Raw genomic sequence first — 226,462 nt, forward strand, 5'->3', positions numbered from 1 at the left:
CAACCACGCCCGGTTCGCCCGTGAGGAATACGCCTTGTCCGCCAACACCCGCTCGGGTCGTTTCCGCGGCCGACCACGCGTGGCGGACGGCACCCGGATTTTCTCCAGTACCCGCACCATCTGTGGACCATCACCGGCTTGACCTGGGGTGATCGCAAAGGACAGCACCCCGCAGTCAGCGTCAATGGCCACATGGATCTTGGTCGACCACCCGCCCCGCGAGCGGCCGAACCCATGATGATCCGGCTCCCCCGGGTGGCGGAGGGGGCTGTCTTTCCGTGCACCCGCGGCGTGGATATGTCCACGGGTGGTTGTGGAATCCACGCTGACCTCCCAGGAGAGTTTTCCTTTCTCCTGGGCGTGGGTGAGCAGCCGGGTGTGCACGTTCTCCCATACTCCGTTGGCCCGCAGCCGGGCGAACAGATCGTGGACCCGCCACCAGGGGCCGTAGCGCTCATGGACGTCGCGCCACGGGCAGCCGGTGCGGATGCGAAAGAAGATGCCGTTGACCAGGGACCGTAGGTCCCAGGTGCGGGGGCGTCCCCGCCGTGACGGGGCCGGTAGCAGTGGGACAAGCAGGTCCCATTCAGCGTCGGTGAGGTCATGGCGTGCTGAGGGCGGTACAGTAGGCAACGAGGGTTTCCTTGCGAGCGTTGATGATTCGACACCAACAGCGTGCGCGGGGAGACCCTCGTTGCTGTTTATGACACGCCGGTCTCACTCACCGGATTTTCGTAACACGCTCTAGGCCTGCTTGATGCCGGAGCCGTCGATCTCGATGGTGATCTGCTCGGAGACGAGGACGCCGCCGGAGCCCAGCGGGGCCTGGAAGTCGACGCCGAAGTCCTTGCGGTTGATCTTGGTGGAGGCCTCGAAGCCGACGCGGGTGTTGCCGAACGGGTCCTCCTCGACGCCGAAGACCTCGACATCCAGGGTGACCGGCTTGGTCACGCCCTTGAGGGTGAGGTTGCCGGTGACGGTGCCGGAGTGGCCCTGCATGTCGAAGGAGGTGGACTCGAAGGTCATCTCCGGGTACTGCTCGACGGCGAAGAAGTCCTCGCCGCGGACGTGGCCGTCGCGGTCGGCGTTGTTGGTGTTCACGGAGGCGGTCTTGATGACGGCCTTGGCGACGGAGGCGGCCGGGTTGGCCTCGTCGAAGGTGACGGAACCCTCGAACTCGTCGAAGGTGCCGCGGACCTTGGTGACCATGGCGTGGCGGGCGACGAAGGCGATGGTGGTGTGGGCGGTGTCCAGGATCCAGGTTCCGTTGAGGTTGGTCATTGTCTTCTCCTACGTGAGTCAGGTGTCTAATACCGCCGCCGTGGTCCGGCGTGCGGTTCGGTTATCACCCTAACACGGAATGGTGACTTGTCAACAACAGGTGCATTTCATGCTCCGAGGGAAGTGTATCTGCGCAGGTCAAGGCATGAATATTATTTCGCATCCGTATCCGGGCTCAAGGTAGGTCATCCCCGTCGGGATTATTGTCGCCGCCTATCGGAGGGCTATAGTCAGTGACATGGGAAACGATGCACGCTGGCTCAACGATGAAGAACAGGCGCTGTGGCGACTCATTCTCGCGGGAATGCGGAAGATCGACCGGGTGATGGATGAGACCCTCCTCGCCACGAGCGATCTCTCCAGCTCCGAGTTCTCTGTGCTCGTGAGCCTCTCCGAGGCCGAGAACCAGTCGCTGCGTCTGCGTGACCTGTGCGCCAGCCTCGACTGGGACCGCTCCCGCACCTCCCACCAGATCACCCGCATGGAACGCCGCGGCCTGGTGACCAAGCGCAAGAGCGAGGGCGACGCCCGCGGCGTCGTCGTCTCCCTCACCGACGAGGGCATGCGCCGACTCGAGGCCGCTGCCCCGGAGCACGTCGAGAGCGTCCGCCGCGTCGTCTTCGACCACATGACCCCGGAGCAGCACACCCACCTCAAGGCCTTCATGCAGGGCGTTGTCGCGGTGACCAACGTCCCGGGGCACCCCGACTTCTGCGGTTCCGACGACGCCGACTGCTGATCTCAGGGTTTTATCGGGGCGCTCCCCGATGTGCGGGATCCCCGTGAGTTGTCACAATGGAGGGGACAACGAAGAGACGACAGCACCCGAGGAGCCCACCATGAGCAACTTCAACACCCCGATGCACCAGCGCCGCCTGCGCCGTTCCCTCACCGACCGTTACGTCGCCGGTGTCCTGGGCGGCATCGCCGAGACCTACGACTGGAACCCGACCCTGGTCCGCCTGATCTTCATCGCGGTCGCCGTCCTCGGCACCGGCACCCCGCTCCTGGCGTACGTCATCGCCTGGTTCATCATGCCGACAGAGTAGGCCGAGTAGGCCCAGAGACAGCACCGCCCGTCGCCCACGACACGTGGGGGACGGGCGGTGCTGTCGTGCGTCGGCAAGCGGACTAGAAGAAGTCCTCGCGCGTGGCGTTCGGGTGCTGCGCCAGCGGCGTGACCCTGATGTCCATGTACTTGTACATCGGGAAGCCGGAGAGGATCTCGTGGAGGTGGTCGTTGTCGCGGACGTCGTAGATGGAGTAGTTCGCGTACTCGCCGACGACCCGCCAGATGCCCTTCATGATGCCCTCCCGCTGCAGGTTGCCGGAGTACTCCTTCTCGCGGACCTGGAAGTCGGCGACCTGCTCGGGGGTGAGGGACTCGGGGAACGTGACATCCATACGTGCCAGGAACAGCATCGACGCGGCCTTTCGGTGGAGGGGCAAGGTGATACCTCACGATACCCGCTCCCGAAAGGCCGTGGGGACCTCCTCAGAGCAGCTGGCGCAGCACGTACGGCAGGATGCCGCCGTGCCGGAAGTACGCCTCCTCTGCGGGGGTGTCGATGCGCACGACCGCCTCGAACTCGACGGTGCGCTCCGGGGACTCGGCACGCACCGTCACCGTCCGGGGGATGTCCTCCCGGCCGGCCAATCCCGTGACCGAGAAGACCTCGTCGCCGGTGAGATCGTAGGACGCCGCCGATTCGCCCTCCGGGAACTGCAGCGGCAGCACTCCCATGCCCACCAGGTTGGAGCGGTGGATGCGCTCGAAGGAGCGGGCGATCACCGCACGCACCCCGAGCAGTGACGTGCCCTTCGCCGCCCAGTCGCGGGAGGACCCGGAACCGTACTCGGCGCCCGCGAGGACGATGAGCGGCACGTTCTCCTCCCGGTAGCGTTGCGCGGCGTCGTAAATGGACATCTCCTCGCCGTCGGGGAGGTGACGGGTGACCCCACCCTCCGTGCCGGGGGCGAGCAGGTTCCGCAGCCGCACGTTGGCGAAGGTGCCGCGGACCATCACGTGGTGGTTGCCGCGTCGCGAGCCGTAGGAGTTGAAGTCCCTCGGCTCCACACCCTGTTCCTGCAGGTAGCGGCCCGCAGGTGAGGTCGGGTTGATCGCGCCGGCCGGGGAGATGTGGTCGGTGGTCACCGAGTCGCCCAACAGCGCCAGCACACGCGCCCCCGCGATGTCCTCGACCGGGGCGGGTTCGACCTCCATGCCGTCGAAGTAGGGGGGTTTCCGGATGTAGGTGGACTCCCCGCTCCAGGCGTACTTGTCGCCCTCCGGGATGGCCATGCCGCGCCAGTTGTCGTCACCGTCGAAGACCGTGTCGTAGCTGGCGGAGAACATCTCCGCGCGCACGTGCTCGTCGACGACCGCGCGGATCTCCTCCTCCGTCGGCCAGATGTCACGCAGGTAGACGTCCCGGCCCTCGGGGTCCTGCGCCAGCGGGTCCTCCAGCAGGTTGGTGTGCAGGCTGCCCGCCAGGGCGTAGGCGACCACCAGCGGCGGGGAGGCGAGGAAGTTCATCTTCACCTCGGGGTGGATGCGCCCCTCGAAGTTGCGGTTGCCCGACAGCACGGACGCCACGTTGAGTCCGTTGCCCGTCACCGCGCGGGACACCTCCGGGATGAGCGGCCCCGAGTTGCCGATGCACGTCGTGCAGCCGTAGCCGATGTTGTGGAAGCCCAGCCGGTCCAGGTACTCCGTCAGGCCGGCGCGCTCCAGGTAGGTGGTGACCACGCGGGAACCCGGCGCGAGGGTCGTCTTCACCCAGGGGCGGGTGCGCAGCCCACGTTCGACGGCCTTCTTCGCCAGGAGTGCAGCGCCCAGCATCACGGACGGGTTGGACGTGTTGGTGCACGAGGTGATCGCCGCGATGACCACGTCGCCGTGGTCGATGATCGCCGGGGTGCCGTCGATGACGACGTCCACCGGGTCCGAGGGCCAGCCCAGCTTCGCGTTCATGGTGAGCTGGCGGCGCGAGAGTTCCCGCGGTGGCGCGTCCCGGTACTGCCCCGTGTGCAGGTACACGGGGTCACTGGCGGGGAAGGAGTCCGCGGAGGCGTCGTCGACGCCGCCGGCGGCCGGGTGGTAGATGTCGTGCTCCCCGGCGAGCAGGCCCAGCACGGTGGCGGGGGCGTCGGCCAGGTTCATGCGGTCCTGTGGGCGGCTGGGACCGGAGATCGACGGGGTGACCGTCGCCAGGTCCAGTTCGACGACCTGGCTGTAGTCCGCGGGGGAGTCCGGGTCGTGCCACAGTCCCTGCACCTTCGCGTACTCCTCGACGAGCGCGATCTGCTGCTCCTCCCGCCCGGTCAGGCGCAGGTAGTTGAGGGTCTCCTCGTCGACAGGGAAGATCGCCACGGTGGCGCCGTACTCCGGGCTCATGTTGCCCAGGGTCGCGCGGTTGGCCAGCGGGATGGAGGCCACGCCGGGCCCGAAGAACTCCACGAACTTGCCGACGACCCGCGTCCTCCGCAGCAGCTCCGCCACCGTGAGCACCAGGTCCGTCGCCGTGGTGCCGGCGGGCAGCTCACCGATGAGCTTGAGGCCGACGACCTCCGGGATGAGCAGGCTGGCGGGCTGGCCGAGCATGGCGGCCTCCGCCTCGATGCCGCCCACGCCCCAGCCGAGCACGCCGAGGCCGTTGACCATCGGGGTGTGCGAGTCGGTGCCGACGAGCGTGTCCGGGTACGCCTGCACCACGCCGTCGCGCTCCCGGGTGAACACCACACGCGACAGGTACTCCAGGTTGACCTGGTGGCAGATGCCGGTGTCCGGCGGCACCACCACGAAATCGGCGAAGGACTGCTGCGCCCACCTCAGCAGCTGGTAGCGCTCCTCGTTGCGCTCGAACTCCAGCTGCGCGTTGATGCCGAGTGCCTGCGGGCTGCCGAAGGCGTCGGCGATGAGGGAGTGGTCGATGACCAGTTCCCCCGGGATGAGCGGGTTGATCTTCTGCGGGTCGCCGCCGAGGTCGGACATGGCGTCGCGCATGGCGACCAGGTCCACGACGCACGGCACGCCCGTGAAGTCCTGCATGAGCACGCGCGCCGGGGAGAACTGGATCTCCTCCGTGGACACCTTGTCGGGCGACCAGTTTCGCAGCGCCTCGATCTGGTCCCTCGTGACCAGCCGCCCGTCCTCGTTGCGCAGCAGGTTCTCCAGCAGGATACGCAGCGAGTAGGGGAGCCGCGCTTTCGTCTCGACGCCGTCGAGCCGGTGGATCTCGTAGTCGGTGTCACCGACCCGCAGGGTGTCCCAGGTGTCGAAGCTATTGGTCGTCATTGCTGACCCTCTCGCGCCAGTAGTTGTTGGCGGCGGCGATCGTGGCGAACTCCACGGCCACGGCATGGGCGGCCATCGTCAGCGAATCGGCGTTGCCCGCGTAATCGGGGCGCAGCCGCTGCCGGACATCCGCGTCCGGCTGGATGGCGGCGACGGTCTTGCGCGCCAGCATGATGGCGAGCGCGCGTCCTTCCTCAGGAGTGTCGGTGAGCAGGGTGTTTCCGGGGACGAGCATGATCGGCTCCTTCGCTGGGTGAAGAATGTACGGGGAAATCTGGGGTAATTTACACGGTACGTGACCGGGCTCACTTTCGCTACGGCCCACAAAAAAGGGCCGGGGGAGTCCCGGCCCTTCCACCACTGCTTATCGACGCCCACCGCCCAGCAGCCCACCCAACAGGTCCCCGAGGACCCCGCCGAGCCCACCCGGGCCCTGCGCCTGGGTCTGGGTCTGACCACCGCCGAGGACCTGACCGAGGATCATCTCGAGCAGGCCACCCTTGTCCCGGGCCTGCGCCTGCCCGGCACCACCCTGGGTGAGGCGGCCCGCCAGCCAGGACATAGCCAGCGGAGCCAGGATCGGCATGAGCGCACGCACGAGGCTCGTGCCACCGACGAGGCCACCGAGCTGGTGCGCCACCTGGTCCTCGTTCTGGCCGAACACATGGTGGGCGATCTTCGCGCCGTCCTGCGTGTCGATGTCGTCGACGTTGACGTCACCCTCGACGAGGTCCGGGTTGTGCGACTCCAGTGCGCTGGCCAGCGAGTCACGCCCCGCCTGGTCCTGGGCGTTGGCACCCATGCCGGCCAGCAGGGTGGACAGGATCTTCTCGGAGGCCTGGCGGACCTGCGCCGGGTCCTCGCCGAGGCGGGCGGCGATGCTGTCGATCGGGAGCTTGGACAGGAGATCGTTGATGTTGTTTGTCATGACACAATTCTAGAGAAACTCTCAGGTCCGCGTCCGGGGGTTGGGGCGTCGGCAAGCCCCCGAGGTGGATCGCCGGTGAGCATGGGGCCCTGAGTCCCCGGAATTTGCCGATGTTCACCGGCGATCGACCTGGAGGCAAGCATGCAGAAACCCCCGTTGACAGAGGTCAACGGGGGTGGCGGCGTCCCCGACAGGATTCGAACCTGCGACCTTTGGTACCGGAAACCAGTGCTCTATCCACTGAGCTACGGAGACAGCGCAGTCATCCGTGATGGATGACAACGGTGAAAGTCTAGCACCCGGGGCGGGGAGGATCCCAATCCGGTGGCTAGCGGTTGAGGCCCGGCACCTCGGTCACGGTGACCTGTCCGTCACGCAGGTAGTCGACGACGATCTCGTCGACGGCGGCGTTGCCCAGGCCGACGTGGCCGTGGCCGGAGCCGTTGACGGTGACGACGTGGGCGTTCATGGCGTCGGCAAGCGCGCGGTGGGTGCCGTAGGGGGTCTGCGGGTCGCCGGTGGCCTGGATCAGCAGCGGCCGGACGCCCAGTTCAGCACCCGAGACGGCCGGCAGGGAGGCGACGGGCGGGGCGCCGGCGCAGGCGGCGCCGGAGGTGAACATCGCGTTGGGGGCGGTGAAGATGTCGCCGGTGACGAAGTTGGTCCACGCGTACTTCGGCATGTCGGCCGGGTTGGCGGGGTAGTGGTTCTCGTTGCACATGACGAGGCGCTGCATGAGCTGGGCGTTGGCGAAGTCGAGGAGCTGGGTCTCCGACATCTCGGCGGCGAGCTCGGCCGGGTTCGGGGTGGGCCTCGTGCCGTTGATCATCTCGGCGAGGTTGGGCCACTGGGCGGTGAAGGGCAGGATCTGGCGGGTGATGGCGAGGGTGGGGGAGGTCGCCTGGTTGCCGCCGGTGACCACCTGGGAGCTCAGACCCTGAGAGGAGACGACGAAGGGGTTGACGGCGGTCATGGCCTGCGCGCCGGGCTGTCCGGACGAGAGGAGACCCGGGGGCAGGTCGCCGACCTGCGCCGGCGGCGGGACGACGGTCGGGTTGGTGCCGGTCTCGGCGACGACGCGGGCGGACCACGCCTGGTAGACGGCGAGCGGGGTCTCGCCGAGGCCGTAGACGTCGTGGCGCTCGGCGACCCAGGTCATGAAGTCGTGGAGGGCGTTCTCGTAGCCGGCCTGCTGGGAGCCCATGATGCCGTTCCAGGCGAGCTTCGGGTCCATGGCGGAGTCGAGGACGACGCGGTCGGTGTGCTGCGGGTAGCGGGTGGCGTACGCGGAGCCGAGGTAGGTGCCGTAGGACAGGCCGAGGACGGAGATCTTCTCGCGGCGCAGGGCGTTGCGGACCCACTCCCAGTCCTCGGCGGTGTTGTCCGTGGTCAGGGAGGCGGTGTAGCCGGGGTGGTTGGCCTCGCAGGCGGCCCGGATGAAGCCACCCTGGTTGGTGAGCGCGTCGACCGGGCCCATCGCCATGGCCTCCTCGGCGCAGTTCACGCCGGTGGAGCCGGGCAGGCCACGCGGCTGGACGGCGACGCGCTCCCACTCGTTGACCAGTCCGGCGGGCCAGGCGAAGTTCTCCTGGCCACCGACGTAGGAGTAGGCGTCGCCGCCCGGGCCGCCGGGGTTGGTGAACAGGGTGCCGCGGGCGGCGCCGGAGGCGGCGGGCACGCGGACGAAGCCCACGGAGATCGTGGGGCCGGCGGGGTCGGAGTGGTACATGGGGACGTCGATACGCCCGCACTGTGCCGTCGGGTCGGTCACCTGCTCGGGGCAGGCCTCCCAGGTGATGGGCTGGGCGGGGGCTGCGGTGGCGGCGGGGGCCGCCACGGCCGACACCGGCAGGAGGCCGAGCAGGGCGACTGCGGTCAGGGCGCGGGGGAGAAGATGCATGGGTGAATGATAACCAGAACAATCCGTTCATGTGAGTCAGACATGGGGGCGGATCCGGTGTGACGACGCTCAGGAAAGCCTCAGTGGGAGTGCAGGCGCGGGGTGCACTAGACTCATCGCCCATGACACCTGCTGATCTTGCGTCCCTCATCCGGGACACCGCCGCCGGCGTGCTCTCGTCCCGTGACCTCGACATCTCTGTTCTGCCCGACCCGGTGGTCGTCGAGCGTCCCCGTAATCCGGAGCACGGCGACTACGCCACCAACCTGGCCCTGCAGGTGGCCAAGAAGGTCGGCACCAACCCCCGCGAGCTGGCCACCTGGCTGGCCGAGGCCCTGGCGGAGGACCCCGCCATCGACGAGGCCACCATCGCGGGCCCGGGCTTCCTCAACATCCGCCTGGCGGCTGCGGCGCAGGGTGAGATCGTGGCGAAGATCCTCGCGGCCGGCGAGCAGTACGGCCACCTCGACATCTACGCCGGCCAGAGGATCAACCTGGAGTTCGTCTCCGCGAACCCGACCGGCCCGATCCACCTCGGCGGCACCCGCTGGGCGGCCGTCGGTGACTCCCTGGGCCGCGTGCTCACCGCCGCCGGCGCGCAGGTGACCCGCGAGTACTACTTCAACGACCACGGCGGCCAGATCGACCGTTTCGCACGTTCCCTCGTCGCGGCCGCCCAGGGTGAGCCGACCCCCGAGGACGGTTACGGCGGCGACTACATCCGGGAGATCGCGCAGGCGGTCGTCGAGAAGCAGCCGACGGCGCTGGACGGCACCCCGGAGCAGGTCCAGGAGACCTTCCGCGCCGAGGGCGTCGAGATGATGTTCGCGCACATCAAGGAGTCGCTGCACGAGTTCGGGACCGACTTCGACGTGTACTTCCACGAGAACTCGCTGTTCGAGTCGGGGGCCGTGGACAAGGCGGTGCAGACCCTCAAGGACAACGGCAACCTCTACGAGTCCGACGGCGCCTGGTGGCTGCGTTCCACCGACTTCGGCGACGACAAGGACCGCGTCGTGATCAAGTCCGACGGCGACGCCGCGTACATCGCCGGTGACATCGCCTACGTCGCGGACAAGATCGACCGTGGCCACGACCTGTGCATCTACATGCTCGGCGCCGACCACCACGGCTACGTCGCCCGCCTCAAGGCCGCCGCGGCCGCGCTGGGCTACGACGCCGACCAGGTGGAGGTCATGATCGGCCAGATGGTCAACCTGCTCCGCGACGGCGAGGCGGTGCGCATGTCCAAGCGTGCCGGCACCGTCATCACCCTCGACGACCTGGTCGAGGCCATCGGCATCGACGCCGCCCGCTACTCCCTCATCCGCTCCTCCGTCGACTCCTCCCTGGACATCGACCTGGCGCTGTGGGCCTCCCAGTCCTCGGACAACCCCGTCTACTACGTCCAGTACGGCCACGCCCGCCTGTGCTCCATCGCGCGCAAGGCCGCCGAGCTGGGCGTCACCGCCGACAACCCGGACCTCTCCCTGCTCACCCACGAGCGGGAGGGCGACCTCATCCGCACCCTCGGCGAGTTCCCGAACGTGGTCAAGGCCGCGGCGGAACTGCGTGAGCCGCACCGTATCGCCCGTTATGCCGAGGAACTGGCCGGCGTGTTCCACCGCTTCTACGACAACTGCCAGATCCTGCCGAAGGCGGACGAAGAGGCCGCCCCGATCCACACCGCCCGCCTGGCGCTGGCTGCGGCCACCCGCCAGACCCTGGCCAACGCGCTCGGCCTGGTCGGTGTCACCGCCCCGGAGAGGATGTAAGCGCATGACCTCGGATTTCAACGATCTGCCGGCCCACGTCTGGCCGCGCAACGCCGCGCGCCAGGAGGACGGCGTGGTCACCGTCGCGGGTGTCCCGCTGCCGGAGATCGCCGAGGAGTTCGGTACCCCGGTCTTCGTCGTCGACGAGGACGACTTCCGTTCCCGCTGCCAGGACATGGCCCGCGCCTTCGGCGGCCCGGAGCACGTCCACTACGCCTCCAAGGCGTTCCTCACCCGCACCGTCGCCCGCTGGGTCGACGAGGAGGGGCTGTCGCTCGACGTCGCCTCGCTCAACGAGCTGCGGATCGCGCTGGCCGCCGAGTTCCCCGCCGCCCGCATCACCGCGCACGGCAACAACAAGGGCCCGTCCTTCCTGCGGGCGTGCGTCACCGAGGGCGTCGGCCACGTCGTCCTCGACTCCGAGCAGGAGCTCGAGCTTCTCGACGCCATCGCCGCCGGCGCCGGCGTCATCCAGAAGGTGATGATCCGCGTCAAGCCGGGCATCGAGGCGCACACCCACGAGGCCATCGCCACGTCCCACGAGGACCAGAAGTTCGGCTTCTCCCTGGCCTCCGGCTCGGCGTTCCGCGCCGCGGAGGCCGCCGTCCGCGCCGAGAACCTCGAGCTCGTGGGCCTGCACTGCCACGTCGGCTCCCAGGTCTTCGACGCCCGGGGCTTCACGATGGCCGCCGACCGCGTGCTGGGCCTCTACTCGCAGATCCACCGCGAACTCGGCGTGCAGCTGCCCGAGCTCGATCTCGGCGGCGGCTACGGCATCGCCTACACCGAGGACGAGCAGCCCCTCAACGTCGACGAGGTCGCCCACGACCTGCTCACCGCCGTGGCCAAGACCGCCGCGGAGCTGGGCATCGACGCCCCCGCCGTCCTCGTCGAGCCGGGCCGCGCCATCGCCGGCCCCGGCACGGTGACGGTCTACGAGGTCGGCACCGTCAAGGACGTCACCGTCTCCGAGGACGAGAAGCGACGCTACCTCTCCGTCGACGGCGGCATGTCCGACAACATCCGCCCGGCCCTCTACGACGCGCTTTACGACGCCCGCGTGGTCAACCGTTTCACCGAGGGCGAGGAGATCTCCTCCCGCCTCGTCGGTTCCCACTGCGAGTCCGGCGACATTCTCGTCCGCGACGCGCGCTACCCCGACGACATCGTGGTCGGGGACCTCATGGCCGTCGCCGCGACCGGCGCCTACGCCTACGCCATGTCCTCGCGCTACAACGCCTTCGGCCGTCCGCCGGTCGTCGCGGTGCGTGCCGGCAAGACGAAGCTCATGCTGCGCCGCGAGACCGTCGAGGACATTCTCGCGCTGGAGACGTAGAACCGACGCCCGGGCAGGGCGTCAGTGGAAGAGGCCCTTGAGGCTGCCGGCGTCCTCCAGCAGCGCCACGACGAGCGAGGTGTGGATGGAACCGAGCGGCACGCCCCTGGCGGGCGTCGGCGCGGTCGACGGGTCCGGGGTGGAGGAACGGGTCGGCGTCGTGGACGACTCTTCGCGGTCGACGGTGCCGGAGGCTCCCGTGGCGCACATGCGCAGCTCCGCCCGGTAGGCGTCCGCCTCCGCCTGGGCTCCCGGGGTGCGCTCCCAGGCCCGCAGCCAGGCCTCGTCGGCGGCCACGGAGAGCCCTTCCCGGGTGCCGCTGAGCAGCGTCGTCGACCCGGAGCGGCGGGCGGCCGCGAGCTGGGCGCGGGCCTCCGCGGAGGTCATCTGGTACGTGTCGCGCCCGGCCGCCCGGTGGTTGTTGCGTTCGACGAGGATGCGCAGCGGCGCGGCGGCCTCCCCGTCCCGGTAGCCCACGCGGGCGCTGGCCGCGTTGATGCGCTCCAGGGCGGCCCGGACGTTGCCGGGCATGTCGGCCAGCTGCTCGCTGGTCTTGTCCGCGTGCCAGGTGCGTGCCAGGGCCATGTCCTCCGCCACGGAGGGGACGTCCCGCAGGATCTCGGCGGACCAGTTGGCGGCGAACACGCCCGACAGGGCGAGGCCGCTCTCGGTCTCGGCGGGGGAGAGGCGGACGGTGCACACGCCGTCGTCCGTGGTGATCTCGGCGGCGTGCGCGGACGAGATCCCCGCCAGTGGGATCACCAGGCACGCCACGCAGGCCGTGAGTGCACGGGTGATCCGACGGCGGGACATGCTGACTCCTGTCACTGGCAGAGGCATGGGGGTGGTGAGGACAGATTAATCGTCTGAACGCAATATGTCCAGAGATGTGACTTATCTTATGGAGTGTCGTGACCCCGGAGTCTGAGGAAGTGGCCGAATCCCGGTAGGGTGGTCACGGAAATCTGTCCTCAGTCTGCCCGTCCCCGACGGGCACGGACCCACGACCATGTGCAGGAGAACCATGACCGTCACTCAGCAGCCCAGCTTCAACCCCGGCAAGGGAGCCGGCGAGCCGGTGGGCGTCGCCATTCTCGGCCACGGCACCGTCGGATCTGAGGTGCTGCGCCTGATGGGCGAGTACTCCGACGCGCTCGCGCACCGCATCGGCGGTCCGCTCGAGCTCAAGGGTGTGGCCGTGTCCGACCTCTCCAAGCCGCGCGAGGGCGTGGACCGTGAGCTGCTCACCGATGACGCGCTGAGCCTCATCAACCGCGACGACGTCGACATCGTCGTCGAGGTCATCGGCGGCATCGAGTACCCGCGTGAGCTGGTCCTGGCCGCCCTGCGCGCCGGCAAGTCCGTCGTCACCGCCAACAAGGCCCTCGTCGCCGCGCACGCCGACGAGCTTGCCGACGCCGCCGACGCCGCCAACGTCGACCTCTACTTCGAGGCCGCCGTCGCCGCCGCCATCCCGGTCGTCGGCATGCTGCGTCGTTCCCTCGCCGGCGACAACATCCTGCGTATCTCCGGCATCGTCAACGGCACCACCAACTTCATCCTCGACGCGATGGAGTCCACCGGCGCCAGCTACGACGACGCGCTCGCCGAGGCCACCCGTCTGGGCTACGCCGAGGCCGACCCGACCGCCGACGTCGAGGGCCACGACGCCGCCTCCAAGGCCGCCATCCTCGCCTCCCTGGGCTTCCACACCCGCGTCAAGTTCGACGACGTCAGCTGCGAGGGCATCTCCAAGGTCACCGCCGAGGACATCGAGGCCGCCCGCGACGCCGGCTACGTGATCAAGCTGCTCGCCATCTGTGAGCGCGTCACCGACAAGGACGGCGTGGAGTCCGTCGCCAGCCGCGTCCACCCGACCCTCGTTCCGGTCGACCACCCGCTGGCCTCGGTCAACCAGTCCTACAACGCCATCTTCGTCGAGGCCGAGGCAGCCGGTCGCCTGATGTTCTACGGCAACGGTGCCGGTGGCGCCCCGACCGCCTCCGCCGTCCTCGGTGACCTCGTCGGCGCCGCCCGCAACAAGGTCCACGGTGGCCGCGCCCCGGGCGAGAACACCTACGCGAACCTGCCGATCGCCGACCTCGGCGACGTGCGCACCCGCTACCACATCGACATGGAGGTCGAGGACCGCACCGGTGTCCTCGCCGAGCTGTCCGCGATCTTCGCCACCCACGACATCTCCCTCAAGACCGTCCGCCAGGAGGAGGCCGGCGACCACGCCCGCCTCATCGTCGTCACGCATTCCGCACGTGAGGCCGACCTGGCCGCCACCGTCGAGGACCTGAAGAAGGCCCCGGCGGTCAAGTCCGTCGACAGCGTCCTGCGACTCATCTAGGGAGCGTTGAGCTGTGAGCATCCAGCTTGAGGTGGGCACCCGGGCCACCGTCACCGTCCCCGGCTCCTCCGCGAACCTGGGCCCCGGATTCGACACCCTCGGCCTGGCCGTGGGCATCTACGACACCGTCGAGGTCGAGGTCATCGAGTCGGGCCTCGAGGTCGAGGTCTTCGGCGAGGGCGAGGACGACCTGCCCCGCGACGGTTCCCACCTGGTGGTCAAGGCCATCCGGTCGGGCCTCAACGCCGCCCACGCCGAGGCCCCGGGCCTGCGCGTGGTGTGCACCAACGCCATCCCGCAGTCCCGTGGCCTGGGCTCCTCCGCCGCCGCAGCCGTCGCGGGAGTTCTGGCCGCCAACGGTCTGGCGGGCAACCCGCTGACCACCGACCAGGTGGTCCAGCTGTCCTCCGCCTTCGAGGGGCACCCCGACAACGCCGCGGCCTCCGTCCTCGGTTCCGCCGTGGTCTCCTGGACCACGACCCCGGTCGACGGCTCGCAGCCGGGGTACCGGGCGGTGGCGGTGGACGTCGACAAGCGCATCCGGGCGACGGCTCTCGTGCCGGACTTCCACGCCTCCACCCAGGCGGTGCGTCGCGTGCTGCCGAGCCACGTCACCCACACGGACGCGCGTTTCAACGTCTCGCGCACCGCGGTGATGACCGTGGCGCTGCAGAACCACCCGGAGCTGCTGTGGGAGGGCACCCGTGACCGCCTGCACCAGCCCTACCGCGCCGACGTGCTGCCGGTGACCGCCGAGTGGGTCAACCGTCTGCGCAACCGCGGTTACGCCGCGTACCTCTCCGGCGCCGGCCCGACCTGCATGGTCCTGTCGGTCGACCCGATCGAGGAGGCCATCCTCGAGGAGGCCCGCGCCGCCGGTCTGCGCGTCCTCGAGCTGGAGGTCGCCGGTCCGGCGACCGTCGAGGTCAGCCGGGTCTGACCTACCGGTCGTCGGCGGGGGTCCCCCTGTCGGCGACCACCGAGCACGCGCCCGAGGGCTGGAAGGGGCGCAGGCTCAGCCGGACGGGGGCGGAGCCGACGGACTCCTGCAGGAAACCCTCGTGGATGGCGCAGATCATGAGCGAGGGTCGGTGCCCCTCGGCGACGAAGGGGCACGCCTGCAGCTCGATGTCGACCGACTCCGCGTCGGTGCCCCCGTCGCCCTGCTCCCTGCGCATGGTCGGGTCGAAACCCAGCTCACGGAGGGTGTGGTGGAGACGGTCGAGCGCCGTGTCCATGGTGTCCTCGCCGTCCTCATTGCCGGTGCCGGCGGGGGCGTCCTCCCGTTCAGCCATGCGGCGGGCCCAGAGACGCCCGATCTCGCGGGCCTTCTCCACCGTCTCGGGGCTGGGGGAGTCGATGTCGACGATCATCGAGGCCAGCAGCTCCACCAGGGAGATGTACTCGCGGGCGATGGCCCGGTTGTCGGGGATCCGGACCTGGAAGATCAGGGAGGGGCGTCCGCGTCCCTGTGCCGGGGCGGTGTGCGCGTGGACGGCACCGCGGGCGATGAGCTCGTCGAGGTGACCGCGGACGGTGTTGACGTGCATCCCGAGGTCCTCCGCCAGGTCGGCGGAACGTGCCCCCTGCGGGTAGGTCTGCAGCTGGTCGAGGACCTCGCGCTGGCGGGTGCTCAGTTGCAGTGACTCGGGGTAGAGCTCCGCTGCGGGGCGGGGCGGCCGGTTGTCCGTCATCGGGACCGAAACCTCCTCATGTCCGGTACGGCACCTGCAGTTGAACACGGCACCGTGACATTAATTGTTCGCGAGGCATCGTCACGGTGTCAATTTCCCCTCACCTTCACGGGGCCGGGAGAAATCCGTGTTCCTCCCACACCCGGGCCATCGCCGGGGAGTGCAGGAGCGTCACCAGGTCCGTCGCCGCCTGCTTGTCGACGGCCGTCGTCGTCACCGCCGCCAGCAGCGTGTTGGGGTGTTCCTCAGCGCCCGGGATGTCGATGACCTCGACCGCTGCGCCGGCGTCGAGGGCGTCGGTGCGGTAGACCCAGCCGGCGTCGGCCTGCCCGGAGACGACCCGGGCGAGGACATCGGAGACGGAGTACTCGCGGAAGGCCGGGGTGAGCGCGAGGTCCTGCGCGTCGCTGATCCGCCGGGCGGAGGCACCGCAGGGGACGCGCTCGTCGCAGAGCACCAGCGTCGTCCCGGGGAGATCCTCCACCGACGTGATGCCGGCCGGGTTGCCGGCGGGCACGACCATGACCATCGAGTTGATGGCCACCACCCGCGGGGCACGGGCCACGCCGAGTGCGACGGCCTGCTCCATGGACGCCTCATCGGCGGTGATGAGGACGTCCCCCGGGGCGCCGTCGGCAAGCTGCTCGACGAGCGTCGTCGTGCCGGCATTGAGGAACTCGAGGTCCGCGCCGCTGAGGGCGGCGAGCTCCTCGTTGATGACGCGTGTCGACGACGCCCCGAGAACCAGCAGCGCCGGGTTCTCCGCCTCCGTGGGGGTGGGGGTGCACCCTGCCGCGAGGAGCACGGCGGTGAGGGGGACGAGCAGGCGGGGGCGGGGCATCGAGGGGTCCTTCTGTGAGCGGGGGAGAGCTCTTCCGCTCATCGGCAGATGTTCTCCGGGTAAGCGTAGTCGGGCCACCGTCCCCGGAAGGGCGAACGGGCATTCCCGTGTCAGAGCCGGCGGAACTCCACGGAACCCCCGCCGGTCCAGCCGACGGCCGCGGAGATGCCCGACTGCTCTCCTGCGACGACCGCGCGCAGGCGCTCCAGGGCGACGGTCTCGGCGAAGTCCTCCCGCTCCACGCCGAGGAAACGACGCCCCAGCTTCAGCGCGACCGCGGCGGTCGTGCCGGATCCGAGGTGGTAGTCGAGCACCACGTCGCCCGGTGCGGTGAACAGCTCGATGAGGAAACGCAGCAGCGCCTCCGGCTTCTTGCCGTTCCGGAAACTCACCCCGCCCTCGGCGGACACCCGGTTGAACTCGGCGTGGAAGTCGACGAAGTTCGGGTACGGCAGGGAGGTGACGTCGCTGGACTGCGGCACGCCCTGGAAGTAGGAGCCGTTGCGGTTGCCGGCCTTCGGGGTGTGGAAGAAGCGGTGCCCCAGGCCGTCGTCGCCGATGTCCGGCACCTGGATGAGGGTCAGCGGATCGAGGCCGAGACCCTCGAGGTGGGCGACCCAGAAGCGTCCCGAGGAGTTCTTCTCCCGCAGGCTGCCCCGGATGGAGTGGGTGCGGAACGTGCCCGCGCCCGGCCCCTTCTCCACCTTGCGCCACTGGTCCGGGCGATAGATCAGGCAGGGGCGTCCACCCAGCTCGGCAGGCTCGCCGGGGCCGGTGAGCTCCACGTCCCAGCGGTACTCGCTGAGGTCGCGTTCGCGGATGCGGCGCGGCATGCGGAAACGGGGGTCGGTGGAGTAGATGAGGATCTGTTCGACGACGTCGTTGAACTGCTTGTCGGCGGTCAGCGCCCGGTCGGGGTGCCGGACGAGGACGTGCAGGACCATGACCTTGTGGAGCCACTCGGTGGCGTCGAGAAGCACCTCCAGGTGGGCGGACTGGTGGAAGCTGCACTGGATGGCGAGGACGGCGTCGTCGACGAGCAGCGGGCGGGCGGCCTCCAGCCGCTCCGCCATGAAGGTGAGCCACTCCGCGCGCGGCATCGCGTCGGCGTAGAGGTAGTCACCGCTGCCGGTGTTGTAGGGCGGGTCGATGTAGACCATCTGCACCCGGCCGGCGTGCGTGCCCGCCAGGTGGCGGAGAACCTGCAGGTTCTCGCCCTGGATGAGCAGATTGTCGACGCCACCGTGCATGCCTGTCGATCCTAGCCCGGGACGGGACCGGCGCCCTCCGCAACCTCCTGCGCGTCCTTCTCACCCGGACCCTTGAGCTTGATGATCTCGAACTCGCCGTCCGCCAGGTGCGTCCGCAGGTCCTTCTTGTCGAACTTGCCGACGGAGGTCTTGTCGATGTCCTGCACGAACGTCCAGTACTCCGGCAGCATCCAGCCCGGCAGGGAGGCGCGGAGCTGGTCGCGCAGCTGCTCGGCGGTGTCGCGGGTCTGCGGGATGTCGTCGTGCAGCACCGTCACCGCCAGCGGGCGCTCGCCCCACTTCTCGTCCGGGTAGCCGATCACCGCGCACTCCACGACCTCCGGGGAGTTCATGATGAGGTTCTCCAGCATGGCCGAGTAGATCCACTCACCACCGGAGCGGATGACGTCGCGCGCGCGGTCCGAGACCGTGAGGTAACCGTCCGCCGTCACCGAACCGACGTCGCCGGTGCGCAGCCACCCGTCCGGGGTGAACAGCTCCTCCGCGTCGTCGACCTCCCGACCGCGGAACTGGCTGGCGGAACCGTCACCGTCCTCGGTGGGGGAGTGGTAGTAGGCGCCCGTCACGATGTTGCCGCGGACCTGCAGCTCACCCTGGTTACGGTCCGTCGAGGAGACGACCTTGCCGTCGTTGACCACGCGGTACTCCAGGAGCGGGGAGAAACGGCCCTGGCTCACGCGGTACGCCCAGCGCGCCTCACCGGAGGACCCCGACGGCGGGCGGGCCACCGTGCCCACCGACGACGTCTCCGTCATGCCCCACACGTGGACGACGTCGACGCCGTAACGCTCCTCCCACAGCTGGATGAGGATCGGCGGGGCCTGCGAACCGCCGACGTAGATCTCCGTCAGCGACATGCGCTCCGGCGGATTGTGCAGGTAGTGCACCATGAGCTGGATCCACACCGTCGGCACGCCGTGCGCCACGCGGGGGTGGGTGGCCGCGATGAGGCGGGCCAGCGTCGGCGCCGACACGTCCGAGTCCGGGAACACCAGGGGAGTGCCCGACATGAAGGCCGCGTAGGGCACGCCCCACGACAGGACGTGGTAGATCGGCACACAGCACAGGAAGGACTCGCCGTGGGAGACCGACAGTGAATCCGTGGCACGCAGCGACATGGACTGCAGGAACACCGAACGGTGCGAGTACGCCACGCCCTTCGGGGCACCCGAGGTGCCCGTCGAGTAGCAGATCGCGGCGGTGGTGTCCTCGTCGAGGACGGGCCAGTCGAAGACGGTCGAGCGGCCGTCGAGAAGCTGCTCGTAGGAGTGGACCGACAGGTGATCCGGGAGCTTCTCCGCCAGCGGCTCCAGCGGCTCCAGACCGGTGAACACCACGGCACGCATGGTGTGGCACCCCTCCAGCGCCTGGCCCAGGAGACCCGCCAGACGCGGATCACAGACGATGACCTCGATCTGCGCGTGGTTGATGATGTGCCGCACCTGGTCGGTCATCAGCTGCTTGTTCAACGGAGCGAACACCGCCCCCATGCACGAGACCGCGAACTGCACCTCCAGGTGCTCCGCGCAGTTGTGCATGAAGGAACCGACGCGCTGGTCACCGGTGATACCCAGATCGTCACGCAACGCGTGCGCCAGAGCCGCCGCCCGCGCGTGGATCTCCGCGAAGGTGGTCTCCTCGGCCTTGTCCGTGCGCCACGTGGTCACCTTCGTCGACGCATGCGCGGTGGACCCGAACTCCAGGATCCGCGAGATCGACAACGGCACATTCTGCATGGTGGAGAGCATGACCAACACTCTAGCCGGGAGGGTCGGTGCGATAGTGTGTGCGGCATGCGGTACACTGTCCGGAGATCGACGGGGGTCTGTATCTTCACTCCAGACCCATAGTCCACCCGGATCACGCGTTCACCCTCCTTCCTCCGCTGCAGGCGGCCCCGGCTGCCCCGGCCCGGAAGGTTGCGGTCCCAGGTTCGGTCCGGTCTGATCAACCACTGAAGTACGGCTCCGTACCCCCGCTGTCCTCACACGAGGACCACCCACGTCTGTGTGGGTGTTTCAAGGGGAGACGTCGAGTCGCTCAACTCCACAGAAGGCTTCCAGTCGGGCGTGTGACGCGCTCCGCCCATGACGCGCCGAAGACTGGTCAAGCAAGGAAAGGACATCCGTGACCGAAACGGACACCGCCACCGCAGCAGCTTCCACCGACCTCGCGTCGCTGAAGCTCACCGAGCTGCGCAAGATCGCCGCGGAGAAGGGCCTCAAGGGGGTCTCCGGCCTGCGCAAGGGCGATCTGATCACTGCGATCCAGACCGGCACCGTGCCCGCCCGCGGGCGTGCCGCCGCGCCGGCCGCAGAAGCCGCGCCTGCCGCGCAGGCAGCCCAGGCCGAGCCCGCCGCAGAGGCTGAGAAGACCGAGCAGGCCGCGTCTGCTGAGACTCAGGACGCCGCCCCGGCCGCCGAGAAGACCGAGCGCCCGCAGCGCACCCGCCGTGCCACCCGCACGACCCGTGCGAGCCAGGAGAAGACGGAGCCCGCCGCAGAGCAGCCGGCCACCGAGCAGGCCGAGAAGTCTGAGCAGACCGAGCAGCCCCAGCAGGCTGAGCAGGCCGAACAGTCCCGCACCGCAGAGTCCCGCGACTCCGGCGACTCCGGTGAGTCCCGCGACTCCGGCGACACTGCCGACTCCTCCGAGGAGCCGCGCTACGAGTCCCGCTCCGCCGCCCGCCGCGCGCGTCGCAACCGCGCCCGCCACGGCCAGCGTGAGCAGGAGCAGCAGTCCGGTTCCGAGCAGGAGCGCGGCCAGCGACAGGACCGTCAGGAGCAGGACCAGCAGGACTCCGACCGTGACTCCGGCCAGCAGCAGGGCCAGCAGGGCCAGCAGCAGGGCCGCAACCAGCGTGGCCAGCGCAACCAGGACCAGGAGGGCGAGGGCCGTCGTGGTCGTCGCAGCCGCCGCAACCGCCGCGGTCGCGGTGGTGACCAGCAGGACCACCAGAACGACCAGCAGCACGATTCCGCTGATCTGCAGGACGTCGCCGGCATCCTCGACATCGTGGACAACAACGTCGCGTTCGTCCGGACGACCGGCTACCACGCCTCGCCGGCGGACGTGTTCGTGCAGAACCAGCTGATCCGCCGTTCCGGCCTGCGTGCCGGTGACGCGGTGACCGGCAAGGTGCGCATGGGTGCCGCCCAGACCCACGGTCAGGGCCGTAACCGTCAGAAGTACAACCAGCTGGTCAGCGTCGACACGGTCAACGGTCTCAGCGTCGACGAGGCCCGGAACCGTCCGGAGTTCTCCAAGCTGACGCCGCTGTACCCGAACCAGCGTCTGCGTCTGGAGACGGACCCGAAGATCCTGACCACCCGCGTCATCGACCTGATCATGCCGATCGGCAAGGGCCAGCGTGCGCTCATCGTCTCCCCGCCGAAGGCCGGTAAGACGACGATCATGCAGAACATCGCGAACGCGATCTCCACGAACAACCCGGAGTGCCACCTGATGGTCGTCCTCGTCGACGAGCGTCCGGAGGAGGTCACCGACATGCAGCGTTCGGTGCACGGCGAGGTCATCGCCTCCACCTTCGACCGTCCGCCGTCAGAGCACACGGCCGTCGCGGAGCTGGCGATCGAGCGTGCGAAGCGCCTGGTGGAGCAGGGCAAGGACGTCGTCGTCCTGCTGGACTCCATCACCCGCCTGGGTCGTGCGTACAACAACTCCTCCCCGGCGTCGGGACGCATCCTCTCCGGTGGCGTCGACTCGAACGCGCTGTACCCGCCGAAGCGCTTCCTGGGTGCGGCCCGCAACATCGAGAACGGTGGTTCGCTGACCATCATCGCCACCGCGATGGTGGAGACCGGTTCCGCCGGTGACACCGTGATCTTCGAGGAGTTCAAGGGCACCGGTAACGCGGAGCTCAAGCTGGACCGCCGTATCTCCGAGCGTCGCGTCTTCCCGGCGGTCGACGTCAACCCCTCGGGCACCCGTAAGGACGAGCTGCTGCTCGCCCCGGAGGAGGCCCGCATCATGCACAAGCTGCGCCGTATCCTGTCTGCACTGGATCCGCAGCAGGCCATCGATCTGCTCATCAAGCAGCTGAAGAAGACCAAGAGCAACGGTGAGTTCCTCATGCAGGTCGCCTCTTCCGCCCCGATGGCCGCCGACAAGGACGAGGAGGACTACTCCTAGATGAGTTCCACTGTTTCCGCCGTAGACGACGTCGTCTCCGAGTACCAGGGCATCGAGGCCCAGATGGCCGATCCGGCGACTGCCGGTGACCAGGCCCTGTTCCGCAAGCTCTCGAAGCGTTACGCCGAGCTGCAGCCGATCATCAAAGTGAACAACGAGCTGGTCAGCACCCGGGAGGACCTCGAGGTCGCCCGCGAGATGGCCCACGAGGACAAGGAGTTCGCCGCCGAGGCCGAGCGCCTGGCCGCCCGTGAGGTCGAGCTGGAGGAGCAGCTCGCCGATCTGCTCGCCCCGCGTGACCCGCACGACTCCGATGACGTCATCATCGAGATCAAGGCCGGCGCGGGTGGCGAGGAGGCCGCGCTGTTCGCCGGCGACCTGGCCCGCATGTACGAGCGTTACGCCGACAAGCACGGTTTCACCTGGGAGGTGCTCGGCCTGTCTGAGTCTGACCTGGGTGGAGTCAAGGACATGACCTTGTCCATCCGTGCCAAGAACCCCTCCCGCGACGGCGCATGGAGCGTATTCAAGTTCGAGGGTGGCGTCCACCGCGTGCAGCGCATCCCCGTGACCGAGTCGCAGGGTCGCATCCAGACCTCCGCCGCAGGTGTCATGGTCTTCCCCGAGACCGAGGACGCCGGCGAGATCACCATCGACGAGAAGGACCTGCGCGTCGACGTCTACCGTTCCTCCGGTAAGGGCGGCCAGGGCGTCAACACCACCGACTCCGCCGTGCGCCTCACGCACCTGCCCACGGGCATCGTCGTGACGTGTCAGAAGGAGCGTTCGCAGATCCAGAACAAGGCGCGCGCCATGCAGGTCCTGCAGGCCCGCCTCGAGCAGATCGAACGAGAGAAGGCCGACGCCGAGGCCGCCGAGGGCCGTGCCGCCCAGGTGCGCAACATGGACCGCTCCGAGCGCATCCGCACCTACAACTGGCCGGAGAACCGCATCAGCGACCACCGCATCGGTTTCAAGGCCAACAACCTCGACTCCGTCCTCGACGGCAACCTCGACGACCTGTTCACCGCCCTCAAGGCGGCCGAGCGCGCCGAGCGTCTCGAGGCTGAGTAGGGTGTCGCTCCGCGCCGCGCTTCTCGACGCCGCGGAGCGTCTCACCGCGGCGGGCGTGCCGTCGCCGCTTGTCGACGCCCGCCTCATCGCCGCCCACCTCCTCGGCTGCGGCCCCCTCGACGTGGCCTTCCACGACGAGGTCCCGGCCGGTTTCGAGGAGATGGTCGCGCGCCGCGAGCAGCGCGAACCCCTGCAGCACATCCTGGGCGTCGCCCCCTTCGGGGCGCTCGACCTGGCCGTCGGCCCAGGGGTGTTCATCCCGCGCCCGGAGACGGAGGTCCTCGCGGACTGGGGTGTGCGGCAGCTCGCCGCCCTCGCCGTCCCGCGGCCCCGCGTCGTCGACCTGTGCACCGGCTCGGGTGCCCTCGCGCTCTACGTCGCGCATGAGGTGCCGGGGGCGGAGGTCGCGGGCGTCGAGAAGCATCCCGCAGCGTTGGAGTACGCACGCCGCAACGCGGCGGGCACCACCGTGGACATGCTCGAGGGCGACGTCACCGACCCGACCCTGCTGGGGGAGTGGCACGGCACCGTCGACCTCGTGCTGACCAACCCGCCCTACGTCCCCGAGACCCCGGACCTCGACCGCGAGGTCTACGCCGACCCGCCGGAGGCCGTGTTCTCCGGGGTCACCGGCATGGACGTCATCCGGGCGTTCGTTCCGACCATCCACGCGCTGCTGCGCCCCGGCGGGCGCGTGGGCATCGAGCACGACGACACCACCTCCTCGGCCGTGCAGGACGTTCTCGCAGCTCACGGCGGGTTCCGGGAGATCGCCGTGCTCAAGGATCTGACCGGGCGGGCGCGGTTTGTCACGGCGAGTAAGGTGTAAGCCCATGAGCCGCATCTACTCCTGTGCCGACGACTCCTCCCGCGCCGAGGGCATCAGCGCGGCCGTCGAGGCCGCCCGCAGCGGCCGGCTGGTCGTGCTGCCCACCGACACGCTCTACGGGCTGGGCTGCGACGCCTTCGACAACCAGGCCGTGGCCAACCTCCTGGCCACCAAGCGGCGCGGGCCGGACATGCCCGTGCCGGTGCTCGTCGGCTCCTGGGACACCATCCGCGGCCTCGTCCGCGAGTTCCCGCCGCAGACCGAGGCGCTCGTCCAGGCCTTCTGGCCCGGCGGGCTGTCCATCGTCGTCCCGCAGGCGCCCTCGCTGCCGTGGAACCTGGGAGACACCCGCGGCACCGTCATGCTGCGCATGCCGCTGCACCCCGTCGCCATCGAACTGCTCCGCGAGGTCGGCCCCATGGCCGTCTCCTCCGCGAACATCTCCGGCCACGAGCCGCCGACCACCGCCATCGCCGCCAAGCAGCAGCTCGGCACCGCCGTCGCCGTCTACCTCGACGGCGGGCAGACCCCGGTGGGGCAGCCGTCCACCATCATCGACCTCTCCGGCCCCCGCCCGTACCTGCTCCGCGAGGGAGCCCTCTCCGCCGAGCGCATCGGCGAGGTCCTCGGAGTCGACGCCGAGCTCCTGCGGACGCGACCCTAGGGGGCGGGCATGGGAGCAGGCGTCCCGCTGCGCGAACTCGGCCTGGTGATCCTCGCGGCGGCGGCGATCACCTACCTCGCCACGGGTGTGGTCCGGTCCGTCATGGTGCGTTCCGGGCGGGTCGCCGAGATCCGCCAGCGCGACGTCCACACCCAGCCGACGCCCCGTCTCGGCGGGGTGGCGATGTTCTCCGGTTTCCTCGCGGCCGTCTTCCTGGCCAACCAGTTACCGGCCCTGACCAGGGGATTCATGCCGATCACCCCGGAGATGAACGCCGTCGTCTGGGCGGCGTTCGCGATCGTCCTGGTCGGCATCCTCGACGACCTCTACGAACTCGACGCGATCACGAAACTCATCGGCCAGATCCTGGCGGCGATCGTCATGAGCGTCCTCGGCCTGTCCTGGACGCTGCTCTACATGCCGGTGGGGGACGGCACGACGCTCGTGCTCGACCAGGTGCAGGCCACGATTGTGACCACCATCTTCACCGTCGCGCTCATCAACGCCATCAACTTCGTCGACGGCCTCGACGGGCTCGCCGCCGGCCTGGGCATGATCGCCGGCGGCGCCATCCTGCTCTTCTCCCTCACGGTCCTCCACGACCAGGGCGGGGCCGTGTCCGGCTACCCGCCGGCCATCATCGCCGCCGGCCTCGTCGGTATGTGCCTGGGCTTCCTCCCGCACAACTTCGAGCCCTCCCGCATCTTCATGGGGGACTCCGGCTCGATGCTCATCGGCCTGCTGCTGGCCGCGGCCTCCACCTCGGCCTCCGGCAAGATCAACATGTCGCTCTACGGCACCGCCGACATCGTGGCCCTCATGAGCCCCATCATCGTGGTGGCCGCCGCGGTGTTCGTTCCAGTCCTGGACCTTGTCATGGCGGTCCTGCGCCGCCTCGCGATCGGCCAGTCGCCCTTCGCAGCCGACAAGCTCCACCTGCACCACCGGCTGCTCTCCCTGGGCCACACCCACCGCCGCACGGTCCTCGTGCTCTACATGTGGGTCGGCGTGGTCACCCTCGGGGCGGTGAGTTTCTCCATCGTGCCCTCCCGGGTGGCGGTGGCTGCGAGCGCCATCGGCCTCATCCTCGCCTTCATCATCACTCTCATCCCGCTGCGCGCCGGCAAGATCGGACGTCAGCCCCCGCCGACCCGCGTGGTCATCCACACCGATCCCTCACTCTGACGCCGCAACGGCGGCAGGTAGGATCCGGGGGCGTGACTACTCCTGCGAACACACCCGAGCCCACCGGGTCCACCGTGACCTCCGACTACGACGATCCCCGTCGGCCGCTGCTGCGCGCCGTGCGTTTCGGCAGCATCGCGCTCGTGGCCCTCACCATCGTCTCGTTGGCCGTGTGGGGCGCCACCCGTGACCTGCCGGGCATCTGGGGCGTGCTCATCGGCGCCGCGATCGGCGGCGGCTTCGTCCTCATGACCGCCGCCAGCGTGCTGTTCACGTCCTCGACGAACGTGGCCACCACCGGTGCGGTGGTGCTGGGCAGCTGGCTGCTGAAGATCGTGGTGCTCATCATCGTCCTGGCGATCATCCGGGACATGGAGTTCTACGACCGCATGGCGCTGCTCGTGACTCTGGTACTGGCTCTCATCGTCGTTCTGGCGACCGAGGTGTGGGGCGTCATCACCGCCCGTGTCACGTACGTGAGCTGAGCGGAGGCACGTCGGAAAGCGCCGGGGGAGGCCCCGGGAAGACGTCGGGGGAACAGCCTTTCTGCACCACAACGGGGGAGTGGGCGGAGGGGCTGTTTCGCGTTCCTGGGACGTTGAGAAGGGGGGTAATCACCCCCGTCGGGGGAGTCCCGGGAATACATGTGACCGACCTTACAAAGGTACCCAAAACTGCCGTTTGAGGCCCTTTTCCTTGCGTTCCTGTGGAGAAGCTGGGGGCGTATCGCGCCACGTCAGGAAACATATTGGGGCGCTACGCGAGAATCCGGGGGGACCCTGATAAGCTTTCCTGCGGGTTACCCCGGCAAGTTGAAAGCGTCACCTGTGGGATCCACACGGAGACGCCGAACGGGTCTGTGGTTCATCCCCTGTCACCGCCCTCGCTGATGTGCGACGGAGTCCGAGGCGGTGTCGGAAAGAGTTTTTCAGACGTCCATCGCACCGTGTGGGAATTAACCCTCCGCACACGGCCCGAACACGGGAGAGAACGCTGAGCGTTACAACACTGGCCATGAGGGGCGAATTCCACGCACCCGAACTGGATCCTGAATTTTTCCCGGGGCAATACTACGGCCACATGTTGTTTGCAGATGTTGCAAACGGGTGGTTCGCACTGGACCGACTGATGCTCGTCCGCATTCTGATGACGATCATCGTGGCGGTCCTTTTCCTTGTCGCCTTCCGGAACCCGAAGCTGGTTCCGTCAGGTCTGCAGAACTTCGCAGAACTCGCTCTGGATTTCGTCCGGGTGCACATCGCCGAGGACATTCTGGGCAAGAAGGAGGGGCGCCGGTTCCTGCCGGTCATCGCCACCATCTTCTTCGCCGTCCTGGCGTTCAACATCCCGACGATCATCCCGGGACTGAACATCTCCCCGAACGCGCGAATCGGTTTCCCGATCGTCCTCGCGCTCTTCGGTTATGTCGCCATGATCTACGCCGGTGCCAAGCGTTACGGCTTCGGTAAGTTCATGAAGTCTTCGGTGGTCATTCCCAACCTTCCGCCGGCACTGCACCTTCTGGTTGTGCCGATCGAGTTCTTCTCGACGTTCATCATGCGGCCGGTCACTCTCGCACTTCGTCTCATGGCGAACTTCCTTGCGGGACACCTCATTCTGGTTCTGCTGTACTCCGCCACGAACTTCTTCTTCTGGCAGCTGAACGGCTGGACCGCGATGTCCGGTGTGACCATCCTCGCCGCTATCGCGTTCACGCTCTACGAGTGCATCATCATCTTCCTGCAGGCGTACATCTTCGCTCTGCTGGTCGCGGTGTACATCGAACTGTCGCTGCACGCGGACTCTCACTAGACAAGCTGCGAACCGACACGCGGCCAACTGAATAACCCCACTTCAATCACCACCTGAAGTCCCGGTTGACAGGACCGGGCACCAAGAAAGGGAACGACTTTCATGAACGAGATCATCCTGGCACAGGCAACCGAGACCGCCTCCACCGTGACCGGCCTCGGCACCATCGGCTACGGCCTCGCAACCATCGGCCCGGGCCTGGGCATCGGCATCCTCGTCGGCAAGGCACTCGAGGGCATGGCTCGCCAGCCCGAGATGGCCGGCCAGCTGCGCACCACCATGTTCCTGGGCATCGCCTTCGTTGAGGCCCTGGCCCTCATCGGCCTGGTCGCCGGCTTCCTGTTCTAATTTTCGAGCGGAAACCACACCCCTTTAAGACTGGAGACTCATGACGAACGTCATTTACTACCTTGCGCAGGAGGCTGAGACGCTTCCCCTGGAGGGCGGCAACTCCATCCTCCTGCCCAAGGCATACGACATCGTCTGGTCCATCATTCCGCTCGTCGTTATCCTGCTGATCTTCTGGAAGTTCGTGCTTCCGAAGTTCCAGGAGGTCCTGACTGAGCGTGAGGACCGGATCAAGGGTGGCATTCAGCGCGCCGAGGCCGCTCAGGCCGAGGCCAAGGCCGCACTTGAGAAGTACAACGCGCAGCTCGCCGAAGCCCGTGCCGAGGCAGCCGAGATCCGTGAGCAGGCCCGCGAGAAGGGCAAGCTGATCGAGGCTGAGATGAAGGCTCAGGCCACCGAAGAGAGCAACCGCATCATCGCATCCGGTGAGAAGCAGCTGCTGGCCCAGCGTGAGCAGGTCGTCGCAGAGCTTCGCCAGGAGATGGGACAGAACTCGATCAACCTCGCTGAGCGTCTGCTCGGTGGCGAGCTTTCCGACGCCACCAAGCGCTCCGGCACGATCGACGCCTTCCTGTCCGACCTGGACACCGTGGCACCGGCAGGAAAGTGAGCGCCATGCACGCAGCGAGCCGCGAAGCACTAGCAACGGTCGAGTCTCACCTGGACGGTCTCGTCCAGGGTGCGGGCAACGCCGTCGCCGTCGCAGCCAAGACCGGCACCGAACTGTTCGACGTCGTCGAGGTGCTCGACGGTGACCGCGCCCTGCGTGTCGCCGTCGCCGACGCCTCGGCCACCGCCGAGCAGCGCACGGGCCTCATCCGGGCCGTGTTCGGTGGCAAGGTCTCCGACAGCACCCTCTCGGTGCTCAACGAGGCAGCCACCCTCCCGTGGTCCACGCCGCGCCAGTTCCGCGCCGGTCTTGTCGAACTCGGTCGTCGCGCACTCCTGCGCGGTGCTGAGAAGGAGGGACAGCTGGGACTCGTCGAGGACGAACTGTTCCGACTCTCCCGACTCCTCGACCGTGAGGGCGAGCTGACCCAGCTCCTCTCCGACAAGGCTGCGGACCCGGCACGCAAGCGTGGCCTGCTCGCAAGTGTTCTGTACGGCAAGGTCAGCAAGTTCACCGAGGCGCTCGCGCTGCAGGTGATCGGCCGGCCGGAGAAGAACCCGATCGACGACCTCGCCAACCTGGTCGGCACCGCAGCCAAGCTGCAGGGCCGTTCCGTTGCGCACGTCGTCGCTGCCGAGCAGTTGAACGTGAGCCAGCAGGCGGCGCTCGCCGACAAGCTGGGACGAATTTACGGTCGTGCGATGTCCATCCACTCTGAGGTTGACCCCAGCCTCCTCGGTGGCATGACCATCCGCGTCGAAGACGAGATCATCGACGGAAGCCTGGCGGGCAAGCTCACCCGGCTCCGCGCGAACCTCGCGTAAGACACGACTCAAGACAAAACAAAAATATGCTGGAAGATACAACCGAGAGCAGGAAGAACATGGCGGAGCTGACGATCTCCTCCGATGAGATCCGTAGCGCGATAGCGAACTACACCTCGAGCTACTCCGCGGAGGCCTCCCGTGAGGAGGTCGGCGTGGTCATTTCGGCAGCTGACGGTATTGCCCAGGTTTCGGGCCTCCCGTCGGTCATGGCGAATGAGCTGCTTGAGTTCCCGGGCGGCGTCATCGGCGTCGCACAGAACCTTGACACCGACACCGTGGGTGTCGTCGTGCTGGGTAACTTCGAGACCCTCACCGAGGGTGACGAGGTCCGACGGACCGGTGAGGTCCTGTCCATCCCCGTCGGCGAGGAGTTCCTCGGCCGAGTAATCAACCCCCTGGCACAGCCCATCGACGGCCTGGGTGCCATCGCCGCAGAGGAGAACCGCGTTCTCGAGCTGCAGGCCCCCTCCGTGCTGCAGCGTCAGCCCGTCGAGGAGCCGCTGGCCACCGGTATCAAGGCCATCGACGCGATGACCCCGATCGGCCGTGGTCAGCGTCAGCTGATCATTGGTGACCGTAAGACCGGTAAGACCGCGGTCTGCATCGACACCATCCTCAACCAGAAGGCGAACTGGGAGTCCGGCGACAAGACCAAGCAGGTCCGCTGTGTCTACGTCGCCATCGGTCAGAAGGGCTCCACCATCGCAGCGGTCCGCAAGACCCTCGAGGAGCACGGCGCCCTGGAGTACACCACCATCGTGGCTGCTCCGGCCTCTGACTCCGCCGGCTTCAAGTGGCTGGCTCCGTTCACCGGTGCCGCACTGGCTCAGCACTGGATGTACCAGGGTGCACACGTCCTGGTCATCTACGATGACCTGACCAAGCAGGCCGAGGCCTACCGTGCCATCTCCCTGCTGCTGCGCCGCCCGCCGGGCCGCGAGGCATACCCGGGTGACGTGTTCTACCTGCACTCCCGTCTGCTGGAGCGCGCCGCCAAGCTGTCCGACGACATGGGTGCCGGTTCCATCACCGCCCTCCCGATCATCGAGACCAAGGCGAACGACGTGTCGGCCTTCATTCCGACCAACGTCATCTCCATCACCGACGGCCAGGTCTTCCTCGAGTCCGACCTGTTCAACCAGGGTGTCCGCCCGGCCATCAACGTCGGTGTCTCCGTCTCCCGAGTCGGTGGCGCCGCACAGACCAAGGGCATGAAGAAGGTCGCAGGTTCCCTGCGTCTGGACCTCGCCGCCTACCGTGACCTCGAGGCCTTCGCCACCTTCGCGTCTGACCTGGATGCCGCATCCAAGGCTCAGCTCGAGCGTGGTCAGCGTCTCGTCGAGCTGCTCAAGCAGGCCGAGAACTCCCCGCAGCCCGTCGAGTACCAGATCATCTCGATCTGGCTCGCCGGCGAGGGTGTCTTCGACGTCGTTCCCGTCGAGGACGTCCGCCGCTACGAGGCCGAGCTGCACGAGTACTTCCGCGCCAACAACCCGGAGGTCTACGAGCAGATCGCCGGTGGCGCTGCTCTGTCCGACGAGTCCCAGGCTGCCCTGCTGGCCGCCAACGACGAGTTCGCCAAGACCTTCCAGACCACTGATGGCCGCCCGGTCATCAACGAGCCGGAGGTCGACGCCCTGTCTGACGCAGAGCACAAGAAGACCCAGCTCACCGTCCCCCGCAAGACGGCCAAGAAGTAGGGCCTCGATGCCCACTGAAACCGTCAACATCAACGAAGGGAGGAGTGTGAACCATGGCTAATCTTCGCGAATTGCGTGACCGTATCCGGTCCGTCAACTCGACCAAGAAGATCACCAAGGCTCAGGAGCTGATCGCCACCTCGCGCATCACCAAGGCTCAGGCCAAGGTCGAGGCATCCCTGCCGTACGCGCAGGAGCTGTCCGACATGATGGAGCGTCTGGCTGAGGCGAGTTCGCTCGACCACCCGATGCTTCACGAGCGTGAAGACGGCAACGTGGCCGCCATCCTCGTGGTCTCTTCCGACCGCGGCATGGCCGGTGGCTACAACCACAACGTCTTCAAGAAGGCTGCCGAGCTGCAGAAGAAGCTCGAGGAGGCCGGCTACGAGGTCGTCCGTTACGTGACCGGTGGCAAGGCCGTCGGCTACTACAAGTTCCGTGACGAGCCCGTCGCGGGCCAGTGGACCGGTTTCTCCCAGGATCCGTCCTGGGAGGCCACCCACGACGTCCGCCGCCACCTCATCGAGGGCTTCAACGCCAGCTCCAAGGGCGAGGCCAAGTACCGCGAGGGCGTCAACACTGACGGCCAGGCGATCCGTGGCTTCGACCAGGTGCACGTGGTGTACACCGAGTTCGTGTCCATGCTGTCCCAGGTTCCGGTCGCACACCAGCTGCTGCCGATCGAGCCTGTCATCCGTGAGGATGTGCTCGACACCGGCGAGTCCATGCAGGACACCGGCGGAGAGATCGGACCGGACGTCGAGTTCGAGCCGGACGCAGACACCCTGATGGACGCACTTCTGCCGAAGTACGTGTCCCGCCGTCTGTTCGCGATGTTCCTCGAGGCTTCCGCAGCCGAGTCCGCATCGCGCCGTAACGCCATGAAGTCTGCGACTGACAACGCGTCGGCACTGGTCAAGGACCTGTCGCGCGTGGCCAACCAGGCCCGTCAGGCACAGATCACCCAGGAAATCACAGAGATCGTCGGTGGCGCTGGCGCGCTCGCCGAAAGCGGAGAAAGTGACTAGAAAATGACTACAGCTCTCGCAGAGCAGAACGCACAGCAGGCGTCCACCGCCGGCCGTGTCGTGCGTGTCATTGGTCCGGTCGTCGACGTGGAGTTCCCGCGCGGCGAGCTGCCGGCCCTGTACAACGCACTGACTGTCGAGGTCACCCTCGAAGCAGTCGCCAAGACCATCACCCTCGAGGTTGCCCAGCACCTCGGTGATAACCTCGTCCGCACCGTGTCCATGGCACCGACCGACGGCCTCGTCCGTGGTGCCCAGGTCGTGGACTCCGGCAAGCCGATCTCTGTTCCGGTCGGCGACGTCGTCAAGGGCCACGTCTTCAACGCCCTCGGCGACTGCCTCGACGTGCCGGGCCTCGGCCGCGACGGCGAGCAGTGGGGCATCCACCGCGAGCCGCCGGCATTCGACCAGCTCGAGGGTAAGACCGAGATCCTGGAGACCGGCATCAAGGTCATCGACCTGCTGACCCCGTACGTCAAGGGCGGCAAGATCGGTCTGTTCGGTGGTGCCGGTGTCGGCAAGACCGTTCTGATCCAGGAGATGATCACCCGTATCGCGCGTGAGTTCTCCGGTACCTCCGTGTTCGCCGGCGTCGGCGAGCGCACCCGTGAGGGCACCGACCTCTTCCTCGAGATGGAGGAGATGGGTGTTCTCCAGGACACCGCCCTCGTGTTCGGCCAGATGGATGAGCCGCCGGGAGTCCGTATGCGTGTCGCACTGTCCGGCCTGACCATGGCCGAGTACTTCCGCGACGTGCAGAACCAGGACGTTCTGCTGTTCATCGACAACATCTTCCGCTTCACCCAGGCCGGTTCCGAGGTCTCGACCCTGCTGGGTCGTATGCCCTCCGCCGTCGGTTACCAGCCGACCCTGGCTGATGAGATGGGTGTCCTCCAGGAGCGAATCACCTCGACCAAGGGTAAGTCGATTACCTCTCTGCAGGCCGTCTACGTCCCTGCCGATGACTACACCGACCCCGCCCCGGCGACCACCTTCGCCCACCTGGATGCCACCACCGAGCTCGACCGTGGTATCGCCTCCAAGGGTATTTACCCGGCCGTGAACCCGCTGACCTCGACCTCTCGTATCCTCGAGCCGTCGATCGTCGGTGAGCGCCACTACAACGTCGCTCAGCGTGTCATCGGTATCCTGCAGAAGAACAAGGAACTCCAGGACATCATCGCCATCCTCGGTATGGACGAGCTGTCTGAGGAGGACAAGATCACCGTCCAGCGTGCTCGTCGTCTCGAGCGCTTCCTGGGCCAGAACTTCTTCGTCGCTGAGAAGTTCACCGGTCTCCCGGGTTCCTACGTTCCGTTGGCGGACACCATCGATGCGTTCGAGCGCATCTGCAACGGTGACTTCGACCACTACCCGGAGCAGGCTTTCAACGGTCTGGGTGGCCTGGACGACGTCGAGGCTGCATACAAGAAGATCACCGGTAAGTAGGAGGAGACGCACATGGCTGACATCACCGTTGAACTGGTCGCCGTGGAGCGCATGCTCTGGTCGGGTACGGCCAGCATCGTCACCGCGCAGACCACTGAGGGTGAGATCGGCGTGCTGTCGGGTCACGAGCCGATGCTCGGGCAGCTGCGCGAGAACGGCGTCGTGACCATCCGTCCGACCGACGGCGACAGGCTCGTCGCCGGCGTGCAGGGTGGCTTCCTCTCCGTTTCCCCGGAGAAGGTCACCATCCTCGCGGATTACGCGATCTGGGCCGACGAGGTTGACTCCTCGCTGGCCGAGTCCCAGCTGCAGGACGAGGACGAGTCTGTGCGCGCACGCGCGGAGGCTTCGCTCAACGCCGTGCGCCGTAAGGCTGAGGGCTAAATCCGAGGCGCCGCCTCTACCTCTCTCGGACCGGCACCCGCCAGCGTCATGCTGGCGGGTGCCGGCCTTTCCGCGCTTTCCGACGCCCCCTTGACACCCTCATGTGATGTGGGTTACAGTGATCGGACAAGCTTCACAGAGCACATCGAGAGACAGGTTCTGTGAAGAAGTGGACCCCGGGTGTTCCGCCGAGAGGCGGGGACCCGGGGTCTGCGCGTTCCGCGGCAGGGGCGGATCGGCCCACTTCGTTATTGGGCCGGTGGTGACTAAGATTGACCCTTAACCGTCGAGAAAGGGGTACGTCTGTGGAGATCGTGGCCTGGGTAGTGGGTGTCGTCGTTCTACTGGCTGTGCTGCTGGCACTGTGGCGCTTCCTCACGCTGCGGTCACGGGGACAGACGGTCCTGCTGCGTCGCCTGCCGGCCTCGGGGCTGCACGGCTGGCGCCACGGGACGCTGCGTTACGACGGCGACCAGCTCCTCTACTACAAGCTGCGTTCCCTCTCCCCGCGCGCCGACCATGTCTTCCACCGTCAGCAGCTCGAGTTCCTCGACTCGCGGAACGTCTCGGAGGAGGAGGGTGGCTTCATGTCGCGGGACCTGCGTATCGCCACCCTGTCCGACGACCATGACGTCCGCTACGAGTTCGCCCTCGACCAGCACGGTCTCATGGCGCTGACGGCCTGGGTGGAGGCCGCCCCCGACATCCGCCACGAGCGGATCGACTACGCCGCGCTGCGCGACAGGATCACCCGGGGCAAGAACGGGAAGTAGTCCCGGCTAGGGTGGGTCGCATGCGTTTAGTCATCGCCCGTTGTTCCGTGGATTACGTCGGCCGCCTGGAGGCACACCTGCCCATGGCGGACCGCCTGCTCATGATCAAGGCCGACGGCTCGGTGTCCGTCCACGCCGACGACCGGGCCTACAAGCCCCTCAACTGGATGACCCCGCCCTGCACCCTCACAGAGACGTCCATCAGGAACATCGACGATGAGGACACGGGCGAGCAGCTGTGGATCGTGGAGAACAGCAAGGGGGAGCAGCTGCGGATCACCATCGAGGAGATCCACCACGAGACCAACCACGACCTGGGCACGGACCCGGGCCTGGTCAAGGACGGCGTCGAGGCGCACCTCCAGGAGCTGCTGGCCGAGCACATCACCACCCTCGGTGAGGGCTACAGCCTCGTGCGCCGGGAGTTCCCCACGGCCATCGGCCCGGTGGACCTGCTGGCCCGTGACCAGGACGGCGAGACCGTCGCCGTGGAGGTCAAGCGCCGCGGCGGGATCGACGGCGTCGAGCAGCTCACCCGCTACCTCGAGCTGCTCAACCGCGACGAGCTGCTCAGCCCGGTCCGTGGCGTGTTCGCCGCCCAGGAGATCAAGCCGCAGGCCCGGCTGCTCGCCGAGGACCGCGGCATCCGCTGCGTCACGCTGGACTACCAGGCCCTGCGCGGCATCGAGTCCGACGAGCTCCGGCTGTTCTGATGGGGCGGCGGAACCGTCCGGCGCGGTCGCGGGGGCGTCGGGAGGCCCGGAAACCACCACGTGAGCTGCCCCGCGACGGCAGCGCCTTCTACGGCACGCAGGCGGTCGAGGGGCCGTCGTGGACGCAGGGGGAGATGTACCTCTTCCGGCACATGGGCAGCCACGCGGCGCAGAAGTTCTACGTCTGCCCGGGCTGCAACCAGAACATCCCGCCCGGTGTCGCCCACATCGTCGCCTGGCCACGGGACACGGGTCGGGGAGCGGACGACCGCCGTCACTGGCACCGGCACTGCTGGGACCGTCGCTGAGTTCCGACAGGTAGCCTGGTGGGCATGATCATCGCTTTTTCCGTGGCGCCGACGGTCACCGCGACCCCGAACGCCGAGATGTCCGCCGCCGTGGCGGAAGCCGTCCGCATCGTGCGTGAATCCGGTCTGCCGAACGAGACCAACGCCATGTTCACCCTCGTGGAGGGGGAGTGGGACGAGGTCATGGACGTGGTCAGGCGCGCCACCTTCGCCGTCGCCGAGGTCTCACCCCGCGTGTCCCTGGTGCTCAAGGCCGACATAAGGGCCGGGTTCACGGACATGATGCACGAGAAGATCGAATCGCTCGAGAAGCACTTCTAAGGAGAACACTTGAACACCCCGCACCGCTACGTCTCCGGAGCCATCGATCTGGGGGAGGTCAAGGCCCGCGCCGAGGCCCGTGAGCAGGCAGCGGCGGCCGCCGCGCGCCCGCACACCGGCTCCGGCCCCGCGCCCTTCCTCACCGTCACGGTCGAGAACTTCGAGACGGAGATCGTCCGCCGCTCCCTGGAGGTGCCCGTCGTGGTCCTCGTGGGTTCCCCACGCAGCCCGGAGTCCGAGCAGCTGCGCATCGACCTCGAGAACCTCGCCACCGCCGCCGGCCTGGCCTACATCGTCGGCTACGTCGACGCCGACGTCACCCCGCAGGTCGCCCAGGCCTTCGGCGTGCAGGTGCTGCCGACGGTCATCGCGCTGGGCGGCGGCCGCCCGATGACCCAGTTCGAGGGCGCGCAGCCCATCGACTCGCTGCGGCAGTGGCTCGACACCCTCGTCGAGCAGGTCGGCCCGCAGCTCTCCGGCCTGCAGGAGACCGAGGAGGAGGTCCCCGAGGACCCGCGTCTGCAGGACGCCCTCGCGGCCCTGAACACCGGTGACTTCGACGCCGCCATCGCCGTCTACGACGAGATCCTCACCGAGAACCCCGGAGACACCGACATCGCCCAGGCCCGGGACACCGCGAAGCTGCTCAAGCGCCTCGACCCGCAGAACCGCACCGAGGACCCGGTGGCGGCGGCGGACGCCGCGCCGGAGGACGTCGAGAAGCAGTTCACCGCCGCCGACGCAGAGGTCGTCGCCGGAACCCCGGAGCGGGCCTTCGAGCGTCTCATCGCGCTCATGACCGCGGTGCCCGGCGAGAAGCTGCGCGTGCGCGACCGCCTCGTCGAGCTCTTCGCGCTTTTCGACGCCGCCGATCCCCGCGTCACCGCCGCCCGCACGCAGATGGCCTCGGCGCTGTTCTGACGGGCTCGGTGACCGTCAGGCGTCCAGCGGGGCGTGGAGGCCCCCGAGTTCCGGCCCGCCGGCGTCCCGGGCGGTGACCCAGGCGTCATGGAGCCACATGGCGGTGTTGCGGCGTGAGTGGCTGCTGTTCCACTCGATGTCGCGCTCATAGGTGATGATCCGGTTGCCGGTGCCGACGATCACCCACGTGTACAGCCCCGAGCTGTGACGGGTCTTCACCTTCATCCCGGACACCGTCTCGCGTTCGCCGGTCGCCGTGGTGATGGTCTCGTCGTGCCGGTCGATCCACTGCACCGCGAGACCGGCGGCGAGGTCGGGGTCGAGGTCACGGAGGAACTCGCGGGCGACCTGTTCGGCGTCCCGGGGAGTGGGCATGGCGTCGGCAGTGAATCCGACGGTCTGCCGGGTGTACCCGTAGAGGGTGTCGTCGTCACCGTGGACGACGGTGACATGTGCACCGCCGTATCCGACGTCGCCGGCGGGGTGGTGACGGGTGACGGTGACGGGCAGACCCGACTGCTTCTCGTGTCTGATGGTGGTCCCGGTGAAGTTCCCGGGGATGGACAGAGCGGGATGGAGTGTGGACATGATCTTCCTTTGTGGTGTTTGAGTACAGGGGAGAGGCCGGGAGGTGGATCACTGCGGGCGGGTGGCCAGTGCAGTCGAGTACAGGGCGAGCAGGAGACAGGGCACGGCGAGAAGAGCGGTGCCGTTGACGAGTGCGGCCTGGGGGACGGCCCCGGCGAGCGCGGTCACGGGCAGGGGCGCCAGGCTGGCGCCGAGGAAGAGCGAGAAGGTGTAGAGCGCGGTGACGCTGCCCTGCTGCGCGGGCGCCAGCGCGGTGAGTGCCTGGATCGTGGCCGGGGCCAGCACGGAGACACAGGCGGCGAGAACAAACATGCCGACTCCGGCCCCGAGCGCCGTTCCGCCTGCGAACGTGAGGAAGAGGGCGGCTGCTGCGCCGCCGGCGAAAGCAGTGAGCATGCGTGCTCGGGGGCTGACGCCGATGAGCCATCGGGACGCCGCACCCGCCCAGATCAGGGCGGGTACCGCGCTGAGACGCAGCATCAGGAGCTCGCTGTCCGGGTACCGGTTGCTGAGCCCGAGCGCGGCATACAGGGCCACGAAGGGACCCAGAACCGCCAGGGTCGCCCCCAGGAGCAGGCTGACACGGCGTTGCCTGATCAGACCGACGAGGACTGTGGCGGGGTTCCCGCCTGCGGGGGCACCGGGACTGACCGGCCGCACGGCGATGGCGACGACCACCCACCCGGCCGCCAGCACCACGGCGCTGGCGGCGAAGAACCAGCGCCACGACCCGACCATGAGCACCAGTTGAGCGGACACCTGGGCGATGGCGGCCGCAGCCAGGAAGGAGCTTGTCAGCACGGTGACGGCGATCATGCGCACCGCACCCGGCAGCCGCGCGCCGACATAGGCGAAGACGGAGGGCGCGAAACCCGCGGCGCCGGCGCCCTGGAGCACGCGGCCGGCCAGGAGCCATTCCATCGACGGGGCAGCGGCGACCAGAACTGTGGCGGTCACCAGCACGGCCAGACCGGTGAGCAGGCAGCGCCTGGGTCCGTACCTGTCCACCATCGGACCCCAGAGGAGGAAGCCGACCGCGTAGGACGCACCGAAGAGGGTCTACACCCAGTCGGCTGTCGCCGGGGCGGCCCCCAGATCCCGGGCGGCAGCGGGGCCGAGGACAAGCGCGCCGTAGAGCTGGGAGAGCACGGTGAGGGCCAGCAGGACGAGGAACGCCACCAGCACCGGGGGTCGCTCCAGGACGCCGGGGAACGAGGGGGAGCGGGGTGGTCGGGTGAGGAAGGCAGGTGGGGTGTGCATGACCCCGAGGCTACAACCAACTAGTTAGTTGGGCAACTATCCGGTTGGTTGTTCCGTGGGTCGGGCCGACCTACCATGGAGCCATGACAGGTCCGGAAGCCACCAAACGAGCACTTCTCGACGCCGGGCGTGCGGAGTTCGCCCGCCACGGCCTGGCCGGAGCCCGCACCGACCGGATCGCGGCCCACGCCGGCGTGAACAAGCAGCGCATCTACGCCTACTTCGGCAACAAGGAGGGCATGTTCCATGCCGTGCTCGCCGACGCACTCGACTCGCTGCTCGGCGTCGTCCCCTACCCGGAGGGGGACCTCACACCACCGCAGTTCCTCAGCGCCTACGTGCAGGCGGTGAGCGACTACCACGCGCAGCACCCCGACCTGCTGCGACTGCTCCAGTGGGAGGGACTCGAGCTGGGGGCCTCGGAACGGACCACCGACTCCCGGTCCGGGTACTACCGCGACAAGGTCGCATCCTTCGCGGAACACCTCCGACTCGACCCGGAGGAGGCCGCACCGCTGCTCTTCGGGGTGATCGGTCTGGCGGCCTGGCCCCATGTCGTCCCGCAACTGGCCGCGCTCATCCTCGACAAGGAGGCGGACCAGTCGCAGGAGGCGGCGATGGACTGGGCCTGCCGGCACGTCAGGGCCCTGGCCGGGCCCGACCTCTAGACAACGGCGAGGGCCCGCCCCCGGATGACCGGGGGCGGGCCCTGTGGCGTCGAAAAGCGACCTACCAGCTGCCGCGGTGGCGGTACCACTGCACGGAGTTGGCGGGGATGTGCAGGGTCAGGGAGTGGTCGTGACCGTCCCAGCCCTCATCCTCGGTGGCGACGACCTGGACGAGGTCGTTGCCGGCACCCTCGTACTTCTCGTCGTCGGTGTTGAGCACCAGCTCCCAGTCACCGGCCCGCGGCATACCCAGCTTGTAGGCCGGCTGCGAGGTGCCCGACAGGTTGATCACCGCGAGGATCGCGGAACCGTCGGTGCCGTAACGGATGTAGGCCAGCAGGTTGTTGGCCGCGTCATCGCCCTTGATCCACTGGAAACCGGAGTAGTGGTGGTCCTGGGAGTACAGGGCGGGGTTGCGGCGGTACACCCAGTGGATGTCCCTGATGAGGGCCTGGATGCCCTCGTGGTACTCGTGGCCCCAGCCCTCGAGGTTGGACCAGTCGATGGAGTGCGCCTCGTCCCACTCACCGGTCTGGCCGAACTCCTGGCCCATGAACAGCAGGTTCTTGCCCGGGTGGGAGAACATGTAGCCGTAGAGGGCACGCAGGCCGGCGGCCTTGTTCCAGTCGTCGCCCGGCATACGGCCCCACAGGGAACCCTTGCCGTGGACGACCTCGTCGTGGGAGAACGGCAGGACGTACTTCTCCGAGTACGCGTAGATCATGGAGAAGGTGATGTCGTTGTGGTGGTACACGCGGTGCACCGGGTCGAGCTTGAAGTACTCGAGGGTGTCGTTCATCCAGCCCATGTTCCACTTCAGGGAGAAGCCCAGGCCACCGTGCTCGGTCGGGGCGGTGACGCCCGGCCAGGAGGTGGACTCCTCGGCGATGGTGATCACGCCCGGGTGCGCGCGGTGGACGGTGGCGTTCATCTCCTGGAGGAACTGCACGGCCTCCAGGTTCTCGCGGCCGCCGTACTGGTTCGGCTCCCACTCGCCCTCCTCGCGGGAGTAGTCGAGGTAGAGCATGGAGGCGACGGCATCGACACGCAGGCCGTCGATGTGGAACTCCTCGATCCAGTACAGGGCGTTGGCGACGAGGAAGTTGCGGACCTCGTTGCGGCCGAAGTCGAAGACGTAGGTGCCCCAGTCCTTCTGCTCGCCACGACGCCAGTCCGGGTGCTCGTAGAGCGCCGGGCCGTCGAAGCGGGCGAGCGCCCAGTCGTCCTTGGGGAAGTGCGCCGGGACCCAGTCCACGATGACGCCGATGCCGCGGTTGTGGAACGCCTCGATGAGGGCGCGCAGCTCATCCGGGGAACCCCAGCGGGCGGTGGGGGCGTAGTAGCCGGAGACCTGGTAGCCCCAGGAACCACCGAAGGGGTGCTCCGCGACGGGCATGAGCTCGACGTGGGTGAAGCCCTGCTCGGCGACGTAGTCGACCAGCTCGGTGGTCAGCTCCTTGTAGCCCTTGCCGATCTTCCAGGAACCCAGGTGCACCTCGTAGATGGACATGGGGCCGTTGACGACGTCGGCGTGGGCCCGGTTGCGGATCCACTCGCCGTCGGTCCACTCGTAACGGGAGTCGACGATGACGGAGGTGGTCTCCGGCGGGGCCTCGGTGGCCTTGGCCAGCGGGTCGGCCTTGTCGCGGCGGTGACCCTCCTTGGTCTGGATGGCGAACTTGTAGGCGTCGCCGGCGCCCAGACCCGGGACGAACAGCTCCCAGACTCCGGAGGAGCCCAGGGAACGCATCGGGTACTGGTTGTTGTTCCAGGCGCAGAAGTCACCGACGACAGCGACACCCTCCGCGTTGGGGGCCCACACGGCGAAGGAGGTGCCCTTCACGGTGCCCAGGGCCGTCTCGTAGGAACGGACGTTCGCGCCCAGGACGTCCCACAGGCGCTCGTGGCGGCCCTCGGAGATGAGGTGCAGATCGAGGCTGCCCAGGGTCGGCAGGAAGGCGTACGGGTCGGCGGTGACCACCGGCTCGGCGTCCGGCCAGTGGATGCACAGGCGGTAGTCCGGAGTGTAGATGTCCGGCAGGCCGAGGACCCACACGTCGTCACCGATCGGGGTGGCCGGGCGCGACTCATTGTGGATGAGGATGTCGACGCGGGTGGCTCCGAGCTGGCGGGTGCGGATGACCGAACCGCCCTCGACGGCGTGCCATCCGTAGAAGTCATGGGGTGCGTGATGGCTGCAGTTACGCAGTCGCTCCATGTCCGCGTCGGGGATGAGCAGTTTCTGGTCGATGCCGTTGGCGTCGTGCATGGCTTGCCTCACTGGTGGAAGGTTGATCCGGTTGTTTTTGGGTGGGGGCGTTCTAGCGCCCGGTCATACTCCTGACGCTACAGGAGTCGACCGGGCGGAAGAGCGGTGTCAGGCGCGGTAGTCCGTGACGTTGCGCCAGGCGAGCGCCTCGCGCTGATCAGCGGCGACGGTCGGCAGGACGAGAATGTGGGCCACGTCGACCTCCGGGACGAGGCGCACGTAGTTGTGCTCGCCCCAGGTCCACGTGGCGCCGGTGACGGCGTCGTGGACCGGGAAGGTCGCACCCGGGTGCAGGCCCAGGGCCTCGAGCTCGAGGTGGACGGTGCCGGCCTGGGTGTTGTAGGTGTCCAGGTTGACCACGACGAGGACGACGTTGCCGGTGACCGGGTCGACCTTCGAGTAGGCCATGATCTGGTCGTTGTCCACGTCGTGGAAGTGCAGGTTGCGCAGCTGCTGCAGGGCCGGGTTCTCGCGGCGGATGTGGTTGAGCAGCGTGATGTACGGCTCGAGGGAGTTGCCGGAGGCGAGCGCGGCCTCGAAGTCGCGGGGGCGCAGCTCGTACTTCTCGGAGTCGAGGTACTCCTCGGAGCCCTGCGCGACCGGGATGTTCTCGTAGAGCTCGTAGCCGGAGTACACGCCCCACAGCGGGGACATGGTGGCGGCCAGGGTGGCGCGGACGGCGAACATGGCGCGGCCGCCGACCTGGAGCGACTCGTGGAGGATGTCCGGGGTGTTGACGAACAGGTTCGGGCGCGAGTAGTCGGCCGCGTCGCGGATCTCGGTGGCGAACTCGGTGAGCTCCTGCTTCGTCGTCTTCCACGTGAAGTAGGTGTAGGACTGCGAGAAGCCGAGCTTGGCCAGGCCGTAGAGGCGCGGGGCGCGGGTGAAGGCCTCGGCGAGGAAGATGACGTCCGGGTCGGTCTCGTGGACCTTGTTGATCAGCCACTCCCAGAAGTTCGCCGGCTTGGTGTGCGGGTTGTCCACGCGGAAGGTGCGCACGCCCACGTTCACCCAGTGCATGACGACGCGGTAGATCTCGTCGTAGACCGCCTTCGGGTTGTTGTCGAAGTTGATCGGGTAGATGTCCTGGTACTTCTTCGGCGGGTTCTCGGCGTAGGCGATGGTGCCGTCGGCGAGGACGGTGAAGAAGTCCCGGTGGTCGGTGGCCCAGGGGTGGTCCGGGGCGGCCTGGAGGGCCAGGTCGAGAGCGATCTCGAGGCCCAGCTCCTTGGCGCGGGTCAGCAGGATACGGAAGCTCTTGATGGTGCCCAGCTCCGGGTGGACGGCATCGTGGCCGCCCTCCTTCGAGCCGATGGCCCACGGGGAGCCCACGTCGCCCGGCTCCGGGGTGAGGGTGTTGTTGCGGCCCTTGCGGTTGATCTCACCGATCGGGTGGATCGGCGGGAAGTAGACGGTGTCGAAGCCCATCTTCGCCACCCGCTCCAGGGCGGCGGCGGTGGTGGCGAAGGTGCCGTGGACCGGGTTGCCGTACTGGTCCCAGCCGCCGGTGGAGCGGGGGAACAGTTCGTACCAGGAGCTGACCAGGGCGCCGCGGCGCTCGACCAGGACCTCGCAGACCGGGCCGTGGGTGAGCAGCTCACGCAGCGGGTGGCGGTGCAGCACGGCGGTGACGACCTCGGACAGGCCGGTCTCGACGCGCTTGGCCAGGCTCAGCTCCTCGTTGCGCAGGGCCGTGGCGGCGTCGATGAGCACGCCGGAGACGGAGGCCGGGGCGGCCTTCGCGGCGGTGTCGAAGAGGTCGGCGCCGTGGGCGAGGTCGTTGGCGAGCTCCTCGGCGGACTGGCCGGCGTCCATCTTCTTGGTCACGGCGTTGCGCCAGGTGGCGAAGACGTCGGACCAGGCGTCGATGCGGAAGGTCCACAGACCGGGGGCATCCGGGACGAACACGCCGTGGACGCGGTCCTGGTTGTCGGGGTCGGTCGTCATGTGGATGGCGACGGTCTCACCCTCCGGCGGGGTGACGTTGAGCGTCGCCGCGATGGCGTCGTGCCCTTCGCGCCACGCGAGGGCGGTGACGGGGACAACCTCTCCGACCACGGCCTTTGCGGGGTACTGGCGCCCGGAGATCTGGGGGCGGACGTCATCGATTCCGAGTCGACCGGTCATGTGTTTCACCTTCCACATTGAGGGGTTGGAACTACCCAACGAGCCTAGTCCAGCTGTGTCAGTTCCACAGGGGACGAGAAAAATCGGCCACAATGGGGGATGTGACTGACTTCAACGAGACCAACGAGGATCTGCTGGTCGATTTCCGCGATGTGACCTTCAAGCGTGGGGGACGAAACCTCGTCGGCCCCGTCACGTGGCAGGTCGAGCTCGACGAGCGGTGGGTGATCGTCGGCCCCAACGGCGCCGGCAAGACCACCCTCATCCGCATGGCCGCCGCGGAGGAGTTCCCGACCACGGGCCAGGCCTACGTGATGGGCGAGCGGCTGGGCCGCACCGACATGCGTGACCTGCGGGCGATGATCGGCGTCTCCTCCTCGGCGCTCGGCAACCGCATCCCGCCGGACGAGACCGTCGGCGACCTCGTCGTGTCCGCCGGTTACGCCGTGCTCGGCCGCTGGCGGGAGGAGTACGAGGAGATCGACTTCGAGCAGGCCCACGAGATCCTCGACCAGGTGGGCGCCTACCACCTCATCGACCGCACCTGGGGCACCCTCTCGGAGGGTGAGCGCAAGCGCGTCCTCGTGGCGCGCGCGCTCATGACCAACCCGGAGCTGCTCATCCTCGACGAGCCGGGCGCCGGCATGGACCTCGGCGGCCGCGAGGACCTCGTGGGTTACCTCGGTGACCTGGCGATGGACCCGGACGCCCCGGCGATCGTCATGATCACCCACCACGTCGAGGAGATCCCCTTCGGTTTCACCCACGCGATGCTTCTCGACGAGGGCGAGGTCGTCGCCCAGGGCCTCATCGACCAGGTGCTCACCAGCGAGAACCTCTCGAAGGCCTTCCACCAGCCGATCGAGGTGTCGCGCATCGGGGAGCGCTACTTCGCCCGCCGCACCCGCCGTCGTCCGGCGCACCGCCGCTGAGGTTTCCCTAGACTGTCGGTAGTCTCACTGACCCCGATGATTCCCCGGAGGTGAATCAGCTGTGCCCAAACGTAAGGCACCCACCGGCTACGACCAGGCCCGGCTGTCCACCACGATCATCCTCGTGCGTGATTCCGCGGTCGGCCTGCAGGTGTGGGCGCAGGAACGCGTCCCCACGATGCGCAACTATCCCGGCATGACCGTGTTCCCGGGCGGGGGAGTGGACCACCGCGACTTCCCGTCGGGCGAGTGGGACACCTCGGACCTGTGGACCGGCCGCCCGGTGGAGGAACTCGCGGAGCGTCTGGGGCTGAGCCCGGAGCAGACGCACGCGGTGGTGTTCGCGGGGGTGCGGGAGCTCTTCGAGGAGACCGGCACGCTGCTGGCCGTCCACGGCGACGGCAGCCCGATCACCGACGGCACCCCCTACCACCAGGACCGCGTGGACCTGATCTCCCACAAGATCTCCCTCACCGAGATGCTCACCCGCCATGACCTGCGGGTCTGCTCGGATCTGGCGCGCCCCTGGGCGCGGTGGGTCGGCGGCTGGAAGAACCTCCACTGGTTCGACACCATCTCCTTCGTCGCCGTCGCCCCGGAGGGCCAGTCCCCGGACGGGGACACCTCCGAGGCCGACGACGCCGGCTGGTTCCCGCCGCAGCTGCTTCTCGACGGCTGGCGGCACGGACTCGTCCGCCTCGCCATCCCCACGTGGGCGCAGCTGAGCTTCCTCGCGCAGTTCCCCACGACCGCCGAGGCCCTCGCGGGCGCCGACGCCGCCGACCTCACCCCCGTGGTCGGGGACCCCGTCGACGACCCGCGCTACGCCGAGTACTTCACCACCGCCTGGGTCGACAGGATCCGTCCGGAACTCTGATGGCCTTCACCCGCACCGAGGTCGCCTTCCTGGCGACCCACGCCGACGACATCGCCGACGCCACCGCCGGCCTCCCCCTGACGAGGGCCTCCCTGCTGTCCGACGCCGCCGTGCTCCGCGAACGCTTCGGCGAGTACGGTCGCGCCGTCGCGGAGCTGGCCCAGGCCCGGCGCACCGCCGCCGCGCACGGCAAGTTCCCCGCGCACTGGCTCACCGACCTCGACGCCGCCCAGCAGGCCACCCCGCAGGTGGTGGCGGCGCAGCGCGCCGACCGCCTGCGGCGGGCCGCAGGCCCGGACGCCCTCGTGCATGACGTGACGTGTTCGGTGGGGACGGAGGGGGCGTCGGCAAGCGCGGCGGGACTGCGCTACCTGGGCAGTGACCTCGACGGCGTCCGCCTGGCGATGGCCCGGCACAACCTCGGCGCCGGTGCCTGGCTGGTGCGTGCCGACGCCACCGTGCCCGTGAGCAGGGGAGCGGACGTCATCGTCGCGGACCCCGCGCGCCGGGCCGGGGGCCGCCGCATCACCCACCCCGACCAGCTGCTGCCCCCGCTGCCGGACCTGCTGGCCGCGTGGCCGGGCCAGGAGCTGGCCGTCAAGTGCGCGCCGGGGCTGGACTTCTCGGACTGGGAGGGGCTGGTGAGCCTGGTGTCGGTGGACGGCGGCGTCAAGGAGGCGTGCCTGTACACCCCGGGTCTGGCGGAGGGGGAGCGGCGCGAGGCCGTCATGATCAGTGGCGGCGAGGTGGACCGCATCACCGACGCCTCGCCCGATGACGTCGGCGCCGGAGAACCCGGCCGCTACCTCATCGACCCGGACGGCGCCGTCGTGCGCGCCGGGCTCGTGCGCCACTACGCGCGCCGGGAGAGACTGTGGATGCTCGACGAACGCATCGCCTACCTCACCGGGGACCGCATCCCGGAGGGTCGCAGCGGCTTCGAGATCCGGGAGATCGTGCCGCTCAAGAAGCTCCGGACGGCGCTGGGCCCGCAGGTCGGAGCGCTGGAGATCCTCGTCCGCGGCGTCGACGTCGACCCGGACGTGCTGCGGAAGAAGCTCAAGCTGCGGGGCCGGGAATCGGCGGCGGTGGTGTGCACGCGGATCGGGACGCAGGGCGTGGCGATCGTGTGCGGACCGCGGGAGCAGGCGGCGGCGACCCCCGGAAAGTAAGGGTTGCCTGACTTCGCGGCGCGGGGCCTAGCGTAGACTCTCTGCAGACTTCCCCGAAACCTTCAGAAAGGTGACTGCCGATGCCCGCGATCGTGGTACTCGTCAAGCATGTTCCGGACACCTGGTCCCAGAAGACCCTCGAGGCGGACCACACCCTGGACCGCGTCAACGTCGACTCTGTCATCGACGAGATCAACGAGTTCGCCATGGAGCAGGCCCTGCAGCTGAGGGACGCCCACCCCGACGCCGGCTACCGCGTCATCGCCCTGACGATGGGTCCCGCCGGGGCCGACGAGACCCTCCGCAAGGCCCTGGCCATGGGCGCGGACGACGCCGTGCACGTCCTCGACGAGGCACTCGCCGGCTCCGACCTGCTGGGCACCACCTGGGCGCTGACCAACGCGATCAACACCGTCGCCGCCACCGAGGAGGTGGCCCTCATCGTCGCGGGCAACGCCTCCTCCGACGGCGCGATGGGTGCCCTGCCCGGCATCCTCGCCGAGTACCGTCAGATCCCGGCCCTCACCGGCGTGCGCTCCGTCACCCTCGACGGCCAGACCGTCACCGCCGTCCGCGACACCGCCGCCGGACGCCACGAGCTCACCGCCCAGCTGCCGGCGATCGTCTCGGTGACCGACAAGGCCCCCAAGCCGCGCTTCCCCAACTTCAAGGGCCTCATGGCCGCCAAGAAGCACGAGATCACCGTGCTGGACACCGCCGCCATCGGCGTCGCCGCCGCCCAGGTCGGCCTGGCACACGCGGCCACCGCCGTCACCGCGGCGTCCGAGCGTCCGGCACGCACCGCCGGTGACGTCATCGGCGGTGCCGACGGGGTCGCCGCCGCCGCGCAGGTCGCCGACTACCTCGCCGCCGAGAAGTTCCTCTAAGCCACCTCGACCACCCTCAAGGAGTACACGCATGTCCACTGTCTATGTCCTGGTCGAGCACGACGGTTCCCAGGTCTCTCCCGTCACCGCTGAACTCATCACCGCCGCCCGCCCCCTCGGCGAGGTCACCGCGGTCGTCGTCGGCGTCCCCGGCGTGACCGCCGCCCTGGCCCCCGAGCTGGCCGCGGCCGGCGCCACCACCATCGTCGCCGCCGAGGCCGCGGACGTCGCCGAGCGTCTCATCCTCCCGCAGGTCGACGCCCTGCACACCCTGGCGGCCACCACCCCGGGCCCGATCGTCGTCGCCGCCGACGCCACCGGCAACGAGATCGCCGGCCGCCTGGCCGCCCGCCTGGCCTCCGGCGTGCTGTGCGACGTCGTGGGCATCAACCCCGACCGCACCGCCACCCAGTCCGTCTTCGGCGACCAGATCCAGGTCTCCGCCGCCGTCGGTGGTGCCTGCCCGATCTACTCCGTGCGCCCGGGTGCCGTGGAGCCCGCGCCCGTCGCCGGCGCCGGCACGCTGAGCACCCTGGCCCTGCCCGCCGCCACCGCCAAGGACGTGACCGTCACCGGCTTCACCCCGGCCGTCCGCGGCTCCCGCCCGGACCTGCCGGCCGCCAAGGTCGTCATCGCCGCCGGCCGGGGCATCGGCTCCGCGGAGGACATGGCTCTGGCCGAGGAGCTCGCCGACGCCCTCGGCGGCGCGGTCGGCGTCACCCGCGACATCGTCGACCTCGACTACTACGACGGCGCGTACCAGATCGGCCAGACCGGCGTGACCGTGTCCCCGGACCTCTACATCGGCCTGGGTGTCTCCGGCGCGATCCAGCACACCTCCGGCATGCAGACCGCGAAGAAGATCGTGGTGATCAACAACGACGAGGACGCCCCGATCTTCCAGATCGCCGACCTCGGTGTCGTCGGTGACCTCCACGAGGTCGTCCCCGCCCTCATTGCCGAGATCAACGCCCGGAAGTAGTGCGGCACTTCCTCGACCACGCGGCCACCTCGCCCATGCGGCAGGTGGCCGTCGACGCCTGGGTGGAGCACGCGGGGATGCTCAACCCGGGTGGGCAGTACGGTTCCGGGCGGGCCGCCCGGCGCGTGCTCGACGACGCCCGCGAGGAGATCGCCGCGCTCCTCGGCGCCGACCCGGTGGAGGTCATCTTCACCGCCTCCGGCACGGAGGCCGACAACCTCGCGGTGACGGGTCTGTACCGGGCCTCGCCCCTGGGTCGGGTGGTGTCGACGCCCGTCGAACACCCGGCGGTTCTCGAGCCAGTCAAGGCTCTGGGCCGGACTGGAGCGTCGGTGGACCTGCTCCCGGTGGGGGCCGACGGACGCGTGTCCGACCTCTCCGCCCTCGACGAGCCCGCCGCGGTGGCCTGCTGCATGTGGGCCAACAACGAGACCGGCGCCCTGCAACCGGTCGACCTCGTCGTGACCCGGGCCGCGGCGGCGGGCACCCCGGTGCACGTCGACGCCGTCCAGGTCGTCGGCCACCGGGCGGTGGACTTCCACGCCCTCGGGGCCACGACGCTGGCCGCCAGCGCCCACAAGTTCGGCGGCCCCCGCAGCGGCGGCCTCCTCCTGGCACGGCGTTCCCCGGCCCCTGCGCCGGTGCTGCACGGGGGCGGGCAGGAGCGGGGCATCCGGCCGGGCACCCTCGACGTCGCCACCGCCGCCGCGACCGCCGCCGCGCTGCGGGAGGCCGTCGCGGAGATGGCGGCGGAGGAGCAGCGCCTCGCGGCCCTGCGTGACCGACTGCGCGCGGGCATCCTCGACCGGGTCGACGACGTCGTCGTCCATTCACCGGAGACCGACGTGCTGGCGGGCCACCTCCACGTCTCCTTCCCCGGGGCGGAGGGCGACAGCCTCATCATGCTTCTCGATGCCGCCGGCATCGAGGCCTCCACCGGCTCCGCCTGCGCCAGCGGAGTCAACCGTGCCAGCCACGTGCTGCTGGCGATGGGGGTCGACGAGGCGACCACCCGTGGCGCGGTGCGGTTCACCCTCGGGCGGACGTCCACGGAAGACGATGTCGACGCGGTGCTGGCGGTCATCGGGGAGACGGTCGCGCGGGCCCGACTGGCCGGGATGGCCGGTTAACGCTCCGCCGGGCGGACGTGCAGGTCCGTGGGAATTGCCCGGGGGCCTGACTCGCAGCGTCGGGGTGATCCGGGCGCGGCGGCGTGGTGCGCAAGTTTTTTGAGTGACTGGTGTGATGCGTGGTGCCAGGTGGGTTATGTTGAAGGCCATGAGTGTTTTCCGCCGTCTGCGCAGCCGCGCTACCGCTGTCCTCACCATGCTGGCGGTCCTCTCCCTCGCTCTCGGCACCGCACCCGCCACGGCGTTCTCGTCTGCACCTCCCGTCGGAATCGACGTCTCCGGACACCAGCGCGGTCACGGCGTGCCGATCCACTGGCACGACGTGGCCGCGGACGGCCAGACCTTCGCGTTCATCAAGGCCACCGAGGGCGAGAACTGGGTCAACAACCACTTCCTCGAGGACGCCCACGCCGCGCACCAGGCCGGAGTGCTCGTGGGCACCTACCACTACGCCCGCCCCGCCGGTGACGCCCGCCTGCAGGCCGCGCACTACGCCGCGACCCTGGCGGCCGCGCCGCAGCACTCTCTCCCTCCCGTCCTCGACATCGAGGTCACCGAGGGGCTCGATCCCGCGCAGATGCAGCAGTGGGTCGGGGAGTTCCTCGCCGAGACCGAACACCTCACCGGCCGCGTCCCGATGATCTACACGTACAGCTACTTCTGGCGTGAGCATCTCGCCGACACCGACCGGTTCACCCGCCACCCCCTGTGGCTCGCGGCCTACCAGCGCCACATGCCGGAGCCGGTGGGCGGCTGGAGCCACCTGACCTTCTGGCAGCGCTCCGAGACCGGCCGCGTCCCCGGCATCCACGGCGACGACGACCTCAACATCTTCAACGGCACTGCGGAGCAGCTCAGGCAGTTCGTCGGTGCCGGCCCTGGCGTCCCCGCCGTTCCCGAGGCACCGGAAGACGGTGCTCCCGGTGCTCCCGGTGAGCCCTACGTCCCGGATGCCCAGGAAGAGCTCCTGCCGGAGGCACCGGAGGAGGTTCTGCCGGAGGAAGCCGGGCCCACCGAAGAGGTAGAGGACTTCATCCCCACGGAGATTCCGCCCGTGATGGACCCGGGGAACATCGTTGACGTCCCCTACCACCCCGACCATCTTGATCAGTCGGTAGACCTCCCCGCCGACGCAGTCTGATCCTCAGTGCCAGTGGCGGCGGCGGGAGGCGAGCACGCGGCGCAGATCGCGCGAACGGCGGGGATCGAATCGGGTCGCCTCGATGATGCGTTCCGCGGCATCCTCCGTGAGTTGGAGAGCTTCGTCGGCGACGGTGTCCGCTGCTGGACGGGGCAGCCCCACCGCGTCGGTGAACGCCAGGAACCGTCGGCGGCTCAGCCCGGTCCTGGAACCCCCGACGGGCAACGCCAGATCAGGATCCCCGTACGGCACCGTACTGGGGATGTCGTAGACAGGGCTGGGGTGGTAGCCGCGGCCGTCGTGGAGCACGGAGACGTTCTTGGCGTGCAGGTCCCCGTTCCCTGTCAGCCATGCCATCGCCAGCTGGAACGCGATGCTGCGCAGTGCCAGGACCGGCGAGACGCACACCCGGGCCACGGCCTCCGCGACCTCCTCCATGGAGACGGTGTATTTCTGGGAGGGCCACACGCCGAGGAGTTGGGCGGCGTCCTCCATGGCCAGCCTGGTGGACCCCCGACGGTCGAACCTCTCCACGAGGAGACCGCTGCGGCCGTGGGCGTCGACGAGTCGGGTGGCGTTGGCGTAGGGAATGTTCAGGCGGTTGGCGTCGGCGATCCTGTAGCAGGCGAGTTCATTCTCGACGAGGGCCGGGAACTCCGGCGGCGAGACCTTGAGGATGGCCTCGGCACCCTGTGTGTGCACCGGGACCGCGATCGTGCGGGCGGACACCTTGTCCTGGACGCCGGCCAGTGCCACCGGGTCGGGGAGTCCGGCCCCCGTGAGTACCTCGCTGAAGTCGAGGCGGGCGTCGTCCGTGACCGTGATGCGGGGTTCCGGGGCGGCCGGTCGCATCCCGGAGGGGACGACGGACACCACGCCCGCCGCGTCCGCCCCCACTGCGAGGAGGAGTGACAGTTCGTCGTCGGCGGAGGTCTTCACCGCTGTACGCAGGGCGGTCAGCCGTCGTCCCTCGGGTAGCAGTCCGGCGAAGTACGGAGGGACCGCTCCGCCGACCGTGATCACCGGCTGCCCGCTCAGGGGGAGGGTGGTGGCGACGGATTCCCCTCCTGCGTCCAGGTAGCTGTCGGTGTAGCGGAACTCCACGGTGTTGTCCACGCGGCTGAGGTGGGCGGCGAGCTGGTCGCCGATGAGCACGTCCGCCCGCTGGACGTGCCGCGGGTCGGGGCCGGTCACGGTCGGGCTCCGGTGCGCAGGGCGTCGAAGTGCGTCAGAGAGAGCTGGAATCCGAGGACGTCGAGGACCCTGAGCAGGGTGTCCAGTCGCAGGCCCGGCTTACCTCTCTCGATCTCGCGGATGAGGCGTTCCGAGACCCCGGCCAGGTCGGCGAGATCCCGTTGACGCAGACCGAGTTCGACCCGGCGCGTGCGGGCGGCGGTGCCGATGTCTTCCGGGGTCACAGATGCTCCACTCCTCCGGCACGATCGTGCCGATTAGGCGCCATTCTAGGGGTGCTGGTGGCGCATGTCGAGAGGGATCGGCACGATCGTGCCGCTTACCGGCTCTCCGGCGTCTCCACGAGCGAGATCGCCGGGTTGTCGGCATGATCGTGCCGGTCCTGTGCGGTGGCCAGGATGCGGGGCGGGGTGCCGTCAAAAAGCGCCCGCGTCCAGCGCTCGTCCCGGTAGTGGGCGGGCACCGCCCCGCCGAGCAGCACCCGCCCCAGGGCGGCGGCCTCCGGGGACCCCTCGACGGGCAGCTCGCGGTCGCTGCCCAGGAGGATGATGTTGCCGGAACGACGGCCCTTGAGCATCGGCGGATCGGCGATGACCGCGACATGGGCGAACACCTCCGCCATGCCCGCCAGCTCCGTCCGCGTGGCGACGAGGCTGTGGAAGTCACCGCAGTTGGCCACGTACAGGCCCCCGGGGACGAGGGCGGCATGGGCGGCCCGGAAGAAGTCGGGGGTGGTCAGGTCGAGGGGCGTCCGGGCGCCGGCGAAGACGTCGCGGATGATCACCTCGCGGCTGCCGGGGTAGAAGCCGCGGGTGACCTCGCCGGCCTCACCGACGCGGATCTTCACCGTGGGGGCGCGGGGGATGTCGAACCACTCCCGCACGTAGGCGGCGAGCTTCGCGTCCAGTTCGACGACGGTGTGCCGCGACGACGGCCACAGGTCCGCGAAGTAGCGCGCCATCGAGCATGCCGCCCCTCCCAGGTGGGTGACACGGACGGTCGCGGGGTCATGGTGGGCCGCGACAAGCTTCTCGACGCCCGCCGCGATCCACCGCATGTACTCGAACTCGAGGACGTCCGGGCGGCCGATCTGGACGTGCGAGGAGGGCACCCCGTTGATCATGAGCGTCCAGGCGTCCGGGAGGAAGGTGTCGGGGACGAGTTCGGCGGTGCCGGTGGAGATCTCGTAGCGTCCGGCGACGGCACCGGTGGCGGCGGGGGTGGAGGAGCTGCGGGACTTACGGGATCTGGCCATGAGTGATCATGGTAGCTGGTGGGTCAGGGGCGCAGGTGCGGGTGGGCCAGGAGGTGGTCGGCGGCATAGGGGAGTGCGAACTGCAGGTGGCCGTACCGCGGGACCGTGACAAGGGAGCGTTCGAGGAGAGCGGCGCGTGCCATCGACAGTGCATTGGGGGGAACCGCCAGGTATCTGGCGATGTCCCCGGTGCCGACCGGTTCACCGCTGGGCGAGAGTTCGGCCATCGCGTACAGGAGGTTCATCTGCTGATCGGGCACTCCATGGAATGACGGACCGTGGATCTGCAGCCCGATTCGCTGGACTGCATTAGCGCGGATACTCCTCACGTGCTTCAGGGAGAGCTCGTCCTCCTGGTCCAGGGTTGCCTGTGCCCAGGTGAGGGAGCCGACCACCTGCATGAGGTACGGGTACCCCTGGCTTATGGTGACTGCCTCCGCAACCGCATCGGGCGCCATCGCGCGTCCGCCGGCCGATGCGGTCTCAGTGAACAGTTCGGCGGCCTCGGCGGAAGCCACCGAGGTGAGGTCGACGCGGTGGGCCCGGCGCAGGAACGTCGTACCCTCCTGCTGCAGGAGTTTCTCCACGCCGGCAGGCAGTCCCGCTGCGACCAACGCGACGTCATGGTTGTCACGCATGAGGTCCTGGACCGCGGTCGCTAGTTCGTGCAGATCGCCAGGATCCGCACTCTGAAGTTCATCGAGGGTGATGAGGATTCCGGTTCCGCGCGGGGTCAGAAGGTCAGCTACCTGCCGCAGACATGTGATCAGCGTCGGTTCCGGGGTTCGGTGGTGAGGGTTCGCTGCGGTGGTCACCGATCCGAGCCCTGCAATCGACCCACCGGTGAGCATCCGCTTGCCGGTTGGCTCGCCGAGGGTGTCCAGCAACTCCGGCAGGGTCGTCTCCACCAGGGTGCGGACCATTCCGGCACCCGGGTAAGCGCGGAGCGTGACCCACCCCTGCTGGTGGGCGGCGCCTCCAGTTCGTTGAGGAGGACGGTCTTGCCGATGCCTCGGGTGCCGGAGAGCAGGAGAACGCGGAACGGGCTACCGGGTCCTTCCGCCAGAGCCAATGTGAATGCATGCAGGAGGGGTGTTCTCCCGGCGAGTACCGTCGGTGAAACGCCGAAGCTGGGCCGAAAGGGATTGCGCGGTGTGGGATTCATGCCATCGGTTGCTTTAGAAGACATAGATCTCTTCCTGGGCTTTAGATCCTTTAGAACATTTAGAACCCGTAATCCAGTTTAGATCCTTTAGAACTCTCAGAACTCCTGCACCCACCTACTGCGGCACCGCCAACCCGACGATCGCGGAGCCGAGGACGTCGAAACCGAAGCACGCGGAGGCGCGGAAGGGGTCGAGCGTCGCGCAGTTGACCGGCTCCGGCGTGCCCCCCAAGGCGGTGCGGGTGTTGAGGAACGCCACCCAGGCGGCGTGTTCCTCCGTCTTCCTGAATCCGCTGGAGCCGACCTCATCGCCCCACACCTCGTGTGGACTCATCACGTGGTAGTCCTCGGCCTGCGCCGCAGGCGCGCCGGTGAGCACTGCGACGGTGCAGGTGGCGAGAAGGGCGGGGAGGAGGCGTCGATAAGCAGTCATGGCGTCCAGCGTAGTTTCGGAATACCCCTGCCGCCCGTTACGCTGCACCACGAGACAAGGAGGGAACTCATGCGTGTACTGGTGGCGATGAGCGGCGGCGTCGACTCCGCCGTGGCGGCGGCGAGGATGGTCGAGGCCGGACATGACGTCGTCGGCGTCCACCTGGCTCTGTCGCGCGACCCGCAGACGGTGCGGGAGTCCTCCCGCGGCTGCTGCTCGCTCGAGGACTCCGCCGACGCGCGCCGGGTGTGCGACCGGCTGGGCATCCCGTTCTACGTGTGGGACTTCTCCGACCGTTTCCAGGCGGACGTCATCGACGACTTCGTCGACTCCTACGCCCGGGGCGAGACGCCCAACCCGTGCCTGCGCTGCAACGAGAAGATCAAGTTCGCGGCCCTCCTGGACCGCGCGGTGGCCCTCGGCTTCGACGCCGTCGCCACCGGCCACTACGCGCTCATCGACGACGCCGGCCACCTCCGCCGCAGCACCGACCCCGACAAGGACCAGTCCTACGTCCTCGGCGTGCTCACCCGGGAGGAGCTCGACCGTTGCCTGTTCCCCGTGGGCGACACCCCCAAGACGGAGATCCGGGAGGAGGCCGCCCGCCACGGCTTCTCGGTGGCGACCAAGCCGGACTCCTACGACATCTGCTTCATCCCCGACGGCAACACCCAGGCCTTCCTCGGGGCCCGCATCGGGCTGCGCCCGGGAATGGTGGTCGACCAGGACGGCCGCGAGCTGCGGGACCACGACGGGGCCTGGAACTTCACCATCGGTCAACGCCGGGGCCTTGACCTGCGGGACCCGGCCGCCGATGGCCGTCCCCGCTACGTCACCGACATCGACGCCTCCACCGGCACGGTCACCGTGGGGCCACGCGCGGCGCTGTCCGTCGGCGTCATCCACGCCGACCGCCTCCGGCGCCTCCACCCGGACATGGAGGGCGAGTTCGACGCGCTCGTCCAGGTCCGCGCCCACGGCGGCGTCGTCCCCTGCCGCGCGCGGGTCGGCGCGGACGACATGACCCTCACCCTCGCCTCCCCGCTGCAGGGCGTGGCCCGCGGCCAGGCCGCCGTGCTCTACCTGCCCGACCCCGACGGCCGCGGCGACGTCGTCCTCGGCTCCGGCACGATCTGCGGCACGGAGGCCGCACTGTGACCGCCTACGGACTCGGCCCCCTCCCGGGCACCTCTCTTGCCGACGCCGCCGACGTCGTCCTCTCCGAGACCGGCGACCTGCCCCACGTCCCCGACCTGCCCGCCCGCGGGCTCGGCGCCGACGGCATCGGCCGCACCGCCACCCTCCTGGAGGCGGTGAGCGTCGACCGGGGGCCGCGCTCGTGGATCATGACCGACCGTCCGCAGCTGCTCACCCGCCGCACCCGGGACCTGCTCGACCGCGACCTCGACGAACTCGAGGAGGCCTGGGGCACCACCGTCCCGCAGCTCAAGGTGCAGGTCACCGGCCCGTGGACCCTGGCCGCGTCGATCGAGCTGGCCTCGGGCCACCGCGTCATCACCGACCCCGGGGCCGCCCGCGACCTCGCCGCGGCCCTGGTGGAGGGCGTCAACGCCCACGCCGCCGCCCTGGCCCGCCGTTTCCGCGCGGAGGTCACCGTCCAGCTCGATGAGCCGCTGCTCGCCGACGTGGCCGCCGGCCTTCCCGGCGCCACCCGCTTCCACCCGATCCGCCCGCTGAACCCGAAGGACCTGGCGGAGCGGCTGGCGGGGGTCGTCGAGACGCTGGAGGTGGAGCGGGTCCTGCTCAACCAGACCGGCTACGCACCCCTGTGGGACGTCGCGCGGGAGTCCGGAGTGGAGACCGTCCTGGTCAGTCTCCACCAGGTGCAGGGCACGGAGCAGTACGACGGCTTCGGCCACACGATCACCGCCGGCACCCGCATCGGCCTCGGCGTGACCGGCCCGGAGGACCGCGTCGACGAGCTGGGGGAGCGCCCCCGCGAACGCGCCGTCGCCGTGGCCCGCTTCTGGGAGCGGCTCGGCCTCGACCCGCTGTGGCTCACCGACCGGGTCGACGTCCATCCGCGCGCCGGGATCACCACGGGCACGCTTCTCGACGCCGCCGGGGCCTACGCCATGGCCCGGGTCGTCGACGAGATGCTGCGCACCGACTCCGGCGACCTCTAACAGGCGCCCAGGTCCCCGGTGAGATTCTCCTGCAGCGCCGGGGCCAGCATACGGATCAGCTCCGCGGTGTCGACCTTTGAGAGGTGCGGGGAGCCGAGGAACGTCCGCATCAGTACCGTCCCGACGAGGGTGCCCACCGCCAGCTCCACCCGCAGCTCCGGCTGATCGACGCCGTCCTCCTCCAGGCGGGCGCGGACGTGCCGCCACACCGGCGAGTCGAGGAGCGACAGCCGTTCGGGCGTGTCGTCGAGGACGGAACGCAGCTGCGCGAGCATGCCCGCCCCCTCCGGGGTGTCCCACACGGTGACGAGGGCCTGCGCCACCGCCAGGCCGATCCGGTCGAGGGGTGCGGCCAGCACGGGGGAGCGCAGCGCCTCCTCGGGGACGGGCAGGTCGGTGGCGGCGTCGAAAAGCCCCTGCTTGTTGCCGAAGTAGTGGGGGATGAGCGCGACGTCGCAGCCGGCGTCGGCGGCGATGGCCCGCAGGGTGGTGCGGGTGTAGCCGTGCTCCGCGAACAGGGCGCGCGCGGCCGTGAGGATGCGGTCGCGGGACGTGGGTGCCGGGGTCATCGGGCCCTCCCGGGCGGGATGACGCGGGGGACCTCAACTGCCGTTGACCTGCTCATGATGCCAGTAGACACGCGCCCCGCGCCGGTGTCAACGAGGTAGCCTGAGCCCCGATGTCCACCACAGCTCTCCCGCCCGCCGGCCCCGCGTGGGCCGGTTCCCTCATGGGCACGTCGATCGCCGCGACGCTGTCGCTCCGGCACGGCCTGCTCTGGCCGGGCCTGGTGTTGCTCGCGGTGGCCACGGGTCTGCTGCTCGCCTTCACCGTCGGCTGGCTGCGTCACCGCAACCCCTCCTTCGGGCAGCGGTTCATGGGGCCGTGGGGCATGGTGTCGATGGGCCTCATGTCGCTCGGCACCGCCTGGACCGCCGCCACCGGCCATCTCGGCCCGCAGCTCGCGGCGTGGGTGGTGGGCATGCCCCTGGCAGTGGTCGTCTGCCTGTGGCAGCTGCGCCGGTTCAGCGGCGCGCCGACCTTCCTGTGGGGCCTGGCCGTGGTCTCCCCGATGGTCGCGGCGACCTCCGGCGGACAGCTCGCGCAGGCCCTGCCGGACCCCTGGGCGCAGCCCGTCCGGGCGCTCGCGCTCGGGGGCTTCCTGCTCAGCCTGGTCACCGGGCTGCCGTTGTTCGCCCGCGTTTACGCCGCCCGCCCCGAGATCCCCGCCTCCTTCGCGGGCACGGCGTGGATCCCGCTGGGCATCGTCGGCCAGTCCACCGCGGCGGCCCACGTGCTTCTCGACGCCCCTCTCGCCCACACCTACGGCCTCGTCATGTTCGCCCTCGGGGTGCCGCTCCTCGGCTTCGCCGCGTGGCGGTTCTGGGGTGGGGCGGTGCGCCGCTGGGCGGACTACACCCCGGCGTGGTGGGGGTCGACGTTCCCGGCGGGCACCCTCTCCCTCGGCGCGGCCTACCTCGGGTGGGAGGAACTCAGCGCCGGGTTCCTCGGCCTGCTGCTCGTCCACTGGTGCCTGTGCGTGGCGCGCTTCGCCACCCGGGGCCGGGGTGCCTAACCCTGCATGGGCCAGCTGGTGTTGACGTCGGAGGCGTCCTTACCCTGGCCCTCCAGGTACTTCGCGAAGTCGACCTGCCGGTCGTGGTGCCCGACCGCCTGGAACTCCATCAGCTCACCCTCCGACATGCGGGTCAGCTCCGGCCACTGGCGGGCCTGCTTCCAGGCGATGCGGGCGGCGGCCAGGGCGTCCGAGGTGGCCTCGTGGGCGTTGCCCAGCTCGACGCCGTAGTGCTCGGACATGGCGGTGAGGTTGCGCTTGCCGCGCCGGTAGGGGTCCTTGACCCGGTCGACCACGTAGGGGTCGAACACCGGGCCGGTGACCGTGAAGTCGCCGGTGAGCTGGCGCAGGACGGTGAGGTCGTAGGCGGCGTTGTAGACCACCAGGGTCATGCCCTCCGCCCAGGCCTCACGGATCGCCTGGACGGTGTCGGCGAGCACGTCGTCGTGCGGGCGGCCCTCCGCCCGGGCCTTCTCGGTGGTGATGCCGTGGATCCGCGCGGCCTCCTCGGGGATCTCCACCCCGGGGTCGGCGAGGTGCTCGACGGCGTCGACCCGGCGGCCGTCGATACGCACCAGCGCTGAGGTGACGATCCGTGCCTCCTTCGGGAAACGGGAGGTGGTCTCGAGGTCGAAGGAGAGCATGCGGGAGGCGTCGAAGCCGCTGAATCCGGTCATGGCCTACACACTAGACGGCGGGTCGGACATGAAGGACCCGGTAGGTGACCGACCCGGCGAGAATGCCCAGCAGACCGGCGATGATCCACCACACGGCCACGGGGAGGACGGTGTTCCACGGCATCGTCGTCAGCCCGCCGACCAGCACCGCGAGGGGCAGGTTGCCGAGCAGGGCGTCGATGAGCAGGGTCCGGCGGCGCGTGCCGCCCCGCAGGGCGCGGCGTATCGACAGCGTGAGCGAGAGAACCAGGAAGGCCACGAGGCCCCAGGTGATGATCGTGCTCATGACAGCTCCTCGAGAAGGGTGTCGGCGAGGGAGACGACCTCCCGTTCGGTGTCACCGGCGACGAACACCGCGCGACCGGTGTCCGGGTGCACGAGCAGCATCGTGGAGAAGCCGTAGGTCTCGCCGTTGTGGCCGAGGGTGCCGTCCTCCCGGACGTCCCAGGCCAGGTCGGGCACGCCCTCCTGCAGCAGGTGGGTGGCGTAGCGGGCCATGTCGGAGGGGGTGGAGCGCAGCCCGCCGGCCGGGAGGTAGCCGACCATCTCCCAGGGCTCGGCCTCGTCGCCGGTGGACAGCAGTCCGCGGGGTGCGTCGGCCGGGACGGAGCCCTCGGTCATGAGGTAGGTGTCACCCATGCCGAGCGGGGTCAGACGGTGTTCGGCGAGCAGCTCCTCATAGGTCGTCCCGGCCTCGGCGGCCAGCAGATGCCCCAGCAGGGCGACGCCGAGGTTGGAGTAGGAGTACTCCCCGCGGCCGGTGAGCGGGGCGTCGAGGGCGGCGTCGATGACGTCCTCCCGGGTGATGCCCGCGTAGGGGTTCCCGCCGGTGAACGCCGTGGTGAGGGTGGTCCACAGGGACACACCCGGCAGGCGGGGCAGCCCGGAGGTGTGGTCGGCGAGCTCGCGGAGGGTGACGTCGTCCAGTTCGGAACCTGCGGCGTCGATGATCTCGCCGACGGTCGTCTCCTCCAGGCCGCGGTCGGCGAGGATCCCGGCGGTGAAGGTCTTGGTCACGGAGCCGATCTCGAACTCGTCGTGCTCGTCGGCGCCGAGTCCGGCGAAGGTGGTCTGCCCGTCGGCGATGGTGAACGCGGCGAGCCGGTGGTGTCCGGTGGTGGCGAGTTCGGAGAGCCGGGCCGCGAGGGCCGGGTCACCGGTGCGTTCCGGGGACGGGGTGATGCGGTCCGGGCCGAGGAGCACCGCGAGGGCGGTGACGGCCAGACCGACGAGTACGGCGGCGATGAGGGGGCGTCGCATCAGTGGTCCTCCGTGGCGGCGATGATGGTGAGCAGGGGGATGACGCGGGCGGTGCGCACGCTCCAGCGTCCGCCCATCTCCTTGGAGATCCACCCGCCGGCGTGCAGGGTGCCGAGGTGGTGGTAGGCCGTGCCGGTCGACGTGGCCAGGCCCTCGTCGACGAGTTCGGTGGCGCTGGCGGGGGAGTCGAGGAGCCGGCGCAGGATCGCCCCGCGGACGGGGTGGGCGAGGGTGGCGAGGCGGTCGAGGTGGGGGGCCCAGTCGGCGTCGAGAAGCATCTCCGTGGGGCGCTGCCACTGGTACTGCGCGTGGCCGGCGCCGGTGTGCACGTCCCCGGCGAAGACGACGGAGTCGCCGATGTTGTCGAGCACCCACAGGTCCCCGCTTGTCGACGCCCCCGTGGGCGTTCTCTCCGATCGCTCCAGCGCCGCGAGGCGTTCCTCGATGGCGGTGAGCCTGTCCTCCAGCTCCATGATTCCAAAACTACAGAAAGTTGGAAGCGCTGGCAAGGGCTAGAATCGCACTCTGTGACTGAGCCTGTACTTGACCCGGACCTGCGCCGACAGTGGAACGACCTGGCCGAGGAGATCCGCCGCCACCGCGACCTCTACTACAACGACCAGCCGGAGATCCCCGACGCCGACTTCGACGCGCTCTTCCGGCAGCTGCAGGCGCTGGAGGCGCAGCACCCGGAGCTCGCCGTCCCCGACAGCCCCACCATGGAGGTCGGCGCGCCCGCCGCCGTGAGCTCCACCTTCGACAACGTCGAGCACCTCGAACGCATGATGAGCCTCGACAACGCCTTCGACGAGGAGGAGCTGCGTGAGTGGCTCACCCGCACCCCCTCGGAGACGTACCTCACCGAGCTGAAGATCGACGGCCTCTCGCTCGCCCTCGTCTACCGCGACGGCCGCCTCGAGCGCGCCGCCACGCGTGGCGACGGCCGCATCGGCGAGGACGTCACCGCCAACGCCCGGGTCATCGACGACATCCCGCACGAGCTCACCGGCACCGACGAGTACCCCGTCCCCGCCCTCCTGGAGGTCCGCGGCGAGGTGTTCATCGCGGTCGAGGACTTCGACGAGGTCAACGAACTGCGTCAGGAGGAGGGCGGCAAGCCCTTCGCCAACCCGCGTAACGCCGCGGCCGGTTCCCTGCGGCAGAAGAACCCCGAGGACGTCCGCAAACGCCGCCTGCGGATGATCGCCCACGGCATCGGCGCGCGCGAGGGTTTCGCGCCCGTCTCGCAGCACGACGCCTACACCGCGCTCGCCGCCTGGGGTCTGCCCGTCAGCCCCTACACGGAGCAGGTGCACTCGGCGGACGAGGTCGTCGAGAAGGTCCGTTACTGGGCGGAGCACCGCCATGACGCCGCCCACGAGATGGACGGCCTGGTGGTCAAGGTCGACTCCTACGCGGAGCAGCGGGCACTCGGCGCCACCTCCCGCGCCCCCCGCTGGGCCGTGGCGTTCAAGTACCCGCCGGAGGAGGTGACCACCACGCTCCTCGACATCCAGGTCGGCGTCGGCCGCACCGGTCGCGTCACCCCCTTCGCCATCATGGAACCGGTCTTCGTCGCCGGCTCCACCGTCGCGATGGCCACCCTCCACAACCAGACGGAGGTCAAGCGCAAGGGCGTGCTCATCGGGGACACCGTGGTCATCCGCAAGGCGGGGGAGATCATCCCGGAGGTGCTGGGACCGGTCGTCGAGAAGCGGGACGGCAGCGAACGCGAGTTCATCTTCCCCACGCTGTGCCCCTCCTGCGGCACCCGCCTCGCCCCGCAGAAGGAGGGCGACGCCGACTGGCGCTGCCCCAACACCCGCTCCTGCCCGGCGCAGCTCAGCTCCCGCCTCACCTACCTGGCCGGACGCGGAGCCTTCGACATCGAGGCGCTGGGGGAGAAGGGCGCGCAGGACCTCATCCGCACCGGCATCCTGGAGGACGAGTCCGGCCTCTTCGACCTCACCGCCGAGGACCTCGCGGCCTCCCGCGTCTACACCACCAAGGCCGGCAAGGTGAACGCCTCCGGCCTCAAGCTCCTGGAGAACCTCGAGTCCGCGAGGTCGACGGACCTGTGGCGCGTCATCGTCGCCCTGTCCATCCGCCACGTCGGGCCCACCGCCGCCCGCGCGCTGGCCACCCGCTACCGCTCCCTGCCCGCGCTCATCGACGCCCCCGTCGAGGACATCGCCGAGACCGACGGCGTGGGCACGATCATCGCCGAGTCCTTCCGGAACTGGTTCGAGGTCGACTGGCACCGCGCGCTCGTGGACCGCTGGGCGGCCGCCGGCGTGACGATGGAGGAGTCCGGGGACGACCTCGCCGCGCAGACCCTCGAGGGCCTCACCATCGTGGTCACCGGCTCGCTGGAGGGCTTCACCCGCGACGGCGCGAAGGAGGCCATCATCTCCCGCGGCGGCCGGGCCTCCGGTTCGGTGTCGAGGAAGACCGACTACGTGGTCGTCGGTGAGAACGCCGGGTCCAAGGAGACGAAGGCCCGCGAGCTGGGCCTGCCCATTCTCGACGAGGCCGGGTTCATCCGCCTGCTGGAGACCGGCTCGCCGGAGGAGTGACCTCAGGCGTCGCGGGTCTGCGGCAGGAGGGCCGCCACGAGGAAGATGACGACGGAGGCCGGCGGCAGCAGCACCCCGATGACGTTGACGGCGGCCCCCGTCCGGCCCCGGTCCAGCGCCCAGAGGATCAGCCAGGAGGCCCAGCCGATGAGGGCGGTGAGCCCCGCGGCGGTGGCCACCCAGATCGTGCCCACCGGGCCGTTGCGCACGAGCGCGAACGCCCCCATGGCGAGGGAGAGGATCACGGCGATGACGGACGCGACGATGACGTCGAGGGTCGAGGTGAGGAACGTGATGGCGAACAGCGCGGCGTGGAGGGCCGCGGCGGCGAGCAGTAGCGTGCGCATGGGACACCTCCGGTGAACCGGCAGGGGAAAGGTCCGCTGACCTCTGAGCCTACCCGCCCGCGCACGCCCTGAACAGGGTCTTTCCGACCCTCCCTAGGTGAGGATGGCACCCACGATGCGACCCAGGCGGCCCAGGTGCTCCACCTCGCTGGCCAGGAAGTCGGGGCCGCCGGTGCGGCCGACGACGAGCACCATGCCGGTGCCCACCAGGGGGGTGGCGGCCAGGGAGGAGTCGAGCAGTCCCCAGGACTCCGGGATCCACTCCTCGGCCTCGGCGTTGAGCATCCGGGCCCCGGTGACGTTGATGTCGACGGGCGCGGTGCCGTCGTCCTCGGGGGCGGCCATGGAGCCGGCGACCCGGGAGACGGGGGTGCCCTCACCGGTGTCGTCGAGGACGACGGCCCAGGAGGCGGTCATCGTCTGCGGCGTGACGTTCACCAGCGACTCCATCGCACGCGGGATGTCGCGGGCCTGGCTCGCGACCTCGGCGAGCATCTCGATCTGACCGCGTCGGTCGACGCGCCCCGAGAAGGGTCGGATGGAGTCGACCTCCACGCCGTCGATGGTGTCGGCGGCGGTGATGAGGGAATCTGCCATCGCGCCCTTGGGCAGGGACACGACGATGTCGTCCATGACGGTGCCGTCGTCGAAGGCCTCGACGACGTCGACAGATTCGATGTTGCCGTCGACAAGCCCGATCGCCTCCGCGAGTTGTCCGAGGCTCCCCGGGACATCGGGGAGGAGGACGCGGATCAGATAAGACATGACGGAATGACCGTCCTTTCGGAAACTTATTGCAAGTGAGTGATTTCAATCATAGATAACATCTCGCGGCGGCTGTGCGGATACCTCAGATAAGTTTCCCGGAGGACCCTGCAGTAGCATGGACGAAGTTCATTTAACGATGCGTAAAGGATGTACTCCCCGTGTCCGAAATTTCGCGTGATGAGGTCGCCCACCTCGCCATGTTGTCTCGACTCGCCCTGAGTGAGGAGGAGATCAAGCTGTTCGCGGAGCAGATCGACGAGATCGTCGGTGCCGTCGCCGCCGTCCAGCAGGTCGACACCGAGGGGGTGGAGCCGATGAGTCACCCGCACTCGATCGCCACCGCCATGCGTGACGACGTTCTCGTGCCCACCCTCACCGCAGAGCAGGCCCTCGACCAGGCGCCTGCCACCGAGGACGGCCGTTTCATGGTTCCGCAGATCCTGGGCGAGGAGTGACCCACATGACCACCTACACCGTGCCCGAGACCGGGCTGACGTCCCTGACCGCCGCCGAACTGGCGCAGAAGATCCACTCCCGCGAGGTCACCTCCCGGGAGGTCGTCCAGGCCCACCTGGACCGCATCGCCGAGACCGACGGTGAGATCAACGCCTTCCTGCACGTCGGCGCCGAGGCCGCCCTGGCCGCCGCCGACGAGGTCGACCGGAGCCTCGACGCCGGCGAGGCCCCCGCCTCGCCGCTGGCGGGCGTGCCGCTGGCGCTCAAGGACGTCATCGTCACCACCGACGCCCCGACGACCGGCGCCTCGAAGATCCTCGAGGGCTGGATGAGCCCCTACGACGCCACCGTCACCCGCAAGCTGCGTGAGGCCGGCATCCCGATCCTGGGCAAGACCAACCTCGACGAGATGGCGATGGGCTCCTCCACGGAGAACTCCGCCTACGGCCCGACCCGGAACCCCTACGACCTGGAGCGCACCCCGGGTGGCTCCGGCGGCGGTTCCGCGGCGGCCCTGGCCGCCGGCCAGTCCCCGCTGGCCATCGGCACCGACACCGGCGGCTCCATCCGCCAGCCGGCCGCGCTGACCAACACCGTCGGCGTGAAGCCGACCTACGGCACCGTCTCCCGTTACGGCTTCCTGGCCGCCGCCTCCTCCCTGGAGCAGGCAGGCCCGACCGCCCGTACCGTGCTCGACGCCGCGCTGCTCCACGAGATCATCGCGGGCCACGACCAGTTCGACGCCACCACCGTCCAGCGTGAGCTGCCGAGCGTCGTCGAGGCCGCCCGCGAGGGTGCCTCCGGCGACCTCAAGGGTGTGAAGGTGGGCGTCGTCAAGCAGCTCAACCGTGACGAGGGCTTCCAGCCGGGCGTGCTGTCCAGCTACCGTGCCGCCCTCGACCAGCTCGCCGAGCAGGGCGCCGAGATCGTCGAGGTCGACTGCCCGCACTTCGACGACGCACTGGCCGCGTACTACCTCATCATGCCGTGCGAGGTGTCCTCCAACCTGGCGCGTCTCGACGGCATGCGGTACGGCCTGCGCGTCGGCGACGACGGCACCCGCTCCGCCGACGAGGTCATGGCGCTCACCCGCGCCGCCGGCTTCGGCCCGGAGGTCAAGCGCCGCATCATCCTGGGCACCTACGCCCTGTCCGTCGGCTACTACGACGCCTACTACCTGCAGGCCCAGCGCGTGCGCACGCTCATCGCGCAGGACTTCGAGAAGGCCTTCGAGCAGGTCGACGTCCTGGTCACCCCGACCACCCCGACGACCGCCTTCAAGCTGGGCGAGAAGGTCGCCGACCCGGTCGAGATGTACAACTTCGACCTGTGCACCCTGCCGCTCAACCTGGCGGGCCTGTGCGGCATGTCGGTCCCGGCCGGTTTCGCCGAGGACACCGGCCTGCCGGTGGGCCTCCAGATCATGGCCCCGGCCTTCGCGGACGACCGTCTCTACCGCGTCGGCGCCGCCTACGAGGCCGGCCGCAACTAGGGTTCCCGGGCCTGTGGCCAGCGGCACATAACGATTGGTGCCGCCGGGTTCTCCCGCAGCAACCGCTGATGTTAGATTTTGTCAGCGGTTGCTGCTTCTTTTCTTTTCCGGGAAGGGTGGCACCGCCACCCCGGACCGGTCAGCTGATCGCCGGGGTCCGTTGTTTCCAGACGAAAGGCCTCTATGCCATGACCCTCCTGACCTCTGCCCCGACCGCCGCCGGCGCGATCGGGATGCCCGCCACCGCGGAGGTTGCCACTGTCACTCCCGTGAGCGCGGAGGCCGCCCGCGGCCCCCTGCGTCAGCTGCCGGTCCCGGAGCGGATCCACGCCTGCTACAGCACCCGTTTCGTCGGGGCTGCGCTGGACGCGGACCGTGCCGCCTTCCACCTGGTGGCCGGAGAGGAGGTTCTCCCGCAGACGGGGGACGTGGTCGTTGCGAGGGTCGCCCGGATCCGCAGCCACAGGCAGATCGAGACCCCGGTCTCCCGGAAGGCGACTCTCTTCGAGGACGCCCTGGTGCTGCTCGCCTACGGTCACCGCTACGCCGCGGACTTCTTCCTGGCTCATGTGCCGTCGACGCTGGACCACTGCCACCTGGTGGCGGCCGGCGGCGTGGCCGGGGTGGTCACGGAGGTGCACGGCGCGGTCGACTCGCCGACGGAGATCGAGCCGCTGGGTCTGCTCGCCACCGCCGACGGCGTGGTCAACGTCGCCGATTTCGGCGCCTACGCCAACCCGCTGGACGCCCGTCCGCGGGAGGGCCGTCCGCGCGTCATCGCGGTGCTGGGCACCTCGATGAACGCCGGCAAGTCCACGGTCGTGGCCTGCCTGGTCAACGGCCTGAGCCGCGCGGGTCGCCGCGTCGGCGCGGGCAAGATCACCGGCACGGGTGCGGGCAACGACCGCATGCACTACCAGGACGCCGGGGCGCACGCCGTCCTCGACTTCACCGACTTCGGCTACGCGACGACCTTCCGCACGCGTTTCGACGACATCCGGGCCCTCACCGTCAACATGGTCAACGCCCTGGCGGACACGGGCGCGGACACCGTCATCGTGGAGATCGCCGACGGCATCTACCAGCGGGAGACCGCCATGCTGCTGCGTGACCCGGTCTTCCACGGGACCGTCGACGCCGTCGTCTTCGCGTCCTCGGACGCCCTCGGCGCCCGCGCGGGTGTCGCCGAGCTTGTCGACGCCGGCCTGCCCGTCCTCGCCGCTTCCGGCATCATGACGCGCTCCCCGCTGGCCACGGTGGAGGCCCGCGAGGTGCTCGCCCAGTACGGCGTCCCGGTGGTCGCGTCCTACGACCTCACCGACCCGGAGCGGGCGATGACGGTGGCGAAGCCGGACACCGCCTCCTGAACTACAGTAGGTTAGGCTTTCCTAACCTACTGAGGAGTGTCCTGTGAACCGACCTGCCCCCGCCCGCCGTCCGCTCCGCTCCGCCACTGTCACCGGTGTGGAGCGGCTGACCCCGGAACTCATCCGCCTGAGCTTCCACAGCCCCGACCTCGTCGGCGTGGAGGTGGAGCACACCGACCACTACATCAAGATCGTGTTCGGGGAGATGGTCACCCGCACCTACACGTTCCGCCGCATCGACCCCGCGACCGGGTGTTTCGACGTCGACTTCGTCACCCACGGTGACCGGGGGCTCGCCGGCCCCTGGGCGCAGCGCGCCCGGGTGGGGGACACCATCACGTTCCGTGGCCCCGGCGGTGCCTGGCACCCGGAGGAGGGCTACGGGCACTTCGTGTTCGCGGGCGACGAGTCGGCGGCCCCGGCGATCGCGGCGGGCGTCGAGAAGCTCCCTGCGGGGGCCACCGCCGACGTGTACCTCGAGATCGCCGACGCCGGAGCCACCTTCGACATGCCGCAGCCGGAGGGTGTCACCCTGCACTGGGTGACCCGCGACGGCGCCACCCACGGCACCGCCCTGTCGGGGGCCGTCCGCGCGGCCGGCGTCCCGGAGGCGCGCACCGGCTGGTTCATCCACGGCGTCGCCGAGATGATCAGGGAACTGCGCCGCTGGCTCCTCGTCGACCGGCAGGTCGACCGCGGGGACGTGTCCATCTCCGGCTACTGGCGCCTCGGCATGACCGAGGACCAGTGGCAGGCCTCCAAGCGGGACTTCAACGCCGCCCTGGAGGCCGACCTGGAGCGGGCGGGCGTCGGCAGCTAGTTACCTGCCGGTTACTTCAGGTCCGAGAGCACGCACGCCGCGCCACCGGCCACCGCGGTGACCGCCGCGACCGCCGGCCAGGCGCCGATCTTCTTCGCCAGCGGGTGGGAGGCGCCGAAACCGCCCACGTAGAGCGCGGTGAGACCGGCGGTGGTCACCGGGTCGGTCTTGGCCAGCCAGGAACGGATGGCCCAGCCACCGGCGGCGGCCAGGATCACGCCACCCAGGGGGCGGATGCCGGTCTCGCGGGCGGTCAGCCAGCCGCCGAGGAGACCGAGCGACACGACGGCCGCGGTGGAGACGTTGTCAGGGGACTTGATGTCGATCATTGCCATGCGTCCACACTACGTCAGCACATCAGCGCCCCCTGCACGTCCGTAGGATGAGCCTGTGAACCAACAGACCCCGGGCCAGCCGGTGATGGTGTGGATCTACCTCGCCTCCGCCGCCATGTCGATGCTGGGCAACGCGGTGGCCACCATCGTCTGGCCCTGGCTGGTGCTCGCACGCACCGGCAACCCGGCGGCGGCCGGGGTCGTGGCGGCGGCCATCGCCGTGCCCTCACTCCTCGTGGCCTTCCTCGGCGGCCACCTCATCGACACCGTGGGCCGCAAACCCATGTCGATCATCTCCGACATCATCTCGGGGCTGTCCGTGATCGGCGTCATCATCGTCGACCAGACGCTCGGCCTCACCATGGCGCTGTTCATCATCCTCGGCATCATCGGCGCCGTCGGTGACATCCCCGGCATGGCCGCCCGCTCCGCCCTCGTGGGGGACGTGGCGCGGACCACGGGGAGGACGGTGGACTTCATCGCCGGACTCAACCAGTCCATCGCCGGCATGGCCTGGCTCATCGGCCCCGCCATCACGGGATTCCTCATGGCCGCGCTGCCCGTCGAGCACGTCCTGTGGATCACCGCCGGCTGCTCCCTGACGGCCGCCGCCCTCACCGCCCTGCTGCGCCTCATCCCCGTCCCCGCGGAGGAGGTCTCCCTCGAGGTGCCGGACCTGGGGGCCCTGCGCTCCTGGACGGAGGTGGTCCGGCCCGCCCCCGTCCGGCTGCTGGCCGCCATCACCCTCACCTCGGCGGCGCTGGTGAGCCCGTACCTGGCGATCCTCATGCCCGCGCACTTCCAGTCCCAGGACCAGCCCGTGCAGCTGGGGATCGCGATGTCCGCCTACGCCGTCGGCATGATGGTCGCCGGGGGAGTGGTGGCCGCCCTGGGCACGCAGCGCCGCCGCACGATGTGGGTGGCCGCGATGCTCTTCTACCTCGTCGGCTTCTCCCTCATGGGGGCGCTGGCCCACACCGCGCTGGTGATCGTCGGCATGGCGGTCGCCGGGGTGGGCGGCGGGCTCATGGGTCCCCTGCAGATGGTGCTGGTCACCGAGGAGACCCCGGAGCAGCTGCGGGGCCGGGCGTTCTCGGTGTTCATGGCCATCGGCCAGTTCTCGGCGCCGATCGGCCTCATCGCGGCGACGGGCCTGCTCACCCAGGTGTCCATCTACACCACGGCGGTGGTGCTGGCCGTGACGTGGGCGTTCATCTCCGTGTGGGCGATCTGGCGGGGCGTGCAGGTCCTGCGGCCGCCGGCGGCCGCAGCGTCACCCCCTCGTTCCGGCGCGGCGGGGCTAGAGTCGGCACAATGAGCTCCACCGTGCTTCCCCCGGCCCAGGCCTGGCGCGCGCTCGCCGCGCTGTGCCTGGGTTTCTTCATGATCCTGCTCGACCAGACCATCGTCGCGGTCGCCACCCCGGGGATCATGGCGGATTTCGACGCCCGCCTCGACCAGGTCGTGTGGGTCACCTCCATCTACCTGCTCTGCCTGGTGGTGCCGCTGCTGTTCACGGGCCGCCTGGGCGACCGCTTCGGGCAGCGCACCCTCTTCCGCCTCGGCATCACGGTGTTCACCCTGGCGGCCCTGGCGGCGGCGCTGGCCCCGACCCTCGGTCTGCTCATCGCGGCGCGGGCGGTGCAGGGCGTCGGCGCGGCGATCCTCACGCCGCAGACCATGAGCGTGATCAACCGTGTCTTCCCCCGCGAGCGGCGCGGCGCCGCCCTCGGCGTGTGGGGCGCGGTCGGGTCGGTGGCCACGCTCGTCGGCCCGGTGCTCGGCGGGTTCATCGTCACGGCCGTCGGCTGGCGGGGCGTGTTCCTCGTGCACCTGCCGGTGGGCATCCTGGCGGTGGTCCTGGCCACCCTCTGGGTGCCGACCCTGCCCACCTTCGCCCGGCGTATCGACGCCCCCTCCGTCCTCGTCTCCTTCCTCGGCACCACCGCCGTGGTCGTCGCCGTCCAGCAGGGGCCCGGCCGGGGCTGGCCCGTGTGGGCCGTCGCGCTGGGGGTGCTCGGGGTGCTGCTCATCGCCCTGTTCGTGCGGCTGCAGGCCACCGCCGCCGGGCGGGGCACCGAGCCGCTTGTGCCGCTGGAGATGTTCCGCAACCGCAACTACTCCCTCGGCGTGTTCTCGATCGCGACGATGGGGTTCACGGTGTCGTCGATAATGCTCCCCGTCATGCTGTGGCTGCAGGACGGGCAGGGCCTGAGCTCGCGGGACGCCGGGCTCATGCTCATCCCCATGGCCGTGGTGGCCGCCATCGGCTCCCCGCTGGTCGGCCCGGCCGCCGACCGCCTCGACCCGCGGCTGCTGTCGGTGGGTGGTTTCGGCACGATGATCGTCACGCTGCTGCTCACCGCCTGGCTGATGTACAGCGGGGGACCGGTGTGGGTGTTCCTGGTGGCGGCGGGGCTGCTGGGCGTCGGCAATGCGCTGGTGTGGGCGCCCAACTCGGCGACGGCGATGCGGACCGTCGACATCGCCTACATGGGTGCGGCGGCCGGCGTGTACAACACGGGGCGCCAGACCGGTGCGGTCCTCGGCGCGGCCGGGGTGGGGGCGGCGATGCAGGTCGGTGCGGCCACGGCCGGGTTCGTGCCGGGTCTCGCTCTGTCGCTGCTGCTCCCCGTGGCCGTCCTCGGTCTGGGGCTGGTGGCGGTCGCCTTCTTCGAGACCCCGCCACACGCCGAACCACAGGGTGCCGAACAGCGGGCCGGGGACTAAAGTGGTCTCCATGCGACTTGCCACCCTCACCTCCGGCGGCGACTGCCCCGGCCTCAACGCCGTCATCCGCGGCATCGTCCGTACCGCCAGCTCCGAGTTCGGTTCCACCGTCGTGGGATACCAGGACGGCTGGCAGGGCCTGCTGGAGGACCGCCGCGTCGACCTCTACGACGACGAGCACATCGACCGCATCCTCCTGCGCGGTGGCACGATCCTGGGCACCGGTCGTCTGCACCCGGACAAGTTCAAGGCGGGGCTCGACCAGATCAAGCAGAACCTGGATGACGCGGGCATCGACGCCCTCATCCCGATCGGCGGCGAGGGCACCCTCAAGGGCGCGAAGTGGCTGTCCGACAACGGCATCCCGGTCGTCGGCGTGCCGAAGACCATCGACAACGACGTCTACGGCACCGACTACACCTTCGGCTTCGACACCGCCGTCGCCGTGGCCACCGACGCCGTCGACCGTCTGCACACCACCGCCGAGTCCCACAACCGCATCCTCATCGTCGAGGTCATGGGCCGTCACGTCGGCTGGATCGCGCTGCACGCGGGCATGGCCGGCGGCGCGCACTACACCGTGATCCCGGAGGTGCCCTTCGACATCTCCGAGATCTGCAAGAAGATGGAGCGCCGCTTCCAGATGGGCGAGAAGTACGGCATCATCGTCGTCGCCGAGGGCGCCGCGCCCAAGGAGGGCACGATGGAGCTCAAGTCCGGTGGCGTCGACCAGTTCGGCCACGAGATCTTCACCGGCATCGGCCAGCAGATCGCCGACGAGATCCACGCCCGCCTCGGCCATGACGTCCGCACCTCCGTCCTGGGCCACATCCAGCGCGGTGGCACCCCGACCGCCTTCGACCGCGTCCTGGCCACCCGTTACGGCGTCCGCGCGACCCGCTCCGCCCACCGCGGCGAGTTCGGCACCTGCGTGGCGCTCAAGGGTGAGCGGATCGAGAACATCACGCTGGAGAAGGCCGTGGGCACCCTCAAGACCGTGCCGATGGACCGCTGGCTCACCGCCCAGGCCATGTTCGGCTAGGTGCGCGACCTCCATCTGGACACCTGCCGGCTGCTCGTCGTCGGCATCAACCCGGGTCTGGTGTCGGAGCGCGTCGACGCGCCCTTCGCCCGCCCGGGCAACCGTTTCTGGCCGGCGCTCCACGCCGCCGGCATCACGGAGACGCTTGTCGACGCCCGCGACGGCCTCACCGCCGCCCACCACGCGGAGCTGCTGCGGCGGGGCCTCGGCTTCACGAACGTCGTGCCGCGGGCCACGGCGGTGGCCTCCGAGCTGACCCGCGAGGAGTACCTGGCGGGTGGGGCGGTGCTGGCGGAGAAGGTCGCCGCCCAACGCGCGGCACGGGGCGGGCCGCGGATCGTCATGGTCGCGGGGATCGGCGCCTACCGCCTCGCTTTCCGACGCCCCCGTGCCCGCGTCGGCCGCCAGGAGGAGACGATCGGTGGCGCCGAGACCTGGGTGGTGCCGAACCCCTCCGGTCTCAACGCCCATGAGACGGTCGATTCCCTGGCGCGGGCCTACCGCGAGGTGTGGGACCGGCTGCAGACCCCGTGAAACGTACCGCGAAGGTAGCTCCGCCGGTGCGGGAACGGGGCCTCGCGGCATGTTTCGCGGACCTCAGACGTAGGCTTCCCCGCTGAGCAGGATGCGGGCGGTGCGGGGGAGGGCCACCCAGTCCAGCGTGTCCCCGTCCGCGGAGGCGGAGACCTCGACGTCGCCCTTGAAGTGCTGCAGGGTGAGCGTGTCGGGTCGCCCGTCGAGGACGTCGTCGATGACCGTTCCGCCGAGTGCCACAGCCCCGGCCAGGGCGAGGATGCCCGTGCCCGGCAGTGCGTGGTGGACGCGGCCGACGCTGGTCATCACCACGCGGAGATCCGCTCCCGGCGCGACCATGGCGACCCGGGGGATGACCTTCGAGGGCTGCAGACCCATGGCACGACCGGCGGCGACGCGGAGACGCTCCAGTCTCTCGAGCAGGGTGGCGTCGGAGTTGAGCCCGGCCATGCCGAGCGCAGGGTCGACGCCGACGTCGGCGGCGCGGACGATGACGATCGGATTGGCGACGTCGATGAGCGAGACCTCGAGTCCGTCCACCTCGCAGCGACGGCCGACGGGGAAGATCTCCCCGCACTTCTCCCCGCCGGGGGAGAGGAAGCGCATGTCCACGTGGTCGTCGAGAAGCACGAGCTCGAAGAGCGCCTCCGAGTTGCGGTTCCACACGCGCGCCCGGTCACCGGGGAACAGTCCGGTATGGCGGGCGTAGTGGAGGACGGCGGAGGAGATGTTGCCGCAGTTGCCGGTCCAGTCGACGCTGGCCTCGGTGGGGGAGACCTGCGCGAAGAGGGTCTCCAGGTCCGCGCGGTCAGAAGGGCCGACGAACATCACCTTGGAGTTGGAGCTCACGCCGCCGCCGAGGCCGTCGACCGCCTGCGGATCGGGGGAGCCGATGAGACGCAGGCAGAGTTCATCGCGTGCGGCCTGCGACTCCGGCAGCGCGGACATCGGCAGGAAGACGGCGCGGCTCGTGCCGCCACGGACAATGCTGACGGGGAGGGTGCGTGTGCTCATGGAGGTCAGCGTAGGCGCTGCACCGCGGGCGAGACACCGGCGGAACCCCTGGACCCCGTTCACCGGTTTGGCGTAGGTCCCTGACGCGTGCCGAAAACGGAGCAACTACACTGTCCCCCATGACTGCCGCGATTCATGATCTGATGGACTTCGACGAGGTACTGGAGAAGTTCGACCCCGTCATGGGCCTTGAGGTCCACGTCGAGCTGGCCACGGAGACCAAGATGTTCTCCACCAGCTCCGCCCACTTCGGCGCCGAGCCGAACTCCAACGTCGACCCCGTCTCCCTCGGGCTGCCCGGCGCCCTGCCGGTCGTCAACGCCAAGGGCGTCGAGTGGGCCATCAAGATCGGCCTGGCCCTCAACTGCCAGATCGCCGAGTCCTCCCGCTTCGCGCGCAAGAACTACTTCTACCCGGACCAGCCGAAGGGCTACCAGATCTCCCAGTACGACGAGCCGATCGCCTACGACGGCTGGCTCGACGTCGTCCTCGACGACGGCACCGAGTGGCGCGTCGAGATCGAGCGCGCCCACATGGAGGAGGACACCGGCAAGCTGACCCACCTCGGTGGCGTCGCCGGCCGCATCCACGGCGCGACCGCCTCCCTCGTCGACTGCAACCGCGCCGGGGTGCCGCTCATCGAGATCGTCACCAAGCCGATCCTCGGCGCCGGCGCCCGCGCCCCGGAGATCGCCCGCGCCTACGTCACCGCCCTGCGTGAGCTGGTCAAGGCCATCGGCGTCTCCGACGCCCGCATGGACCAGGGTTCCATGCGCGTGGACTCCAACGTCTCCCTCCGCCCGATCGGCCAGGAGGAGTTCGGCGTGCGCACCGAGACCAAGAACATCAACTCCCTCAAGTCCGTCGAGCAGGCCGTCCGTTACGAGATGATGCGCCAGGCCGCCGCCATCGAGAACGGCGAGGAGATCGTCCAGGAGACCCGTCACTACCAGGAGCTCGACGGCTCCACCCGCAAGGGCCGTCCGAAGGAGTCCGCCGAGGACTACCGCTACTTCAACGATCCGGACCTGCCGCCCGTGCTGGCCCCGCGGGAGTGGGTCGAGGAGATCCGCGCCACCCTGCCGGAGCTGCCGTGGGTCCGCCGCGCCCGCCTCCAGGAGGAGTGGGGCATCTCCGAGGCCGAGATGCGGGACCTGGTCAACGCCGGTGCACTCGAGCTGATCCTCGCGACCGTCGACGCCGGCACCACCGCCGACGAGGCCCGCGCCTGGTGGGTCAACTACCTCTCCGCCGCCGCCCGCGAGCAGGACATCGAGCTCGAGGCCCTGGCCATCACCCCGGAGCAGGTCGCCGAGGTCGTCGGCCTGGTCAAGGAGGGCAAGCTCACCACCAAGCTGGCCCGTCAGGCCGTCGACGGCGTGCTCGCCGGTGAGGGCACCGTCTCCGAGGTCATCGCCGCCCGCGGCCTGGAGGTCGTGCGTGACGACGGCGCCATCGAGGCCGCCGTCGACGAGGCCCTGGCGGCCAACCCGGACATCGTCGAGAAGTACCGGGCCGGCAACACCAAGGTCACCGGCGCCATCGTCGGTGCCGTCATGAAGGCCACCCGCGGCAAGGCGGATCCGGCGCTGGTGAACAAGCTCATCGCGGAGAAGCTGAAGTAGCTTATCGACGCTGCGTCAGGGGTGCGTGGGCCGTGTCGGCCTGCGCGCCCCTCGTCGTATTGACGACGCTCGTCAGTCCCGGCAACCAGGTGGCGCCGGGGGTTCAGCGCCTGCGCTGCCAGGAGCCGGACAGTGCTCTACCGTGAGTACCCAGCAGCCTGCGCCGACCCACTTCACCTCCGGGAGACGACGATGACCATCCACTACGCCGGGGCACCGACGGATGCTGACATTGAGCAACTGACCTCGGCGTTCGGTGACCTCCTGCCGGTGGCCTACCGTGACTTCATTCAGCAGTGGAACGGAATCTTCCTGGTGGACAACTACTTCGACCTGGAGTTCCCGCCCGTGGATGACGGCCTCATCGCCTTCGAGAGCCTCTTCGGCGTCAGCACCGACAATCCCTCCTTCCACGCCGTCACCCAGAATGCCTGGCTCGCGGCGGAGATCGACCAGCTCAGGGCATGGGTCATCGGGGCCGATGGCGGCGGGAACTTCTTTGTGCTGGACCGCGATTCAGGTGCGGTGTTCTACTGGGACCGGACCTTGCTCCACGGACCTGCCGAGTCCGGGGCAGCCGTGGTGGAGGACAGCGAGGGGCGGAACCTGTACCTGTTTCGGGACTCTCTCGAGGATTTTCTCGCACTGCTGGCATCGAAGACACAGGGGATGGACCATGTGCAGCGGGAAGACTGGCCCGGATGAGACTGATCGGGGGCACAATGGATCCATGAGCACCTACCTCCCCGCCCCTGACCGCTACGCCTCCATGCCCTACCGTCGGGTCGGTCGTTCCGGCCTCAAGCTGCCCGCCATCTCGCTGGGCCTGTGGCACAACTTCGGCGACGACAAGCCCCTGGAGACCCAGCGGGCGATCCTGCGGCGCGCCTTCGACCGGGGTGTCACCCACTTCGACCTGGCCAACAACTACGGCCCGCCGTTCGGCTCCGCGGAGTCCAACTTCGGCCGTCTCCTGGCCGAGGATTTCCGGCCCTACCGCGACGAGCTCATCATCTCCTCGAAGGCCGGCTGGGACATGTGGCCCGGTCCCTACGGTTTCGGCGGTTCCCGAAAGTACCTCATGGCGTCCCTCGACCAGTCGCTGCAGCGGATGGGCCTGGACTACGTGGACATCTTCTACCACCACCGCCCGGACCCGGACACCCCGCTCGAGGAGACCATGTACGCGCTGCGTGACATCGTCGCCTCCGGCAAGGCGCTCTACGTCGGCATCTCCTCGTACGGCCCGGAACTGACGGCCGAGGCGGCGGAGTTCATGGCGGAGGAGGGCTGCCCGCTCATCATCAACCAGCCCAGCTACTCGATCGTCAACCGCTGGGTGGAGGAGCCGGGCGAGGACGGGGACTCGCTGCTGGCCGCCGCCGCCGACTCCGGGCTCGGCGTCATCGCCTTCTCCCCGCTGGCGCAGGGCCTGCTGACCAACCGCTACCTCGACGGTGTCCCGGGGGACTCCCGTGCGGCGGCCGCGAAGTCGCTGTCCGACGACATGCTCAGCGCCGAGAACCTCGAGATGGTCTCCCGTCTCAACGACATCGCCCAGGAACGCGGGCAGTCGCTGGCGCAGATGGCCATCGCCTGGGTGCTGCGTGAGCAGGGCCGCTACGGCGTGGAGACGGTCACCTCCGCCCTCATCGGTGCTTCCTCGGTGGCGCAGCTCGATGAGAACCTCGACACCCTCGCCAACCTCGAGTTCAGCGACGCCGAGCTCAAGGCCATCGACGATGTCGCCCGGGACGCCGGAATCAACATCTGGGCGAATGCCACCGCGTCGCGTCGTCACGCGGACTGAGGCGCCGGGCAGGGCATCACATGAGGACGAGCTTGAGCGCGAGACCGACCATGATGACGCCGATGCCCGTGTTGAGCCAGCGCCACACGGTCGGGCGCGACAGTGGGCGGCGCAGGAGTACGGCGCCGTAACCGATGGTGGGGAACCAGATGACCGCGGCGAGGAAGGCCCCGAGGGCGAAGAGCCAGCGACCGTCCTCGCCGTACTGGTTGGCGATGCCGCCGACCATCACCACGACGTCGACGTAGGCCAGCGGGTTGAGCCAGGTCAGCGCCAGCGTCGTGCCGACGGCCCCGAGCCATGCCGGGCGGCGGACCGCGGAGACAACCGGGCGGGGGCGCGTGAGCACAGCGCTGCCGCCGGTGCTCTCCGGTGCCAGCGGTTCCGGCTCCGCCACCGGCGTCTCCGGGCGGGTCTCCGCGACGGTGATCGCGCCCGGGTGGGCGGCGTCGCGGAAGTTCTGCCAGGCGAACCACAGTAGGTAGGCCACGCCGCCCCAGCGCAGGATCTCGAGTAGCAGGGGAGCGGAGTCGACGAGGACACCGACCCCGGCCGTGCCCGCCCCGATGAGGAGGATGTCCGAGGCGACGCACGTGAGGATGACCGCGGTGATGTGCTCGCGTCTGATCCCCGACTTGAGCAGGAAGATGTTCTGCGGTCCGACCGCGATGATGAGGGACAGCCCCAGGACGAGGCCCGCCAGAATGATGGACATGGGTTCATTGTCGGTCCCCGCTGGAATGAAGTCCAGTTAAAGAAACTGCAGTTGGTTAAGATTGTCTACATGAACCCGCTGCATCTGGAATCCCTCCTCGCCATCGTGGACGAGGGCAGTTTCGAGGCCGCTGCCCACAGCCTCGGTGTGACCCCCTCCGCCGTCAGCCAGCGCATCAAGGCGTTGGAGAAGGACACCGGCCGCGTGCTCGTCCGGCGTACCAGCCCCGCCACCGCCACCGACGCCGGCGAGATCCTCGTCCAGGCCGCCCGTCGCATGCGCCTGCTCCAGGCGGAGACTGACGCCCGCCTGCAGGGCCGCCTCGGGCGCGTGCCGCTCTCGGTGGCCGTCAACGCGGACTCCCTGGCGACGTGGTTCACCCCGGTGTTCGCCGACGTCGCCACGTTCGGGGAGGCGACCCTTCGCCTGCGCATCGAGGACGAGACCCGCACGCTGTCCCTCCTGCGCCGCGGGGATGTCCTCGGTGCGGTCACCCGCGAGTCCCGTCCCGTCTCCGGCTGCGAGACGGTCGGGCTCGGCCGGGTGCGCTACCGGGCGGTCGCCACCCCGGAGCTGGCGGAACGCTACCCGGGGCCCGACTGGTCCCGCATGCCGACGCTGCGCTGGGGTCCCTCCGATGAACTGCAGGCCCGCGACCTCGAGGAACGGCTCGCGGGGAATCAGCAGCGGCCCCGCATGTCGGATATTCCGTCCACGGAGGCGCTGGTGTCGGCCACGCTGGTGGGCATGGGCTGGGGGCTGATGTCGGAGCTGCAGGCGGACCCGTTCCTGCGCCGTGGTGATCTCGTGCTTCTCGACGACCGCGTGGTCTCCGTCGCCCTCTACTGGCAGCGCTGGCGCCTGGAGTCGGAGCTGCTTGAGAGGCTCACCGACTCCGTCCTCGCCGCCGCCCGGGTGCTCCCGGCGGTCTAGCCGAACAGCTCGACCTGGAAGTTCTCGGGGTTCTTCACCTCTTCGCCGGCCGGCACCGGCCCGGGCGGGGTCACGCCCTCGGCGAAGGGCTGCCCGCCGAGTGCCTCCCGGCCGTGCGGGGTGGCCAGTCCGGCCAGGTCGGGGCCCTGCGGCACGATCTGGGTGGGGTTGACCTCCTTGTGCACGATGAAGTAGTGCTCCTTGATCTCGCGGAAGTCGGTGGTGTCGCCGAAGCCGGGGAGCTGGAAGAGCTCGCGGAGGTAGCCCCACAGGGCGGGCATCTCGGAGATCTTGTTGCGGGAGGTCTTGAAGTGGGAGTAGTAGACGGCGTCGTGACGCACGAGGGTGACGAACAGGAAGATGTCCGCGAAGGTGACGTGCTCGCCGACGAGGTAGCGGCGGGTGGTCAGGCGCTCCTCGAGCCAGTCCATGGTGGCCCAGAAGCGCTCATAGGCCTCGTTGTACGCCTGCTGGGAACCGGCGAAGCCGCAGCGGTAGACGCCGTTGTTCACCTCGGTGTAGATGCGCCGGGTGATGGTGTCGATCTCCTCGCGGTGCGCGAGCGGGTAGAGGTCCGGGGCGCCCTCGCGGTGGAACTGCGTCCACTCGGTCTGGAAGTCACGGACGATCGAGGGGTAGTCGTTGGACACCACCTTCCGAGACTCCGTCTCGACGACCGCCGGGACGGTGATGCCGCGGGGGTAGTCGGGGAAGCGGTTGAGGTAGGCCTCCTGGAGCCTGTGCAGGCCGGTGGCCGGGTCCTTCTGGTCGGGGTCGAGGTCGAAGACCCAGGAGCGGACGTCGTGGGTCGGGCCGGCCAGGCCGAGGGAGATGACGTCCTCGAGGCCGAGCAGCCGGCGGGTGATCACGGCGCGGTGGGCCCAGGGGCACGCGCGGGCGGCCATGAGCCGGTAACGGCCCGCCTCGACGGGCCAGTGGACGGTGCCGTCGTCCTGGTCGACGGTGGTGCCGGAAGGTACGTCGGCGGTGATCCGGTCCTCGATGTACGTGGCATCGCGGATGAACTCGCCGTCGGTGGATGCGTTCTGCGGGTCGCCTGCCCAGTCCTTGTTTGCTGTCATATCAACAACTCTAGCGTTCGAACCTCTTTCCGTCAATGTCCGGACCTGCTGCTAGATTGATCCGGTAATGAAACGCATTTCCGCACTCCTCAGCCTGCTCGTCGTCGCCGTCATCGGCACGGCGGTGGTCGTCGACCCGCCCACCAGCCCGTCGGCGCCCTCCTCGCTCCCGGGATCCTCGTCCTCGCAGCCGGCCAACGCCCACGCTCTGGCGCAGCTGGAGACCCTCGAGGTCAAGGGACGCGCCCCCATGACCGGCTACGACCGGGCGAACTACGGCCCCGCCTGGAGCGACAACGTGCGCGTCGAGGGCGGCCGCAACGGCTGCGACACCCGCAACGACATCCTCCGCCGGGACCTCACGGACATCACGATCCGCCCCGGCACCCACGGCTGCGTCGTGGAGTCCGGCACGCTGCTCGACCCCTACACCGGCACCACCATCAACTTCGTGCGTGGCCCGCGCAGCGGTGAGGTCCACATCGACCACATCGTCGCCCTGGCCGACTCCTGGCAGAAGGGTGCCCAGTCCTGGGACGCGGACACCCGCCGCGACTTCGCCAACGACCCGCGCAACCTCATCGCCGTCGGCGCCGCCCCCAACCAGCAGAAGGGCGCGAGCGACGCCGCGACGTGGCTGCCGCCGAACAAGGCCCACCGCTGCGCCTACGCCACCAGCATCGTCGACGTGAAGGCCACCTACGGGCTCTGGGTGACCGCCGCCGAGAAGGACGCCCTGCACCGCGAACTCATGCAGTGCCCGTAATCGGATTGTTGGTCTTTTGCAACACGGCTCGCGTGTTCATGTCCACCCCGGACCACTGATCTGACTTACGCTGGCTTCATGACCGACAAGAATCAGACCCCCGACCGAGCTGGCTCGTACGACGCCGACGGCCTCGACGTGCCCACCTACCACAAGGACACTCATGCCGCGGGGCCGGCTCCCCGCGCCCCGGGGGCCGGTTCCACGCCTCTGGGCGCGCAGGACACGGGCGCCCAGGAGACGACGCAGTTCGAGCGTCCCTCCGGCGGGCTCTTCAGCCGCCCGGGCCGGGCGGCCCCGCAGGAGATCAAGCCGAGCCAGGCCACCCCGCCGGTGCAGCCGACCTACACCGAGCAGGACTACCAGGCCGCCCCCGCCACCGGCACCCACGAGACCGTCGCCTACGGCAACCCGCCCGCCCAGCCGGTGGCGGCCGCAGCCCCGGTCGTCGCCGAACCCGTGGCCGTGCCCGCCGACTACGCGGCGCCGGTCGACGTGGAGGACGCCGCCCACCCGGACCACCGGCGCGGCACCATCGACTTCGGACTCCTCATCATCCGCCTCCTGCTGAGCGGATGGCTCATCCTGGAGGCCGTGGGCACCTTCTTCCGGCTCGGCGGCAACCCGGGCCTGTCCGGTCTGGAGCTCGACTACGCCAACTACCTGGCCCCGACGGGGCTGTCCGTCATCGTCCCGTCGATGCAGCTGGCGGCCGGCGTGTTCCTGCTGCTCGGCCTCATCACGCCGCTGTTCGCGATGGTGGCGACCATCGCCACCTCCTTCACCGCACTGCACGCGCTGACCACGTCCGGCGCCGGTCCCAACATCTTCGCCTGGCCGGAGGCGGTGTGGCTGTCGATCGTGCTGCTGGGCATCTCCCTGGCGCTGCAGTTCACCGGCCCGGGATTCATCTCCCTGGACTACGGCCGCAGCTGGGCCCGCCGCCCGCTCGTGAGCTCCTGGATCTTCGTGCTGCTGGCCGTCGCCGGCGGCGTCGCACTGTGGTGGTTCGGGGCCGGCCTCAACCCCTTTGCCTGACCCTCCGAATCAACGGAACCCCGGACCACCAGGTCCGGGGTTCCCGCGATTCAGGGGGTGGTGACGGGCACCCGCCGCAGCGCCACCGCCCACGCGACGAGCACGGCGATGCCCAGCCACACGAAGTCGGAGACGAGCAGCTTCTCGACGAAGTTCAGCGCGTGCTCGTCGATCGAGTCGCCGTACCACCACTTCGGGGGCTGGGTGAGCACGAGCGCCGCCCACGTGAACACCAGCGAACCGAGCACCACCGGACCACCGAGGACGGTGAGGCAGCGCCACGCCAGCACCGGCAGCAGCAGGGTGAGCCAGATCCAGTGGTGGGACCAGGAGACGGGGGAGACCAGCAGCATGATGACGGCGTTGACGAGGGCGGCGTCGACAAGCATGTCGCGGCGCAGGAGCGCCACCATGAGCCACGCGCCCAGCCCGATGGTGAGCAGGGCGAGCACCAGCCACAGCACGTTCGTCAGCGTGGAGTTCGCGTCGAGGGCCCCGGGGGAGGTCCACCAGCGCATGAGCATGCCCTTGAGCGAGCTGTTCGACTGGTAGACGGTGCTGACGCCGAACTCCGACTCGGTGCCCATGCCGAGCAGGACGTCGGTGAAGTACTGCTTCGTCGCGTCCCAGCGCACCAGGGCCCCCAGGCCGGTGACCAGCAGCGCGGAGGTGCCGGCGACGAGGATCGCGCGGATATCGCGCCGCAGGAGGAAGAAGAGCAGCATCGCCAACGGCGTCACCTTGATCGCCGCCGCGACACCGATGAGTGAACCCTGCGGCAGCCACCGCCTCCGCGGCACGAGATCGAGGATGACCAGCGCCATGATGACGACGTTGAGCTGCGCGAACCACGAGTTCAGCCACACCGGCTCAATGAGCAGCACCGCGGGCCAGGTCACCGCCGTCAGCGCCGCCAGGGAGAGCTTGTCGACGTCCCTCCCCGTCACCGCCCGCAGCACGAACCACAGGCAGAGCAGGATGAGGGCGGAGGAGAGCATGATCATGATGTCGCCGGCCAGGTCATGCTCGTAACGGGTGAGCGGCACCATGACGAGGGCGCCGAACGGGGGATAGATGAACGGCAGGGCCAGGGAGCCGGCGTACATCGGCACGGCGTACATCTCGGCGCCGTCGAGGAAGGCCCGCACGCCCTCCATGTAGATGATCATGTCGATGGGGAAGTCGGTGATCATCATCTGGCGTCCGGTGACGCCGAAGCCCGCGATCAGCCCCAGGGCCACCACCATCCTCAGGATGGCGGTGTGGGGCAGGATCGCGGGCTTGTTTGTCGTGGTCACGCGGACAATGTTAGTCCACCTGGCGGACGGCGCCCTTATCGGCGGAGGTGGCCATGGCGGCGTACGCACGCAGTGCCTTGGAGACCTTGCGCTCGCGGTTCGCGGTCCACGGCTTCTCGGAGGCCTCCATCTCGGCGCGGCGGGCCTCGATCTCCTCGTCCGGCAGGTCGAGGGAGAGACGACGGGTGTGGACGTCGATGGTGATCGGGTCACCGTTGCGGATCAGGCCGATGAGACCACCGTGGGCGGCCTCCGGGGAGATGTGGCCGATCGACAAGCCGGAGGTGCCGCCGGAGAAACGGCCGTCGGTGATGAGGGCGCACTTCTTGCCCAGGCCGGCACCCTTGAGGAAGGACGTCGGGTGCAGCATCTCCTGCATGCCCGGGCCACCGGAAGGACCCTCGTAACGGATGACGACGACCTCACCCGGCTGGACCTCGCGCTTGAGGATGATGGAGACGGCCTCCTCCTGGCTGTCGACGACGCGGGCCGGGCCGGTGAAGGTCCACAGCTCCTCCTCGACGCCGGCGGTCTTGAGGACGGAGCCGTCCGGCGCCAGGTTGCCGCGCAGGACCACCAGGCCGCCGTCCGCGGAGTGGGCGTGCTCGACGTCGTGGATGCAGCCGTTGACCGGGTCGGTGTCCAGGCTGTCCCAGCGGTTGTCGGTGGAGAAGGGCTCCGTGGTGCGCACGCCACCCGGGGCGGCGTGGAAGAGCTCGGTCGCGGCGTCGATGGCCCGGCCGCCACGGATGTCCCAGTCACCCAGCCACTCGTCGAGGGAGTCGTAGGTGATGGAGTGGACGTCCTCGTTGAGCAGGTTCGCGCGACGCAGCTCGCCGAGGATGGCCGGGATGCCGCCGGCGCGGTGGACGTCCTCGATGTGGTAGATGCCGTTCGGGGCGACCTTGGAGATGCACGGCACCTGGTGGGAGATCTCCTCGATGTCCGCCAGGGTGAAGTCGACCTCACCCTCCTGGGCGGCGGCCAGCGTGTGGAGGATCGTGTTGGTGGAGCCGCCCATGGCCATGTCGAGGGCCATCGCGTTGCGGAAGGCGTCCTTGGTGGCGATGTTGCGCGGCAGGACGGACTCGTCCTCCTCGCCGTAGTAGCGCCTGCACAGCTCGACGATGGTCTCGCCGGCCTGCTCGAAGAGACGACGGCGGGCGGAGTGGGTGGCCAGCGTCGTGCCGTTGCCCGGCAGGGACAGGCCCAGGGCCTCGGTGAGGCAGTTCATCGAGTTGGCGGTGAACATGCCGGAGCAGGAGCCACAGGTCGGGCAGGCCGACTCCTCGATGGTGGCCAGGCCCTCATCGGAGACGTTGTCGTCGGCGGAGGCGGCGATGGCGGTGATGAGGTCGGTCGGGGTCTGGGCGACGCCGTCGACGACGACGGCCTTGCCGGCCTCCATCGGACCGCCGGAGACGAACACGGCCGGGATGTTGAGACGCAGCGCGGCGTTGAGCATGCCCGGGGTGATCTTGTCGCAGTTGGAGATGCAGACCATCGCGTCGGCGGTGTGGGCGTTGACCATGTACTCGACAGAGTCGGCGATGATCTCACGGCTGGGCAGCGAGTAGAGCATGCCGCCGTGTCCCATGGCGATGCCGTCGTCGACGGCGATGGTGTGGAACTCCTTCGGCACGCCACCGGCGGCACGGACGGCGTCCGCGACGATGTCGCCCACGTTCTTCAGGTGGACGTGGCCCGGGACGAACTGGGTGTAGGAGTTCACGATCGCGACGATCGGCTTACCGAACTCGTGCTCCTTGGTGCCCGTGGCGCGCCACAGGGCGCGGGCTCCGGCGGCGTTGCGTCCGACGGTGGTGACTTTGGATCGAAGCGGGAACACTTACTGCTCCTTCAGGTTTTCAGGGTTGTCAGAGGACGAGCGGTTGGCCTGCTGCGCGGCCTGTCGAGCAGCGTACTCCTCCTTGGAGATGAGGATCTGCTGCCCGTCGCGGTGGATGATGGTGACCTTGTCGTCGGCCGCCTCCTGGGCGGAGGTGAGGACATCGGGGATCCGGCCCTGGGAGGCCTCCGCCAGCTGCGGCAGGGAGTTGAAGGTCACGCCGGGCATGGCGTGCTCGGTGCCGTCGCGGGTGGTCAGCAGGGCGCGGGAGCCCTTGAAGCCGATGCCGGAGACGTCCTCCCAGCGGATCGTGCGGCCGCCCCGGAAGGCGTAGCGGATGTCGATGCCGCGCCCACCCACCACGGTGCGGGCCCGGACCACCCAGAGGATGAGGGCCAGCGGGATGAGCAGCAGCCAGCCCAGGTACAGCGGTGCGGACGGGATCACCAGCATGCCCACGGCGATGATGAGTACGGCCGCGAAGAGGTTGCCCCGGTCCGGACGGAACTCCGTCGTTTCTGCACGGTCGGTGTGCTCGGTCTTGCCAGCGTCAGAACTCATGGCGACCATGCTAGTAGAGAACCCCCTACTGTCCGGAGTCCGGGGTGACCTGCGGCTGCAGCGGGGTCGGCTGCGGTTCCGCCGGGGCCTCCGGGGCGTCGGGGTTCCCCGTCGCGTCGACCTCTCCGGCGACGCCCTCCGGGGCATCCGCGGTCGGGGTCCCGGTCAGCTCCGGGGTCGGGGCCGGGGTGGTGGGGGAGGTCTGCTGCGGGGAGAACGGGGCGGTGGTGGGGGTCGGAGCCGGAGTGTTCTCCGGGAGAGGGGCCGGTTCGGTCGCCGGGGTGGAGGTCACGCCCGGGGCCGGCGGGGCGAGGATGCCGGAGGGCCCGTCCTCGCCGGCGTCGACGGTGAGGACCTTGAGCACGATGAGGAGGAACAGGGTGCCGAAGAGGTACGTCGTCGACGGGCGCACCCGGCCGCCGGCCGAGGCGAATCGCTTCCACCGGGAGGTGGGGGTGTCGTGGCGGAACATGCCGCCGGCCGGGGTCTGCTCGTCGACGGTGTCCTCGGGTTCGTCGCCCTGGGGGCCACGGTCGACGACCGCCGGGTCGCGGCCCTCCTCGTCGGCGTACCCGGCGGGGACGGAGGCCTCCCGGTCCCCGGCGGAGTCGTGGGGTGTGGACAGGGGGATGTCGATGAGCGGCATCCCGGCCAGCGCGCCGGTGGTGACGGTGTCGACGCGGTCCTTCACGTCGCCGGTGATGGTGGTGGCGGAGCCGTACTCGTTCCAGAACTCGTCGAGGATCTCGGTGCGGATGGCGCGCTCGACGAGCCACTGCATGCCGGCCTCGACCTGGATCATGAAACGCATGTCCATTGTCCAGGGCATGCCGACGGTGGCGGGCGGGTTGATGTTCACGGCGGGGTGGACGTCGAGCTCGCCGATGAGTTCCTTGGCGACGTCGGGGCGTCGCAACGCACGACGCGTCGCGGCCTCGGAGCGGTCGATGGCCTCCTGCGTGTCCGAGGAGCCGAGGAGGGGGACGGGGATGACCACCACGGCGCGGGACCAGTAGTTGGATGAGTTGATGCACACGCGGGCGGTGGAGTTCGGGATGATCACCGTCTCCTGGGCGAGGGTGCGGATGCGGGTGGAGCGCATGGTCACCTGGATGACCGTGCCCTCCACCTCGATGCCGTTGCCCTCGAACCGCACCCAGTCGCCGACACCGAACTGTTTCTCGGTGAGGATGAAGAAGCCTGCGAGGAAGTCCGCGATGATCGACTGCGCGCCGAAACCGATCGCGGCGGAGACGACCGTGGCCGGGATCGCGGCTCCGGCCAGCGAGAAGCCGAGGACCTGCAGGAAGAAGATGAGCAGGACGAAGAAGGCGATGAGCTGGAAGATGTAGACGGAGACGCCGGTGAGTGCGAGGCGGGTCTTGGACTCGTCCGCGTCGGTCGTCTCCTCCACCCCGCGAGCCAGCCAGCGTTGCGCGAAACGGCCCACGCGGGGCACGAGCAGCGCGAGCACGAGCAGGATCGCCAGGGACAGGCCCTGATCGGCGATCCACTGCCAGGCGCGGGTGAGTAAATAGGAGCCTAGGTCAAGCATGGCGCCCACGATACGACTATCCGGGGACCCGTGTGTATGATGATCGGCATGATCACCATTCGACTTGTGGTAGCAGCGCGGCGCCTGCCGTAACGACCCTACCCAGTCGTCTCGACAAGCGCCCTCGACAGCACCCACCATCAGTGCTGTACGGGGGCTTTGTCTTTAGATGGTCGCAGGTCACTTGTGCCGACGACAGCCACCAGGCCGACCCCTTCCGCACCAAGGGAAGAGTCACCAGGTAGCGTTTCAATTGCATTGTCCTTGTGAAATTAGGAGCTTGATAACGTGGCAGCTTCGCAAACGCCCACCCCGGCCACGGTCGCCAAGAAGTCCCCGGGAGCCGAGAACGCACCCGAGCGGATGACCGGCGCCCAGGCGATCGTCCGGTCCCTCGAGGAGCTCGGCACCGACATCGTCTTCGGCCTGCCCGGCGGTGCCATCCTCCCCCTGTACGACCCCCTCTTCTCCTCGAAGAAGCTGCGTCACGTGCTGGTGCGCCACGAGCAGGGCTCGGGCCACGCTGCCACCGGTTACGCACAGGTCACCGGCAAGGTCGGCGTCTGCATCGCCACCTCCGGCCCGGGTGCCACCAACCTGGTCACCCCGCTGGCCGACGCCAACCTGGACTCCGTCCCGATGGTCGCCATTACCGGCCAGGTCGGCCGTTCCCTGCTGGGCACCGACGCCTTCCAGGAGGCCGACATCCGGGGTGTGACCATGCCGATCACGAAGCACAACTTCATGGTCACCGACCCCAACGACATCGCCCGCACCCTGATGGAGGCCTTCCACCTCGCTCTGACCGGTCGCCCGGGCCCCGTCCTGGTCGACATCCCGAAGGACATCCAGAACGCGGAGTTCGACTTCGTCTGGCCGCCGAAGATGGATCTGCCGGGCTACAAGCCGGTCACCACGCCGCACTCCCGCCAGATCACCCAGGCCGTCCAGATGATCGCCGAGGCCGAGCGTCCCTGCCTCTACGTCGGCGGCGGCGTCATCAAGGCCGACGCCAACAAGGAGCTGCTGGAGTTCGCCGAGTACACCGGCGTCCCGGTCGTCACCACCCTCATGGCCCTGGGCGCGTTCCCGGAGTCCCACCCGCTGCACATGGGCATGCCGGGCATGCACGGCGCCGTCCCGGCCGTCGGTGCCATGCAGGGCGCTGACCTGCTCATCACCATCGGCGCGCGTTTCGACGACCGCGTCACCGGCAACCTCGACGAGTTCGCCCCGGACGCCCAGGTCATCCACGCCGACATCGACCCGGCCGAGATCGGCAAGATCCGCGAGGCCGCCGTCCCGATCGTCGGCGACGCCCGCGAGGTCCTCTCCGCACTCCTGCGCACCTACAAGTCCTCCAAGAACCTCACCCCGCCGAAGATCACCGAGTGGGTCGAGTACCTGACGGACCTCAAGGAGCGCTTCCCGCGCGGCTACGACGAGCAGTCGGACGGCATGATGAGCCCGCAGTTCGTCATCGAGACCCTGTCCAAGGAGGTCGGCCCGGACGCGATCTACGTCGCCGGCGTCGGCCAGCACCAGATGTGGGCCGCGCAGTTCATCGACTTCGAGAAGCCGCGCACCTGGCTCAACTCCGGTGGTCTGGGCACGATGGGCTACTCCATCCCCGCCGCCATGGGCGCCAAGGCCGGTCTGCCGGACGCCGAGGTCTGGGCCATCGACGGTGACGGCTGCTTCCAGATGACCAACCAGGAGCTCACCACCGCCGCGGTCGAGGGCTTCCCGATCAAGGTCGCCCTGATCAACAACGGCAACCTGGGCATGGTCCGCCAGTGGCAGACCCTGTTCTACGGTGGCCGCTACTCGAACACGAAGCTGCGTGAGCAGGACGAGTACGTGCCGGACTTCGTCACGCTGTCCGAGGCGCTCGGCTGCGTCGCCTTCCGCGTCACCCGCGAGGAGGACGTCCTGCCGACGATCCAGAAGGCACGCGAGATCAACGACCGCCCGGTCGTCATCGACTTCATCGTCGGTGAGGACGCCCAGGTCTGGCCGATGGTCGCCGCCGGCGCCTCCAACTCGGACATCGAGTACGCACGTGGTCTGCGCCCCTTCTTCGAGGGTGACGAGTCCGCGGGTGAGTCCCCGGCCGACATCCACGGTGTCATGGAGAACGCCCAGGAGGAGACCGTCGAGGAAGTCCTCGAGGAGCGCGCGAACGACAGCGAGAAGGAGAACTAGGACAATGGCGAACACCGACATCATCCGCAACACCCTCAGCGTCCTGGTCCAGGACGTCGACGGCATCATCTCCCGCGTCGCAGGCATGTTCACCCGCCGTGGCTACAACCTGGTGTCCATCGTCTCGGCGCACACCGACACCCCGGGCATCAGCCGCATCACCATCGTGGTCGACGCCAACGAGCTGGTCATCGAGCAGGTCACCAAGCAGCTCAACAAGATCATCCCGGTGCTCAAGGTCGTCCGCCTCGAGGAGGACACCACCATCGCCCGCGCCATCATGCTGGTGAAGGTCAACGCCGACAACACCAACCGCCCGCAGGTCGTCGACGCCGCGAACATCTTCCGCGCCCGCATCGTCGACGTGGCCCAGGAGTCCGTGGTCATCGAGGCCACCGGTACCCCGGGCAAGCTGCGCGCCCTGCTGGAGGTCCTCGAGCCCTTCGGTATCCGTGAGCTCATCCAGTCCGGTCAGATCGCCCTCAACCGCGGTCCGAAGACGATGGCACCGTCCAAGTAACACCCCCTCATCCCACCTGGTGAGACAACACGCATGAAAGTCCCACCAGGTGGGGTACCCCTGTCTCATGTTGTGGTACAAACAACAACAGCACTTGTATAAGACGAAAGGCGAGTTTTTCTCCCATGGCTATTGAACTGCTTTACGACGCCGACGCTGACCTCTCCCTCATCCAGGGCCGCAAGGTCGCCATCATCGGCTACGGCTCCCAGGGCCACGCCCACGCCCAGAACCTGCGTGACTCCGGCGTCGAGGTCTGCATCGGCCTGCGCGACGGCTCCAAGTCCGCGGAGAAGGCCAAGGAGGCCGGCTTCGAGGTCAAGTCCAACGCCGACGCCGCCGCCTGGGCAGACGTCATCATGCTGCTCGCCCCGGACACCTCCCAGAAGTCCATCTACGAGAACGACATCGAGCCGAACCTCAACGACGGTGACGCCCTGCTGTTCGGCCACGGCCTGAACGTCCACTTCGGCCTGATCAAGCCGGCCGAGAACATCGTCGTCGGCATGGTCGCCCCGAAGGGCCCGGGCCACCTCGTCCGTCGTCAGTTCGTCGACGGCAAGGGCGTCCCCTGCCTCATCGCCGTCGACCAGGACCCGAAGGGCAACGGCAAGGACCTGCTGCTGTCCTACGCCGCCGCCATCGGTGGTGCCCGTGCAGGCGTCATCCCGACCACCTTCGAGGCTGAGACCGTCACCGACCTGTTCGGTGAGCAGGCCGTCCTCTGCGGTGGCACCGAGGAGCTCGTCAAGACCGGCTTCGAGGTTCTGGTCGAGGCTGGCTACGAGCCGGAGATGGCCTACTTCGAGTGCCTCCACGAGCTCAAGCTGATCGTTGACCTCATGTTCGAGGGCGGCATCGCCAACATGAACTACTCCGTCTCCGACACCGCCGAGTTCGGTGGCTACCTCTCCGGCCCGCGCGTCATCGACGCCGGCACCAAGGAGCGCATGAAGGACATCCTGACCGACATCCAGGACGGCACCTTCACCAAGCGCCTCATCGCCAACGTCGAGAACGGCAACAAGGAGCTCGAGGGTCTGCGCGAGGAGTACGCCAAGCACCAGATCGAGGAGACCGGCGCCAAGCTGCGTGACCTCATGAGCTGGGTCAAGGTCGAGATCACCGAGACCGCCTAAGCCCCCACGCTTGTCGACGCCCCACCGGTTCGCCGGTGGGGCGTTCGTCTTTGCCGGGCCAGCTGAGGGGCCTGCCTCAGGGGTGGAGCAGGTCGAGCAGGTGCCGCCGGAGGGCGGGGTCGGGGTCGGCGTCGCGACGCGGGCGGGGGAGGTCCACGGTGATGTCGGCGATGACCGTGGCGTCGGGGGAGGGGGACATGACGAGGATGCGGTCGGAGAGCAGGATCGCCTCGTCGACGTCGTGGGTGACCATGACGACGGTGCGGCGGTCGGACTCCCACAGGGAGAGCAGCTCCAGCTGGAGGTCGCGGCGGGTGAGGGCGTCGAGGGCGCCGAAGGGTTCGTCGAGAAGCAGGATGTCGGGTTCGACGGAGAAGGCCCGGGCGATGCCGACGCGCTGCTGCATACCGCCGGAAAGGCGGGCGGGGCGGCGGTCGGCGGCGTGCGCCAGGCCGACGGCGGCGAGGTGACGGTCGGCGATCCGGCGGCGTTCGGCGGCGGAGAGCCCGGGGCGGGTGGAGCGCAGCCCGAACTCGATGTTGCCGCGGGCGGTGAGCCAGGGGAGCAGCGCGTGGTCCTGGAAGACGACGGCCGGGCGCCCGTTGACCTCCACGGTGCCGGTGGAGGCGTGGTCGAGGTCGGCGATCATCGACAGGATCGTCGACTTGCCGCAGCCCGAGGGGCCGAGGAGGGAGACGAACTGGCCGGGGGCGATGTCGAAGGAGGTCGGCGCGATGATGCGTGTCCTCCCGTAGGAGCGGGTGATGTCGGTGAGCGTGATGGCGTCAGTCATGGCGGACGGTCCTCTGCAGGGCGGCGACGAGATGGTCGAGGATGAGGCCGGTGAGGCCGATGAGCACGATGGCGACGACGATGGCGTCGATGTCGAGGCGGTTCCACATGTTCCACACGAAGAAGCCGATGCCCTGCCCGCCGACGAGCATCTCGGCGGCGATGATGACCAGCCAGGACGTGGACAGTGACAGGCGCAGGCCGGTGATGATGCCGGGCAGGGTCGCAGGGACCCACACCTGGGTGACGGCCAGCCACAGCGGAGTGTTGAGCGTGCGGGTGAGCTTGAGATAGGTGGGGTGGATGTGGCGGACCGCGTCGATGGTGTTGAGCAGGATCGGCCACAGGGCGGACAGGACGATGACGAAGACGGCGGTGCTCTCGGCGTCGTGGAGCAGGGCCAGGCCGATGGGCAGCCACGCGAGAGGGGAGACGGGGCGGAGGATCTGCACGAGCGGGTCGACGGCCCAGCGCAGGATCTCCAGGCGTCCCAGGAGGAAGCCCAGCGGGATGGCGATCACCGCCGCCAGGAGGAAGCCGGTGAGCACGCGGCGCAGTGAGGTGAGCAGGTGCCAGAACACGCCGACGCTGCCCGGTCCGTCGCGGTAGAAGGGGTCGGAGAGGATCTCGACGCCGCGGCGCCACACCCCGCCCGGGGTCGGGGCGAGGCCGCCGACGGGTGCGAGGTGCCACACCCCGATGAAGAGGACGAAGAGCACGAGGCCCAGTGCGCCGGCGCGCACCCGGGGGCTCACGCCAGCTCCCAGCGGCGCAGCTCGGTGCGCATCCAGTCGAGTGCCGCCGGGTCGGTGGCGTCCCCGAAGTGGATCCTCTCGGGGTCGACGACCTCCTCGCCGGACCACGTGCGGTAGCGGCCCTCGAGGATGGGCTCCAGCAGGGCGGCCGGCTGGTTGAGGTAGCGCTCGTGGGAGAGCATCCCGGCGGCTGCGGCGTGGTTGCCGGGGGCGTTGAGGAAGGCGGAGGCCTCGGCGAGGGCGTCGGTCACGGCCGTCGCCTGCGCGGGATGGGCGGATTGCCAGTCGATGCCCATCGCGATGGCGCAGCAGGGGTGACGGTGCCAGAACTCGCGGGTCTGGTGGAGCACGCGGCCGGAGCCGGTGGCCAGGGCCCGCTGGTTGAAGGGCTCCGGGCCGATGAAGCCGTCGATGCCGCCGACCTCGAGCTGGGCGACCATGTCGGCGGGGCGCAGGAGGCGGAGCTCGAGATCGCGGGTGGGGTCGACGCCGACGTCGAGAAGCGTCCTGCGCAGCAGCAGGGAGTGGATGGAGTACTCGAAGGGGATGCCGATGACGCGGCCGCGCAGGTCCGCGAGTCCGGAGACCTCGGAGTGGAGGCGGGAGGCGACGGTGATGGCCTGGCCGTTGGTGTTCATCGTGTACGCCAGGGTGGTCGGCCGGGAGGTGGGGGTCACGGCCATGGGGGAGAGCATGTGCGTGACGTGCAGCTGGCCGGTGAGGTAGGCGGACCACAGGTCGGCCCAGCCGGCGAAGCGGCGGAGGGTGACGTCGAGGCCGCGGCGTCGGAAAGCGCCGAGGGCGTCGGCGGCGAGGAGCGGTGAGGCGCAGGCGATGGGCACGTAGCCGATGGTGAGGGTGTCGCCCGTGGGGGCGGGGTCGGCGGCGAAGGCACGCCCACCGAGCAGGCCGAGCGTGCCCAGGGCGGCGGCACCGAGGAAGGTACGGCGCGTCAGTGACGCCATGTGGAACCTCCGGTGTGGATTCGATAGACAGAACAGTCTTAAACGGAACGCTATTACCGTACAGGTCGGTCCACCTGTGGTGCGTACATTCATTCACCGGCGGGAGGCGGTGCCCGGGTCTAGACTCGTCGCCATGGGTTTCACCACGCCGAGCTACGACCTGCCTGACCTGTTCGCCCGCATCGACCGCGGAGACCTGCAGCTCCCCGATTTCCAGCGCTCCTACTCCTGGGACGTCGACCGAATCCGGGCACTGCTGGTCACCGTGCTGCGCGGATACCCGGTGGGCTCGCTGCTCGCGCTGGACACCCGCAACGCCCCGATACGCTTCCGCCCCCGCCCCATCTCGGGTGCCCCGGAACCGCAGGAGGGCCCCGGCATGCTGCTTCTCGACGGTCAGCAGCGCCTCACCACCCTCTACCACTGCCTGCAGGGCGACGGCGCGGTCGACACCGTGGACTTCCGCTCCAAGCGCATCCGCCGCACCTTCTACGTCGACGTCGCCCTCGCGGTCGGCTCCCCGGTCATGCCGGACGTGGCCGTGTTCTCGGTCGACGACGAGGGCATGGTCCGCTCCCACTTCGGCCCCGAGATCCCCGGGGGCATCCCGGACCGGGCCGCCGCGATCGAGCACGGCTGCCTCCCGGTGGCGGACCTGCTGTGGGAGTCGGGCACGGACCTCCTCTTCGACATGGCCGCCTCCCGGCCGGAGACCCGCGAGGACGTCAAGCGCTTCTACGACCGCATCGTCAAACCCCTCGCCGCCTACGACATCCCCACGATCCGCCTGGCCCGCGAGACCGCCCAGACCGGCGTCGGCTCGATCTTCGCCCAGGCCAACTCCGCCGGCCTGCAGATGGACGTCTTCGAGCTGCTCACCGCCGTCTTCGCCACCGAGGACCCGGACTTCTCGCTGGCCGCCGACTGGGAGGAGACCAGGCGCATCCTCAACCGCTACCCGGCGCTGGACCACGTCGACCGCACCGACTTCCTCACCGCCGTGTCCCTGCTGGTCACCTCCCGCAACGGGCAGGCCGCGGGCCAGCGGGAGGACATCCTCAACCTCACGCTGGAGGACTACCTCCACGCGCGTCGGGAACTGCGCATCACCTTCCTCGAGACCGCCGAGTTCCTCTCCCAGCGCTGCATGCTCACCATCGACCAGGTGCCCTACACCGCGCAGCTCATCCCCCTGGCTGTCATCTTCGCCCGCCTGGCGGACACCCCGAAGTCGCTGGCGTCGACGAAGGCGTGGGACAAGCTCAACCAGTGGTTCTGGTGCGGCATCTTCGGTGAGCTCTACGGCTCCGCGGCCGTCATCAACCGTTCCGCCCGCGACGTCGACGAGGTGACCGCCTGGATCGACGGGCACTCCGACGTGCCCCCGAAGACGATCCGCGACGCCTCCTTCTCCGAGTCCCGCTTCTTCTCCGTGCGGGAGAACTCCGGCGTCTACCAGGGCATCTACGCGCTGCTCATGGCCCGCGGCGCCCGCGACTGGCGCACGGCCCAGCCCTTCGACAGGTGGACCTTCCCGGACCTGCACCCCGGCTTCCACCGCATCTTCCCGGTCGAGTGGTGCCGCGAGAACGGGATCGAGCCGGTCGTCGCGGACAGCATCCTCAACCGCACCCCGATGGGCAAGCGCACGGAGGTCGTCATCGACGGCTACGCCCCGGCGCAGTACCTGTCACGCATCCAGTCGAAGTCGCTTCTCGACGACGCCGAGTTCGACACCGTCCTGGCCACCCACGAACTCAACACGGATCTGCTCTACCAGTCCGACTTCGCCAACTTCCTCCGCGACCGCCGTTCCCGCTACGTCGGCATGGTCGAGTACGCGATGGACAAGCCCGTGGTCCGCGACGTCGACGACAGTGACTACACGGGGGGCGAGGAGGGCCCGAACGCGTTCACTGACTGAACGGGGGTGACCGGTGGAGTGGTGTGCCTCATATCGGGGCAGGGTATGGGACAAGGCGCAACCCCACAGACTAAAGTGTTATCCGTTCCTCGTTCCTGGTTCGGTCGGGTGCGCTGACCGGCCCCGGGGCCTCATTTTCAAATCAGGAGATATCACACGTGAGCAAGCCCGTCGTCCTCATCGCCGACAAACTGGCACCTTCCACCGTAGATGCGCTCGGAGACGCCGTGGAGGTGCGCTGGGTCGACGGCCCGAACACCCCGGAGCTGCTCGCCGCCGTCCCGGAGGCAGACGCACTGCTGGTCCGTTCCGCGACCACCGTCACCCGTGAGGTCCTCGAGGCCGCACCGAACCTGAAGATCGTCGGCCGCGCCGGCGTCGGCCTGGACAACGTCGACATCGACGCCGCCACCGAGCGTGGCGTCATGGTCGTCAACGCCCCGACCTCCAACATCCACTCCGCCTGCGAGCACGCCATCGCCCTGCTCATGGCCACCGTGCGCCAGATCCCGGCCGCCGACGCCACCCTGCGTGAGGGCGAGTGGAAGCGTTCCGCCTTCAAGGGCGTGGAGATCTTCGGCAAGACCATCGGCATCGTCGGCTTCGGCCACATCGGCCAGCTCTTCGCCCAGCGTCTGTCCGCCTTCGAGACCGAGATCATCGCCTACGACCCGTACGCGAACCCGACCCGCGCCGCCCAGCTCGGCGTCGAGCTGGTCGAGCTGGAGGAGCTGGTCTCCCGCGCCGACATCGTCACCATCCACCTTCCGAAGACCAAGGAGACGGCCGGCATGTTCAACGCCGAGCTGCTCGCCAAGTCCAAGAAGGGCCAGATCATCATCAACGCCGCCCGCGGTGGCCTCGTCGATGAGCAGGCACTGGCTGACGCCATCAAGTCCGGCCACATCTGGGGCGCCGGCTTCGACGTCTTCTCCACCGAGCCGTGCACCGACTCCCCGCTGTTCGGCCTGCCGGAGGTCGTCGTGACCCCGCACCTGGGTGCCTCCACCGAAGAGGCCCAGGACCGTGCCGGCACCGACGTCGCCGCCTCCGTCCTCAAGGCCCTGGCCGGCGAGTTCGTCCCGGACGCCGTGAACGTCTCCGGCGGCCGCGTCGGCGAGGAGGTCGCCCTGTGGTTGGACCTGACCCGCAAGCTGGGTCTGCTGGCCGGTCAGCTGCTGGACTCCGCCCCGGTCGACCTCGAGGTCGAGGCCCGCGGCGAGCTCTCCACCGAGGACGACCTGTCCGTGCTCGGCCTGTCCGCCGTCCGTGGCCTGTTCTCCGCCACCACCGACGAGCCGGTCACCTTCGTCAACGCCCCGCAGATCGCGGAGAGCCGTGGCCTGGACTACAAGGTCGACACCGCGACCGAGTCCACCACCCACCGTTCCTCCGTCGAGGTCAAGGTCATCGGTGCGGACGGCTCCTCCCGCTCCGTCGTCGGTGCCCTGACCGGCCTGGAGCGCGTCGAGAAGATCGTGCGCATCGACGAGCGCGGCCTGGACATGCGCGCCGAGGGTCGCAACCTCTTCCTCGAGTACACCGACGCCCCGGGCGCCCTGGGCAAGGTGGGCTCCCAGCTGGGCGACGCCGGCATCAACATCGAGGCCGCCGCCCTCACCCAGGCCACCAAGGGTGACGGCGCCATCCTGATCCTGCGTGTCGACGCAGAGATCCCGGAGGCACTGCAGAAGCAGATCGCCGAGTCCCTGGGTGCCACCAACGATATCCAGCTCAACCTGGACTAGTCTCCGGTCGCCCCGTCGACGGCGTGTCGCGTCGGTCCCTCGCGGATCGCGCGGCACGCCGTTCGCGTTTCTGCGGGAGGCAGTTTCATTCATGCCGCCTGACCGGGAAATGTGCAGGTAGACAGTATGGTTCATTCCAGGCGCGCCGTTAATAGACCGAACGGTATGGACTAACTAGACGGGGAAGTGTTGAATGGGTCAGGCAACGAACCGACTGATCCAGGAGTACCCCGTGTCCGACCTCACCCCGAACCACACCGCCGGCGAACCGCTCGAGCCCATCGACGCGCAGAAGCTCGCGGAGCTGGCGCAGAAGAACATCGACAACCCCGAGGGCGGCCGCAAGAAGATCCGCACCCGCACCGAGGCCGACGGCCTGTTCCGCAACTACACGCAGGTCCGCGACCTGGCCCCGGTGCTCGTCTCCGAGCCGCCGGCGCTGCTGGGCGACGACTCCGCCCCGAACCCCACCGAGATCGCCCAGGCCGGCCTGGCAGCCTGCATCTCCGTCGGTATCCAGGCCATCGCCACCCACCGCGGTGTCACCCTGACGAAGATCGCCGTCGACATCGAGTCGGACATCGACGTCTCCCCGACGTGGGGCGTCGGTGACCTCAGCGAGGACAAGCGCCCGGGCGTTTCCGATGTCCGCGTCAAGGTCGAGATCGAGGGGGACGCCGACCGCGGGACCCTGCAGAAGATCCACGACGACGCCATCCGCTGGTCCCCGGTGGTCAACACCTACACCCGTCCGGCCAACCTGACCTCCGAGCTGGTGTAGACATGACCACTGCACTTCTCGAGACCATCGCGGGCAACGCGAAGGCCGTCGACAACAACGAGATCCCGGCCCGCTACGGCATCGAACTGCTCGGCGCCCGGGAGGGCTTCCGTCGCACCACCCTCCTGGAGACCGCCCGTCAGCTCCGTGAGATCGCCGCCGTCGACCTCTCCGTCGCATTCGGCATCTGGGCGCACACCATGGTGATCACCTACCTGCGCACCGCCGACACCGACTACGTCCGCTACGTGCTCCCCGCCCTGGAGAACGGCACCCGCCCGGGCGTGACCGGCATGGCCCCGGCCTTCAAGGAGGCCGCCGGCGCCGGCACCATCGACCTCACCGCCACCCCGGGCGAGGACGGCTACCTGCTCAACGGCACGCTGGCCTGGGCCTCGAACCTGGCGGAGGACGCGGTCGTCGTCACCGCCGCCCGCACCCCGGCGGGGGAGCGCCTGCTCGTCGCCTTCGACGGCTGCGCCCCGGGTGTCACCCTCGGCACCCCCTTCGCGCTGCTGGGGCTGAACGCCACCTCCTCGGCCGGCATCACCCTGGAGAACGTCCCCGTGCCGCACGGCCAGGTCCTCTCGCGTGACTTCGACGCCTTCATCTCCGCGGTCCGCCCGACGTTCCTCATCCTCCAGACCTCCGAGTGCCTGGGTGTGGCGGATGCCGCGATCGACGCCGCCGCCACCCGTCTGACCGGCCTCAACGAGGTCCTCGCCGAGGATGTCGCCGAGGTCCGTGAGCGGGTCACCCACCTCATCCACACGCAGGAGCTCATCTGCGCGGTGCTGGACGACGACGCCGTCGTCGACCGCGTCAAGCTCCTCGAACTGCGCCTCGCCGCGGCCCGGGCGGCTGTTGACGCGACCGCACTGGAGGTCCGCCTCGCGGGAGGCGCCGGCTACGCCCAGAACTCCCCGGCCTCCCGCCGGTTCCGTGAGGCGGCGTTCATTCCGGTACAGTCGCCGTCCGAGACCCAGCTCAAGTGGGAGCTTCGCCGGGCGAAGCAGGAGGGATGACATGACAGTGGCCGATCTGACGGTGACCGGTGAGCAGCTGCGGGCAGCCGTGGGGACCTTCCCCTCAGGGGTGACCGTGGTGACCGCCCTGACCCCGTCCGGGGAGGACGTCGGTCTGACCGTCTCCGCGTTCTCCTCGCTCTCCCTGGAGCCGGCGATGGTCGTGTTCAGCGTCGACAACGCCTCCCAGTCCCTGCCGTACCTCACCGTGGGTCAGCCGCTGGGCATCTCCGTGCTCGCCGCGGACCAGGGTGCTCTCGCGTACCAGTTCTCGCGGCGCGGGGTCGACCGTTTCGACGGCGTCGGCACGCATCGCCGGGGGCGGGGGGTGGCCGTGCTCGACGGTGCCGCCGCCTGGTTCGCCGGGGAGATCGTCAACGCCTTCCCGGGCGGTGACCACACCATCCTCACCGTCGCGGTGCATGACTGCGGCACCCACGAGGACGCCCGCCCGCTGCTCTACCAGCGCGGACAGGTCCACGACTGGGTCTAACGGTCCTGCGGTTCCTGGTCGATGAGTTCGTCGTCGTCCGGGATCTCGTGCGCGGGGCGCGGCGGGATCGCCCGGACCTGGTCCCGGCTGAGCCCCGGTCCGAAGGACCGCGGCGGGAGGATGACCTCCGCGCCCGTGCGCAGTGACTCCTCGACGGCCGCGAACACCCGCACGTCCGCCAGTCCCTCCTCACCGTCGGGCTCGGGGCGGGTGCCGGAGCGGAGGCAGTCCACGAAGTAGCGGATCTCGCCCGCGAACTGGTCCATGGACTCCGCGGTGCGGGTCTTCGTGCCGCTTTCCGTGGTGACGGTGACGTTGCGCGGCGGTTCGGGGGCGTAGCCGTAGCAGGAATCCGACGTCATCGACCCCTCTGCGCCGACCAGCGTGAAGTTGTCGACATCATCGGCGGCGTAGCTCAGCGTGTACTGCGCGATACGGTCGTCGGGGAAGCGCAGCGTCACGCCGACGGTGTCGCGGAAGTTGAAGTCGCGGTCGTCGTTACGCGTGCCCAGCGCGTGGACACGCACCGGCTCGGCGCGGAACAGGTGCCGCGCCAGATTGAGGGGGTAGGCCCCGAAGTCGGGGACCGGCCCGCCCCAGAAGCCGCTGTGGCCGCGGTGGTTGTCCTCGTTGATGTCGTGGGTGAACACCGAGGTGAAGCTGCGGGTCTCGCCGATCTCGCCGCGCGCCACGCGGTCGACGAGCTCCAGCATGTAGGCGTCCTGGTGCATGCGGTAGGCCACCATGAGTGTAGCTCCGCCGCTTTCCGACGCTGCGATCATCGCCTCGCAGTCCTCCACGCTGGTGGCCATGGGTTTCTCCAGGAGGACGTGGACCCCGGCCCGCAGGGCGGGCTCGGCGAACTCGCGGTGACGGAAGACGGGGGTGGCGACGTAGACGGCGTCGACTGAGCCGTCGGCCAGCATCTGGTCGTAGTACTCGTAGTCATAGACGCGGACGTCGTCGCCGAGCGCGGCCGCCTTCTCCGGGGAACCGGTGACGGCGGCGACGAGCTCGACGTCGTCGAGACTGCGGAGCGCCGGGAGGAAGGCCTGCTGGGTGATCTGGCCGACACCGACGACAGCGAAACGGACAGGGGAGTCATATGCGTGTGTGCTCATGGCCCCAGGCTACGGACTCGAAACGTGCGGCGTTGAGCGCACGAGGGGAGGGGTGGGCTGATAGAATCGCCGCCAGTTCAGCAGGTGAGAAAGGAATCCCACAGAATGAAACTTGCAGTCATTGGCGGAGACGGCATCGGCCCGGAGGTCACCGAAGAGGCGCTCAAGGTCCTCCGCACCGTCCGCGACGACATCGAGACCACCGACTACGATCTCGGCGCACGTCGCTACCTGCGCAACGGTGAGCTGCTCACCGACGCCGACCTCGACTCCCTCCGCGAGCACGACGCCATCCTCCTCGGCGCCATCGGCGCCCCGGACACCGTCGCGCCGGGCGTCCTCGAGCGTGGCCTGCTGCTCAAGATGCGTTTCGCCCTCGACCACCACGTCAACCTGCGTCCCTCCAAGCTCTACGAGGGCGTCGAGTCCCCGCTGAAGAACCCGGGCGAGATCGACTTCGTCGTCGTCCGCGAGGGCACCGAGGGCGCCTACACCGGCAACGGCGGCGCCATCCGCGTGGGCACCCCGCACGAGGTCGCCAACGAGACCTCCGTCAACACCCGCTACGGCGCCGAGCGCGTCGTCCGCTACGCCTTCGAGCTGGCCATGACCCGCCGCAAGCACGTCACCCTGGTCCACAAGACCAACGTGCTCGTCCACGGCGGCGGCATGTGGCAGCGCACCGTCGACGAGGTCGCCACGGAGTACCCTGAGGTCACCGTCGACTACGCGCACATCGACGCCGCGACGATCTACATGATCACCGACCCCTCCCGCTTCGACGTCATCGTCACCGACAACCTCTTCGGCGACATCATCACCGATGAGGCCGGTGCCGTCTCCGGTGGCATCGGCCTCGCCGCCTCCGGCAACATCGACGCCACCCGCACCAACCCGTCCATGTTCGAGCCGGTCCACGGCTCCGCACCGGACATCGCCGGCCAGGGCATCGCCGACCCGACCGCCGCCATCCTCTCCGCCGCGATGCTGCTGCGTCACCTCGGTGACGAGGACAACGCCGCACGGATCGAGGCCGCGGTGGCCGAGGACGTCGCCAAGCGTGAGGGGCAGATCCGCACCACCGAGGTCGGCGACCGCATCGCCGCCGCCCTCAAGTAGTCTGTCGGCAGCAGACAGACGCCATATATATAAGGAGCATTCGTGAGGCGACGTACAGCACTACTGGCCCTGGCCACCACCCTGGCCATGGTCACCGGATGCTCCACCTCGGCGGACACCGGTGACGGGGACGACCGGAAGCCCGGCACCCCCGCCCTGGAGATGACCTCCTCCGAGGTCATCGCCGACGCCGCCGGCAACGGCGTCGACACCTCCGCCCGCCTCTTCGAGGAGGCGGAGACCGTCGTGGTCGCCGCCGACACCCCTGAGGACCAGGCCCGGGGCGCCCACCTGGCGATCGCCGGCGGCGTGCCCATGCTCACCGCCGGGGACCAGGCGGCCGTCGACGCCGAGATCGACCGCCTCGGCGCCTCCCGCGTCATCACCGTCGGTGGCGTCGGCACCCTCGCCGAGGGACCCGAGCTGGTGGCGGCCCCGCCGGCTGCCGTGCCCGCGTCGCTGAGCGCAGGCGTGGTGGCCTCCCTCGACAGGGACACCGCCGAGGGCATGGACGGCCTGACACACACGAAGCACCCGCTGGCCATGCCGGCGATGCTCGCCACCGACGCCACCTCGCTGGCCTCCATCGCCACCGCCCGCGCGGCCGGCGCCGAGGTCCACGTGCTGGCGCACCCGGACCCGCGCGTGACCTCCGAGTCGATGGCACTGGTCTCCGACCAGGACGTCCTCGCCCTCGGTGAGCAGTTCGGCAGCGGGGACCGCCTCGAGCGGGCCATCGAGCTTGCCGCCAACGGCGAACTGCCCGGCGGCGGCGGACTCCTGTTCCCGGGGCGCCGCATGGTCGCCTTCTACGGTCACCCCTGGGGCGGTGACCTCGGCGTCATGGGCGAGCAGCCCCCGGCCGAGGCCGTCGCCCGGGTGCAGGAGCACATCACCAGCTACCAGGCACTCGAGGAGCAGCCGGTCATCCCGGCCTTCGAGATTATCGTCACCGTCGCCTCCGCCTTCCCGGGCGAGGACGGCAAGTACACCAACGTCGGCGACCCGGCCGAGTTCACCGGCTACATCGACGCCATCACCGAGGCCGGCGGCTACGCCTTCCTCGACCTCCAGCCCGGGCAGGCCAGCTTCATCGAACAGGCCAGGGTCTACGAGGAGCTGCTCAAGCGCCCCAACGTCGGACTGGCCCTCGACCCCGAGTGGAACCTGCAGCCCGGGGAGCGCCCGCTCCAGCGCGTCGGCCACGCCGAGGCCGCGGAGATCAACGAGGTCGCTGACTGGCTGGCCGCTCTCGTCCGCGACAACAACCTGCCGCAGAAGGGCCTCATCGTCCACCAGTTCCAGATGCAGATGCTCCGCGACCGCGAGACCATCAACACGGACCACCCGGAACTCGCCTTCATCCTCCACGCCGACGGACACGGCGTGCCGGAGGAGAAGTTCGCCACCTGGGACACCGTCCGCCAGGGCCTCGACGACAACTGGTTCATGGCGTGGAAGAACTTCATCGACGAGGACAAGCCCACCTTCACCCCGCAGCAGACCTACGACATCGAGCCCCGCCCCTGGTTCGTTTCCTACCAGTAATCCACTGACGGGGAGGGCGTGGGCCACCTAGGGTTGTAGACATGACCGTCGAACTCGAAGAGGTCCGCAGTTTCCTCGCTGACCTCGAGCCTTTCACCCGCCTCCCCGTAGCGGAGCTGGACGCGCTGCCGGCGCGGATGACCATGGAGTACGTCCGCCGCGGCGAGGACATCATCCGCCTCGGTGCCCCCAACGACTTCCTCTACATCATCCGTTCCGGCGCGGTCGACGTCATCGACGACGAGGGCATCCTCCTCGACCGCCGCGATGACGGACGCAGCTTCGGCTACTCCACCCTCCTCGGCGAGCACACCTCCCGCTACACGATGACCGCCGTGGAGGACTCCCTCCTCCTGCTCCTCCCGCGGGAGGAGTTCGTGGCGCTCGGCGAGCGCAACCCGGACATCATGCGCTTCTACTCCTCCCAGTCGCGCCGTATCCGGGCGGCGGCCGAGGAACTGCGCGGCGACTCCTCCACGGACGTCCTGCGCACGAAGCTCCGGGAGTTCAAGATCCCCAACCCCGTGTCCATCGGCCCCACCGCCACCATCCGGGAGGCCGCGGAACTGATGGAGGAGCACAAGGTCTCCTCGCTGCTCATCACGGTCGGCGACCAGCTGGAGGGCATCGTCACGGACCGTGACCTGCGCGGCCGGGTCGTCGCCAAGGGGCTGGACATCACCCTGCCGATCACGGAGATCATGACCCCCCGCCCGCGGACCGTGAACTCCGAGACCCTCGCCTTCGAGGCGATGCTGATCATGGCGGAGATGCGCATCCACCACCTTCCGATCGTGGATGAGGGGCAGCTGACCGGCATCGTCACCACCGCCGACGTCATGCGTCTGCTGCGCCACGATCCTATCTACCTCACCGCAGAGTTCTCCCGCCGCAACTCCCCGGAGGAACTCAAGGACGCCTACTCCCAGGCCTCCGAGGTCGCCGTCCGCTTCATCGAGCGGGGCGCCTCCGCCGAGGAGACCTCCGGCATCATGACCATCGCCGCCGACTCCCTCGCCCGCCGCCTGCTCAAGCTCGGCGAGGAGAAGTTCGGCGCCCCGCCCGTGCCGTACACCTTCGTCGTGCTCGGCTCCCAGGGCCGCCGCGAGATGGGCCTGGCCTCCGACCAGGACAACGCCATGGTGCTGTCCGACGACTACGTCGAGGCCGAGCACGGGAAGTACTTCGCCGACCTCGCCGAGTACGTGTGCCAGGGCCTGCACACCGCAGGGCAGGTCCTCTGCCCGGGTGACATGATGGCCTCCAACCCAGAGTGGCGCATGACCCGGACGAAGTGGCTGGACACGTTCCGTCTCTGGGTGACCGCCCCGGAACCGGACGCCCTGCTCCACGCCCAGACCTTCTTCGACTTCCGCGGCATCCACGGCGACACCGAGCTCGCCGACGACGTCCACAACAACGCCGTCGGGATGGCACGCGGCGCCCGCCGCATGCACGCCCACCTGGCGGCGCTGGCCGCCCGTCGCGAACCGCCGTTGGGCTTCTTCCGCGGCCTCGTCGTGGACCGCTCCGGCGAGTACGCCAACACCCTCAACGTGAAGAAGGGGGGCACGGCGGGCATCGTCCAGATGGCGCGCCTGTTCGCACTGTCCAGCGGGGTGACGGCCCTGGGGACCCGGAACCGTCTCATGGAGGCCTCCGCCACCTCGGCGGTGTCCGAGAGGGGCGCGCTCGACCTGGTCGACGCCTTCGACTACCTCAACTCGATCACGCTGCGGCACCAGGCGACCCAGCTGCGGGAGAAGTCCGTCCCCGACTACAACATCGACCCCAACAAGCTGGGCAAGATGGACAGAGAGCACCTCCGCGACAGCTTCCAGATCATCAAGAGCATGCAGAACGCCCTGGCCACCAAGTACCTCGTGAGGAACATCTGATGTGGCCCTTCCGTTCCGACCCCGCCCGGAAGGCCACCGGTCCGCTCAAGGCCTTCTACGACGCCCCCGCCCCCGATGACCGTACCCCGCTCGAGGAGCTGCCGCTGCTGGCCGTCGACGTGGAGACGACCGGCATGGAGCCGACGAAGAACCAGCTGGTGTCCATCGGCTGGGTGCCGGTGAATGGCACGCGGGTGGACCTCGCCGGGGCTGGCTACGTCATCCTCCGCGGTTCGGAGGGGTTCAGCGTCGGCAGCTCCGCCACGATCCACCACCTCACCGACGACGAGATCGCCAGGGGCATGGACCACGCGGAGGCCGTGGGGCACCTCCTCGAGGCGCTCCGCGGGCGGGTGCTGCTCGCGCACTTCGCGGCGCTGGAGCAGGGGTTCCTGTCCCTGGCGTGCGAGAGGCACTTTGGGGCACCCCTGAAAGTGAAGACGGTGGACACCTTCGCCATCGAGAGACGCCACATGGAGCGCATGGGGACCTACCCCCGGGGTGAGGACCTCCGCCTGGCCCGCGTCCGCGCCCGTTACGGTCTGCCCTCCTACCGGAACCACAACGCGCTCACCGACGCCCTGGCGTGCGCCGAACAGTACCTCGCCCACCGCGCGACCCTCGCCGTCAACACCTTGAAGGACGTCATGAGTTAATAGGCCGGGGGTGGGATGTAGAGTGTTCCCCATGCGCTTTGGAAGAATCGCCCACCCTGAGGGCTTCAGTTTCGTCGTCATCGACGGTGAGGGCAGTGATGCCACTGACCTCGTCGCCAAGGAAATCAAGGACACCCCGTACACCGAGCCGGAGTACACCGGACGGGAGTGGCCGCTGGCGGACGTGCGTCTGCTGGCCCCGACCCTGCCGAGCAAGGTCGTGGCCATCGGCCGCAACTACGCCGACCACGTCGCCGAGGTGTTCAAGGAGTCCGCGGAGCACCTGCCGCCGACCCTGTTCCTCAAGCCGCCGACCGCCGTCATCGGCCCGGACGCCGCCATCAAGATCCCGGACTTCGCCACCAAGGTCGAGTTCGAGGGTGAGCTCGCCGTCGTCGTGGGCAAGGTCGCAAAGAACGTCAAGGCCGAGGACTGGAAGTCCGTCGTCCGTGGCTTCACCATCGTCAACGACGTCTCCTCCCGTGACCTGCAGTTCGCGGACGGCCAGTGGGCACGCGCCAAGGGCATCGACACCTTCTGCCCGCTCGGCCCGTGGATCGAGACCGACATCGACTCCTTCGACCTGGACAACCTCTCCATCAAGGCCCACCTCACCCACGACGGTGAGCGTCTGACCAAGCAGGACTCCAACTCCAACCAGATGATCATGAAGATGGGTCAGATCATCGAGTTCATCACCGCCTCCATGACCCTGCTGCCGGGCGACGTCATCTGCACCGGCTCCCCGGCCGGCACCGAGGCCATGCAGCCCGGTGACACCATCGAGGTCGAGATCGAGGGCCTGGGCATCCTGCGTAACCCGATCGAGCGGGCCTAGGGAGATCCTGTGGAGCACGGTCACGGCGGTCACCGGCACGGAGACTTCGACGAGTTCTACGCGGCCGGGCAGCGTTGGTCCGGTAACCCGAACGAGGCCCTGATCCGGGAGGTCGCCGACCTCGCGCCGGGTCGTGTCCTCGACATCGGCTGCGGCGAGGGCGCCGACGCGGTCTGGCTGGCGGAGCAGGGCTGGCAGGTCACCGCCATCGACACCGCGGAGATCGCGGTGGAGAGGGCGCGTGGGATGGCCGCGGAGCGCGGCGTCGACAAGCAGATCACCTTCGAGGTGGCGCCCCTGGCGGAGTGGCTGGACGAGTACATGGGGGAGAGCTTCGACCTCATCTGCGGCTTCTTCTTCCCGGCGCCGATGACCACCGAGCAGGCCCGTGAGCTGGCACGGATGCTGCGTCCGGCGGGCACGATGCTGTGGGTCGACCACGACTGGGAGGGCGAGCGTCCGGAGCGTATGAGCCCGGTGCAGATGGAGGCCCTGATCACCGACCTGGTGACCGACACCGCCATCACCCGCAGCGGCCGCAATGTCACCCAGGGTGCCGGTGCGCACCACCACGAGGACATCATCCTGCGCGTGCAGCGCTGACCTGCAGGCGGCAGAAAAGAGAGGATCCGTACGGCGACGTACGGATCCTCTCCGTGATTCCGGGGATCCCGGGCTGTCAGGGGGCTAGAGACCCAGCGAGCGCAGGATGGTCCGCAGCTTCGCGCTGGTCTCCTCGAGTTCCTCTTCCGGATCGGAGTCGGCGACGATGCCGCCGCCCGCCCAGGCCCGGGCGGTGGTGCCGTCGCCGGAGACCTCGGCGCAGCGGATGGCGACCATGTACTCGCCGTCACCGGAGTCGTCACACCAGCCGACGGCGCCGGAGTAGAACCCGCGGTCGGACTCCGCGGTTTCGATGAGGGCCTCCGCGGCGTCGGTGGGTGTACCGCAGATCGCGGGCGTGGGATGGGTGTGCACGGCCAGTTCCAGGGCTGTGACGGCGGGGTCACGCAGCGTCCCGACGATCGGGGTCGCCAGGTGCCACATCTCGTTCGTGTGGGTCACCTCGGGGGCCGCGGGGATGTCGAGCTCCGAGCAGAGGGGCGCCAGCTTCTGCCGCAGGTGCTCGACGACGTAGGCGTGCTCGTCGAGGTCCTTGACGGACTGCCCCAGACGCTTTCCGACGTCCGCGTCGATCTCCGGGTCCGCGTGCCGCGGCGCCGAACCCGCCAGCGGGTAGGCCGTCACGGTCCGGCCCTGGCGGCGGACGAGCACCTCGGGGGAGGAGCCGACGATCATGTCGCCCTCGCGGCCGGCGGGGGAGAGGTCGGCGATGAATCCGTCCCGGTTGTAGGAGTTGTCGATGAGGCGGGCGGCCACCAGCAGGGGGTCGACCGGCGGGTCGAAGGCGATGTCCACGGCGCGGGCCAGGACGACCTTCTCCAGCTGGGAGGCACGGATCGTGCTCACCGCGGCCTCGACCCGGCGCAGGTGCTCCTCCGGCTCGGGGTCCACACCCGCGATAGCGGCGTGGAGGACCGCGCCCTCACCCTGCCGGTAGTAGGCGTGGGGTTCGAGGGGGCCGTCCTCGCGGATGATGCGTTCGGGGACGGTCAGTGCGGCCGGTGCGGAACGGTCGAAGGGGAGCGCCCCGACGACCATGGCGACACGGCCCGAGCGCAGTGCCTCGATGGCCTCCCACGGGTCGGTGAACGTCTCCAGGGACCCCTGGGTCCGGACCGAGCCGTGCGCCCGGGACAGCAGGAAGTCCGGCGCGGTGACAGGTCGGTGGGCACACATGAGGAACCAGTCTAGTCATTGTCCGGTGGCGCGGGACGGTCGGGCCGGGCGTTTGCGGGGAAGTCGCCTCCGCTGTCGTCGGGGCCGCTATTGTGCGAACTGTGAGTCTCTCTTCGCCGCTTCGGCGGATCATCCCCGCCCTGCTCTCTTTCCTGCTCCTCGTTGCCGCGTATCCCGTGGTGGTCGGGCCTGCGCAGGCCCGGTCTCATTCAGTGGAATCCGCCTCCCCGGACCTGACCTTCCCCCTGGCTGTGGGGCACCGGGAGGTGCTGGTCTCCCTGCCGGAGCACCACGACCCGTCCGTCGCCCGGCCCGTGATCCTCACGTTCGGCGGCTGGCACGAGACCCCCGAGCAGATGGCCGCCACCACCGGGCTGCGGGAGGCGTCGGACGCGATCGTGGTCTACGCACGGGGCGTCGAGAATGCGTGGGCCGGTGCGCCCTACTCGGCGACCAGCCCGGAGGAGGACGTGGCGTTCGCGCGCGACGCCGTCCGGGAGGTCGCGGCGCGGCACCCGGTCGACTGGTCACGTGTGTACGCCGTCGGTCACTCCAACGGCGGTGCGTTCGCCCTCCTGCTGGCGTGTCGGGCACCTGACCTGGTCGCCGGCGTGGTCAGTGTCGCGGGCATGTTCTACGACCCGGTCGACGCGGCCTGCGTCGGGGACCCCGTCCCCGTCCAGGTCATCCACGCGGAGGACGATCCGGTCGCCCAGGTGTCCGGCGGTCTCCGTCATGGCGCGCACTTCCTGTCCGCCCGCGAGATGCTCGACCGCTGGGCGGACCGCAACGGATGCCTGTCCGTGCCCTTCTCCCGTGCGGGTGCCGTCCCCGGCGTGACGGCCCATGAGTGGTGGGGTTGTCACGCCGAGACCCGCTCCCTGCTTTCCGACGGCGGCGGGCACGGCTGGCCGCCCCACGCGGCGTGGGAGGCCTGGGACTTCCTGTCGCGGCAGAATCGCTGACCAGTACTATGACGGGCATGACTGACGTTCGTGTTCGTTTCTGCCCGTCGCCCACCGGAACCCCGCATGTGGGTCTGGTGCGCACCGCCCTGTTCAACTGGGCCTACGCCCGCCACAACCAGGGCACCATGGTGTTCCGTATCGAGGACACCGACGCCGCCCGTGACTCGGAGGAGTCCTACCAGGCCATCATCGACGGCCTGAACTGGCTCGGCCTCGACTGGGATGAGGGCGTCGAGAAGGGTGGCCCGCACGCTCCCTACCGCCAGTCCCAGCGCATGGACATCTACGCGGAGGTCCTCCAGAAGCTCATCGACGCCGGCGAGGTCTACCCGGCGTACTCCACCGCCGAGGAGGTCGAGGAGCGGCACAAGGCCGCCGGCCGCGACCCGAAGCTCGGCTACGACAACTACGACCGCACCCTCACCGAGGAGGAGGTCGCGGCCTTCCAGGCCGAGGGCCGTCAGCCGGTGTGGCGTCTGCGCATGCCGGAGCAGGACTGGAAGTGGAACGACCTGGTCCGCGGCGAGGTCGAGTTCAAGGCCGCCACGCAGCCGGACTACGTCGTCGCCCGCTCCAACGGTGCGCCGCTGTACACGCTGGTCAACCCGGTCGATGACGCCCTGATGAAGGTCACCCACGTCCTGCGCGGCGAGGACCTGCTGTCCTCGACCCCGCGTCAGCTGGCCCTCTACGAGGCCCTCAAGCGCATCGGGCTCACCGACTTCACCCCGGAGTTCGGTCACCTGCCGTTCGTCATGGGCGAGGGCAACAAGAAGCTCTCCAAGCGTGACCCGCAGTCGAACCTGTTCCACCACCGCGAGAACGGCATCATCCCCGAGGGCATGCTCAACTACCTCGCGCTGCTGGGCTGGTCCCTGTCCGGTGACCGCGACATCTTCTCCGTCGCGGAGCTCATCGAGAACTTCGACATCGCCGACGTCCTGGCCAACCCGGCCCGCTTCGACCAGAAGAAGCTCGAGGCCATCAACGCCGACCAGATCCGTCTGCTGCCGGCCGAGGAGTTCGAGAAGCGTCTGCGCGCCCACCTCACCGAGTTCACCGACTTCCCGGAGGACTACCCGGCCGAGAAGTTCACGGTCGCCGCTGAGCTGACCCAGACCCGCATCAAGACCCTCTCCGAGGCCTACGGGCTGCTCAAGTTCCTCGTCACCGCGGACGAGGATCTGGAGCTCAACGAGCGCGCCGCACGGAAGAACCTCAAGGAGGCCGCCATCGAGCCCCTGGAGGCCGGTATCGCCGCCCTGGAGGCCGTGGAGGAGTGGACCACCCCGAACATCGAGGCCGCCCTGACCAAGGCGCTCATCGAGGATCTGGAGCTCAAGCCGCGCACCGCCTACGGTGCACTGCGCGTCGCCCTGTCGGGTGAGGCCGTGTCCCCGCCGCTCTTCGAGTCCATGGAGCTGCTGGGCCGTGAGTCCACGCTGGCACGCCTGCGTGCGGCCCGTGCGGTGACGCCGGTCGCGCCTGCCGCACAGTAGAACACCGCAGTACCGCCACGTCGGAGCACGCTGCCGGATCCGTTGAGTGGTGTTGTTTATGATGCTGAAAAAACACCCTCTGACCTGCGGATTTGGTAGTGTTGCACCGTTGTGGTTATAGTTATCCACGTTGCACAGAGCGACAGCGGGAAGGAAACAGACCGCAGTCAGGAAGTGGAACAGGGTAAGTAAATATTGGCCTATGGTGTAATTGGCAACACTACGGTTTCTGGTACCGTCATTCTAGGTTCGAGTCCTGGTAGGCCAGCTGCAGAGAAATCTGCCGGCGAAGTCACTTCGCTTCGCCCCGTTCGTCTAGTGGCCTAGGACGCCGGCCTCTCACGCCGGTAACACGGGTTCGAATCCCGTACGGGGTACATGTAGAGACTCCCGGACTCATCTGAGTCCGGGAGTTTTTCTGATTCACCCCCGGGCTCACTTTTGGTGCGTGGGCTGCACCTCGGGGTTTGCTGCCGTGGGGGTAACGGCAGGTAACGGAATAATGAATTCCCCTTTAACCGGTTCCGGCCTCGGTCTAGGCTGCAAGTAAGCGGAAAGGTTCACCTCTCGAACCCCGGTACCAGGCTCGAGACAACGGATCTTCCGGATGTTGATCGAATGGAAGGAGAGTATATGGCAGAGGCTTTGAACCATATCTCCGGACGCGACGCAGGCGTCCTCCCATAAGCGGCACCGCCATAATCCAGAACATCCCAAGCGCAAGAGATGCGCGGAGTACAGGAGCTAACGGGAGCGATATGAAGCGTCAGCAGTCACCGAACCCCACGGAAACGACAAGCTAACCCCCGGCACATCAGGTTCCTATGAACTACAGCGGACGCAGCCCAGCAGGGATCATCACCCCGGGTTGACGAGACCTCCGCACCGACGTCGGAAGTGGTAGATCTCCTACCGTCCAAGGTTCGGCAGAGTTCGAGACCCACCACCGAGCGTGGTGGGTCTCCTCATGTCAGCGGAGGATGATTTAACCGTCCTGGCCTGCCGATTTGGCTTGTAGTACACCTAGCGTTTAAAGTGATGGAGTCCGCAACGGACACCGCAACTACAGCGAACACGCCCCGTTCGTCTAGTGGCCTAGGACGCCGGCCTCTCACGCCGGTAACACGGGTTCGAATCCCGTACGGGGTACCACGAGGAAGCCCTCCACCAGCAGGTGGAGGGCTTCCTGCATGTCAGGGGCGGGGTGGGCCACGCGCTAGGCTTTCCTCATGGACACCCCGACCCTCACCCGTCGCCTCATGCGCGCGATGAACGACGCCGCCGTCCACCACCGTGATCATGTGCGTAAGGGCTCGGGCATCCCCTACGTCGCGCACCTGTACGCGGTCATGCATCTCGTGGCGCAGCACACCGGTGACGAGGACATCCTCATCGCGGCCCTGTTCCACGACACCCTCGAGGACGTGCCCGAGGCCTACTCCGCGGCGGAGATGCGCGCGGACTACGGCGACCGCGTCACCGATCTGGTCCTGCACCTGAGCAAGGACGACTCCCTGTCCGGCTGGCAGGAGCGTGCCGACGCCTACCTCGCCCACCTGGAGCACCACGCCCCACCGGAGGCCGTTCTCATCTCGTGCGCGGACAAGCTCCACAACCTCATGTCCATCCTCGACGACCACGCCGCGCAGGGGGAGACTCTGTGGGGGCGTTTCAATTCCGGGAAGGAACGCCAGCAGTGGTGGTACGGGGAGATGCACCGGGTCGTCGGGAAGCGACTGCCCGGCCTGCCCCTCAATGAGGAGCTGGCCGGGCAGGTGGAACGCCTGAGGAGGCTCTAGCGGGAGAGCTGGCGCTCGAAGGCGGCGAGGTGGTTGCGGGAACCCTGGAGAAGGTTCTGCATGACGCGGATGACGTCGGAGTCGGCGGGGGAGACCTGTGCCAGGGTGGCCTCGAGGTCGGTGATGTCCATGACCTCGATGGCCTTGCCGGCCTCCAGGGCGCCGCGGTAGCTGGTGTCACCCTGTGCGATGAGCTGGTTGTACAGGGCCTGCAGCTCGGGGTTGCGGAACTCGCCGGCACCCAGTCGGGGGTCCGCCAGGCCGCGCTTCTGCAGCAGCGACAGGACGGCCTGCTGGTGGGTGGCCTCGCTGGCGGTGATGTTGCTGAAGATCCGCGTGCCGTACTTCGCGTACATCGCCTGGTAGACGTCGTGGGCGAGCTTCTCCTCCTCGATGAGGTAGAGCAGCTCCGCGTGGAGGTCGAAGTTCCCGTTCAGCGGGACCGGTTCCGCGACCTCATCCGCGATCCTGACCGGGGCCTCCGCGACGGGAGCGCTGGAACCACCGCGCCAGGGGCCCTGTGCCTCGGCCACCTGAGTGGCGGACAGGGTGAGGGCGACGGCCAGGGCGGCCGCGCTGATCTGACGGTGTCGGCGGGTGAAAGCCATGTTCATCATCTCCTATGAGCTCTATTGGCGTAAGGGTGGATGATAGGGCAGAAAATGCAGGTTAGATACCCTGCCGGGTATGGGATATCTCACGGGCTGCGACGGGAACTTCGCGGTCCGGAAAAAGTTCCCGCCTTCCCTTGACTTTGCGGCGTAAGATGTCATTTATGAGTCTCGAGCCCGGGAACACCCCGCTCGTACGTCTGGACCGGCTCCCCGGCCGGCCCGGTGTCACCCTGTGGGCGAAGCTGGAGGGCCACAACCCCAGCGGCAGTGCCAAGGACCGGACCGCGCACGCCATCCTCGCGGCGGCGGATCTGCGGCCCGGCGCGGTCATCGTCGAGTCGAGCTCGGGCAACCTCGGCGTCGCCCTGGCCCGGGAGGCGGTCCTCGGCGGCTGGACCTTCCACTGTGTCGTCGATCCGAAGGCGAATCGCTCGACCATCGCCACCATGCGCGCGTTCGGGGCGGTCGTCCACGAGGTCACCGCACCCGATCCGGCCACCGGTGACTGGCTCGCCGCCCGGCGCGCGCGGGTCGCGGAACTGCTCACCGAGATCCCCGGGGCCGTCTGCCTCGACCAGTACTCCAACCGGGCGGCCTTCACGGCCCACGACGAGGGCACGATGGCCGAGATCGTCGCGCAGCTCGGCCACACCCCCGCGCACCTGTTCGTGGCGGTGAGCACCACCGGCACGATCGGCGGCTGCCTGCGCCGCATCGCCCGGGAGGGGTGGGACACGGAGGTCACCGCCGTCGACGCCGAGGGTTCCGTGCTTTTCGACGGCGCCCGTGGCCGCCGCCACCTTCCCGGCTTCGGCGCCGGCATCGTCCCGGACCTGGCCGCCGAGGTGACCCCGGACCGCATCGTCCGGGTCGGCGACCGTGACTCCGTCGCCGCCGCGCGGCAGCTGGCCCGCACGGAAGGGGTGTTGTGCGGTGCCTCGGGTGGGGCGGTGGTGGCGGCCGTCGGGAAGCTCCTGCCGGAGCTGCACGGGGACGTCGTCCTCGTGCTCCACGACGGTGGCACCCACTACCTGGACACCGTGTACAACGACGACTGGGTGGAGGAGAACCTGTGACAACCGTGGTGATCATCGGCGGCGGCCCGCGCGGACTGTGGGCGGCGGAGGAACTGCTGGGCCTGGCACGCGAGAGGGGCGCGGCCCTCGACGTCCACGTCATCGACGACGGCGGACCGCAGGCCTACGACCCGGGGCAGCCGGAGGAGTGGCTCATCAACGTGCGGGCCTCCGTGATCCGCACGGGGCTGGGCTCCTTCGACGAGTGGCGCGGGGCCGCCGACCCCTTCCCGCCGCGACGCGAGGTGGCCCGTTTCCTCGCCGCCTCCTGGGAGGAGCTCGCACAGCACGTGTCGCCGCGCTGCACGTTGGAGAGGCACGAGGGGCGCGTCGAGAAGCTCGAACAGCGTGACGGGCGGTGGGCCGTCGGGGGACTGCTCGCCGACGAGGTGCTCCTCGCGACCGGTCACGCGCCCACTTGGCCCGGTTCCCTCGAGCACGCCGACCTGCCGGTGCCGGTGGTCATGCCGTACCCCGCGTCCAACCTGGCGGCGATCGGCCCGGAGGACCGGGTGCTCGTCCGCGGGGCCGCCCTGACCTTCATCGACGTGGTCCGCGCCTGCGACCCGGCCGTGTTCCTCCCCGTCACCCGCACCGGCCGGCTCATGGCGGTCAAGCCCGAGTTCGACGGCCTCGAGGCCTCCGATATCATCGCCGACGGCAAGGCCCTGCTTGCCGACGCCCCCGACACCCCCTCCCTCCTCGGCGCCCTGGCCGTCACCGCCCGCCGCCTCCTCGAGCGCGCCGGGCGCACCGGCGACGTGGACGCCGTCCTCGCGGGCACGGACCGCGACGAACCCGACGCCACGTGGGCCGTCGGCCTGGCGTGGCGCGAGTGCTACCCGGCGCTCGTCGACCGCGCCTCCTACGCGGGCCGCGACAGCCTGGCGGGCTTCGGGGAGCTGGCCCGCCGCCTCGAGCGCGTCGCCTTCGGCCCGCCCCCGGAGGCCGCGGAACACCTGCAGGACCTCATCGACTCCGGGAAGGTCGACCTCACCCACCTGGGACGCGGCACCGAGGATCTGGCTGCCCTGGTCCGCGAACTGGGTGCCACGGTGGTCGTCGACGCCGTCATCCCGCCCCCGGGCGTGGTGGAGGGCACCCTGGAGCACCGGCTCGTGGAGCAGGGACTGGCACGCATCCGCCCCGGCACCCGCGGCCTCGACGTGGAACCCGACGGCACGGTCGTCGGGCAGACCTCCCTCGCGGCGGTGGGGCGGGTGACCGAGGACGTGGTGCTCGGCAACGACACGCTCTCCCGCACGCTCCACGACGTCATCCCACGGTGGGCCCGCCGCGTCGTCCCCGGCCCCGCGGAGGCGCACGGTATCCCGCCGCTCACCGCCCGCCTCGAGCCCTGGGCGGCGGAGCTCAGCGCGGACCCCGCCCGGTGCCGGGAGCTCATCGCCGAGTTCGGCAGCCCGGTCAACGTCCTGCACCCGGGCCCGATGCTGGCCAACGTCACCGAACTCGTCGACGCCGGCGCCTCCTGCGGCGTGGACACCCGCATCTTCTTCGCCCGCAAGGCCAACAAGGGGCTGGTGTTCGTCGACACCGTCCGCGATGCGGGGCACGGGGTGGACGTGGCGAGCGAACGGGAACTCGTCCAGGTCCTCGACCGTGGCGTGCCCGGCGACCGCATCATCCTCTCCGCCGCGGTCAAACCCGACCGCCTGCTGGAGCTGGCCATCGCCCACGGGGTGACCATCTCCGCGGACTCCCGCGCGGAACTCCACCGCATCTCCGCCCTGGCGGGGGAGCGTACCGCCCACGTCGCCCCGCGCGTGGCCCCCGACCCCGCGACCATGCCGCCCACCCGCTTCGGCGAACGCGTCGCACAGTGGGCCGGGACCGGGAAGCTGCCGGGCGTGGAGATCGTCGGACTGCACGTCCACCTCCACGGCTACTCCGCCGCCGACCGCTCCGCCGCCCTCCGCGAGTGCTGCGAGCTCAGCGACCTGCTCACCGCCGCCGGCCACACCCTCTCCTTCATCGACCTCGGCGGCGGCGTCCCCATGAGCTACCTCGACGACCCCGCCCAGTGGCGCGACTACCACGCGGCGCGCCGGGCCGTGCTCGACGGCGTCGCGGAGCCCTTCACGTGGAAGGCGGACCCGCTGGACAACGTCTACCCCTTCCACCAGTCGCCGGTGCGCGGCGAGTGGCTGCGCGAGGTGCTGGCCGAAGGCGTCGCCGGGATGCTCACCGACCGCGGCCTGCGCCTCCACCTGGAACCCGGCCGCAGCCTTCTCGACGGCTGCGGGATGATCCTGGCGGAGGTCGCCTTCGTGAAGGAGCGTTCCGACGGCCTGCCGCTCGTCGGCCTCGCCATGAACCGCACGCAGTGCCGCACGACCTCGGACGACTACCTCGTCGACCCGCTCCACGTCACGGACGCCCCGGACGGCGAGGAGGTCGAGGCCTACCTCGTCGGCGCCTACTGCATCGAGGACGAGCTCATCCTGCGTCGCCGTATCCGTTTCCCGCGCGGTGTGCGGCCCGGCGACACCATCGCCATCCCCAACGCGGCGGGCTACTTCATGCACATCCTCGAGAGCGCCTCCCACCAGATCCCGCTCGCGAGGAACGTGGTCTGGCCGGGCACCCTCGACGACATCGACGCCTGACGGTTCGCGCCCCGCCCGGGGCGGTCGAGCTGACGCTCGAAGGCTGCGAGGTGGTTGCGGGAACCGTTGAGGAGGTACTGCAGCAGGTCCCGCAGCTCGGTGTCCTCCTCCGGCACGGCGGCGAGTTCCGCCTCCAGGCCCTCGATGTCCCACCTCTCGAAGTCGACGCCCACGCGGTACGCCTCCAGCTCGTCGCCCAGGCCGCGCGCGAGGAAGTCGTCGTGGACGGTCTGCAGGTCAGGATCGACGAATTCGCCGAGAACGCCGGTGCGGGGATCGGCGATGCCGGCGGCGTCGAGAAGCCTGCGGACGGCCTCCTGGTGCCCGACCTCGCCCCGGGTGATGTTGTGGAACACCCGGGCGTCGTACTTCTCGGCGAAGGCGACGTACAGGTCGTGGGCGACCTTCTCCTCCTCGATGAGGCGTCGCAGGAGTGCGTCACGGTCGAGGACCTCGGTGGACGTCGTGGTGGTGGTCTCGGTGGATGTCTCGGTGGTGACCTCGGTGCTGGTCTCTGTGGGGGCGTCGGTCCCGGTGCAGGCGCCCAGGGGCAGGGCGGGGACGAGCACGAGGGCGGCGAGCAGGCGGATCTTCATGGGGTCTCCTCTGTGGGGGTCTACCCCATGTAACGCCTCCCGGCGACCCGCCATGCCCCGGGGGTGGGGCGCGCCGCCCCTACATCGAGGCGGACAGGCGCTCGGCGGCGGCGGAGAGTTCCCTGCCCCACTTCTCCGCGGGGTGGGGGCGCAGGCGTTCGGCGGGGCCGGACACCGACAGGACGGCGATGAAACGGCCCGCGGGGGTGAACACCGGCGCGGAGAGGGAGGCGAGGCCCAGTTCGCGTTCCGCGACGGATTCGCTGAGGCGCTGCTTCTCGACGTCCCCCAGCTCCTCCGGGTCGAAGGTGACCTGGGGGAGGATGATGTCGCGCAGTTGCGGGGAGCCGAAGGCGAGGAACACCTTGGCGGCGGACCCGGAGGTGAGCGCCAGCTGGGAGCCGACGGGCACGGTGTTCTGCAGGCCGACAGGGGGTTCCTGGGCGGCGACGCACGTGCGGGAGGTGCCGGTGAGCTGGTAGAGCTGCACGGATTCGCCGGTGACGTCGACGAGGTCGGACATGACGGGGCGGGCGGCGTCGAGAAGCTGGTCCCGGCCGCCGGTGCCGAGGGCGGTGAGTGCGGTGCCGGTGGTCCAGCGGCCGTCGTCGCCGCGGGCGAGGATGCGGTGTGTCTCGAGGGCGGTGGCGAGGCGGTGGGCGGTGGCGCGGGGCAGGCCGGTGGTCTCGCACAGTTCGGTGAGGGAGAGGGGATGGGGGGCGACGGCCATCATGATGGCGACGGCCCGATCGAGCACCTTGATCCCTGACACTGCGCTATACTGTCCCATACCACGATACTAACATCTCACCTTGTGAGATTTCACAGATGGAAAGGTGGACATCCATGGCCGAGAAGCTCACGCTGGCCGAGAAGGTGTGGAACGACCATATTGTCGCGAAGGGCGAGAACGGCGAGCCCGATCTCCTCTACATTGACCTGCAGCTCCTGCACGAGGTGACCTCCCCGCAGGCCTTCGACGGACTGCGCCTCGCCGGCCGCAAGCTCCGCCGCCCGGACCTGCACCTGGCCACCGAGGACCACAACGTGCCCACCGAGGGCATCGTCTCCGGCTCCCTCCTGGAGATCAAGGAGGCCACCTCCCGCACGCAGGTCGAGACCCTGCGCAAGAACTGCGAGGAGTTCGGCATCCGCCTGCACCCGATGGGCGACGTCAAGCAGGGCATCGTCCACACCGTCGGCCCGCAGCTGGGCGCCACCCAGCCGGGCATGACCATCGTCTGCGGCGACTCCCACACCTCCACCCACGGTGCCTTCGGCTCCATCGCCATGGGCATCGGCACCTCCGAGGTCGAGCACGTCATGGCGACCCAGACCCTGCCGCTCAAGCCGTTCAAGACCATGGCCATCGAGGTCTCCGGCGAGCTGCAGGAGGGCGTCACCGCCAAGGACCTCATCTTGGCGATCATCGCCAAGATCGGCACCGGCGGCGGCCAGGGCCACATCATCGAGTACCGCGGCGAGGCCATCGAGAAGCTCTCGATGGAGGCCCGGATGACCATCTGCAACATGTCCATCGAGGCCGGTGCCCGTGCCGGCATGGTCGCCCCCGACCAGAAGACCTTCGACTACGTCCAGGGCCGCGAGTTCGCCCCCACCGGCGAGGACTGGGACGCCGCCGTCGCCTACTGGAAGACCCTGCCGACCGACGAGGGCGCCGAGTTCGACACCGTCGTCGAGATCGACGGCTCCGCGCTGACCCCGTTCGTCACCTGGGGCACCAACCCGGGCCAGGGCCTGCCCCTGTCCGCGAACGTCCCGGACCCGGAGGACTTCACCAACGAGGCCGACAAGGCCGCCGCGGAGAAGGCCCTGGCCTACATGGACCTCACCCCGGGCACCCCGCTGCGGGACATCAAGATCGACACCGTCTTCCTCGGCTCCTGCACCAACGCCCGCATCGAGGACCTGCGCGCTGCCGCCGAGGTCGTCGAGGGCCGCACGATCGCCCCGAACACCCGCATGCTCGTCGTCCCGTCCTCGACGCTGGTCAAGCAGCAGGCCGAGGAGGAGGGGCTGGACAAGATCTTCACCGACTTCGGCGCCGAGTGGCGCACCGCCGGCTGCTCCATGTGCCTGGGCATGAACCCGGACCAGCTGGCCCCGGGCGAGCGCTCCGCCTCCACCTCGAACCGTAACTTCGAGGGCCGGCAGGGCCCGGGCGGCCGCACCCACCTGGTGTCCCCGCCGGTCGCCGCCGCCACCGCCGTCCTCGGCCACCTGGCTTCCCCCGCAGACCTCTGACCACGCCGACCACCAAGGAGATAAAAACAGTGGAGAAGTTCACCACCCACACCGGCGTCGGCGTCCCGCTGACCCGCTCGAACGTCGACACCGACCAGATCATCCCCGCCGTCTACCTCAAGCGCGTCACCCGCACGGGCTTCGATGACGGCCTGTTCGCCGAGTGGCGCAAGGACGATTCCTTCGTCCTCAACCAGGAGCCCTACCGCAACGGCTCCGTCCTGGTCGCCGGCCCCGACTTCGGCACCGGCTCCTCCCGTGAGCACGCCGTCTGGGCCCTCATGGACTACGGCTTCCGCGTCGTGCTGTCCTCCCGCTTCGCCGACATCTTCCGCGGCAACTCCGGCAAGGCCGGCCTGCTGGCCGCCCAGATGGAGGAGGCCGATATCGAGCTGCTGTGGAAGCAGCTCGAGGCTGAGCCGGGCCTGGAGATCACCGTCGACCTCGAGTCCCGCACCGTCACCGCCGGCGAGAACACCTACCAGTTCTCCGTCGACGACTACACCCGCTGGCGCCTCATGGAGGGCCTCGACGACATCGGCCTGACCCTGCGCGACGAGCAGGCCATCACCGACTACGAGGCGAAGCGCCCCGTGTACAAGCCGACCATCACCGCGGAGGTGTGAGTCATGTCCGACAACCGTTTCGACGAGGGAATCCGCATCCGCCGCGAGGTCATGGGCGACGATTTCGTCGACGCCGCCCTGACCCGCAACGCCGGCACCGACGGCGAGGACCTGCAGCACCACATCACCGCCACCGTCTGGGGTTCGGTGTGGACCCGCGAGGGCCTGTCCAAGCGTGACCGCAGCCTGCTCAACATCGGCATGCTCGTCGCCCTGCGCGCGACCGAGGAACTGCGCGGACATGTCCGCGGCGGCCTGCGTAACGGCCTGACCCGCGAGGAGATCACCGAGGCGATCATCCACGCCTCCGGCTACTGCGGCGCACCGGCCGCCCTCTCCGCGATGAAGGTCGCCCAGGAGGTGCTCGTCGCCGAGCTGGGCCCTATTTCGCCGGAAGCGGACTAGTCAGGTAGTCAGCACCCGTCAGCTGTCCGTCGTTGAAGGACAGCACCCACACGGACGCCTTCTTCGCCTTGATCTCATCGAGCGGGAGGCGTCCGTTCGCGCTCAACCAGGCGATCATCCCCGGGATCGCCTCCCCCTGGGAGACGACGACGGAGGTGCCGCCGGCGTCGATGAGCTCCCGGAAACGCCGCTGGCTGGCGACCTGGTTCTCCAGCCACGCCTCATCGCCGAAGAGCCGGTCGACGACGACCTCCAGGCCCAGCTCGTCCGCCAGGGGAGCGGCGGTCGACTGGCAGCGGTCCGGCTCCGCGGAGTACACCGCCACCGGCTTGTACGGCAGGAGCATGGGCACGAGCATCTCGGCCTGGCGACGCCCCTTCTTGTCCAGCGGACGCAGGGAGTCGTCGCCGTCCCAGTTGCGACGCTGGTGCGCCCTACCGTGCCGGATGTAGAGCACCCGGGAGGTGGCGGGCAGACGGAAACGCTTCTCCGCCTTGTCCAGCACGAGGCGGTCCACCTCGTAGGAGAGCAGCTCACGGGCCTCCCGGATCGGCAGCCAGCGCAGCTCGTCGACCTCGCCGTTGGGGGTGAACTCGCCGCCGAGCACCTCACCGGTCCAGTAGTAGACCACCTTGGTGCGGTTGAGGACGGGGTAGGTGACCTTGCCCAGCAGCTTGCCCAGGCGGATCTCGAAGCCCGTCTCCTCGAGGATCTCGCGGGCCGCGGTCGTCGGCAGGGACTCACCCGGATCGAGCTTTCCCTTGGCCAGTGACCAGTCGTCGTAGGAGGGGCGGTGGATCACCGCGACCTCGACGCTGTCCAGGTCGGAGAGGTCACCGCGCCACAGGACGGCCCCGGCGGCGAGCATCGCGCGGCGGAACTCCTTGGCCGGATCCGCGGGAATCACCTGGTGACGGCCGTTGACGAGCAGCTCCGGAACCTGATCCTTGTCCACCTCATGCGGCATCTTCTTCTTCGCCATGTTTCTCCTCGGACCTCGGTTGCGGATGGGGTTCCCCTCATTTTCACCCACCTCCGGCTGATTCGCAGCACCAACCCATCCTTTAAGCTGGTTTGCAAACGAAAGAAAGTTGAGGAGCAGCGCGTGGTCAACGTAGCGATCATGGGTGCCGGATCCTGGGGTACCACCCTGGCGAAGGTCTTCGCCGACGCCGGCAACATCGTCACCCTCTGGGCCCGTCGCCCGGAGCTGGCCGAACAGATCCGCACCACCCGGACCAACCCCGACTATCTGCCGGACATCCGCCTGCCCGAGTCGGTGCACGCCACCTCCTCCGCCGAGGAGGCCCTCGCCGCCGCCACCATCGTCGTCTTCGCCGTGCCGAGCCAGACGATGCGCGACAACCTCACCGCCTGGACCCCGCTGCTGCCGTCGGACTCCACCCTGGTGAGCATCTCCAAGGGCGTGGAGACCGGCACCCACCTGCGTATGAGCGAGGTCATCGCCGAGATCACCGGCGCCGACCCCACCCGCATCGCCGTGCTCTCGGGGCCGAACCTGGCGCGCGAGATCGCGGAGGAGCAGCCGGCCGCCACCGTCATCGCCTGCGTCGACGAGAACCGCGCCCGACTGGTGCAGGCCGCGGTGGCCACGCCCTACCTGCGCCCCTACACCAACACCGACGTCGTCGGCGTCGAGCTCGGCGGCGCCTGCAAGAACGTCATCGCCCTGGCCTGCGGCGTGGCCACCGGCCTGGGTTTCGGCGAGAACACCCTGGCCACCATCATCACCCGGGGCCTGGCGGAGATCTCCCGCCTGGGCGCGGCCCTCGGCGCCGACCAGCGCACCTTCTCCGGCCTGGCCGGCCTCGGTGACCTGGTGGCCACGTGCAGCTCCCCGCTGTCGCGTAACCGTTCCTTCGGCGTGCGCCTCGGCGAGGGCGGCACCCTCGAGGAGGCGAAGAAGGCCACGCACGGGCAGGTCGCGGAGGGCGTGATCTCCTCGAACTCGGTGTTCCAGCTGGCGGAGGCCAACAAGGTGGAGATGCCCATCACGCAGGCCGTCTACGCCGTGTGCCACCGGGGGCTGGACGTGCGGGACATGATCGCGGCACTCATGGGCCGGTCCCGGAAGGCGGAGTGACCGCGCGGTAGGCTTCCTGCCTATGGAACAGCGCATCACAGTGGGGGTCGTCTACGGCGGCCGCAGCACCGAACATGAGATCTCCTGCGTCTCCGCAGGAGCGGTCATGAGCCACCTCAACCCGGAGAAGTACCGCGTGGTACCCGTCGGTATCACGAAGGAGGGCATGTGGACGGTCGGGGAGTCCGACCCCACCCTCCTGCAGATCCGCGACGGGGTGCTGCCGCAGGTGGCGCCCAGGGGTGAGGTCGTCCTCTCCGTGGACCCGGGGCAGCGCGGGGTGCTCACCGACAAGGAGTCCGGTGACGTGCTGGAGCGTCTCGACGTCATCTTCCCCGTCCTCCACGGTCCCTTCGGCGAGGACGGCACCATCCAGGGCCTGCTGGAGCTCTCCGGCGTCCCCTACGTCGGCGCGGGCGTGCTCGCCTCCGCCTGCGGCATGGACAAGGAGTTCACCAAGAAGCTCGCCGCCGCCGAGGGTCTGCCCATCACGGCGGAACTGGTCCTGCGGGGCGGGGAGACGGACATCGCGGACGTCGAGAAGCAGCGCCTGGGTCTCCCGGTGTTCGTGAAGCCGGCCCGCGGCGGTTCCTCCATCGGCGTGTCCCGGGTGACCGACTGGGCGGATCTCCCGGCGGCCATCGCGGTGGCCCGCGAGTCCGACGAGAAGGTCATCATCGAGGCCGAGATCATCGGCGACGAGGTCGAGGTCGGCGTCCTGGAGTACCCGGACGGCACGCTCGTGGCCTCCGTCCCGGCGAAGCTCAACGGCACCGGCGACTCGGAGGAGGGCTTCTACGGCTTCGAGACGAAGTACCTCGACGACGTCGTCACCCCGAGCATCCCGGCGCCCTTCGGCGACGAGGTCAACGACCGGATCCGGGACCTGGCCGTCCGGACCTTCCGGGCGCTGAACTGCCAGGGCCTGTCCCGCGTGGACTTCTTCCTCACGGCGGACGGCCCCGTGCTCAACGAGATCAACACGATGCCCGGCTTCACGCCGATCTCCATGTACCCGCAGATGTTCGCCGCCTCCGGCGTCCCCTACGAGGAGCTTCTCGACGTCCTCGTGACTACTGCGTGTCAGTCTCCGCGGCGATGACCCGGCCCAGCCGGACGAGGACCTCGCTGCTGACGTCCTGCGGGGCGCTCACGGCGATGTCGTTCTCCCGGCCCAGGGCGAACCAGGTGGCGGCGGTGGTGCCGGTGGCGAGGATGGTGTCCTCGAACCAGACGACGTCGTCGACCTGGTTGAGCTGGATGCCCGGCTCGTAGTTCTCCGGCGGGGCGACGCCGCAGCGCAGGACGACCGGCTCGCGGCCGTTCGCGACCCAGGCGACGGTGTTCGCCTCGGGGACGTCGATACGCTCGTAGTCCTCGGCGAGGTCGTCCGGCACGGCCGCCAGGAGGTCGCCGCACACCGCGGTGTCACCGCTCGCCAGCTGCGAGAGCGGGGCGGGGAAGGGCTCGTGGTCGGCGGCCGGCAGGGTGGCGACGGCCTCCGCGAGACCCGAGACCGGCTCCTTGTGGCGGCCCAGGGACTCGCCGTCGGCGGTGACGGCGACGACCTGCTCCCGGTCGACGGTGTACCAGGTCTGCAGGGTGGAGCCCGGGGTCATGTCCGTGATGCGCAGCCACTCGACGCCGTCGACGGTCTCGGTGGGGGCGTAGGGGGTGTACTGCAGCGGCAGGTCGACGCCGCAGCGCAGGGTCACGCGCTCCGTGGAGCTGGAGGACCAGGCGGCGACCCCGTCGGGGGCGGGCTCGAGGATCTCGGCGCGGTCGTGGCCGATGAGCTCGTCGGGGAGGACGTCCAGGAAGGCCGTGCACTCGGGGGAGTCGGCGAGCGGGGCCGGCAGGTCACTCATCGGCACGGGCTGCTTCGCCGCCCGCTCGAACACGACCTTGGCACCGACGACGACACCGAGGACCAGTGCCACCGCCAGAACGAGGGAGAGATAGATGGCGGTGCGGCTGGAACGGCTAGTTTGGATAGCGGAGCTCATGAATCTGAAGTCTATCGAAAGGGTCGGCGTGACCAGCTTTCCCGCCCACTATTCGGGCCCGACACTCGGTGAGGTGGGCGAACACCGCGCCATCGAGGAGATCGTCGCCGCCGCGCCGTCGCGTCGCAACGGTGATGACGCGGCCGTCCTCAACCACGCCTCCCCGAACTCCCGCGCGGTGGCCACGACCGACATGCTGGTCGAGGGCCGTCACTTCCGCGTCGACTGGTCCACCCCGGAGGAGATCGGCCGCAAGTCGATCGTGCAGAACTTCGCGGACATCGAGGCGATGGGGGCCCGCCCGATCGCCGCGCTGCTCGCCGTCTCCGCCCCGCCGCACACCCCGGTGTCCTACCTCCGCGGCATCGCCGCCGGCATCCACCAGAAGGTGGAGGAGTACTCGGCGGAACTGGTCGGCGGCGACCTCACCTCCGGCAACGACCTCGTCCTCTCCGTCACGGCGATCGGCTCGCTGGGTGGCTCCCGGCCGGAGCTCACCCTCGACCGGGCCCGCCCCGGGCAGCGGGTCGTCGCCCACGGGCACATCGGCTGGTCCGCCGCCGGCCTGGCGCTGCTGGAGCGTTTCGGCCGTGACCTGCGGCGCATCCCGGAGCACCTCATCCCGCTTCTCGACGCCCACTTCACCCCCCGCCTCAACCCCGGGCGCGGCGTCGTGGCCCGCGCCACCGGCGCGACGTGCATGACCGACAACTCCGACGGCCTCATCGTCGACCTGTCCACCATCGCCCGCCGCTCCGGCGTGAGCATCGACCTGCACTCCGCGGACATCACGCCGCCGCCGATCATCTACGAGGCCGCCGAGATCCTCGACGCCGACCCCTGGGAGTGGGTGCTCACCGGCGGGGAGGACCACACCCTCCTGGCCACCACCGCCGGGGATCCGCCCTCCGGCTTCCGCGTCATCGGGCGCGTCGGCCGTGGCGACGCCGTCACCATCGACGGCCAGCCCCCGCGCTACGGCCACGGGTGGGTGAGCTTCTGATGGGACTGCCTGTGCATGAGTCGTGGCAGCCGGTGCTCGCGGGCGTCGAGAAGCAGATCCACGACCTCGGTGACTTCCTCCGTGCCGAGCCCGCCTTCCTGCCCCGCGGCAACGACATCCTCCGTGCCTTCCAGGACCCCTTCGACGAGGTGAAGGTGCTCATCGTGGGGCAGGACCCGTACCCCACGCCCGGACACGCGATGGGACTGAGCTTCTCGACGAACCCCGGCGTCCGCCCCCTCCCACGCAGCCTCGCCAACATCTACCGGGAGCTGCACACCGACCTCGGGCTGCCGGTCGCGGAGGACGGCGACCTCACCCCGTGGGCGCGGCAGGGCGTGCTCCTGCTCAACAGGGTCCTCACCGTGCGGCCCGGGAAACCCGCCTCCCACCGCGGCAAGGGCTGGGAGGCGGTCACCGAGGCGGCCATCCGCGCCCTGGCGGAACGTGACGCCCCGCTCGTGGCGATCCTCTGGGGACGCGACGCGCAGACCGCCGCCCGCTTCCTCGGCGACACGCCGCGGATCGAGTCCCCGCACCCCTCGCCGCTGTCCGCATCCCGGGGTTTCTTCGGGTCCCGCCCCTTTTCGCGGGCGAATGAGCTCCTCGTGTCGGCGGGGGCGGAACCGGTGGACTGGCGGCTGTAGACTACGGCCTTATGTCCCATCCGCGTGAGCTAGACGGCAGCCGACTCCACGACTGGGCGGCCCGTGCCGTCACCGAGCTGTCCGCCCGCCGCGCGGAGATCAACGCCCTCAACGTCTTCCCCGTCCCCGACGCCGACACCGGCTCCAACATGGCCCACACGATGGAGGCGGCCCTCGCCGAGGTGGAGAAGCTCACCGGCAGCCCCGACGCGGCCGCCGTCGCCGGCGCCCTGGCCGTGGGCAGCGTGCGCGGGGCCCGCGGCAACTCCGGCCTCGTGCTCAGCCAGGTGCTGCGGGCCGTCGCGGACTCCGCCTCCAACGGCTGCGTCGACGGCGGCAGCATCGCCCGCTCCCTCATCCTCGCGGTCCAGCTCGTCGACCGGGCGATCGCGGAACCGGTGGAGGGCACGGTCATCACCGTCCTGCGGGCCGCGGCCGTCGCCGCCGAGTCCTGCGACGCCGCCGGGGGGACCCTGCACCAGGTGGTCACCGCCGCCGTCGAGGCTGGCCGCACCGCCCTGGCCAACACGCCCTCCCAGCTGGAGGTCCTCCGCGAGGCGGGCGTCGTCGACGCCGGCGGCACCGGCTTCCTCGTCCTCCTGGAGACCCTCCTCGCCGAGATCGAGGGCACCGCCGTCCACGAGACCCCGCGCGTCGCCCCGGCCGCGCCCGCCCCGGACCTCGAGGTCACGTTCTTCTACTCCGGGGACCTGGACCTCCTGCAGACCCGCATCAGCCCCCTCGGCGACAGTCTGGTCATCGCCCGCGCCGACGACACCTCCGGCCGCGTCCACATCCACTCCCGCGACGCCGGCCAGGTCATCGAGACCGCCTACGCCACCGGCCAGGTCAGCGACCTGCGGCTCGAGGTGCTTCCCGACGCCCCCCAGGTCGACGCCCCCCGCCGCGTCGTCGTCGCCGTCACCCCACCCGGCTCCGTCGCCGAGCTCTACCGCGAGGCCGGCGCCATCGTCGTCGCGCCGGGGGAGGACGTCGTGTCCCGGATCCTCTCGCAGGTCCGCTCCTCCCGTGCCCAGGAACTCATCCTCCTGCCCAACGGACTTCTCGACCGCCGCCAGCTCGTCTCCGTCGAACGCGCCACCCACGCCTTCGAGCAGACCTTCACCATCGTGCCCACCGGCCGCCTCGTCACCGGGATCGCGGCCCTCAGTGTCCACGACGCGGACGCCCCCATCGGCGTCGCCGCCTACACGATGACCGAGGCCGCCACCGCGATGCGCACCGACATCGTCCCCACCACCCTCAACGGCTCCGTGGAGGACGCCGTCTCCGGGATCTGCCGGGACATGCTCGCCACCGGGGGAGAGCACGTCATCCTGCTGACGGGGACGGAGGTGGACGTCGAGAAGCTCAGTGAGGACCTCGGCGTCGAGGTCCTCGCCTTCCCCGCCGACGGACTGGGGCACCTCGTGGAGATCGGGGTCGAGTAGACGTGCTCGGCTGGAGCGACGACCGACCGCTCGCGGAGGTCCTCCCGAAGAAGGAGGCCACCGCCCTGCAGAAGGCCTTCGGCTACACCACCTGCATGGAGCTCCTGCAGCACACGCCCCGCGCCTGGTCACGCCACGGCTCCGACGTGCTCGCCGACGACGCCGCCGAGGGCGACATCATCACCTGCGTGGGTAGCGTCCTCGACGTCAGCGTCCTGCAGCGGGACAGGACCCACATCACCCGCGTGACCATCAGCGACGGCCACAACCGCTTCACCGCGTCCTTCTTCAACTCCCGCTGGATCCCCCGGGTGCTCACCCCGGGCATGCGCGCCATGTTCTCCGGCAAGCTCAACTTCTACCGCGGCACCCCGCAGCTCCAGCACCCCGACTTCCTCGTCCTGCCCGGACCGGGGGAGAAGATGGCCGGCTCCGGCTCCATGAAGACCATCGCCCTCTACGGCGACCCCGACGAACTTTTCGACGACCTCGACCACATCCCCATCTACCCGGCCCGCGCCGCCATGGCGTCCTGGCGCATCATGGCGGCGGTCCGGCACATCCTCGCCACCCTCGATCCCGTGCCGGAACCCCTCGGCGAGGTCCCCGAGGGACTGGTCAGCCTCGACGAGGCCATCCGCGGCGTCCATTTCCCCGGCCCCGAGGGGCCCGGCCCCCACCTCGAGCGACTCAAGTACAACGAGGCCCTCACCCTGGGGCTGGTCATGGCGCTGCGCCGCCTCGACACGCTGCGCCGCGACGCACCCCCCATGCCACCCCGCGACGACGCCCACCGCGCCGGGCTGCTCGGGGCCCTGCCCTATGAACTCACGGCCGGGCAACGTGACGTCATCGACGAGATCACCCGGGACCTGGAGGCCGGGGAGCCCATGAGCCGGCTCCTCCAGGGCGAGGTCGGTTCCGGCAAGACGGTCGTCTCCCTGATCGCCATGCTGCAGGCCGTCGACGCCGGGCACCAGTGCGCCCTGCTGGCCCCCACCGAGGTGCTCGTCGCCCAGCACGCCCGCACCCTCACCACCCTGCTCGCCGACGCCGGTCTGCCCGTCTCCGTCGTCCCCCTCACCGGTTCCATGAGCGTCCCCGTCAAGCGGCAGGCCCTGCTCGACATCGTCTCCGGCCAGGCCGACATCGTCGTGGGCACCCACGCGATCATCCAGGACACCGTCGAGTTCTTCGACCTGGGGCTGGTCGTCGTCGACGAGCAGCACCGCTTCGGCGTCGAGCAGCGCGCCCGCCTGCGTTCCAAGGGCCGCGACGGGATGACCCCGCACCTGCTCGTCATGACCGCCACCCCCATCCCCCGCACCATCGCCATGACCGTCTTCGGCGACCTCGCGGTGTCCACCCTGCGGGAGCTGCCCGGTGGCCGCCAGCCCATCGAGACCTTCGTCGTACCCGAACACCGTTCCTCCTGGGTGCGGCGGGCGATCCTCCGCATCGGCGAGGAGGTCGTCGCCGGGCGGCAGGCCTACGTCGTCTGCCCCCGTATCGAGGGCCCCGGGGGAGTCCTCGACGTGTTCGACATCCTCGGCCGGGGCCCGTTCCGCGACTTCCACGTCGGCTACCTCCACGGCCGGATGCCCGCCGAGGAGAAGGACCTCATGATGCGGCGTTTCGCCTCCGGGGAGGTGCAGATCCTGGTGGCCACCACCGTCATCGAGGTCGGCGTCGACGTCCCCAACGCCACCGTCATGCTCATCCGCGAGTCGGAGATGTTCGGCGTCTCCCAGCTGCACCAGCTGCGCGGTCGCGTCGGCCGTGGCGGGCACGGGTCGCTGTGCATCCTCCACACCCTCGCCGCACCGGACTCCGAGGCCTACCAGCGCATCCACGCCGTCGCCGAGACCACCGACGGTTTCGCCCTCGCCGAGCTCGACCTCATCCACCGCCAGGAGGGCGATGTCCTGGGCACCAGCCAGTCCGGTTCCGCCCGCACCGTGCGCCTGCTCAACCTCCTGGAGGACTACGCGATCATCGACCGCGCCACCGGTGACGCCGCCGCCCTCGTGGAGCGGCACCCGCTCCTCGCCCAGCGACTCGTCCTGGAGATCGACCGGGTGGACCGGGAGTTCCTCGAGAAAAGCTAGTCTGTAGGACATGGATATCTGTGCCCCCTTCGCCGGCATCGTGCGGTACCACGTGTCGGCCGGAGACTCCGTCGACACCGGCGACCCCCTCGCCACCGTCGAGGCAGTCAAGCTCGAGGCCCCGGTGCTCGCGCCCGGCCCCGGCACCGTCACCTCCCTCGCCGTCGAGGACTTCAGCGACGTGCTCGGCGGCGACCTGCTCCTGGAGGTCAGCGAGTGACCCGCATCATCTCCGGGGAGGCCCGCGGCCGCAGGATCAAGGTGCCCCCGGCCGGCACCCGCCCCACCTCCGACCGCGCCCGGGAGGGGCTCTTCTCCTCCCTGCAGGTGCGTTTCGGCTTCACCGACGCCCGCGTCCTCGACCTGTTCGCCGGTTCCGGTGCCCTCGGCCTGGAGGCCGCCTCCCGCGGTGCCGCCGAGGTCGTCCTCGTCGAGAACAACCCGGCGGCGGTGAAGATCATCGAGCACAACGCGGGCGTCGTGAAGCACCCCAACGTGCGCATCGAGGAGATGAAGGCGTCGACCTACCTCGCCCACGCGCCGCGCGAGCACTTCGACATGGTGCTGGCGGACCCGCCGTACGAGCTCACCGACGAGGCCGTCGTCGAGATGCTCGAGGCCCTGCGGCCCACGCTTGCCGACGGCGCCGCGGTCGTCATCGAACGCCACGTCTCCTCCCCGGAGACCGCGTGGCCCGCCGGCTACGTGCCCACCACCCAGAAACTGAAGAAGCGCACCTACGGAATCGCCCGCATGGACATGGCCGTCTTCCACCGAGAGGAATCTGAATGAAAGCCGTCTGCCCCGGATCCTTCGATCCGGTGACCATGGGTCACCTGGACATCTTCACCCGCGCGGCCAGCCACTTCGACGAGGTCGTCGTGCTGGTCACCGCCAACCCGAACAAGCACTCCGGCCTGTTCAGCGTCGAGGAGCGGATGGACCTCATCCGTCAGGTCACCGCCCACGTGCCGAACATCAGCGTCGACTGGTGGGGTGGCCTGCTCGTCGACTACACCAACGAGCACGGCATCTCCGCCCTGGTCAAGGGACTGCGTACCGCACTCGACTACGAGTACGAGCTTCCCATGGCGCAGATGAACCGCCGGCTGTCGGGCATCGACACCTTCTTCCTCCTCACCGACGAGAAGTACGGCTACATCTCCTCCTCGCTGTGCAAGGAGGTCGCCAGGTTCGGCGGCGACGTCTCCGGCCTGCTGCCCGAGCCGGTCGTGGACGCGGTGAAGGCGAAGTACGCATAAGCGGGGAGTAGTCTGGGCGGGTGTCTGAACTCCTGCTGATCCTCCTCATCGTCCTGGTCGGATCCGCGCTGCAGCGGATCTCCGGCATGGGGCTCGGCCTGGTCGCCGGGCCGGTGCTCGCCGTGACGATGGGGCCCGTCGAGGGCATCCTCGTCGTCAACGTGCTGGCCTTCCTCAACGCCGCCGCGACGACGGCCACCGTCCGGGAGTACGTGGACTGGAGGAAGTTCTCGCTCATCGCCTCCGTGCTCATCCTCGGGGCGGTCCCCGGTGCGTTGCTCGTGCGTGAGGTCTCGCCCTCCCTGCTGCAGGCGATCGTCGGTGCCCTCCTCCTGGTGGCGCTGGCGGTGACCACGTTCGGGCAGAAGTACATCCCGCAGGTCACCGGCAACGTCCCGGCCGTGGTGGCCGGCATAGCGGGTGGTTTCATGAACACCCTCGCCGGCATCGCGGGTCCCGCGATCACCGTGTACGCGCAGGCGTCACGGTGGGCGCAGCAGTCCTTCGCGGCCACGCTGCAGCCGATCTTCATGGTGGCGGGGGCGATCTCCTTCGGCATCAAGATCCTCATGGGGGCAGGGTCACTGTCGGACACCGACTGGCTCGTGTGGCCCGTCGGCATCGTCGGCATGGCGCTCGGGCTGTGGCTCGGCGTCCGGCTGAGCAGGAAGGTCCCCCGCCCACGGGCTCGTACCCTCGCTCTCCTCCTGGCCACCGCCGGTGGCGTCACCGCGCTGGTGCGCGGCATCAGCGGCCTCGTTTAGGCGACGTCGGCGCTCCTGCGCCTCCTGCCGGGCACGCTCGTTGCGGGCGTCGCGACGCTGCACGAAGGTCTGCACCCAGCGCCGGTTCCCGGGCGTGAGCGGCCCGTCGGAACGGTTCTCCACGTAGGTGCCGTCCGCGAAGAGGAAGATCGCGTTGCCGGTCACCGGGCAGATGATGTAGCGGAAGTGGCCCGAGGTCTTGAGGTTGTGGTGGGTGCGGCACAGTTTCCGCAGGTTCCGGGCGGTGGTGGGGCCACCGTCGGCATGGTTGACCACGTGGTCGTTGTCGCAGAACTCGCCCGGCTCCTCACAGGCGGGGAATCCGCAGTCATCATCGAAGCCCTCGACGCAGGCCTCGATGTCCTCCGGCGTCCGGTAGCCCCTGCTGACCTTCTCGTAGATCTCGTCCATGTCCCGGATGGTGGCCGCCTTCGCCTCCCACTCGGCCGCGCGCTGCGGGCTCAACCAGCCGGCGCGCGGCATGTAGGTGGGGGCTCCTGGGACGTCGTGGGCACGGTAGACGTTGACGGTCACCTTCACCCCCTCGTCCTGGCCGGTGACCAGCAGCGCGTGCGCCTCGGCGAGGCCCGTGCCCCGTTGCGCCGCCAGTGCCCGCACCCGCTTCTCGACGACCGCCGCCGTCGCCGCGTTCATCCGCGCGGAGAGGTCCGCGGTGCCGTCGTTATTGAACTGCATGTGGTACGTGAGCTGCGGGAACTCCGGATCCTCCTCGTCGGTGGCGATGGATGCGTCGAGCTCGACGACCATCGCCCGTATGCGCTTGGTGATCGCCTTCGGAGAGGGCAGCGGTTCGTTGGCCCGGGTGGGGCTGAGGAACTCCGTGATCTTCTCGTCGAGGACGGGGAAGTACCTCCGGTCGGCCAGGGTGAGTGCCGTCTCGATGGCGCGCAGGCGCTTCATGTCGAGGTGGTGGAGCTGCTCGACCAGCTCCCGCAGGCGCGGCAGTTCGTCGAGCGTGGCGATGGCGAAGAGGTTCTTCTCGATGGTCCAGCGGGCCAGGCCCGTGGACCGGGCGAGAGGGGCGTACACGGCCTCGCTGTCGAACTGTTCGTCGACGCGTGAGGCCAGGGTGCGCCACAGGTGGTAGGTGGCACGGGTGACGGCGTGGGCGGTCACCGCGAGTGGGTCGTGGGGGTTGTTGACGGTGAAGTAGTGGGGGATCAGGCTCACCTCCGCAGGAGTCGCTAGAGTGTTCGAACCGAACTCTAGGGCACCACCCGGACATGACCACCCCCGGGGGTGGAAAAGGGGTGCTCTACCTGCGGTTATCCGCGGCCCAGGTAGGGCATCCCGGCGGCGGTCACCGTCACCTGGTCCACGCTCACATCCGCCGGCATCGCCGCCACGGCGACGAGCAGACGGGCGGCCTCCGCGGCGTCGAACATCGGCTCCGAGCCCGTGAACGAGCCCAGCAGGGCCGTGCGTGCGTTGCCGATGTCCAGCTCGGTGGCGGTGATGCCGTAGGGGCGGCCGTCGAGAGCCGTGGAGACCGTCAGGCTCGCCACCGCGGCCTTGGACGCGGCGTACGCACCCACCCCCGGGCGCGGCGAGTGACCGGCGATGGAACCGTTGTTGATGATCCGCCCGCCCCCGTTGTCCGCCATCCACGCGAAGGCCTGCTGGGTGCACAGGAACGTGCCGGTGATGTTGGTCTCGAAGGTACGGCGCCACTCGGCCGGGTCGATGGTGTGCAGCTCGCCGGTCGGGCCGGGCACGCCGGCGTTGTTGACCAGCAGGTCGAGGCGACCGTGCCAACCGGTGATCTCGGCGAAGGCCTCCGCGACGCTGTCCTCGTCGGCGATGTCGCAGACGACCACCAGCGCGTCGTCGATCTCCGCGGCGGTCTCCTCCAGCGTCTCCCGGGTGCGCCCCAGGAGCGCCACCGCCCATCCGTCACGCCCCAGGGCCTGGGCGAACATCCGCCCCAGGCCCCCGCCGGCACCGGTCACAACAGCTACCTTCTTGTCCATGCGTCCATCGTAGAGTGGTGCTCATGATCACCGCGACAAACTGCTCCATCGGCCGGGCCAGCCTCACCGGCGGCCTGGACGCCACCCTGACGCCCAAGGTCGAACTGTGGTGGCCCTTCGCCCACCCCGACCCCACCGACGCCGAGATCAGGGGGGTCGTGGCCGAGCTGGAGAAGCGGAATCTGCAGCTCATCGCCCTCAACATGTTCGGTGGCGACCTGGCGGCGGGGGACCGCGGCATCCTCCACGAACAGGACCTGCCGGCGGCCCACATCGACGCCCTCGAGCGTTTCCACGAGCTGACCGGGGTCTCCCGCTTCAACCTGCTCCTCGGCCGCGGCGGGACCCGGCTCACCGCCGATCAGGAACGCAGGTTCGCTGCGGTGGCGGGGGACGTCGGGAAGCGTTTCGGGGGAGTGGCGATGGTGGAGCCGATCTCGGCCACCCCGGACTACCCCGTGACCACCGTGGACCACGCCGCCCCGCTCCTCGAGCACGGCGGCCTGCTGCTCGACCTCTACCACCTGGCGGTCAACGACGCCGTCGACCTCAGCGTCATGCCCGAGCACGTGCAGATCGCCGACAATCCCGGTCGCGGGGCCCCGGGCACCGGCAGCCTGCCGCTGGAACAGTGGGTGCAGCAGCTGCGCGACGCCGGTTACGAGGGCGAGGTCGCCGCGGAATGGCTCCCGTGACCGAGCTCTGGGACATTCTCGACGACAACCGCCGACCCACCGGCCGCACCGCGCCCCGCCAGGACGGGCTTGTCGACGGCGACCTCCACGTCGTCGTCCACGTCTGCCTCTTCAACGCGGCGGGGGAGATGCTCATCCAGCGGCGGACCGAGACCAAAAGGGACTGGCCCGGACTGTGGGACTTCTCCGTCGGCGGCAGCATCCACGCCGGTGAGACCAGCCGCGAGGGGGCGCTGCGGGAGGTCCGGGAGGAGCTCGGGCTCGATGTCGAGCTCGGCCGCCCGAGCTTCACGTTCAACTTCCAGTACGGCTTCGACGACTTCTACCTGCTGCGTCACGACGTCGCCCTGCCCCTGGCGGCCGTCCCCAACGAGGAGGTCGCCGAGGTCCGCTGGGCGAGTCCCGACGACGTGGTGGAGCTGCTGCGGGCGGGGGAGTTCATCAACTACCGGGAGTCGGTGGTGCGGTTCGTCTTCGACTTCCTGGACCACCGCAACATCTTCGACTCCCGCGACCTCCGCCGGGGACGCTAGAACAGCGAGGACAGGAACGCCCGCGTGCGCCCCTCCTTCGGGTTGTCCAGCACCTCGGAGGGCGGGCCGGACTCGACGACGCGGCCGCCGTCCATGAAGACCACCTTGTCGGCGACCTCGCGGGCGAAGCCCATCTCGTGGGTGACCACGAGCATGCTCATGCCGTCGTTGGCCAGCTCCTTCATCACCCGCAGGACCTCGCCGACGAGCTCGGGGTCGAGGGCGGAGGTGGGCTCGTCGAAAAGCATGAGCTTGGGGTCCATGGCGACGGCGCGCGCGATGGCGACGCGCTGCTGCTGGCCGCCGGAGAGCTGCACCGGGTACGCGCCGGCCTTGTGCGCGAGGCCGACCTGCTCGAGGAGCTCCATGCCGCGTCTCTTCGCGTCCTTCACGGACATGCCCTTGACGTGCACGGGGGCCTCGATGATGTTCTCGAGGGCTGTGCGGTGCGGGAAGAGGTTGAACTGCTGGAAAACCATGCCGATGTCGGCGCGCTGGCGGGCGGCGTCCCTCTCGGATATCTCGTGGAGCACGCCGTCGCGTTCGCGGTAGCCGATGAGCTCACCGTCGACGTAGAGGCGGCCGGCGGTGACCTTCTCCAGGTGGTTGACGCAGCGCAGGAAGGTGGACTTGCCGGAGCCGGAGGGGCCGATGAGGCAGGCCACCTCGCCACGGGGAACCTGCAGGTCGATGCCCTTGAGCACGTCGAGCTGCCCGAAGGACTTGCACACCTGCTGGGCGTCGATCATGAGTTGGGTCATGTCTAGTTCTCCTTCACGACCGAGACGTTGCCGGGGACGGTGCCCTCGGCGTCGGAGAGGGCGGCGAGCTGGCGGGCGGTGAGCTCCCGGCGGGCGCCCTTCTCGAAGTGCTTCTCCAGGTAGTACTGGCCGACCATGAGCAGCGAGGTCACCGCGAGGTACCAGGTGGCGGCGACGAGCAGCATGGGGACCGGCTCGAAGAGGGCGGCGGCGATGTCCATCGACCGGCCGTAGAGCTCGAGGGTGTAGGGCACCGCGACGACGAGGGAGGTCGTCTTGAGCATGGAGATGAGCTCGTTGCCGGTCGGCGGGATGATGATGCGCATCGCCTGCGGCATGACCGTGCGGCGCATCGTCAGGGTCCAGCTCATGCCGAGCGCCTTGGACGCCTCCATCTGCCCCTCGGGGACCGAGGAGATGCCGGAGCGGACGATCTCGGCCATGTAGGCGGCCTCGTTGAGGCCCAGGCCGAGGACGGCGAGGAGGAAGGCGTTCTTGAGCATCGCCTGCAGGTCGATCTCCGCGAAACCGACGTTGATACTTTGATAGAGCGAGCCGAGCAGGCCCCAGAACACCAGCTGCACGTACACCGGGGTGCCGCGGAAGATCCACAGGTACACCCACGCGACGCTGCGCAGCACGGGGTTCGGCGACATGCGCATGACCGCCAGCGTGGCACCCAGGACAACGCCGATGAGCATCGCCAGGACCGTCAGCGCCAGCGTGTGCAGGGCGGCGGTGGCGACGCGGGTGTCGAAGAGGTACGCGCGGTACGTGTCCCAGCCGTAGGCCTCGTTGGTCAACGCCCCGACGATGAACCAGACGGCCAGTCCCAGCACGACGGTCGCGAGGACCCAGCGACCCGGGTGACGCAGCGGCTTCGCCTGGATGGGGGCGGGGGTGGCGGGAGTGCTCATGCGATCTCCTTCTCGTTGATCATGGCGGTGTCGATGAGCCCGGTCTCCACGCCCCACTGGGCGAGGATGCGCTCGTAGTCACCGGTGTCGATGAGGTGTTGCAGGGCGGCCGCCATCGCGGGGCCCAGCGGGGAGTCCTTCGGCACGGCCCAGCCGTAGGGGGCGGCGTCGAACATGCCGCCGGTGAGGGCCAGGCGTCCGTCGGAACGCGCGACAGCCCAGGCGGTGACGGGGGAGTCGGCCGACATGGCGTCGGCACGCCCCATGAGGGCGGCCAGCGCGGCGTTGTCGGAGGTGTCGTAGGACAGGACGGTGATGGGCTCCTCACCCGCCTCCTCGCAGGCCTCCGCCTTGGGGCGGACGTCGTCGGTCTCCGAGACGGTCGTGCGCTGCACGGCGACGGTCAGCCCGCAGGGGTTTTCGGGGTCGACGTCGCTGCCCACCGGGGCCGCCCACTGGATGCCCGCGTAGAGGAAGTTGACGAAGTCGAAGTTCCTCCGCCTCTCCTCATTGTCCGTGAAACCGGAGGTGCCGGTGTCGAGCGTGCCCGCCTGCACCGCCGGGAGGATGAGGGAGAAGTCCTGCTCCACCGGCTCGAAACGCAGACCCATGACGCCCGCCACGGCCGCCGCCAGATCCATCTCCAGGCCGATGATCGTGCCGTCGGAGTCCTTGAGCTCGAAGGGGGCGAACGGTGGGTTGGTGCCGCCGCGGAGCACGCCGCGAGCGGCGACGTCCGCGGGCACCATCTCCGCCACCGCGGGCACGGCCTCCGGCACGATGGGGGTCCATCCGCTGGGGCGGCCGTCCTCCACGTTCGTCACGCACGAGGCTGTGCTTATCGACGCCGCGGTGACCACCGCGAGCGCCAGCATCCGCTGCCCGCGGATCATGCCGGGAGCGTTTCCGCGACGACCTCGGACTCACGACGGGTGGTGGCGACGCGGTCGGCGATGATGAACACCGCGACAACGGCACCACCCAGCACGATGAGGCCGACGACGGCGAGGACGTTGTCGCCGGGGGAGAGCAGGTTCGCGTCCGCGTCCTGCCAGGGCCACAGGGAACGCAGGGAGCCGAGCATGAGACCGGCCATGAGGGTCAGGGAGACGGTGCGGTGCTTCTCCAGGGCCCAGGTGAGGACCTTGATGAACAGGATGATGCCGACGGCGGCGCCGGCCATGAACGTGAGGATGACCGTCCAGTTACGGTCGGAGACGGCACCGATGACCGGCGCGTACAGGCCCATGGCCAGCAGCATGTAGGAGCCGGAGATACCCGGCAGCACGAGGGCGCAGATGGCCACGGTGGCCGCCAGGAAGATGACGATCAGCGACGGGTCCTCCTGCGGCGCGGACACGACGCTCGTGCCCAGGAAGCCGACGACAGCGGCGACGAGGAAGAGGGGGATGACCATGCCGAGGCGGCGGCGTAGATCGCGCGGATCCATCATGGCCAGCGGCACCCAGATGGACACGGCGACCATCCCGAGGAACAGCGCCCGGGCGTACTCCGGGGAGTTCTCCACGAAGTTGGACAGGACCGTGGACATGGTGAACACGGCCGTCACCATGCCGACGCCGATGGCGATGAGGAGAGGCCAGTCCACCTGCGAGAACTGGCGGCGCAGCAGCTGGTTGGCGGCGTTGAGGGCGCGTTCGTAGACACCGACGACGAGCGCGACGGTGCCTCCCGAGATGCCCGGCACCAGCTCGGCCATGCCGATGAGGGCACCACGGATGAGATTCGCCAGGATGTGCAGCGGGGTGCGCCGCGTCCTGGCGGGGTAATGATGGGTGGTCGTCATGACCACTCACCTTACGGCACTAGCGCATGGCCGACATGACCGCCTGGATGATGGTTCCCAGCACGGTGATCGCGGCGAAACCGAGCAGCCAGTCGCGTCCCAGCAGCAGGGCACCCTCCTGCTTCTCGGCCTCGGTGGAGGCGGAGGAGAGCTTCTCCGCGCCGGAGGAGCCTGCCCGCATGTCGGCCGGCAGCTCCTCGATCTGGGCGGTGACGGCGTTCGCGGGCTGGGCGTGGGCGGCCGGGACCGCCCCCAGGGTGAGGGCGGTGGCGGTGCCGAGGGCGATGAGGGTGCGGCGCATGGGGATCCTTCTGGTCAGGGGACGACGTTGGTGCCCATACTCTAACTTGTTGCGGGCGGTCAGTTCTCCTCAGTTCTCCTCGGGAATCATGGAGATCGCGCCGCACGGGCACTCCTCCGCGCAGATGCCGCAGCCCTTGCAGTAGTCGTACTTGAACTCGTACTCACCCGGCGCCAATTTGGTGACCGCGTTGTCCGGGCAGACGCCGAAGCAGTTGTCGCAGCCGAAGCAGTTGCCGCACGACATGCAGCGGCGTGCCTCGAGCAGGGCGGAGTCGGCGTCGAGTCCCCGGACGACCTCGTCAAAGGTGGAGGCGCGGCGGGCGCCCTCGAGGCGTTCGCGCACCTGGTGCGGGGCCTCTGAGTAGTACCAGGTCTCCATACGGTCGAGAGTCGCGTCTGCAGGCTTGACGGCGGGCACGTAGGGTTCGCCACGGAGCCAACCGTCGATGTACCGGGCCGCCTTCTTGCCGTGGCCGATGGCGACGGTGACGTTCTTCTCGCTCGGCACCATGTCGCCGCCGGCGAAGACGCCCGCACGTCCGGTCATCATCTGCTCGTCGACGGCGACGACGCCGCGGGAGATCTCCACCCCCTCCACGCCCTCGAGCAGGGAGAGGTCCGACTCCTGGCCCAGCGCCATGACGAGGGAGTCGGCGGCGAGCTCCTCGTACTCACCGGTCGGGGTGAGGTGGCCGTCGGCGTCGATGTCCATCTTCTCGATCCTGATGGAGCCCTCCTCGACGTGGTCGACGGTGGACAGCCAGCGCATGGTGATGCCCTCCTCCTCGGCCTCCATGACCTCGGAGTCGTGGGCGCTCATGTGGTCGCGGGTGCGGCGGTAGAGGATGACCGACTCGGTCGCCCCGAGACGACGCGCGGTGCGGGCGGCGTCGACGGCTGTGTTGCCGCCGCCGTAGACCACGACCCGACGACCGAGCAGCGGCGCCTCCCCGGCCTCGGTGTCACGCAGCAGGTCAACGGCGTTCATGATGGTCGCCGCCGACCCGGCGGGCACCTCCACGTTGCGGCCCAGCTGGGCACCGACGGCGGTGAAGACGGCGTCGAAAAGCTCGAGTTCGGACTCGACGTCGGTGACGGTGACCCCCTGCTCGAAGGTGACGCCCAGGGCCGCGATGCGCGCGATCTCGGCGTCGAGGATGTGGCGGGGCAGGCGGTAGGAGGGGATGCCGTAGCGCATCATGCCGCCCGGCCGCTCACCCCGGTCGCGGACCGTCACCTCGTGGCCGAGTCGGGCGAGGTGGTAGGCCGCGGACAGGCCGGAGGGGCCGGAACCCACGACGAGGACCCTCCGGCCGGAGGGGTCCTTGACGGGTTCGACCTGCCACCCCTCCTCGATGGCACGGTCCCCGAGGAAGCGCTCGACCGCGTTGATGCCGACGGCCTCGTCGACCTCCGCGCGGTTACAGGCGGTCTGGCAGGTGTGGTAGCAGACACGCCCCATGACGGCGGGCAGCGGGTTGTCCACCATGATCTCGCGCCAGGCGGACTCGTAGTCGCCCTCCTCGGCGTGGTACAGCCAGCCCTGGATGTTCCCGCCGGCGGGACACGCCTTGTTGCAGGGCGGCAGCAGGTCGACGTACACGGGCCGCTCGCTGCGCCAGGAGCCGGTCTTGTTCGCCAGGGAGGAGCCGGTCTGCAGGGTGATGGCGAAGGGCATGCCGATGTTGACGTGGTTACCGGTACTCACTGTGCGTCGTCTCCTTCGAACCTGACGAACTCGTCGAGGGTCTCTTCGTCGATGAGGTTGTAGCGGCGGATGTTGCGGTCCGCCAGCGCCTGGAGCCGCTCGATGACGGACGGGTCCGCGTCCTTCCGGAACAGGTGCGCGTAGCGGCGCTGGAGGCGGAGGTAGTCCTCGACCGGGGCGGGGCGGCGGATCTTCTTCACCGAGGTGATCTCGCCGTACTCCGCCTCGTACACGGGGAACAGGCCGGTCTGGGTGGCCAGGCGGGCCAGTTTGATGGTGTCCTTCGACGCGGAACCCCAGCCCAGCGGGCAGGGCACGAACACGTGCAGGTAGCGGGCACCGCGGAACTCCATCGCGCGGGTCACCTTGAACTCGAGGTCGTGGAGGTCGGCGACGGTCGCGGTGGCGACGTAGGGGATCTCGTGCGCCATCGCGATACGCGGCAGGTCCTTGCCCTGTCCGAAGACGTTGCCCGGCTCCGGGCCGACCGGCTGGGTCGTGGCGGTGCGCGCGGCCGGCGGGGTCGCGCCGGAGCGCTGCACGCCGGTGTTCATGTACGCCTCGTTGTCGTAGCAGATGTAGAGGACGTCGTCGTTGCGCTCGAACATGCCCGACAGGGGGCCGAAACCGATGTCGACGGTGCCGCCGTCACCGCCCTGGGCGACCACGCGGACGTCGGTACGCCCCTTGGCCTTCAGGGCGGCGGCGACGCCGGTGGCCACCGCCGGGGCGTTGCCGAACAGGGAGTGGATCCACGGCAGGTTCCACGAGGTCTCCGGGTAGGGGGTGGAGAACACCTCGAGGCAGCCGGTGGCGTTGCAGGCGATGAGCTGTCCGTCGGTGGCGGCCACGGCGGCGTCGAGCGCGTAGCGGGCGCCGAGCGCCTCGCCGCAGCCCTGGCAGGCGCGGTGGCCCGAGGTCAGTGAGTTGAAGCGGTCGGGCCCCGACTGGATCGACAGCAGCTTGTCCTCGATGAGGCGGTTGCCGATGGCGAAGGACCCCACCTGGTAGAACTTCGTCTCCTCCGCACCGGGGATCTCGGTGGCGGGGAAACTCGGCATGGGCAGGGCGGTGCTGTAGCGGAAATCGGACATGTCTAGTTCTCCCTGGCTGCCAGGTCGCGCAGCATGTTCTCCGGGATGGCGCCGGAGTGGCGGTGGGTGTTCTCGCGGGCGAGTTCGGCGTCGACAAGCTCGCGGTCGAGGTCGAGGAACGTGGTGTCCTCCACCTCGTCGACGACGGCCTTGTCGAGGTAGGCGTGCAGCGACGCCTTCGTGATGTCGCGCCCGCCGAGACCGGCGATGAGTTCGTGGCAGATGAAGCGCCTTCCACGCATCGCGGCGCGGCAGTGGGAGGAGACGATGCCGCCGATACCGACGGAGAACGCCTTCTCCAGGACGATGAAGCGGGTGCACCTGCTCAGCGCCTCACGCACCGCCGCGGTGGGGAAGGGGCGGAAGGACACCAGCGAGAGGACGCCGATGCGCTCACCCGCTTCGCGACGCTCGTCGACGACGTCCCGCAGCGTGCCCGTCACGGAACCGAGGCAGACGATGACCGTCTCCGCGTCCCCGGTGCGGTACTCGTGCATCAGCCCGCCGGAGGTGCGGCCGAAGATCTCCGCGAACTCGGCGCTCACCCGCGGGATGACGTCGAGGGCCTGCAGCTGCTTGTGGTGGGCGAGGTACCGCACCTCGGTGAAGGCCTCCGGGCCGACCATCGCGCCGATGGAGATCGGGGCGGCCGGGTCGAGGACCTGGCGCGGATCATAGGGCGGCAGGAACTTGTCGACGTCCGCCACCTCCGGCACGTCCACCTGCTCCATCGCGTGCGTGAGGATGAAACCGTCCATGCACACCATGACCGGCAGGGAGAGCTCCTCCGCGATCCTGAACGCCTGCACGTGCAGGTCCGCGGCCTCCTGGTTGTCGGTGGCGTAGAGCTGCAGCCACCCGGAGTCGCGCTGCGACATGGAGTCGGTCTGGTCGTTCCAGATGTTGATCGGCGAGCCGATGGCGCGGTTGGCCACCGTCATGACGATGGGCAGACCCAGGCCGGACGCGTTGTACACGGCCTCCACCATGAACAGCAGGCCCTGGGAGGCCGTGGCGGTGTAGGCGCGGGCGCCGGCGGCCGACGCACCGATGGAGGCGGACATCGCGGAGAACTCGCTCTCCACGTTGACGTACTCGCAGGACCCGAGCTCGCCCCTCTTGGCCATGGCGCTCAGGGCCTCGACGATGTGGGTCTGCGGGGAGATCGGGTAGGCGCAGATGACCTCCGGACGGCAGGCCGCGACGGCCTGCGCCACCGCCTGGGAACCCTCGATCTGCTTAAGCACTGGCAGCCTCCTCCTGCTTGGACATGACCAGGTCGTACGCGGCCTGCGCGGCGGCGACATTCATCTCCCCGACCCGGCCGGGGAAGCGGTTCATGATGGCGTGGGACACCGACTCCATCCGGTACAGACCCGTGAGAGCGGCGACGCCACCGAGCAGCACCGCGTTCGGCACGGTACGGCCGGTGTGTTCGCGGGCGATGTCGGTGGCGGGGATCGTCATGAAGTGGCCGGCGGGCTGGCGGGCCTGCAGGTCGCTGAGCCCCAGCTCGGCACTCCTCTTCGACGAGTTGATGAGCACGTACCCGTCCTCGGTGAGACCGGAGAAGACGTTGAGGATCGGCAGCAGGGTGCGGTCCTGCACCACGACGAGGTCGGGCCTGAGCACCGGCTCCCGGGTACGGATCGGTGTGTCGCTGATCCGGCAGTACGCCACGACGGGCGCTCCGGTGCGTTCCGACCCGAAGGAGGGGAACGCCTGCGCGTGCCGTCCCTCCTCGAAGGCTGCCATGGCGATGAGGTCGGAGGCGGTGACCACGCCCTGCCCGCCCCGCCCGTGAATACGTACTTCGACCATGCCCTCCACTCTAAGAGCACGGGCCCCGGAATGTGCGGTAAACGGGAGGGCCGGTGCCCTAGAGCAGGACGGTCAGCAGGATGAGGACGGCCGGCAGGGCCAGGAAGACGCCGAGGACCCAGACCGCGACGTACATCTTGTTCTCAGCGCCCAGACGGGCCAGCAGTTCGGCACCGCGGACGGGCAGTTCGCGCAGGAAGGGCAGCCCGTAGATGAGGGCCGTGGCGAAGGTGTTGAACAGCAGGTGCACCAGCGCCGCCTGCAGCGCCAGCTGGCCGTCCATGCCGGTGAAGGCGAAGGCGGCGATGAGCGCGGTGATGGTGGTGCCGATGTTGGAACCCAGCGTGAAGGGGTAGATCTGACGCGTGGTGAACGTGCCGGAACCGGCCAGCGGCACCATCAGCGAGGTGGTGGTCGAGGAGGACTGCACCATGACGGTCACCAGCGCACCGGAGGCGATGCCCGACAGCGGGCCCCGGCCGATGGCGGTGTGGAGGATCTTCCGGGCGCGGCCCACCATGACGACCTTGAGCAGCTTGCCGATGAGGTTGATCACACCGAGGATGAGCAGGATGCCCACGATGATGAGCAGAATGCCGCCCCAGGGGTGGTCGATGGCCTTGCCGATGAGGCCGATGGTGTCGGCCAGCGGGTCGGTGACGGCGGTGACCGCGTTGCCCAGACCACCGAAGACGAGGGTGAGGGCGCCACCGTCGGAGCCCGCGAACTGCTCGGCCAGGAAGTTCGAGCTGCGTTCCAGAACGCCGAACATGATCTCCAGCGGCAGGAAGATGACCACGGCCAGCAGGTTGAAGAAGTCGTGCACCGAGGCGGCGGAGAAGGCGCGGCGGAAGCTCGCCTTGTCACGCATCATGCCCAGGGAGACCAGCGTGGACGTCAGCGTCGTGCCGATGTTCGCACCCAGCAGCATGGGGATGGCCGTGGCCATGGGCAGACCACCGGCGACGAGACCGACCGTGATGGAGGTCGTCGTCGAGGAGGACTGGATGAGGGCCGTCGCGAGCAGACCGATCATCAGGGCGATGAGCGGGTTGGAGGCGAAGGCGAAGAGCTCCTCGGCCTGCCCACGGGTGGCCAGCTTGAAGCCGTCACCGATGACGCTGACGGCGGTGATGAGCAGGTAGATGCCGACGGCGACGGTGACCCAGTTGGCGATCTCCAGCGCCTTCCCGTGGAGGCCGAAGCGCGCCAGGGGGCTGGGTCGGTCTTCCGGGAGGTCGGGGGTGGCGTCCATTGGCGGAAGGACCGGGGGCGTCGTGGTGGACATGCAGGCTTCTCCTGGGTCAGGGAGCGGGGACAGAGGTGCTCTGTCTCCGGGGTACGCCTCAACGTAGAAAGCGAAAATGACCCGAAAGAAACTGTTTGGTTAACGTTTGGTTAAGTAGGCGGTAATCGTGGCGGAATTCACAAAGAACTCCCCCTGAAATCCCCCTCCCCGAGTTGCGGGGAGGAGGAACCCTGCTAGAAAAGCGCCCCGATGTCGGCGTCGGAGCCCGTCACGCGCTCGTCGAGACGCTGACGCACTGCGTCGTAGGTCTCCTGCGGGAGGCGGTAGTAGTACACCAGCGGGAGCTCGTCGTGGACGTCGTCGACATACTTCTCGACGAACGCGTTGACGTCCTCCCTCTTCTCCAGCGCCTCGACCGACACGTAGAGGAAGAGTGGGCGGGTCAGGGCGCGGTAGGAGCCGTCCTGCACGCCGGCGAGAGTCGGCTGGACGCCGTCGACCGACACCGTCGCCATGACGTTGCGGTGGTTCTCGTCGGCGGCGAGGTAGTTGCCCACGCCCATGAATCCGAGCGCGTTCCTGTCCTCGGCGATCCAGCCGGTCAGCTCGTCGATGTCGTCGGTGGTGCGGTAGTCCTCGCGGAGCGAACCTGCCTCACCGGTCACCGCCTCACTGAAGTAGTCGAAGGTGCCCGATCCGGCGCCGCGTCCGACGAGTACGATCTCCTCGTCCGGCCACTCGGGGCGGACGTCGGACCAGGTGGTGACCTCGGAACCCGGGGCCCAGATCGCCTCCAGCTCCTCTGTGGTGAGGTCGAGGACGGCACCGTTGGCCGAGTTGCGGACCACGCTCAGGGCGTCGACGGCGATGGGCAGCTCGATGAACTCGACACCGTTGTCCGCGCACAGCTCCTGCATGTCCTCCGGAATGGGCACGGATGCGTTGTTGATGTGGGACCCGCCGCGGCAGAACTGCCCGAAACCGTCCAGGGTGCCGTCGGCGGTCTGTTCGATCGCGGTGCGGGTCTTCATCGCCATGTGCGATGTGATCGGGGCCACGGTGGCGGACCCGGTGACACGGATCGGGTCATCGCTGGTCGGGGTGCAGCCGGCGAGGAGCAGCCCGCACGTGGCGGCGAGGGCGGTGAGACGACGGAGGGTCATGCCTGCTCCCCGTCGTCCCGGCCGCGCAGGTCGCGCATGAGTTCGTCGATGAACATGCGGATGTTGTTCCAGCGGTTGCTGGTGGTGGCGAAGAGCTCCGGCAGGCGGTCGATCTCCTCCCGCTGGCGCTGTTCCTGCAGCTCCTGCAGACGACGCTCGGTGTCGGCGAGGATCTCCTCGAGCTGCTCCTCCAGGGTGGGCTTGGGGTCGGTGTTCAAGATCGGCTCCTTAGAAGATGACGGTGAGGAAGATGAGCAGGGCCGGCAGCGCCAGGAAGACGCCGAGGACCCATCCGATGATGTAGAGCTTGTTCTCCGCGCCCAGGCGGGCCAGAGTCGTCGCACCGAGGATCGGGATCTCCCGCAGGAACGGTAGCCCGTAGATGAGTGCCGTGGCCAGGAGGTTGAACAGCAGGTGCACCAGCGCCGCCTGCAGCGCGAGGCGTGCCTCCACGCCGGTGAAGGCGAAGGCGGCGATGAGCGCGGTGATGGTGGTGCCGATGTTCGCGCCCAGGGTGAAGGGGTAGACCTGGCGGAGCGAGAAGGTCCCCGATCCCGCGAGCGGCACCATCAGCGAGGTGGTGGTGGAGGAGGACTGCACCATCACGGTGATGAGGGTGCCGGAGAGGATGCCGGACAGCGGGCCGCGGCCGATGGCGTTGTGCAGGACCTGCTTCGCCGTGCCGACCATGACCACCTTGAGCAGGACGCCGATGAAGTTGATGACCGCCAGGATGAGCCCGATGCCGATGAAGATGAGCACGATGCCGCCCCACGGCGCCGGGAGCACGCCCCCGAGAAGGCCGATGAGGTCGGCCAGGGGATCAGTGACGGCGGTGACGGCATTGCCGATGCCGGCGAAGATGGTGGCGAAGAGGCCGCCGTCGGAACCCGCCAGCTGGTCGGCGAGGAACGTGGAGGCCCGGTCGAGGATGCCGAACATCATCTCGAGCGGCAGGAAGATGACCACGGCCAGCAGGTTGAAGAAGTCGTGCACCGACGCGGCGGCGAAGGCGCGGCGGAAGTCCTCCTTCTGGCGGACCATGCCCAGGGAGACCAGCGTCGAGGTCAGCGTCGTGCCGATGTTGGCGCCCATGAGCATCGGGATGGCGGTAGCCATCGGCAGGCCGCCGGCGACGAGGCCCACGGTGATGGAGGTGACCGTCGAGGAGGACTGGATGAGGGCGGTGGCCAGCACACCGATCATGAGGGCGATGAGCGGGTTGGAGGCGAAGGCGAACAGTTCCTCCGCCTGTCCGCGGGTGGCCAGCTTGAAACCGTCGCCGATGACGCTCACGGCGGTGATGAGCAGGTAGATGCCGACGGCGACGGCGATCCAGTTGGCGGCGCCGAGGGCGCGGCCGTGGAGCCCGAACCGTTCAAAGGGGCTGCGGGCGGGTTCTGCACCGGGGTCGACAGGGACATCCGCCATGGTGGGCGTAGACATGTCGTCTCTCCTAGGGATGCTGCGGGCCGGGTCAGCCCGACGGGGGAGCAGCCCCACACTAGGTTTCCGAGGTAGCCGAACCCTTGCCAGCTGGTGAAATGGCGGTGAATCACCGTGCAAGGTTGCGTGACATGTGCCCCCGGCGCTGTCCATTCCGTGTGACACCCGGGCCCCGACCCGGCCCTCCGGGGCTCCGGCGTCACACCAAATGGTCTGTGCCCCCGGTGGGACTCGAACCCACACTGTGCGGGTTTTGAATCCGCTGCCTCTGCCAATTGGGCTACGAGGGCGTGTCCACACAGCTTAATCCACGCGTCCCCCGCCCGGGGAATCCCGCTGGCTACACTGGGACAGCGTGACTGAGAACAACCGCCTGCTGCTCATCGACGGCCACTCCATGGCGTTCCGTGCCTTCTACGCCCTGCCCGCCGAGAACTTCTCGACGACGGGTGGCCAGCACACCAACGCCGTGTACGGCTTCCTCTCCATGCTGGCGAACATTCTCGCCGAGGAACAGCCGGGACACGTCGCGGTCGCCTTCGACGTGGGCCGCAAGACCTTCCGCACCGAGATGTTCCCCGAGTACAAGGCCCAGCGCGAGGCCTCCCCGCCGGAGTTCAAGGGGCAGGTGGACATCCTCCAGGAGGTGCTGGAGACCCTCGGCATCCAGACCCTGAGCATGGAGAACTACGAGGCCGACGACATCCTCGCGACCCTCGCCACCGCGGCGGAGCCCCTCGGCTACGAGACGCTCATCATCACGGGCGACCGCGACTACCTCCAGCTGGTCAACGAGAACGTCACCGTGCTCTACCCGATGCGGGGCGTGTCCAACCTGCACCGCTTCACGCCGGAGGCCGTCGAGGAGAAGTACGGTCTCACCCCGCAGCAGTACCCGGACTTCGCGGCCCTGCGCGGCGACCCGTCCGACAACCTGCCCAACATCCCGGGCGTCGGCGAGAAGACCGCCACCAAGTGGATCCAGCAGTACGGCACCCTCGAGAACCTCCTGGACCATGCCGACGAGATCCGCGGCAAGGCCGGCGACAACCTCCGCGAGCGGCTCGACCAGGTCCGGCTGAACCGCAAGCTCACCCACATGCTCACCGACATGGAGCTGCCCGTCGGCCCCGACCAGCTGACGCTGCGCCCGGCGGACGTCGCCGCGGTCGCCGCGCGTTTCGACGACCTCCAGTTCGGCGCCAACCTCCGGGAGCGCGTGCTGGCAGCCGTCCCCACCGAGGGCACCGTCGAGGAGACCACCCGGGAGCTTGTCGACGTCACCGTGGACACCGCGCCCCTCGCGGAGTGGCTGCCCGCCCGCGCGGGGCAGGGGCTGGCGATGTACGTCGTCGGCGACGGTTCCCCGAACCAGGGTGACGTGTCGGCGGTGGCGATCATCGACACGGAGCGACACGCCGTGAGCGCGGAGATGGCGGACCTCTCCCCGGCGGACGAGAAGGCCCTGGCCACGTGGCTGGCGTCGGAGGACCCGAAGTACCTGCACGAGTCGAAGGCCGCGTTCCACATGTTCGCCGGCCGCGGCATGGCGCTGGAGGGCGTGGTCCACGACACCGCGATCGCCGCCTACCTCCTGCGTCCGGGGCAGCGCACCTACGAGCTCAAGGACATCTACCAGCGGCACCTGCAGAGGCAGCTCACGGAGCCGGAGGACCAGCTCTCCCTGCTGGGGGACACCTCCCTGGTCGACTCGGCGGCTGCGGTGCTGGAGCTCGCCGAGGAACTGACCGGGCAGCTGCAGGATATCTCCGCCTACGAGCTCTACCGCGACCTGGAGATCCCGCTGGCGCGGATCCTCGCCCGCATGGAGGCGACGGGCATCGCGGTGGACGTCGAGACGCTCGAGGAGCAGCTCGCCACCTTCATCGACCAGGTGAAGGAGGAGGAGGCCGCCGCCCGTGAGCTGGCCGGCGACCCGGATCTCAACCTCTCGAGCCCGAAGCAGCTGCAGGTCGTCCTCTTCGAGACCTTCGGCATGCCGAAGACGAAGAAGACGAAGACCGGCTACTCCACGGCTGCCTCCGAGATCGAGGGTCTGGCGGCGAAGAACCCGCACCCCTTCCTCGACCATCTGCTGGCGCACCGCGAGTTCCAGAAGATGAAGACCACGCTGGAGGGGCTGATCAAGACGGTGCAGCCGGACGGCCGCATCCACACCACGTTCAACCAGACGGTCGCCTCCACCGGCCGCCTCAGCTCCACCGAGCCGAACCTGCAGAACATCCCGGTGCGGACCCCGGCGGGCCGGAAGATCCGCTCCGCCTTCGTCGTGGGGGAGGGCTACGAGTGCCTGCTCACCGCCGACTACTCGCAGATCGAAATGCGCGTCATGGCGCACCTGTCCCAGGACCCCGGGCTCATCGACGCCTACCAGCAGGGCGAGGACCTGCACAACTACGTCGGTTCCCGCGTGTTCGAGGTGCCGATCGACCAGGTCACCCCGGAGCTGCGCCGCCGCGTGAAGGCCATGTCCTACGGCCTGGTCTACGGTCTGTCGGCCTTCGGTCTCGGCCAGCAGCTGAGCATCCCCGCCGGTGAGGCGAAGGGCATCATGGACAGCTACTTCGAGCGGTTCGGCGGCGTGAAGCGCTACCTCGCGGAGGTGGTCGAGCAGGCCCGCAAGGACGGCTACACGTCCACGCTCTTCGGGCGTCGTCGCTACCTGCCGGAGCTCAACTCCGACAACCGTGTTGCCCGGGAGAACGCCGAGCGTGCGGCCCTCAACGCGCCGATCCAGGGTACGGCGGCGGACATCATCAAGGTCGCGATGATTCGCGTCGACCGCGCGTTCGCCGAGGCCGGCGTCACCTCCCGCGTCCTCCTCCAGGTCCACGATGAACTCGTGGTGGAGGTCGCCCCGGGGGAGCTGGACGAGGTCCGCGCGATCCTCGAGCGCGAGATGGACTCCGCTATCACGCTGCGCGTCCCCCTGGAGGTCTCCGCCGGGGCCGGGGCGAACTGGGACGAGGCCGCGCACTAGGGGTATCAGGGGAGCAGGTGGGTGAGGTCCGGGATGACCTCCCAGCCCGCCAGCTGCTCAGGGGAGTGGGAGGTGGCCACCGCGATGACGCGGCAGCCGGCGCGCCGTCCGGCCTCGAGCCCCGCCGGAGCGTCCTCCACGACGATGCACTCGGCGGGGTGGGCGCCCAGACGTTCGGCAGCGAGCAGATATCCGGCGGGATCGGGTTTGCCCGCCTCGACGTCCTCCGCCGTGACCAGCACCTCCGGCACCGGGAGCCCTGAGGCCCGCAGTCGGGCGCTCATGAGTTCCCGGCCCCCGGAGGTCACCGCCGCCCACCGGTCGCGGGGCAGCGCTGCGAGCAGCTCGGCGGCCCCGGGCAGGGCCACGACCGAGTCGAGGTCGGCCATCTCCAGGGCGAGCAGCCGGTGGTAGGCGGCGTCGACAAGCTCGGGGGCGATGACATCGGCGAGGGTGTCCTTCGCGCGGCGGCCGTGGTTGACCTGCAGGATGGCCTCGGCGTCGAGGTCATTCTCCGCCGCCCAGGTGCGCCACGCGCGTTCCACGGCCGGGGTGGAGTCCACGAGCGTGCCGTCGATGTCGAAGAGCCAGTACGTCATGACCCCGCATAGTGGGCGCGCAGGCTCACAGCACCTCCAAGAGAGCGGCGCAGGCCTGCTCGCAGCGTCGGCACGCCTCGGCGCACACGCGGCAGTGCTCGTGGTGGTCGGCGTGGGACTCGCACTCCGCTGCACAGGCGGCGCAGGTGACGCGGCAGGCCTCGAGCTGGGCACGCAGGATCTCCGTGGGCGTGCCGGGGCGGGACAGCAGCGCGGCGGTCGCGGTGCAGACGTCGGCGCAGGCGAGGTCGGTGCGGATGCACTCCCGCAGCTCGGCGACCGAGTCCTCGGCGAGACAGGCGTCGGCGCACAGGGTGCAGGACTCCAGGCACTCGAGGCAGGCCTCGATGGCGGCGATGAACTTCTGCTTGTCGACGCCCCCGGCGTCCGGGTGCGTGTCAAACATGGCGGATACGGTGGACATGGCATATTCCTTCACTTATGGGTGGTGTGGTGTCCGCCACACTACCGTTTCTCGGCCACGAAGATCGCCGTGCCGGGGAAGATCCGGCCACGCTCCGGGGACCACTGTCCCCAGGTCTGGGTGAGGTGCTCCGGCCACTCGGGTTCCAGCAGGTCGGTGAGGTGGAAGCCGGCCGCGTGCAGGGCGCGCACCCAGTCGCCGAGGGTGCGGTGGAACTCGGCGTAGATGATGGTGCCGTCGTCGGCGGTCTCGGTGTACTCCCGCTCGAAGTAGCTGATCTCCGCCCCGAAGGCCGTCGGGTCGTCGGGGAAGATCCACCGCATGGGGTGGTTGACGGAGAACACCAGGCGACCGCCGGGGCGGAGGACCCGGGCGACGTCGACAAGCACCGATGTGACGTCGGGCACGAAGGGGAGCGCGCCGAAGGCGGAGAACGCGACGTCGAAGGAGGCGTCGCGGTAGGGGAGCGCCTGCGCGTCGGCGCGGACGAGCGGGACCGTGCCGTCCGCGTGGGAGAGCATGCCGCGGGAGAGGTCGAAGCCGGTGACGAAGCCGACGCCGTCGGCCTGGAGCCAGGACGCGCAGGGGGCCGAGCCGCAGCCGATCTCCAGGACGGAGGCGTTGGTGACGTCGCCGAGGAGGCGGGCCTCGGATTCGGCGAGCATCTCCGGGCACCAGTGGAATCCGTCGAGGTAGGAGGCGTGGCGCTCGTGGTAGTCGGCAGCGTCAAGGTCCCACCAGAACCGGTTGGCGGAGGCGGCCTGTGAGGCGGTTGTTTCTGGTGTGGTCACGGCGTGATTTTCCTTCCGGGGGCATTTGCCCTTGGCGTGGCTGGGTACTAGTGTGTTATGGGCGTGTCTGTGTCTTGTGGTGCGGTGGGCTGTAATAGGAGGGTCCGCGCATGCGCGGGGTGAGATCGGATTTCCGAGAGACACGTTCCTGTCCACTTTCTATCTCCTATCCAACCCGGAGCAACTGAACACATGCCCAACACCACTACCCCTCAGGTTGCCGTCAACGACATCGGCTCCGCTGAGGACTTCCTCGCAGCAGTCGACGCCACGATCAAGTACTTCAACGACGGCGACATCGTCGAAGGCACCGTCGTCAAGGTCGACCGCGACGAGGTTCTTCTCGACATCGGATACAAGACCGAGGGCGTCATCCCGTCCCGCGAGCTGTCCATCAAGCACGATGTCGACCCGGACGAGGTCGTCGAGGTCGGCGACGAGATCGACGCACTGGTCCTCACCAAGGAGGACAAGGAGGGTCGCCTGATCCTCTCCAAGAAGCGCGCACAGTACGAGCGCGCCTGGGGCGCCATCGAGGAGCTGCAGGAGAAGGACGAGCCGGTCACCGGTACCGTCATCGAGGTCGTCAAGGGCGGCCTCATCCTGGACATCGGCCTCCGTGGCTTCCTGCCGGCCTCCCTCGTCGAGATGCGTCGCGTCCGTGACCTGGATCCGTACATCGGCCAGGAGCTCGAGGCCAAGATCATCGAGCTGGACAAGCACCGCAACAACGTGGTCCTGTCCCGCCGCGCATGGCTCGAGCAGACCCAGTCCGAGGTCCGCTCCGAGTTCCTGCACCAGCTGCAGAAGGGCCAGGTCCGCAAGGGCGTCGTCTCCTCCATCGTCAACTTCGGCGCCTTCGTCGATCTCGGCGGTGTCGACGGCCTGGTTCACGTCTCCGAGCTGTCCTGGAAGCACATCGACCACCCGTCCGAGGTCGTCACCGTCGGTGACGAGGTCACCGTCGAGGTTCTCGACGTCGATCTCGACCGCGAGCGCGTCTCCCTGTCGCTGAAGGCGACCCAGGAGGACCCGTGGCGCGTCTTCGCCCGCACCCACGCTGTGGGCCAGATCGTCCCGGGCAAGGTCACCAAGCTGGTTCCGTTCGGCGCGTTCGTCCGCGTCGAGGAGGGCATCGAGGGCCTGGTCCACATCTCCGAGCTGGCTCAGCGCCACGTCGAGGTCCCGGACCAGGTTGTCACCGTCGGCCAGGAGGCCATGGTCAAGGTCATCGACATCGACCTCGAGCGTCGTCGTATCTCCCTGTCCCTCAAGCAGGCTGACGAGGACTACACCGAGGAGTTCGACCCGTCGAAGTACGGCATGGCCGACTCCTACGACGAGCAGGGCAACTACATCTTCCCGGAGGGCTTCGACCCGGAGACCAACGAGTGGCTCGAGGGCTTCGACGAGCAGCGTCAGGCCTGGGAGGCCCGCTACGCCGAGGCAGACCGTCGCCACCAGCTGCACACCGCTCAGATCGAGCGTCACCGTGCCGCTGCCGCCGAGGCCGCCGAGCAGGCTGCCACCAACTACTCCTCCGAGTCCGAGGATGCAGCTCCGGCATCCTCCGAGTCCGTCGAGGATCACGGTGGTTCCCTGGCTTCCGACGAGCAGCTCGCTGCTCTGCGCGAGAAGCTGGCCGGCAACTAGCAGTTCCGCCGCCTGAAAGAAAGGCCCTGCCCCTCCGGGGGCGGGGCTTTTGTGCGTTGTGTGGAGCTCGCCGCGCGGTGTGGACAGGCCACACGGGGCCGCTGCCAGCGCTTTTGCTTCTTCCTGTGGCCGAGGGCACATTGACCCTTGTGGACCTGCCCATTTCCGGCATATGATGGGCACAATGCCAACACTCCGGTAAAAACCGGACATGAAGTCACAGTGATGGTCGTGGCAACGACCTTCACGGGGTGATACCGGGCGCATCGGAGCGGGCGGCAGCCGAGTAGCTCTGAAACTATTCCGAAAGGACCGCGTCCATGGCGTCCAAGACCGTGACAACGGCGCAACACATCATCCAGGAGATCGGCGGGGCGGAGAACATCACCTCGCTGACCCACTGCGCAACCCGACTCCGAATGCAGCTCCACGACCAGTCCCTGGTCAACCAGGAGGCCCTGGAATCCGACCCGGCGGTGCTCGGTGTCGTCAAGCAGGGCACCAACGGCCTCCAGGTCATCATGGGCGGCGGTGTCGCCGATTTCTACCAGGCCATGCTCAAGGAGCCGGGCGTGCCCGGCACGGGCGAGAAGGCGGCGTCGACAAGCAAGGACTACGGCGGAGTGCGCGGCAAGTACTCCTGGGTCGACTACGCGTTCGAGTTCCTGTCCGACACCTTCCGACCGATTCTGTGGGCGCTGCTGGGCGCCTCCCTCATCATCACCCTGCTCGTCCTCGCCGACACCTTCGGGCTGCAGGACTTCCGCGCCCCGCTGGACGAGCAGCCGGACACCTACGTGTTCATGCACGCGATGTGGCGTTCGGTGTTCTACTTCCTGCCGATCATGGTCGGCGCGACGGCCGCCCGGAAGCTCGGCGCCAACGAGTGGGTCGGCGCCGCCATCCCCGCCGCGCTGCTCACCCCGGAGTTCCTGGCGATGGGTAGCGCGGGTGACACCGCGACGGTGTTCGGCCTCCCGATGGTCCTCAACGACTATGCCGGCCAGGTCTTCCCACCGCTCATCGCCGCGATCGGCCTGTTCTGGGTGGAGAAGCTGCTGAAGAAGATCATCCCCTCCGCGGTGCACATGGTCTTCGTGCCCTTCTTCTCCCTGCTCATCATGATCCCGGCCACGGCCTTCCTGCTCGGCCCCTTCGGCATCGGCGTGGGTAACGGCATCTCCCACATGCTCGAGGCCGTGAACAACTTCTCGCCGTTCATCCTCTCCATCGTCATCCCGCTGCTCTACCCGTTCCTCGTGCCGCTGGGTCTGCACTGGCCGCTCAACGCCATCATGATCCAGAACATCAACTCCCTCGGCTACGACTTCATCCAGGGCCCCATGGGTGCGTGGAACTTCGCCTGCTTCGGCGTGGTCACCGGCGTCATGATCGTCTCCCTCAAGGAGCACAACAAGGCCATGCGCCAGGTCTCCCTCGGTGGCATGATGGCCGGCCTGCTGGGCGGCATCTCCGAGCCGAGCCTCTACGGTGTGCTCCTGCGCTTCAAGAAGACCTACATGCGCCTCCTGCCGGGCTGTTTCGTCGGCGGCGTGGTCATGGGCATCTTCAACATCAAGGCCTACGCCTTCGTGTTCACCTCCCTGCTCACCATCCCGGCGATGGACCCGTGGCTGGGCTACGTCATGGGTATTGCCGCGGCGTTCTTCACCTCCATGTTCCTGGTCATCTTCTTCGACTACCGCGGTAAGGAGGAGAAGGCCGAGGCCCTGGCCCAGATCGAGGCGGAGCGTGCCGCCGCCTCCGAGGCTGAGGAGGAGCGTATCGACGCCGCCGTGCTCCCCGCCGCCCCTGCCGCTGCCGCTCCTGCAGCCGGCGTCGCGACCCTGACCCGCGCCGAGGTCACCGAGATCACCGCCCCGCTCGAGGGCCGAGTGGTGGCCCTCTCCGAGGTCCCGGACCCCGCCTTCGCAGGCGGCGCCCTGGGCAACGGCGTAGCCATCGAACCCTCCGGCGACACCGTCTTCGCCCCGGCGGACGCCAAGGTGCTCACCGTCCAGAAGTCCGGCCACGCGGTCGGCCTGCGCCTGGAGGGTGGCGTCGACCTGCTCATCCACATCGGCATCGACACCGTGCAGATGGGTGGCGAGGGCTTCGAGGTGCTCGTCGAGAAGAAGCAGGAGGTGAAGGCGGGCACGCCGCTCATCCGCTTCGACCGCGAGAAGATCGCCGCGGCCGGTTACCCGGCCATCACCCCGGTGCTCGTCTCCAACACCCGCAAGTTCGGCTCCGTGGAGGGCCATCCGGGTGCCGGACAGGGCGAGGCGATCATCACCGTCACCCCGAAGGAGGAACAGGCCTAGTATCGGGTCCATGAAGATCATCGGACTCACCGGCGGGATCGGCAGCGGCAAGACCTCCGTTGCCGATCTTCTGCGTTCCCACGGCCTGCCCGTCATCGACGCCGACCAGATTGCCCGCGACATCGTCGAACCCGGCCAGCCCACCCTCCGCGAGCTCGCCGACGCCTTCGGCGCCGACATCATCCGCGAGGACGGCAGCCTCGACCGCCCCGAACTGGCCCGTCGCGCCTTCGCCGACAAGGCCGGCACGCAGCTGCTCAACTCCATCACCCACCCGCGGATCATGGCGCGCCGCGACGAGCTTTTCGACGCCGCCCGCGCCGCCGGCGAACCCGCCGTCATCTACGACATGCCGCTGCTGGTGGAGAAGGGCCAGCACAAGGACATGGACCTGACGGTGGTGGTGCACGTGGACGTGGACACCCGCGTCGACAGGCTGGTGACAGGCCGGGGTCTGGACGAGGCTGACGTGCGGCGTCGCATCGCCGCGCAGACGACGGACGCGGCGCGGATGGCGGTGGCTGACGTCATCATCGACAACAACGGCCCCCGCGAGGAGCTCGAGGCGCAGGTCCAGGCCCTCGCCGACCGGATCAGGCTGCTCTGAGGCAGGTTCCCGGGGCCAGGAACCACTGGACGGCGTCCCGGTAGGTCCACAACTTTCCGGGCATCGCCGTCGGCGGATCATTCGGGGAGCCCACGCCGGCCACCTGCGGGCCGAAGGCGAGGGTGAAGTCCACGACCGCCCGCGGCAGATGGTTCTCCGAGGTCACGACGATGACGGCCTCGGCGGCGGGCAGCAGACGGTGGGTGAGGCAGGCACTGTCGACGGTGGACCGGGACTCATCCTCCACCAGCAGGGGGTTGGTGAGCCCGTTCGCCAGCAGCCAGTCGCGCATCGCGTGGGCCTCCGTACCGCCGGGACCGGTGGGGCCGCCGGTGACCACGACGGTCGCCAGGGGGCGGGCGTCGGCCAGCTCCCGGGCCGCCCGGAGGCGGTGGAGGAGATTGTCCCGCATGCTGCCGTCATCATTGAGACGTTCCCCGAGGACGATGATCGGCGCGGTGGGCGGGAGAGTGTCCGGGGCGGCGACGGGGGAGTGCAGGGCCGCCAGTGCCCAGGAGACCTGGGCGTGGCGCCCGGGGTCGAGTGCCGCGAGGGCGGCGTCACGGGCCGCCGCGTTGTCCTCGTAGTCGGCGGAGAAGACGGCCGCGGCGAGCAGGTCCTCCTGCGGGGCCGGGGACAGCCCGCGGCCCACCAGATCCGGATGCAGCGCGTAGACGCCGAAACCGGGGACGTCGACGGTGATCCGCGCCGCCGAAACGGAGGACAGGGAGGAGCTCACCGCCTGGGCCGGGGTCGGCGTGAGCAGCGCCAGCAGGAGTGCGCCGAGCAGGGCACGGGGGACGTCGATACGCATGGGGACTAGAGTAGGTCCCCATGGGAACCTGGAACACCGGACCGTACGACAACGACGACGCCGCGGAGCTGCTCGAAGACATCCGTGAGGGCCACATCTACTTCGACGAACTGCTGCCCGACGTCGGACACCGCTACATCGAGGCCGACCAGGGCGCGATGATCATCGCCATGGCGCACCTCGCCGCCGGCGACGTCCCCGCGGGCATCGACGACACCGTCCTCGCACCGCTGCGCACCCCGCAGACCCGCGAGCGACTGCGTCAGTGCCTCGAGGCCGTGCTTTCCGACGGCGCCGTGTCCGAACTCGCCGAGCAGTGGGCCGAGAACGGGCAGGAGGAACTGCTGGAGTGGAAGGCGAAGTCCCACATCCAGCTCGTCTGAGTTTTCCTGAACGCTCGGTCGGGATCTGGCCTAGTATCGTCACCATGACACTTCACCCGCTTGTGCAGCCCTACGAGTCCATCGCCGGTCAGTGGAGCGGCCTCGGCCACGGCCACTACCCGACGATCGAGAGCTTCGACTACACCGAGACCCTCACCTTCACCGCGCTCCCGGGCAAGCCCTTCATGCGCTACGAGCAGCAGACGGCCAGCCCCAACGGCCAGCCGATGCACACCGAGGTCGGCTTCCTCCGTTTCGTCGCCGAGGGCCGCGTCGAGTTCGTCATCTCCCAGCCCACCGGCCAGACCGAACTGCTCGAGGGCACCATTGAGGAGCAGGAGGACGGTACCCTGCGCCTCCACTTCGGCAGCTCCCAGGTGGTCAACTCCACCACCGCGAAGACCGTCGACGCCACCACCCGCACCTACACCTTCAACGCCCTGCGTTCCTCGGTGACCACCGTGTTCCACATGGCGGCCGTCGACCAGCCGATGCAGGAGCACCTGGCCAGCGACCTGTCGAAGTTCTAGCCGAGGTCCACGCCGTTGGTGCTGACGGCGAAGCTGTAGAAGTCGATGGCACACATCACCCTCACCTCACCCTCTGCGATGGCACAACTGACCGGCCCCTCCACGAGTCGGTTAGCCGGCTCGAGCACCGCGGTCTGCTCACGGGGGACGAAGATCCGGTTGACGTGGTGGGTCGTGGCCGGCTCGCCCTCGCGGACAGAGACCGCATTGATGTCACCCTCGCCGTCGTAGGTGCACATGGCCACCGTTTCGGTGTCCGAGTACATCTCGCAGTAGGTGCCGTCCGGGCCCTGGAACTGCAGGCCGGACTGCTTCGGGAAGATCAGCGCGGAAGCATAAGGGGCTGGGTCGGTCTCGGGGACGGCGGCGATCAGCTCGACGAAACGGCTGCCGGGGATGCCGATGTAGGAGGGTTCTCCGGTGGGCGTCTCCCTGATCGTGGTCGTGGTCTCCGTGTCGGTGGCGGTGTCCGTGGTTGTGGCCGTTGTGGTCGGGGTTGGGGTGCCCTCCGTGGACTCGTCGTAGGTGCAGCCGCTCAGGACCACCAGTCCGGCGACCGCAATAGGGAGGATGCGGATCCAGGGTTTCATGGTTGTAGCGTATCCACCCATCCGTGTCCCGCGTCACAATTCTCTGCCACTGATGCCAATCCGGTAGCCGCAACATCACGGACCAATTACCATCCGGTCACATCTGCATATCGGCAGTTCTGGAGTGTTCACAAACTTAACTCCGGACACGATGTGTGAAGTAAGTTGCATTGCCATCTACCCATCGAAGGAGCCCCCGATGAGACTGCGTAGACTGTTGCCGGTGGGCTTCGCCGCGGCCCTCACACTGGGACTGGCTTCCTGTTCCTCCAGCGACACCAGCGGCACCGTCCTCTCCATCACGAGCAGCACAGCAGGGGAAACCGACACCGAAACCGGAACACCTGATCCGCATCCCGGCCCCGCCACCACCTTCGAGATCAACGAGACACCGGTCACCTGTGAGAACCAGACCATGGACCTGATGTCCACCGCCTTCGGCGCCTGGCTCGGCTCCCAGATCGTCCCCACCGACCAACCCGGCACCTCCTACTACTTCACGGTCAAGGACAACCAATTCAACCCCTGCGCCGAACTCAGCTGGGTGACACTCGAAGGACCCAACGGCAACCCCAACCGCGACCCCGGCAACGGCACCAACTTCGTCGACACCATCGTCTTCTTCAACGGCGAAGACCTGATCCGCGACCCCGCACCCCTCCAATTCCAGGACGTCACCTCCGTCGAGCGTATCGACGCCAACCGGCTCACCCTCACCTACCGCGGCGACTGGGAACACTCCGTCACCTACAGCTTCACCGACGGTCAACTCCACGGCGAGGAACAGCTCCCCACTGAGCAGAGCGAGAACATCCGACTCGACCTCCATCGCGCCGGGCCGTCGGCCACCGGGGCACCGCGCCCTTTCGGCAACGCCAACTACCGGCCCTGGGATCACGAGAAGTCGGTGGGCCGGCAGTACTCGCTGATGATGGGTGGGGAGATGATCACCTGCGACTTCGCCAACTTCAACGGCGTGCAGGTGGTCTGCTACTCCGAGACCTCCCTGCCCTGGCCCCTGATGCCGAGGGATCCGCAGTCCAAGGCGCAGGACATGGCCAACATCGCCTTCCTCAACTTCCAGGCTGACGGCAACATCACCACCGACGCCGGCACCTTCTCCAAGCCGGGTACGAAATTCGAGATGCTGCCGGACGATTCCGTCACCCGCATCGCCGACATCTTCATCGACACCCGCAGCGAGGTTGTCAAGATCCACGACGCCAACCTCGCCTACCTTCTCGGCGTCGGTGTCGCCGAACCCGTCGAGGTCCCCAGCTTCCAGCTCGACACCTCACGCCACCCCACGGATCTCGCGCCCTGGGAGGAATAGGGGAGCAGCCTCAAAGGTATTGACCAGCATCCGGTGCTGTGTGATGGTGGTCTCAGATGCTTCTCCACTGATAGTCCCCACCGTTGCTGTGGGAGAGGTGGGAGCGACACCGTGCCTCAGCACAGCACCGGGTCCTTCCTCGACCACGCAGTGTCCTGAGAGGAATAACCATGAGCATTCATGTCCAGCAGCCGCAGCCCTATGACATCGTCGGCAACACCATCCAGATCGCAGGGGTTGCCGGCGGCGCATTTGAAGCCACCTACAACTACGTCATCACTGAGGGACACGACGAGGTCACCGGGCATTTCATGGCCGGTGACGGTATTGGAGGCCACGGCCAGTTCCAGATCTCGGTGGATGTCTCCGGCGCCGCGTTCACCCATGTCGTGGCTTATGTGGAGGTTTTCCACACCTCGCCCAAGGACGGCGAACCCCGCGATCGCGTCGTGGTCCCGGTCATCCTGGGGGCGCGGATCGCGCCCGGCTACACCACCTACCTCGAACATGTGGTGAAGAGCGGGGAGACCTTGTGGCGGATCGCGCAGCAGCACTACGGCAACGGCAATCTCTACCACCGGCTGATAGCGGCGAATCCCTCGATCACCAACCCCAACCTGATCCGCCCCGGTGATCTGATCCGGGTGCCGCGCGCAGATTAAGCAGAGGAAAACCCCGCCGGGGTGGTCTCTGACCACCGGCGAGGCAGGCTTCCCAGGTTTTCTTTTGTCGGGTCAGCGCCTCCTCCACAGGTTCCGTGGCAACTGCAGCAGCCCGGTCCTCGCGGAGCGTCGGGCGCAGCAGGAGCATGGCGATGGCGATGACCAGCAGCACCGAGGCCTCGTGGACGAGCATGCCGATCGACATGGTCACCCCGCCCAGCAGCACGCCGGCGAACAGGACGGCGACGGTGGCCAGGGCGATGGCGATGTTGAGCCGCATGGTGCGTACCGTGCGCTGGGCCAGGCGCAGCGCGTAGGGCAGGCGGGGGAGTCGGTCGGCCATGAGCGCGATGTCGGCGGTCTCGATGGCAGCGGGGGAACCGGCGGCACCCATGGCCACCCCGATGTCGGCCGTGGCCAGGGCGGGGGTGTCGTTGACGCCGTCGCCGATCATGGCCACGGTGCGCCCCTGCGCCTGCAGTTCCTTGACCAGGGTGAGCTTGTCCTCGGGAAGCATCTCCGCGTGCACCTCGTCGACTCCGAGCTCGGCGGCGACGTTGCGGGCGACGCGTTCGGCGTCACCGGTGGCCATGACGACCTCCACACCTTGAGCGTGCAGTGCGGCGATGGCGGCGGGGGCGTCGTCACGGATGGTGTCGGCGACGGCGACCAGTCCGATGGCGCGGCCGTCGATGCCGACGTACATGGCGGTCCGGCCCTGCTCGTTGAGCTGGAGCAGACGGGTGTTGTCGGGGGTGTGGTCGAGGAGGTCGGCGGAGCCGACGGCGACGGTGTGTCCGTCGACGGTGGCGATGATGCCCTTGCCGGTGACGGGTTCGGCGTGGTCGATCATCTCCACGGCCAGGCCCTCGTCGGTGGCGCCGCGGATGATGGCCTCGGCCAGGGGGTGTTCGGAGGCGGTCTCGGCGCGCGCCGCCAGGGTCAGCACATCAGCGCGGGTGTAGGCGGGGTCGAGGACCTCGACGTCGGTGAGCTCAGGGCGTCCCAGGGTCAGGGTGCCGGTCTTATCCACGACCACGGTGTCCACCTTCGCGGAGGTCTCCAGGTACTCGCCGCCCTTGATCAGGACACCGTCCTTCGCGGCGCGGCCGATGCCGGCGACGATGGAGACCGGGATGGAGATCACCAGGGCGCCGGGGCAGGCGATGACCAGCAGGGTCAGGGCGAGCTCCACATTCCAGGTGATCAGGCCGATAGCGAGGGCGGCGACCATGACGCCGGGGGTGTACCAGCGGGAGAACTTCTCCAGGAAGGTCTGGGTCCGGGCCTTGTCATCCTGGGCGTCCTCCACACGGTGGATGATCTTGGCCAGGGTGGAATCGGAGCCGATGCCCACGGCCTCGACCTGCAGCACGCCGCTGCGCAGCCAGGTGCCGGCGAAGACCTCGGAGCCCTCGGCCTTCTCCGCAGGCACGGATTCGCCGGTGATGGTGGCCTCGTCGACTCCGCCGCGGCCGGTGATGACGCGGCCGTCGACAGGCACCTGTTCGCCGTTGCGGACCAGGACGGTGTCACCCGGGACCAGTTCCCAGATCTCGACGGTCTCCGGCTGGCCGTCGCGCAGAACGGTGGCGGTCTCCGGGGCGGAGTCAACGAGATCGGACAGTGCCTTGCGGGTGCGGTTCATCGTCGCCCGCTCCAGGGCCTTACCCAGGGCGAAGAGGAAGGTCACGGCGGCTGATTCCCAGTAGTTGTTGATGAACAGCGCGCCGACGGCGGCGACGATGACCAGCAGGTCAATCGAGATCATCTTGATGCGCAGTGCCTGGATCGCTGAGACGGCGATCTGCCAGCCCGCGACCACGGCGGCCGCGATCATCAGCAGGTCTGAGCCGGTGATCCAGGACAGGACTATCAGCAGGCCTGAGACGGTTACGACGCCCCAGGTTCTCCAGTTCTTCATGGTGGTTTCCTTTTCTCCGGTGGTTTTATTCTGGTGTCATCTTTTAAGTTATGGCTGTTCGGGAGAAACTTCCTTGACGCGCATCAAATAGCCGAAACCTGCCCTGAAGTGCAGAAACCCCGCCAGCACGAGGCGGGCGGGGTTAGGAGTGTGGTGGGGTCAGATCGCCGAGGGCTTGGCGGTGTAGCCGACATCAGCGACTGCGGCGACAAGATCGCGCACGCTGACCTTCTCGGGGTCATGGGCGACCAGGATACGGCCGGAGGAGAACTTCACTTCTGCGGACTCCACGCCGTCCAGGCCACCGAGTTTGTTCTCGATCTTGGCCACACACGACGGGCAGCTGAACTCGTCGGAGCGCAGGGTGGTGTTCTTCAGCTGGGTGGGGGTGGTCATCTCAATCATTCCTTATCTTCTCGGTGTTCCTTGCTTGCACCTTTGACTTTAAGGTCAGCGCGCACCGAGTTCCTTGACGTGGATCAAAGAACGGAAAAACTGCCTTCACCAGGTGTTATTCTTCCCCGATCAGCGTGTCGAGGGCGTCTGGGTCCGCGATGGCCACCCATTCCCGGCCGGAGTCGATGATCCCGGACTTCTTCATCTTCGACATGGCCCGGGATGCGGACTCCAGCGTCGTGCCGGCCATGCCCGCGATGTCATCGCGGCGCAGCCGGACCTGCAGCAGGCTGGAACCGTCCGCCTGCAGCTGCCCGAGTTTGCCGTTGAGCCGGCGCAGCACCTTGGCCACCCGCTGCTCGACGGTCTTCGTCGCCTGCGCGATATCGCGTTCCCGGGACTGGGCGAGCCGGTCCTGCTGCATCCGGATGATCGCCAGGGCGAGCTTCGGGTGCTTCTCGACGACCTCCGCCAGGGCCTCGGCGGGCAGGTGCAGCGCGCAGGTCGTCTCCATCGCCCAGGCGGAGTCGACGGCCTCGGAGGCGCGAATGTCCAGGGGGCCGATGACATCACCCGGGGCGGCAATGTCCACGGTGATCTCCTTGCCGTCGATGGTGTCCCGGGTGACGCGGACCCGGCCGGAGACCACGAGATAACTGCCCGTCACCTCCTCGCCGGCGAGGAATACCGGATCCCCCTCCGCCCACGACCACGCGGTGAGGTGTCCATCCAGGTCCAGGTGCTCCTCGGGACCCAGGTCCCGGGTGAGCGGGGAGCGGGACATGGCGGTCAGGCGCACATCCAGCGAGCAGGAGTGGGGACGGGCGCAGCTGGGACGGACAGGGTTGGTGGACATGCCCCCGATGCTAGGTCAGGTGGGACGGGTCCAGGTCGATCCGGCGCAGCAGCTGGGCGTTGAGGGCGACCACGATCGTCGACAGGGACATCAGTACCGCGGCCGCGGCGGGAGGGAGGACGAACCCGATGGGGGCGAGGACACCGGCGGCCAGCGGCACAGCGAGGATGTTGTAGCCGGAGGCCCAGATCAGGTTCTGGACCATCTTGCGGTAACTGGCCCGGGACAGGGTGATCATCGACAGCACCGCCCTGGGGTCATCACCGGCCAGCACCACCCCGGCCGATTCCATGGCGACATCAGTGCCCGCTCCGATGGCGATGCCGACCTCGGCCCGGGCCAGGGCCGGGGCATCGTTGACACCGTCGCCGACCATGGCCACCGTCAGTCCGCGGGACTGCAGGTCCGTGACCTGGGTGTCCTTGTCCTGCGGCAGGACCTCGGCGAAGACCTCGTCGATGCCCAGATCCGCACCGACCGCTTGGGCGACCTGGCTCGCGTCACCGGTGATCATCGCGACCTTGATGCCGCGGTCCTGCAGGGCGCGGACAGCGGCGCGGGATTCGGGGCGGATCTTGTCCTCGACAGCCACGGCGCCGATGATCTGGCCGTCGCGCACCACGTGGAGGACACCGGCTCCCCGGCGCGCCCAAGAATCGGTCTGTTCCTCGATCACCCCGGGGTTGGTCAGGTCGAATTCGCGGAGCATGTTCGGTCCGCCGACGATGATGTCGGAGCCTTCCACCCGGGCGCGCACACCCCGGCCGGAGGCGGCGCGGAAGTCGGTGCCGCGCACCTGCCGGCCGGCGGCCTCCGGATGTGCGGCAGCGGCGGCCACAATCGCCCGGGCCACGGGATGTTCGCTGTCGACCTCCGCGGCGGCCGCCAGCGACAGCAGTTCCCCGGCCGACACCCCGGGCACCGGGGCGATGTCGGTGACGGCGTGTGCGCCCTCGGTCAAGGTGCCGGTCTTGTCGAAGAGCACCACATCGATGGTGCGCATCCGCTCAAGCGCCATCCGGTCCTTGATCAGCACCCCGGATTTCGCGGCCCGTTCGGTGGAGATGGCGATGACCAGGGGGATCGCCAGACCCAGGGCGTGCGGGCAGGCGATGACCAGCACGGTGACGGTGCGTATCACTGCGTCGTCGGGGCTGCCGATCACGGACCAGATGATGGCGGTGAGGATGCCGGCGCCCAGCGCGAACCAGAACAGCCACGCCGCGGCCCGGTCTGCCAGGGCCTGGGCCCGGGAGGAGGATTCTTGGGCGTCGGCGACCATGCGCTGGATCCCGGCCAGGGCGGTGTCCCCGCCGGTGGCTTCGACGCGCACGCGGACGGTGTTGTCGGTGGCCACCGTTCCGGCCACCACCTTGTCCCCGGACTGGCGCAGGACGGGTCGGGATTCCCCGGTGATCATCGCCTCATCGAATTCGGCCGCACCATCGACGATGGTCCCGTCGGCCGGCACCCGGGCTCCTGCCCGCACCAGTGCAACATCCCCGACCACCAACTCGGCGACGGGCACGGTACGGGTGGTGTCCCCCTCCACCTTCTCCGCCTCATCCGGGAGGAGGGCAGCCAGTGCGTCCAGAGCAGAGGAGGCGGAGCCGAGGGCACGCATCTCCAGCCAGTGACCCAGCAGCATGATGGTCACCAGCAGCGCCAGCTCCCACCAGAAGTCCAGGTGGAACCCGCCGATTCCCAGGGTGGTGATCCAGGAGGCGACAAACGCCACGGTGATGGCCATGGCGATCAGCAGCATCATCCCCGGTTGGCGGGATTTCAGTTCTGTCCATCCACCCTTGAGGAAGGGGACGCCACCGTAGAAGAAGATGACGGTGCCCAGCACCGGGGCGATCCAGGTGGATCCGGGGAACACCGGAAGCTGGTAACCGAGCAGATCGGCGACCATGGGACTGAAGATGACGACGGGCACTGACAGCAGCAGCGACCACCAGAAGCGACTGCGGAACATCGCCACGCTGTGGCCGGCGTGCTCGCCGTGGCCGTGAACGTGGTGGTCATCGTGGTGACCTGTCTCATCCAGCGCGGAGTGGGGATGAGGATCCGGCATCGCCTGGCCGTGGGTGTCGGCGTTGGCGTGGTGGCCATCGGGATGTGCGGGGGTGCTCATGACGCTCCTTGTATTCGTCCTGGCCCGGGGGTGTGACTAGGGAACCCGGTCAGGAATCGGGGACGTTCAGCCGTGTTTCTATCCTCCACCCTATACCCCATTGGGGTATGATTCGGGCCGATGGCCAGTTCGGGTGCCCCGGCATGGTCCTGTCACGACCCGAGGAGATTGACGTGAAACGAGTAACGATCGTGCTCGCCGCCCTTGCCCTCACCCTGGCCGGGTGCTCGGCAACCGAGTCCGGCCCCACGGCCACCACGCCGGCCAGTCAGGAGCAGTTCCTGGACGCTCACGGCCTGGTAGCGGGGGAGGCGCGGGAGATCATTGACCACCTCGACCGGCAGCAGGTCGCCGAGCGTCCCACGGACCTGATCGCATCGGTGCGCCCCGACGAGCTGGTGCTCTCGGACGACAAGCAGGAAGTGATCCTCCAGCTGCCCGAGGGCCTGAGTTATGTGTCGATTGCCCCTTACGCCACCCAGACCCATGACTGCTTCTACCACAGCCTGACCACCTGCCTGGGCGAGCTCGGCAACGAGGACATCCAGGTCACCATCACCGATGAGGCGACCGGCCAGGTGCTGGTCGAGGAGGAGGCGACTACCTTCGACAACGGCTTCATCGGCTTCTGGCTGCCCGCCGACGCCACCGGCACAATCGAGGTCACCCATCAGGGGCGCACCGGTACCACCGATTTTTCCACCACCGCCGACGGTGCCACCTGCATCACGGACCTGCGCCTGACCTGACTTCCATTTCCGCCGACATAAGGATCCGACATGAAACGCGTCATTGCCCTCACTGCCCTCACCCTGACCTCCGCCCTGGCACTGAGCGCCTGCGGGGAGGCAGATAATGCAGACCCCACCGAAACCACGGTCACCACCGCGGCGACCTCCGCTGACGAAGATCACGGCGCGCACGACCATCCGGCCGACGGCGGGGCGCCGCCAGCGGGAATTGAACAGGCCGCGGACCCCACGTACCCGGCGGGCACCGAGGTCCTCCTCACTGCCGACCACATGCCCGGCATGGAAGGGGCCGAGGCCACGATCTCCGGCGCCTTCGACACCACGACCTACTCGGTCAGCTACACCCCCACCAACGGAGGCGCCCCGGTCACTGACCACCGCTGGGTGGTCCATGAGGAACTCCTCGACCCGGGTCAGGCTCCGCTGCCCGACGGAGCGGAGGTCGTCCTGGACGCCGAGCACATGTCCGGCATGAAGGGTGCCCAGGCCACCATCGACTACTCCACCGATGAGACGGTCTACATGGTTGACCTCATCGTCGACGGGATGGCCATGACCAACCACAAGTGGGTCACCGAAAGCGAGATTCAGCCCCTGCCGTAGCTCCCGGGCAACCCGGTGAGGGGAGAGGGGTGCCGTGGCAAGATGGCGAGCATGACCGGCTACTTCACCGTTTTCCCGCTGATGTTCGTGATCACGTTTGTGCTGATCATCTCGGTGTTCATCTTCAACCTGCGCACCCAGATCCGGCACCGCCGTGACTCGGAGCAGAGCAGGCAGAATGAGCTTCTCGACGCCCGCGCCGACGCCGACCGCTGGATCTCCCGACTGAGCAACGAGATCCTCCACATCACCCCGGCAGATGAGCAGGTGAAGAAGCTGGTGGGGCAGGCCTCTGAGCGGCATGCTAATGCCCTCAGCCAGGCCGGGTCCGCGAGCACCGTCGGCCAGGCGAAACTCGCGCGCGACGTGGCAGTTGAGGGGTTGTACTACATGCGGGAGGCCCGCAAGCACATGGGCGAGCTGGAGGGGCCGCCGCTGCCGGAGCTGGGAAGTTGAGCCGGGTCCGCATACCCTGCTCCCCACATTCGGGTGATTGATAAACTCCTCCCACCCCGTAGCTTCAATATGTGACGCAGCTTACATACTTCGTCTTCCATGGTGATTTACGGCGAAAGGAAGCACGATGAAGTTGACAATCAGAACTGGAGTGGCAGTCGCCTTCGCATCTGTGATGGCGCTGGGCGGGGCACCGGCGGTGACCGCAGCAGATTTCAGCAACGTGGTCGGGTGCGTCGGCAGGGACGGGATCTGGAAGTGCAGCGATAAACGCGGCAACACGTGGTACACCGATGACCCGAGCTGGCGTCCCCGTTCGATTGAGCCCTGAGCTTCCTCAGAGCGGATCCGGCCCATCGTCGCCTTGAGAACAAGGCGACGGTGGGCTTTTTAGCTCCATCGACCCCCACCCCCAACCGGCGTATCCTTGGGGGCATGGCTTTTGCTGCTGAACACCCTGTTCTGTCCCATTCCGAGCACCGACCCGTCGGCGAGATCGAGCGTTCGGACGGCAAGTTCGAGGTCATCTCCGACTATGAGCCCGCGGGCGATCAGCCGCAGGCGATCAAGGAACTCGATGAAAGGCTCAGCAGGGGTGAGCGCGATGTCGTGCTGCTCGGTGCGACGGGTACGGGTAAATCGGCGACGGCGGCGTGGCTGATCGAGAAGCAGCAGCGTCCGACGCTGGTCATGGCACCGAACAAGACGCTGGCGGCGCAGCTGGCGAACGAGTTGCGGCAGCTGCTGCCGAACAACGCGGTCGAGTACTTCGTCAGCTACTACGACTACTACCAGCCGGAGGCGTACATCGCGCAGACGGACACCTACATCGAGAAGGACTCCTCGATCAACGAGGACGTGGAGCGTCTGCGGCACTCGGCGACGTCGTCGCTGCTCTCGCGTCGCGACGTCGTGGTGGTCTCCTCCGTGTCCTGCATCTACGGCCTGGGCACGCCGCAGTCCTACCTCGACCGCTCCGTCGTCCTGGCCGTGGGGGAGGAGGTCGAACGTGACCGCTTCCTGCGGCTGCTGGTGGACATCCAGTACGACCGCAACGACATCGCGTTCCAGCGCGGCACCTTCCGCGTGAAGGGCGACACCGTCGACATCATCCCGGCGTACGAGGAGCTGGCGGTGCGCGTCGAGTTCTTCGGCGACGAGATCGACGCCCTCTACTACATCCACCCGCTCACGGGTGACGTCATCCGGCAGGTCGAGGAGGTCCGCATCTTCCCGGCCACGCACTACGTCGCCGGACCGGAACGCATGGAGAAGGCCGTCGCGGACATCAGGGAGGAACTCGCCGAGCGGCTCGCCGACCTGGAGAACCGCGGCAAGCTGCTCGAGGCGCAGCGGCTGCGCATGCGCACCGAGTACGACCTGGAGATGATCGAGCAGGTCGGGTTCTGCTCGGGCATCGAGAACTACTCGCGGCACATCGACGGCCGCGGGCCCGGCACGGCACCGGCGACGCTCATCGACTACTTCCCCGAGGACTTCCTCACCATCATCGACGAGTCGCACGTGACCGTGCCGCAGATCGGCGGCATGTTCGAGGGCGACATGTCCCGCAAGCGCAACCTGGTGGAGTTCGGTTTCCGTCTCCCATCCGCGCTGGACAACCGGCCCCTGACCTGGGAGGAGTTCGAAGACCGCGTCGGCCAGACCGTGTACCTCTCCGCGACGCCGGGCAACTACGAGATGGCCGCCGCCGGCGGCGAGTTCGTCGAGCAGGTCATCCGCCCGACCGGCCTGGTCGACCCGCAGGTCAGCGTCCGGCCGACCCAGGGGCAGATCGACGACCTCATCCACGAGATCCGCGAACGCACCGCCAAGAATGAGCGCGTCCTGGTGACCACCCTGACCAAGAAGATGGCCGAGGACCTCACCGACTACCTCCTCGAGAACGGCGTGCGCGTCCGCTACCTCCATTCGGACATCGACACCCTGCAGCGCGTCGAACTGCTCCGCCAGCTGCGTCTCGGCGAGTTCGACGTGCTGGTCGGCATCAACCTCCTCCGCGAGGGTCTCGACCTGCCCGAGGTGTCCCTCGTGGCCATCCTCGACGCCGACAAGGAGGGCTTCCTGCGCTCCACGACGTCGCTCATCCAGACCATCGGCCGTGCCGCCCGCAACGTCTCCGGCGAGGTCATCATGTACGCCGACAAGATCACCGACTCGATGCAGCACGCCATCGAGGAGACCGAGCGGCGCCGCGAGAAGCAGATCGCCTACAACAAGGAGCACGGCATCGACCCGCAGCCCCTGCGCAAGAAGATCGCGGACATCCTCGACCAGGTCTACGAGACGGCGTGCACCGGGGACTCCGGGGAGGCGGGGGACGTGGCGGTCGTCGAGAAGCGGGATGTGGCGGACATGCCGGCGGAGCAGGTCCAGAAACTCATCGACGACCTCACCGCCCAGATGGGTGCCGCGGCGCGCGAGCTCAAGTTCGAGCTGGCCGGACGGCTGCGTGATGAGATCGCCGAGCTGCGGAAAGAGCTCCGCGGCATCAGGGACGTGGGCATGTAAAATGATCGTATGATCAATTACTCCACGATTGCCGTCGGCACCGACGGATCCGAGTCCTCCCTGGCCGCCGTCCGCGCCGCAGCCAGCCTCGCCCGCGTCTACGACGCCGAACTGATCATCATGGCCGCCTGGTACGCCACCTCCGGCTCCCTGCTCAACGCCCCGCACACCGACGTCTCCTCCCTCCCCATCGTGGAGGAGGAGGTCGCCGAAGAACACCTGCGCACCGCACAGGTCGTCGCAGAGGAGGAGGGTGCACCCCGGATCACGGCGCGGAAGATCGCGGGTGCGCCGGCCACCGCGCTCACCAAGGCGGTCGAGGAACTCGGGGTTGACCTGCTGGTTGTGGGCAACAAGGGGGTCAACACCCTCACCGGCCGTGTCTTCGGCAACATCCCCACCGAGGTAGTGCGCAACTCCACCGTCAATGTGATGATCGTGAATACCGCACAGCACCGGATTTAGCCGACAATCGTTGTTAAACTGGCGGACAACGATTAACTACCCCGAGGAAAGGTCCCGACAGGTCCATGAGCACTTACCAGAAGATCGTCGTCGGCACGGACGGCTCCAAGTCCTCCCTGCTGGCTGTTGAGCGCGCTGCCCGTATCGCCGCCGCCTTCGACGCGACCCTCATCATCGCCTCCGCCTACTACGAGGACAATGAGGAGGCGTCGAAGACCCTGCGCCAGGATTCCGTCACCATCCTCGGTGACGACACCGCCCAGCAGAACCTCGCCGCCGGTGAGGAGGCCGCCAAGGCCGCCGGCGCCACCAAGATCGAGAAGTCCGTCCGCCCGGGCACCCCGGTCGAGGCTCTCATGGGCATCGTCAACGAGCACGACGCTGACCTGCTCGTCGTCGGTAACCGTGGCATCAACTCCCTGACCGGCCGCCTGCTGGGCTCCGTCCCGGCCGACGTCGCCCGTCAGTCCGACTGCGACGTCATGATCGTCCACACCGTCGACTAATTGCTTATCGACGCCACGTAGTACCCCAGACGGCCCCGGAACCAGGTGGTTCCGGGGCCGCCTTGTTGTGTCACTGCTCTTACGTGCCCGTTGAGCGCTTTGGTGTTGATTGATCAGCCCCAAAGTGCTCAAAGCGGGCGGAAGAGCGCGGACATAATGCCGGGCCGAGCTACACCGGCCACTCGCCCACGACGGTGAGAGTCTGCGTCGCGCGTGTCACGGCGACGTAGAGGTCCTGCCAGCCCTGCGGCGAGGCCTCGACGATCGCGGAGGGTTCGAGGACGATGACGTGGTCGAACTCCAGGCCCTTGATCTCGGAGACGTTGGCTGCGGTGATGACCTGGGTGAGGCCGTCGTCACGCACCTCCGGCTTCGTGCCGGCGGGCAGCCAGGTGACCTCGTGGCCGGACTCGCGGATCGCGACCGCCGGCGTCGCCTCCGGGTCGATCACGGCGAGGACCTCGTTGGCCACCTCCATGATCTCCACCGGGGTGCGGTAGTTGACGGTCAGTTCGTGGTGGCGGAAGCGCGTGCCCACGTATGGTTCCAGCGTCGCGGCCCAGGTGTCCACGCCGGCGGGGGAGCCCGTCTGGGCGGTGTCGCCGACGAGGGTCATCCAGCGGGCGGGGCTGCGGCGGAACACCATGCGCCACTCCATGGGGGAGAGTTCCTGCGCCTCGTCGACGATGACGTGGCCGTAGGCCCACTGCAGGTCCTCGCGGGCGCGCTCGGCGGTGGAGCGGGAGTCGCGGATGATCTGACGCTGGGCGAGGGTCTTGGCGTCGATGACGTCGGTGGCGGCGAGGTGCTCGGCGTCGAAGATGTCGCCGAGGTCGTCGTCGTCGACGGAGCCGGAGGACTCGAGGATGTCGAGCAGGTCCTGGGCGTCCTCGATGTCGTCCTCGGTGGTGAGGGCGTCGTCGTCGAGGTCGGGGAGGCCGATGAGGACGGCCAGTTCGTCGAGAAGCGCGGCGTCGGTGGAGGCCCACGCGGAACCCTCCGGGCGCAGCAGGGCCCCGCGCGTCTCGTCGTCGTAGCCGGCGGCGGCGACGTCGATGGCATCGGCGGATTCGAGCAGGCCGCGGAGCACACCCTCGGGGGTGAGCTCCGGCCAGAACTCCTCGATGAGCTTCTCGACGCCCGGTTCCTCACTCAGATCATCATGGAGCTGGTCGATGTCCGCCCGGGAGAGCAGGTTGGCGCCGCCCAGCGGGTCGGCGCCGATGCGCTCGGCGAGCTGGTCCGCCAGCTGCCCGATGAGGTGCTCGGCGAAGACGGCGCGTGCCTCGTTGTGGGGGCGACGCGAACGGCGGGCGCGGGTGCGGGCGGCCTTGACCATGGGGGCGTCGACACGCAGACGGAGGGAGCCGTGGGGGAGTTCCACCGGGGTGTCGGGAAGCGACTGGTGGGCGAGGACCGCCTCCTTGAGGATGGTGACCATCTCCGCGGAGCCCTTGATCTCCCTGGTCAGCAGGGATTCCGGCGCGGTGCCGGAGACGCCGGGGTACATGTCGCCGATGGTGGACAGCACGACGCCGGTCTCGCCGAGCTCAGGGAGGACGCGGGAGATGTACTCGAGGAAGGTCGAGTTCGGGCCGACGATGAGCACACCGGTCTTCGACAGCTGCTCACGCGCGGTGTAGAGGAGGTACGCGACGCGGTGGAGGGCGACGGCCGTCTTACCGGTCCCCGGGCCGCCCTCGACGACCATGACGCCGCGGGTGGAGTCACGGATGATGAGGTCCTGCTCGCGCTGGATCGTCTCGACGATCGACTTCATGTGCCCCGTGCGCGCGGCCTGCATCGCCTGGAACAGCGCCGACTCACTGCCGACGCCCTCGCGTCCGCCGCCGGCCTCGGCGCCGGAGAGCCACTCGTCGTCGATGCCGGTGACCTCCCGGCCCTTCGTGCGGATGTGCCGGCGCAGGTGGACGCCCTCGGGTTGCGCGGTCGTCGCCAGGTAGAAGGGGCGGGCCATGGGGACCCGCCAGTCGAGGAGGAGCGTGCGGTAGCCCTCCTCGCGGACGTCGAGTCCCATGCGGCCGATGTAGCGGCGGTCGAGCTCCGGCTGCCCCGGGACGGGATTCTCCGGCCCGACGGCGGGGTCCTCGATGTCGATGCGGCCGAAGACCAGGCCCAGCTGGGCGAGGTTGAGACGGTCGAGCTTCGCGTTGAGGCCGTGGTACTCGGTCTCACGGCGGATGAGTGCGTCGGCGTCGGGGTTGGCGGGGTCGACCTCCAGCTGCACCTGGCGCAGGCGCTCGTTGGCGTGGGCGACCTCGGCGTCGAGACGCGCGAAAAGACCGTCGACGTAGTCCTGTTCTCGTGCGAGTTCCTGCTGGTCGTGCGTGACCGGGCCGGACAGACTGCTCACGTGGGCGTAACCTCCTGGAAAGAACGGACCATCCAGGATACCGCTTCACGGGGAAGACCCCGTCCGGAACCGTTCCGGACGGGGTCTGGGTGCGGGGATCTAGCTGAGGACGTCGCCGATCTTCTTCTGTGCCTTGCCGATGGCCTTGTCGGCGCGGGCCTGCAGCTTGTCCGCGTTCTTGCGGGCCTGCTTGGCGGCGCGGCCGGACTTCTTCTCGGCGGCGACGAGGGCGTCGTCGGCACGCTCCTGGGCCTTGGCGGCGGCCTGGACGAAGCTCTTGCGGGCGGTGGCGGCGTTGTCCTGCGCGGCGGCCAGCCAGTCGTCCTTGTTGTCCTGGAAGTAGTCGGACACCTTGTGGGCGGTGCCGGCGGCCGCGGCGGTGGCGGCTGCGGCGGTCGCGGTGGCGGTGTCCTTCCACTCGTCCTTGTGGTCGACGTAGTAGTCCTGCGCGCGGTGGGCGTACTCGGTGACCTTGTCGGAGGCCTCCTCGAACCAGTCGCGGGCGGAGTCACCGAACTTCTCCGTCTCGGACTTGGTCGGCAGGGCCTTCTGGACCTTCTTGTTGGCCACGGCGGCGGCCTTGTTGGCGCGCCACTTCAGGCTCGGCTTACCGGCGGTGTCGACCGAGGTGATGGCCAGGCCGCCGAGCAGCGCCAGGTTGGTGAGGAAACCGGAGCGGCGGGCGTTGCGCTCGGCCTTGTCCTGGGTCTCCCAGAAGGCGTGGCGGGAGAGCATGGTCGGCACGGCCATGGCGGCCAGCACGGTGGCGGACAGGCGCGGCAGGAAGCCGACGGCGAGGGAGGCACCGGAGGCTACCTTGGCGCCGGCGACGGCACGGACGACGAGCTCCGGGTCGCGCGGGACGCGGCGCGCGTACTCGCGGGGGAGGATCGCGCGGGCGCGCTTGATCAGCAGCTCGGCGTGCTCCACGTGCTCGGAGGTGTTGAGGAGGCTGTCGGCTCCGTCGGCGATGTAGACGGAGGCGATCATGGGGCGGGCAATCTTGCGGATCATGGTTGTTCTCCCTTTATCTATGCGACGTTTTGTATTCCACTGTACTGAGGAATCGTCACCAGCGACGCTCCCACCAGTCGTCCAGGTGGGGCCTTTCCGCGCCGAGGGTGGTGCCTTCGCCGTGGCCAGGATGGACGATGGCGTCGTCGTCGTACCTGTCGAAGATTCGCTCCGAGACGTCCTTGAAGAGGCGCACGAAGTCACTCTCCGAGGTCGTTTTTCCGAGGCCGCCCGGGAAGAGGCTGTCGCCGACGAACAGGTGCGTCTGGCCGTCGATCTCGGCGGTGAGGGCGGCGCCGCCCGGCGTGTGGCCGCGCAGGATCGCGATGGGGAACTCGTGTCCGGCGAACGGCAGGGTGTCGCCGTGTTCGAGCTCCACGTCGACGTCCGCGGGCAGGGCGGGGGCGTCGAGGAAGGGGGCGTAGTGGGTGGCGCCGGTCTTCTCCAGGACCTCGACGAGCGCCCGGTGGTGGTCCGGGTGGCGGTGGGTGGTGAGCACGGCGGTGATCGTCGCCCCGGCCTCCTCGGCCATGCGGAGGAGGGCGGGGGCGTCGTCGGCGGCGTCGATGAGCAGGGCCTCGGAGCCGGCGACGAGGAGGTAGCAGTTGTTGTCCATCGGTGAGACGGAGATCTGGTGGAGGGTGAGAGTGTCGGTCATGCCACCCAGGGTAGCGACGCGCGGCCTCTCGGTACTATGTTCGAGGGAGACCCGACAACCGGACCGGAGGACCCATCTGTGGCTGACCGCCTCGTCGTGCGCGGAGCGCGCGAGCACAATCTCAAGGGCGTCGACATCGAACTGCCGCGTGACACGCTCGTGGTGTTCACCGGACTCTCCGGTTCGGGCAAGTCCTCCCTGGCGTTCGACACGATCTTCGCGGAGGGGCAGCGGCGCTACGTCGAGTCGCTGAGCTCCTACGCCCGCATGTTCCTCGGGCAGATGGACAAGCCGGACGTCGACTTCATCGACGGGCTCTCCCCGGCGGTGTCCATCGACCAGAAGTCGACCAACCGCAACCCGCGGTCGACGGTGGGCACGATCACCGAGATCTACGACTACCTCCGCCTGCTCTTCTCGCGGGCGGGCACCGCCCACTGCCCGGTGTGCGACGAGAGGATCGCCCGCCAGACCCCGCAGCAGATCGTCGACCAGGTCCTGGCGATGGAGGAGGGGCTGAAGTTCCAGGTCCTCGCCCCGGTCGTGCGCACCCGCAAGGGCGAGTTCGTGGACCTCTTCAAGGATCTCGCGGCGCAGGGCTTCGCGCGCGTGCGTGTCGACGGCGAGGTGTACCAGCTCACCGACCCCCCGACCCTGAAGAAGCAGATCAAGCACGATATCGACGTCGTGGTGGACCGGCTCCAGGTCAAGTCCTCGCAGCGGCAGCGCCTCACGGACTCCGTGGAGACCGCCCTCGCGCTCGCCGACGGCCTCGTGGCCCTCGAGTTCGTCAGCCGGCCGGAGGACGACCCGGACCGCTACATGATCTTCTCCGAGAAGCTCGCCTGCCCCAACGGTCACCAGCTCACCATCGACGAGCTCGAGCCGCGTGCGTTCTCCTTCAACTCCCCCTACGGTGCCTGCCCCGCCTGTGACGGCCTGGGCACCCGCACCGAGGTGGACCTCGACCTCATCATCCCGGACATCGACGCCCCCGTGATCCGCGCCGTCCAGCCGTGGACCTCGAGCCCGAACGCCGGCTACTTCGAGAAGCTCGTCGAGGGCCTGGCGAAGGCCCTCGACTTCGACCCGGAGACCCCGTACTCCGAGCTCACCCCCGCACAGCGCAAGGCACTCGTCCATGGTTCGGAGACCGAGGTCAGCGTCCGTTACAAGAACCGCTACGGGCGTGTGCGCAACTGGACCGCCCCCTTCGAGGGCGTCATGGCCTACCTTCACCGCAAGATCGACCAGGTGGAGAGCGAGTGGTCGAAGGAGCGTTTCCTCGCCTACACCCGTGAGGTCGCCTGCCCGACCTGTCAGGGGACCCGCCTCAAGCCGGAGATCCTGGCCGTGCGCCTGGAGTCGACGGCCCACGGCGAGCAGTCCATCGCGGGGCTCACCGAACTGTCCATCGCGGACGCCAGCGAGTTCCTCGACACCCTGGTCCTCGGCCGCCGCGAGGAGATGATCGCCGGTGCCGTGCTCAAGGAGATCCAGGCCCGCCTGCGCTTCCTCCTCGACGTCGGACTGTCCTACCTCACCCTCAACCGCGCCGCCGGCACCCTCTCGGGCGGCGAGGCCCAGCGTATCCGCCTGGCCACGCAGATCGGCTCCGGCCTGGCGGGCGTGCTCTACGTCCTCGACGAGCCCTCCATCGGACTGCACCAGCGGGACAACCAGCGGCTCATCGCCACCCTCAAGCGGCTGCGGGACATCGGCAACACGCTCATCGTCGTCGAGCACGACGAGGACACGATCCGGGCGGCCGACTGGCTCGTCGACATCGGCCCCCGGGCCGGCGAGTACGGCGGCGAGATCGTCTACCAGGGTGAACCCGCCGGAATCCTCGAGGCCGCGGACTCCGTCACCGGCGACTACCTCGCCGGCCGTCGCGTGCTCGGGGTGCCCGAGGAGCGGCGCCCCGTGGACCCGGAGCGGCAGCTCACGGTGATCGGGGCGCGGGAGAACAACCTGCAGGACATCGACGTGTCCATCCCGCTCGGCGTCCTGTGCTGCGTCACCGGCGTGTCCGGCTCGGGCAAGTCGACGCTGATCAACCAGATCCTGGCGAAGACGCTGTCCAACGAGCTCAACAAGGCCCGCCAGGTCCCGGGCCGCGCGAAGCGGGTCGAGGGTACCGGGCACCTGGACAAGCTGGTCCAGGTCGACCAGTCGCCCATCGGCCGCACCCCGCGGTCCAACCCGGCGACGTACACGGGCGTGTTCGACAAGATCCGCAAGCTCTTCGCCGAGACCACCGAGGCCAAGGTGCGCGGCTACAAGGCCGGCCGCTTCTCCTTCAACGTCAAGGGCGGCCGCTGCGAGGCGTGCCAGGGTGACGGCACCCTGAAGATCGAGATGAACTTCCTGCCGGACGTCTACGTCCCCTGCGAGGTCTGCGACGGCGCCCGCTACAACCGGGAGACACTCGAGGTCCGCTACAAGGGCCGCACCATCGCCGAGGTGCTCGACATGCCGATCTCCGAGGCGGCCGTGTTCTTCGAACCGATCAGCTCGATCCACCGCTACCTGCAGACGCTTGTCGACGTCGGCCTCGGCTACGTCCGCCTCGGGCAGTCCGCCACCACGCTGTCCGGTGGTGAGGCCCAGCGCGTGAAACTGGCCTCCGAGCTGCAGAAGCGCTCCCAGGGCCGCACCGTCTACATTCTCGACGAGCCGACGACCGGCCTCCACTTCGAGGACGTGCGCAAGCTCATGCTCGTCATCCAGGGCCTGGTGGACAAGGGTAACTCCGTCATCGTCATCGAGCACAACCTCGACGTGATCAAGGCTGCAGACTGGATCATCGACATGGGGCCGGAAGGCGGCTCCGGTGGTGGCCGCGTCGTCGCGGAGGGCACCCCGGAGCAGGTCGCCGAGGTGGAGGGCTCCTACACCGGGCAGTTCCTGGCTACCGTGTTGGCATGACACCCCCACCCGATCTGCCGCGCATCCGGGTCAACTGGTGGTGGATCCTGGCCACCGTCGCCGTGAGCGCCCTGGTGGCCGGCCACCTCCTCCGGGAGGTCTACCCGGGGCTCCCGGACCCGATGCCCGTCCACTGGAACGCCCGCGGGGAGGCGGACGGTGTCGCCGCGAAGTCGGTGGCCGGATTCCTGGGCATCGTGCTGATCGGGCCGGGGACCATCGTGCTGACCATGCTGGCGGTCGCCGGGCTGATCTCCCTGCAGTCGGCGTCGATCACCGAGAGGGGAGGGGCACGCACCCCGGCGGAGGCACGTCGCACCTGGCACACCCTCCGGGCGGCGCAGACCCACCTGGGCTGGTACCTGTTCGGCGTCAACGCGTCTGTGCTGGCGCTGCTGGTGCGCACCTACACCGGCGCTGACCAGGGGGTTGACCTGCCCGTGTTCCTGGCGGGGCTGGCGGGACTCACCGCGCTGCTCCTGCTGGTGCTCTACCGGGCGCAGCGGACCGCCGAGGAGAAGCACCCGCGTCCCGCCGCGGAACAGTCCCACTGGCGGGGTGGCATCTACCGGAACCCCGATGACCCGCGGCTGCTGGTCCCCAACGACTCAGGGATGAACCTCACCGTCAATCTCGGTCACCCGTCCGGGAAGCTCGTCCTCGGGCTGATCCTGGGTGGCCCGCTTCTCCTCGTGCTCGGCCTGCTGCTCGTGCTCCTGTGAGGGGCGTGCCCGGCGCGTCCGCAGGGACGCCATCGCCAGCAGCGCGACACCGGACACGAGGAAGGCCATGGCCCGTGGGAGCCCCTCCAGCGTGCCCAGGTCGAAGAAGACCAGCTTGACCACTCCGGCGACCGCCAGCACCATGCCCGCGCCCAGGGAACCCCGGTCGCTGAGGCCCGGGGCGGCGAGCAGGATCCACGCCGCCAGGACCATCCACAGGATGCTCACCAGGGCGTGGCCGACGAGGTAGCCGAGCCACATGCCGGAGGTCCCGGAGATGAGGTTGCCCAGCCAGGTGGCGGCGGTGACGAGGGCGACCATCGACAGGTGCAGCCCCGCGACGGCGAGGACGATCTGCGCCCACACGGGCAGAGGAGCGAGAGCCTTCCGCCGCGAGATGACCACCCCGAGGAAGACCGCGATGAGACCCGCCTGGACCAGCGCGATGTGGTCGGTGAGCCACAGCGGGGACTTGCCCAGCACGTTCCGGGAGAGGTCGAAGGTGACCGTCAGGGCGGCGCCGAGCCAGAAGGCCCACGGCCACACCCGGCCCTCCCCGCTGGCCTCCAGCCAGAGGACGGTGACGACGGCCGCGAGGAAGAAGAGGGCGACGACGATGGTGGCGTCGATACGCGCGCCCGCCCCGAAGGGTGGGGTGTTCTCCCAGACGAGGACGAAGGCGACGGCCGTGGCGCAGACCGCGACCATCTCGAGCAGTTGCTCGTGCCGGTGGCCGAGGAAGGCCAGGGCGACCGTGGCGGGGACGAGCAGCCAGATCGCCCAGGCGTCGGCGGCGACCGGGGTCGCGAACAACAGCAGGAGCAGGGGCACCACGAAGACGGTGAGCAGGTCCGCACGGTCGTCGGGGCTCGGTTGACGCAGGGTGACCGTCGCGAAGGCGAGGGCGGAACCCATGGCGAGCAGCGCGAGGACGATCGCCGTGGTCTGCGTAGGACCCGACCAGGTCGAGAGGACGTCCATCGACAGCCAGAGCTGCACGAACAAGGCCGCGACGCCGGACATGACCCGGATCGCCGGACGCCGGAGGACGGTGGTGACGGCCAGCAGCGTGAGCGGCATGAGAGCGACGATCCACGTCGTCGGGGTGAAGGCCTCGAAGAAGGTGGGGACGACGAGGAGCGTCGACAGGCCGGCGAAGAACGCCACCCACTCCAGTCGGCGGATGACCGACACCGCCAGGAACACCACCCACACCGCCATGAGGGCCAGGGTGGCCGCCCACGCCGGCCACCACTCGAGCACCAGCCAGAGGGCGGCGAGGATGACCGCCGACGCCAGCCAGGAGGTGACGAAGAGGGCGGTCACGCCGGCGGCCATGCCGGCGGTGTCACGATCCGTGACCCGGTGCCGGTAGCCGTCCAGCCACAGACCTGCACCGAAGAGGGCGAGGGCCAGCAGCGTCGACAGCAGCACCCTGCCCAGCGGGCCGAGCAGACCCATCTGGATGGCCAGGGCCACCGCCAGTCCCACGCCGGCGACCGTGATGAGCGATCCCGCCACGGCGACCGCACGGATGACCTTCGTCTCGGTCGGCACCGGAGGCTTGGACGGCTTCGGGGGCTTGGCTGGCTTCCCGTACTTAAGGGGCGGGGGAGGCGGACCCTGGACGGGGGCCATCACCGGCACCTCCGCCGGGGCCTCTGTCGGGGCCTCGGCCCGCGCCGCCTCGGACTGCCGGTTGAGGACGGCGTCGAGCGAGCGACGGGCGTCGGCAAGCGCTGCCTCGGCGGCCTCGAGCCGTCGCAGGGTGAGTCGCAGTTCCATGGAGTCGCGGGGATCGACGGTCATGGGTCCAGACTATGGCTTTTCACGGTGGCGTGGCGACCGCTGCGACGAATACTGTCCTGCGCGCCTGAGAGGGTATAGTTCCCGCACGTGAACACGTGGTTTTCGGGTCTCGCGCGGGTGGCGTCACGCGCCGTGCCGGCGCTTCTCGGCGTCGGCCTGCTGGCCGGTTGCGTCTCCGACGGCGCGGCGGAGGAGAACGTGTCGCCGGAGTCGGCCGCGGACTCCTCCCTTCTCACCGCGGAGGAGCTGCGTCAGGAGCTGCGTGCCCTGGCCCGGGAGGTCGGTGACGGGTACGGCGGGCGCGTCGGCATCGCCGTGGCCACCGCGGACGGCGTCACGCACGTCGGTCTGACCGGGAACTCGTGGTCCTGGTCGACTATCAAGGTGCCCGTGGCCGTGGTGGCGGACCGGGAGGAGGTGGCGACGGAGGCGTTGATCGGGGCGTCGATAAGCAGTTCCGACAACGCCGCCGCCTACCAGCTCTCCCGCGCCATCGACGGTGACCTGGGGGACCTCCCGCACACGCCCGAACTGGAGGCGTTGCCGGGGGAGACGAAGTGGTCGCTCGTGGAGCAGGCGCAGTTCGCCGCGGAGCTGCCGTGCCTGGACACGGTCGGGACGACGTACGCGGCGATGGCGGACATCGTCGACTGGCAGCAGTACGGGCTGGCGGAGATCCCGGACGCGCACTTCAAGGGCGGCTGGGGCGGTGACACGTCAAGGGTGTACACGGTCCGGCAGCTCGGCACGGTGCCGGTGGGGAAGGGGGTCGTCGGGCTGGCGGTGATCACGCACCCGGACGACAACTCGCATGACACGGCCGTGGAGATCCTCGACGCGGTCGGCAGTGGACTCGCGGAACTCATCGAGGCTGGCGCGATCGGTCCGGCGGTCACCTGCACGTCGTGATTTGGCTTCCGCGTCAGGGGATGTTAAGGTATTCCCCACTACCACCCGTGCGCCTTCTCCAGGGGCTCGGGCCACAAGCGGAGATCATCCCACCTCAGGCCGCCGGTTCAGCCGGTTGGATACAGGTCAAGAGTAGGTCAGCCCCTCGGGCTGTCTTATTTTGAGAGATCTCCCGCCGTCGGACAGTAAACGACAGGCGGGTTTTTCTCGTGGGGGAAATCCTCGCAGGTGGCACGGTATGTTTCACGAAACCCGCTACTTGAGGAGTCACACATCAGCGCTGAAGCTCGCATTAATGAGCGTATCCGAGTTCCCGAGGTCCGCCTTGTCGGCCCGGGCGGTGAGCAGGTCGGTATCGTCCGCACGGATGATGCCCGCAAGCTCGCATACGAGGCAGATCTCGACCTGGTTGAGGTCGCCCCGAACGCGAAGCCGCCGGTCGCGAAGATCATGGACTACGGAAAGTTCAAGTACGAGCAGGCCCAGAAGGCCCGCGAGTCCCGCAAGAACCAGCAGCAGACTGTGGTCAAGGAGCAGAAGTTCCGTCCCAAGATCGACGACCACGATTACGAGACGAAAAAGGGCAACGTGATCCGCTTCCTGGAGAAGGGATCCAAGGTCAAGGTGACCATCATGTTCCGCGGTCGTGAGCAGTCGCGTCCGGAGCTCGGCTTCCGGCTCCTGGAGCGCCTGGCAGAGGATGTCAAGGAGTACGGCATCGTCGAGACCCGCGCCAAGCAGGACGGCCGCAACATGACCATGGTGATCGGACCGCTCCGCAAGGGCAAGAAGTAGACACCGTTCCAACCGGGATTTAAGGACTTAATTCTCATGAAGCAGAAGACCCACAAGGGCACCGCCAAGCGCGTGAAGATCACCGGCTCCGGCAAGCTGCGCCGCGAGCAGGCCGGCCGTCGCCACCTCCTCGAGGGCAAGCCGTCCACCCGCACCCGTCGCCTGAAGGGCACCGTTGACGTGGCCCCGGCCGACGTCAAGCGCATGAAGCGCCTCCTCGGCAAGGCTTAAGACAAGCCGCCTTTCCACCCCACACCCCGAAATCGTTTAAGGAAGTATCACCGTGGCACGTGTCAAGCGGTCCGTCAACGCCAAGAAGAAGCGTCGCGCAATCCTGAAGTCCGCCAAGGGCTACCGCGGCCAGCGCTCCCGCCTTTACCGCAAGGCCAAGGAGCAGTGGCTGCACTCCATGACCTACTCCTACCGCGACCGTCGCGCTCGCAAGTCGGAGTTCCGTAAGCTGTGGATCCAGCGCATCAACGCTGCCGCCCGCATGAACGACATCACCTACAACCGCCTCATCCACGGCCTGCGCCTGGCTGAGATCGATGTCGACCGCAAGATCCTCGCCGAGCTGGCCGTCAGCGACTTCGCTGCCTTCTCCGCTCTCTGCGAGGCTGCCAAGGCTGCCCTGCCGGAGGACGTCAACGCTCCGGTCGCCGCTGCCTAAAGCTGCTTTTCGACGCCCCGCTGGTCCCTGATCAGCGGGGCTTCGGCGTTTTCGTCACACGGCCCGGTGGGGGAGAGGGGTGTTGGGCGGTCTGGGGCGCCCAGGGTGTGTGACGTTGTGGTCGGGCGGGAACCTATCGCCCGGGGTGGCAGTCCAATAGGGCATGACACCCGAGGGGGACTACTGGACCACAGACGACCTCAGACGGCAGGGGCTGAGTGACAGCGACATCCGCCGACTGCACCGGCAGGGGCGGATCCACCGGCTGGTGCACGGGCTCTACACGAGGGAACCACCCGAAGGGGTGACGGTCGCCCGGGCGCTGGCCCACCGCTATCCGGACCTGACGTTCACCGGACACACGGCGTTGAGCATCCGCGGGCACCGTGCGACCTTCCTCCTGCCGACGACCGGGGTGGTGCCGGCGGGCCACCGCGCCCTGGACTCCGGGTACCTCGTCGCGCCCCGGAGCCGCGCGATCCAACGGCACACGCACGACGGGCTGCCCGTAGTGTCGTCGGTCGCGGCGGTCGCCGGGGACACCTGGCTGAACAGGCTCTCGCGTATCGAGGCACTGGAGAAGGACTACGCCGGTTTCGACGGAAGAGACAGGTTCGAGACCGACTGTCAGGCGTTGTCCGCGGGGCAACGGAGAAACCTGGAACCGCTGCTGAAGAGGACCGTCATCGGTGCCTCGAGCCGGATGGAGCGGCTCTTCCACCTGGATGTCCGGGGGATGGGGCTGGACGCCATCCCGAACTTCCGTTTCGGGCCGTACACGTGGGACCTCGGCTTCCCTGAGGCCACGACGCTGGTTGACCTGGACAGCGCCCGATTCCACACCTCCGAGAATGAACGCAGCTTCATGATCGACCGGTGGAAGGCGAACCACGCCGAGATGGCGGGCTGGGGCCATCTGCAGTTCACCGACCTCTGCCTCGATGACCCGCTGGCCCGGAAGGCCGCCCTGCAGGAGATTCGGGCTCTGGTGGAGCATCGGCGGCACCTTCCGGCGCCGACGGGAGTGCCCGGTCGGGTGACCGAGGGTCTGTGGGACATCCACGGAGGGCTGAAGGGGACGTGAGTGCCGTTTCGTCACACGGCGTGGTTCGAGAGGAGTCCTGCGGGGCCGATATAGAGGGGTGGGCGTGCGACAGAACGGCAGCCCGGGGCCCGCTGCTAGCCTGAGATCCATGACTCTCGACTTCACTGAACCCTTCACAGAGCGCACCCCGCGCGTCGTCAATGCGGCGAAGCTGCAGCGGGCGGCGGGGCGTCGTAAAGCCAACCAGTTCATCGTCGAGGGGGAGAACGCGGTCGAGGCCGCCGTGGCGACGGGGGCGGCGCGGGACGTGTTCGTCACCGAGCAGGCGGCCCGGCGCTTCGAGGAGATCCTCATCACCTGCGGGCACATGGGCGTGTACGTGCACCCCATCAGCGACAGGGCCGCGAAGTCGCTGTCCGACACCGTGACCACAACCGGCATCTTCGCGGTCTGTGAACCGGTGCTGTGGACCGTCGGCAAGGCGCTGCGGGGGCGTCCGCGCCTGGTGTCGGTGCCGGTGGAGACCTCCGAGCCCGGCAACGCCGGCACGCTGATCCGGGTGGCGGACGCGATGGGCGCCGACGCCGTCGTCTTCGCCGGCGAGACCACCGACCCGCAGTCGAGCAAGTCCGCCCGCGCCTCCGCCGGGTCACTGTTCCACCTGCCGGTGGCCCGCAACACCAACGTGAAGGACGTCCTCGGGCAGCTGCGTTCGGCGGGCCTGCAGATCCTCGCGACCGCCGCCGACGGGGAGGTGGAGCTGGACAATGCGGAGGAGCTGCTCACGAAGCCGACCGCATGGCTGTTCGGCAACGAGGCCCACGGGCTGGGGGAGGAGCTGCTCGGTCTCGCGGACCACCGGGTGCGCATCCCGATCCGGGGGCGCGCGGAATCCCTCAACCTGGCGACGGCGGCGTCGATCTGCCTCTACGAGTCCGCCAAGGCCCAGGCGCGTGCGAACCGCTGACGTAGGTATGCTGTACAGGTCTGAAATTTAGCGCCGATCGTGAAAAGGGTAAGGCCACGTGTCTGACACTCCGGAAATTGAACTGACCGAGGCGGGGCTCAACGCTGCCGCGGACCAGGCTGTCGCTGCCTTCGACTCCGCGACCAGCCTGGAGGAGCTCGCCGTCGCACGCCGCGACCATCTCGGCGACGACGCCCCGATCCCGCAGGCCCGCCGTTCCCTCGGCACCCTGCCCAAGGATCAGCGCAAGGACGCCGGCCGTCTGGTGAACATGGCGCGGGGCCGCGTCGAGAAGCACTACGCCGAGGTCCTGGCGGAGCTTGAGGTCAAGCAGCGCGCGGAGCAGCTCAAGGCCGAGAAGGTCGACGTCACCGTGCCGACCACCCGTCGGCAGGTCGGTGCGCTGCACCCGATCACCTCGCTCATGGAGACCATCTCCGACATCTTCCTCGGCATGGGCTGGGAGATCGAGGACGGCCCGGAGGTCGAGGCCGAGTACTTCAACTTCGACTCCCTGAACTTCCTCCCGGACCACCCGGCCCGCACCCTGCAGGACACCTTCCACGTCGGCGCCGAGGACTCCCTCCAGGTGCTGCGCACCCACACCTCCCCGGTGCAGGTCCGCTCCATGTTCGACCGTGACGTGCCGCTCTACATCGCGTGCCCCGGCCGGGTGTTCCGCACCGACGAGCTCGACGCCACCCACACGCCGGTGTTCCACCAGGTGGAGGGCCTGGCGGTGGACAAGGGCCTGACCATGGCCCACCTGCGCGGCACCCTCGACCACCTGGCCAAGACCCTGTTCGGCCCGGAGACGAAGACCCGCATGCGCTCCAACTACTTCCCGTTCACCGAGCCCTCCGCCGAGGTCGACGTGTGGTTCCCGAACAAGAAGGGCGGCGCCGGCTGGATCGAGTGGGGCGGCTGCGGCATGGTCCACCCGAACGTGCTGCGCGCGGTGGGCGTCGACCCGGAGGTCTACACCGGCTTCGCGTTCGGCATGGGCCTGGAGCGCACCCTCCAGTTCCGCAACGGCCTCGCCGACATGCGCGACATGGTCGAGGGCGACGTCCGATTCACCCTGCCGTTCGGCATCCAGAAGTAAACCCCCGGTTCAGAGAGGAACATAAGTAATGCTGCTTGCACAGAACTGGGTCACCGGACTGCTGCGTCACGCCAACCCGTCCTTCGGCGTCTCCGCCGAGGAGCTCGACGCCGGCTACGTCCGCGTCGGCTTCGAGACCGAGGGCTACGAGGCCATCCCCGAGACCACCGGACCGCTGGTGTTCGGCGTGGTCAAGGACATCAAGGAGCTCACCGAGTTCAAGAAGCCCATCCGCTACTGCCAGGTCGACGTCGGCGACGCCAACGGAACCGGCGAGCTGCAGGGCATCGTCTGCGGCGCCACCAACTTCGTCGAGGGCGACACCGTCGTCGTCGCGCTGCCGGGCGCCGTGCTGCCGGGCAACTTCCGGATCGCCGCCCGCAAGACCTACGACCACATCTCCGACGGCATGATCTGCTCCGCCGCGGAGCTGGGCCTCACCGACAAGTCCGCCGGCATCCAGACCTTCGACCCGACCTCAGGCCAGCCGGGCGAGGACGCCCGCGAGGCCCTCGGCCTGGCCGACACCGTCTTCGACGTCAACGTCACCCCGGACCGCGGCTACGCCCTGTCCGCCCGCGGCCTGTCCCGCGAGCTGGCCTCCGCCTTCGACCTGCAGTACACCGACGTGGCCCACGAGCCGGGCGTCGCCGGCATCGACCTGTCCGGCGTCCCGGAGGCGACCGGCGAGCTGCTGAACATCGACGTGCGCCCGGAGACCAGCACCGTCCGCTTCGGTCTGCGCAAGGTCACCGGCATCGACCCGCAGGCGCAGTCCCCGTTCTGGCTGCAGCGTGAGCTCATGCTCTCCGGCCAGCGCCCGGTCAACGCCGCCACCGACGTGACCAACTACGTCATGCTGCTGCTGGGCCAGCCGATGCACGCCTTCGACGCCGCGAAGATCTCCGGCGGCCTGCTCGTTCGCAACGCCTCCGCCGGCGAGAAGTTCGAGACCCTCGACCACGTCGAGCGCACCCTCGACGCCGCCGACGTGGTCATCTGCGACGACACCGGCATTCAGTCGCTGGCCGGCGTCATGGGCGGCACCCTCTCCGAGATCGCCGACGACACCACCGACGTCTACTTCGAGGCCGCCACCTGGGACCCGCTGACCGTCGCACGCACCTCGCGCCGTCACAAGCTCACCTCCGAGGCGTCGCGACGCTTCGAGCGGGGCGTCGACCCGGCTGTCGTCGAGGTCGCCCTCGACATGGCCTGCGCCCTGCTCGTCGACATCGCCGGCGGAGAGATCGCGGCCGAGCGCACCATCGTCGGTGACGTCCCGGCCATGCCGACCATCACCATGGACGTCAACCACCCGGCCGACCTCGCCGGCGTGGACTACTCCCGGGAGACCGTCATCGCCCGCCTCGAGGAGGTCGGCTGCACCGTCGCCGTCTCCTCCTGCGGCGGTAAGCTCGAGGTCACCCCGCCGACCTGGCGCGGCGACCTGACGATCCCGGCAGACCTGGTCGAGGAGGTCCTGCGTCTCGAGGGCCTCGAGGACATCCCGCTGGTCCTGCCGACCCCGGTCGGTGGCCGTGGCCTCACCCCGGCGCAGCGCCGCCGCCGTGCCGTCGAGCACGCGCTGGCCTACAACGGCTACGCGGAGATCCTGCCGAGCCCGTTCATCGCCAACGACACCTTCGACGTGTGGGGCCTGGACGCGGACGACGAGCGTCGCAACGCCGTGAAGGTGCAGAACCCGCTGGAGGCCGACCGCGCGATCCTGGGCACCACGCTGCTGCCGACCATGCTGGACGCCGTGGTGCGCAACGTGGCCCGCGGCCGCAACGACGTCGCCCTCTTCGGTCTGCAGCAGGTGGCCTTCAAGCGTGCCGACGCCTCCCCGATGCCGTCGGTCGCCGCCCGCCCCTCGGAGGCGGAGATCACCGAGCTCGTCGAGTCCCTCCCTTACCAGCCGCTGCACGTGTCCACCGTCGCCACCGGCCAGATCGAGTACGAGGGTCCGTGGGGTGAGGGCCGCGACTACACCTGGGCCGACGCCATCGAGTCCGCCCGCGTGGTCGCCCGCGCCGCCGACGTCGAGCTCGACGTGCAGTCCGTGGAGCACCTGCCCTGGCACCCGGGCCGCTGCGCCGCCCTGCTTGTCGACGGCGTCGTCGTCGGCCACGCCGGCGAGCTTCACCCGCAGATCCTCGAGGCCCTCGGCCTGCCGGCGCGCACCTGCGCCATGGAGATGGACCTCACCGCGGTGCCGCTGACCGAGAACTTCCCGGCCCCGGTCCTGTCGAGCTACCCGGCCCTGCACCAGGACATCGCCCTGGTCGTCGACGAGTCCGTCCCGGCCGAGGACGTCCGTCGGGTCGTCGCCGAGGGTGCCGGTGATCTGCTGGAGGAGGTCGAGCTTTTCGACGTCTACCGTTCCGAGCAGCTCGGCGAGGGCCGGAAGTCGCTCGCCTTCTCCCTCCTTTTCCGCGCCGGTGACCGCACCCTCACCGATGAGGAGGCCAACGAGCGTCGTCTCGCGGCCGCTGAACTGGCGAAGGTGCGCTTCGGCGCAGAAATGCGTGCGTAGGCAAGCATGTGTCAGTAGGGTCGGGGCATGACCAACTCACGTCGTGCCCTGACCCTTCTCTCTGTCCCCGTCATGTCCGCCGCCGTGCTGGTGGGCGGCGCCTCCGCCGCCTCCGCCGCGGAAGGTGACGTGCAGTTCACCAATGCCGCCGGTGACGTCCGTTGCGACGTCGTCATGACCGAGGGCGGGCCCCACGTCATCTGCGTCAGTGACGGGGCCCGCAAGACCATGCCCGAATGCAACCCGCCGGAGGAGAAGATCCCGGCCGTCATCGTCGAGCCCGGCGCCGCCGGCGTCGTCGGCTGCTGGAACCAGGGGCTGACCGGCCCCGAGCAGGCACTCGGCCCCGGCCAGCTGGGCAACGCCCACGGGGTGAGCGTGTTTGCCGACCCGTTCGGTGGCCTGCACGTGCTCTCCGAATCCCTCAACTACGTCGCCTACGCGGGACCGACCGTGGTGGGCAACAACGTCACGTCGATGAGCTCGCAGCTGAGCTCCTAGCGCTGCCGCGATGCGCCAGGTGACCACGTCCCTGATCCCCCTGTCCGACCCGCGACAGTCCGGTTGCGTTCACCGGGTTGCCGACGGACGGGGACACGATCGGGGACGTGGACTTTTTGTGCGGGGAACCACCGACCTCCAGCGTGGAGTGAGGGTTCGCAGGGGACCATCAGATCACGGTGAGGATCTGTGGAACCTGCGGAATGCAGCGATCAGGGAGAGCACCACCCAGCTCACCCCTGTGACCTGAAAGAACAGGGCCGGGTGAAAGATCGTGGGGGTGTCGCGGAGGGGAATCGTCCACAGGTAGGAGAAGACCAGGATTCCGCCGCCGACCACCGCTGGAAATACCGACTCGAACCAGAGCGGACGATATCTGAAGGTGCAGATGATCTGCACGGTCAGCGCGACTGCGAACAGGGCCAGCGATGCAAGAAGGACACTGATGGCCAGGGGTGAAAAGTCCGTTCCGTCGGGTCCTGTCGACGCGGAGGCTGCGTAGGCACAGGCGGAAGCTGACAACACGAGGATGATTCGTGTGATCGAATGTGGCGGCCTGCCCGTCATGTCGCTCATGCCTCCGACCTTAAGTGAGGCAGGGAAATTCACCCGCTGCATACTTTTCATCCGACTGCATAAAGTGCTACACTGTCCCTCATGACGATCAAGGTTGCAGTCGCTGGTGCCACGGGCTACGCGGGCGGGGAGATCCTCCGCCTCCTCCTCGGGCACCCCTCCTACATCTCCGGTGAGCTGGAGATCGGTGCGCTGACCGCGGGTTCCTCCGCCGGGCAGCAGGTGGCCGGTCTCATGCCGCACCTGCCGCAGCTGGCGGACCGCGTCATCGAGGACACGAACCCCGAGACCCTCGGTGGCCACGATGTCGTGTTCCTGGCTCTCCCGCACGGCCACTCCGGCCCCATCGGGCAGGCGCTGTCCGAGTCCCACCCGGACACGGTGGTGATCGACTGCGCCGCTGACTTCCGCCTCAAGGAGGCGGGGGAGTGGGAGCACTACTACGGTTCCGAGCACGCCGGCACCTGGCCCTACGGCATCCCGGAGCTGCCGGGCCACCGCGAGGAGCTGCAGGGCGCCAAGCGGATCGCCGTCCCCGGCTGCTTCCCGACGGGCGCCACCCTCGCCGCCCTGCCCGCCGTCGCGGGCGGACTCATCGTCCCGGATCTGTCCATCGTCTCCATCACCGGTGTCTCCGGTGCCGGCAAGAAGGCCGCTGTGGGGCTGCTGGGTTCCGAGGTCATGGGCAACCTGCGCGCCTACAACACCGCGGGCAAGCACCGTCACACCCCGGAGGTCGTCCAGAACCTCTCCGAGGTCACTGACGAGGAGGTCACGGTCTCCTTCACCCCGGTGCTGGCACCGCTGCCGCGCGGCATCCTCACCACCATCACCGCCCCGCTCAAGGAGGGCGTCACCGCCCAGGCGGCCTACGAGACCTACCGCGCCTTCTACTCCGAGGAGCCCTTCGTGCACCTGCTGCCGGAGGGCCAGCAGCCGGAGACGCAGAACGTCACCGGCACCAACATGTGCCACCTGCAGGTCGAGGTCAACGAGCGAGCCGGCGTGCTTCTCATGACCGCCGCCATCGACAACCTCACCAAGGGCACCGGCGGCGCTGCCGTCCAGTGCATGAACCTGGCGCTCGGCCTCGATGAGACCGCTGGCCTGCCCATGGCCGCCGTCGCCCCCTGATCCCACCCCACCAACCCCCCGGAAAGTCACCCCCATGAGCACCACCGGCATCACCGCCCCGGCAGGTTTCACCGCCGCCGCCCTCACCGCAGGCATCAAGCCCTCGGGCAACCCTGACATGGCCCTCGTGGTCAACAACGGCCCTGAGTTCAACGCCGCCGCGGTGTTCACCCGCAACCGTGTCGTCGCCTCCCCGGTGAAGATCTCCCGCGAGGCGGTCGCCGACGGGCAGGTCCGGGCCGTCCTCTTCAACGCCGGTAACGCCAACGCCTGCAACGGTGTGCAGGGCGACAGGGATGCACGTGCCTCCGTGGAGCAGGTGGCCGAGCTGCTCGGCGTCGAGCCCACCGACGTCGGCGTGTGCTCTACCGGGCTGATCGGCGAACTGCTGCCGATGGACAAGGTGCGGGCGGGCGTCGAGAAGCTTGTGCCGGGTCTGGGTGACCACGGCAACGCCGCGGCGGAGGCCATCATGACCACTGACCTGGTCGCCAAGGAGACCATTGTCAAGGGCGAGGGCTGGACCCTGGGTGGAATGGGGAAGGGCGTCGGAATGATGAGCCCGTCCCTGGCCACCATGCTCGTCTGCTTCACCACCGACGCATCCGCGACCCCGGAGATGCTCGACGAGGCACTCCGCGCGGCGTCGAAGGTCACCTTCGACACCCTCGACATCGACGGCTCCACCTCCACGAACGACACCGTCTTCCTCCTCGCCTCCGGCGCCTCCGGCGTCACCCCGAGCCAGGAGGAGCTCAACGCCGCGGTGCTTGAGGCCAGCGAGGACATCGCCCGCCAGATGCAGGCCGACGCCGAGGGAGTGACCAAGCGCGTCACCGTCACCGTCGAGGGCACCTCCACCGACGAGCAGGCCGTCAACGCGGCCCGCACCCTGGCCCGCGACAACCTGTTCAAGTGTGCGATGTTCGGCTCCGACCCCAACTGGGGCCGTGTGCTCGCGGCCGTCGGCATGGCCGACGCCGACATGGACCCGGACCGGATCTCCGTGTACTTCAACGGCCAGGCCGTGTGCGAGAACACCACGGGCACGCCGAACGCCCGCGAGGTCGACCTCTCGGGCGCGGACATCGACGTGCTGGTCAACCTGGGCGTCGACGGCCCGGGCCGCGCGACCGTCCGCACCACGGACCTCAGCCACGACTACGTCCACATCAACTCCGCCTACTCCAGCTAGGAACCAGACATGGAAACCCTGAAGAAGCTCAGCAACGAGGCCCGCGCGCATGTGCTGGCCGAGGCCCTGCCCTGGCTGCAGCACTTCCGCGACAAGATCGTCGTGGTCAAGTACGGCGGCAACGCGATGGTCGACGAGGACCTCAAGGCCGCCTTCGCCGCGGACATGGTCCTGCTGCGCACCGTCGGCGCCAAGCCGGTCGTCGTCCACGGTGGTGGCCCGCAGATCTCCAGCATGCTCCGCCGACTCGGCCTGGAGGGGGAGTTCAAGGGCGGATTCCGCGTGACCACCCCGGAGGTCATGGAGATCGTCCGCATGGTGCTCTTCGGCCAGGTCGGCCGCGACCTCGTCGGACTGATCAACTCGCACGGCCCCTACGCCGTCGGCACCTCGGGCGAGGACGCTGGCCTGTTCACCGCGCAGAAGCGCCTGGTCGAGGTCGGGGGAGTCCCCACCGACATCGGCCTGGTCGGTGACATCGTGGACGTCAACCCCGCTGCGCTCATGGACATCGTCGAGTCCGGGCGTATCCCCGTGGTGTCCACCATCGCCCCCGACGAGAACGGCGAGGTCTACAACATCAACGCCGACACCGCCGCGGGAGCCCTCGCGGAGGCCATCGGCGCGGAACGTCTGCTCATCCTCACCAACGTGGAGGGCCTGTACACCGACTGGCCGAACAAGGACTCGCTGCTGTCGAAGATCGAGACCTCCGAGCTGGAGGCGATCCTGCCGAAGCTGGACTCCGGGATGATCCCCAAGATGGAGTCCTGCCTCCGGGCCGTGCAGGGCGGGGTCTCCGCCGCCCACGTCATCGACGGCCGAATCGCCCACTCCGTCATTCTCGAGCTGCTCACCATGGGCGGCATCGGCACCATGGTGCTGCCCGACAACTACGACCGCGAGAACTACCCCGCCGGCACAGTCTTCAGAAAGGACGCCCAGTGATGAGCGACTCCATCCCCCAGTCCAGCGCGACGCTGAGCCAGTGGAACGAGGTGCTGATGAACAACTACGGCACCCCTCCGGTGGAACTGGTCTCCGGCAAGGGCGCCACCGTCCGGGATTCCCAGGGAAGGGTCCACATCGACCTCCTCGCCGGCATCGCCGTCAACGCCCTGGGCCACGCCCACCCGGCGATCATCGAGGCCGTCAGCCACCAGCTCGGACAGCTGGGCCACGTGTCGAACCTCTTCGCCACCGCCCCGGTGGTCAAGGCGGCGGAGACCCTCAAGCAGCGCGTCGGCGACGACTCCGCGCGTGTGTTCTTCTGCAACTCCGGCGCCGAGGCCAACGAGGCCGCGTTCAAGCTGGCCCGCCTGACCGGCCGTTCCCGCATCCTGGCCGCCGTCAATGGCTTCCACGGCCGCACCATGGGCTCCCTGGCCCTGACCGGTCAGCCGGACAAGCGCCGCCCCTTCGCGCCGCTGCCCGCGGGCGTCGAGTTCTACCCCTACGGTGACATCGAGTACCTGACCAAGCTTGTCGAGTCGGACCCCACCGACGTGGCCGCCATCTTCCTGGAGCCCGTCCAGGGCGAGACGGGCGTCATCCCGGCACCCGCCGGATTCCTGCAGGCCATCCGCGACCTCTGTGACACCCACGGCATCCTCATGGTCACCGACGAGGTGCAGACCGGCGTCGGCCGTACCGGCACCTTCTTCGCGTTCCAGCACGACAACGTCCTCCCGGACGTCATCACCATGGCCAAGGGACTGGGTGGCGGCATCCCGATCGGCGCCACCATCGCCCGCGGCAGGGCCGCCGAGCTCTTCCAGCCCGGCGCCCACGGCACGACCTTCGGCGGCAACCCGGTGGCCTGCGCCGCCGCGAACGCGGTGCTGGAGATCGTCGACGAGTCCTTCTGCGAGCAGGTCGGCCGCACCGGCGAGTTCTTCGCCGAGAAGCTGCGTGCCATCCCGGGCGTCACCGAGGTCCGGGGACGGGGCCTCATGCTCGGCGTGGTGCTCGAGCAGCCCGTCGCCAAGCAGGCCGTGGCCAAGGGCTTCGACCACGGACTCATCCTCAACGCCCCGGCGGAGGACGTCATCCGGCTCACGCCGCCCCTGATCATCACGGACGAGGAGATGAACGCGGCCGTCGAGAAGCTCACCGCACTCCTCGCTGAACTGACCACCGACCTCCCGAAGGAGGACTGACCATGACCCCCAACGTCCGGCACTTCCTGGCCGACGACGACCTCAGCCCGGCCGAGCAGGCCGAGGTGCTGCAGCTGGCGGCGGAACTGAAGAAGAACCCGCTGGCGAAGCGCCCGCTGGAGGGGCCGCTGTCCGTGGCGGTCCTCTTCGACAAGACCTCCACCCGCACCCGTTTCTCCTTCGACGCCGGCATCGCCCACCTGGGCGGCCACGCGATCGTCGTGGACTCGGGCAAGACCCAGATGGGCAAGGGCGAGACCTACCAGGACACCGGCGCGGTGCTGTCCCGTTACGTGGAGATGATCGTCTGGCGCACCTACGCGCACCAGAACTTCCACGAGCTGGCGGAGACCGCCACGGTGCCGATCGTCAACTCCCTGTCCGATGACCTGCACCCCTGCCAGATCCTGGCGGACCTGCAGACCTGCGTGGAGAACCTCTGCCCCGAGCAGGGCCCCGCGGGTCTCAGGGGCCGCAAGGCGGTCTACCTGGGCGACGGCGACAACAACATGGCCAACTCCTACATGATCGGCTTCGCCACCGCCGGGATGGACATCTCCATCATCGCGCCGGAGGGTTTCCAGCCGAAGCAGGAGTTCGTCGAGCGGGCGCAGCGTCGCGCGGCGGAGACCGGCGCCACCGTGACCGTCACGGCGGACGTTGCCGAGGTGGCCGGCGCGGACGTGGTCATCACCGACACCTGGGTGTCGATGGGCATGGAGTCCGACGGCAAGGACCGCCGCACCCCGTTCCTGCCGTACCAGGTCACCGGTGAGATCATGGCGCAGGCCGGCGAGGACGCGATCTTCCTCCACTGCCTGCCGGCGTACCGCGGCAACGAGGTCACCGCCGAGGTCATCGACGGACCGCAGTCGCGCGTCTTCGACGAGGCCGAGAACCGTCTGCACGCGCAGAAGGCCCTCATGGTCTGGCTGCTGGAGAATCAGCCGGAATGACCGTGCCAGTCTCCCGCACCGCCCGGCAGGGCAAGATCCTGGAGATCCTCGCGAAGACGCGGGTCTCCAGCCAGGTGCAGCTCTCCGAACTGCTTCTCGACGAAGGCGTGGACATCACCCAGGCCACCCTGTCGAGGGACCTCGACGAACTCGGCGCCAAGAAGATCCGCCCCGACCAGGGACGGGCCTTCTACGTGGTGGGGCACGTCGAGAAGCATCTCGCGGAACAGCTGTCCGGGCCGAGGGAGAAGCTGCGCCGCATGCTCGACGAGCTGGTTGTCGCGGTGGACCACTCGGCCAACATTGCGGTGCTGCGCACCCCGCCGGGGGCGGCGCAGTACCTGGCGAGCTTCATCGACCGCGTCGGACTCGACGAGGTCGTGGGCTCCATCGCCGGCGACGACACCATCTTCGTCCTGGCCCGCGAACCCCTCACGGGCCGCGAGCTGGGGGAGCTGCTCACCGGCTCCTGAGCCCCCGGTATCCTCGGATACCAGATACTTCCCATAATTCATTCACCCAAGGAGAAACCCACATGTCTGCACGCGTCGTCCTCGCCTACTCCGGCGGCCTCGACACCACCGTCGCCATCCCGTACCTGGCCAAGATGACCGGCGGCGAGGTTGTCGCCGTGTCCCTCGACCTCGGTCAGGGCGGCGAGGACATGGAGTCCGTGCGCCAGCGCGCCCTGGACTCCGGTGCCGTCGAGTCCATCGTGATCGACGCCCGCGACGAGTTCGCCGAGGAGTACTGCCTGCCGACCATCAAGGCCAACGGCATGTACATGAAGCAGTACCCGCTCGTGTCCGCCATCTCCCGCCCGCTGATCGTCAAGCACCTCGTCGAGGCCGCCAAGGAGCACGGCGGCACCCACGTCTCCCACGGCTGCACCGGCAAGGGCAACGACCAGGTCCGCTTCGAGGTCGGCTTCCGCGACACCAACCCGGACCTGGAGATCATCGCCCCGGCCCGCGACTACGCCTGGACCCGTGACAAGGCCATCGCCTTCGCCGAGGAGATTGACCTGCCGATCGAGCAGTCCGCCTCCTCCCCGTTCTCCATCGACCAGAACGTGTGGGGCCGCGCCATCGAGACCGGCTACCTCGAGGACCTGTGGAACGCCCCGACCAAGGACATCTACGCCTACACCGAGGAGCCGACCCTGGGCAACGCCCCGGATGAGGTCATCATCTCCTTCGAGGCCGGCAAGCCGGTCGCCATCGACGGCCGCCCGGTCACCATGCTGGAGGCCATCGAGGAGCTCAACCGCCGCGGCGGCGCCCAGGGCGTCGGCCGTCTGGACATGGTCGAGGACCGCCTCGTCGGCATCAAGTCCCGCGAGATCTACGAGGCACCGGGTGCCATGATCCTCATCAAGGCCCACGAGGCCATGGAGGACGTCACCCTGGAGCGTGAGCTCGCCCGCTACAAGCGTCTCGTCGACGCCCGCTGGGCCGAGGAGGTCTACGACGGTCTGTGGTTCGGTCCGCTGAAGCGCTCCCTCGACGCCTTCATCGAGTCCACCCAGGAGCACGTCACCGGCGACATCCGCCTGGTGCTGCACGCCGGTTCCATCACCGTCAACGGCCGTCGTTCCAACCACTCGCTGTACGACTTCAACCTGGCGACCTACGACTCCGGCGACACCTTCGACCAGACCATGGCGAAGGGCTTCGTCAAGCTGCACGGCCTCTCCTCGGAGATCGCCAACAAGCGTGACCGCGAGGCGCAGAACTAAATGGAACAGCACGGAACCAACGAGGGTGCCCTCTGGGGCGGCCGGTTCTCCGGCGGCCCGTCGGAGGCCATGTTCGCCCTGAGTGTGTCCACCCACTTCGACTGGGTGCTCGCCCCCTACGACGTCCTCGCCTCCAAGGCGCACGCCAGGGTCCTGCACTCCGCGGGTCTGCTGTCCGACGCCGACCTGGAGACCATGCTCGCGGGCCTGGACCAGCTCGGCCGTGACGTCGCCGCCGGCACCTTCGGCCCCGAGCCGACCGACGAGGACGTCCACGGCGCGATGGAGCGCGGCCTCATCGACCGTGTCGGCCCGGAGGTCGGCGGTCGTCTGCGTGCGGGTCGCTCCCGCAACGACCAGGTGGCCACCCTCTTCCGCATGTGGGTGCGCGACGCGGTGCGTGACATCGCCGTCGGCGTCACCGAGCTTGTCGACGCCCTCGTCGACCAGGCCGCCGCCCACCCCGACGCCATCATGCCGGGCAAGACCCACTTCCAGGCCGCGCAGCCGGTGCTGCTCGCGCACCAGCTGCTGGCGCATGCCCAGCCGCTGCTGCGTGACATCGAGCGCATCCGCGACCTGGACCGCCGTCTGGCTGTCTCGCCCTACGGTTCGGGCGCCCTGGCGGGGTCCTCCCTGCAGCTCAACCCCGAGGCGATCGCCGCGGAGCTGGGCTTCGACTCGGCGGCGGACAACTCCATCGACGCCACCTCCTCGCGTGACTTCGCCTCTGAGACGGCCTTCGTGCTGGCCCAGATCGCGGTCGACATGTCGCGTTTGGCGGAGGAGATCATCGCGTGGTGCACCCCGGAGTTCGGCTACGTCACGCTCTCCGACGCCTGGTCCACGGGCTCGTCGATCATGCCGCAGAAGAAGAACCCCGACGTCGCGGAACTGACCCGCGGCAAGACGGGCCGTCTCATCGGCAACCTGGCCGGTCTCCTGGCCACGCTCAAGGCGCAGCCGCTGGCGTACAACCGCGACCTGCAGGAAGACAAGGAGCCCATCGTCGACTCGGTGGCCCAGCTCAACCTGCTGCTGCCGGCGATGACCGGCCTGGTGGCGACGCTGACCTTCCACGAGGACCGCATGCGCGAGCTGGCCCCGGCCGGTTTCACGCTGGCGACCGACCTCGCCGAGTGGATGGTGCGCGAGGGCGTGCCGTTCCGCGAGGCTCACGAGGCCTCCGGCGCCTGCGTCCGCATCGCGGAGGCCCGGGGCGTCGGCCTGGACGAGCTGACGGACGAGGAGCTGCAGGGCGTCGACAAGCGTCTGACCCCGGCCGTGCGTGAGGTGCTCACCATCGACGGCGCCGTCGCCTCCCGTGCGACCCGCGGCGGTACCGCGGGCGTGCGCGTCGCTGAGCAGCGTGAGCGGGTGGCCGCGGCCTCCCGTGAGCACCACACCTGGGCGACCACCCCGGTGAGGAGTTAGTTCCCGCTCGAGTGGCCGACCTGCAGGAAGCGTCATAAGCTTCGTGCATGAGTAAGGCGAAAAACAGATCAGGCCGAGGACCGTCAGTTGTCGTCGGCCTGATCTTGTTGGTTGTGGCGGTGGTGGCGGTGCTCGTGGGGCGGGGCACGCTGAGTGTCCCGACGCTCGGGGGTGTCGGCCCGGCCCCGGAGACACGCCAGATCACCGGCGTCATCGGTTCGGAGAAGCGGGGGTTCTTCGAGGACCCGGAGGTGCGGAGGAAGCTGGCGGAGCACGGGCTCGAGGTGGCCGTCGACACCGCCGGATCGCGCCGCATCGCCACCGACGTGGACCTGTCCACCTACGACTTCGCCTTCCCCTCCTCGGCGCCGGCGGGGGAGAAGATCGTCTCCCGGGAGGCCAACCGCGGAGTGTTCACCCCCTTCCACTCGCCCATGGCGGTGGCCACCTTCACCCCGATCCTCGAGGTCCTCGAGCGGGAGGGTGTGGCCCGGCAGGAGGCCGGCCACTGGCTGATCGACATGTCCCGCTACGCGGAACTGGCGGGCAGCGGGCAGCGGTGGCGTGACCTCGGCCCCGAGTACCCGTCCCCGCGGACGGTGCAGATCTCCTCGACGGACATCCGCACCTCCAACTCGGCGGCGATGTACCTGTCGATCCTGGCCTGGGTCGTGCGTGACGGCGGGGTGGTCACCACCGACTCCCAGGTCGCCGAGGTCATCGAGGCCGTCAGTCCGCTGTTCCTGGGGCAGGGCTACACCGAGTCGACCTCCGCCGGCCCCTTCGCGGACTACCTGGCGCAGGGCATCGGCGCCCGCCCGATGGTCCTGGTGTACGAGGCGCAGTTCCTGGGGGAGAAGATGGCGAGGAACTCCCGTATCCGCGACGACATGCAGCTCGCGTACCCGGAGCCGACGATCAATTCCACCCACATGCTCGTCGCGCTCACCGACGACGGGGCCGAGCTCGGACGGGCGCTCAGCAACGATCCCGACCTGCAGCGTCTGGCCGCCGAGCACGGGTTCCGCCCCGGTGACCCGGCGCTGTTCGCGGGCACGCTCGGCGACCACGGCATCGGCGAGCCGCCGACCTTCCTGGCCACCGTCGACCCGCCCGTCTTCGACCGCCTGGAACAGCTCATCAACGGTGTCGGTGCCCGCTACTCCAGCCCCCAGCCTCCGGAGGACAGTGAAGAATGACCCGTCGTACCCTTTCCACCCTGGTGGCGCTGATCCTGTCCCTCGGACTCGTGGCCTGCGGGGACTCCGTCAGTCTGCCCGGCGGCGACAGCCCTGACCGCCCCGGCCGTTCCGGCCTCTCCGACCTCGATGACACGCCGCTGCGCATCGTCGCGGCGACGGAGCTCGAGGATCTGCAGCCCGTCATCGAGGACGCCGCCGACGACCTCGGCTTCCCCATCGAGCTGAGCTTCCCGGCCGGCACGCTGGACAACTCGCAGTCGCTCCTCGACGGCGCCTTCGACCAGCAGCACGACGCCACGTGGTTCGCCACAAACCGTTACGTCGACATCCTCGGCGCCTCGTCGAAGCTGGCCGACAGCACCCCGATCGGGCATTCCCCGGTCGCCTTCGGCATCACCTCGTCGAAGGCCGCCGAGCTGGGCTGGGACTCCCGCCAGCCGACGTGGGCGGAGATCGCGGAGACCGCCGCCGACGGGCAGGTCACCTTCGGCATGACCGACCCCTCGGCGTCGAACTCGGGCTTCTCGGCGCTGGTGTCCGTCGCCACCGCGCTGTCCGACACGGGCTCCGCCCTCACCTCCGCCGACATCGACTGGATCTCCCCGCAGCTGCAGGGCTTCTTCTCCGGGCAGACGCTGACCTCCGGGTCGTCGGGCTGGCTCACCGAGACCTGGCTCGCGGACCGTTCGCGTGCCGACGCCCTCATCAACTACGAGTCCGTCCTGCACACCCTCGTGCAGGAGCACCCGGACGTCAGCGTCATCGTGCCGGCGGACGGCGTGGTCTCCGCGGACTACCCGCTGTCGACCCTTGCCGCCCCGGCGCAGCCGCAGGCCCGGGAGAAGGTCGCGGCCCTGAGCGGGTGGCTCCTCGACCGTCCCGAGGTGCTCACCGACAGCTTCCGACGTCCCGTCGACCGGGGCGCCGAACTGCCCGCGGAGCTGGACGTCCCGCTGCTCATCGAGCTGCCCTTCCCGGCCAACCGCACCATCACCGACCAGCTGGTTGCGGCCTTCCACAACGAGCTGCGTACGCCCGGTGACACCGTCTTCATCCTGGACACCTCGGGCTCCATGGAGGGGGAGCGTCTCGCCCTGCTCAAGGACACGATGCGTTCGCTCATCGACGGTTCCGCCCGGGGTGCCGCCGGGGGAGTGGGCTTCCGCGACCGCGAGCGTCTCACCCTGCTGCCCTTCGCGGACGAGCCCGCCACCCCGCTCACCCTCCGCTTCTCGACGACCGACCCCGCCCCCGCCGACCAGCTCACCGGAGAGGTCGACGGGCTGGTGGCCGAGGGGGCGACCGCGATCTACTCCGCCCTCATGGAGGCCTACGGCCGTGTCGACGCCCGGGAGGGGTCGATCCCGTCGATCGTGCTCATGAGCGACGGTGAGGTCACCGCCGGTGCCGGCCTCGCCGAGTTCCGCGCCTTCCACGCCGGTCTCCGCGGACCGGCCGCCGACATCCCGGTGTTCGTCATCCTCTACGGCGAGGCCAACGTCGCCGAGATGACCGCCATCGCCGAGATGACCGGCGGCAAGGTCTTCGACGCCCTCGACGGGGACCTCGACTCAGCATTCAAGGAGATCCGTGGCTACCAGTGACACCAGCTTCTTCCGCTCCCGGAAGAACCTCGTCGGCATGATCATCGCCGTGCTCGTCGTCGGGCTCCATCTCGTCGTCGGACTCGGAGTGCTGTGGCCCGTGGTGGCCCTGGCCGGCTGGGGCGCCGGGGTGGCACTCACCCCGGGCCGACAGCAGCCGGAGCTTCCGCCGGCCCCCGCCCGCCCGTCCGCCGAGGAACTGCGGGACCGCATCAGGCACGAGACCCACTGGCTCTACGGGAGCGGCCCCGCCCACGAGGTGGTCGACTCGATGGCGGCGCTGAAGGTCTCCCTCGACGATGTTCTCGCGGAGTGGGACAGGCTTGCCGACGTCCCCGAGCAGCGGGTCGTCGTCGAGACGATCGTCAACGACTATCTGCCGGGCACCCTCGGGCGGTACCTGGCGGTCAGCGACCGGACGCACCCCACCGCGGTCACGGAGACCGCCGAGTCGCTCACGATCCTCCGTGAGGAGGTGGAGCGGATCCGGGAGGCCGTGGTCAGCGACACTCTGCGTGATCTGGAGGACCAGACCCGCGCACTGCGTATCCAGTTCGGGCGGCTTCCGGGCGCCGGGTACGATACTGAGTCATGAGTCTCGATCCGAAGTTGCTGGAAGTCCTCGCCTGTCCGAAGGACAAGGGCCCACTGACATGTATCAGGGACCGTGAGGTCCTGGTCAATGAGCGGCTCGGTCTCGCCTATCGCATCGATGACGGCATCCCCGTGATGCTCATCGACGAGGCGACGCCCTGGCCGCCGGCCGCCGACTAACCCTTCCACATCCTCTACTTCTGATACTGCGAGATACACACATGAACATCATTGACGAGCTGGCCTGGCGCGACCTCATCAACCAGTCCACCGACCTGGACTCCCTGCGTGAGGTGACCGAGGCCGGCCCCATCACCCTGTACTGCGGTTTCGACCCGACCGGTCCGTCCCTGCACGCCGGCCACCTGGTCCCGCTGCTCATGCTCCGCCGCTTCCAGCAGGCCGGCCACCGCCCGATCGTCCTGGCGGGTGGCGCCACCGGCATGATCGGCGACCCCCGCGACGTGGGCGAGCGCTCCATGAACTCCGCCGACACCGTCGCCGACTGGTCCGAGCGCATCTCCGGCCAGCTCTCCCGCTTCGTCTCCTTCGAGGGCGAGAACGCGGCCCTGCTGCTCAACAACAACGACTGGACGAAGGACCTCACCGTCATCTCCTTCCTCCGGGACATCGGCAAGCACTTCCCGCTGAACACGATGCTGTCCCGCGACACCGTGAAGCGCCGCCTCGAGTCCGACGGCATCTCCTACACCGAGTTCTCCTACGTCCTGCTCCAGGCGAACGACTTCGTGCAGCTGCGCCGCAACTACGACTGCGTCCTGCAGGTCGGCGGCGGCGACCAGTGGGGCAACCTCGTCGCCGGCGTCGACCTCAACCGCCGCATGGACGGCGAGTCCGTCCACGCGCTGACGGTTCCGCTGGTCACCGACTCCGAGGGCCAGAAGTTCGGCAAGTCCACCGGTGGCGGCTCCCTCTGGCTCGACCCGGAGATGACCAGCCCGTACACCTGGTACCAGTACTTCATCAACGCCTCCGACGCCGACGTCATCCGCTACCTCCGCTGGTTCACGTTCCTCACCGCCGAGGAACTCGCGGAGCTGGAGACCGAGGTCGCGGAGCGTCCTTTCCGACGCGAGGCGCAGCGCCGACTGGCCCGCGAGATGACCAACCTCGTCCACGGCGAGGAGGCCACCGCCGCTGTCGAGCTGGCCTCCCAGGCACTGTTCGGCCGCGCCGAGCTCACGGACCTGGACGAGAAGACCCTGGCCTCCGCCGTCTCCGAGACCGAGGTTCTCGAGGTCAACGGTGGCGATGACCGCTCTATCGTGGATCTGCTCGTCGGCACCGGCCTCGTCGACTCTCGTGGTGCGGCCCGTCGTGCCATCAAGGAAGGTGGCGCGTACGTGAACAACGTGCGAATCGAGAGCGAGGACTGGGAGCCGGCCGCAGAGGATCTGCTGCACGGATCCTGGCTCGTTCTGCGCCGTGGCAAGAAGAACTTCGCCGGCGTGAAGGTCAACAACTGACCGATACGTTCCCCAGATACCCCACCTGACCAGGCGATTTGGTGAAGGTGGGGGACATGGGTAACTTAATGGAGGTCGCCGAGAGCGCCGCGGAGAACACCGCGGGAAGCTCAGAGTGACAGAGAGATTACAACGAAGTTGACACCGTGAAAACGATCAACTACAGTAGGATCTCCAGCCGCTGAGACGAAGCCCGGTAGAACGGGTCAGAATCCGGCGTGCGGATGTTGTGTGAGAACTCAATAGTGTGCCAATGTACTTTTGTTTGTGGTCTATTGGTTGTGTGTGCCGGCCAGTCTCGGGCGTATGATGTTCGGGTTGGTGGGTGTGTGCCGGGTGGTACCTTTCTATGACAGGGTGCCACTGGAAATAATGCGCACCAGCGTGTCTGGTGTGAGTTGTTGTGGCGCAGACATGATCATGACCGTGAATTTTTTCCGGCCTCCTTCTTCTTCCTCGTCGAAGTGGTGGGGGCCGGGTTGCGGACATGTCCCCGGGCCAGCGTTTGCGCTGGTGTGGGGGTGTTTGTGAATCATCATTTTGGACAATCATTTTCATCATCGCCTCGTTGGGTGGTGGTGTGCTGGTTGTTTGTTTTTGGTTGGGTTTGGGCTTTCCTGCCTGATTCTTCTGATAGAAGTTTTTGTGGAGAGTTTGATCCTGGCTCAGGACGAACGCTGGCGGCGTGCTTAACACATGCAAGTCGAACGGAAAGGCCCCAGCTTGCTGGGGTACTCGAGTGGCGAACGGGTGAGTAACACGTGGGTGATCTGCCCTGCACTTCGGGATAAGCCTGGGAAACTGGGTCTAATACCGGATAGGACCCTCCTTTAGTGTGGGGGGTGGAAAGATTTTTCGGTGTGGGATGAGCCCGCGGCCTATCAGCTTGTTGGTGGGGTAATGGCCTACCAAGGCGTCGACGGGTAGCCGGCCTGAGAGGGTGGACGGCCACATTGGGACTGAGATACGGCCCAGACTCCTACGGGAGGCAGCAGTGGGGAATATTGCACAATGGGCGGAAGCCTGATGCAGCGACGCCGCGTGGGGGATGACGGCCTTCGGGTTGTAAACCTCTTTCGACAGGGACGAAGCCTTACGGTGACGGTACCTGTATAAGAAGCACCGGCTAACTACGTGCCAGCAGCCGCGGTAATACGTAGGGTGCGAGCGTTGTCCGGAATTACTGGGCGTAAAGAGCTCGTAGGTGGTTTGTCGCGTCGTCTGTGAAATTCCGGGGCTTAACCTCGGGCGTGCAGGCGATACGGGCAATACTTGAGTGCTGTAGGGGAGACTGGAATTCCTGGTGTAGCGGTGAAATGCGCAGATATCAGGAGGAACACCGATGGCGAAGGCAGGTCTCTGGGCAGTAACTGACGCTGAGGAGCGAAAGCATGGGTAGCGAACAGGATTAGATACCCTGGTAGTCCATGCCGTAAACGGTGGGCGCTAGGTGTAGGGGTCTTCCACGACTTCTGTGCCGTAGCTAACGCATTAAGCGCCCCGCCTGGGGAGTACGGCCGCAAGGCTAAAACTCAAAGGAATTGACGGGGGCCCGCACAAGCGGCGGAGCATGTGGATTAATTCGATGCAACGCGAAGAACCTTACCTGGGCTTGACATACACCGGACCGGGCCAGAGATGGTCCTTCCCTTGTGGCTGGTGTACAGGTGGTGCATGGTTGTCGTCAGCTCGTGTCGTGAGATGTTGGGTTAAGTCCCGCAACGAGCGCAACCCTTGTCTTATGTTGCCAGCACGTGATGGTGGGGACTCATGAGAGACTGCCGGGGTCAACTCGGAGGAAGGTGGGGATGACGTCAAATCATCATGCCCCTTATGTCCAGGGCTTCACACATGCTACAATGGTCGGTACAACGCGTCGCCACACCGTGAGGTGGAGCTAATCGCTGAAAGCCGGCCTCAGTTCGGATTGGGGTCTGCAACTCGACCCCATGAAGTCGGAGTCGCTAGTAATCGCAGATCAGCAACGCTGCGGTGAATACGTTCCCGGGCCTTGTACACACCGCCCGTCACGTCATGAAAGTTGGTAACACCCGAAGCCAGTGGCCCAACCCTTGTGGAGGGAGCTGTCGAAGGTGGGATCGGCGATTGGGACGAAGTCGTAACAAGGTAGCCGTACCGGAAGGTGCGGCTGGATCACCTCCTTTCTAAGGAGCTTTTTTCAAAGTCCACGTCTGACAGTTGTCGTCGGTGGCGTCGGTCGGTTGGTGGTCACGAGTGTTGACCCGCCGGCCACAAGTGAATCGGGTGGACGCACACCGTAGCGGTTCACACGACCAGGATTTGATCACAGGCTTTGTATGTTGGCACGCTGTTGGGTGTCTGGGACAACATGGTTGTTTCCGGTGATCACCTATTCTTCCCGGGTGCCGGTGAGACGTTGACGTCTGCTGGTGGTTTCGGGGGTGGGTGGTGTGTTGTGTGAGAACTGTATAGTGGACGCGAGCATCTTTATTTTTTGTGTGCCGCACATCCCTGGCTCCTTTTGGGGGTTGGGTGGTGTGTGGTGGTTTGTTCAAGTTGTAGTTCACCGGTCGGCCGTGTCGTTACGCGGTCGGCTGTTGTGTGTTTGTGTAAGGGCACATGGTGGATGCCTTGGCATGCTGGGCCGATGAAGGACGTGTAAGGCTGCGTTAAGCCTCGGGGAGTTGCCAATAGAGCGTTGATCCGAGGATGTCCGAATGGGGAAACCCGGCCACCGTGATGGGTGGTCACCCCACGATGAATTCATAGTCGTGGTGGAGGTTGACGCGGGGAAGTGAAACATCTCAGTACCCGTAGGAGGAGAAAATAACAATGATTCCGTTAGTAGTGGCGAGCGAACGCGGATGAGGCTAAACCGTGTGTGTGTGATACCTGACAGGGGTTGCGCATGCGGTGTTGTGGGATGCATCTTCCCGGGGGCTGTCACCCCCGGGCGTGTGGTGTCGTGGTTAGCGGAAGTGGTCTGGGAAGGCCCGCCGAAGAGGGTGAGAGTCCCGTACGTGAAGACCAGGTGCTGTGCGTGATGTTGTTCCCGAGTAGCAGCGGGCCCGTGAAATCTGCTGTGAATCTGCCGGGACCACCCGGTAAGCCTAAATACCCAGTGTGACCGATAGCGGATAGTACCGTGAGGGAATGGTGAAAAGTACCCCGGGAGGGGAGTGAAATAGTACCTGAAACCGTGTGCCTACAATCCGTCAGAGCACCTCTTGTGTGTGATGGCGTGCCTTTGGAAGAATGAGCCTGCGAGTCAGCGGCATGTCGCGAGGTTAACCCGTGAGGGGTAGTCGTAGCGAAAGCGAATCCTAACGAGGGTGAAGCAGTGGCATGTCCTGGACCCGAAGCGGGGTGATCTACCCATGGCCAGTGTGAAGCGATGGTAAGACGTCGTGGAGGCGCGAACCCACTTAGGTTGAAAACTGAGGGGATGAGCTGTGGGTAGGGGTGAAAGGCCAATCAAACTCCGTGATAGCTGGTTCTCCCCGAAATGCATTTAGGTGCAGCGTTGCGTGTTGCTTGCTGGAGGTAGAGCTACTGGTTGGTTGAGCGGGACCACAATCTTAGCAATGTCAGCCAAACTCCGAATGCCGGTCAAGTTAGCGCAGCAGTGAGACTGTGGGGGATAAGCTTCATAGTCGAGAGGGAAACAGCCCAGATCGCCGGCTAAGGCCCCTAAGGGTGTACTAAGTGGAAAAGGATGTGGGATCGCGAAGACAGCCAGGAGGTTGGCTTAGAAGCAGCCATCCTTGAAAGAGTGCGTAATAGCTCACTGGTCGAGTGGTTCTGCGCCGACAATGTAATGGGGCTCAAGTACACCGCCGAAGCCGCGGCAAAAACAGTAGTTTTTGGGTAGGGGAGCGTCGTGCATGCTGTGAAGCAGTACCGTGAGGGGCTGTGGAGTGTGTGCGAGTGAGAATGCAGGCATGAGTAACGAATTGGCAAGTGAGAATCTTGCCCGCCGGATGACTAAGGGTTCCTGGGTCAAGTTCGTCTTCCCAGGGTGAGTCGGGACCTAAGGCGAGGCCGACAGGCGTAGTCGATGGACAACGGGTTGATATTCCCGTACCCGTGTATGTGCGCCCGTGGTGAATCAGTGATACTAACCACCCACAAACCTCGTGGAGTCGTCTTTGACGTCTCCACCTGGCGCGTGCGTGGGGCCTAATCTGGTAGTAGCCAAGTGATGGGGTGACGCAGTGGGGTAGCCGTGCCACTTATTGGATTGTGGTGTAAGCGTGTAGCACGAGGGGACAGGCAAATCCGCCCCTCATGATGTGTGAGACGTGATGCGTAGCCCGTTGTGGGTGATGTCGGTGATCCCGTGCTGTCGAGAAAAGCCTCTAGCGATGTACATACATGGCCCGTACCCCAAACCGACACAGGTAGTCAGGTAGAGAATACTAAGGCGTTCGGGTGAACTGTGGTTAAGGAACTCGGCAAAATGCCCCCGTAACTTCGGGAGAAGGGGGGCCGTCACTGGTGAAGCATCTTGCATGTGGAGCTGGTGGTGGTCGCAGAGAATAGAGGGAAGCGACTGTTTATTAAAAACACAGGTCCGTGCGAAAACGATGAAGTTGAGGTATACGGACTGACGCCTGCCCGGTGCTGGAAGGTTAAGAGGACCTGTTAGCGACCTTCGGGTTGCGAAGCGGAGAATTTAAGCCCCAGTAAACGGCGGTGGTAACTATAACCATCCTAAGGTAGCGAAATTCCTTGTCGGGTAAGTTCCGACCTGCACGAATGGCGTAACGACTTCCCTGCTGTCTCAACCACAGGCCCGGTGAAATTGCAGTACGAGTAAAGATGCTCGTTACGCGCGGCAGGACGAAAAGACCCCGGGACCTTCACTATAGCTTGGTATTGGTGTTCGGTTCGGTTTGTGTAGGATAGGTGGGAGACTTGGATCACATGACGCCAGTTGTGTGGGAGTCGTTGTTGAAATACCACTCTGATCGGATTGGACACCTGAACCTTGGCCCATGATCTGGGTTGGGGACAGTGCCTGGTGGGTAGTTTAACTGGGGCGGTTGCCTCCTAAAATGTAACGGAGGCGCCCAAAGGTTCCCTCAGCCTGGTTGGCAATCAGGTGGTGAGTGTAAGTGCACAAGGGAGCTTGACTGTGAGAGTGACAGCTCGAGCAGGGACGAAAGTCGGGACTAGTGATCCGGCACCAACTTGTGGATGTGGTGTCGCTCAACGGATAAAAGGTACCCCGGGGATAACAGGCTGATCTTCCCCAAGAGTCCATATCGACGGGATGGTTTGGCACCTCGATGTCGGCTCGTCGCATCCTGGGGCTGGAGTAGGTCCCAAGGGTTGGGCTGTTCGCCCATTAAAGCGGTACGCGAGCTGGGTTTAGAACGTCGTGAGACAGTTCGGTCTCTATCCGCCGCGCGCGTTGAAACTTGTGGAAGGCTGTCCCTAGTACGAGAGGACCGGGACGGACGTACCTCTGGTGTGCCAGTTGTTCCGCCAGGAGCAGGGCTGGTTGGCTACGTACGGAAGGGATAACCGCTGAAAGCATCTAAGCGGGAAGCCTGTTTCGAGATGAGGTTTCTTTTGAGGTTCCCCATAGATGATGGGGTTGATAGGCCGGATCTGGTAGCACTGTAAGGTGTGGAGGTGACCGGTACTAATTGACCGACAAAAACACACAAACTAACCCTGTGGGGTGTGTGCAACGCAACGTAACAACACATAGCAACACATGGTTTGCTCGCGTCCACTATGCAGTGTCTGACACAACACACATGCCGGTCACCCTAGGGGTGTCCCAGAGGTGTGTCGGTGGTTGATAGCGGCAGGGAAACGCCCGGTCCCATTCCGAACCCGGAAGCTAAGCCTGCCCGCGCTGATGGTACTGCACTCGGGAGGGTGTGGGAGAGTAGGTTGCCGCCGACGCTAAAATTTAAAAGAGGAATGTAAGGCGCCGCCTGTCGAGTTGAGAAACATCTCCTCGGCAGGTGGCGCTTTCGTCGTTTCTGCCCCCGGGCAGAACTTATGGGAGAATATAGTCTTATGTCTGATCGCCCGAATCGTGACCACCAGAACAACCCCCGCGGAGGCCGTCCGCAGCGCGGGGGAGCGCCCCGTCGCCGTAGTGACCACACTGACCGTGACGGTCGTGACGGCCGTGACTGGCGCGAGCGGCGTGACAGCCGTGGGGAGCGAGGCGAGCGCGGTGATCGTCGGGAGGGACGCCGGGACGAGCGCTGGGGTGAGCGCGGCAACCGGGACAACCGACGCGGGGGTGGCGGCGAGCGTCGTCACGCGCAGCGGGCCGGCGCCGAGCGTTCCAGCCACAACCGTTCCGCCCCGCAGCGTTCCGGTTTCCGTGAGGAGCGCATCAACAAGCGGATGACGGAGCCGGATCTGCCGGACGACATCGACATCCACATCCTGGACCCGATGGTGCTGCAGGACCTGAAGGTGCTGTCGAAGGACAACGCGGAGGCCGTCGCCAAGCACATGTTCATGGCGGCGACCCTGATGGACGATGATCCGAAGCTGGCGCTGCGCCATGCCCGTGCCGCGAAGGACCGGGCCGGCCGTGTGGCCGTGGCCCGGGAGACTAACGGCATCGCCGCCTACCGGGCCGGCGAGTGGCGGGAGGCGCTGTCGGAGCTGCGGGCCGCCCGCCGCATGTCCGGTGGTCCCGGATTCATGGCCGTCATGGCCGACTGCGAGCGTGGTCTCGGCCGCCCGGAGAAGGCCGTCGAGATGGGCCGTTCCGATGAGGCCCGCATGCTGGACCGGGAGGGTGCCATCGAGCTGGGCATCGTCATCGCGGGTGCCCGCCTGGACATGAACCAGCCGGAGAGCGCCGTGATCACGCTGCAGCGTCTCAACCCGGACCTGTCCTCGAAGGGGGCGGTCAACGCCCGTCTGTCCTACGCCTACGCCGATGCCCTGGTGGCGGCGGGCCGCGTCGAGGAGGCGAAGCAGTGGTTCGCCCACGCCGACAAGATCGACGAGGACGACATGCTCGACGCCGCGGAGCGTCTGTCGGAACTGTCCTGATCACCGCCAGCCACTAAGCTTGGACACCATGAGTCTCCTGAGCGCACACGATGCCCTTCTCCTCGACCTCGACGGAACTGTCTGGGAAGGAGGACGCGCCGTCGCCGGAGCGGTGGAGGCGGTCAACGCCGCCGGGGTGCCGGCCCTGTACATCACGAACAACGCCATGCGCTCCCCGGAGTCCGTGGCGGAGAAGCTGCAGGGCATCGGTCTGCAGGCGGAGGCGGCGGACGTCGTCACCGCGGCGCAGGCCGCCATCGACCTGGCCGCGGAGCACCTGCAGCCCGGCGACGCCGTCTACGTGATCGGCACCGCCTCCTTCCGGGAGCTGGTCCGTGCCGCCGGCTACCGGGTCGTCGACTCAGCCGCCGAGCAGCCGCGGGCCGTCCTCCAGGGTCTGGATCCGGAGGCCGGGTGGGCGGAGCTGTCCGAGGCGGCGCTCGCGATCCGTGGCGGTGCCACCTACTTCGCATCCAACCTGGACACCACTCTGCCGTCCGAGCGGGGTCTGCTCGTGGGCAACGGTTCGATGGTGGCGGCGGTGGTCTCCGCGACGGAGGTCACCCCGACCTCGGCGGGCAAGCCGGAGCCGGCGATGTTCCTCACCGCCGCCCGTCGCCTCAACGCGCAGCGTCCGCTGGTGGTCGGTGACCGCCTGGACACCGACATCGAGGGCGGCAATGCCGCCGGCATGCCGACCCTCCACGTCCTCACGGGTGTGTCCGGCCACATCGCGCTGCTGGAGGCACCGAAGGAGCTGCGTCCCACCTACGTCGCCGAGGACCTCGGCGCGCTGACCGCGGACCCTACCACCCTGCGCCCGGGCGCCCAGGGTGGTTTCACCGCCCGCGTCGACGGCAACGACATCCTGCTCGACCGCGGCCGCCCCGAGTCCACGTCGATCGAGGCGCTGCGCACCGTCCTCGAGGTCGCCTGGGCCATGAAGAGGCCCGCCGACCTCATCCGTCCGATCAGCGAGCACGCCGCCCGGGCCGTCTCCGACTGGTGGTGACGCCCATGGTCAACCCGGCTGACCTGGTACGGCCGCGGCCGGAGGACGTCGAGAAGCAGGTGGCGGAGATCCTCTCGGAGACACCCGCCACACCGGCCGAGGAGGCCGATCAACTCACGCGCGCGCATGCGGTCCTGCAGCGCGCGCTCCAACAGGGACACTAGGAGGCTTCCATGGCTCCCACCCGTAGGCGGCTCGACGCTGAGCTCGTCCGCCGGAAGATCGCCCGCTCGCGTGAGCAGGCCGTCGACATGATCAAGGCCGGCCGCGTGTACGTCGGCGGATTCCAGGCGCTGAAGCCGGCGACCGTCGTGGAACCGGAGGTGTCCATCCGCGTGGAGGAGGCCGCCGACGAGGACTGGGCCTCGCGGGGCGCCCACAAGCTGCTCGGGGCGCTCGAGGCCTTCGAGCCGCAGGGGCTGAGCGTCGCCGGGAAGAAGGTGCTCGACGCGGGTGCCTCGACCGGCGGGTTCACGGACGTCCTGCTGCGTCGCGACGCCGCCGAGGTCGTCGCCGCCGACGTCGGTTACGGGCAGCTGCTCTGGCGTCTGCAGAATGACCCGCGGGTGACGGTGCTGGACCGGACGAACGTCCGCACGCTCACCCCGGAGATGTGCGGAGGGCCCTGCGACATGATGGTCGGTGACCTCTCCTTCATCTCCCTGCGTCTGACGCTGCCGGCGATCGCCGACTCGCTGCGGGAGGGGGCGGATCTGCTGCCGATGGTGAAGCCGCAGTTCGAGGTGGGCAAGGACCGCCTCGGTTCCGGGGGCGTGGTCCGGAGCCCGCAGCTGCGGGCCGAGGTGACCCGCGAGGTCGCCGAGTTCGCCCTCACGCTGGGCCTGAGCTGCCGTGGAGTGGTGGCCTCACCGCTGCCCGGTCCCAGCGGAAACGTAGAATACTTCCTATGGCTGGTCAAGGACGGCGGCGCCACCGCTCCGGACCCTGAACAGCTGGAGTCCATGATCACCACTGCCGTGCAGGAGGGTCCTTAAATGACCGACCGTCAGGTGCTGCTCGTCCCGCACACGGGCCGCAGTAAGAACCTCTCCGCCGCGGAACGCACCGCCGAGCTTCTCGACGCCGCCGGCATCACCGTCCGCGTCCTCGTCCACCAGGACGGCCGCCCGCTGGAGGGCAGCCGGATCCTCGCCCCGCTGGAGCGGGTCACCCACACCGCGGACGCCGCGGAGGGCTGCGAGCTGGTGCTCGTCCTCGGTGGCGACGGCACCTTCCTCCGCGCCGCCGACCTGGCGCACGCCGTGGACGTGCCCGTGCTGGGCATCAACCTCGGGCACGTCGGCTTCCTCGCCGAGTGGGAGGCGGAGTCCCTCGACGCCGCGATCCAGCGCGTCATCGACCGCTCCTACCGGGTGGAGGACCGGATGACGGTGGACGTCACCGTCCTGGACAACGACCTCGAGGTCATCGGCCGGGGCTGGGCGCTCAACGAGGTGAGCGTGGAGAACCTCAACCGGCGTGGCGTCCTCGACGCGATCCTGGAGGTGGACGGCCGCCCGGTCTCCTCCTTCGGGTGTGACGGCGTGCTGATCTCCACGCCGACCGGTTCCACCGCCTACGCCTTCTCCGCCGGCGGGCCGGTGCTCTGGCCGGAGCTCGACGCGATCCTCGTCGTCCCGAACAACGCGCACGCGCTGTTCACGAAGCCGCTGGTGGTGTCGCCGTACTCGACGGTGGCGGTGGAGTCCAACCCGGGCGCCTCCCCGGCGATGGCGGTCATGGACGGTTTCCGTCCGATCCCCATGCCGCCCGGTTCGCGCGTCGAGGTGGTGCGGGGTGCCCGTCCGGTGCGGTGGGTGCGTCTCGACGAGTCGACGTTCACCGACCGTCTGGTGACCAAGCTGCGGCTCCCTGTCTCCGGTTGGCGGGGTCCGCGTACGACGCCGACTCCCAAGGAGAACTAGCACAGTTGTTCGGGTAGGGTGGTCTGCATGCTTGCAGACATCGCCATCGAGAACCTCGGTGTCATCCCAGCCGCCTCCGCCGAACTCTCCGCGGGACTCACCGTGCTGACGGGTGAGACCGGCGCCGGCAAGACGATGGTCGTCACCGGCCTGCGTCTGCTCGCCGGGGGCCGCGCCGACGCCTCCCGCGTGCGCGGCGGCGCACCGCAGGCGGTGGTCGAGGGGCGTTTCGTCACCACGACACTGGCGCCCGAGGTGTCCGCGCAGGTCACCGAGCTGGTCGACGCCGCCGGCGGCGCCGCCGACGAGAACGGCGAGTTCATCGCCTCCCGCACCGTCAACGCGTCCGGGCGTTCCCGTGCCCACCTGGGGGGCCGTTCCGTCCCGGCCGCCACCCTCGCGGAGTTCACCTCCCCGCTGCTCACCATCCACGGCCAGAACGACCAGCTCCGGCTGCTCGCCCCGGGCCAGCAGCTGGCGGCGCTGGACCGTTTCGACCCGGCCATCGCCCCGCTGCTCTCCGACTACCGGGAGGCGTGGCGCACCTGGCGGGACCTGGCCCGTGACCTGCGGCAGCGCACGGAGTCCCGCCGTGAACTGGCCCAGGAGATCGACCGTCTGCAGTTCGCCCTCGACGAGATCGACGCCGTCGACCCGGAGCCGGGGGAGGATGTGGAACTGCTCACGCAGATCCGGCGGCTCCAGGATGTCGACACGCTCCGGGAGGAGGCCTCCACCGCGCTGGCCGCGATCGACGGACCGGAGGCCCTGGGCGGCTACTCCGAGGAGGACCCCGCCTCCACGCTGCTCGGACGCGCGGAGGCCGCCCTCACCGCCTCCGAGGACACACAGCTCACGGAGCTGGGGGCGCGGCTCACGGAGATCACCAGCCAGCTCAGCGACATCGCCGTCGAGCTGGGCGGCTTCCTCGCCGACCTGCCCGCGGACCCGTCCCTGCTGGAGGAGTCCCTGCAGCGTCAGCAGCAGCTCAAGATGCTCACCCGCAAGTACGCCCCCGACATCGACGGCGTGCTCGCGTGGCGGGACAAGGCCCGCACGCGGCTGGGACGCATCGACATCTCCTCCGAGGCCCTCGACGAGCTGAAGAAGCAGGTCGCCGCCGCCGAGAAGAAGATGAAGGCGGCCGCCCGGAAGCTGAGCACGGCGCGGGGGAGGGCCGCCGCCGCGCTGGCGGACGCGGTGACCGCCGAGCTGCAGGGACTGGCAATGGCGAAGGCCCGGCTCACGGTCGATGTCCGCCGTGTCGCCCCGGGGGTCGACGGCGCGGACGAGGTCGAGCTCATGCTGGCCCCCAACGCCGCCACCGAACCCCGCCCCCTGGCGTCGAGCGCCTCGGGCGGTGAGCTCTCCCGCGTCATGCTGGCGTTGGAGGTCATCCTCTCCGCCGGGACGCAGGGCGCGACGCTGGTCTTCGACGAGGTCGACGCCGGTGTCGGTGGCCGGGCGGCGGTGGAGATCGGGCGGCGTCTGGCGCGGCTGGCGACGCGGAACCAGGTGATCGTCGTGACGCACCTCCCGCAGGTGGCGGCCTACGCCGACACGCACCTGCACGTCGCCAAGAACGTGGGCGATGAGGCGGTGACCTCGGGTGTGCTCACCCTCAGCCCGGAGGAGCGTGTGGAGGAGCTGGCCCGCATGCTCGCGGGACTCGACGACACCGACACCGGACGTGCCCACGCGGCGGAGCTGCTGGAACGGGCCCGCAGCGAGCGGCGCGCCTTCACCACCGGGTAGGTCCCGACCGTCACAATAGCCACATGAGTCTGTTCTCCCGCACCGCCGACCTGCCCGGTCTGCAGGGCACCCTCCGCGACTGCACCGCCGGGGGCAAGGGTCTCCAGCGCCTGCGCGCCGGTGACATCGCCGTCATCAACACCGCCGACATCTCGCGCCGTGACGCCCAGCTGCTCATCGACGCGCGCCCCGCGGCCGTCGTGAACATGTCGCGGTTCTCCACGGGAGCGGTCCCCAACTTCGGCCCCCACATGCTTCTCGACGCCGACGTCCTCCTCATCGAGGACACCGGCCTCGAACTGGCCGCCGGCATCCGGGACGGCAAGAAGGGCCGCATCACCGAGGACGGCGCCGTCCACCTCGCGGACCGGCAGATCGGTGCCGGCCGGGTGGTCACCGCCGAGGAGGTGGAGGCCAGCTTCACCGAGGCGCAGCAGTCCCTGGTGGACCACATGGAGGCGTTCTTCGGCAACACCATCCAGTTCATCCACTCCGAGGGGCCGCTGCTCATCGACGGCCTCGGCATCCCGGACACCGGCGCGGACATCTCCGGCCGGAAGGCACTCGTGGTCAGCCCCGGCCCCGACCACCGCAACGAGGTGAAGCTGCTGCGCAACTTCATCCGCGAGTACGACCCCGTCATCATCGGCGTCGACGCCGCCGCGGACACGCTGCTGGAGCTCGGCTACAAGCCGGACCTCATCGTGGGCAACCCGGCGGGCATCGGGGCGGACACGCTGCGCAGCGGCGGTCGCGTCATCCTGCCGGCCGACCCGGACGGCCACGCGGCCGGCCTGGAACGCATCCAGGACCTCGGCGTCGGAGCCATGACCTTCCCGGCGGCGACCGACTCGGCCACCGACCTGGCGCTGCTGCTCGCCGACTACCACGGGGCGCAGATCATCGTGAACGCGGGCAGCCCCTTCGACCTGGACGCGGTCTTCGCCAACGATCCGGCGGCCACGCCGACCGCGCTGCTCACCCGTTCCAAGCTGGGGGCTCGCCTCGTCGACGCCTCCGCCATCTCCGACCTGTACACCGTCAACTCCGGCCGCGGCACGGCCTGGCTGTGGGCGGTCCTCGGCATCCTCGTGGCCGCCGCCGCGATCGTGCTCATCGTGGGACTGTCCGGCTCGGGGACCTTCAGCGACAATCTCATCGACACCTGGAACAGCATCGCGCTGACCTTCCAGGGCTGGTTCAAGTAGGGGAGCAGATCATGGGTTCCACCACCGGCCGCGCAGGCTGGCTCATCGGCGGCCTCGGTTTCGGCGTCGCCGCCGGCGTCGCACTGGGCACACTCGTGCTCGCCCCGAACATGCCGGAGGGCTCCGGGCGGAACACCGCCGAGCTCGCGGCCGCCCAGGAGCGGGCCGACATCGCCGAGGCCCAGGCGGCCTCCGCGGACAGCGTCGTCGGCGACCTCGCCGCGGGCGCGGTCCATGACACCCTCGGCGACCGCCCGGTCCTGGTCCTGCGCACCGCGGACGCGGCGGAGGAGGACGTGGCGGGCGTCGCGACGCTGCTCGCCGAGGCCGGCGCCGTCGACGCCGGCACGATCACCCTGGCGGAGCAGTTCCTCACCGCCGAGGGCGCGGACCAGCTGAAATCCATCGTGGCCAACACCCTGCCGGCCGGTGCGCAGCTCTCCGAGGACCGCCTCGACCCGGGCCTGCACGCCGGGGAGGCACTCGGTTCGGCGCTCCTGCTCGCCCCGGAATCGGGTGAGGAGCAGGCCAGCTCCGAGGAACGCGGCCTGCTGCTGCGTGCCCTACGGGACGCCGGTTTCCTCGACTACGAGGACGGGACGATCCTGCCGGCCCAGGTCGCCGTGGTGATCACCGGCGACTCCGACGGCACGCAGGGCATCGCCGCCCGCACGCTCGCCGACTTCGTCGGGGCCCTCGACGCCCGCGGCAACGGGGCCGTCCTGGCCGGACGCATCCACACCGCCTCCGACACCGGCGCCGTCGGCCTCGTGCGCGCGACGGCCGACAACGGCGTGTCCACCGTCGACTCCGTCGACCGGGCCGTCGGCCGGATGGCCACGGTGCTCGCCGTGCGGGAGCAGCTGGCGGGGGAGACCGGCGCCTACGGCTCCGCGGAGTCCGCCGAGGCGGCCAGCCCGGCGCCCTAGGTAGATTAGTGGGCATGACCACACCCGGAACCCACCAGTTCGACGTCCTCGACTCGGAGCTCCTGCACGAGTCGCCCATCCTCGCCCTGCGCCGCGACACCCTCGCGATGCCTGGCGGAGGCACCGGGAGGCGGGAGATCGTCGAGCATTTCGGGGCCGTGGCCGTCGTCGCCGAGCGGGACGGGGAGATCGCCCTGGTCCGCCAGTACCGCCACAGCGTGCAGGACCGCCTGTGGGAACTGCCCGCCGGCATCCTCGACATCGACGGCGAGGACGAGCACGTCACCGCCCGCCGCGAACTCGCCGAGGAGGCGGGCCTGGCCGCCGACCGGTGGGAGGTCCTCTGCGACCTGGTGACCTCGCCCGGTTTCTGCGAGGAGACTGTCCGCGTCTACCTCGCCCGGGACCTGCACGAGGTCGACCGCGGCGAGGCGGAGCACGAGGAGGCCGACATGACCTTCTCGTGGACGCCCCTGGAGGAGGCCCGCGCGATGGTGCTGCGCGGCGAGATCATCAACTCCATCGCCATCGCCGGCATCATGACGGCCGCCGAGGTCCTCGCCGGGCGGGGGGAGGCCCGGCCCGTCGACACGCCCAACCCGTGGCGGCCGCAGGCCCTGGCCGCGCGGCGTCGTGCAGCGGGCGTCGGACCGGACCTGAAGAAGATGCCGTGAGGGCCCGGGGCATCGCGGACACCTGGCTCGACCACCTCGCCGTGGAACGTGGCCTCTCCGAGAACACCCTCACCAACTACCGCCGCGACCTCAACCGCTATCTCGACTGGCTCGAGGAGGCGGGGCGCACCGACCTGGCGGACGTCTCCACCACGGACGTGGAGGCCTACGTCGCCGACCTGCGGCGCTCCGGCCTGGCGGCGAGTTCCGCGGGCCGCGCCCTGGTGGTCGCCCGGGGGCTGCACAAGTTCGCCGTCCGCGAGGGCGTGCTCGGCGTCGACGTCGCCGCCGAGGTCTCACCCCCGAGCACCGGCCGCCACCTGCCCGACACCCTCTCCGTCGACGAGGTGGCCACGCTCATCGAGTCCGTGCCCACCGATGACCTGGCCACCCCGCTGGACCTGCGCGACCGCGCGCTGCTGGAACTGCTCTACGGCACGGGGGCCCGCATCTCGGAGGTCACCGGGCTGCTTGTCGACGACGTCACCGACACCGACGGCATCCTGCGGATCTCCGGCAAGGGCGGCAAACAGCGGCTCGTCCCCGTGGGCTCCAAGGCACTCGAGGCGGTCGAGGCGTACCTCGTGCGCGCCCGCCCGGTGCTGGCGCAGGGCAAGTCGCACGCCCTGCTGCTCAACACCCGCGGGGGAGCCCTGTCGCGGCAGAGCGCGTGGGCGGTGCTGAAGAAGGCCGCCGAGCGGGCGGGGCTGGACATGGACATCTCCCCGCACACGCTGCGGCACTCCTACGCCACCCACCTGCTGGAGGGTGGGGCCGACGTCCGCGTCGTGCAGGAGCTGCTCGGCCACTCCTCCGTGACGACGACGCAGATCTACACCCACGTCACCGCGGAGAACCTCCGCCAGGTGTGGCGGGAGGCGCATCCGCGGGCCTGAGCTCCAGGCGCGGCCAGTGGGCCGTGTCCGCCAGCAGCTGCCGGTCGTGCGTGACCAGGACGACCGCGGCCTCCGTCCCCTCCAGCGCCTGCGTCAGTTGGGTGACGGCGTTGATGGAGAGGTGGTTCGTGGGTTCGTCGAGAAGCAGGACGGACGGACCGGCGCCGAGCACGCGGGCGATGTCGCGGCGTCGCTGCTGCCCCATGGACAGCGGCTGATCCGTGTCCGCGGACTCCTGGGGGAGGAATCCGAGGGCGGAGGGGTCGGGCACGTGGACCGTGCCGGTGGTGGGCGCGAGCCGGCCGGTGAGGATGTCGATGAGGGTCGACTTGCCGGCCCCGTTGGGGCCGGTGATCACCAGCCGGTCGCCGCCGCGGACAGCCAGGTCGACGGGGCCGCGGAGCCGTCCCTCCAGCGAGAGTCCCTCGGCACGCAGGTAGGTGCGCGTGGACTTCGCGTGGAGACGCGGGAAGGTGAGCACCGGCGGTGGCGGCGGCAGGGTCACGGCGTGGGCCGCGAGTGCCTCCTGCCGACGCCGGACCGCCTGCACCACGCCGGGGGCGCGTGACTGGCGGGCGTGCTTGCCGGTTCCCTTCGGGGGACGCCAGCCGGTGCTCAGCCGGGACTGCGCCTGCTGCAGGTCGGACTGCAGCCGGGCCTGGCGGGCGGTCTGGGCGGCGTAGTCGTCCGCCCACGCCTGCTCGAGGGCGGCGCGTCCGGCCCGGTAGCCCTCGTAGCCGGTGCCCCACACACGCGGCAGGCCGTCGGGGGTGGGGTCGAGGTCGAGGACGGTGGTGGCCAGGTCGGCCAGCAGTGCCCTGTCATGGGTGACGACGAGCACCGAACCGGCGCGACCGCGGAGCTGTTCCGTGAGGAAGGCGAGTCCCGCGTGGTCGAGGTGGTTGGTGGGTTCGTCGAGGAGCAGGTGATCGTGGTGGCCGGCGAGCAGGCACGCCAGACGGACGCGGTAGCGCTGTCCGACGGACAGGTCGGCGAGGGCCACCTCGTCCGGGAAGTCCGCGTCGAGGGACGCGAGGGCGGAGCGGACGCGGCGGTGGGCGTCCCAGGCGTCGAGACGCTCGGCCTCGGCGAGTGCCGCCTCGTACTCCCCGGGGTCGGACTCGATGGTGGGGAGGGCGGCGTCGAGACGCGCGAGGGCGAGTTCCGCCGGGCGGATGATCTCGCGGACGGCGTCGCCGACGGTGCCGGAGACGTCCATCTGCTGTTCGGCGACCGCGAGGCTGCCGTGGCAGGTGACGTGTCCGGAGTCGGGGAGCAGGCGTCCGGTGAGGAGGTGGATGAGCGTGGTCTTGCCGCGGCCGTTCTCGCCGACGACGAAGAGGCGGTCACCCCGGGAGAGGGTGAACGAGAGGTCGGTGAACACGGTGCGTGTGCCACGGGTGGCGGAGACTGATTCCGCGCGGAGATGAGCGGGCATCGGGGTGCTTTCTGTACGGGGATGTGCAGGAACGACGAGGCACACGCCGACGTCACGGCTGGGCCGGAGGGCGTGTGCGGGGGTGTTCCTACAGGAAGTACAGATGCATGACGCAGATAATAAACGATTCAGCATGAGTTGTCTACGTCAAGTCCTTGGCATTGACTTTTCGACGTTGCGTCGTGTCGTCGAAACCCGCGGGAATCACGATGTACCCTGTGTGACAACGGCGTAATTAGCCTGTAGTCGATTCAGTCAAGGAAGAGGGTATGACTGTGAGCGGAGAGGGACTGTCCCAGGAGCCCGGTGTCGAGGTCGGCCTGACCGGCCGCCCGGTGCGCGAGCTGCCGCAGCCTGCTCCCCTGGACCGGCACGGGCCCGCGACGATCATCTCGATGTGCAACCAGAAGGGCGGCGTCGGCAAGACGACGTCGACCATCAACCTGGGCGCCTGCCTCGCGGAGATCGGCCGCAAGGTCCTCCTCGTCGACCTGGACCCGCAGGGCGCCCTCTCGGCGGGCCTCGGCGTCCCCCACGACGAGCTCGACATCACGGTCTACGACCTGCTGCTCGACAACCAGACCTCGATCCACTCGGCGATCCACCAGACGGCCGTGCCCGGCATGGACCTGGTGCCCGCCAACATCGACCTCTCGGCGGCGGAGATCCAGCTCGTCAACGAGGTGGGCCGCGAGCAGACCCTGGCCCGTGCCCTGCGTCCGGTGATGAAGGAGTACGACTTCATCATCCTCGACTGCCAGCCCTCCCTCGGCCTGCTGACGGTCAACGCGCTGGCCTGCTCCCACGGGGTCATCATCCCGATGGAGTGCGAGTACTTCTCGCTGCGTGGCCTGGCGCTGCTCACCGACACGGTGGAGAAGGTCGCGGACCGTCTCAACTTCGACCTGGAGATCCTCGGCATCCTGGTCACCATGTTCGACCGGCGCACCTCCCACGCCCGCGAGGTCATGTCGCGCGTGGTGGAGGTGTTCGGTGACCGGGTCTTCGACTCGGTGATCACCCGCACGGTCCGGTTCCCGGAGACCTCCGTCGCCGGCGAGCCGATCATCACGTGGGCGCCTTCCTCCCAGGGGGCGGAGCAGTACCGCAACCTGGCCCTCGAGGTCCTGGAGCGGACCGCGCTCCGGTGACGGGGGAGCAGGCGGAGGTCCCGGGGTTCCGGGTCGCGCTCACCAACTTCGAGGGGCCGTTTGACCTGCTGCTGCAGCTCATCGGCTCCCGGCGTCTCGACGTCACCGAGGTGGCCCTCTCCGCGGTGACCGACGAGTTCATCGCCTACACCCGCGCGCTGGGGGAGACCGCGGACCTCGACGAGACCACCGAGTTCCTGGTCGTCGCCGCCACCCTGCTGGACCTCAAGGCCGCCCGGCTCCTGCCGCGCGGCGACGTCGAGGATCTTGAGGACCTCGCCCTCCTGGAGACCCGGGACCTGCTCTTCGCGCGCCTCCTCCAGTACCGGGCGTACAAGCAGGTGGCCGACCTGTTCGCCACCTGGCAGAAGAAGGCGCAGCGCCGCTATCCGCGGGCGGTGGGCATGGAGCCGCAGTTCGCGGACCTCATGCCGCCGGTGGTTCTGGGGCTCACGCCCGCCGGTTTCGCGGAGGTGGCCGCGGGGGTGTTCCGCCCCCGCCCGCCGGAGGAGGTGGGCACCGCACACCTGCACCAGGTGGCGGTGTCGGTGCCGGAGCAGGCGGGGCGCATCCTCGACACCCTGCGGCTCATGGGGGCCGGGCACTGGCTGACCTTCCAGGCGCTGACCCGTGACTGCACGGTGTCCATGGAGGTGGTCGGCCGCTTCCTCGCCCTGCTGGAGCTCTACAAGGCGCAGGCCGTGGAGGCCATGCAGGAGGAGGCCCTGGGGGAGCTGTCGGTCAGCTGGACGGGCCTGGAGGTGGATCCGACGGTGGTGGCCGCGACCAACTGGGACTAGCCCTCCCCGGGGCATTCGGAGGTGAGGTGGCGCCGCAGTGCCCGGGAGGCCGCGAGGCAGACGACGCCGATGAGGATCGCGGCGGCCGCGACCGAGAGGAAGTAGGTCCGCTCGCTGTCGGCGGAGGTGGAGTCGTAGAAGGTGGACAGCGTGCCGGCCAGGGAGGTGCCGATCGCCAGGGTGAGGAAGTAGAGAGCGGAGAAGCGGGTGGCGAAGGCCCGCGGGGCGTGGATGGCCGTGGAGGCCATGCCGATGGGGCCGATGAGCATCTCGCCGAGGGAGAGCGTGCCGATCGCGGCCGCGAGGACGAGGAAGGGCGTGGAGTTCTCGCCGCCGCCGACAAACGGCAGCATGATGAGCATGCTCGATCCGGCGATGATGACGCCGACGCCCATCTTCGTGGAGGAGGCGGGGCCGCGGGAGCCGAGGCGGACCCACAGCCAGGCCAGGGGGAGGGAGAAGGCGAGGATGTAGAAGGGGTTGAGGGACTGGGTCCAGGCGGCGGGGATCTCGTGGCCGGCGACGGTGCGGTCGAGGCGGACGTCGGAGTAGACGGCCAGGACGCCGTAGATCTGAGACTGCAGCGCCCAGTAGGTGGTGGAGGCGAGGAAGAGGGGGACGAAGGCGAGGACGCGGCGTCGTTCGCCCGGGGTGACGGCGGGGGAGAGGAACATCTGGCCGAAGAGGAGCAGGGCCGCGGCGACGGTGATGACGAGGAAGGTGGCGGCCAGGCGGGCCGGGGTGATCACGCCGACGGCGAGCAGGGCCACGACGAGGGCGACGGCCGCGACCGCGGCGATGATGATGAGCCGGGCGCGGGCGGGGGCCAGCGGCTGGGTGGGGCGGGTGAGCAGGCGGGCGGTCTCGGCGCCGAGGGACGCCATGAGCCGGGGACGCATCGCCAGGTAGACGACCAGCCCGAGGACCATGAGGGCGGCGGCGGCCGCGAAGCCGGCGTGGAATCCGTGACGTTCGGCGAGCCAGCCGGTGATGAGGGGGCCGAGCAGGGCGCCGACGTTGATGCCGAGGTAGAAGATCTGGAAGGCGGCGTCGCGACGCGGGGAGGCGGCGGGGTAGGCCTGGCCGAGGACGGTGACGGCCGCGGTCTTGAGCAGGCCGGATCCGGCGGCGATGAGGAGCAGTCCCGGGATGAGTCCGAGGAAGCCGGGGAGGGCGGAGAGTGCGACGTGTCCGCCGACGAGGAGACCCGCGCCGGTGAGGAGGGTGCGTTCGGCACCGAGGACGCGGTCGCCGATCCAGCCGCCGGCGAAGGTGCACAGGTAGAGGAAGGCGCCGTAGGCGCCGACGAGGGCGGTGGCCTCGGCGGTGGCCATGCCGAGGCCGCCGTCGGTGGCCTGGAAGTAGAGGTAGTAGGCGAGGATGGCCTGCATGCCGTAGAAGCTGAAGCGCTCCCACATCTCGATGCTCACCATGGAGGGCATGGCGATCGGGTGGGTGTCCCGACCTGCCGCCCTTGAACGCTGTTCAAGAATGGTCATGGGGGATGATTATGCCGTGCCGCGGCGTAGTTGAACGTTGTTCAACCCTCATCGGGGGTGTCCGGGGCACGCATGATTGAATGGTGTTCAATCATGGCCCCGAACTGCAGGAGAGTCACCATGCGCCCCGCTGAGATCACTGAGATTATTGCGCTCGACCGCGCCCACGTGTGGCACCCCTATGCCCCGGCACACACCACCAACCTGCCGGTCTCCGCGACCGCGGGCATCCACCTCGAACTCGCCGACGGCCGCCGTGTCATCGACGGCATGAGCTCCTGGTGGGCCGCCATCCACGGCCACGGACACCCCGCGCTGGTGGCCGCCGCGACGGAGCAGATCGGCCGCATGAGCCACGTCATGTTCGGCGGACTCACCCACGAACCGGCCGTCACCCTCGCTGGCCGGCTCGCCGACATGACGGGCCTCCCGCACGTCTTCTTCTCCGACTCCGGCTCCGTGTCCGTCGAGGTCGCCGTCAAGATGGCCCTCCAGTACGCCCGCGGCACCGGCCACCCCGAACGCACCCGCCTGCTCACCTGGCGTTCCGGCTACCACGGCGACACCTTCGCCGCGATGAGCGTCTGCGACCCCGACGGCGGCATGCACTCCCTGTGGGAGGGCACCCTCGCCGAGCAGATCTTCGCCCCGGCCCCGCCCACCGGGGAGCCCGGCGACTACCTCACCCGCTTCGAGATGCTTGTCGACGCCTCCGTCGCCGCCGTCATCGTCGAGCCCGGCGTCCAGGGCGCCGGCGGCATGCGCTTCCACGACCCCGCCCTGCTGCGCGGGCTGCGGGACATCTGCGACCGCCACGGCATCCTGCTCATCGTCGACGAGATCGCCACGGGCTTCGGCCGGACCGGCGAGCTCTTCGTCAGCACCGGGGCCGGGGTGCGGCCCGACATCATGTGCGTGGGCAAGGCGCTGACCGGCGGATTCATGACCCTGGCCGCCACGCTGTGCACCGCCGAGGTGGCCGCGGGCATCGGCACGCTCATGCACGGACCGACCTTCATGGCCAACCCGCTCGCCTGCGCCGTCGCCACCGCCTCCCTCGACCTCATCGCCACCGGCGGGTGGCGCCGTGACGTCGCCCGCATCGAGGCCGGGCTGCGCGCCGGCCTGGCGCCCCTGCGGGAGGCCCCCGGGGTGGCCGACGTGCGGGTGCGTGGGGCGATCGGGGTCGTGGAGATGGAGCAGCCCGTGGACATGGAGGCCACCACGCAGGCCGCCCTCGCGGAGGGGGTGTGGCTGCGACCCTTCGGCCGGCTCATCTACACGATGCCGCCGTACATCTGCACCGACGACGACGTCGCGCAGATCTGCCGCGGCATCCGGGCGGCGGTGGCGGCATGATCATCGTCGTCACCGGCACCGGCACCGACGTGGGCAAGACGGTCGCCACCGCGGCCGTCGCCTCCGTGCTCCGCGACCGCGGACACACCGTGCTCCCCGTCAAGCCGGTGCAGACCGGGGAGCCGGAGGGCAGTGGGGACGTGGTGAGCGTCGAGAAGCTCACGGGGCTGCGGGGCGTGGAGCTCGCCCGCTACCCGGAGCCGCTGGCCCCGAACATCGCGGCCCGGCGCGCCGGAATGCCGCAGGTGGAGAGGGCGGACCTGGTCGCCCGGATCCGGGAGCTCGACGGGCCGGACCACACCGTGCTCGTCGAGGGGGCGGGCGGACTGCTCGTGCGCCTCGCCGACGACCTGACCATCGCCGACGTGGCCGCGGACCTGGACGCCCCGCTCCTGGTGGTGACCTCACTGGGGTTGGGCAGCCTCAACGCCGCCGAGCTGACCGTCTCGGCGGCGCACGCACGGGGCCTGCGCGT

The 226,462-nt window shown here is 68.7% G+C and carries 212 protein-coding genes, 5 tRNA genes, 3 rRNA genes and 2 pseudogenes (2 of these 222 only partly in view); 143 read left to right on the forward strand and 79 right to left on the reverse strand.

The features are described 5' to 3' along the window. Both B842_RS05350 and B842_RS05355 read right to left on the reverse strand, forming a co-directional pair. On the reverse strand, window positions 1-633 hold the 5' portion of the coding sequence (locus tag B842_RS05350; protein ID WP_040084736.1) for an IS5 family transposase. Its footprint begins 255 nt before the window's first position; 633 of the gene's 888 nt are visible here — the first part of the coding sequence; the start codon lies at window positions 631-633; its stop codon lies beyond the left edge, outside the window. Window positions 634-744: 111 nt separating this feature from the next. Continuing rightward, the gene (locus B842_RS05355; RefSeq protein WP_040085584.1) at window positions 745-1,281 is read right to left on the reverse strand and encodes a YceI family protein; all 537 of its coding nucleotides are present in this window, start codon (window positions 1,279-1,281) and stop codon (window positions 745-747) included. Window positions 1,282-1,519: 238 nt separating this feature from the next. On the opposite strand from B842_RS05355, the gene B842_RS05360 reads away from it, so the two are divergent. Both B842_RS05360 and B842_RS05365 read left to right on the forward strand, forming a co-directional pair. Continuing rightward, window positions 1,520-2,020: a MarR family winged helix-turn-helix transcriptional regulator gene (locus B842_RS05360; protein ID WP_040085585.1), complete on the forward strand. Its 501-nt coding sequence runs from the start codon at window positions 1,520-1,522 to the stop codon at window positions 2,018-2,020. A 100-nt stretch (window positions 2,021-2,120) separates the two neighbouring features. Beyond that, a complete protein-coding gene (locus tag B842_RS05365) occupies window positions 2,121-2,330 on the forward strand; it encodes a PspC domain-containing protein (RefSeq protein WP_082028386.1) in 210 nt (69 codons plus the stop codon). A gap of 82 nt (window positions 2,331-2,412) precedes the next feature. Here B842_RS05365 and catC read toward each other — a convergent pair whose 3' ends face one another. The 6 genes from catC to B842_RS05395 all read right to left on the reverse strand — a co-directional run bounded on the left by catC (window position 2,413) and on the right by B842_RS05395 (window position 8,406). Further along, window positions 2,413-2,703, reverse strand: coding sequence for a muconolactone Delta-isomerase (catC, locus tag B842_RS05370; protein ID WP_040085587.1), 291 nt, complete (start codon window positions 2,701-2,703; stop codon window positions 2,413-2,415). Window positions 2,704-2,776: 73 nt separating this feature from the next. Next, the gene (acnA, locus tag B842_RS05375; RefSeq protein ID WP_040085588.1) at window positions 2,777-5,578 is read right to left on the reverse strand and encodes an aconitate hydratase; all 2,802 of its coding nucleotides are present in this window, start codon (window positions 5,576-5,578) and stop codon (window positions 2,777-2,779) included. Then, entirely contained in the window at window positions 5,565-5,813 is a 249-nt protein-coding gene (locus B842_RS05380) for a hexameric tyrosine-coordinated heme protein (RefSeq protein ID WP_082028387.1), read from the reverse strand. The genes acnA and B842_RS05380 overlap by 14 nt, the downstream gene beginning before the upstream one ends. 129 nt (window positions 5,814-5,942) lie before the next feature. Then, the gene (locus tag B842_RS05385; protein WP_040085589.1) at window positions 5,943-6,506 is read right to left on the reverse strand and encodes a DUF937 domain-containing protein; all 564 of its coding nucleotides are present in this window, start codon (window positions 6,504-6,506) and stop codon (window positions 5,943-5,945) included. 182 nt (window positions 6,507-6,688) lie between these two features. Then, window positions 6,689-6,761, reverse strand: a tRNA-Arg gene (locus B842_RS05390). Window positions 6,762-6,834: 73 nt separating this feature from the next. Next, a complete protein-coding gene (locus tag B842_RS05395) occupies window positions 6,835-8,406 on the reverse strand; it encodes an alpha/beta hydrolase (protein ID WP_082028388.1) in 1,572 nt (523 codons plus the stop codon). A gap of 122 nt (window positions 8,407-8,528) precedes the next feature. Between B842_RS05395 and argS the strand changes: the two genes are divergently transcribed. Both argS and lysA read left to right on the forward strand, forming a co-directional pair. Then, window positions 8,529-10,181 carry an arginine--tRNA ligase gene (gene argS / locus B842_RS05400; RefSeq protein ID WP_040085591.1) on the forward strand — a complete coding sequence of 551 codons (1,653 nt, stop codon included), beginning with the start codon at window positions 8,529-8,531 and terminating at the stop codon, window positions 10,179-10,181. A 4-nt stretch (window positions 10,182-10,185) separates the two neighbouring features. Beyond that, window positions 10,186-11,517: a diaminopimelate decarboxylase gene (gene lysA, locus B842_RS05405; RefSeq protein WP_040085592.1), complete on the forward strand. Its 1,332-nt coding sequence runs from the start codon at window positions 10,186-10,188 to the stop codon at window positions 11,515-11,517. A 21-nt stretch (window positions 11,518-11,538) separates the two neighbouring features. On the opposite strand, the gene B842_RS05410 is transcribed toward lysA, so the two are convergent. Further along, window positions 11,539-12,330 (reverse strand): hypothetical protein, encoded by a 792-nt coding sequence (locus tag B842_RS05410; RefSeq protein WP_040085593.1) that lies wholly within the window; start codon window positions 12,328-12,330, stop codon window positions 11,539-11,541. Window positions 12,331-12,541: 211 nt separating this feature from the next. Here B842_RS05410 and B842_RS05415 point away from each other — a divergent pair, with 211 nt between their 5' ends. Then, window positions 12,542-13,873 (forward strand): homoserine dehydrogenase, encoded by a 1,332-nt coding sequence (locus B842_RS05415; RefSeq protein WP_040085594.1) that lies wholly within the window; start codon window positions 12,542-12,544, stop codon window positions 13,871-13,873. Between the two features lie 13 nt (window positions 13,874-13,886). Further along, a complete protein-coding gene (gene thrB / locus B842_RS05420; RefSeq protein WP_040085596.1) occupies window positions 13,887-14,813 on the forward strand; it encodes a homoserine kinase in 927 nt (308 codons plus the stop codon). Window position 14,814: 1 nt separating this feature from the next. Here thrB and B842_RS05425 read toward each other — a convergent pair whose 3' ends face one another. From B842_RS05425 to B842_RS05440, 4 genes are all read right to left on the reverse strand, one after another. After that, entirely contained in the window at window positions 14,815-15,567 is a 753-nt protein-coding gene (locus B842_RS05425; RefSeq protein ID WP_040085597.1) for a helix-turn-helix transcriptional regulator, read from the reverse strand. A gap of 106 nt (window positions 15,568-15,673) precedes the next feature. Beyond that, window positions 15,674-16,408, reverse strand: coding sequence for a molybdate ABC transporter substrate-binding protein (gene modA / locus B842_RS05430; protein ID WP_040085598.1), 735 nt, complete (start codon window positions 16,406-16,408; stop codon window positions 15,674-15,676). Between the two features lie 110 nt (window positions 16,409-16,518). After that, window positions 16,519-17,658 carry a DNA methyltransferase gene (locus tag B842_RS13140; protein WP_052437768.1) on the reverse strand — a complete coding sequence of 380 codons (1,140 nt, stop codon included), beginning with the start codon at window positions 17,656-17,658 and terminating at the stop codon, window positions 16,519-16,521. An 11-nt stretch (window positions 17,659-17,669) separates the two neighbouring features. Then, entirely contained in the window at window positions 17,670-19,427 is a 1,758-nt protein-coding gene (locus B842_RS05440; RefSeq protein ID WP_040085599.1) for a long-chain fatty-acid--CoA ligase, read from the reverse strand. Between the two features lie 379 nt (window positions 19,428-19,806). On the opposite strand from B842_RS05440, the gene rho reads away from it, so the two are divergent. The 19 genes from rho to B842_RS05535 all read left to right on the forward strand — a co-directional run bounded on the left by rho (window position 19,807) and on the right by B842_RS05535 (window position 36,777). Then, window positions 19,807-21,831 carry a transcription termination factor Rho gene (gene rho, locus B842_RS05445; protein ID WP_040085601.1) on the forward strand — a complete coding sequence of 675 codons (2,025 nt, stop codon included), beginning with the start codon at window positions 19,807-19,809 and terminating at the stop codon, window positions 21,829-21,831. Continuing rightward, window positions 21,832-22,905, forward strand: a complete 1,074-nt coding sequence (gene prfA, locus B842_RS05450) for a peptide chain release factor 1 (protein ID WP_040085602.1) — start codon at window positions 21,832-21,834, stop codon at window positions 22,903-22,905. It begins immediately after the preceding gene. Continuing rightward, complete coding sequence (prmC, locus tag B842_RS05455) at window positions 22,898-23,734, forward strand: peptide chain release factor N(5)-glutamine methyltransferase (RefSeq protein ID WP_040087365.1); 837 nt, start codon at window positions 22,898-22,900, stop codon at window positions 23,732-23,734. Before prfA ends, prmC begins: the two co-directional genes overlap by 8 nt. 4 nt (window positions 23,735-23,738) lie before the next feature. Continuing rightward, window positions 23,739-24,398 (forward strand): L-threonylcarbamoyladenylate synthase, encoded by a 660-nt coding sequence (locus B842_RS05460; protein ID WP_040085603.1) that lies wholly within the window; start codon window positions 23,739-23,741, stop codon window positions 24,396-24,398. A 9-nt stretch (window positions 24,399-24,407) separates the two neighbouring features. After that, window positions 24,408-25,583: an MraY family glycosyltransferase gene (locus tag B842_RS05465; RefSeq protein ID WP_040085605.1), complete on the forward strand. Its 1,176-nt coding sequence runs from the start codon at window positions 24,408-24,410 to the stop codon at window positions 25,581-25,583. 32 nt (window positions 25,584-25,615) lie between these two features. Beyond that, entirely contained in the window at window positions 25,616-26,068 is a 453-nt protein-coding gene (locus B842_RS05470) for a Cg1360 family ATP-synthase-associated protein (RefSeq protein WP_052437769.1), read from the forward strand. Between the two features lie 529 nt (window positions 26,069-26,597). Further along, window positions 26,598-27,395 (forward strand): F0F1 ATP synthase subunit A, encoded by a 798-nt coding sequence (gene atpB, locus B842_RS05475; RefSeq protein WP_040085607.1) that lies wholly within the window; start codon window positions 26,598-26,600, stop codon window positions 27,393-27,395. A 102-nt stretch (window positions 27,396-27,497) separates the two neighbouring features. Beyond that, window positions 27,498-27,743 carry an ATP synthase F0 subunit C gene (locus B842_RS05480; RefSeq protein WP_040085609.1) on the forward strand — a complete coding sequence of 82 codons (246 nt, stop codon included), beginning with the start codon at window positions 27,498-27,500 and terminating at the stop codon, window positions 27,741-27,743. A 40-nt stretch (window positions 27,744-27,783) separates the two neighbouring features. Beyond that, window positions 27,784-28,353: a F0F1 ATP synthase subunit B gene (locus B842_RS05485; protein WP_040085610.1), complete on the forward strand. Its 570-nt coding sequence runs from the start codon at window positions 27,784-27,786 to the stop codon at window positions 28,351-28,353. A gap of 5 nt (window positions 28,354-28,358) precedes the next feature. Beyond that, window positions 28,359-29,177 (forward strand): F0F1 ATP synthase subunit delta, encoded by an 819-nt coding sequence (locus B842_RS05490; RefSeq protein WP_040085611.1) that lies wholly within the window; start codon window positions 28,359-28,361, stop codon window positions 29,175-29,177. Between the two features lie 59 nt (window positions 29,178-29,236). Beyond that, a complete protein-coding gene (gene atpA, locus B842_RS05495) occupies window positions 29,237-30,880 on the forward strand; it encodes a F0F1 ATP synthase subunit alpha (protein WP_040085612.1) in 1,644 nt (547 codons plus the stop codon). Between the two features lie 53 nt (window positions 30,881-30,933). Next, the gene (locus B842_RS05500; protein WP_040085614.1) at window positions 30,934-31,908 is read left to right on the forward strand and encodes a F0F1 ATP synthase subunit gamma; all 975 of its coding nucleotides are present in this window, start codon (window positions 30,934-30,936) and stop codon (window positions 31,906-31,908) included. 3 nt (window positions 31,909-31,911) lie between these two features. After that, the gene (atpD, locus tag B842_RS05505) at window positions 31,912-33,357 is read left to right on the forward strand and encodes a F0F1 ATP synthase subunit beta (RefSeq protein WP_040085615.1); all 1,446 of its coding nucleotides are present in this window, start codon (window positions 31,912-31,914) and stop codon (window positions 33,355-33,357) included. A gap of 12 nt (window positions 33,358-33,369) precedes the next feature. Further along, entirely contained in the window at window positions 33,370-33,741 is a 372-nt protein-coding gene (locus B842_RS05510; RefSeq protein WP_040085616.1) for a F0F1 ATP synthase subunit epsilon, read from the forward strand. A gap of 314 nt (window positions 33,742-34,055) precedes the next feature. Beyond that, window positions 34,056-34,514, forward strand: a complete 459-nt coding sequence (locus B842_RS05515) for a DUF2550 domain-containing protein (protein WP_245631319.1) — start codon at window positions 34,056-34,058, stop codon at window positions 34,512-34,514. 20 nt (window positions 34,515-34,534) lie between these two features. Then, window positions 34,535-35,227 (forward strand): endonuclease NucS, encoded by a 693-nt coding sequence (gene nucS, locus B842_RS05520; RefSeq protein WP_040085619.1) that lies wholly within the window; start codon window positions 34,535-34,537, stop codon window positions 35,225-35,227. Continuing rightward, window positions 35,227-35,535: a hypothetical protein gene (locus B842_RS05525; protein WP_040085620.1), complete on the forward strand. Its 309-nt coding sequence runs from the start codon at window positions 35,227-35,229 to the stop codon at window positions 35,533-35,535. The genes nucS and B842_RS05525 overlap by 1 nt, the downstream gene beginning before the upstream one ends. Window positions 35,536-35,559: 24 nt before the next feature. After that, complete coding sequence (locus tag B842_RS05530) at window positions 35,560-35,856, forward strand: thiamine-binding protein (protein WP_040087366.1); 297 nt, start codon at window positions 35,560-35,562, stop codon at window positions 35,854-35,856. Window positions 35,857-35,865: 9 nt separating this feature from the next. Continuing rightward, window positions 35,866-36,777: a tetratricopeptide repeat protein gene (locus B842_RS05535; RefSeq protein WP_040085621.1), complete on the forward strand. Its 912-nt coding sequence runs from the start codon at window positions 35,866-35,868 to the stop codon at window positions 36,775-36,777. 15 nt (window positions 36,778-36,792) lie between these two features. Here B842_RS05535 and B842_RS13145 read toward each other — a convergent pair whose 3' ends face one another. From B842_RS13145 to B842_RS13675, 3 genes and pseudogenes are all read right to left on the reverse strand, one after another. After that, window positions 36,793-37,365 (reverse strand): hypothetical protein, encoded by a 573-nt coding sequence (locus B842_RS13145; RefSeq protein ID WP_052437770.1) that lies wholly within the window; start codon window positions 37,363-37,365, stop codon window positions 36,793-36,795. A 48-nt stretch (window positions 37,366-37,413) separates the two neighbouring features. Continuing rightward, a pseudogene (locus tag B842_RS05545) lies at window positions 37,414-38,412 on the reverse strand (MFS transporter); the annotation flags it as partial. A 12-nt stretch (window positions 38,413-38,424) separates the two neighbouring features. Further along, window positions 38,425-38,625: a hypothetical protein gene (locus tag B842_RS13675; RefSeq protein WP_156119451.1), complete on the reverse strand. Its 201-nt coding sequence runs from the start codon at window positions 38,623-38,625 to the stop codon at window positions 38,425-38,427. A gap of 83 nt (window positions 38,626-38,708) precedes the next feature. Here B842_RS13675 and B842_RS05550 point away from each other — a divergent pair, with 83 nt between their 5' ends. Further along, window positions 38,709-39,293, forward strand: coding sequence for a TetR/AcrR family transcriptional regulator (locus B842_RS05550; RefSeq protein WP_040085622.1), 585 nt, complete (start codon window positions 38,709-38,711; stop codon window positions 39,291-39,293). A 61-nt stretch (window positions 39,294-39,354) separates the two neighbouring features. On the opposite strand, the gene glgB is transcribed toward B842_RS05550, so the two are convergent. Continuing rightward, complete coding sequence (gene glgB / locus B842_RS05555; RefSeq protein ID WP_040085623.1) at window positions 39,355-41,562, reverse strand: 1,4-alpha-glucan branching protein GlgB; 2,208 nt, start codon at window positions 41,560-41,562, stop codon at window positions 39,355-39,357. Between the two features lie 108 nt (window positions 41,563-41,670). After that, window positions 41,671-43,689: a maltotransferase domain-containing protein gene (locus B842_RS05560; protein ID WP_040085624.1), complete on the reverse strand. Its 2,019-nt coding sequence runs from the start codon at window positions 43,687-43,689 to the stop codon at window positions 41,671-41,673. A 92-nt stretch (window positions 43,690-43,781) separates the two neighbouring features. Here B842_RS05560 and B842_RS05565 point away from each other — a divergent pair, with 92 nt between their 5' ends. The 7 genes from B842_RS05565 (at window position 43,782) to B842_RS05595 (ending at window position 50,810) form a co-directional block, all read left to right on the forward strand. Next, on the forward strand, window positions 43,782-44,621 hold the full coding sequence (locus B842_RS05565; RefSeq protein WP_040085625.1) for an ABC transporter ATP-binding protein: 840 nt from the start codon (window positions 43,782-43,784) through the stop codon (window positions 44,619-44,621). Between the two features lie 61 nt (window positions 44,622-44,682). After that, the gene (locus tag B842_RS05570) at window positions 44,683-45,498 is read left to right on the forward strand and encodes an NUDIX hydrolase (RefSeq protein WP_040085628.1); all 816 of its coding nucleotides are present in this window, start codon (window positions 44,683-44,685) and stop codon (window positions 45,496-45,498) included. Beyond that, window positions 45,498-46,670 carry a THUMP-like domain-containing protein gene (locus tag B842_RS05575; RefSeq protein WP_040085629.1) on the forward strand — a complete coding sequence of 391 codons (1,173 nt, stop codon included), beginning with the start codon at window positions 45,498-45,500 and terminating at the stop codon, window positions 46,668-46,670. The genes B842_RS05570 and B842_RS05575 overlap by 1 nt, the downstream gene beginning before the upstream one ends. Window positions 46,671-46,750: 80 nt before the next feature. After that, on the forward strand, window positions 46,751-47,557 hold the full coding sequence (locus B842_RS05580) for an electron transfer flavoprotein subunit beta/FixA family protein (RefSeq protein WP_040085631.1): 807 nt from the start codon (window positions 46,751-46,753) through the stop codon (window positions 47,555-47,557). A gap of 31 nt (window positions 47,558-47,588) precedes the next feature. Next, on the forward strand, window positions 47,589-48,539 hold the full coding sequence (locus tag B842_RS05585) for an electron transfer flavoprotein subunit alpha/FixB family protein (RefSeq protein ID WP_040085632.1): 951 nt from the start codon (window positions 47,589-47,591) through the stop codon (window positions 48,537-48,539). Further along, window positions 48,539-49,669 carry a cysteine desulfurase family protein gene (locus tag B842_RS05590; RefSeq protein ID WP_040085633.1) on the forward strand — a complete coding sequence of 377 codons (1,131 nt, stop codon included), beginning with the start codon at window positions 48,539-48,541 and terminating at the stop codon, window positions 49,667-49,669. The genes B842_RS05585 and B842_RS05590 overlap by 1 nt, the downstream gene beginning before the upstream one ends. 148 nt (window positions 49,670-49,817) lie before the next feature. Then, entirely contained in the window at window positions 49,818-50,810 is a 993-nt protein-coding gene (locus B842_RS05595; protein WP_082028490.1) for a glycoside hydrolase family 25 protein, read from the forward strand. Between the two features lie 3 nt (window positions 50,811-50,813). Here the strand turns inward: B842_RS05595 and B842_RS05600 are convergent, their stop codons facing one another. The 5 genes from B842_RS05600 to B842_RS05620 form a co-directional block, all read right to left on the reverse strand. After that, complete coding sequence (locus B842_RS05600; protein ID WP_040085635.1) at window positions 50,814-52,004, reverse strand: type II toxin-antitoxin system HipA family toxin; 1,191 nt, start codon at window positions 52,002-52,004, stop codon at window positions 50,814-50,816. Further along, the gene (locus tag B842_RS05605) at window positions 52,001-52,228 is read right to left on the reverse strand and encodes a helix-turn-helix transcriptional regulator (protein ID WP_040085636.1); all 228 of its coding nucleotides are present in this window, start codon (window positions 52,226-52,228) and stop codon (window positions 52,001-52,003) included. Before B842_RS05605 ends, B842_RS05600 begins: the two co-directional genes overlap by 4 nt. A gap of 95 nt (window positions 52,229-52,323) precedes the next feature. Next, the gene (locus B842_RS05610; RefSeq protein ID WP_040085637.1) at window positions 52,324-53,259 is read right to left on the reverse strand and encodes a spermidine synthase; all 936 of its coding nucleotides are present in this window, start codon (window positions 53,257-53,259) and stop codon (window positions 52,324-52,326) included. Window positions 53,260-53,282: 23 nt separating this feature from the next. Continuing rightward, on the reverse strand, window positions 53,283-54,182 hold the full coding sequence (locus tag B842_RS05615) for an ATP-binding protein (protein WP_306306301.1): 900 nt from the start codon (window positions 54,180-54,182) through the stop codon (window positions 53,283-53,285). Window positions 54,183-54,539: 357 nt separating this feature from the next. Beyond that, a complete protein-coding gene (locus tag B842_RS05620; RefSeq protein WP_156119452.1) occupies window positions 54,540-54,857 on the reverse strand; it encodes a hypothetical protein in 318 nt (105 codons plus the stop codon). Between the two features lie 69 nt (window positions 54,858-54,926). Between B842_RS05620 and mnmA the strand changes: the two genes are divergently transcribed. Together mnmA and B842_RS05630 are read left to right on the forward strand one after the other, a co-directional pair. Then, window positions 54,927-56,015 (forward strand): tRNA 2-thiouridine(34) synthase MnmA, encoded by a 1,089-nt coding sequence (gene mnmA / locus B842_RS05625; RefSeq protein WP_040085640.1) that lies wholly within the window; start codon window positions 54,927-54,929, stop codon window positions 56,013-56,015. Next, complete coding sequence (locus B842_RS05630) at window positions 56,012-57,004, forward strand: uroporphyrinogen decarboxylase/cobalamine-independent methonine synthase family protein (RefSeq protein WP_040085641.1); 993 nt, start codon at window positions 56,012-56,014, stop codon at window positions 57,002-57,004. Before mnmA ends, B842_RS05630 begins: the two co-directional genes overlap by 4 nt. Here B842_RS05630 and B842_RS05635 read toward each other — a convergent pair. Then, window positions 57,001-57,573 (reverse strand): TetR/AcrR family transcriptional regulator, encoded by a 573-nt coding sequence (locus B842_RS05635; protein ID WP_052437773.1) that lies wholly within the window; start codon window positions 57,571-57,573, stop codon window positions 57,001-57,003. The two genes, B842_RS05630 and B842_RS05635, sit on opposite strands and share 4 nt — an antisense overlap. Before the next feature lie 110 nt (window positions 57,574-57,683). Between B842_RS05635 and B842_RS05640 the strand changes: the two genes are divergently transcribed. Further along, window positions 57,684-58,580, forward strand: a complete 897-nt coding sequence (locus tag B842_RS05640) for an SLAC1 family transporter (protein WP_052437774.1) — start codon at window positions 57,684-57,686, stop codon at window positions 58,578-58,580. Here the strand turns inward: B842_RS05640 and B842_RS05645 are convergent. Genes B842_RS05645 through B842_RS05660 form a run of 4 tightly spaced genes read right to left on the reverse strand, consistent with a single transcriptional unit; the run spans window position 58,577 to window position 60,990 of the window. Further along, the gene (locus B842_RS05645; RefSeq protein ID WP_040085642.1) at window positions 58,577-59,257 is read right to left on the reverse strand and encodes a 3'-5' exonuclease; all 681 of its coding nucleotides are present in this window, start codon (window positions 59,255-59,257) and stop codon (window positions 58,577-58,579) included. The genes B842_RS05640 and B842_RS05645 overlap by 4 nt on opposite strands. Before the next feature lie 10 nt (window positions 59,258-59,267). Beyond that, window positions 59,268-59,543 (reverse strand): hypothetical protein, encoded by a 276-nt coding sequence (locus B842_RS05650; RefSeq protein ID WP_040085644.1) that lies wholly within the window; start codon window positions 59,541-59,543, stop codon window positions 59,268-59,270. After that, entirely contained in the window at window positions 59,540-60,517 is a 978-nt protein-coding gene (locus tag B842_RS05655; RefSeq protein ID WP_040085645.1) for a serine hydrolase domain-containing protein, read from the reverse strand. The genes B842_RS05650 and B842_RS05655 overlap by 4 nt, the downstream gene beginning before the upstream one ends. After that, the gene (locus B842_RS05660; RefSeq protein WP_040085646.1) at window positions 60,517-60,990 is read right to left on the reverse strand and encodes an ArsR/SmtB family transcription factor; all 474 of its coding nucleotides are present in this window, start codon (window positions 60,988-60,990) and stop codon (window positions 60,517-60,519) included. Before B842_RS05660 ends, B842_RS05655 begins: the two co-directional genes overlap by 1 nt. Before the next feature lie 54 nt (window positions 60,991-61,044). Between B842_RS05660 and ligA the strand changes: the two genes are divergently transcribed. Next, a complete protein-coding gene (gene ligA, locus B842_RS05665) occupies window positions 61,045-63,093 on the forward strand; it encodes an NAD-dependent DNA ligase LigA (protein WP_040085648.1) in 2,049 nt (682 codons plus the stop codon). 2 nt (window positions 63,094-63,095) lie between these two features. Here the strand turns inward: ligA and B842_RS05670 are convergent, their stop codons facing one another. After that, window positions 63,096-63,440, reverse strand: coding sequence for a hypothetical protein (locus B842_RS05670; protein WP_040085649.1), 345 nt, complete (start codon window positions 63,438-63,440; stop codon window positions 63,096-63,098). Between the two features lie 93 nt (window positions 63,441-63,533). Beyond that, window positions 63,534-64,205, reverse strand: a complete 672-nt coding sequence (locus B842_RS05675; protein ID WP_040085650.1) for an ACT domain-containing protein — start codon at window positions 64,203-64,205, stop codon at window positions 63,534-63,536. A 161-nt stretch (window positions 64,206-64,366) separates the two neighbouring features. Between B842_RS05675 and gatC the strand changes: the two genes are divergently transcribed. The 4 genes from gatC (at window position 64,367) to B842_RS05695 (ending at window position 68,343) form a co-directional block, all read left to right on the forward strand. Next, a complete protein-coding gene (gene gatC / locus B842_RS05680) occupies window positions 64,367-64,663 on the forward strand; it encodes an Asp-tRNA(Asn)/Glu-tRNA(Gln) amidotransferase subunit GatC (protein WP_040085651.1) in 297 nt (98 codons plus the stop codon). Between the two features lie 5 nt (window positions 64,664-64,668). After that, on the forward strand, window positions 64,669-66,156 hold the full coding sequence (gene gatA, locus B842_RS05685; protein ID WP_040085653.1) for an Asp-tRNA(Asn)/Glu-tRNA(Gln) amidotransferase subunit GatA: 1,488 nt from the start codon (window positions 64,669-64,671) through the stop codon (window positions 66,154-66,156). Between the two features lie 188 nt (window positions 66,157-66,344). Then, entirely contained in the window at window positions 66,345-67,523 is a 1,179-nt protein-coding gene (locus B842_RS05690; RefSeq protein ID WP_245631320.1) for a DUF1611 domain-containing protein, read from the forward strand. A 43-nt stretch (window positions 67,524-67,566) separates the two neighbouring features. Continuing rightward, the gene (locus tag B842_RS05695) at window positions 67,567-68,343 is read left to right on the forward strand and encodes a siderophore-interacting protein (protein WP_040085654.1); all 777 of its coding nucleotides are present in this window, start codon (window positions 67,567-67,569) and stop codon (window positions 68,341-68,343) included. Between the two features lie 11 nt (window positions 68,344-68,354). Here B842_RS05695 and B842_RS05700 read toward each other — a convergent pair whose 3' ends face one another. Continuing rightward, window positions 68,355-68,678 carry a hypothetical protein gene (locus B842_RS05700; protein ID WP_040085655.1) on the reverse strand — a complete coding sequence of 108 codons (324 nt, stop codon included), beginning with the start codon at window positions 68,676-68,678 and terminating at the stop codon, window positions 68,355-68,357. Between the two features lie 55 nt (window positions 68,679-68,733). Here B842_RS05700 and B842_RS05705 point away from each other — a divergent pair, with 55 nt between their 5' ends. The 4 genes from B842_RS05705 to B842_RS05720 are packed head-to-tail and all read left to right on the forward strand — an operon-like array spanning window position 68,734 to window position 72,984. Next, window positions 68,734-69,996 (forward strand): MFS transporter, encoded by a 1,263-nt coding sequence (locus B842_RS05705; protein WP_245631321.1) that lies wholly within the window; start codon window positions 68,734-68,736, stop codon window positions 69,994-69,996. After that, window positions 69,993-71,408, forward strand: coding sequence for a DHA2 family efflux MFS transporter permease subunit (locus B842_RS05710; RefSeq protein WP_052437775.1), 1,416 nt, complete (start codon window positions 69,993-69,995; stop codon window positions 71,406-71,408). Before B842_RS05705 ends, B842_RS05710 begins: the two co-directional genes overlap by 4 nt. Window positions 71,409-71,418: 10 nt before the next feature. After that, window positions 71,419-72,450: a 6-phosphofructokinase gene (locus B842_RS05715; protein ID WP_040087373.1), complete on the forward strand. Its 1,032-nt coding sequence runs from the start codon at window positions 71,419-71,421 to the stop codon at window positions 72,448-72,450. Then, window positions 72,451-72,984 carry a mismatch-specific DNA-glycosylase gene (locus B842_RS05720; protein ID WP_052437776.1) on the forward strand — a complete coding sequence of 178 codons (534 nt, stop codon included), beginning with the start codon at window positions 72,451-72,453 and terminating at the stop codon, window positions 72,982-72,984. It abuts the gene before it with no gap. Between the two features lie 63 nt (window positions 72,985-73,047). On the opposite strand, the gene B842_RS05725 is transcribed toward B842_RS05720, so the two are convergent. Next, entirely contained in the window at window positions 73,048-73,998 is a 951-nt protein-coding gene (locus tag B842_RS05725; protein WP_040085657.1) for a PrpF domain-containing protein, read from the reverse strand. A 119-nt stretch (window positions 73,999-74,117) separates the two neighbouring features. Between B842_RS05725 and gatB the strand changes: the two genes are divergently transcribed. The 3 genes from gatB to mgrA all read left to right on the forward strand — a co-directional run bounded on the left by gatB (window position 74,118) and on the right by mgrA (window position 77,433). Beyond that, window positions 74,118-75,623 (forward strand): Asp-tRNA(Asn)/Glu-tRNA(Gln) amidotransferase subunit GatB, encoded by a 1,506-nt coding sequence (gene gatB, locus B842_RS05730; protein ID WP_040085659.1) that lies wholly within the window; start codon window positions 74,118-74,120, stop codon window positions 75,621-75,623. Between the two features lie 192 nt (window positions 75,624-75,815). Then, a complete protein-coding gene (locus B842_RS05735; RefSeq protein WP_156119453.1) occupies window positions 75,816-76,328 on the forward strand; it encodes an SMI1/KNR4 family protein in 513 nt (170 codons plus the stop codon). A 25-nt stretch (window positions 76,329-76,353) separates the two neighbouring features. Continuing rightward, window positions 76,354-77,433 (forward strand): L-glyceraldehyde 3-phosphate reductase, encoded by a 1,080-nt coding sequence (gene mgrA / locus B842_RS05740; protein ID WP_040085661.1) that lies wholly within the window; start codon window positions 76,354-76,356, stop codon window positions 77,431-77,433. Between the two features lie 16 nt (window positions 77,434-77,449). Here the strand turns inward: mgrA and B842_RS05745 are convergent, their stop codons facing one another. Beyond that, complete coding sequence (locus B842_RS05745; protein WP_040085662.1) at window positions 77,450-78,148, reverse strand: LysE/ArgO family amino acid transporter; 699 nt, start codon at window positions 78,146-78,148, stop codon at window positions 77,450-77,452. A 69-nt stretch (window positions 78,149-78,217) separates the two neighbouring features. On the opposite strand from B842_RS05745, the gene B842_RS05750 reads away from it, so the two are divergent. Next, entirely contained in the window at window positions 78,218-79,081 is an 864-nt protein-coding gene (locus tag B842_RS05750) for a LysR family transcriptional regulator ArgP (RefSeq protein ID WP_040085663.1), read from the forward strand. Here the strand turns inward: B842_RS05750 and B842_RS05755 are convergent. After that, window positions 79,078-80,163: a glutathione S-transferase family protein gene (locus tag B842_RS05755; protein ID WP_040085664.1), complete on the reverse strand. Its 1,086-nt coding sequence runs from the start codon at window positions 80,161-80,163 to the stop codon at window positions 79,078-79,080. The two genes, B842_RS05750 and B842_RS05755, sit on opposite strands and share 4 nt — an antisense overlap. Window positions 80,164-80,230: 67 nt before the next feature. Here B842_RS05755 and B842_RS05760 point away from each other — a divergent pair, with 67 nt between their 5' ends. Further along, entirely contained in the window at window positions 80,231-80,929 is a 699-nt protein-coding gene (locus tag B842_RS05760; RefSeq protein WP_040085665.1) for an HNH endonuclease family protein, read from the forward strand. Window positions 80,930-81,007: 78 nt separating this feature from the next. Beyond that, window positions 81,008-81,967 (forward strand): DoxX family protein, encoded by a 960-nt coding sequence (locus tag B842_RS05765; protein ID WP_040085667.1) that lies wholly within the window; start codon window positions 81,008-81,010, stop codon window positions 81,965-81,967. Between the two features lie 50 nt (window positions 81,968-82,017). On the opposite strand, the gene B842_RS05770 is transcribed toward B842_RS05765, so the two are convergent. Genes B842_RS05770 through B842_RS05785 form a run of 4 tightly spaced genes read right to left on the reverse strand, consistent with a single transcriptional unit; the run spans window position 82,018 to window position 87,230 of the window. Beyond that, a complete protein-coding gene (locus tag B842_RS05770) occupies window positions 82,018-83,265 on the reverse strand; it encodes a glycosyltransferase family 87 protein (protein WP_040085668.1) in 1,248 nt (415 codons plus the stop codon). Window positions 83,266-83,275: 10 nt separating this feature from the next. Next, window positions 83,276-85,114, reverse strand: a complete 1,839-nt coding sequence (gene ilvD, locus B842_RS05775) for a dihydroxy-acid dehydratase (protein WP_040085669.1) — start codon at window positions 85,112-85,114, stop codon at window positions 83,276-83,278. After that, window positions 85,115-85,675 carry a PH domain-containing protein gene (locus tag B842_RS05780; RefSeq protein WP_040087375.1) on the reverse strand — a complete coding sequence of 187 codons (561 nt, stop codon included), beginning with the start codon at window positions 85,673-85,675 and terminating at the stop codon, window positions 85,115-85,117. Window positions 85,676-85,700: 25 nt separating this feature from the next. Continuing rightward, window positions 85,701-87,230: a mechanosensitive ion channel family protein gene (locus tag B842_RS05785; protein ID WP_040087376.1), complete on the reverse strand. Its 1,530-nt coding sequence runs from the start codon at window positions 87,228-87,230 to the stop codon at window positions 85,701-85,703. 288 nt (window positions 87,231-87,518) lie between these two features. Here B842_RS05785 and B842_RS05790 point away from each other — a divergent pair, with 288 nt between their 5' ends. The 3 genes from B842_RS05790 to ilvC all read left to right on the forward strand — a co-directional run bounded on the left by B842_RS05790 (window position 87,519) and on the right by ilvC (window position 91,094). Further along, on the forward strand, window positions 87,519-89,435 hold the full coding sequence (locus B842_RS05790; protein ID WP_040085670.1) for an acetolactate synthase large subunit: 1,917 nt from the start codon (window positions 87,519-87,521) through the stop codon (window positions 89,433-89,435). A gap of 4 nt (window positions 89,436-89,439) precedes the next feature. Beyond that, window positions 89,440-89,955 (forward strand): acetolactate synthase small subunit, encoded by a 516-nt coding sequence (gene ilvN / locus B842_RS05795; RefSeq protein ID WP_040085672.1) that lies wholly within the window; start codon window positions 89,440-89,442, stop codon window positions 89,953-89,955. 125 nt (window positions 89,956-90,080) lie between these two features. Next, window positions 90,081-91,094, forward strand: coding sequence for a ketol-acid reductoisomerase (ilvC, locus tag B842_RS05800; protein WP_040085673.1), 1,014 nt, complete (start codon window positions 90,081-90,083; stop codon window positions 91,092-91,094). Between the two features lie 76 nt (window positions 91,095-91,170). Here the strand turns inward: ilvC and B842_RS05805 are convergent, their stop codons facing one another. From B842_RS05805 to B842_RS05815, 3 genes are read right to left on the reverse strand one after another with little or no spacing between them, the layout of a single operon-like run. Next, the gene (locus B842_RS05805) at window positions 91,171-91,887 is read right to left on the reverse strand and encodes an ABC transporter ATP-binding protein (protein ID WP_040085674.1); all 717 of its coding nucleotides are present in this window, start codon (window positions 91,885-91,887) and stop codon (window positions 91,171-91,173) included. After that, the gene (locus B842_RS05810) at window positions 91,880-92,641 is read right to left on the reverse strand and encodes an ABC transporter permease (protein ID WP_040085676.1); all 762 of its coding nucleotides are present in this window, start codon (window positions 92,639-92,641) and stop codon (window positions 91,880-91,882) included. The genes B842_RS05805 and B842_RS05810 overlap by 8 nt, the downstream gene beginning before the upstream one ends. Further along, window positions 92,638-93,606, reverse strand: coding sequence for an ABC transporter substrate-binding protein (locus B842_RS05815; RefSeq protein WP_040085677.1), 969 nt, complete (start codon window positions 93,604-93,606; stop codon window positions 92,638-92,640). The genes B842_RS05810 and B842_RS05815 overlap by 4 nt, the downstream gene beginning before the upstream one ends. A gap of 133 nt (window positions 93,607-93,739) precedes the next feature. Here B842_RS05815 and B842_RS05820 point away from each other — a divergent pair, with 133 nt between their 5' ends. The 5 genes from B842_RS05820 to B842_RS05840 all read left to right on the forward strand — a co-directional run bounded on the left by B842_RS05820 (window position 93,740) and on the right by B842_RS05840 (window position 99,577). Then, window positions 93,740-95,530: a GmrSD restriction endonuclease domain-containing protein gene (locus tag B842_RS05820; RefSeq protein ID WP_040085678.1), complete on the forward strand. Its 1,791-nt coding sequence runs from the start codon at window positions 93,740-93,742 to the stop codon at window positions 95,528-95,530. A 158-nt stretch (window positions 95,531-95,688) separates the two neighbouring features. Further along, on the forward strand, window positions 95,689-97,278 hold the full coding sequence (serA, locus tag B842_RS05825) for a phosphoglycerate dehydrogenase (protein WP_373277274.1): 1,590 nt from the start codon (window positions 95,689-95,691) through the stop codon (window positions 97,276-97,278). A 232-nt stretch (window positions 97,279-97,510) separates the two neighbouring features. After that, window positions 97,511-98,059 (forward strand): OsmC family protein, encoded by a 549-nt coding sequence (locus B842_RS05830; protein ID WP_040085681.1) that lies wholly within the window; start codon window positions 97,511-97,513, stop codon window positions 98,057-98,059. A 2-nt stretch (window positions 98,060-98,061) separates the two neighbouring features. Next, complete coding sequence (locus tag B842_RS05835; protein WP_040085682.1) at window positions 98,062-99,084, forward strand: acyl-CoA dehydrogenase family protein; 1,023 nt, start codon at window positions 98,062-98,064, stop codon at window positions 99,082-99,084. A gap of 1 nt (window position 99,085) precedes the next feature. Continuing rightward, window positions 99,086-99,577 carry a flavin reductase family protein gene (locus tag B842_RS05840; protein WP_040085683.1) on the forward strand — a complete coding sequence of 164 codons (492 nt, stop codon included), beginning with the start codon at window positions 99,086-99,088 and terminating at the stop codon, window positions 99,575-99,577. Here B842_RS05840 and B842_RS05845 read toward each other — a convergent pair. Next, entirely contained in the window at window positions 99,574-100,698 is a 1,125-nt protein-coding gene (locus tag B842_RS05845; protein WP_040085684.1) for a Gfo/Idh/MocA family protein, read from the reverse strand. The two genes, B842_RS05840 and B842_RS05845, sit on opposite strands and share 4 nt — an antisense overlap. A gap of 105 nt (window positions 100,699-100,803) precedes the next feature. Between B842_RS05845 and B842_RS05850 the strand changes: the two genes are divergently transcribed. From B842_RS05850 to B842_RS05875, 6 genes are read left to right on the forward strand one after another with little or no spacing between them, the layout of a single operon-like run. After that, window positions 100,804-101,817, forward strand: a complete 1,014-nt coding sequence (locus tag B842_RS05850; RefSeq protein ID WP_040085685.1) for a 3-isopropylmalate dehydrogenase — start codon at window positions 100,804-100,806, stop codon at window positions 101,815-101,817. A gap of 42 nt (window positions 101,818-101,859) precedes the next feature. Then, the gene (locus B842_RS05855; protein ID WP_040085686.1) at window positions 101,860-103,365 is read left to right on the forward strand and encodes a hypothetical protein; all 1,506 of its coding nucleotides are present in this window, start codon (window positions 101,860-101,862) and stop codon (window positions 103,363-103,365) included. Between the two features lie 41 nt (window positions 103,366-103,406). After that, complete coding sequence (locus B842_RS05860) at window positions 103,407-105,263, forward strand: DUF294 nucleotidyltransferase-like domain-containing protein (protein ID WP_040085688.1); 1,857 nt, start codon at window positions 103,407-103,409, stop codon at window positions 105,261-105,263. Next, a complete protein-coding gene (locus B842_RS05865; protein WP_040085689.1) occupies window positions 105,263-105,919 on the forward strand; it encodes an exonuclease domain-containing protein in 657 nt (218 codons plus the stop codon). Before B842_RS05860 ends, B842_RS05865 begins: the two co-directional genes overlap by 1 nt. Before the next feature lie 31 nt (window positions 105,920-105,950). Next, the gene (locus tag B842_RS05870) at window positions 105,951-106,757 is read left to right on the forward strand and encodes a fumarylacetoacetate hydrolase family protein (protein WP_040087377.1); all 807 of its coding nucleotides are present in this window, start codon (window positions 105,951-105,953) and stop codon (window positions 106,755-106,757) included. Window positions 106,758-106,766: 9 nt separating this feature from the next. Further along, window positions 106,767-107,360 (forward strand): class I SAM-dependent methyltransferase, encoded by a 594-nt coding sequence (locus tag B842_RS05875; RefSeq protein ID WP_040085690.1) that lies wholly within the window; start codon window positions 106,767-106,769, stop codon window positions 107,358-107,360. An 84-nt stretch (window positions 107,361-107,444) separates the two neighbouring features. Here the strand turns inward: B842_RS05875 and B842_RS05880 are convergent, their stop codons facing one another. Beyond that, on the reverse strand, window positions 107,445-108,557 hold the full coding sequence (locus B842_RS05880; protein WP_040085691.1) for an isochorismate synthase: 1,113 nt from the start codon (window positions 108,555-108,557) through the stop codon (window positions 107,445-107,447). 101 nt (window positions 108,558-108,658) lie between these two features. Here B842_RS05880 and B842_RS05885 point away from each other — a divergent pair, with 101 nt between their 5' ends. From B842_RS05885 to B842_RS05910, 6 genes are all read left to right on the forward strand, one after another. Next, on the forward strand, window positions 108,659-109,522 hold the full coding sequence (locus B842_RS05885; protein ID WP_169744851.1) for a CE1 family esterase: 864 nt from the start codon (window positions 108,659-108,661) through the stop codon (window positions 109,520-109,522). An 8-nt stretch (window positions 109,523-109,530) separates the two neighbouring features. Beyond that, window positions 109,531-111,024, forward strand: coding sequence for a glutamate--tRNA ligase (gene gltX / locus B842_RS05890; protein ID WP_174520247.1), 1,494 nt, complete (start codon window positions 109,531-109,533; stop codon window positions 111,022-111,024). A 196-nt stretch (window positions 111,025-111,220) separates the two neighbouring features. Continuing rightward, window positions 111,221-111,292 (forward strand) — tRNA-Gln (locus B842_RS05895). A gap of 36 nt (window positions 111,293-111,328) precedes the next feature. After that, window positions 111,329-111,401, forward strand: a tRNA-Glu gene (locus tag B842_RS05900). Between the two features lie 699 nt (window positions 111,402-112,100). After that, window positions 112,101-112,176 (forward strand) — tRNA-Glu (locus B842_RS05905). A gap of 77 nt (window positions 112,177-112,253) precedes the next feature. Next, on the forward strand, window positions 112,254-112,823 hold the full coding sequence (locus B842_RS05910) for an HD domain-containing protein (protein WP_040085693.1): 570 nt from the start codon (window positions 112,254-112,256) through the stop codon (window positions 112,821-112,823). On the opposite strand, the gene B842_RS05915 is transcribed toward B842_RS05910, so the two are convergent. Further along, entirely contained in the window at window positions 112,820-113,431 is a 612-nt protein-coding gene (locus tag B842_RS05915; RefSeq protein ID WP_169744852.1) for a DUF2202 domain-containing protein, read from the reverse strand. The two genes, B842_RS05910 and B842_RS05915, sit on opposite strands and share 4 nt — an antisense overlap. A gap of 158 nt (window positions 113,432-113,589) precedes the next feature. Between B842_RS05915 and B842_RS05920 the strand changes: the two genes are divergently transcribed. Both B842_RS05920 and B842_RS13425 read left to right on the forward strand, forming a co-directional pair. Beyond that, window positions 113,590-114,513 (forward strand): pyridoxal-phosphate dependent enzyme, encoded by a 924-nt coding sequence (locus B842_RS05920; RefSeq protein ID WP_040085694.1) that lies wholly within the window; start codon window positions 113,590-113,592, stop codon window positions 114,511-114,513. After that, entirely contained in the window at window positions 114,510-117,140 is a 2,631-nt protein-coding gene (locus B842_RS13425; protein ID WP_156119456.1) for an FAD/NAD(P)-binding protein, read from the forward strand. Before B842_RS05920 ends, B842_RS13425 begins: the two co-directional genes overlap by 4 nt. On the opposite strand, the gene B842_RS13430 is transcribed toward B842_RS13425, so the two are convergent. Next, window positions 117,047-117,736, reverse strand: coding sequence for a DUF2202 domain-containing protein (locus B842_RS13430; protein ID WP_169744853.1), 690 nt, complete (start codon window positions 117,734-117,736; stop codon window positions 117,047-117,049). The genes B842_RS13425 and B842_RS13430 overlap by 94 nt on opposite strands. Window positions 117,737-117,815: 79 nt before the next feature. Then, window positions 117,816-118,526 carry an IclR family transcriptional regulator gene (locus tag B842_RS05935; RefSeq protein WP_040085697.1) on the reverse strand — a complete coding sequence of 237 codons (711 nt, stop codon included), beginning with the start codon at window positions 118,524-118,526 and terminating at the stop codon, window positions 117,816-117,818. A gap of 56 nt (window positions 118,527-118,582) precedes the next feature. Here B842_RS05935 and leuC point away from each other — a divergent pair, with 56 nt between their 5' ends. The 3 genes from leuC to B842_RS05950 are packed head-to-tail and all read left to right on the forward strand — an operon-like array spanning window position 118,583 to window position 121,032. Further along, on the forward strand, window positions 118,583-120,001 hold the full coding sequence (gene leuC / locus B842_RS05940) for a 3-isopropylmalate dehydratase large subunit (protein ID WP_040085698.1): 1,419 nt from the start codon (window positions 118,583-118,585) through the stop codon (window positions 119,999-120,001). A 29-nt stretch (window positions 120,002-120,030) separates the two neighbouring features. Beyond that, window positions 120,031-120,627: a 3-isopropylmalate dehydratase small subunit gene (gene leuD, locus B842_RS05945; protein WP_040085699.1), complete on the forward strand. Its 597-nt coding sequence runs from the start codon at window positions 120,031-120,033 to the stop codon at window positions 120,625-120,627. A gap of 3 nt (window positions 120,628-120,630) precedes the next feature. Then, window positions 120,631-121,032 carry a carboxymuconolactone decarboxylase family protein gene (locus tag B842_RS05950; RefSeq protein WP_040085700.1) on the forward strand — a complete coding sequence of 134 codons (402 nt, stop codon included), beginning with the start codon at window positions 120,631-120,633 and terminating at the stop codon, window positions 121,030-121,032. On the opposite strand, the gene B842_RS05955 is transcribed toward B842_RS05950, so the two are convergent. Next, the gene (locus B842_RS05955; protein ID WP_040085701.1) at window positions 121,010-122,014 is read right to left on the reverse strand and encodes an NUDIX hydrolase; all 1,005 of its coding nucleotides are present in this window, start codon (window positions 122,012-122,014) and stop codon (window positions 121,010-121,012) included. The two genes, B842_RS05950 and B842_RS05955, sit on opposite strands and share 23 nt — an antisense overlap. 123 nt (window positions 122,015-122,137) lie before the next feature. Between B842_RS05955 and B842_RS05960 the strand changes: the two genes are divergently transcribed. Together B842_RS05960 and B842_RS05965 are read left to right on the forward strand one after the other, a co-directional pair. Continuing rightward, window positions 122,138-123,136 carry an NAD(P)H-dependent glycerol-3-phosphate dehydrogenase gene (locus tag B842_RS05960; RefSeq protein WP_040085702.1) on the forward strand — a complete coding sequence of 333 codons (999 nt, stop codon included), beginning with the start codon at window positions 122,138-122,140 and terminating at the stop codon, window positions 123,134-123,136. A 22-nt stretch (window positions 123,137-123,158) separates the two neighbouring features. Continuing rightward, window positions 123,159-124,238, forward strand: a complete 1,080-nt coding sequence (locus B842_RS05965) for a D-alanine--D-alanine ligase family protein (protein ID WP_040085704.1) — start codon at window positions 123,159-123,161, stop codon at window positions 124,236-124,238. Here the strand turns inward: B842_RS05965 and B842_RS05970 are convergent. Beyond that, window positions 124,210-125,142, reverse strand: coding sequence for a DUF3515 domain-containing protein (locus B842_RS05970; RefSeq protein ID WP_040085705.1), 933 nt, complete (start codon window positions 125,140-125,142; stop codon window positions 124,210-124,212). The two genes, B842_RS05965 and B842_RS05970, sit on opposite strands and share 29 nt — an antisense overlap. On the opposite strand from B842_RS05970, the gene B842_RS05975 reads away from it, so the two are divergent. Genes B842_RS05975 through B842_RS06010 form a run of 8 tightly spaced genes read left to right on the forward strand, consistent with a single transcriptional unit; the run spans window position 125,141 to window position 132,377 of the window. Next, window positions 125,141-126,145 carry a thiamine-phosphate kinase gene (locus B842_RS05975; RefSeq protein ID WP_052437780.1) on the forward strand — a complete coding sequence of 335 codons (1,005 nt, stop codon included), beginning with the start codon at window positions 125,141-125,143 and terminating at the stop codon, window positions 126,143-126,145. The two genes, B842_RS05970 and B842_RS05975, sit on opposite strands and share 2 nt — an antisense overlap. Continuing rightward, the gene (locus B842_RS05980; RefSeq protein WP_040085707.1) at window positions 126,145-126,792 is read left to right on the forward strand and encodes a uracil-DNA glycosylase; all 648 of its coding nucleotides are present in this window, start codon (window positions 126,145-126,147) and stop codon (window positions 126,790-126,792) included. The genes B842_RS05975 and B842_RS05980 overlap by 1 nt, the downstream gene beginning before the upstream one ends. A gap of 11 nt (window positions 126,793-126,803) precedes the next feature. Then, entirely contained in the window at window positions 126,804-128,243 is a 1,440-nt protein-coding gene (locus tag B842_RS05985) for a DAK2 domain-containing protein (RefSeq protein WP_040085709.1), read from the forward strand. 2 nt (window positions 128,244-128,245) lie between these two features. Continuing rightward, complete coding sequence (locus B842_RS05990) at window positions 128,246-130,351, forward strand: ATP-dependent DNA helicase RecG (RefSeq protein WP_040085710.1); 2,106 nt, start codon at window positions 128,246-128,248, stop codon at window positions 130,349-130,351. Between the two features lie 10 nt (window positions 130,352-130,361). Further along, on the forward strand, window positions 130,362-130,571 hold the full coding sequence (locus B842_RS05995; RefSeq protein ID WP_040085711.1) for a biotin/lipoyl-containing protein: 210 nt from the start codon (window positions 130,362-130,364) through the stop codon (window positions 130,569-130,571). Next, a complete protein-coding gene (gene rsmD, locus B842_RS06000) occupies window positions 130,568-131,143 on the forward strand; it encodes a 16S rRNA (guanine(966)-N(2))-methyltransferase RsmD (protein ID WP_040085712.1) in 576 nt (191 codons plus the stop codon). Before B842_RS05995 ends, rsmD begins: the two co-directional genes overlap by 4 nt. Then, on the forward strand, window positions 131,140-131,613 hold the full coding sequence (gene coaD / locus B842_RS06005; protein ID WP_040085714.1) for a pantetheine-phosphate adenylyltransferase: 474 nt from the start codon (window positions 131,140-131,142) through the stop codon (window positions 131,611-131,613). Before rsmD ends, coaD begins: the two co-directional genes overlap by 4 nt. Window positions 131,614-131,633: 20 nt before the next feature. Continuing rightward, window positions 131,634-132,377 (forward strand): sulfite exporter TauE/SafE family protein, encoded by a 744-nt coding sequence (locus B842_RS06010; RefSeq protein WP_040085716.1) that lies wholly within the window; start codon window positions 131,634-131,636, stop codon window positions 132,375-132,377. A 1,286-nt stretch (window positions 132,378-133,663) separates the two neighbouring features. On the opposite strand, the gene B842_RS06015 is transcribed toward B842_RS06010, so the two are convergent. Next, complete coding sequence (locus tag B842_RS06015; protein WP_040085717.1) at window positions 133,664-134,368, reverse strand: SDR family oxidoreductase; 705 nt, start codon at window positions 134,366-134,368, stop codon at window positions 133,664-133,666. Between the two features lie 23 nt (window positions 134,369-134,391). Between B842_RS06015 and B842_RS06020 the strand changes: the two genes are divergently transcribed. Together B842_RS06020 and B842_RS06025 are read left to right on the forward strand one after the other, a co-directional pair. Next, a complete protein-coding gene (locus B842_RS06020) occupies window positions 134,392-135,063 on the forward strand; it encodes a TIM barrel protein (RefSeq protein ID WP_052437781.1) in 672 nt (223 codons plus the stop codon). Then, window positions 135,060-135,596, forward strand: coding sequence for an NUDIX hydrolase (locus B842_RS06025; protein ID WP_052437782.1), 537 nt, complete (start codon window positions 135,060-135,062; stop codon window positions 135,594-135,596). The genes B842_RS06020 and B842_RS06025 overlap by 4 nt, the downstream gene beginning before the upstream one ends. Here the strand turns inward: B842_RS06025 and B842_RS06030 are convergent. From B842_RS06030 to B842_RS06095, 14 genes are all read right to left on the reverse strand, one after another. Continuing rightward, entirely contained in the window at window positions 135,593-136,357 is a 765-nt protein-coding gene (locus B842_RS06030; RefSeq protein ID WP_040085720.1) for an amino acid ABC transporter ATP-binding protein, read from the reverse strand. The genes B842_RS06025 and B842_RS06030 overlap by 4 nt on opposite strands. Window positions 136,358-136,359: 2 nt before the next feature. After that, a complete protein-coding gene (locus B842_RS06035) occupies window positions 136,360-137,274 on the reverse strand; it encodes an amino acid ABC transporter permease (RefSeq protein WP_040085721.1) in 915 nt (304 codons plus the stop codon). Continuing rightward, the gene (locus tag B842_RS06040) at window positions 137,271-138,167 is read right to left on the reverse strand and encodes an ABC transporter substrate-binding protein (RefSeq protein ID WP_040085722.1); all 897 of its coding nucleotides are present in this window, start codon (window positions 138,165-138,167) and stop codon (window positions 137,271-137,273) included. Before B842_RS06040 ends, B842_RS06035 begins: the two co-directional genes overlap by 4 nt. Beyond that, window positions 138,164-139,081, reverse strand: a complete 918-nt coding sequence (locus tag B842_RS06045) for a DUF368 domain-containing protein (protein WP_040085724.1) — start codon at window positions 139,079-139,081, stop codon at window positions 138,164-138,166. Before B842_RS06045 ends, B842_RS06040 begins: the two co-directional genes overlap by 4 nt. 19 nt (window positions 139,082-139,100) lie before the next feature. Continuing rightward, window positions 139,101-139,382 (reverse strand): hypothetical protein, encoded by a 282-nt coding sequence (locus B842_RS06050; RefSeq protein WP_040085725.1) that lies wholly within the window; start codon window positions 139,380-139,382, stop codon window positions 139,101-139,103. A 69-nt stretch (window positions 139,383-139,451) separates the two neighbouring features. Further along, a complete protein-coding gene (locus tag B842_RS06055; RefSeq protein WP_040085726.1) occupies window positions 139,452-141,092 on the reverse strand; it encodes an NAD(P)-binding protein in 1,641 nt (546 codons plus the stop codon). Then, window positions 141,089-142,186, reverse strand: coding sequence for a thiamine pyrophosphate-dependent enzyme (locus B842_RS06060; RefSeq protein WP_211257059.1), 1,098 nt, complete (start codon window positions 142,184-142,186; stop codon window positions 141,089-141,091). The genes B842_RS06055 and B842_RS06060 overlap by 4 nt, the downstream gene beginning before the upstream one ends. 2 nt (window positions 142,187-142,188) lie before the next feature. After that, window positions 142,189-143,433, reverse strand: a complete 1,245-nt coding sequence (locus B842_RS06065) for a thiamine pyrophosphate-binding protein (RefSeq protein ID WP_040085727.1) — start codon at window positions 143,431-143,433, stop codon at window positions 142,189-142,191. Beyond that, on the reverse strand, window positions 143,426-144,007 hold the full coding sequence (locus tag B842_RS06070; protein ID WP_040085729.1) for a 2-oxoacid:acceptor oxidoreductase family protein: 582 nt from the start codon (window positions 144,005-144,007) through the stop codon (window positions 143,426-143,428). Before B842_RS06070 ends, B842_RS06065 begins: the two co-directional genes overlap by 8 nt. 58 nt (window positions 144,008-144,065) lie before the next feature. After that, complete coding sequence (locus B842_RS06075; RefSeq protein ID WP_082028393.1) at window positions 144,066-145,295, reverse strand: Na/Pi symporter; 1,230 nt, start codon at window positions 145,293-145,295, stop codon at window positions 144,066-144,068. 194 nt (window positions 145,296-145,489) lie between these two features. Further along, window positions 145,490-146,419, reverse strand: a complete 930-nt coding sequence (locus tag B842_RS06080; protein ID WP_040085730.1) for a substrate-binding domain-containing protein — start codon at window positions 146,417-146,419, stop codon at window positions 145,490-145,492. After that, window positions 146,416-146,637 (reverse strand): hypothetical protein, encoded by a 222-nt coding sequence (locus B842_RS06085; RefSeq protein ID WP_052437784.1) that lies wholly within the window; start codon window positions 146,635-146,637, stop codon window positions 146,416-146,418. The genes B842_RS06080 and B842_RS06085 overlap by 4 nt, the downstream gene beginning before the upstream one ends. A gap of 10 nt (window positions 146,638-146,647) precedes the next feature. Beyond that, the gene (locus B842_RS06090; protein ID WP_040085731.1) at window positions 146,648-147,865 is read right to left on the reverse strand and encodes a Na/Pi symporter; all 1,218 of its coding nucleotides are present in this window, start codon (window positions 147,863-147,865) and stop codon (window positions 146,648-146,650) included. 216 nt (window positions 147,866-148,081) lie between these two features. Beyond that, window positions 148,082-148,155, reverse strand: a tRNA-Leu gene (locus B842_RS06095). An 86-nt stretch (window positions 148,156-148,241) separates the two neighbouring features. Between B842_RS06095 and polA the strand changes: the two genes are divergently transcribed. Further along, entirely contained in the window at window positions 148,242-150,866 is a 2,625-nt protein-coding gene (polA, locus tag B842_RS06100) for a DNA polymerase I (protein ID WP_040087385.1), read from the forward strand. Window positions 150,867-150,871: 5 nt separating this feature from the next. On the opposite strand, the gene B842_RS06105 is transcribed toward polA, so the two are convergent. From B842_RS06105 to B842_RS06115, 3 genes are read right to left on the reverse strand one after another with little or no spacing between them, the layout of a single operon-like run. Beyond that, complete coding sequence (locus tag B842_RS06105) at window positions 150,872-151,465, reverse strand: HAD family hydrolase (protein ID WP_052437785.1); 594 nt, start codon at window positions 151,463-151,465, stop codon at window positions 150,872-150,874. A gap of 25 nt (window positions 151,466-151,490) precedes the next feature. After that, complete coding sequence (locus tag B842_RS06110; protein WP_040085732.1) at window positions 151,491-151,889, reverse strand: four-helix bundle copper-binding protein; 399 nt, start codon at window positions 151,887-151,889, stop codon at window positions 151,491-151,493. Between the two features lie 41 nt (window positions 151,890-151,930). Further along, on the reverse strand, window positions 151,931-152,680 hold the full coding sequence (locus B842_RS06115; protein WP_040085733.1) for a class I SAM-dependent methyltransferase: 750 nt from the start codon (window positions 152,678-152,680) through the stop codon (window positions 151,931-151,933). A 192-nt stretch (window positions 152,681-152,872) separates the two neighbouring features. Here B842_RS06115 and rpsA point away from each other — a divergent pair, with 192 nt between their 5' ends. From rpsA to coaE, 3 genes are all read left to right on the forward strand, one after another. Further along, window positions 152,873-154,333 carry a 30S ribosomal protein S1 gene (gene rpsA, locus B842_RS06120; protein WP_040085734.1) on the forward strand — a complete coding sequence of 487 codons (1,461 nt, stop codon included), beginning with the start codon at window positions 152,873-152,875 and terminating at the stop codon, window positions 154,331-154,333. A gap of 320 nt (window positions 154,334-154,653) precedes the next feature. Continuing rightward, window positions 154,654-156,657 carry a glucose PTS transporter subunit IIA gene (locus B842_RS06125; protein WP_040085735.1) on the forward strand — a complete coding sequence of 668 codons (2,004 nt, stop codon included), beginning with the start codon at window positions 154,654-154,656 and terminating at the stop codon, window positions 156,655-156,657. A gap of 10 nt (window positions 156,658-156,667) precedes the next feature. After that, entirely contained in the window at window positions 156,668-157,264 is a 597-nt protein-coding gene (gene coaE, locus B842_RS06130; RefSeq protein WP_040085736.1) for a dephospho-CoA kinase, read from the forward strand. On the opposite strand, the gene B842_RS13155 is transcribed toward coaE, so the two are convergent. Next, the gene (locus B842_RS13155; protein WP_052437786.1) at window positions 157,251-158,078 is read right to left on the reverse strand and encodes a YdcF family protein; all 828 of its coding nucleotides are present in this window, start codon (window positions 158,076-158,078) and stop codon (window positions 157,251-157,253) included. The two genes, coaE and B842_RS13155, sit on opposite strands and share 14 nt — an antisense overlap. Before the next feature lie 20 nt (window positions 158,079-158,098). Here B842_RS13155 and B842_RS06140 point away from each other — a divergent pair, with 20 nt between their 5' ends. Together B842_RS06140 and B842_RS06145 are read left to right on the forward strand one after the other, a co-directional pair. Next, window positions 158,099-158,461: a DUF4259 domain-containing protein gene (locus tag B842_RS06140; protein ID WP_040085737.1), complete on the forward strand. Its 363-nt coding sequence runs from the start codon at window positions 158,099-158,101 to the stop codon at window positions 158,459-158,461. A gap of 44 nt (window positions 158,462-158,505) precedes the next feature. Further along, window positions 158,506-158,991, forward strand: coding sequence for a heme-binding beta-barrel domain-containing protein (locus tag B842_RS06145; protein WP_040085738.1), 486 nt, complete (start codon window positions 158,506-158,508; stop codon window positions 158,989-158,991). Here B842_RS06145 and B842_RS06150 read toward each other — a convergent pair. Next, window positions 158,988-159,581 carry a hypothetical protein gene (locus tag B842_RS06150; RefSeq protein WP_040085739.1) on the reverse strand — a complete coding sequence of 198 codons (594 nt, stop codon included), beginning with the start codon at window positions 159,579-159,581 and terminating at the stop codon, window positions 158,988-158,990. The two genes, B842_RS06145 and B842_RS06150, sit on opposite strands and share 4 nt — an antisense overlap. A 199-nt stretch (window positions 159,582-159,780) precedes the next feature. Here B842_RS06150 and B842_RS06155 point away from each other — a divergent pair, with 199 nt between their 5' ends. Continuing rightward, window positions 159,781-160,914 (forward strand): LppP/LprE family lipoprotein, encoded by a 1,134-nt coding sequence (locus B842_RS06155; RefSeq protein ID WP_169744854.1) that lies wholly within the window; start codon window positions 159,781-159,783, stop codon window positions 160,912-160,914. Between the two features lie 170 nt (window positions 160,915-161,084). After that, on the forward strand, window positions 161,085-161,576 hold the full coding sequence (locus B842_RS06160) for a Gmad2 immunoglobulin-like domain-containing protein (protein WP_040085741.1): 492 nt from the start codon (window positions 161,085-161,087) through the stop codon (window positions 161,574-161,576). A gap of 103 nt (window positions 161,577-161,679) precedes the next feature. On the opposite strand, the pseudogene B842_RS06165 reads toward B842_RS06160, so the two are convergent. The 4 genes and pseudogenes from B842_RS06165 to B842_RS06180 form a co-directional block, all read right to left on the reverse strand. Further along, window positions 161,680-163,500, reverse strand: a pseudogene (locus B842_RS06165) (heavy metal translocating P-type ATPase); the annotation flags it as partial. Between the two features lie 159 nt (window positions 163,501-163,659). Then, window positions 163,660-163,896, reverse strand: coding sequence for a heavy-metal-associated domain-containing protein (locus B842_RS06170; protein ID WP_040085742.1), 237 nt, complete (start codon window positions 163,894-163,896; stop codon window positions 163,660-163,662). A 115-nt stretch (window positions 163,897-164,011) separates the two neighbouring features. Next, window positions 164,012-164,752, reverse strand: coding sequence for a Crp/Fnr family transcriptional regulator (locus tag B842_RS06175; protein ID WP_156119457.1), 741 nt, complete (start codon window positions 164,750-164,752; stop codon window positions 164,012-164,014). A 10-nt stretch (window positions 164,753-164,762) separates the two neighbouring features. Beyond that, the gene (locus B842_RS06180) at window positions 164,763-166,889 is read right to left on the reverse strand and encodes a copper-translocating P-type ATPase (RefSeq protein ID WP_052437787.1); all 2,127 of its coding nucleotides are present in this window, start codon (window positions 166,887-166,889) and stop codon (window positions 164,763-164,765) included. A gap of 173 nt (window positions 166,890-167,062) precedes the next feature. On the opposite strand from B842_RS06180, the gene B842_RS06185 reads away from it, so the two are divergent. From B842_RS06185 to B842_RS06210, 6 genes are all read left to right on the forward strand, one after another. Continuing rightward, complete coding sequence (locus B842_RS06185; RefSeq protein ID WP_040087391.1) at window positions 167,063-167,638, forward strand: CueP family metal-binding protein; 576 nt, start codon at window positions 167,063-167,065, stop codon at window positions 167,636-167,638. 30 nt (window positions 167,639-167,668) lie between these two features. Continuing rightward, window positions 167,669-168,244, forward strand: a complete 576-nt coding sequence (locus B842_RS06190; protein ID WP_040085744.1) for a YdhK family protein — start codon at window positions 167,669-167,671, stop codon at window positions 168,242-168,244. Between the two features lie 51 nt (window positions 168,245-168,295). Beyond that, complete coding sequence (locus tag B842_RS06195; RefSeq protein ID WP_156119459.1) at window positions 168,296-168,700, forward strand: hypothetical protein; 405 nt, start codon at window positions 168,296-168,298, stop codon at window positions 168,698-168,700. Window positions 168,701-169,135: 435 nt separating this feature from the next. Continuing rightward, window positions 169,136-171,232 (forward strand): excinuclease ABC subunit UvrB, encoded by a 2,097-nt coding sequence (uvrB, locus tag B842_RS06200; RefSeq protein WP_040085746.1) that lies wholly within the window; start codon window positions 169,136-169,138, stop codon window positions 171,230-171,232. A 9-nt stretch (window positions 171,233-171,241) separates the two neighbouring features. Continuing rightward, complete coding sequence (locus B842_RS06205; protein WP_040085747.1) at window positions 171,242-171,697, forward strand: universal stress protein; 456 nt, start codon at window positions 171,242-171,244, stop codon at window positions 171,695-171,697. A 65-nt stretch (window positions 171,698-171,762) separates the two neighbouring features. After that, the gene (locus B842_RS06210) at window positions 171,763-172,203 is read left to right on the forward strand and encodes a universal stress protein (RefSeq protein ID WP_040085748.1); all 441 of its coding nucleotides are present in this window, start codon (window positions 171,763-171,765) and stop codon (window positions 172,201-172,203) included. 169 nt (window positions 172,204-172,372) lie between these two features. On the opposite strand, the gene B842_RS06215 is transcribed toward B842_RS06210, so the two are convergent. Genes B842_RS06215 through B842_RS06225 form a run of 3 tightly spaced genes read right to left on the reverse strand, consistent with a single transcriptional unit; the run spans window position 172,373 to window position 176,249 of the window. Further along, a complete protein-coding gene (locus B842_RS06215) occupies window positions 172,373-174,616 on the reverse strand; it encodes a HelD family protein (RefSeq protein WP_174520250.1) in 2,244 nt (747 codons plus the stop codon). Window positions 174,617-174,676: 60 nt separating this feature from the next. Beyond that, window positions 174,677-175,591 carry a DoxX family protein gene (locus tag B842_RS06220; RefSeq protein WP_040085750.1) on the reverse strand — a complete coding sequence of 305 codons (915 nt, stop codon included), beginning with the start codon at window positions 175,589-175,591 and terminating at the stop codon, window positions 174,677-174,679. Between the two features lie 55 nt (window positions 175,592-175,646). Next, complete coding sequence (locus tag B842_RS06225) at window positions 175,647-176,249, reverse strand: MBL fold metallo-hydrolase (protein WP_040085751.1); 603 nt, start codon at window positions 176,247-176,249, stop codon at window positions 175,647-175,649. A 78-nt stretch (window positions 176,250-176,327) separates the two neighbouring features. Here B842_RS06225 and uvrA point away from each other — a divergent pair, with 78 nt between their 5' ends. Beyond that, window positions 176,328-179,180, forward strand: a complete 2,853-nt coding sequence (gene uvrA, locus B842_RS06230; RefSeq protein WP_040085752.1) for an excinuclease ABC subunit UvrA — start codon at window positions 176,328-176,330, stop codon at window positions 179,178-179,180. Next, window positions 179,177-179,902 carry a DUF1648 domain-containing protein gene (locus tag B842_RS13435; RefSeq protein WP_040085753.1) on the forward strand — a complete coding sequence of 242 codons (726 nt, stop codon included), beginning with the start codon at window positions 179,177-179,179 and terminating at the stop codon, window positions 179,900-179,902. Before uvrA ends, B842_RS13435 begins: the two co-directional genes overlap by 4 nt. On the opposite strand, the gene B842_RS13680 is transcribed toward B842_RS13435, so the two are convergent. Then, on the reverse strand, window positions 179,789-181,711 hold the full coding sequence (locus B842_RS13680) for a DUF2339 domain-containing protein (protein WP_052437788.1): 1,923 nt from the start codon (window positions 181,709-181,711) through the stop codon (window positions 179,789-179,791). The genes B842_RS13435 and B842_RS13680 overlap by 114 nt on opposite strands. Window positions 181,712-181,798: 87 nt before the next feature. Between B842_RS13680 and B842_RS13165 the strand changes: the two genes are divergently transcribed. From B842_RS13165 to B842_RS06280, 9 genes are all read left to right on the forward strand, one after another. Further along, on the forward strand, window positions 181,799-182,620 hold the full coding sequence (locus B842_RS13165) for a serine hydrolase (protein ID WP_156119460.1): 822 nt from the start codon (window positions 181,799-181,801) through the stop codon (window positions 182,618-182,620). A 228-nt stretch (window positions 182,621-182,848) separates the two neighbouring features. Continuing rightward, window positions 182,849-183,415 (forward strand): translation initiation factor IF-3, encoded by a 567-nt coding sequence (infC, locus tag B842_RS13440; protein ID WP_082028396.1) that lies wholly within the window; start codon window positions 182,849-182,851, stop codon window positions 183,413-183,415. A 36-nt stretch (window positions 183,416-183,451) separates the two neighbouring features. Beyond that, on the forward strand, window positions 183,452-183,646 hold the full coding sequence (gene rpmI / locus B842_RS06250) for a 50S ribosomal protein L35 (RefSeq protein ID WP_040085755.1): 195 nt from the start codon (window positions 183,452-183,454) through the stop codon (window positions 183,644-183,646). A gap of 52 nt (window positions 183,647-183,698) precedes the next feature. Next, window positions 183,699-184,085 (forward strand): 50S ribosomal protein L20, encoded by a 387-nt coding sequence (rplT, locus tag B842_RS06255; RefSeq protein ID WP_040085756.1) that lies wholly within the window; start codon window positions 183,699-183,701, stop codon window positions 184,083-184,085. 163 nt (window positions 184,086-184,248) lie between these two features. Next, window positions 184,249-185,169, forward strand: a complete 921-nt coding sequence (locus tag B842_RS13170) for a type IV toxin-antitoxin system AbiEi family antitoxin domain-containing protein (RefSeq protein ID WP_052437790.1) — start codon at window positions 184,249-184,251, stop codon at window positions 185,167-185,169. A 109-nt stretch (window positions 185,170-185,278) separates the two neighbouring features. After that, window positions 185,279-186,097, forward strand: a complete 819-nt coding sequence (locus B842_RS06265; RefSeq protein WP_040085757.1) for a TrmH family RNA methyltransferase — start codon at window positions 185,279-185,281, stop codon at window positions 186,095-186,097. Between the two features lie 58 nt (window positions 186,098-186,155). Beyond that, window positions 186,156-187,202: a phenylalanine--tRNA ligase subunit alpha gene (gene pheS, locus B842_RS06270; RefSeq protein WP_040085758.1), complete on the forward strand. Its 1,047-nt coding sequence runs from the start codon at window positions 186,156-186,158 to the stop codon at window positions 187,200-187,202. Window positions 187,203-187,230: 28 nt separating this feature from the next. Next, window positions 187,231-189,741, forward strand: coding sequence for a phenylalanine--tRNA ligase subunit beta (gene pheT / locus B842_RS06275; protein ID WP_040085759.1), 2,511 nt, complete (start codon window positions 187,231-187,233; stop codon window positions 189,739-189,741). 27 nt (window positions 189,742-189,768) lie between these two features. Next, window positions 189,769-190,242 (forward strand): hypothetical protein, encoded by a 474-nt coding sequence (locus B842_RS06280; RefSeq protein ID WP_040085760.1) that lies wholly within the window; start codon window positions 189,769-189,771, stop codon window positions 190,240-190,242. Between the two features lie 174 nt (window positions 190,243-190,416). On the opposite strand, the gene B842_RS06285 is transcribed toward B842_RS06280, so the two are convergent. Next, a complete protein-coding gene (locus B842_RS06285; RefSeq protein ID WP_061241384.1) occupies window positions 190,417-190,818 on the reverse strand; it encodes a hypothetical protein in 402 nt (133 codons plus the stop codon). A gap of 81 nt (window positions 190,819-190,899) precedes the next feature. Between B842_RS06285 and argC the strand changes: the two genes are divergently transcribed. The 26 genes from argC (at window position 190,900) to xerD (ending at window position 219,740) form a co-directional block, all read left to right on the forward strand. Further along, window positions 190,900-191,952: an N-acetyl-gamma-glutamyl-phosphate reductase gene (gene argC, locus B842_RS06290; RefSeq protein WP_040085762.1), complete on the forward strand. Its 1,053-nt coding sequence runs from the start codon at window positions 190,900-190,902 to the stop codon at window positions 191,950-191,952. A gap of 34 nt (window positions 191,953-191,986) precedes the next feature. Next, the gene (argJ, locus tag B842_RS06295; RefSeq protein ID WP_040085763.1) at window positions 191,987-193,147 is read left to right on the forward strand and encodes a bifunctional glutamate N-acetyltransferase/amino-acid acetyltransferase ArgJ; all 1,161 of its coding nucleotides are present in this window, start codon (window positions 191,987-191,989) and stop codon (window positions 193,145-193,147) included. A gap of 9 nt (window positions 193,148-193,156) precedes the next feature. Beyond that, window positions 193,157-194,095 carry an acetylglutamate kinase gene (gene argB / locus B842_RS06300; RefSeq protein WP_040085764.1) on the forward strand — a complete coding sequence of 313 codons (939 nt, stop codon included), beginning with the start codon at window positions 193,157-193,159 and terminating at the stop codon, window positions 194,093-194,095. Next, window positions 194,095-195,306, forward strand: coding sequence for an acetylornithine transaminase (locus tag B842_RS06305; protein WP_040085765.1), 1,212 nt, complete (start codon window positions 194,095-194,097; stop codon window positions 195,304-195,306). The genes argB and B842_RS06305 overlap by 1 nt, the downstream gene beginning before the upstream one ends. Before the next feature lie 2 nt (window positions 195,307-195,308). Beyond that, window positions 195,309-196,262, forward strand: coding sequence for an ornithine carbamoyltransferase (argF, locus tag B842_RS06310; RefSeq protein WP_040085766.1), 954 nt, complete (start codon window positions 195,309-195,311; stop codon window positions 196,260-196,262). Then, window positions 196,259-196,735 (forward strand): arginine repressor, encoded by a 477-nt coding sequence (locus B842_RS06315; RefSeq protein WP_040085767.1) that lies wholly within the window; start codon window positions 196,259-196,261, stop codon window positions 196,733-196,735. Before argF ends, B842_RS06315 begins: the two co-directional genes overlap by 4 nt. Window positions 196,736-196,797: 62 nt before the next feature. Further along, window positions 196,798-198,000: an argininosuccinate synthase gene (locus B842_RS06320; RefSeq protein ID WP_040085768.1), complete on the forward strand. Its 1,203-nt coding sequence runs from the start codon at window positions 196,798-196,800 to the stop codon at window positions 197,998-198,000. Continuing rightward, window positions 198,001-199,434: an argininosuccinate lyase gene (gene argH / locus B842_RS06325; protein ID WP_040085769.1), complete on the forward strand. Its 1,434-nt coding sequence runs from the start codon at window positions 198,001-198,003 to the stop codon at window positions 199,432-199,434. A 47-nt stretch (window positions 199,435-199,481) separates the two neighbouring features. Next, entirely contained in the window at window positions 199,482-200,633 is a 1,152-nt protein-coding gene (locus tag B842_RS06330; protein WP_040085770.1) for a hypothetical protein, read from the forward strand. Continuing rightward, entirely contained in the window at window positions 200,630-202,240 is a 1,611-nt protein-coding gene (locus B842_RS06335) for a vWA domain-containing protein (RefSeq protein ID WP_040085771.1), read from the forward strand. The genes B842_RS06330 and B842_RS06335 overlap by 4 nt, the downstream gene beginning before the upstream one ends. Continuing rightward, window positions 202,227-202,835: a hypothetical protein gene (locus B842_RS06340; RefSeq protein ID WP_040085772.1), complete on the forward strand. Its 609-nt coding sequence runs from the start codon at window positions 202,227-202,229 to the stop codon at window positions 202,833-202,835. The genes B842_RS06335 and B842_RS06340 overlap by 14 nt, the downstream gene beginning before the upstream one ends. Further along, window positions 202,832-203,014 carry a Trm112 family protein gene (locus B842_RS06345; RefSeq protein ID WP_040085773.1) on the forward strand — a complete coding sequence of 61 codons (183 nt, stop codon included), beginning with the start codon at window positions 202,832-202,834 and terminating at the stop codon, window positions 203,012-203,014. Before B842_RS06340 ends, B842_RS06345 begins: the two co-directional genes overlap by 4 nt. 41 nt (window positions 203,015-203,055) lie before the next feature. Next, window positions 203,056-204,321, forward strand: a complete 1,266-nt coding sequence (gene tyrS / locus B842_RS06350; protein ID WP_040085774.1) for a tyrosine--tRNA ligase — start codon at window positions 203,056-203,058, stop codon at window positions 204,319-204,321. Window positions 204,322-204,963: 642 nt separating this feature from the next. Then, window positions 204,964-206,486: ribosomal RNA gene (locus B842_RS06355) — 16S ribosomal RNA — on the forward strand. A gap of 416 nt (window positions 206,487-206,902) precedes the next feature. Further along, window positions 206,903-209,978: ribosomal RNA gene (locus tag B842_RS06360) — 23S ribosomal RNA — on the forward strand. A 126-nt stretch (window positions 209,979-210,104) separates the two neighbouring features. Further along, window positions 210,105-210,222 (forward strand): 5S ribosomal RNA (gene rrf, locus B842_RS06365). Together the 16S, 23S and 5S rRNA genes form the textbook arrangement of a ribosomal RNA operon. A 117-nt stretch (window positions 210,223-210,339) precedes the next feature. Further along, window positions 210,340-211,341, forward strand: a complete 1,002-nt coding sequence (locus B842_RS06375; RefSeq protein ID WP_174520290.1) for a tetratricopeptide repeat protein — start codon at window positions 210,340-210,342, stop codon at window positions 211,339-211,341. A 28-nt stretch (window positions 211,342-211,369) separates the two neighbouring features. Further along, the gene (locus tag B842_RS06380) at window positions 211,370-212,353 is read left to right on the forward strand and encodes an HAD-IIA family hydrolase (protein ID WP_040085777.1); all 984 of its coding nucleotides are present in this window, start codon (window positions 211,370-211,372) and stop codon (window positions 212,351-212,353) included. 5 nt (window positions 212,354-212,358) lie between these two features. After that, window positions 212,359-212,517 carry a hypothetical protein gene (locus B842_RS13840; protein WP_169744855.1) on the forward strand — a complete coding sequence of 53 codons (159 nt, stop codon included), beginning with the start codon at window positions 212,359-212,361 and terminating at the stop codon, window positions 212,515-212,517. 9 nt (window positions 212,518-212,526) lie between these two features. Then, window positions 212,527-213,348, forward strand: coding sequence for a TlyA family RNA methyltransferase (locus tag B842_RS06385; RefSeq protein WP_040085778.1), 822 nt, complete (start codon window positions 212,527-212,529; stop codon window positions 213,346-213,348). Beyond that, a complete protein-coding gene (locus B842_RS06390) occupies window positions 213,349-214,278 on the forward strand; it encodes an NAD kinase (RefSeq protein WP_040085779.1) in 930 nt (309 codons plus the stop codon). It abuts the gene before it with no gap. 27 nt (window positions 214,279-214,305) lie between these two features. Then, on the forward strand, window positions 214,306-216,033 hold the full coding sequence (gene recN, locus B842_RS06395; protein WP_040085780.1) for a DNA repair protein RecN: 1,728 nt from the start codon (window positions 214,306-214,308) through the stop codon (window positions 216,031-216,033). Between the two features lie 23 nt (window positions 216,034-216,056). Next, on the forward strand, window positions 216,057-217,241 hold the full coding sequence (steA, locus tag B842_RS06400) for a putative cytokinetic ring protein SteA (protein WP_040085781.1): 1,185 nt from the start codon (window positions 216,057-216,059) through the stop codon (window positions 217,239-217,241). A gap of 11 nt (window positions 217,242-217,252) precedes the next feature. Beyond that, the gene (locus B842_RS06405; protein WP_040085782.1) at window positions 217,253-218,170 is read left to right on the forward strand and encodes a copper transporter; all 918 of its coding nucleotides are present in this window, start codon (window positions 217,253-217,255) and stop codon (window positions 218,168-218,170) included. Window positions 218,171-218,184: 14 nt separating this feature from the next. Then, window positions 218,185-218,844, forward strand: a complete 660-nt coding sequence (locus B842_RS06410; protein WP_040085783.1) for an NUDIX domain-containing protein — start codon at window positions 218,185-218,187, stop codon at window positions 218,842-218,844. After that, window positions 218,841-219,740: a site-specific tyrosine recombinase XerD gene (gene xerD, locus B842_RS06415; protein WP_040085784.1), complete on the forward strand. Its 900-nt coding sequence runs from the start codon at window positions 218,841-218,843 to the stop codon at window positions 219,738-219,740. Before B842_RS06410 ends, xerD begins: the two co-directional genes overlap by 4 nt. Here xerD and B842_RS06420 read toward each other — a convergent pair. Then, the gene (locus tag B842_RS06420; protein ID WP_052437791.1) at window positions 219,688-221,178 is read right to left on the reverse strand and encodes an ATP-binding cassette domain-containing protein; all 1,491 of its coding nucleotides are present in this window, start codon (window positions 221,176-221,178) and stop codon (window positions 219,688-219,690) included. The genes xerD and B842_RS06420 overlap by 53 nt on opposite strands. A gap of 269 nt (window positions 221,179-221,447) precedes the next feature. On the opposite strand from B842_RS06420, the gene B842_RS06425 reads away from it, so the two are divergent. Both B842_RS06425 and B842_RS06430 read left to right on the forward strand, forming a co-directional pair. Beyond that, entirely contained in the window at window positions 221,448-222,329 is an 882-nt protein-coding gene (locus tag B842_RS06425) for a ParA family protein (RefSeq protein ID WP_040085785.1), read from the forward strand. Further along, entirely contained in the window at window positions 222,326-223,129 is an 804-nt protein-coding gene (locus tag B842_RS06430) for a segregation and condensation protein A (RefSeq protein WP_040085786.1), read from the forward strand. The genes B842_RS06425 and B842_RS06430 overlap by 4 nt, the downstream gene beginning before the upstream one ends. Here B842_RS06430 and B842_RS06435 read toward each other — a convergent pair. Then, the gene (locus B842_RS06435; RefSeq protein WP_040085787.1) at window positions 223,126-224,628 is read right to left on the reverse strand and encodes a peptide MFS transporter; all 1,503 of its coding nucleotides are present in this window, start codon (window positions 224,626-224,628) and stop codon (window positions 223,126-223,128) included. The genes B842_RS06430 and B842_RS06435 overlap by 4 nt on opposite strands. Before the next feature lie 120 nt (window positions 224,629-224,748). On the opposite strand from B842_RS06435, the gene B842_RS06440 reads away from it, so the two are divergent. Both B842_RS06440 and bioD read left to right on the forward strand, forming a co-directional pair. After that, the gene (locus B842_RS06440) at window positions 224,749-225,987 is read left to right on the forward strand and encodes an adenosylmethionine--8-amino-7-oxononanoate transaminase (RefSeq protein WP_040085788.1); all 1,239 of its coding nucleotides are present in this window, start codon (window positions 224,749-224,751) and stop codon (window positions 225,985-225,987) included. Beyond that, window positions 225,984-226,462, forward strand: the 5' portion of a protein-coding gene (gene bioD / locus B842_RS06445) for a dethiobiotin synthase (RefSeq protein ID WP_052437792.1). It continues 187 nt past the right edge of the window; the window shows 479 of its 666 coding nt (coding positions 1-479); it begins with the start codon at window positions 225,984-225,986; its stop codon lies off the right edge, out of view. The genes B842_RS06440 and bioD overlap by 4 nt, the downstream gene beginning before the upstream one ends.

Origin of the sequence: Corynebacterium humireducens NBRC 106098 = DSM 45392 (assembly GCF_000819445.1) — a bacterium.
Lineage (GTDB): Bacteria > Actinomycetota > Actinomycetes > Mycobacteriales > Mycobacteriaceae > Corynebacterium > Corynebacterium humireducens.

What these genes read in the sequence shown, in the direction of transcription:
- B842_RS05355 (WP_040085584.1), bottom strand. Translation starts at nt 1,281, where the DNA reads ATGACCAACCTCAACGGAACCTGGATCCTGGACACCGCCCACACCACC.
- B842_RS05360 (WP_040085585.1), top strand. Translation starts at nt 1,520, where the DNA reads ATGGGAAACGATGCACGCTGGCTCAACGATGAAGAACAGGCGCTGTGG.
- B842_RS05365 (WP_082028386.1), top strand. Translation starts at nt 2,121, where the DNA reads ATGAGCAACTTCAACACCCCGATGCACCAGCGCCGCCTGCGCCGTTCC.
- catC (WP_040085587.1), bottom strand. Translation starts at nt 2,703, where the DNA reads ATGCTGTTCCTGGCACGTATGGATGTCACGTTCCCCGAGTCCCTCACC.
- acnA (WP_040085588.1), bottom strand. Translation starts at nt 5,578, where the DNA reads ATGACGACCAATAGCTTCGACACCTGGGACACCCTGCGGGTCGGTGAC.
- B842_RS05380 (WP_082028387.1), bottom strand. Translation starts at nt 5,813, where the DNA reads ATGCTCGTCCCCGGAAACACCCTGCTCACCGACACTCCTGAGGAAGGA.
- B842_RS05385 (WP_040085589.1), bottom strand. Translation starts at nt 6,506, where the DNA reads ATGACAAACAACATCAACGATCTCCTGTCCAAGCTCCCGATCGACAGC.
- B842_RS05395 (WP_082028388.1), bottom strand. Translation starts at nt 8,406, where the DNA reads ATGCATCTTCTCCCCCGCGCCCTGACCGCAGTCGCCCTGCTCGGCCTC.
- argS (WP_040085591.1), top strand. Translation starts at nt 8,529, where the DNA reads ATGACACCTGCTGATCTTGCGTCCCTCATCCGGGACACCGCCGCCGGC.
- lysA (WP_040085592.1), top strand. Translation starts at nt 10,186, where the DNA reads ATGACCTCGGATTTCAACGATCTGCCGGCCCACGTCTGGCCGCGCAAC.
- B842_RS05410 (WP_040085593.1), bottom strand. Translation starts at nt 12,330, where the DNA reads ATGTCCCGCCGTCGGATCACCCGTGCACTCACGGCCTGCGTGGCGTGC.
- B842_RS05415 (WP_040085594.1), top strand. Translation starts at nt 12,542, where the DNA reads ATGACCGTCACTCAGCAGCCCAGCTTCAACCCCGGCAAGGGAGCCGGC.
- B842_RS05425 (WP_040085597.1), bottom strand. Translation starts at nt 15,567, where the DNA reads ATGACGGACAACCGGCCGCCCCGCCCCGCAGCGGAGCTCTACCCCGAG.
- modA (WP_040085598.1), bottom strand. Translation starts at nt 16,408, where the DNA reads ATGCCCCGCCCCCGCCTGCTCGTCCCCCTCACCGCCGTGCTCCTCGCG.
- B842_RS13140 (WP_052437768.1), bottom strand. Translation starts at nt 17,658, where the DNA reads ATGCACGGTGGCGTCGACAATCTGCTCATCCAGGGCGAGAACCTGCAG.
- B842_RS05440 (WP_040085599.1), bottom strand. Translation starts at nt 19,427, where the DNA reads ATGCTCTCCACCATGCAGAATGTGCCGTTGTCGATCTCGCGGATCCTG.
- prfA (WP_040085602.1), top strand. Translation starts at nt 21,832, where the DNA reads ATGAGTTCCACTGTTTCCGCCGTAGACGACGTCGTCTCCGAGTACCAG.
- B842_RS05460 (WP_040085603.1), top strand. Translation starts at nt 23,739, where the DNA reads ATGAGCCGCATCTACTCCTGTGCCGACGACTCCTCCCGCGCCGAGGGC.
- B842_RS05465 (WP_040085605.1), top strand. Translation starts at nt 24,408, where the DNA reads ATGGGAGCAGGCGTCCCGCTGCGCGAACTCGGCCTGGTGATCCTCGCG.
- atpB (WP_040085607.1), top strand. Translation starts at nt 26,598, where the DNA reads ATGAGGGGCGAATTCCACGCACCCGAACTGGATCCTGAATTTTTCCCG.
- B842_RS05480 (WP_040085609.1), top strand. Translation starts at nt 27,498, where the DNA reads ATGAACGAGATCATCCTGGCACAGGCAACCGAGACCGCCTCCACCGTG.
- B842_RS05485 (WP_040085610.1), top strand. Translation starts at nt 27,784, where the DNA reads ATGACGAACGTCATTTACTACCTTGCGCAGGAGGCTGAGACGCTTCCC.
- B842_RS05490 (WP_040085611.1), top strand. Translation starts at nt 28,359, where the DNA reads ATGCACGCAGCGAGCCGCGAAGCACTAGCAACGGTCGAGTCTCACCTG.
- atpA (WP_040085612.1), top strand. Translation starts at nt 29,237, where the DNA reads ATGGCGGAGCTGACGATCTCCTCCGATGAGATCCGTAGCGCGATAGCG.
- B842_RS05500 (WP_040085614.1), top strand. Translation starts at nt 30,934, where the DNA reads ATGGCTAATCTTCGCGAATTGCGTGACCGTATCCGGTCCGTCAACTCG.
- atpD (WP_040085615.1), top strand. Translation starts at nt 31,912, where the DNA reads ATGACTACAGCTCTCGCAGAGCAGAACGCACAGCAGGCGTCCACCGCC.
- B842_RS05510 (WP_040085616.1), top strand. Translation starts at nt 33,370, where the DNA reads ATGGCTGACATCACCGTTGAACTGGTCGCCGTGGAGCGCATGCTCTGG.
- nucS (WP_040085619.1), top strand. Translation starts at nt 34,535, where the DNA reads ATGCGTTTAGTCATCGCCCGTTGTTCCGTGGATTACGTCGGCCGCCTG.
- B842_RS05525 (WP_040085620.1), top strand. Translation starts at nt 35,227, where the DNA reads ATGGGGCGGCGGAACCGTCCGGCGCGGTCGCGGGGGCGTCGGGAGGCC.
- B842_RS05530 (WP_040087366.1), top strand. Translation starts at nt 35,560, where the DNA reads ATGATCATCGCTTTTTCCGTGGCGCCGACGGTCACCGCGACCCCGAAC.
- B842_RS13145 (WP_052437770.1), bottom strand. Translation starts at nt 37,365, where the DNA reads ATGTCCACACTCCATCCCGCTCTGTCCATCCCCGGGAACTTCACCGGG.
- B842_RS13675 (WP_156119451.1), bottom strand. Translation starts at nt 38,625, where the DNA reads ATGCACACCCCACCTGCCTTCCTCACCCGACCACCCCGCTCCCCCTCG.
- B842_RS05550 (WP_040085622.1), top strand. Translation starts at nt 38,709, where the DNA reads ATGACAGGTCCGGAAGCCACCAAACGAGCACTTCTCGACGCCGGGCGT.
- glgB (WP_040085623.1), bottom strand. Translation starts at nt 41,562, where the DNA reads ATGCACGACGCCAACGGCATCGACCAGAAACTGCTCATCCCCGACGCG.
- B842_RS05560 (WP_040085624.1), bottom strand. Translation starts at nt 43,689, where the DNA reads ATGACCGGTCGACTCGGAATCGATGACGTCCGCCCCCAGATCTCCGGG.
- B842_RS05565 (WP_040085625.1), top strand. Translation starts at nt 43,782, where the DNA reads ATGGGGGATGTGACTGACTTCAACGAGACCAACGAGGATCTGCTGGTC.
- B842_RS05575 (WP_040085629.1), top strand. Translation starts at nt 45,498, where the DNA reads ATGGCCTTCACCCGCACCGAGGTCGCCTTCCTGGCGACCCACGCCGAC.
- B842_RS05580 (WP_040085631.1), top strand. Translation starts at nt 46,751, where the DNA reads ATGCCCGCGATCGTGGTACTCGTCAAGCATGTTCCGGACACCTGGTCC.
- B842_RS05585 (WP_040085632.1), top strand. Translation starts at nt 47,589, where the DNA reads ATGTCCACTGTCTATGTCCTGGTCGAGCACGACGGTTCCCAGGTCTCT.
- B842_RS05595 (WP_082028490.1), top strand. Translation starts at nt 49,818, where the DNA reads ATGAGTGTTTTCCGCCGTCTGCGCAGCCGCGCTACCGCTGTCCTCACC.
- B842_RS05610 (WP_040085637.1), bottom strand. Translation starts at nt 53,259, where the DNA reads ATGGCCAGATCCCGTAAGTCCCGCAGCTCCTCCACCCCCGCCGCCACC.
- B842_RS05615 (WP_306306301.1), bottom strand. Translation starts at nt 54,182, where the DNA reads ATGGTCCGCACCCTGGTGGAGACGACCCTGCCGGAGTTGCTGGACACC.
- B842_RS05620 (WP_156119452.1), bottom strand. Translation starts at nt 54,857, where the DNA reads ATGACTGCTTATCGACGCCTCCTCCCCGCCCTTCTCGCCACCTGCACC.
- mnmA (WP_040085640.1), top strand. Translation starts at nt 54,927, where the DNA reads ATGCGTGTACTGGTGGCGATGAGCGGCGGCGTCGACTCCGCCGTGGCG.
- B842_RS05635 (WP_052437773.1), bottom strand. Translation starts at nt 57,573, where the DNA reads ATGACCCCGGCACCCACGTCCCGCGACCGCATCCTCACGGCCGCGCGC.
- B842_RS05640 (WP_052437774.1), top strand. Translation starts at nt 57,684, where the DNA reads ATGTCCACCACAGCTCTCCCGCCCGCCGGCCCCGCGTGGGCCGGTTCC.
- B842_RS05645 (WP_040085642.1), bottom strand. Translation starts at nt 59,257, where the DNA reads ATGACCGGATTCAGCGGCTTCGACGCCTCCCGCATGCTCTCCTTCGAC.
- B842_RS05650 (WP_040085644.1), bottom strand. Translation starts at nt 59,543, where the DNA reads ATGAGCACGATCATCACCTGGGGCCTCGTGGCCTTCCTGGTTCTCTCG.
- B842_RS05655 (WP_040085645.1), bottom strand. Translation starts at nt 60,517, where the DNA reads ATGCGACGCCCCCTCATCGCCGCCGTACTCGTCGGTCTGGCCGTCACC.
- B842_RS05660 (WP_040085646.1), bottom strand. Translation starts at nt 60,990, where the DNA reads ATGGAGCTGGAGGACAGGCTCACCGCCATCGAGGAACGCCTCGCGGCG.
- B842_RS05670 (WP_040085649.1), bottom strand. Translation starts at nt 63,440, where the DNA reads ATGCGCACGCTACTGCTCGCCGCCGCGGCCCTCCACGCCGCGCTGTTC.
- B842_RS05675 (WP_040085650.1), bottom strand. Translation starts at nt 64,205, where the DNA reads ATGTCTTATCTGATCCGCGTCCTCCTCCCCGATGTCCCGGGGAGCCTC.
- gatA (WP_040085653.1), top strand. Translation starts at nt 64,669, where the DNA reads ATGACCACCTACACCGTGCCCGAGACCGGGCTGACGTCCCTGACCGCC.
- B842_RS05690 (WP_245631320.1), top strand. Translation starts at nt 66,345, where the DNA reads ATGACCCTCCTGACCTCTGCCCCGACCGCCGCCGGCGCGATCGGGATG.
- B842_RS05700 (WP_040085655.1), bottom strand. Translation starts at nt 68,678, where the DNA reads ATGGCAATGATCGACATCAAGTCCCCTGACAACGTCTCCACCGCGGCC.
- B842_RS05710 (WP_052437775.1), top strand. Translation starts at nt 69,993, where the DNA reads ATGAGCTCCACCGTGCTTCCCCCGGCCCAGGCCTGGCGCGCGCTCGCC.
- B842_RS05715 (WP_040087373.1), top strand. Translation starts at nt 71,419, where the DNA reads ATGCGACTTGCCACCCTCACCTCCGGCGGCGACTGCCCCGGCCTCAAC.
- B842_RS05725 (WP_040085657.1), bottom strand. Translation starts at nt 73,998, where the DNA reads ATGAGCACACGCACCCTCCCCGTCAGCATTGTCCGTGGCGGCACGAGC.
- gatB (WP_040085659.1), top strand. Translation starts at nt 74,118, where the DNA reads ATGACTGCCGCGATTCATGATCTGATGGACTTCGACGAGGTACTGGAG.
- B842_RS05735 (WP_156119453.1), top strand. Translation starts at nt 75,816, where the DNA reads ATGACCATCCACTACGCCGGGGCACCGACGGATGCTGACATTGAGCAA.
- mgrA (WP_040085661.1), top strand. Translation starts at nt 76,354, where the DNA reads ATGAGCACCTACCTCCCCGCCCCTGACCGCTACGCCTCCATGCCCTAC.
- B842_RS05745 (WP_040085662.1), bottom strand. Translation starts at nt 78,148, where the DNA reads ATGTCCATCATTCTGGCGGGCCTCGTCCTGGGGCTGTCCCTCATCATC.
- B842_RS05750 (WP_040085663.1), top strand. Translation starts at nt 78,218, where the DNA reads ATGAACCCGCTGCATCTGGAATCCCTCCTCGCCATCGTGGACGAGGGC.
- B842_RS05755 (WP_040085664.1), bottom strand. Translation starts at nt 80,163, where the DNA reads ATGACAGCAAACAAGGACTGGGCAGGCGACCCGCAGAACGCATCCACC.
- B842_RS05760 (WP_040085665.1), top strand. Translation starts at nt 80,231, where the DNA reads ATGAAACGCATTTCCGCACTCCTCAGCCTGCTCGTCGTCGCCGTCATC.
- B842_RS05765 (WP_040085667.1), top strand. Translation starts at nt 81,008, where the DNA reads ATGACCGACAAGAATCAGACCCCCGACCGAGCTGGCTCGTACGACGCC.
- B842_RS05780 (WP_040087375.1), bottom strand. Translation starts at nt 85,675, where the DNA reads ATGAGTTCTGACGCTGGCAAGACCGAGCACACCGACCGTGCAGAAACG.
- B842_RS05785 (WP_040087376.1), bottom strand. Translation starts at nt 87,230, where the DNA reads ATGCTTGACCTAGGCTCCTATTTACTCACCCGCGCCTGGCAGTGGATC.
- ilvN (WP_040085672.1), top strand. Translation starts at nt 89,440, where the DNA reads ATGGCGAACACCGACATCATCCGCAACACCCTCAGCGTCCTGGTCCAG.
- ilvC (WP_040085673.1), top strand. Translation starts at nt 90,081, where the DNA reads ATGGCTATTGAACTGCTTTACGACGCCGACGCTGACCTCTCCCTCATC.
- B842_RS05805 (WP_040085674.1), bottom strand. Translation starts at nt 91,887, where the DNA reads ATGACTGACGCCATCACGCTCACCGACATCACCCGCTCCTACGGGAGG.
- B842_RS05815 (WP_040085677.1), bottom strand. Translation starts at nt 93,606, where the DNA reads ATGGCGTCACTGACGCGCCGTACCTTCCTCGGTGCCGCCGCCCTGGGC.
- B842_RS05820 (WP_040085678.1), top strand. Translation starts at nt 93,740, where the DNA reads ATGGGTTTCACCACGCCGAGCTACGACCTGCCTGACCTGTTCGCCCGC.
- B842_RS05835 (WP_040085682.1), top strand. Translation starts at nt 98,062, where the DNA reads ATGACCACTGCACTTCTCGAGACCATCGCGGGCAACGCGAAGGCCGTC.
- B842_RS05840 (WP_040085683.1), top strand. Translation starts at nt 99,086, where the DNA reads ATGACAGTGGCCGATCTGACGGTGACCGGTGAGCAGCTGCGGGCAGCC.
- B842_RS05845 (WP_040085684.1), bottom strand. Translation starts at nt 100,698, where the DNA reads ATGAGCACACACGCATATGACTCCCCTGTCCGTTTCGCTGTCGTCGGT.
- B842_RS05850 (WP_040085685.1), top strand. Translation starts at nt 100,804, where the DNA reads ATGAAACTTGCAGTCATTGGCGGAGACGGCATCGGCCCGGAGGTCACC.
- B842_RS05860 (WP_040085688.1), top strand. Translation starts at nt 103,407, where the DNA reads ATGACCGTCGAACTCGAAGAGGTCCGCAGTTTCCTCGCTGACCTCGAG.
- B842_RS05865 (WP_040085689.1), top strand. Translation starts at nt 105,263, where the DNA reads ATGTGGCCCTTCCGTTCCGACCCCGCCCGGAAGGCCACCGGTCCGCTC.
- B842_RS05870 (WP_040087377.1), top strand. Translation starts at nt 105,951, where the DNA reads ATGCGCTTTGGAAGAATCGCCCACCCTGAGGGCTTCAGTTTCGTCGTC.
- B842_RS05880 (WP_040085691.1), bottom strand. Translation starts at nt 108,557, where the DNA reads ATGTGTGCCCACCGACCTGTCACCGCGCCGGACTTCCTGCTGTCCCGG.
- gltX (WP_174520247.1), top strand. Translation starts at nt 109,531, where the DNA reads ATGACGGGCATGACTGACGTTCGTGTTCGTTTCTGCCCGTCGCCCACC.
- B842_RS05910 (WP_040085693.1), top strand. Translation starts at nt 112,254, where the DNA reads ATGGACACCCCGACCCTCACCCGTCGCCTCATGCGCGCGATGAACGAC.
- B842_RS05915 (WP_169744852.1), bottom strand. Translation starts at nt 113,431, where the DNA reads ATGGCTTTCACCCGCCGACACCGTCAGATCAGCGCGGCCGCCCTGGCC.
- B842_RS05920 (WP_040085694.1), top strand. Translation starts at nt 113,590, where the DNA reads ATGTCATTTATGAGTCTCGAGCCCGGGAACACCCCGCTCGTACGTCTG.
- B842_RS13430 (WP_169744853.1), bottom strand. Translation starts at nt 117,736, where the DNA reads ATGAAGATCCGCCTGCTCGCCGCCCTCGTGCTCGTCCCCGCCCTGCCC.
- B842_RS05935 (WP_040085697.1), bottom strand. Translation starts at nt 118,526, where the DNA reads ATGGGACAGTATAGCGCAGTGTCAGGGATCAAGGTGCTCGATCGGGCC.
- leuC (WP_040085698.1), top strand. Translation starts at nt 118,583, where the DNA reads ATGGCCGAGAAGCTCACGCTGGCCGAGAAGGTGTGGAACGACCATATT.
- B842_RS05950 (WP_040085700.1), top strand. Translation starts at nt 120,631, where the DNA reads ATGTCCGACAACCGTTTCGACGAGGGAATCCGCATCCGCCGCGAGGTC.
- B842_RS05955 (WP_040085701.1), bottom strand. Translation starts at nt 122,014, where the DNA reads ATGGCGAAGAAGAAGATGCCGCATGAGGTGGACAAGGATCAGGTTCCG.
- B842_RS05965 (WP_040085704.1), top strand. Translation starts at nt 123,159, where the DNA reads ATGGAACAGCGCATCACAGTGGGGGTCGTCTACGGCGGCCGCAGCACC.
- B842_RS05975 (WP_052437780.1), top strand. Translation starts at nt 125,141, where the DNA reads ATGAATCTGAAGTCTATCGAAAGGGTCGGCGTGACCAGCTTTCCCGCC.
- B842_RS05970 (WP_040085705.1), bottom strand. Translation starts at nt 125,142, where the DNA reads ATGAGCTCCGCTATCCAAACTAGCCGTTCCAGCCGCACCGCCATCTAT.
- B842_RS05980 (WP_040085707.1), top strand. Translation starts at nt 126,145, where the DNA reads ATGGGACTGCCTGTGCATGAGTCGTGGCAGCCGGTGCTCGCGGGCGTC.
- B842_RS05985 (WP_040085709.1), top strand. Translation starts at nt 126,804, where the DNA reads ATGTCCCATCCGCGTGAGCTAGACGGCAGCCGACTCCACGACTGGGCG.
- B842_RS05995 (WP_040085711.1), top strand. Translation starts at nt 130,362, where the DNA reads ATGGATATCTGTGCCCCCTTCGCCGGCATCGTGCGGTACCACGTGTCG.
- coaD (WP_040085714.1), top strand. Translation starts at nt 131,140, where the DNA reads ATGAAAGCCGTCTGCCCCGGATCCTTCGATCCGGTGACCATGGGTCAC.
- B842_RS06015 (WP_040085717.1), bottom strand. Translation starts at nt 134,368, where the DNA reads ATGGACAAGAAGGTAGCTGTTGTGACCGGTGCCGGCGGGGGCCTGGGG.
- B842_RS06020 (WP_052437781.1), top strand. Translation starts at nt 134,392, where the DNA reads ATGATCACCGCGACAAACTGCTCCATCGGCCGGGCCAGCCTCACCGGC.
- B842_RS06030 (WP_040085720.1), bottom strand. Translation starts at nt 136,357, where the DNA reads ATGACCCAACTCATGATCGACGCCCAGCAGGTGTGCAAGTCCTTCGGG.
- B842_RS06035 (WP_040085721.1), bottom strand. Translation starts at nt 137,274, where the DNA reads ATGAGCACTCCCGCCACCCCCGCCCCCATCCAGGCGAAGCCGCTGCGT.
- B842_RS06040 (WP_040085722.1), bottom strand. Translation starts at nt 138,167, where the DNA reads ATGATCCGCGGGCAGCGGATGCTGGCGCTCGCGGTGGTCACCGCGGCG.
- B842_RS06045 (WP_040085724.1), bottom strand. Translation starts at nt 139,081, where the DNA reads ATGACGACCACCCATCATTACCCCGCCAGGACGCGGCGCACCCCGCTG.
- B842_RS06050 (WP_040085725.1), bottom strand. Translation starts at nt 139,382, where the DNA reads ATGCGCCGCACCCTCATCGCCCTCGGCACCGCCACCGCCCTCACCCTG.
- B842_RS06060 (WP_211257059.1), bottom strand. Translation starts at nt 142,186, where the DNA reads ATGTCCGATTTCCGCTACAGCACCGCCCTGCCCATGCCGAGTTTCCCC.
- B842_RS06070 (WP_040085729.1), bottom strand. Translation starts at nt 144,007, where the DNA reads ATGGTCGAAGTACGTATTCACGGGCGGGGCGGGCAGGGCGTGGTCACC.
- B842_RS06075 (WP_082028393.1), bottom strand. Translation starts at nt 145,295, where the DNA reads ATGTCCACCACGACGCCCCCGGTCCTTCCGCCAATGGACGCCACCCCC.
- B842_RS06080 (WP_040085730.1), bottom strand. Translation starts at nt 146,419, where the DNA reads ATGACCCTCCGTCGTCTCACCGCCCTCGCCGCCACGTGCGGGCTGCTC.
- B842_RS06090 (WP_040085731.1), bottom strand. Translation starts at nt 147,865, where the DNA reads ATGTCTACGCCCACCATGGCGGATGTCCCTGTCGACCCCGGTGCAGAA.
- B842_RS06105 (WP_052437785.1), bottom strand. Translation starts at nt 151,465, where the DNA reads ATGACGTACTGGCTCTTCGACATCGACGGCACGCTCGTGGACTCCACC.
- B842_RS06110 (WP_040085732.1), bottom strand. Translation starts at nt 151,889, where the DNA reads ATGTCCACCGTATCCGCCATGTTTGACACGCACCCGGACGCCGGGGGC.
- rpsA (WP_040085734.1), top strand. Translation starts at nt 152,873, where the DNA reads ATGCCCAACACCACTACCCCTCAGGTTGCCGTCAACGACATCGGCTCC.
- B842_RS06125 (WP_040085735.1), top strand. Translation starts at nt 154,654, where the DNA reads ATGGCGTCCAAGACCGTGACAACGGCGCAACACATCATCCAGGAGATC.
- coaE (WP_040085736.1), top strand. Translation starts at nt 156,668, where the DNA reads ATGAAGATCATCGGACTCACCGGCGGGATCGGCAGCGGCAAGACCTCC.
- B842_RS13155 (WP_052437786.1), bottom strand. Translation starts at nt 158,078, where the DNA reads ATGCGTATCGACGTCCCCCGTGCCCTGCTCGGCGCACTCCTGCTGGCG.
- B842_RS06140 (WP_040085737.1), top strand. Translation starts at nt 158,099, where the DNA reads ATGGGAACCTGGAACACCGGACCGTACGACAACGACGACGCCGCGGAG.
- B842_RS06145 (WP_040085738.1), top strand. Translation starts at nt 158,506, where the DNA reads ATGACACTTCACCCGCTTGTGCAGCCCTACGAGTCCATCGCCGGTCAG.
- B842_RS06150 (WP_040085739.1), bottom strand. Translation starts at nt 159,581, where the DNA reads ATGAAACCCTGGATCCGCATCCTCCCTATTGCGGTCGCCGGACTGGTG.
- B842_RS06155 (WP_169744854.1), top strand. Translation starts at nt 159,781, where the DNA reads ATGAGACTGCGTAGACTGTTGCCGGTGGGCTTCGCCGCGGCCCTCACA.
- B842_RS06160 (WP_040085741.1), top strand. Translation starts at nt 161,085, where the DNA reads ATGAGCATTCATGTCCAGCAGCCGCAGCCCTATGACATCGTCGGCAAC.
- B842_RS06170 (WP_040085742.1), bottom strand. Translation starts at nt 163,896, where the DNA reads ATGACCACCCCCACCCAGCTGAAGAACACCACCCTGCGCTCCGACGAG.
- B842_RS06175 (WP_156119457.1), bottom strand. Translation starts at nt 164,752, where the DNA reads ATGTCCACCAACCCTGTCCGTCCCAGCTGCGCCCGTCCCCACTCCTGC.
- B842_RS06180 (WP_052437787.1), bottom strand. Translation starts at nt 166,889, where the DNA reads ATGAGCACCCCCGCACATCCCGATGGCCACCACGCCAACGCCGACACC.
- B842_RS06190 (WP_040085744.1), top strand. Translation starts at nt 167,669, where the DNA reads ATGAAACGCGTCATTGCCCTCACTGCCCTCACCCTGACCTCCGCCCTG.
- B842_RS06195 (WP_156119459.1), top strand. Translation starts at nt 168,296, where the DNA reads ATGACCGGCTACTTCACCGTTTTCCCGCTGATGTTCGTGATCACGTTT.
- uvrB (WP_040085746.1), top strand. Translation starts at nt 169,136, where the DNA reads ATGGCTTTTGCTGCTGAACACCCTGTTCTGTCCCATTCCGAGCACCGA.
- B842_RS06205 (WP_040085747.1), top strand. Translation starts at nt 171,242, where the DNA reads ATGATCAATTACTCCACGATTGCCGTCGGCACCGACGGATCCGAGTCC.
- B842_RS06210 (WP_040085748.1), top strand. Translation starts at nt 171,763, where the DNA reads ATGAGCACTTACCAGAAGATCGTCGTCGGCACGGACGGCTCCAAGTCC.
- B842_RS06220 (WP_040085750.1), bottom strand. Translation starts at nt 175,591, where the DNA reads ATGATCCGCAAGATTGCCCGCCCCATGATCGCCTCCGTCTACATCGCC.
- B842_RS06225 (WP_040085751.1), bottom strand. Translation starts at nt 176,249, where the DNA reads ATGACCGACACTCTCACCCTCCACCAGATCTCCGTCTCACCGATGGAC.
- B842_RS13435 (WP_040085753.1), top strand. Translation starts at nt 179,177, where the DNA reads ATGACACCCCCACCCGATCTGCCGCGCATCCGGGTCAACTGGTGGTGG.
- B842_RS13680 (WP_052437788.1), bottom strand. Translation starts at nt 181,711, where the DNA reads ATGACCGTCGATCCCCGCGACTCCATGGAACTGCGACTCACCCTGCGA.
- rpmI (WP_040085755.1), top strand. Translation starts at nt 183,452, where the DNA reads ATGAAGCAGAAGACCCACAAGGGCACCGCCAAGCGCGTGAAGATCACC.
- B842_RS13170 (WP_052437790.1), top strand. Translation starts at nt 184,249, where the DNA reads ATGACACCCGAGGGGGACTACTGGACCACAGACGACCTCAGACGGCAG.
- B842_RS06265 (WP_040085757.1), top strand. Translation starts at nt 185,279, where the DNA reads ATGACTCTCGACTTCACTGAACCCTTCACAGAGCGCACCCCGCGCGTC.
- pheT (WP_040085759.1), top strand. Translation starts at nt 187,231, where the DNA reads ATGCTGCTTGCACAGAACTGGGTCACCGGACTGCTGCGTCACGCCAAC.
- B842_RS06280 (WP_040085760.1), top strand. Translation starts at nt 189,769, where the DNA reads ATGACCAACTCACGTCGTGCCCTGACCCTTCTCTCTGTCCCCGTCATG.
- B842_RS06285 (WP_061241384.1), bottom strand. Translation starts at nt 190,818, where the DNA reads ATGAGCGACATGACGGGCAGGCCGCCACATTCGATCACACGAATCATC.
- argC (WP_040085762.1), top strand. Translation starts at nt 190,900, where the DNA reads ATGACGATCAAGGTTGCAGTCGCTGGTGCCACGGGCTACGCGGGCGGG.
- argJ (WP_040085763.1), top strand. Translation starts at nt 191,987, where the DNA reads ATGAGCACCACCGGCATCACCGCCCCGGCAGGTTTCACCGCCGCCGCC.
- argB (WP_040085764.1), top strand. Translation starts at nt 193,157, where the DNA reads ATGGAAACCCTGAAGAAGCTCAGCAACGAGGCCCGCGCGCATGTGCTG.
- B842_RS06305 (WP_040085765.1), top strand. Translation starts at nt 194,095, where the DNA reads ATGAGCGACTCCATCCCCCAGTCCAGCGCGACGCTGAGCCAGTGGAAC.
- argF (WP_040085766.1), top strand. Translation starts at nt 195,309, where the DNA reads ATGACCCCCAACGTCCGGCACTTCCTGGCCGACGACGACCTCAGCCCG.
- B842_RS06315 (WP_040085767.1), top strand. Translation starts at nt 196,259, where the DNA reads ATGACCGTGCCAGTCTCCCGCACCGCCCGGCAGGGCAAGATCCTGGAG.
- B842_RS06320 (WP_040085768.1), top strand. Translation starts at nt 196,798, where the DNA reads ATGTCTGCACGCGTCGTCCTCGCCTACTCCGGCGGCCTCGACACCACC.
- argH (WP_040085769.1), top strand. Translation starts at nt 198,001, where the DNA reads ATGGAACAGCACGGAACCAACGAGGGTGCCCTCTGGGGCGGCCGGTTC.
- B842_RS06330 (WP_040085770.1), top strand. Translation starts at nt 199,482, where the DNA reads ATGAGTAAGGCGAAAAACAGATCAGGCCGAGGACCGTCAGTTGTCGTC.
- B842_RS06335 (WP_040085771.1), top strand. Translation starts at nt 200,630, where the DNA reads ATGACCCGTCGTACCCTTTCCACCCTGGTGGCGCTGATCCTGTCCCTC.
- B842_RS06345 (WP_040085773.1), top strand. Translation starts at nt 202,832, where the DNA reads ATGAGTCTCGATCCGAAGTTGCTGGAAGTCCTCGCCTGTCCGAAGGAC.
- tyrS (WP_040085774.1), top strand. Translation starts at nt 203,056, where the DNA reads ATGAACATCATTGACGAGCTGGCCTGGCGCGACCTCATCAACCAGTCC.
- B842_RS06375 (WP_174520290.1), top strand. Translation starts at nt 210,340, where the DNA reads ATGTCTGATCGCCCGAATCGTGACCACCAGAACAACCCCCGCGGAGGC.
- B842_RS06380 (WP_040085777.1), top strand. Translation starts at nt 211,370, where the DNA reads ATGAGTCTCCTGAGCGCACACGATGCCCTTCTCCTCGACCTCGACGGA.
- B842_RS13840 (WP_169744855.1), top strand. Translation starts at nt 212,359, where the DNA reads ATGGTCAACCCGGCTGACCTGGTACGGCCGCGGCCGGAGGACGTCGAG.
- B842_RS06385 (WP_040085778.1), top strand. Translation starts at nt 212,527, where the DNA reads ATGGCTCCCACCCGTAGGCGGCTCGACGCTGAGCTCGTCCGCCGGAAG.
- B842_RS06390 (WP_040085779.1), top strand. Translation starts at nt 213,349, where the DNA reads ATGACCGACCGTCAGGTGCTGCTCGTCCCGCACACGGGCCGCAGTAAG.
- recN (WP_040085780.1), top strand. Translation starts at nt 214,306, where the DNA reads ATGCTTGCAGACATCGCCATCGAGAACCTCGGTGTCATCCCAGCCGCC.
- steA (WP_040085781.1), top strand. Translation starts at nt 216,057, where the DNA reads ATGAGTCTGTTCTCCCGCACCGCCGACCTGCCCGGTCTGCAGGGCACC.
- B842_RS06405 (WP_040085782.1), top strand. Translation starts at nt 217,253, where the DNA reads ATGGGTTCCACCACCGGCCGCGCAGGCTGGCTCATCGGCGGCCTCGGT.
- B842_RS06410 (WP_040085783.1), top strand. Translation starts at nt 218,185, where the DNA reads ATGACCACACCCGGAACCCACCAGTTCGACGTCCTCGACTCGGAGCTC.
- B842_RS06420 (WP_052437791.1), bottom strand. Translation starts at nt 221,178, where the DNA reads ATGCCCGCTCATCTCCGCGCGGAATCAGTCTCCGCCACCCGTGGCACA.
- B842_RS06425 (WP_040085785.1), top strand. Translation starts at nt 221,448, where the DNA reads ATGACTGTGAGCGGAGAGGGACTGTCCCAGGAGCCCGGTGTCGAGGTC.
- B842_RS06435 (WP_040085787.1), bottom strand. Translation starts at nt 224,628, where the DNA reads ATGACCATTCTTGAACAGCGTTCAAGGGCGGCAGGTCGGGACACCCAC.
- B842_RS06440 (WP_040085788.1), top strand. Translation starts at nt 224,749, where the DNA reads ATGCGCCCCGCTGAGATCACTGAGATTATTGCGCTCGACCGCGCCCAC.